Genomic DNA, 225,001 nt, shown 5'->3' with positions numbered 1-225,001 from the left:
CGGCGGTGAAGGGGCTGCCGTCATGGAACAGCACCCCCTCGCGCAGCGTGAAGCGCCATTCCAAGCCGTCGTCCGAGGCTTGCCACGCGGTCGCGAGACCCGGCGTCAGACGACCCTCGGCATCGACGTTCACCAGCGTTTCGGCTACGTCCATCTTGATGAAGATATTGCCCGAGGTGACGGGATCGGCGTCCTTGATTTCGAAGGGCGCGGCGATGTCCAGCACGCCGTCATGGGCGAAGGCGGCGGTGGAGAAGGCGGCGGTGGACAGGACCGCGATCACGGCGGCAGAGGCGAGACGTCTGGACAGCATGGAACCAAGCCTTGTGAAGATTTGTGTTATGTTATTAAATAACGTCAATTGCTCCGCAAGGGGGGTTCTGACGCAGACAGGGATGTAGCAGGACGGGGTTGCAGCCGGTTGTCGGCAATGTAATAACATCACGAAAATCATAGTGCCGGTCAGATGCCGAACCCCACTACCCCTCCGCCGGATGCGGCGACGATTCGCTTTCGCGACCTGACGGTGGGCTATGGCAGCCACGCTGCGGTTCATCATCTGACCGGAGAGGTCGGGCGCGGCACGCTGACGGCCATCGTCGGCCCGAACGGGTCGGGGAAATCGACGCTGATCAAAAGCATCATGGGGCTGCTGAAACCCATCAGCGGCACCTGCCGGATCGCGCCGGGCGTCAGCACCGCCTATCTTCCGCAGCAATCCGAACTGGATCGCAGCTTCCCGGCCAGCGTGTCGGATCTGGTGGCCCTGGGGCTGTGGCAGCGGCGCGGGCTGCTGGGGCGCCATCGTCCGCAGGATCGCCAGGCCATCGCCGAAGCCCTGCACGCGGTCGGTCTCGACGGGTTCGACGCGCGGCCCATCGACACGCTGTCGGGCGGGCAGTTGCAGCGGGCGCTGTTCGCGCGGGTGCTGGTGCAGGACGCCGACCTGATCCTGCTGGACGAGCCGTTCAACGCCATCGACGAAAAGACCACCCGCGACCTGATCGCCCTGATCCGCCGCTGGCATGACGAAGGCCGCACCGTCATCGTGGTCGTCCACGACCTCGACCTGGTCCGGGCGCATTTCCCGCAGGCCCTGCTGCTGGCGCGCCGGCCGATCGCCTGGGGGCCGTCCGCGCAGGTCGTGACGCAGGACAACATGCGCCGCGCCCGCCAATACCAGGAAGCCTGGGACGACAACGCGCCCTGGTGCGAACCCGCGCTTCCGGCGCAAGTGCAGGGGTTTCGCTGATGTTCGATCTGCTGATCGCCCCCTTCGCGGAATTCGCCTTCATGCAGCGCGCGCTGGCCGGGGCGCTGATGCTGTCGCTGTCGGCCTGTCCGGTGGGCGTGTTCCTGATGCTGCGCCGGATGAGCCTGACGGGCGACGCCATGTCCCATGCGATCCTTCCGGGCGCGGCTGCCGGTTTCCTGCTCTATGGGCTGGAGATCGTGCCGATGACCATCGGCGGGCTGATCGCCGGGGCCATCGTCGCGCTCGGGGCCGGCGCGGTCGCACGGATGACGGTGCAGAAAGAGGACGCCTCGCTGGCGGCCTTCTATCTGGTCTCGCTGTCGATCGGCGTGGTCATGGTCAGCCTTCGCGGATCCAGCGTCGATCTGATGCATGTGCTGTTCGGCACCGTGCTGGCGCTGAACGACGACGCGCTGTGGCTGATCGCCCTCGTGACGGTCGTCACGCTGGTGACGATCACGCTGCTGTGGCGCGCCCTGGTCGCGGAATGCCTGGATCCGCTGTTTCTTCGCTCGGTTTCGGCCCTGGGCGGGGCGGTGCATTTCGCCTTCCTCGCCCTGGTGGTGCTGAATCTGGTTGCCGGGTTCCAGGCGCTCGGCACGCTGCTGTCGGTCGGGCTGATGATCCTGCCCGCGGCGGCGGCGCGGTTCTGGGTCAGCAATGTCCGGTCCATGTGCGCCCTTGCCATCGGCATCGGGCTGACCGCCTCGGTGGGGGGGCTGCTGCTCTCCTATCACCTGTCGCTGCCCTCCGGCCCGGCGATCATCCTGTCGACCGGGGCGATCTATGCCTTTTCCGTGCTGGCGGGTTCGCGGGGCCTGCTGCGCCCGGTCCTGTCGCGCCATCGCCATCGGACCGCCTGATCCTCCATGAACAGGGACATCCTCATGAAACATCGTATTCTTGGCGCGGCGGCATGTTACCTGATGGCCTTCGCGACGCCCTGGGCCGCGCAGGCCGAGCCGTTGAATGTCGTCGCCACCTTCTCGATCATCGGGGATTTCGCCGCCGAAGTGGGCGGCGATCGCATCGACCTGAAGGTTCTGGTCGGGCCGGATTCCGATTCCCATGTCTATGAACCGCGCCCGGCGGATGCCATCGCCCTGGCGCGGGCCGATGTGGTCCTGACCAACGGGCTGGAATTCGAGGGCTTCATGGAACGGCTGATCGCCGCCAGCGGGACGGATGCCGCCATCGCCACCCTGACCGACGGGATCGATACGATGGAGGAGCCGGGCGGCGGTCATTACCATTACATCGACGGCAAGGCGATCTTCCATGCCGGGGCGCATGATCCCCATGCCTGGCAATCCGTCGCCAATGCCAAGGTCTATGTCACCAACATCGCCACGGCCTTCTGCACGGCCGACGCCGAAGGCTGCCCGGATTACGAGGCGAACGCCGCCCGATACAATGCCGAACTCGATGCCCTGGACGCCGAGATCCGCGCCTCCGTCGCCGCCCTGCCCGAGGATCGCCGCACGGTGGTCGTGGCCCATAACGCCTTCCGCTATTTCGAACGGGATTATGGCGTCCAGTTTCTGTCGCCGCAGGGCGTCTCGACCGAATCCGAGGCGGCGGCGGCCGATGTCGCAGGCCTGATCCGCGAAATCCGCGACCGCAAGGCAGGCGCGATCTTTGCCGAAAACATCAGCGACACGCGGCTCTTGGAGCGCATCGCGGCGGAATCGGGGCTGGAGATCGCGGGAACGCTTTATTCCGACGCGCTGTCCGCCCCGGATGGCCCCGCCGCGACCTACATCGCCATGATGCGCCACAATTCGGGCGCCATCACCACGGCGCTGTCGGCAAAATGACCTCACTGCCCGACCGGCCTCGCCGGTCTGGTCCTTCCTCCTCCCCATCCTCAAAGGAGAATACCGATGGTAAGACATCTTGCGGGCGCCAGCATCCTGGCCCTTCTGGCGGCGGGCGCCGCCATGGCGCAGGACCACGATCACGATCACGATCACGAAGACAACGTGACCGCCTATCGCGTCTTCGTGGGCGATCATGAAAAGCCGCAGATCACCGCCTTCGACCTGACCGAACCCGATAACCGCTGGACCTTCGACACCAAGGGGCAGGTCAATCTTTACAGCGAAGCGGGCGGCGCGGTGATCGTCGCGGTTCAGTCCTTCGATGACCAGGTGAACTTCCTGACCTCGGGCATCTCGCTGCACAGCCACGGCGACCATAAGGACATCGAGGTCGCCGACCCGGCCGCGGTCGAGCAGGTCTTCGACGGCAAGCGCCCGTTCCATGTCGTCGAGAACGGCGGCAAGATCTCGATCAACTTCGACCGGGGCGGCTATTCCGAACTGGTGGACGCGCACGCGCTTTCCGAAGGCAAGCTGGAGTCGGTGCGGTTCCCGCAGGCCCATGCCCATCACGGCGTCGCCGTGCCGATGGGCAATCTGATCATCGGCAGCGTCGCCTCGGACCAGCCGCCGGCCGAGGAAGGCGCGCTTCCGCCCCGCGTCGGCGCCCAGGCCTTCAACATCGACGGCACACCGGCGGGCGATCTCCAGACCTGCACCGGCCTGCATGGCGAGGCGCTTTCAGGCGCCTATCTGGCCTTCGGCTGCGAGGAAGGTGTCCTGACGGTGACGCTGGACGGCGCCGATCCGGTCTTCAACATGCTGCCCTATCCCGCCGAATATCCGAAGGGCGAGATGACGGGCACGCTTCTTGGATCGGACGCGATCCAGGTGTTCGTGGGCGATTATGGCGACAAGGCCCTGTCGGTCATCGACCCCGTGGACGAACCGCATATGCGCCTGATCGAACTGCCCTTCCGCGCCGTCGATTTCGCGCTTGATCCCGTGCACCCCTCGGATGCTTTCGTGCTGATCGAGGACGGAACCCTTCACCGGATCAATCTGCTGGACGGCAAGACCGAGGCCAGCGCCAAGGTCACCGAGCCCTACAGCATGGACGGCGACTGGAACCTGCCGCGTCCGCGTCTTGCCATGGCCGGGGACGAGGTCGTGATGACCGATCCCAATGCCGGTCTGGTGCGCCGCATCGCCACGGCCGACCTGAAGGAAGTGGGCACCATCCCCGTCGAGGGCAAGCCCTATAACCTCGCCGTTGCCGGGGGCAGCGGGCTCCAGCACTGAGGACCGGAAGTGACAAGGCCGCCGTCCCGGCTGCGGGGCGGCGGCATCCATCGGAAAAGGCCGGGGGCGGCCTTGCCGGACAGGCGGGGCGACAACAGCGCTCGGCCCGCCTGCCGTCAAGGCCCTGCGCCGGAGACGATCACCATGCGCATTCACTGCCTGATAGTGCCGGCCGTCGCCCTGACGCTGATGGCGGGCTGCGCCCCAAGCCGCCCGCCCGTGGCAATGGACTATCCTTCGGCAACCTGCCACGCCTTCGGCTTTCCCGAGGGCACCGCGGATTTTGCGCGCTGCGTGGCCGAAACACGGCAGGCGGATCTGCGCAGCGCCGAACAGGCCAGCATGGCGCTGTTCGTGATCGGCCAGCGGATGCAGCAGGGTCTTTCCATCGAATGAAAGACTGCCCGCCGCGCGGTCACGCGCGGCGGGACGCTGGCGGTTGGATGGCCGTTACTGCGCCGCGCCTGCCAGCCCCTCGGCCACGGTCTGCGTCGTCACCCGCAGCAGGTCCAGATAGGTCGGCACCGGGCCGTCAGGCTCGGACAGGCTGTCCACATAAAGAACGCCGCCGTATTTCGCGCCGGTTTCCCGCGCGACCTGTTCGGCCGGGGCGGTGTTCACGGTGCTTTCGCAGAAGACCACCGGGATGTGGTTCGCCTTCACGCCGTCGATGACCGCGCGCACCTGCTGGGGCGTGCCCATCTGATCGGCGTTCATCGGCCACAGGTAAAGCTCTTTCATGTCCAGGTCGCGCGCCAGATAGGAGAACGCCCCCTCGCAGGTGACCAGCCACCGCTGGGCTTCGGGGATCTGGCCGATCTGCGCCTTCAGGGGTTCCAGCGTCGCGCGCAGTTCCTGTTTATAGGCTTCGGCGTTCTGCTGATAGGTCGCCGCGTTCTCGGGATCGTGCTCGGCAAAGGCCGCCGCGATGTTGTCGATATAGATCAGGGCGTTGCTCAGCCCCATCCAGGCATGGGGGTTGGGCTTGCCTTCATAGGCGCCGGTCGCGATGGGGATCGGGTCGATCCCTTCGGTCACCGTCACCGAGGGAACGTCGCCAAGCTGGTCCAGGAACTGCTCGAACCAGAGTTCGAGGTTCAGGCCGTTCCAAAGGACAAGGTCGGCGTCCCCGGACCGGATGATGTCCTGCGGCGTGGGTTCATAGCCATGGATCTCGGCGCCCGGCTTGGTGATCGAAACCACCTCGGCCGCGTCCCCGGCGACATGGCTGGCCATATCCGCCAGCACGGTGAAAGTGGTGACCACCTTCATCCTGTCCTCGGCCAGGGCCGGGCCGGCCATCAGCGCCATGGCCGCCGTTGCTTGAAGAAGTCGTGCCATCCCGAAGGACATTGCAATTCCTTTCCCATCAGTTGCGATTTGGTCTCATCTAGGAAAAGGCAAGCGCAATCCGATTGCAAGTGCAAATCATTCTCAATCTCATCTGAATCCGGTTGCCCCCTGCAATCCGAACCGCAATCCGAACCGGCCAGCCGATCACGTGGACGACATCCCGGCGGGGCGCGCTTGCCCCGGACCGGGGCAGTCGGTAATATCGCGCATCATGATCTCCCCAGCTTCCCTCGCCAGGCCGTCGCGCGCCCTTGTCGCCTTGGAAGGCGATGCCCGCCCGTTCGGGGGCCAGCGGTGATTCACGGCAGCGTTCGTCGGGCGGCGTCCCGACTTGTTGCGGCGGCCATGGCCTTGCTGTCGGCCGCCCTGCCGGCATCGGCGCATCCCCATGTGTTCATCGACGCCGATGCCGCGCTGATCTTCGGCCGGTCCGGCCGGCTCGAGGCGGTTCGGGTCACCTGGACCTATGACGAATTCTACAGCCTGATGATGATCGAGGATGCGCGGCTTGACGCGGATGGCGACGGCGCCCCCGATCCTGCCCGGCTGCGCGCCTTTGCCGGAAAGGATGTGGACTGGGCGGCGGGTTTTCCGGGACATATCGTCCTGGAACAGGACGGCCGGCCGGTGCCGCTGGGCCGGCCGAAAGCCCATGCGGCGCATTATGCCCAGGGACGCATCATCACCTCGCATGTCCGGCCTCTGAAAAAGCCGGTGGCGGTGACGGCTGCCCATCCGGTGCAGCTGCGGCTCTATGATCCCGAATACTTCGTCGCCTACGACACCCCGCGCGAGCCGACCGTCGAGGGGCTGAGCGGCTGCCGCGTGATCCGCCGCCTTCCCGAAACCTCGGGGCAAGAGGAGCTTCTGGCCGCGTTGCAGGAACTGGATTTCCAGGCCGACTCGCTGACGATCATGAGCATGGCCGATGTCGGGGTGAGCTTTGCCGAGCGGTTCGAGGTCACATGCGGCGCGCGATGATCCTGGCGGCGGGCCTGGCCGCGCTGCTGCTGCTGGCGCTGATCTGGCAGCATCACGCGCAGATCGTCGCCGGGGCAACCGCCATGCAGCGCGATTTCCAGAACGGCCTGGCGCGCAGCCTGCGGGCGCTGAAGACCGGCGAGGGCGGGGCCTGGGCCGGGCTTCTGGGCCTGTGCTGGGGCTACGGCTTCGTTCATGCGGTCGGTCCCGGCCATGGCAAGTTCCTGGTCGGGGCCTATGGCGCCGCGCGCCCGGTCGGGATGGGGCGGCTGGCCGGCGCCACGGTCGCGGCATCGCTGGGCCAGGCGCTGACGGCGGTCCTGCTGGTGCTGGGCGGCATCGGCCTGTTCTCGATGACCCGGCAGCAGCTGACCGCATTGGCCGAAACGACGCTGACGCAGTTCAGCCTGATCTCGATTCTGCTGATCGGGCTGTGGCTGGCCTTTCGCGGCGCGCGGCGCGGCCTGGCCCTGGCGACAGCCCTCGCGTCGTCTCATCATCGTGTGGCCGCTGCGGGTCACCCGCATCACGGCCACGGCGACCACGCCTTTTGCGCAAGCTGCGGCCATGCCCACGCGCCCTCGCCCCAAGCGATCGACGCGGCGACCAGCTGGCGGGAACTCGCCTCGGTCATCCTGGCGATCGCCATCCGCCCGTGCAGCGGCGCGATCCTGCTTCTGGTGCTGACATGGCAGATGAACATCCTGGCCGCCGGGATCGCAGGCGCCTTCGCGATGGCGGCCGGCACCGCCTGCCTGACCCTTCTGGTCGCGGTCATGGGAACCTTCCTGCGCAGCGGCGCACTGGCGGGTGTGGCCGAATCCGCCGCCCTGCGCGCTGTGGCGGCGGGGTTCGAACTGCTGGCCGGGATGGTCGTTGCCCTTCTGGCGGTCGAGGGGCTTGGCCTGTTCTGACAGGCGGCTACGGCATTCCAGCAAGCGCCTTGCGGCATGATGTCCACCCGCATTCCCGCGGCGTTGTTCTTGACGGTCCGGCGTCATAAGCTTCGGCGAAAGGGGGGACACATGCCGCATACCCGCACAGGCAGAACGGTCGGCTGCGAGATCGGCATGGCCTTGGCCGTGCTGGCGTTGTGGATGCTGTCGCTGTTTGCGCCCCTTCATCAGGCAGCCGGGCTTTTGCGCGAGATGGCAAAGGCGGGCCACGAGATCTCTGGCGCCTGGTCGATCTGCGTCACCCTTGCGCAGGACCAGGACCGGCCCGACCACCCGCCCCCGGTCTGTCCCGCGCAGGGCATCGGCAAAAGCGAAATCGCCCTGCCACCCCCGCCCTTCGCCTTGGCCGACCTTCTGCCACTGTCGCATGATGTCGTGATCCCGCAGGACCGGGCGCCGCTGGTGGCGGCGCAGGCATGGCTGCCGAGACAGCCAAGAGCACCTCCGGCACGAACCTGAGCGCGGGTTTTTCGGCTGGCCCGAACCCATCCGCCCGCCGCAGCCCCCAGCGGGGCCCCAGCGGGGCGCGGCGGGTTTCCCTGCCATTCCCGTTTCCCGAGCCATGCTTTGCCGCGCTCGGTCGCGCGCCTTGCCGACCGGCCCGTCACCATCGGCTTCGCGACCGCGCTGGCCGTCCCCTTGCCGGCGCGCGCGCAACACCGACAACCCCATCCAACGAATGAGAGACATCATGTTCCGCAAAACCGTCCTTGCCATGACGCTTGCCACGCTCGCCTCGCCGGTGCTGGCCCATGCCACGCTGGAAGTGCAACAGGCCCCCGTCGGCTCGACCTACAAGGCCGTGCTGCGCGTGCCGCATGGCTGCGGCGATCAGGCCACCCATACGGTGCGCGTCCAGATCCCCGAAGGTTTCTATAACGTCAAGCCGATGCCCAAACCGGGCTGGACTCTGGAGGTGGTCAAGGGCGCCTACGAAAAACCCTTCGAGAATCACGGCGCCACCCTCACCGAAGGCGTGAAGGAAATCGTCTGGTCCGGCGGCAATCTGCCGAACGAGTTCTACGACGAATTCGTCTTCCGGGGCAGCTTCGGCAAGGATCTGGAACCCGGCTCGACCTTCTGGTTCCCGGCCGTGCAGGAATGCGCCAATGGGGAAGAGGCCTGGATCGACACCACCGGCAACCCCGACGCCGACATGCCCGCACCCCGCCTGAAGCTGATCGAAGGCGCCGCGCACTGACCCCATGATGCCATGGCGGGGGGCGCGACCCGCGGCCCCCGCCCCAGCCGGAGATCGCCATGACCCGACCGTTCCGCCTGCAGATCCTTGCGCTGGTCCAGATCCTGCTGCTGACAATGGCCGGGGCGGTCCATGCCCATGCGGTGCTGCAATCCACGGCCCCCGCCGACAACGCCCTGCTGGGCACGGCGCCGGAATCGGCCAGCCTGACCTTCAACGAAGCCGTCGCGCCGCTGGCGATCCGCCTGATCGCGCCGGACGGGACGGAAAGCGACCTGACGGATCGGGTGCCCGGCGCGCAGGAACTGGTCATTCCCCTGCCCCCACTGGGTCAAGGCACGCATGTCCTGTCCTGGCGGGTGGCCTCGGATGACGGGCATCCGATTGCCGGGGCGCTGGTGTTCTCGGTGGGGGTGGTGACCGGCGCGGCGGCTGCGGCGCCGCAGGGCGATCCCGCCGTCCGCGCCGCGATCTGGCTGGCGCGCTTTGCGATGACCTCGGGGCTGGTTCTGGGCGTCGGCGGCGCGCTGTTCGGCGCGGTGGCGGGCCTGTCCGGCAAAGCCCGGCGGCCGGTCGGGCTGGCGGCCTGGGCCGGGTTCGTCGCGGCCCCGGCCTATCTGGGCCTGCACGGGCTGGACGCGCTGGGGCTGGGCCTTGGCGCGCTGTTCACCGCCGCCCCCTGGGCGGCCGCCTGGGGCACCAGCTTCGGCCCCAGCGTGGCCCTGGCGATGGCGGCGGCGGCGCTGGCCCTGCTGTCGCTGCGGTTCCGCGGACTGGCCTGGATCGCGCTGGCGCTGCTGGCCGCGTCCCATGCCGCCAGCGGTCACGCGGGCACGGCCCAACCGCGCTGGATGACCCGGCCGATGGTCTTTCTGCATCTGGCGGCGCTGTGCTTCTGGATCGGCGCGCTGATCCCGCTGGCGCTGTCGCTGCGCGAAGGGGCCGCAGGGCTGCGCCGGTTCTCGGCCGCGATCCCCTTCGCGGTGATCCTGCTGCTGGGTTCGGGCCTTGCGCTGGCCGTGGTGCAACTGGGCCGCGATCCGGCGCAATGGCTGACGCCTTACGGCTTTATCCTTGCCGCCAAGCTGACCCTGCTGGCCGCGATCTTCGCGCTGGCGGGTTTCAACCGCTGGACGCTGACGGCACCGGCGCTGGCGGGCGACGGCGCCGCCGGAAAGGCGATGCGCCGGTCCATCGCGGCGGAGCTGCTGCTGGCGCTGGCGATCCTTGGGCTGACGGCGGGCTGGCGCTTTACCCCGCCGCCCCGCGCGCTGGCCCAGGCCCATGCCGCGATGCCGGCGGCCTACGGGCATCTGCATTCGGACCAGGCCATGGCCAACCTGATCGTGACCCCCGGCGCCGCCGGTCCCGTCTCGGTCGAGATCCAGGTCACGGATGGCGACATGGCGCCCCTCCAGCCGCTTGCCGTCACCCTGAGCCTGTCGATGCCCGAACGCGGGATCGAGCCCATGACCCGGCCAGCCGCCGCGAGGAAGGGCGACGAAGGCGTTTGGCTGGTTCCCGACCTTGTTCTGCCGCTGCCCGGCACCTGGACCGTCGAGGTCGAAATCCGGCTGTCGCGGTTTCAGATGGCGACGCTGGGCGGCACGCTCGACATCGACTGAAAGGACGAACGGCATGAAGCATTTTCTGCGCAACCTGATGCTGGGCACGGTTCTGGCGGCCCTGCCCGCGCTGGCCCTTCCCGCCCATGCCGCCCATGCCGAGGTGCAGGCGGGCGACCTGACGGTCTCGGGGGCCTTCGCCCGCGCCACGCCGCCGCGCGCGCCGGTGGGCGGGGCCTATCTGACGGTCACAAATCACGGCGCGACGGATGACCGGCTGGTCTCGGTGACGGCCCCTGTCGGCAAGGCGGTCCAGATGCACGAGACGGCCGAGAAGGACGGCGTGATGACCATGCGTGAGCTTCCCGATGGCCTGCCGATCCCGGCGGGGGCGGCGGTGACGATGGCCCCTGCCGGTATGCATCTGATGCTGGTCGGCCTGACCGAGCCGCTGGTCGAGGGCGACACGCTGGACATGGTGCTGCATTTCGAAAAGGCCGGCGACGTGCCGGTTCGCTTCGACATCCTCGGCATCCATGCGCGCGGCCGGGCGGACAGGGATCACGCCGCCCCCGCCCATTCCGCGCGTCACGGCCCTGCGGCGCATGAGGCCCAGGCGAAACCGCCGCCCGAACAGGGAAAGGCTTTCGCGCCATTCGACGGGGTGCCTCATGTCGAAGAGGACTGAGACGGCGAAGCGGGGCGGGCGCGCAACGCCTGCCAGGCAGGCTCCTCGGGGGATGCCGCGAAAGACCCTGCGCATTCTGCGCATCGCCTTGTGGGGGCTGGTCCTGCTGACGGGCCTGGCGGCGACCCGGCTGTTTCTTCCCGCCCCTCCCGACCCACAGGAGACGCTGGCCGCCGTCGATCTGGGGCAAGGCGACTATCGGCTGGAGACGACCGAGGGCCAGCCCTTTACCGAAGCCAGCCTGAAGGGCCAGCCCTCGCTGGTCTTTTTCGGCTTCACCCATTGTCCCGACGTCTGCCCGACCACCATGGGCGAGATCATGGGCTGGAAGGACGACCTCGGCCCCCTCGCCGACGGGCTGAAGGTCTGGTTCGTCACCGTTGACCCCGAACGCGATACGCCGGAGGTGCTGCGCGATTACGTCTCGTGGCTGCCCGGTGCCACGGGCGTGACCGGATCGGTCGAGGAGACCGCCAAGGCGCTGATGGCCTTCAGGATCTCCGCCCGGAAGGTGCCGCTGAAAGACGGCGGCTATTCGATGGATCACAGCGCCTCTGTGATGCTGTTCGACCGCGAGGGCCGTTACAGCCAGTTTTTCAGCTATCGGGATGAACCCGAACGGGTCACGACGCAACTGCGCCGCTTGCTGGAGTCGCAGGGATGACGCGGATGCGATCGCTTCGTCTGGTCGGCACAGGCCGCTTTGTTGCCCATCGCGGCAGGGACAAGGCCGGGGCTGCCCCCGCACCTGTAAGCGGTGAGCGACGGCCGACGACGCCACTGGTCGCCCGCGTCCGGGAAGGCAGGCCCGAACGGCGATCCGCGAGTCAAGAGACCTGCCGCAGCGATCACCCATTTCCGGTGCGAGGGGCACCAGGAAAGCGGCCATTCCGCAATAGCGGGCGACCAGCAGTTTCGGCCCCGCCCGATGCAGCGCCTGATAGGCGGCGGCGAAAGCCCGGCGCTGTGCGTCCGACAGGTCGGTGACCAGCGCCGGCTCGTTGATCTGGCCCCATATCGCGCCCGCCTCGGCCAGCTTGCGCGACACCCGCTCATAGGCTGGCAGGATCGCGGGCAGCAGGGCAAAGGGCGGCGCCATCCCCGACCGGCTGCTTCATGGCAAGGCACCGATCGCCCGATCCGTGCCGTGCGGATCGGCGACGGGCTGCCGAAGTCGATCCATCTGGGCATCCGGCGCGGCGACGAGGCCACCGATCACGTCGCAGGCTTCATCCGGCTGGCGCGGCAGACCCGTGTTCAGCCGGCCGAATAGGGCGCGAAGCGCGCCTCGGCGGAGTTGACCGCCAGCGGCCGGCCGACCATGGGAAAGGCGCGCTACGGACAGGCATTTGCGTCGAGCGCGCAGGATGGCCGCGTGGTTTGTCACGATATGCACACCCGGCGGGATGGCGCGCCCCGGGGCAGGCATTGCGCCTTGAGAGGACAGCGCGCAGTCGTGCCGGTCGGCACGATACCATTGCCCGGCTTTGGTGACGTTTCTCGGGGTCAGCCGCCTCCTCGTCGGACACCGGACCGCATCGCGCTTGAACTCGTCGCTGTGTGTCACTGCCATATTCGGTCTCCATTTTGGCGAGCATCGCTCTTTGAAGACCGGAACGGAACTGGGACAGGTCCACACCAGCTTTCCGGCGGCCAGCAGCAGCGCGTCGCGCTGGCGCGCTCGCTCGTGACCGATCCGGCGATTCTGCTGCTCGAGGAGCCGCTCGGCGCGCTCGACAAGAGCCTGCGTGAAAGCATGCAGTTCGAGTTGCGCGAGATTCAGAAGAAGCTGGGGATCACCGCCATCCTCGTCACCCACAACCAGGAAGAGGCGCTGACCATGAGCGATCGCATCGCCGTGATGTCGACCCGGCGCGTGGTGCAGATCGGAACGCCGATCGAGGTCTACGAACAGCCGCGCACGCGCTTCGTCTCCGAATTCCTCGGCACGGCGAACATCCTGCCCGGCGAGGTGGCGGAGCCGGTCGCGGACGGCCGCTGGAACACGGTCATCGTTTTCTGCCTGATCGCGCCACTGTTGACATCCATCATCATGCGCACCTTCGGCTGGACCGTGCTGTTCGCCCGCAGGGGCCTCATCAACAACTGGCTCGTCGAGTGGGGCCTGGTGGCGCGCCCGCTGCGCATCGTCGATACAGAGCTGATGGTCTATGTCGGACTGGCGCATGTGCTGGTGCCCTTCATGGTGCTTTCCATGAGAGTGTCAGATCTTCTGTGTATGAGAGATCCGGTCCATGCTTCTTCGAAAGGAAGCATGCATGACGATTTCCAAGGAACTGCTGGACGAACTGCTGAAGGGAGTAAAGCGCCCTGAGGACCTGCTCGGCGACAGCGGGCTGATGAAAGAGTTGAAGATCAAGCTGATGGAGCGGATGCTGGGCGCGGAGCTGACGGCGCATCTTGGCTATGAAGATGGCAAGGAAGCCCCTCCGGGTCAGAGCATCCGCCGGAATGGCGCCTCGACCAAGGTGCTGAAGGGGCAGGACGGCGAGATGCCGGTTGCGGTGCCCCGCGACCGCGACAGCAGCTTCGAACCGGAACTGGTGAAGAAGGGCCAGACCCGGAATCGACGGGATGGATGGCAAGATCATCGGACTCTACGCGGCCGGGCTGACAGTCCGGGATATCCAGGCCCATCTGCTCGATCTCTATGGCCTGAAGGTCTCGCCCGACCTGATCAGCCGCGTCACTGACGCCGTCCTGGACGAGGTCCGGGAATGGCAGAGCCGGGCGTTGGAGCGGATGTATCCGATCGTGATCTTCGACGCCCTGCGGGTGAAGATCCGCGATGCCGACAGCCGGACGGTGAAGAACAAGGCCGTGTATGTCGCCCTCGGCGTCACTCGAGACGGCCTGCGCGAGGTTCTGGGCCTGTGGGTCGCCGAAAATGAAGGCGCCAAGTTCTGGCTCTCGGTGATGAACGAGCTGAAGAACCGGGGCACGCAGGACGTCCTGATCGCGGTCGTGGACGGGCTGAAGGGTTTCCCCGAGGCGATCAGCGCGGCCTTCCCGAACGCCATGGTCCAGACCTGCCCTCGCCATGGTCACTCGGACCAGTGGCGTTCCCATGGCTCGATGCATCTGGTGCGCCATTCCCTGAACTTCTGTTCCTGGAAGGACCGCAAGGGCGTGGCCGCCGATCTGCGCCGGATTTACAGCGCCCCGACGGCCGATATGGCCGAGGCCGAACTCGACGCCTTCGAGGAAAAATGGGCTGGGAAATACCCGTCCATCGCCCCGGCCTGGCGCAGGGCTTGGCAGGAAGTGATCCCGTTCTTCGGCTTCGATCCGGCGATCCGCAAGATCATCTACACGACGAATGCCATCGAGAGCCTGAACCGCGTGATCCGGAAAACGATCAAGACGCGGGGTTCCTTCCCGACCGACGAGTGAATAGCCTCGAGTTTCTTAGACGCCTTCCCGTCTCATCATCTGCCGTCGCTCGAACTCTGCGGGCGACAGCATTCCGTTTCTCGCATGTTTGCGCTTCGGGTTATAGAACATCTCGATATAATCGAACACGTCCTGCCTTGCGTCTTCGCGGGTCCGGTAGGTCCTGCGCCTGATCCGTTCGCGCTTGAGCAGGTTGAAGAAGCTCTCGGCAACAGCGTTGTCGTGACAGTTGCCACGGCGGCTCATGGAATGCTCAAGATTGTGGGCGCGCAGGAATGCTGCCCAGTCCATGCTGGTGAACTGGCTGCCCTGATCTGAATGAACCAGCACCTTGGTCTTCGGCTTGCGCCGCCAGACGGCCATCAGCAGGGCCTGCAGAACGACATCTGTCGTCTGCCGACTTTGCATCGACCAGCCAACCACACGCCGGGAATAGAGATCGATGACCACCGCGAGGTAGGCGAACCCCTCTTGCGTCCGGATGTAAGTGATATCGGTCACCCAGACCTTGTCCGGGGCCTCGACGTTGAACTGCCGGTCGAGGGTGTTGTCGACCACGACCGACGGCTTGCCGCCATAACTTCCGGGGCGGCGCTTGTAGCCGATCTGCGCCTTGATCCCCGCAAGCTGCGTCAATCGGGCGACCCGGTTCGGACAAATGCTTTCGCCCTGTTCAACCAGATCATCATGCAGCTTGCGGTAGCCGTAGACCTTGCCGCTCTCGGCCCAAGCCTTCTGCAGCAGTTCGGTCTGGCGCCTGTCTTCCTGGGCTCGCGCGCTCACCGGCGCCTGCAGCCAGGCATAGAACCCGCTCGGCTGGATGCGCAGGCACCGGCACATCGCACGGATGGAAAACTGACCCCGATGCTCGGCCACGAACGCGTATCTCACTTTGCATCCCTGGCGAAATACGCGGTGGCTTTATTTAGGATGTCACGTTCCTCCGATACCCGGACCAGCTCTCGCTTCAGTCGTCAGATCTCGGCATCCTTTGCCGTCTCACCCGACACCGCCTTCGCGAACTTGCGCTTCCAGGCATAGAGCGAGTGCGTGCTCACCCCGAGCCGCTCAGAGACCTCCTTGGCCGGGTAGCCCCGCTCCGTGATCTGCGCCACCGCATCGCGCTTGAAATCGTCAGTGAAATTACCTGTGCCCATCATGGCCTCCTTGCCTCAAAGTTAGCGAAAAAGGCGTCCACGAAACATGGGGCTATTCAGTTCTGCGCTTGGTGGCACGCCTCATCCTCAGCCGCGCTCCACCAACCGAATTCATCCTGGCATGGTCATTCTGGCGCCGACGACATCAGGCCTATGCAGCAAACGCGCATCGCAGAAGACAACATGAAAAGCAACTGTAGTACTAACGCCCTGCCGCCCGGTCCAGATCCTCGGGCGTGTTGATATTGAAGAAGGGATCCTCGGGACCGGCGTGCCAGATCGCGGTCGCCGCCCCATGGGCCGCTGCGAAAGCCCGCACGCGCCGCTGGCCCGACGCCAGGGCGGCGCGCAGGTCGTCGCGCAGCGCCACCGGCCACAGGCCGAAGGTCGGGTGGGCGATCACCTGCCCGTCTGCGTCCCGGCTGGCGGCCAGCACGATGCCAGTCCCGGCCTGGGTCAGGCGCAGGGCCAGATCCGCCGGGAAAAACGGCGTATCGCCCGCCACCGACAGAACCCGCTCGGCCCCCCGCCCCGCCGCCCAGTCCATCCCCGCCAGGATCCCCGCCAGCGGCCCCGGATGATCCGGCAGGCCGTCGGCGACGACCGGCAGGCCGAATGCCGCGAAGCGGGCCGGATCGCCGTTCGCGTTCAGCGCCAGGGGCCTGCATTGCGGGGCCAGCCGGTCGACGATCCGCGCCAGGATCGGCCTGCCGCGCAGATCCAGCAGGCATTTGTCGCCGCCGCCCATCCGGGTCGCGCGGCCTCCGGCAAGGATGATGGCGGGGGGCAGGGTCATCAGGGGGTTGTCCCGCCTTCCGGGCGGCAGGGCAAGCCCCCTCAGGCGACGGCGCCCTGCGGCAGCAGCCAGACGCCCCGGTCCGGCGCATGGCGCACCCGCAGCGCGCAGCCATAGGCCTGGGACAGCAGCGGGTCGGTCAGCACCAGATCGGGCGCCCCTTGCGCCAGGGCGCGACCGCCCTGCATCAGCAGGACGTGATCGGCGAACATCGCGGTCAGGTTCAGGTCGTGCATCACCGCCACCACGCCGCCGCCCTGCCGGGCATAGTCCTGGGCCAGCCGCATCACCGTCAGCTGATGGGCGATGTCCAGGCTGCTGACGGGTTCGTCCAGCAGCAGCCAGCGGGGACCGTCCGGCCCGACGGGGTGCCAGACCTGCACCATCGCGCGGGCCAGCTGCACGCGCTGCTGTTCGCCCCCCGACAACTGCTGATAGAGCCGCCCCGGATGGCCCGGCAGGCCCACCCGCAGCAGCGCGGCGCGGATCAGCGCGTCCTGTTCGGCGCGCGCGCCGGGACGGGCGGTCAGGCCGATGCGGACGATCTCGGCCACCGAGAACGGAAAGCTCAGCCCGCTGTGCTGGGGCAGGACGGCGCGGCGCAGGGCCAGGGCGTCCGGGGCCATCCCGGCGATGTCGGCGCCGTTCAGCGTGACGGCCCCCGCCTGGGGCGCAAGCTCGCCCGTCAGGCAGCGCAGCAGCGTGGTCTTGCCCGATCCGTTCGGGCCGATGACGGCGGTCAGGCGGCCCGGCTCGGCCCGCAGGTCGACGCCGTGCAGGACCGGCGCGCGGCCCAGGCGGGCCTGGATGTCGCGGGCGATCAGCGTCACAGGTCCACCACGCGGCGATTGGACAGCAGCACCCACAGGAAGAACGGCCCGCCGATCATCGCGGTGACGATGCCGATGGGCAGTTCGGCGGGCGCGACCACCGTGCGGCTGATCATGTCGGCGCAGATCAGGCTAGATGCGCCCAGCAGGCCGGAATTGACCAGCAGCCAGCGGTGGTCCGGTCCCGTCGCCAGCCGCAGCAGATGCGGCACGACGATGCCCACGAAGCCGATCCCGCCCGAGATGGCGACCGCCGCGCCCGTGGCGCCGGCCGTGGCCAGGATCGCCACGGCCTTGACCCGCTGCAGGGGGATGCCGACATGGGCGGCCGCGGCCTCGCCCAGGGCCAGACCGTTGAGGCCCCGCGCCAGGAACGGCGCGGCGATCAGCGCGGCGGCGATCAGGGGACCGGCGGCGGCGATCTTGGTCCAGCTTGCGCCCGCCAGCGATCCCAGCCCCCAGAAGGTCAGGTCGCGCAGCTGGTCATCGTTCGCCTTGTAGACGATCAGCCCCGACAGGGCGCTGACCATCGCGGCCAAGGCGATCCCCGCCAGCAGCATCGTCGCGATCGAGGTGCGCCCCTGCCGCGTCGCGATGCCATACAGGACCAGCATCGACAGCCAGCCGCCCGCGAAGGCCGCCAGCGGCACCAGGTGCCAGCCCGCCAGGGCGGCCAGCGACGGCGGCAGCAGACCGCCCAGCACGATCGCCGCGATGGCCCCCAGCGAGGCGCCTGAACTGACCCCCAGCAGGCCCGGATCGGCCAGCGGGTTGCGGAACAGCCCCTGCATCACTGCGCCCGACACCGCCAGCGCGGCGCCGACCAGGATGCCCGTCACCAGGCGCGGCAGGCGGATGTCCAGAAGCACCACCCGGTCGGTCAGCGCGATCTCTCGCCCCGCCAGCCAGTCGGCCAGCACGCGCGGGGCCGACACGCCCGATGCGCCATGGCCCAGCGACACCAGCGCGACCGCCGCCAGCAGCAGCGCCAGCACCACCGCCAGGACGCGCCCCAGATGGCGGCGGTCGCCCGCCAGCCGCCGATGTGGGGCGTCAAGCGCCACCATCGGGCGCCCCATAGATGGCGTCGTGCAAATCCAGCGCGGCCTGCCCGGTTCGCGGCCCGAAGCCCAGAAGATACAGCCCGTCCATGCGGATCACCCGGCCCGCCTTGCCCGCCGGCGTGGTCGCGATCGCGGGCATCGCCAGCAGTTCGGCGTGGGGCGCGTCATGGTCGCTGTCGCCGCCCCGGTCCATCATCAGGATCACGTCGGGCGCGGCGGCGGTGATCGCCTCGGGGGTCAGGGGCTTGTAGCCCTGGAACCCCTGGACGGCGTTTTCCGCGCCCGCCAGATGGATGATCGCCTCGGCCCCGCTGCCCTGGCCGCCCGCCATGACGCGGCCGCCTTGCAGGGACAGGATGAACAGCACGCGCCGCTTGTCGATGTCCTGCGTGGCGGCGGCCAGCCTGTCCAGGTCGGCCCGCAGCGCGGCGGCGGGGCCGTCGGCCGCCTGCGGCACGCCCAAGGCCTCGGCCACGGCGCGGATCTTGGCGACCAGCCCGTCGGCATCGGTGCCCGCCGGGATCGTCTCGAAGGGGATCCCGGCCTGGGCCAGCACGGCGACGGCTTCGGGCGGGCCTGCCCCCTCCTCGGCCAGGATCAGGTCGGGATCGACCGACAGCACGCCTTCAGGCGACAGCGCGCGGACATAGCCCACGTCCGGCAGGGCCTGCGCCTGTTCCGGGAAGGTCGAGGTCGTGTCGCGCCCGACCAGCCGGTGCTGCTGGCCCAGGGCATAGACGATTTCCGTCACCGACCCGCCGATGGACAGGACGCGCCGCGCATCAGGATGGGGATCGGCGGGATGGGGATCGGCCAGGGCGGGGGCCGCCGCCACCAGCAGGCCAAGGGCGAGCGACCGGATCATGCCGCATCTCCGCCGGGCAGCGCGCCCGCCAGCCGCGCCCAGGCGTCGGGATCGCCGCCCTTGTCGGCGCGCATCCCGAAGCACTGGAAGATCAGCTCTCCCGAGGCGGCGAAGGCCTCAACCGACAGGGCGCTGCCGCGCCGGGTGGGCTTGTCCACCAGCCAGACCTCGGCCACATGATCGGCGCGCAGGTGCAGGTCGAAGCGCGGATCCAGCACGTTCAGCCACGGGCCCATGGCCTTGACGTTCTGGAACGTGCCCGAATGGATCTGGATGCAGCCCATGTTGCCCACGAACAGCATCACCTGCTGGCCCTGCGCCTGAATCGCGTCGAACATCCGCGCCACCGCCGCCACGGCCAGCGGCCGGGCATGGGGCGCGCCGACCGTGCGATAGGCGCCCAGCCGGTTCATCTTCAGCCGCCGCACCAGGGTGTTGAACTGATGCGTGTCGGTCATCTGCGCCCATTCGGCCCGCAGCGCATCCACCCGGTCGGGATTGCCGCGCGCCCCTTCCGCCTCGGCGCGGGGGGCGAAATGCGACAGCTCCTCGCCGCCGGGCAGCGCCAGGTCGCGGCGCAGCGCGGCCTAGGCGTCCGGATCCGATCCGGCGCGCAGATGCACCTTGTGGACCGCATCGCCCGCCGCGTCGAAGACCTGGATCGACCTGCGCGGACCATCGGGCGAAGGTGCCTCGAGACAGAAGGCATGGACCCAATGGCGAGGGAACAGGCGCAGGTCGATTTCGGGATCCAGCGTCATCGCGGCATGGTCGCCGTCGTGGAATTCGTTATAGGTGCCGATCTTCTCGATCACGCAGGAGGTGTTGCGGGTCAGGGCCATCACCTCGCCCAGCGACCGCACCGCCGGGATCAGCCGCGACGGGGCGGGGTCGATCCGCGTGGCGCCGTGGCCCAGTTCCGCCTCGACCAGGGCGGCCTCGGGCAGGCCAAGCTGGCCCGCCAGGTCGAACGGCCGCACCGTGGCGTCGCGTTTCAGCGCCCGCAGGCGCGCGGGGGTCAGGTCGTTCATGGTGGCCTCTTCCTGCAACGGCTTTCGCGGCATCTGGCGCAGGCTCGACGCAATTCTTGACATGATTAGTCGGAAACCCTAGCGGACGCAAGACGCACTCGACCATGACTGTCGGGATCCGCCATGAAGACCGCCCTGCCCGCCCCGACCGGAGCCCGTTCATGAGACATGACCCCCTGCCCCCCTTCCAGACCGAGGCCGCGCTGCCCGACCTTTCCTTTGCCGCCGTCGACGCCCTGATCCGGGCCGAGGCCGCCAAACAGGGGCTGGACCTGCATGGCGGGCATGGCCGCTCGACCTGGTGCAAGCTGCCGGGAGGGGACGAATTCGGCGCAAGGATGGGACCGACCGGCAGCATCCTCTATATCCGCGCCCATGCCCGCGACCGCCTGCACGATCTGCTGGAGGCGGTGGACCATCATCTGGCCCGGCACCTGCCGGGCCTGCGGCCCGCCTGGTCGTCGCTGGACGAACCGGGCGCGCATCCGCCGAATTTCAGCCTGGCGCGCGTGGCGGGCGTCACCCGGATCGCCGCCGACTTCCTGCGGCTGCGGCTGGAAGGCGGCGACCTAGCCCGCTTCGCGCGCGATCTGATCCATTTCCGCCTGGTGTTGCAGCCCCCCGGCGCATCGGCGCCCGCATGGCCGGTGATCGGCCCGGATGGCCGCACCCTCTGGCCCAAGGGGGCGGCGGCGCTGCACCGTCCCGCCTATACCGTGCGCCATATCGACCCCGGCGCGGGCTGGCTGGAAACCGACATCTTCGTCCATGACGGCGGCCGCGCCTGCGGCTTTGCCGCCGCGGCGGCACCCGGAACGGCGGTCGGGCTGACCGGCCCCGGCGGGGGCGTGCTGGCGCAAGGCCGCAGCCTGCTGCTGGGCGGGGACGAGACCGCCTTTCCGGCGATCGCCCGCGCCACCGAGGCCGCAGGCCCGGACACGACCGGAGAATGCCACCTGTTCGGCCTCCGGGCCGATTACCCCCTGCCGCGGCATCCGGGGATCCGCGTCAGCCACGCCCCCAGCGGAGAGGCGGCCCTGGCCTGTCGGCTGCGGCGGGACGGCACCGATGCCGACCGGATCTGGCTGGCCACCGAACGGACGCGGCTGGCGCCCCTGAAGGCGGCCATCGCCGACCTGGGCCTGGGGACGGCGCGCGCCCATCTGGCCGCCTATTGGAGCGCGTGACGCCCTTTCCCGAATCTGAATAGTTGACAATTTTACATGGCCGTTTGATACCCGGCCCGATGTGCGGGCCGGCGACGGCCGCGTCCCGCGCCTGTCCGACCCCTCCGCCCCGGCGGATCAAGAAGCCAGGAACGCCATGACCTACCTGCCGCAGCCACGCCTCGGCGCAGCCCTTGCCCTGACGCTCACCTGCCTGCTGGCGCCTCTGGCGCAGGCGCAGGATGCCGCGCCGGGCCAGACCACGACCCAGGCTCCGGCCCCTGTCCAGGCCCCGACCCCGGTCCAGACCGACGCGCCCGCCCAACCCCAGGCCCCGGCGGCGCAGCAACCCGCCGCGCCCGCGCAGGCGACGGCTCCGGCGGCGACCGAAACCGGATCCGCCGCCCCTGCCGCGACCCCTGCGGCGCCTGCCCCTGGTCCCGAGGCGACCCCGACGACGCCCGTTGCCGACCCCCCGGCGGCGGCCCCCGCGCCCGCAACCCCGGCCGTTCCCGCGCCCGAGCCAGAGCCGGTCGCGGATTTCCTGCCGCAATCCATGCAGGACGCCCTGGCGCCGATCCTGGCCCCGCCCGCGCGCGATCCGAACCTGCCGCACGACCTGTCGCCGATAGGGATGTTCTGGGCCGCCGACATCGTGGTCAAGGCGGTGATGATCGGGCTGGCCTTCGCCTCGGTCGTCACCTGGACGGTGCTGGTGGTGAAGGCCCTGGAACTGTGGGGGGCCAGCGCCGCCGTGCAGGGTGGCATCCGCCGCATCCGGCGCGCCGACACGCTGGAGGCCGCCGTCGCCGCCAGCGGCAACCGCCGCGACGCGGTGTCGCGCATGATCCGCCAGGCGGCCGAGGAATACCGCCGGTCGAAGCCCGCCCTGGACGTGGCGGGCGACGGCGGGGTCAAGGAGCGCGTCGAATCCCAGCTGGACCGGATCGAGGCCGTCGCGGGCCGCCGCATGGGCCGGGGCACCGGCGTCCTGGCGACCATCGGATCCACCGCGCCCTTCGTGGGGCTGTTCGGCACCGTCTGGGGGATCATGAACAGCTTCATCGGCATTTCCGAAAGCCAGACCACCAACCTGGCCGTGGTGGCCCCCGGCATCGCCGAGGCGCTGCTGGCCACCGCCATCGGGCTGGTCGCGGCGATTCCCGCCGTGGTGATCTACAACGTCTTCGCGCGCGGCATCACCGGCTATCGCCTGCGTCTGGCCAATGCGGCGGCGGGCGTGCGTCAGCTGGTCAGCCGCGACCTGGACTTCCGCGGCGTCGCCGCGCCCCGGCCGGGGGTCTAGGCCATGGCAGGCGGGATCCGCGAGTCGGGCGACGATCTGGTCGAGAACCACGAGATCAACGTCACCCCCTTCATCGATGTGATGCTGGTGCTGCTGATCATCTTCATGGTCGCCGCGCCGCTGGCCACGGTCGATGTGAACGTGGACCTGCCGGTGTCGAACGCCACGCCCGCTGAACGCCCGGACCAGCCCGTCTATGTGACCGTGAAGCCCGATCTGACGCTGGCGCTGGACAATACCGACATCGCGCCGGGCGGGCTGGCCGCGGCCCTGGCCGCCGCGACCGAGGGCGACCGCGAACAGCGCATCTTCCTGCGCGCCGACCGCGAGGTCGCCTATGGCGACCTGATGGAGGTGATGAACACCCTGCGCGATACCGGCTATCTGAAGATCGCGCTTGTGGGGCTTGAATCGGCGCAGGCGGGCGGGCCTGCCGCGTCCGGCGCCGATCCCTTGCCCGCCGCGCCTGCGCCGGCGGAACCCGCGCGATGAGCGGCCGCGCCGCCCGCGCGATCCGCGAGGGCGCTCTGTGGGGCGGCGCCTCGGTCCTGGTGCTGGCGCTGCACCTGGGCGGCGCGCTGTGGATCATGCAGCGGGCCGAGGCCGCCGCCCCGCCAGGCCTGCCGGAACCCGTCTTCGTGGATCTGGCCCCTGCCGAGGCGCCGACCGAGGAAGCCGTCGCCCCGACCGAGGAGCCGGTCGAGGAGGCCGCCGAAGACCCCGCCGAGCCGGAGCCGCAGCCCGAACCGGAACCCGAACCGGAACCTGGGCCTGAGCCGGAACCCGAGGAAGTCGTCGAGCCGCTGGAGCTGCCGCCCTTGCCGGAACTGGAGCCCTTGGACGACATGGCCGAACTGTTCCCCCCCGCGCCGCCGGAACTGGACACCCCGCCCGAGGTGGTGCTGAACAGCTCGGCCCGCCCGCAACGCCGCCCCGAGCGCGCGCCGGAACCCGAGCCGCAGCGCGAACCGGAACCTCGGCGCGAGCCGCGCCGCGAACCGCAGCCGCAGCCGCAGCGCCAGGCCGAGCCGCGCCAGGAACAGCCCGCCCGGCAGCAGCCGGCGCGGCGGGCCGAGCAAGGCCAGCAGGGCGCCACCGGCAGGACCGGGGTCAGCGCCCAGCAACGCGCCCGCGACGAGGCAAGCTGGAAGCAGCAGGTCGGCGCCTGCATCCTGCGCTCTGCCTCGCGCGTGTCGGGGGCGCGGGGATCGCGGGGGGTGGTGAACCTGGTGATCGCACGGAACGGGCGGGTCCAGGCGGCCTCCCTGGGCGGATCGACCGGAAATGCGCGCGTCGACAGGGAAATCGCGCGGGCCATGGGCCGTGCCCGCTGCCCCGCAGCCCCGCCCAGCCTGACGAACGCGTCCTATAATTTCCAGCAGCCGTTCTCGATCCAATAGGGCAGGCCAATAGGGTCGGCCAACAGGGGCGGGACGCGTGCGGCGGAGACGAAGGCGGGGGGCTGTCTGCCCCCCGGCCGCCTTTCGGGCGGCTCCCCTCGAGGATATTTGCATCAAGGCAAAGGGCAGGCGTTCAGCCGAAGACCTGCGGCTGGTCCAGGCGCAGGCGGGCCAGGATCCCCTCGATCCGGCTGAGATGCCGGCGGATGGCGGCGACGGCGGCATCGCCGTCGCGGCGGCGCAGGGCCTCCAGGATCTGTCCATGTTCGGCAAAGGCCGTCTCGCTGCCATAAGAGAGCGACAGGTACTGGGCCCGGTCCATGTGGCCCTTGCTGTCGCGGATCAGCGTCCAGACGAATTCCAGCCCGGCGAAGGTGCAGATGTCGCGGTGGAAGCGGTCGTCCAGGGCGTGGAAGGCCGCGCGGTTTCCCGCCTGGATTTCTTGGTCTTGCAGGTCGATCAGCCGCCCCAGGGCGTCCAGGTGGTCGGGGGTCAGGCGCCGCACCGCGACGCGCATGCAGGATTCTTCCAGCGCGGCGCGGATGAAGCAGGCCTGCAAGACCGCATCTTCCGAAATCGGCGTCACGATGGTGGCGCGCTGCGGCCGGATCTCGATGAAGCCCAGTTGCGACAGGCGATAGAAGGCGTCGCGCACCGGCTGGCGCGAGACGCCCATCTGGGCGGCCATCTCGGCCTCGGACAGTCTGGCGCCGGGCGGCAGGACCAGGGTCACGACCCGTTCATACAGCAGGTCGAAGACCTGATCCGTGACGGTGCGTGACCGTCCTGCGTCCAGAACCGGCGGATCGACCCTGGAAAGCCCGCGTGATGACGCCATCTCGGCACCCGATTGACCATTCTTGAAAACTAGCATATTAGATGGCTAGACGCAAAACAAGCACGGCTCGATGGGAGGGAGGATGGGATTGCTGGATGAGGATCGGCTGTTTCCGCTGGACGGGCGGGCCCGCGACATGGCGCGCGATCTGTATGCAGGGATACGCGACCTGCCGATCATCAGCCCGCACGGCCATACCGACCCCCGCTGGTTCGCCGAGGACCAGCCCTTTCCCGACCCCGCGCAACTGTTCGTGACGCCGGATCACTACGTCTTTCGAATGCTGGTGTCGCAGGGCGTGGCGCTGACCGACCTGGGCGTGCCGCGCGTCGACGGAGGTCCGACCGGGACGGACGGGCGCGCCATCTGGCGGCTGTTCGCCAGCCATTACCACCTGTTCGCGGGCACGCCGTCGCGGCTGTGGCTGGACCACAGTTTCCAGCATGTCTTCGGCATCGACCGGCGGCTGTCGGCCGAGACGGCGGACTGGTATTACGACCATATCGCCGATTGCCTGGCGCGGCCCGAATTCCGCCCCCGCGCGCTGTTCAAGCGCTTCAACATCGAGGTCATCGCCACGACCGAGGCCGCGACCGACGATCTGCGCTGGCACCGGATGATCCGCGATTCGGGCTGGGGCGGCCGCGTCGTGACCGCCTATCGCCCCGACGGCGTGGTGGACCCCCAGGTGGCGGGCTTTGCCGACAACGTGGCGCTTCTGGGTCAGCAGACCGGTTTCGATACCGCGACCTGGACGGGCTATCTGGACGCGCACCGGGCGCGGCGGGCATTCTTCAAGGACCACGGCGCGACCTCCAGCGACCACGGCCACGCCAGCGCCCGGACCGAGGATCTGCCCCAGGCCGAGGCCGCCGCGCTGTTCCAGAAGGCGCTCTGCGGCACCTGCTCGGCGGATGAGGCCGACGCCTTTCGCGGGCAGATGCTGACCGAAATGGCGCGGATGAGCCTGGAGGACGGGCTGGTCCTGCAAATCCATCCGGGCTCGCGGCGCAACCATTCCGGCCCGGTGATGGCCGTGCATGGCCGCGACAAGGGCTTCGACATTCCCGGCCGCACCGATTACGTCGCCGCCCTGCGCCCGCTGCTGAACGCGGTGGGGATGCGCCCCGACCTGACGGTGATCCTGTTCACCCTGGACGAGACCGCCTATTCCCGCGAACTGGCGCCGCTGGCGGGGGTCTATCCCTGCCTGCGGCTTGGCCCGCCCTGGTGGTTCCATGACAGCCCCGAAGGAATGCGGCGGTTCCGCGAGATGACCACGGAGACCGCCGGCTTCCATAACACGGTGGGGTTCAACGACGATACCCGCGCCTTCTGCTCGATCCCCGCGCGCCACGATGTCGCGCGGCGGGTCGATTGCGGCTTCCTTGCGACGCTGGTCGCCACCGGACGCCTGCACGCGGACGAGGCGCCCGCGCTTGCGCACCAGTTGACCTACGGCCTCGCCAAGAAGGCCTACAAACTCTGAACTTCACCAACGGGAGGAAAACCATGAAGTTCGTCACCACCACCCTTGCCGCCCTGCTGTGTTCGGCCAGCCTTGCCTCTGCCGCCGATTGCGAGATCACGCTGCGGTCCTCCGACACCCATCCCGACGGCTATCCGACCGTCGAGGGCGTCAAGGCCATGGCGAGCGAGGTCAAGGAAAAGACCGCGGGCCGCATCTGCATCGAGGTCTTCCCCTCGGCCCAGCTGGGCGAGGAGAAGGACACCATCGAACAGACCCAGTTCGGCGTGATCGACATGATCCGCGCATCCTTCGGGTCGTTCAACGACATCGTGCCGGTCACGCAGCTGATGTCCCTGCCCTATCTGTTCCGGTCCGAGGACCACCAGCACGCCGTCATGGACGGTCCCATCGGCGAGGAGATCGCGGCGGCCTTTGCCGAAAAGGATCTGATCGCGCTGGCCTATTACGACGGCGGCGCGCGCAACTTCTATAACTCGCAAAAGCCGATCCGGTCGGTCGAGGATCTGGCCGGCATGAAGTTCCGCGTCATGCAGAACGATGTCTTCGTGGACATGATGTCGGCGCTTGGCGCCAATGCCACGCCGATGCCTTACGGCGAGGTCTATTCCTCGATCCAGACGGGCGTGATCGACGGGGCCGAGAACAACTTCCCCTCCTATGACAGTTCGGGCCATGTCGAGGTGGCGAAGTATTTCACCCTGGACCAGCACCTGATGGTCCCGGAACTGGTCGCGGTATCCAGGATCGCCTGGGACAAGCTGACCCCCGAGGATCAGGACATCCTGCGCACGGCGGCGAAGAATTCCGCCACGGTGCAGCGCCGCCTGTGGGCCGAGCAGGAAAAGGCCAGCGAGGACAAGGTCGTGGCCGCGGGCGCCGAGGTCATCAAGGACGTCGACAAGACCGCCTTCATCGAGGCGATGGCCCCCGTCTATGAGAAATACGTGACCACGCCCGAGGCGCAGGATCTGGTCAGGCGCATCCAGGAAACCCAGTGACGCATCGGCTCGCGGCCTCGGTCGCGAGCCTTTCCTTTCCGCAATCGAAAGGTGACGCCATGCAAGGCAGCATCGCCGCATTGTCGCGCTTGAACGCCTGGCTTTCCCGGATCAGCCTGTGGCTAGCGGGGACCGGGCTGGTGGCGATGACCATCATCGTCTTTGCGCAGGTCTTCATGCGCTATGTCATGAACGACAGCCTGCTGTGGGTCGAACCCGTGGCGATCCTGCTGATGAGCTGGTTCATCTTCCTGGGAGCCGCCGTGGGGGTCCATGAAAGCTTTCACATGGGCTTCGACGTGCTGCTGTTCTTCCTGCCCGACAGCGCGGGAACCTGGCTGAAGGCCCTGTCCGATCTGGCGGTGCTGGCCTTCAGCATCGGCATGGCGGTCTATGGCTGGCAGCTGATGGCCCGGACCTGGGATTCCACCCTGCCGGTGATCCGGCTGCCGGGGGGCTTCGGCTATATGCCGCTGTTCGCGGGCGGCGTCCTGATGACGCTGTTCGTGCTGGAACACCTGCTGAACCGCCTGTCGGGCCGCATGGTCGAGACGCCGCCCGACGCCGAAGACATCCTGATGACCGAGGCTTGACATGGAATACCTGATCCTGTTCGGCGTCTTCACGCTGCTGATGCTGATCGGCACCCCGATTGCCTTCTGCCTGGGCATTTCCAGCCTGGCCACCGTCGGCTATCTGGGCCTGCCGCCGCTGGTGGTGTTCCAGCGGCTGTCGGCGGGGATTTCGGTCTTCACGCTGATGGCCATCCCGTTCTTCATCTTCGCGGGCGACCTGATGGTCAGGGGCGGCATCGCCGCGCGGATCGTGGCCTTCGCCGGGTCGCTGATCGGCCATGTCCGGGGCGGGTTGGGACAGGTCAACATCGCCGCATCGACCCTGTTCGGCGGCATCTCCGGGTCGGCGGTGGCCGAGGCGGCGGCGGTCGGCGGCATCATGATCCCGCAGATGAAGGCGCGCGGTTACGGCGCCGATTACGCGGTCAACGTGACCTCGATGGCGGCGCTGATCGCGCTGCTTCTTCCGCCCAGCCACAACATGATCATCTATTCGATCTCGGGCGGGGGGCGGATTTCCATCGCCGACCTGTTCACGGCGGGGATCATTCCGGGCCTGCTGCTGGCGGTCGCGCTGTCGATCACCGCCTATGCCGTCGCCCGGCAGCGCGGCTATCCGACCGAGCCTTTTCCCGGCTTTGCCCGCGTGTTCCGCTTCCTGCTGGAATCCATCCCCGGAATGCTGCTGATCGCCATCATCTTCGGCGGCGTCCGGTCGGGCATCTTCACCGCCACCGAAAGTTCCTGCATCGCGGTGCTTTACGCGCTGCTGGTGACGATGGTCGTCTATCGCAGCATGTCCTGGTCGGATTTCGTCCACGCCACCCAGCAGGCGGTGCGCACGACCGCGATGGTCCTGTTGATCATCGGCATGGCGGGGGCCTTCGGCTGGCTGATGGCCTATCTGCATGTGGCGCAGATCTCGCTCGACTGGATGCAGTCGGTATCGAACAATCCCTTCGTGATCCTGCTGATGATCAACATCGTGCTGCTGGTGCTGGGCACCTTCATGGACATGTCGCCGCTGATCATCATCACCACGCCGATCTTCCTGCCGGTGGTCGCGGCCTTCGGCGTCGATCCGGTGCATTTCGGCGTCATCATGATCCTGAATCTGGGCATCGGGCTGAACACCCCGCCGCTTGGCCCGGTGCAGTTCGTCGCCGCCGCCGTCGCCCGCATTTCCATATGGGAGGCGATGCGCAGCGTCTGGCCCTTCTATGCCGCGGGCCTGATCGTGCTGATGCTGGTGACCTATGTTCCCGCCCTGTCGCTGTGGCTGCCGGGGGTGTTCAGATGACCGATCCCGTCCGCACCGTGCTGGCCCATGCCCCCGACCTGATGGTCGTCCGCTTCGCCTTCCGGGCGGGCGACCGGGGGGCGCCGCATTCCCATCCGCATGTGCAGTCGACCTATGTCCGGTCGGGCCGCTATCGCTTCCATGTCGATGGCCGCGCATTCGAGGTCGGGCCGGGCGATGCCTTCATCATCCCGTCCGGCGCCGAACACGGCTGCACCTGTCTTGAGGGGGGCGAGCTGATCGACAGCTTCACCCCCCGCCGCGACGATTTTCTGTAGGAAGGACCGACCGATGACCCATGTCGAAACCCGCCACGCGATCCATCCCGATCACGCGAAGCGCATGGACACCGCCGAACTGCGCCGGCATTTCCTGACCGAGGGCCTGTTCGCCGCTGCCGAGATCCGGCTGGTCTATACCCATTACGACCGCTTCGTGCTGGGCGGCGCGGTCCCCGACGGCGCCGACATCACCCTGGACAAGATCGAGGAAACCAAGACCGCGACCTTCCTGGAGCGCCGCGAGATGGGCATCGTCAATATCGGCGAGGCGGGCTCGGTCACGGCGGCGGGCCAGACATGGGAGATGAAGAACGGCGACGTGCTGTATCTGGGCATGGGATCGGGCGCCGTCACCTTCAGCGGCAAGGGGCGGTTCTACATCACCTCCTGCCCGGCGCACCGCGCCCTGCCCTGCCGCCTGGTCACGGTCCAGGACGCCAAGGAGATGAAGACCGGCGCGGTGGAAACCTCGAACAAGCGCACCATCCGGCAGTTCATCCACCCGCTGGTCATGGAAAGCTGCCAGTTGGTGCTGGGCTATACCACGCTGGAGGACGGGTCGGTCTGGAACACCATCCCCAGCCATGTCCACGACCGGCGGATGGAGGCCTATCTGTATCACGGCATGGCGCCTGAATCGCGCGTGCTGCACCTGATGGGCGAGCCGCAGGAAACCCGCCACCTGTTCGTCGCCAATGAACAGGCGGTGATCTCGCCGTCCTGGTCGATCCATTCGGGCGGGGGCATCGGCGGCTATACCTTCATCTGGGCGATGGCGGGCGACAACGTGGATTACACCGACATGGACTTCGTGCAGCCGGAGGATCTGCGGTGAATCCGTTCTCGCTGGACGGCAAGGTGGCGCTTGTCACCGGCGCCAATACCGGCATCGGCCAGGCCATCGCCGTCGCCATGGCGCAGGCAGGGGCCGAGGTCATCGCCGCAGGCCGCCGCGACTGCGACGAGACGCTGGCGCTGATCGGCCAGGTTTCTGAAAACCGGGGCCGCGCGCTGAGGCTGGATTTCAGCGACCCGATGGCGGCGCGGGACGTGTTCGCGTCCGAACGCATCGACATTCTGGTGAACAACGCCGGCATCATCCGCCGCGCCGATGCGGTGGATTTCACCGAAGCCGACTGGGACGAGGTGATGGACGTGAACCTCAAGGCGCTGTTCTTCACCTGCCAGGCCTTCGCCAGGGCGGCCCTGCCGCGCGGGCGGGGCAAGATCGTCAACATCGCGTCCCTGCTGTCCTTCCAGGGCGGCATCCGGGTGCCGTCCTATACAGCGTCGAAACATGGCGTGGCGGGCCTGACCAAGCTGATGGCCAACGAATGGGCGGCGCAGGGCCTGAACGTCAACGCCATCGCGCCGGGCTATATCGAGACGAACAATACCCAGGCCCTGCGCGCCGATCCCGCCCGGTCCGCCGCCATCCTGGACCGGATCCCGGCGGGCCGCTGGGGCCGCCCCGAGGATATCGGCCAGACCGCCGTGTTCCTGTCCGCGCCCGCGTCCGATTACATCAACGGCGCGATCCTCAATGTCGATGGAGGCTGGCTTGCCAGATAGGCTTTACCGCGACCCCGCCACGGCGGGGGGCATCGTCCATCTGGGCTTGGGCGCCTTCTTCCGCGCGCATGGGGCGATCTATGTGGCCCAGGCGGGCGGCTGGGGCGTCACCGGCGTCTCGCTGCAATCGCCCGGCACACGCGACCGGCTGAAACCGCAAGGCTGGGCCTATACGGCGGTCGAGCTTGGCCAGGATGGGGAGGTTCCGCAGGTGGTGAAGGTGCTGCGCGACGTGCTGGTCGCGCCCGAGGATCCGCAAGCGGTGCTGGACGCCATGGCCTCGCCCGCCACGCATGTCGTCAGCCTGACGGTGACGGAAAAGGGCTATTGCCACGAACCCTCGACCGGCCGCCTGAACCCCGACCACCCCGACATCCGGCATGATCTGGCCAACCCGCTGCCGCGCTCCGCGCCCGGTTTCCTGGTCCGCGCCCTGGCCGCGCGCCGCGACGCTGGCCTGCCGCCCTTCACGGTGCTGTGCTGCGACAACCTGCCCGAAAACGGCCGGGTGGTGCGGGGCGTGGTGGGGGATCTGGCCCGGCTGATCGACCCGGCCCTGGCCGAGTGGATCCAGGCGACGGGCGCCTTCCCCTCGACCATGGTGGACCGCATCGTCCCCGCGACGACTCCGGCCGATCTGGACCGGCTGGAAGCGGCGACGGGCACCCGCGACGAAGCCCCGGTGATGCACGAACCCTTCCGCCAATGGGTGATCGAGGACGATTTTTGCGGTCCCCGCCCGGCTTTCGAGCGGGTCGGCGTGCAGATGGTCGCGGATGTCACGCCCTTCGAGCATATGAAGCTGCGGATGCTGAACGGCACGCATTCCAGCCTGGCCTATCTGGGCTATCTGGCGGGGCACGAAACGATTGCCGAAACCATGGCCGATCCGGTCTTCGCCGGATTCGTGCGCAGCCTGTGGCGGGACGAGATCATTCCCGCGCTGACGCCTCCGCCGGGCGAGGATCTGGCCGCCTATGCCGATGCGCTTGCCGCGCGCTATGCCAACCCGGCGATCCGGCACCGGACCTGGCAGATCGCCATGGACGGCAGCCAGAAGCTGCCGCAGCGGATCCTGGGCACCATCGCGGAAAGCCGCGCGGCGGGGCGCGCGGTGCCGGGGCTGACCTTGGCCGTGGCGGCCTGGATGCGCTATGCCTCGGGGCGCGACGAACAGGGCGCGGCGATCGAGGTCAAGGATCCGCTGGCCCCGCGCCTTGCCGCGCTGTGGCGGGACGACCCGGCCCAGACGGTGGCGGGGTTCCTGGGGCTGGCCGGGGTGTTCCCGCCCGCTCTGCGCGAGGATGCGGGCTTTGCGGCGGATCTGACGGCGGCGCTGTCGGGGCTGGTGCGGGACGGGTCGCGGGCGATGGTGGCGGGGGTTGCAGCGGTGGGGTGAAACCCCATCCCACGGTCGGCCGGGCGGAATCAGGAAACGCATCCGTTTCCCCGCCCGCTGCGTGACGGCGCAACCGGAAACGGTTCAGCAAACAACCACGAGAGGCCGGGGCGGGGCGGGCGCTGGCCGGGCCTTTGAGGCCCGTCCGGTCGGGATTTATGTATCGTGACGTGGCGAAGGCGATGGCCTTCGCCAGTTCGACGCTTCAGACAGTCGCTACCGCCTCGCGCACCAAGGCCCCGCGATGACCGATCACCTTGCGGCTCAGCGCATGGCCCGCCGCGATGGCTGCTGCGCAATCCGCACCCGTCAGCCAGGCCGCCAGATAGCCCGCGTTGAAGCTGTCGCCCGCCGCCGTGCTGTCCACGGGCGCCTCGGGCACAAGGTCCGTCACGGCCCCGCACCCGTCCCGCCCGCCGAAGCGGATCGGCCCGCCGCCGTTCTTCACCACCACCTGCCCTGCCCCAAGCGCCAGATAACGCGCGACCGTCGCCTGCGGGTCGGCGTCGCCGAAATGCGTGGCTTCGTCGTCGAAAGAGGGCAGGACCAGATCGGCCCCCGCCGCTGCGTCTGAAATTCCCTGCCGCATGGTCGCCGCATCCGCCCACAGACGGGGGCGCAGGTTCGGGTCGAAGACCACGCGCGTCCCTGCCGCCCGCGCCCGCGTCAGCGCCGCCCGAAGGTTGGCGCGCCCTTCCGACGGCAGGATCGCCACGGTGATGCCCGAGACATAGGCGACCGCCGCGCCCTCCAGCGCCGCGTCCAGCACCGCCGGATCGTCCGCCAGCCGCCTGGCCGCCGATGTGTCGCGCCAATAGGCGAAGCTGCGCTCGCCATCCTTCAGGCTGATCGCGTAAAGGCCGATCTCGCGGTCAGGGTCGCGTCCGATATGGGCCGTGCCGATCCCCTCGGCCGCCAAGAAATCCAGCATCCGCTGGGAAAAGGCCCCGGTGCCGACGCGCGTCAGGTAATCGACCTGGCTGTCCGCGCCCAACAGGCGGCGCAGATACCAGGCGGTGTTCAGCGTGTCGCCCGCGATCCCCAGCCGCCACAGGCCCGGCTGGTCCGCCTGGCCCAGTTCAACCATCGCCTCTCCGATCGACAGGATCCGCATCAGGCGGTCTGGTGCTGACGCGACAGGGCAAGTTCGACCCCGCGCAGCTCCGCCAACCCCTTCAGCCGCCCGATGGCCGGATAGCCCGGCTGGCCGCCGCGCCCGATATCGTCCAGGATGTCCTGGCCGTGGTCGGGGCGCATGGGGATGCGCCAGTCCTCGCGTCCGGCGGCGCGGCGGCGGGATTCCTCGGCCAGGATGGCGTCGATCAGGGCCACCATGTCGGTCTGGCCGGACAGATGTTCATCCTCGAAGAAGCTGGCGGGCACGGTGTCGCTGTCGCGGCGGACATTGCGCAGATGCAGGAAATGCACCCGGTCGCCCAGGCGGCGCATCATGCCGGGCAGGTCGTTGTCATGCCGCGCCCCCAGCGAGCCGGAACACAGCGTGATGCCGTTCGCGGGCAGGTCCACGGCGGCGATGCGTTCGGCGAAATCGGCCTCGGTCGACATGACGCGGGGCAGGCCCAGCAGCGGGAAGGGCGGGTCGTCCGGGTGGCAGCACAGCCGCATCCCCAGATCCTGCGCGACCGGGGCCACCTGTTCCAGGAAGTCGTGGAAATGGCGGCGCAGCACGGCGTCCGTCACCGGGGCATAGGTTTGCAGCAGATCGCGCACATCGCCCATGGTCAGATGCTCGGCCGCGCCGGGCAGGCCGAAGACCACGTTTCCGGCAAGCTGCTGACGCGCCCTGTCATCCATGTCGGCAAAGCGGCGGGCGGCGGCGGCGCGCAGATCCTCGGGGAAATCCTCGGCCGCGCCGGGGCGTTCCAGGATGTGGATGTCGAAGGCCGCGAAGTCGGTCAGGTCGAACCTCATGCAGCGCGCGCCGGTGGGACGGCGCCATTCCAGGTCGGTGCGCGTCCAGTCCAGCACCGGCATGAAGTTATAGCAGATCACCCGGATCCCCGCCGCGTGCAGGTTCCGCATGGATGCAGTCCAGTTCGCGACATGCCCCCGCCAGTCGCCGCTCTGGGTCTTGATCTGTTCGCTGACCGGCAGGCTCTCCACCACCTCCCATTCCAGGCCCGAGGGCGCGCCGTCGCGCATCGCGGCAAGCTGGGCCTGGCGCAGCGCGATCTGTTCGGGCGACCAGATCTCGCCCGTGGGAAGGTGATGCAGCGCCGTCACGACGCCCTGGACGCCCGCTTGCAGCATGTCGTCCACCGACACGCGGTCGTTCGGACCGAACCAACGCCAGGTGTGTCGCATCGCGGGCTCCTTATGCGGTGAAATAGTCGGGCTGGGCCGCCGCCATCTGCGGCACCTCGGTCAGCATCTGGCGCAGATGGGTGCGCATCGCGCCTTCCGCCGCATCCGCGTCGCCCTGGCGCAGGGCGTCCAGGATCGCCTGGTGCTGGCCGATGGTGAAGCTGCGGTCGAAGGCGCGCATCGACAGGTGCCGCAGCCGGTTCATCTGCGCCTTCAGCCGCTCCAGGTCCGCCCAGACGGCGTCCTGCCCGGCGGCAAGCGCCAGCATGTGGTGGAAGCGGTCGTCGGATTCGATGAAATCCTCGACCGATCCAGCGGCATCGGCATGGTGCTGGCGGGCGATCTCGTCCGCCATGCGGTCCAGGATTTCGGCGGGGCGGGCCTCGGCCACGATGCGGGCCAGGTCGGCCTCGACCGCCTCGCGGATGAAGCGGGCCGAGAGGACCGCCTGGACCGAGATCTTGCTGATATAGGTGCCGCGCTGCGGACGGACCTCGGCCAGGCCCTCGCTGGCCAGGCGGATGAAGGCTTCGCGCACCGGCTGGCGGCTGATGCCGATGGCGGCGGCGACCTCGGTTTCGCTGATGCGCATTCCGGGCGGCAGGTCGCCCTGCTGCACGCGCTTGCGCAGCCAGTCGTGGACCTGGGCCGAGGTGCTGAGCGCGATGGTGATGCGGGCGATGTCCATGATGCCTCCTGTGGCCTTATTATACCATACTTCCATACTAGTGAAGCGAAATGTCGGGCCGCGCCCTGCCGCACGTCCCTAGGGGTTCGCCGCCTCGTTGGGCATCGGGGGCGTGTCGGCCTGGCCCTCGGCGGCGGGGTCGCTTTCGATCAGGCGGTTCTGGTCCCATTCGCCGGACGCCACCTCTCCGCTGGCATAGCGCATCACGCCCTGTCCCTGCCGCTTGCCGGCCACAAAATTTCCTTCGTAGCGGTCGCCGCTGGCATAGGTGGCGACGCCGCTGCCGTCGATCTCTCCGGCCTTCCAGCCGCCCTCATAGACAAAGCCGTCCGGCGTGGTCAGCTTGCCCTGGCCTTCGCGCAAGCCGTTGACGAAGCTGCCGGTATAGACGGTGCCGTCGGCATAGGTTGCCTGGCCTTCTCCGTGGCGCTGACCCTCGGCCCAGGCGCCGGTATAGACGTAGCCGTCGGGATAGGTCATCCGGCCCTGCCCGTGGTTGCGGGCGTTCCTGAACCCGCCCTCATAGACCATGCCGTTGGCATAGGTGGCCTTGCCTTCGCCCTGGATCACGCCCGCGGCCCATTGCCCCTCATAGGTGGCGCCGTCGGGATAGGTGATCTTGCCGGTGCCGTCGGGGCGGTCGGCCTTCATCTGACCGCGATAGACCGACCCGTCGGGATAGGTGATCTGGCCCTGCCCCTCCATCCGGCCGTCGACCCATTGGCCGGTATAGACATAGCCGTCGGTCCCGGTGAAGGTCCCCTGGCCGTGGCGGCGATCGGACTTGAACTCGCCGTCATAGACATCGCCATTGGCATAGGTGGCAACCCCCCGGCCCTCGCGGCGGCCGTTCAGCATCTGGCCTTCGTAGCGGTCGCCCGATCCCTGGACCAGAACGCCCGTGCCCGACATCTGCCCCGCCGACCAGATGCCGTCATAGACAAGGCCGTCGGCCATGGTCAGCCTGCCCTTGCCCGCCCGTTGGCCCGCCAGCATCCCGCCTTCATAGACCGCGCCGTCGGGATAGGTGATCTTGCCCTGGCCTTCCTTGACCCCGGCGTTCCAGTCGCCGTCATAGCGATAGCCGTTCGGCTGGGTCAGCACGCCCTTGCCCTGGTGCAGCCCCTTGACGAAATCGCCCACATAGACCGACCCGTTGGCATAGCGCGCCTCGCCCTTGCCGGTGATCTCTCCGGCCACCCAGTCGCCCTTGTAGGTGCCGCCATCGGCATAGGTGATGGTGCCGCTGCCGTTGGGCTTGCCTTCTGCGAACTGGCCTTCATAGACGGACCCGTTCGGGAAGGTGGCGCGGCCCTGGCCCAGGATCTCGCCTTCCACCCAGTCGCCCTCATAGCGATAGCCGCCCGGCAGGGTATAGCTGCCCCGGCCATGCTGGCGGCCGTTGCGGAAGGTGCCCTCATAGACGCCGCCGTCGTCGTATTGCTTGGTCACGACCTGCGCGTCCGCCGCCACGGTCCCCGCCAACAGCGCCACAACAGCCGCCCAACTTGCCGCCTTCATCGCCACAATGCCCTTTGTCTTTTGCCCATGGTCTAGCGCAGCGGAACCGCATGCGCAAAGCCCGACTTTTCCTTCTGCGCGCCATCGCCTATCACGAACGGAAGAAGGACCAGGGGCTGCATGATGACGAACCGTTTCCGCCTGACCATCGGTCAGTTGAACGCCACCGTGGGCGACCTGGACGGCAATGCCGCCAAGGCGCGGGACGCGTGGCAGGCCGCGCGCGACGCGGGCGCCGACATGCTGGCCCTGCCCGAGATGTTCATCACCGGCTATCAGACGCAGGATCTGGTGCTGAAGCCCGCCTTCACCCGCCAGGCCGAGGACGCGATCCGCGCCCTGGGCGCGGCCTGCACCGGCGGCCCCGCCATCGGCATCGGCGGGCCATGGGCCGACCGCGACAAGCTGTATAACGCCTATTGGATCTTCAAGGACGGCGAGCTGGTGGCCCGTGTGCTGAAGCACCGCCTGCCCCACAAGCAGCTGTTCGACGAATTGCGGCTGTTCGACAGCGGCCCGATCAGCGGTCCCTATCCGGTGGCGGGCGCGCGCATCGGATCGCCCATCTGCGAGGACGGCTGGGCGCCCGACGTGGCCGAGACCCTGGCCGAAACCGGGGCCGAGATCCTGGTGGTGCCGAACGGTTCGCCCTATCACCGCAACAAGCTGGATCTGCGCATGGGCCACATGGTCGGGCGCGTCGTGGAAACCGGGCTGCCGCTGGTCTATGTCAACATGGTCGGCGGCCAGGACGACCAGCTTTACGACGGCGCCAGCTTCGTGCTGAACCCCGGAGGGCACAAGGTCGTGCAACTGCCGCCCTTTGTCGAAACGCTGGCCCATGTCGACTTCACCCTGACCGGCGACGGCTGGCGGGCCGAACCCGGCCTGATGGCGCCGCAGCCCGACGAATGGGAACAGGATTACCAGGCGATGATGCTGGGCCTGCGCGAATACCTGCGCAAATCGGGGTTCTCGAAGGTGGTGCTGGGCCTGTCGGGGGGCGTGGATTCCGCGCTTGTGGCGACCATCGCGGCGGACGCCATCGGGCCGCAGAACGTGCATTGCGTGATGCTGCCCAGCGAATACACGTCCCCGGCCAGCCTGGACGACGCCGCCGATTGCGCGGCCCGCCTTGGCGCGCGGCTGGACACGGTGCGCATCGACGGCGCGCGCGACGCGGTGGGCACCGCCCTGGCGCATCTGATGGAAGGCACGCAGCCCGACATCACCGAGGAAAACATCCAGTCCCGCCTGCGCGGGGTGATGCTGATGGCGATCTCCAACAAGTTCGGCGGGATGCTGCTGACCACCGGCAACAAGTCCGAGGTGGGCGTGGGCTATGCCACGATCTATGGCGACATGGCCGGCGGCTATAACCCGATCAAGGATCTGTACAAGACCCGCGTGTTCGAAACCTGCCGCTGGCGCAACGCCCATCATCGCGACTGGATGATGGGACCGGCGGGCGAGGTGATCCCGCCGCAGATCATCGGCAAGCCCCCCTCGGCCGAGCTGCGCCCCGATCAGCTGGACCAGGATTCGCTGCCCCCCTACGAGGTTCTGGACGCGATCCTGGACGGGCTGGTCGAACAGGATCTGTCGCTGGCCGATCTGGTCGGACGGGGCTTCGAGGCCGAAACCGTCCGAAAGGTGGAACGGCTGTTGTATGGCAGCGAATGGAAGCGTTATCAGGCCGCGCCCGGCCCGCGCATCTCGACCAAGGCGTTCTGGCTGGACCGCCGCTATCCGCTGGTGAACCGCTGGCGCGACAAGCTGTAAGGGCTGTCCGACCAGTTCGCGGCCTGCCATGTCGATGAAGGCTTCCTGATTGCGCCCGACATTGTGGACGAAGATCCTGTCCGCGCCCAGATCGGCCCGGATCGCCAGGTCGCGCAGGGTCCGGGGGGTCGTATTGTTCGTGCGAGGCGTGGTATCCGATGCGCGTCATGGGCCGCCCTTGTCATCCCTGCCCTGCGGGAATCCCGGCTCAAGGCCGAAAGTTTCCTTTGGGAACAATCCCCCAGCCTTGCGGCTTGCGCTGTGTGATCAGCCAGCGGGGTGCGGACATGGCCGAGGCGGACGAATGGTGGAAGAACGCCGTCATCTATGGCGTCGACGTGGAACGCTTCTGCGACAGCGACGGCGACGGGGTGGGCGATTTCGCCGGGCTGACCGGCAGGCTGGACCACCTGGCCAGGCTGGGGGTGACCTGCGTCTGGCTGCTGCCGTTCTTTCCGTCCACGAACCGCGACAACGGCTATGACATCACGGACTATCTGCAAGTCGATCCGCGTTACGGCACTTTCGACGATTTCCTGGACTTCGTGGTCCAGGCCGGCGCCCGAGGGATCCGCGTCATCCTGGACTTGGTGGCGCAGCATACCTCGGACCGCCATCCCTGGTTCCTGTCGGCCCGCCACGACGCCAGGTCGCCCTTTCGGGACTATTATGTCTGGACCGACCACCCGCCCCGGCCCACCGCCGGACGCGGGCCGATGTTTCCGGGGCAGGAGGACGCCATCTGGACCCATGACCCGGTGGCGCAGCAATATTACTATCACCGCTTCTATCGCTTTCAGCCCAGCCTGAACCACGAGAACCCGGCCGTCTGGACCGAACTGGAACGGATCATCGACTTCTGGATGAGCTTCGGCATCGCCGGTTTCCGCCTCGACGCCGCCGCGCATATGATCGAAAAGCCGCTGGATCCGCAGGGCGGCAAGGACCGCGAACACCGCGTGCTGCGCGACATCTTCCGCCATGTCACCGCCTGCAACCCCGACGCCCTCATCATGTCCGAGGTGGACGAGGACGAATCGGTGCTGCCCGAATTCTTCGACGGCCGGCAGATGAACGCGATGCTGAACTTTTCGCTGAACAACCACCTGCTGCACGCCCTGGCCGTGGGCCGCGCCCGGCCGCTGCTGGACGGGCTGGCCCGCCTGCCGCCGCCGCCCCAGAACGGCGTCTGGGCCAATTTCCTGCGCAACCTGGACGAGGCCGACCTGGAACGGCTGGATCCCGGCGGCTATGACGACACCGTCGCCGCCCTTGGCCCCGACGAAGACATGCGCATCTTCGGGCGCGGGCTGCGCCGCAGGCTGGCGCCGATGCTGGGCGGCGACGGCCCCCGGCTGCGGATGGCGTTCAGCCTGCTGTTCGCGATGCCCGGCGCGCCGCTGATCTGTTATGGCGATGAGATCGGCATGGGCGAGGATCTGTCCCAGCCCGGCCGCAACGCCCTGCGCAGCCCCATGCAATGGACCAGGGGCCGCAACGGCGGCTTTTCCTCTGCCGCCAAGTCGCGGCTGACGCAGCCCGTCGTGACCGGCGCCTTCGGCCCGGACCGGGTGAATGCCGAAGACCAGTGGCAGGATGACGGATCGCTGCTGAACCATGTCGCGCGGCTGGCCGCGATCCGGCTGGAACACCCCTCGATCGGGTGGCGCGAATGCCGCCCCCTCGGCGATACGCCGGACGGCGTGGTCGCGCTGCGCTATGGCGCCGCCGACCATGACTTGGTGATCCTGCACAACCTGTCCGACAAGCCCGCGCGGCTGGATCTGGATCTGGGCGCGACCTGCCGGGGCCAAGCCGCCGCCCTTCTGGGCGAGGCCCTGGACAGCCAGGACGGCCGCCTGAGGATCACCCTGCCCGGATATGATTTCCGCTGGTCGAAATGGCCGCATCAACATCCCATGACCATCCGCGCCCGCGCCGTCTGAACCCATGCCGCCGACCAGCCCCTTGGCCCGCTGGCGATCACCCGCCGCGTTCCCGGCCCTGCAGGACAACTGCACCGGGCGGCAGCCGCCTGACGACGGCGAAGGCCGGGGGCCAGCCCCCGGACACCCAGGATATTTGAGGTCCAAAGCAGGAGCCGCCCGATGAGCCGTCTTCTTCGCAGGCCCTTCGGCACCCAGGGCGAGGTGCATCGGACCACCGGGGCCGAAAAGGGCATGGCGCTTCGTCGCCGCGCCACAGGTGGAGAGCGTCATCGAAAGGGACGCCGCGAAGGCCGCAGGCGCCGGTTGACGAGGCTTCCGGCGCGTCAGGACGTCGCCTGATCCATCAGCCGGCGCGCCCACATCCCCGACGCCCAGGCGGCGGGGATCCCCAGCGGGATCGCGGCAAGGACCGACGCCTCGGGCGACAGCGCGGGCAGGCCGACGGCCTGGCCCAGCAGCCCCAGCATGAACAGGTTGATCGCCACCGCCCCCGCCGCGAAGACATAGAGCAGCAGCGCAAGTTTCCAGACCGGCCAGCGATCGTCCATGGTCGTTTCCCTTTCGTCGCCCCGTGCCCATCCTGCACGGTTTTAATGCGGCTTCTTTGACTTTGGACAAGGACCGCCCCGCCCCAAGCGACGATGGTGCAGCCATCGCAACACTATCGGGAGATCCTCGCCATGCGCGAAGTCCTGACAAAGAGCATGGCCCGGAATATCTTTTACGGCGGGTCGCTGTTCTTTATCCTCATCTTCATCGGCCTGTTCATTCACGGCCACTGGTATATCGTCAACGTCTCGACCGACAAGGAAACGCTGACCGAAAGCGTGGTCCACGGCAAGCATGTCTGGGAATCCAAGGCCTGCGTGAACTGCCATTCGATCCTGGGCGAAGGCGCCTATTTCGCGCCCGAGGTCGGCAATGTCATGGTCCGCTGGGGCGTTCAGGACGATCCCGAAGCCGCCTTCGAGACGCTGAAGGCCTGGATGGAAGCGCAGCCGTCCGGCATCGAGGGCCGCCGCCAGATGCCGCAGTTCAACCTGGAAGACGAGGACATCCGCGGCCTGTCCGACTTCCTGCTGTGGACCAGCAAGATCAAGACGCAGAACTGGCCGCCGAACGACGCCGGTTGAGCGGGAGAGAAATCATGAAATATCAGTCACAACGAATCGCGCTGGCCTATATCTATGTCGCGCTGACCCTGTTCGCCGTCCAGGTGACGATGGGCCTCATCATCGGCTATATCTATGTCAATCCGAACTTCCTGTCGGAAATCATGCCCTTCAGCATCGGCCGGATGCTGCACACCAACGCGTTGATCGTCTGGCTGCTGACCGGCTTCTTCGGCGCCGCCTATTTCCTGATCCCCGAGGAAGCCGAGCGGGAGATCCATTCGGTCAAGGCCGCCTATATCCAGTTGGCGATCCTGGTGATCGGCACGGTGGGCGTGGTGTTCACCTATTTCTTCGACCTGTTCTCGAACCACTTCCTGCTGGGCCGCCAGGGCCGCGAGTTCCTGGAACAGCCGATGTGGGTCAAGGCGGGCATCGTCGTCGCCGCGCTGATCTTCCTGTGGAACGTCACCATGACGGTGCTGAAGGGCCGCAAGACGGTCATCAGCTCGATCCTGCTGATCGGGCTGTGGGGCCTGGCGCTGCTGTTCCTGTTCTCGTTCTACAACCCCGACAACCTGGGGCTGGACAAGCAATACTGGTGGAACGTCGTCCACCTGTGGGTCGAGGGCGTCTGGGAACTGATCATGGCGTCGATCCTGGGCTTCCTGATGCTGAAGCTGACCGGCGTCGACCGCGAGGTCGTTGAAAAATGGCTGTATGTCATCGTCGCGACCGCGCTGTTTTCCGGCATCCTCGGGACCGGGCACCATTATTACTGGATCGGGCTGCCCGCTTACTGGCAGTGGATCGGCTCGATCTTCTCGTCCTTCGAGGTGGTGCCGTTCTTCGCCATGATGGCCTTCGCCTTCGTGATGGTCTGGAAGGGGCGGCGCGACCATCCGAACAAGGCCGCCCTGCTGTGGAGCCTGGGCTGTTCGGTGCTGGCCTTCTTCGGCGCGGGCGTCTGGGGGTTCCTGCACACGCTGCACGGGGTGAACTATTACACCCACGGCACGCAGGTCACCGCCGCCCACGGGCACCTGGCCTTCTATGGCGCCTATGTCTGCCTCAACCTGGCGCTGTTCACCTATGCCCTGCCGATCCTGCGCAGGCGCGATCCCTATAACCAGGTGCTGAACATGGCGGCCTTCTGGCTGATGTCGGGCGGGATGCTGTTCATGACCTTCGTGCTGACCTTCGCGGGCACGCTGCAAACCCATCTGCAACGTGTCCTGGGACAATACTACATGGAGGTTCAGGACCAGATCGTCCTGTTCTACTGGATGCGCCTGGGCGCCGGGGCCGCGGTGGTCGTCGGAGCCTATCTGCTGATCTATTCGCTGCTGATGCCGCGCCGCGAAATGGTCCGCCCCGGCCCGGTCGAACGCGACCGCCTGGCCCACAACCCCGACAACATCCCGGCGGAGTGAAGCAATGGACGGAACATTCACCCTGAAGGGGGCCGACGCCCCCTTCTACCTGCCCCAGGGCGACGAATGCGACATCTTCGCCGCCGCCCATGCCAAAGACCTGCCCCTGCTGCTGAAAGGCCCGACCGGCTGCGGCAAGACCCGCTTCGTCGCGCATATGGCGGCGCGGCTGGGGCGGCGGCTGTATACGGTCGCCTGCCACGACGACCTGTCGGCGGCGGATCTGATCGGGCGCTATCTGCTGAAGGGCGGCGAGACCGTCTGGGTCGACGGCCCGCTGACCCGCGCCGTGCGCGAAGGCGCGATCTGCTATCTGGACGAGGTGGTCGAGGCCAGGAAGGACGTGGCCGTGGTCCTGCACCCGCTGACCGACGACCGCCGCATCCTGCCCATCGACCGCACGGGCGAGGAACTCCACGCCGCGCCGGGCTTCATGCTGGTCGCCAGCTATAACCCCGGCTATCAGAACATCATGAAGACGCTGAAACCCTCCACCCGGCAACGCTTCCTGTCGGTCGAATTCACCTTTCCGCGTCCCGAACACGAAATTCCCGTGGTGGCGCGCGAAAGCGGGCTGGACCAGGATCGCGTGTCGCTGCTGGTGCGGCTGGCGGGCAAGCTGCGCGGGCTGAAGGGCCAGGATCTGGAGGAAGGCGTCTCCACCCGCCTGGTGGTCTATGCGGCGACCCTGATCGCGGGCGGCATGGACATGGACCGCGCCATCCGCGCCGCCCTGATCGAGCCGCTGACCGACGATGCCGACATCCGCAAGGGCTTGCAGGATCTGGTCGTCGCGGTGCTGGGTTAAGACGATGGCCCATCTGGACATCGCCCCCTGGGAACCCGAGGAAACGGTCGGCAAGCTGTGGCACCTGCTGGCCTCGCGCCTGGATCCGCCGCAGCATTTCCCCGACGCCGCCGTGCGCTTCGACGAGATGCGCGGCCGGATCGCCGTGCTGTTCCGGGGTCTGGGGGGCGATGCCGATGTCGAATTGAAGCCCGTGGCGCTGCAATCCAGCCGCCACCGCATGTCCTGGCGCCGCAAGCTGGCCTTCGACGCCGAACATGTCGCCCGCGCCAGCTTCGACGGAGAGGCGTTGCGCCTGCCCGTCGAACTGGGCGTCTTTCCCGACCGGGCCGAGAACGAAGCGCTTTATCTGTGGCTGGCCGCTGCCTCCGCCCATGCGCCCGCCTTTGCCGCCGAACCCGACCCGCTGCGCGCCGATCTGGCCGCGATCGCCTCGGGCGTCGCCATGACCCGCGCCACGCTTGAGGCCGCGCCGGGCCTGCGCAGGACGTGGCAGCGGCTGTGCGCCGCCCATCTGGCGCTGCGCCAGCGTCCCGCCCTGCGCGGGACCGAGGCCGCCGTCGAGGGGCTGGTGCGTCACCTGCTGGGCGATCCGACGCCGCCGGAATCCGGCCTGCTGCGCGATTACGCCCATCCGCCCGCCCATTGGGCCGCGCCGCGCGGCTATCGCCCCGTCCTGCCGGTGCCGATGTGGCCCGACCTGCGCGGCCTGGGCCGTGGCGTCCCCGACGAGGTCGCGACCGCCCCCACCGACGGCACCCCCGAGGAATCGGGCGACGGCACCGCCCGCAAGACCCGGCGGCTCAAGGCCGACCAGGCCGAGCGCAAGGACAGCATCATCCTGTATAAATTCGAGGCGATGCTGACCTGGGCCGAGATGCTGAACATCAACCGCCGGGTCGAGGACGACGACCTGGACAACGCCAAGAAGGCCGCGAACGACCACGAGGAAATCGTGCTGGGCCAGATCAGCAAGGCCCCGGCGACCAAGCTGAAGCTGCATCTGGACCTCGCGCCCGAGGACGTGGACCGCGAACGCATCGCCGGCCGCTTCACCTATCCCGAATGGGACGCGCGCGGCGGCGTCTGGATGCCGGATCATTGCCGCGTGCTGGCCGCGCCAGTCGAACCCGCGCCCGATTACGCGGGCGTGACCGACCCCGCCGCCCGCCGCCGGATCGAGGCGGTAAAGCGCCAGTTCCAGGCGCTGCGCCCGGCCAGGCTGATCCGCCACGCCCAGCCCGACGGCGATGATCTGGATCTGGACGCCGCGCTGCGCTCTGTCACCGACCTGCGCGCCACCGGCCGGGGCAGCGACCGCATCTGGCAACAGGCCCGGCCCGAAAACCGCGACCTCGCGGTGTCGATCCTGCTGGACGTATCGCGGTCGACGGAAAGCGCCGTCACCGGCCGCCCGGTCATCGACATCGCGCGCGAGGCTCTGACCGCGCTGGCCTGGGGGCTGGACGCCTGCGGCGACCGATTCGCGGTCCAGGGGTTCTCGTCGCTGAAACGCGACCGGGTGTGGATCCACGACTGCAAGTCCTTCGCCGAACCCATGGGCCGAACCGTCGAGGCGCGCATCCACGCCCTGCGCCCCGGCTTCTATACCCGGCTGGGCACGGCAATCCGCCACGCCTCGGCCGGGCTGGCCGCCGAAGGCCGGTCGCGGCGGCTGATGATCGTCATCACCGACGGCAAGCCCAACGATCTGGACCATTACGAGGGCCGCCACGGCATCGAGGACAGCGCCATGGCCGTGCGCGAGGCGCGCCGGGCCGGGCACGCGGTCTTCGGCATCACCATCGACAAGGGCGCGCAAAGCTGGTTCCCCCGCATCTTCGGACAGGGCGGATTCTCGGTGATCCGCGATCCCGACCGGCTGACGACCGCGCTGCCGGACATCTATCGCCAGTTGGTGATGTGATGGACATCGACGATCTGCCCGGCGAGCTGATCATGTGGATCCTGATCGGGTCGGAACTGCTGGTCTTCGCGGCGGGCATCACGGCGATGATGGCGATGCAGCTGACCGATCCGTCCGGTTTCGCCGCCGCGCGGGGGATGCTGGACGGGCGGATGGCGGCGCTGAACACGGTGGTGCTGGTCACCTCGGGCCTGTTCGCGGCCCGCGCCGAACGGGCGGCCGCCGCGGGCAACAGGCGCGCGGCGCGGCTGGCGCTGCTGCCCGCCGCACTGGGCGGGGTGGTGTTCCTGGCGATCAAGGCGCTGGAATATTCGCGCGACCTGACGGCCGGGGCGGGGATGGACAGCCATCCCTTCTTCACCTTCTATTTCCTGCTGACCGGCTTTCACGCCGCCCATGTGATCGCCGGCATCGCCGTGCTGGGCCTGGTCGCGATCCGCGCCCGGCCGGACGCCGTGCAGGCGGGGGCGATGTTCTGGCACATGGTCGATCTGGTCTGGGTGATGATCCTGCCGCCGATCTATCTGATGGGCCACGCATCATGAGCGCGCCGACCCGGACCTGGCTGATCCTGATCGGGCTGACGGCGGCGACCCTGGCCCTGGCGCCGCTGCCGGGACCGGCGGCGATGGCCGGGCTGCTGGCGGTCGCCTGGTTCAAGGCTCGCGCGATCCTGGGCGGGTTCCTGCACCTGCGCGACGCGCCGGGCTGGCTGGCGGCGCTGACGGTGCCGCTGGCCCTGTGGATGGCGGTGATCTGGGGACTGGCCGCGCTGGCCTTCACATGACCCGGCTGATCGCCCCGAAGGCATCGGCAAGCGCCAGATCCTGCAACCGCGAGACCGAGGATATCGCCGCGCTCGACTGGTTCACGCGCACGCCCAGTTCGCGCAGCCGGGCGAAGGCGCGCGACAGGCTTTCGGGTTTCATGCCCAGCCGCCCGGCGATCAGCGCCTTGTCATAGGGCAGCACCACGGTCGCGCTTTCCGCGCCCTCGGGGCACAGTTCCAGCAGGAATTCCGCCACCCGCTGCGCCCCGGACCGGGCCTTCAGCTGCTCGATCTGTTCGACCAGGCCCTGCAGGTGCATGAAGGTCGCCGACAGGATGGAAATCGCCGCCTCGGGATGGGTCTTGAGCAGGGTCAGGAAGACCTGCGCGGGAACCGCGATCAGGTCGCAGGCGGTCACGGCCTCGGCCGACACGGGATAGGCCGCCTGGCGCAGCGCGATCGGTTCGCCGAAGCTCTGGCCGCGGGTCATCACGCCCACCACCGCCTCGGCGCCGTTGGGGGCGATCCGATACAGCTTCATCCAGCCCTCGGCGACGACATGGATGGCGGCGGCGCTGTCGCCATGCTGGAACAGCACCTGCCCACGCCGCAGATGCACGCCATGGGCCGCATCCAGCAGCCTCTCGCGCAGGTCGGCGGGCAGGGTCGAGAACAGCCGCGACTGGCAGGCGATCTGGCGGTGGGCAGCAGACAGTTTCATGCTCATGGGCGGGGCCTTTCCGAAAAAGAACGAGGCGGGGCAGCCCTGGGCGGCCCCGCCGGATGATGGGGTCACTGGACCTGGGCGATTTCCGCGTCCATGCGCTCGCGCGCCTTCTTCGACATCTTCGCGGTCCTGGCGGCGTCCAGATTCGCGGGCGCGTCGCCCACCTGGATCAGCCCCACCATGCCCATCGCGAAATGCGGCGTGCACTTGACACCGTAAAGGCCGGGTTCCGTCACGGTCAGCGAATATTCCTCGTTGATCTTGCTTTTGAACGGCTCGACGCCCGCGGGCAGGATCTCCTTGATCGCCTCGACATTGTGGCTCTTGTCGGTGGGGACGAAGTGGATCACGTCGCCGGGCTCGGCCTTCACGAAGGCAGGCTCGAACACCATCATCCCGGCCTCGCCCTTGTTGAGCATGTGGACCTCGTGCTCGGCGGCGAAGGCTGTGCCGGACAGGGCCAGGGCGAGGACCAGGGCGGGGGTCGGGACGGCAAGGAAGAGGGCGCGTTTCATCAGTCTTTCTCCTGAAGTCGCGGACCAGGAACGGTCCGTTGATCAGGGATCTAGGCCTCCGCACCCCGCCGCACTTTGCGAAAACGCAAACAGGGGACCGTTTAATCCTCGGGGTCGGCGATGCGGGCCAGGCCCTCGGTATCGACCACGGTCAGCTTCTGCCGCCCGCCCTCGACCAGGCCCTGGCTTTCCCACGAGGACAAGAGCCGCGAGACGGTGTGCAGCGTGGTGCCGGTCATTTCCGCGATGTCCTGGCGGGTGATGGGAAAGTCGATGCGGGTGCCCGCCGGCTCGATCCGGCCGGCCTTTTCGGCCAGGCGCAGGACGGCATGGGCCACGCGGCGCTCGACCTCCTGGGTGGACATCTCGCGCAGCCGGGTATGGGCTTCGTCCAGGCGCTGGCCGATGGTCTGCATGGCGTTGATCGCCAGGCGAGGGTTGTTTTCCACCACTGCGTCCCAGTCGGCCATCGGCCAGCCCACCACGATGGATTCGACGGCGGCGCGCGCGGTGCCGGGATAGTCGGGCCGGGCCAGCGCGCGGGCAAAGCCGAACAGGTCGCCCGGATGGACCACGCGGACCATCACCTGCTGGCCGTCGGGCGTCACCTGCGTCACCTTCAGCCGCCCGTGCAGCAGCAGATAGAACGCGACCGCCTCGGCCCCCTGTTCGAAGACCAGCCCCCCCTGCGCCACCCGGCGCGGCGTGGCGCGCGCCATCAGGCGCGCCAGGGCCGCCGGTTCCATTTGCCGGAACAGGGGCAGGTTGCGCACCTGGGATACGTCGATTGCCACGTCTTGCGCCTTCACCTTGGGTTCCTTTGTTAGTGCCGCAAAACGAAGGGGGACGCAAAGCCTTCGATGGATCGGGGACGCTCGGTCAGCCCGCGATCTCTCGGACCAGGCGGAAACCCAGGTTGGCGGGGGGCACCCCCACCGAGCAGCCGCCGGAATTGGGATCGCGCACGAAATCGGCGACGGCGGCGCGGTGCAGCCCTTCGACGATATAGATGCCGCAGATGTCGTCCTGGCGCAGGATCGCGCCCGAGGCGTCCTGATCAACCCGGCGCAGGCAGGTCGAGGTCCATTCCCAGACCGCCCCGCCGATATCGCGGACGCCCTTCGAATTGACGTTCAGGCTGCCCACCGGGCGGATTTCGCGGTCCAGCTCGCGGCTGCGGGCCGCGTCGGCGGCATATTCCGCCAGCCAGCGGACCGCCGGGTTGTCGGGATCGCTGCTCAGGCCCAGGGCGTCGTCGCGAAACATCTCGGTCGCCGCATAGGCCCATTCGACATCGGCGGGCAGGCGCCAGACCTGCCCGGTCTGCGCCGACAGCCAATCGGCATAGGCCACCGCGTCCAGCCAGCTGACCCCCGTCACCGGCAGGTCGGGGCGGTCGACAGGACCGCCCGGCGCAAGGCAGGCGCCCGCCGCCACGCAATCCTGCCATTGGCCGGTGCTGACGGCGGTTTCCATGATCTCGACCGGGGCGGGGATCCGGCTCACCTGCACGGGCGCATCGGTGGACCGGCCCGCCTGGCGCCAGTCGCCGTCCAGGCGGTGTTCGAAGGGCTGCGGGTCCAACCGCACCATCCGGGGCAGGTCGGGACGGGCCGGGTCGGGGGCGGCGCGATGGTCCAGCGGCCACAGCGACAGGCCAAGCGCGCCGGCGACGGCCCCGGCCAGCAGAACAACGGTGGCGTGCATGTCCTTCGCTCCGGGCTTTTGGGAAAAAGGGGATGGGGCCGTCCCCGCGCGGGGATGCGCGGGGACGGCGGGAATCACGGCCGGATCAGACGGCGGCCGGGGCCAGAACCTGCGTCATCAGGTCGTCGTTCCAGTCGCCCTTGACGACGACATGGGCGGCGGCGCCAAGCTCGAAAGCCTCGATCAGGTTGTGGTTCACATAGGCATAGACGCCGGGCTGTTCGAAGGTATAGATCATCAGCCCCGCCGTGCCGCCCGGAATGAACCAGGTTTCCAGGCCCTCCTCGGGCGGGTTGTTGAACTTGCCGGTCGCCCAGACATAGTTGCCGTGCCCGCCGATCAGGTGGGGCCGGGTGTCGCGGTTGGCCTGGCTGTGGACGAAGGCCACCGTCTCGCCGACATTGGCGGTCATCGCGTTGTCGCCGGTCAGCGCCCCCACCGCCCCGTTGAAGACCACATGCGTGGGCGTCAGGGTCTTCATGACCGCCACGACATCCTCGTAGCTTTCGCCGGGGCTGTCATAGGTCTTCCAGTTGCCCGCCTCGTCGCGCGGGACATAGAAGTCCTGTTCGCCGACGTAATAGACCTTGTCATAGCTGACCAGCTTGCCGTTGCGGTCCTTCAGCCCGTCGCGCGGCAGCACCATCACCGCGCCGTTCATCCCCGACACGACGTGCCAGGCCACCATGCCCGGAGGGGCGCAGTGATACACGAAGACGCCGGGTTTCGTGGCCTTCCAGCGCAGCACGCAGCGTTCGCCGGGGTTCACCTGGGTCAGCGCCCCGCCGCCGAGCGCCCCGGTCGAGCTGTGGAAGTCGATGTTGTGCATCAGCTCGTTGGTGTCGGGGTTGATCAGGGTCAGTTCGACATAATCGCCCTCGTGGACCACCATCAGCGGTCCCGGCACGGTGCCGTTGAAGGTCGAGGCCCAGTATTCCGCGCCGCTGTCGTCCAGCTTGATCTTCTTCTCGATGATGGTCATCTCGAATTCGACGACCTTCGGGCCGCCGGTCGCGACCTGTTCATGGGCGTGGACGAAGGGCGGATCGACCAGATCCACCTTGACGCGCGGCAGGCTGTTCACGTCGGTGGCGGCAGCCGGGGTCAGCACCTTGGCGGCCTCGGCGGTTTCGGCGGCGGCGATGCGGACCTGGCTCAGCGCGCCCGCGATGGCTGCGCCTGCAAGGATCGTGCGACGACTGACGGACAGGGTGGTCATGGCTGGTTCCTTCATACTCGGTGACAGGATCGGACCCGGTTCATTCCGGTTGAGGGAACAATGCCACGCCGCGTCGCGGCAAACGTTGTCCTGGATCAACCAAGTGCGGGCCTTTCGCCCCGATGCTTGCGGCAACGCAAAGAGCGGGCGTTTTTCCGGCCTATCGGTCAGGGTGACGATTACGAAAGGAACGCGCCATGTCTGATGCGAAACGTCCCCGAATCCCCCGCGGCCTGCGCGCCGACGGCGCCGCGCTGTGGTCCTATGGCTTCCGGCCGTTCTTCCTGGGCGGCGCGCTGTGGGCGGTGGCCGCCATGGCGCTGTGGATCGCCGCGCTGATCCACGGCCTGCCGCTGGGCGGCGATTACGGCCCGGCGCTGTGGCACGCGCACGAGATGGTCTTCGGCTTCGCCCCGGCGGTGCTGGCGGGGTTCCTGCTGACCGCGATCCCCAACTGGACCGGCAGCCTGCCGGTGTCGGGCCGCGCGCTGATCGGGCTGTTTTCGGTCTGGGCGGCGGGCCGGGCGGCGATGGCGGCCGCCGCGCTGACCGGCCCCTGGGCGGCGGCCGCGATCGACGCCGCCTTCCTGCCCCTGCTGCTGGCCATGGCGGCACGGGAAATCGTCGCCGGGCGCAAGTGGAACGACCTCAAGGTGCTGGGCGGGGTGACGGCGGTCATGGCGGGAAACCTGGGCTTTCACGGCGCGGTGCTGCTGGGCGGCGATCCGGGCCTTTGGCTGCGGGCGGCGGTGGCGGGCTATGTGATGCTGGTGCTGATCATCGGCGGGCGCATCATCCCCAGCTTTACCCGCAACTGGCTGAACCGGCAGGGGGCGGCGGCGATGCCGGTTCCCTATAACCGCTTCGACATGGGGGTGATCGCGGCATCCGCCCTGGCGCTTGCCGCCTGGACCCTGGCGCCCGGATCGCGCGCCACCGCCCTGGCCGGCGCCGGGGCGGCGCTGCTGAACGCCGCCCGGATGGCCCGCTGGCGCGGCTGGGCCACCACGGCAGAGCCGCTGCTGTGGGTGCTGCACCTGGCCTATGGCTTCGTGCCGCTGGGGTTCCTGGCCGTCGCGGGTTCGGTCGCGGGCGTCGTTCAGCCGGTCTCGGCGCTGCATGTGCTGACGGTGGGCGTGATCGGGGCGATGATGCTGGCGGTGATGACGCGGGCCACGCGAGGCCATACCGGGCGGGCGCTGACGGCATCGCGACTGACCACGCTGTCCTATCTGTTCCTGTTCGCGGCGGCCCTGGCGCGGCCGCTGGCGGATCTGGCCGGATCGGCCGGGCTGATGGAGGCAGCGGGGATCCTGTGGATCCTGGCCTTCGGACTGTTCGTGGCGGAACATGCGCCGATGCTGGCGCGGCAACGTCGCCAGCCGGGCGGGATGCAGGCGGCCTAGGTGTTCAGTCCCGGCATCTGGTGGATCGGGTTTAGGATGAATCTGTCTGGCTCTGATGTCCAGATCTTGCAGATGTATTCGTAGGGCGTGAGGCCGCCGAGGGTCTTGAGCCTACGCGCGAAGTTGTAGGCTGCCATGAAGTCGGCGAGATGCGTGCGGAGCTCGTCGTGGCTGGTGTAGTGAAAGCGTTTGACGGTGGCGTCCTTGATCGTGCGGTTCATCCGCTCGACCTGACCGTTGGTCCACGGGTGGTTGGGCTTCGTCAGGCGGTGCTCAATGCCGTTGGCCTCGCAGATCATGTCAAAGCGCATAGGTCTGGAATAGATGGTGTTCCGGTTCCGAGGCTGCTCGGCGAACTGAATACCGTTGTCGGTGAGGATGGTATGGACCTGATAGGGCACGGCTTCGAGCATGTGCTGCAGGAACTCCCAAGCTGTCTTCCTGTCCGCCTTGTCGACGAGCTGGGTCACGGCAAACTTGCTCGTGCGGTCAATGCCGACGAACAGGTAAAGCTTGCCTTCAGCAGTCTGCACCTCGGCGATGTCGATATGAAAGAAGCCGATAGGGTAGCGCTTGAACTTCGACCGTTTCGGCTTGTCGCCTTCCACGTCGGGCAGTCGAGAGATGCCGTGGCGCTGAAGGCACCGATGCAGCGCTGAGCGTGTCAGGTGTGGAATTGATGGCTGCAGGGCATAGAGGCAGTCGTCCAGCGGCAAAAGCGTGTGCAGCCTGAACGCGACGATGGCCGCCTCCTCGGCTTCTGTCAAAACCGTGGAGCGTGGCTCCTTCGGCCCTGTCTTGAGATCATCGACCGTCGCTCGCTTGCGCCACTTCGCCACTGTCTTGGGGTTAATGCCGAGCTCCCGGCTCAGCGTCGCGAGCGAAGCTTGCGATCGTTGTATTGCAGCTCTGACGGCGTGCGTGGTCGTGGCGCTCCCGTGACGAACCTGGCCCATAATGCTTCCCTCCATCCCTGAGAAAGGATCGCACCATCAAACCGTGGGATCAAACACCTAGGCCGGGCCTTCGAGGCCGGGCGGTCGGGGATGGACAGGTCACGCCGTGGCGAAGACACGCGCCTTCTCCAGTGAAAGGCGCCGACCAATCACAGCGTCTCCATCCGGTCCGGCGTCCAGGCCGGTTCCCAGACCAGCCGCACATCGACCGAGGTCGCGCCCTCCACCGATTGCAGCGCCGTTTCCACCCCCAGGCGCAGGAAATCCGCCAGCGGGCAGCCGCGCGTGGTGGTCGTCATCTGCACCCCGACATGACCGCCCTCGGTCTGGATGCCATAGATCATGCCCATGGCCAGCAGATCGCGGCCGGTTTCCGGGTCCAGCACGGTCCGCAGCCTGTCGCGGACCCGATCCTGCAAGTCGGCCATGGCCGTTCCCCGTTCAGTTCCCGCGCCGCACCAGCAGCCGATAGGTCGCCCCGTCGGCCGCGAAATTGCCCGCCCATTCGTGATGGCGCATCGCCAGTTCGGGGAACAGGAACATCGGCTCGCGGTCCAGCGTGGCGAACAGCACCTCGCCCGGCGCCATGCGGTCGATGGTTTCCAGGATGCGGACCATCGGCTCGGGCGGCATCAGCCCCGACAGTTCCAGCGTGCGGACCGGATCGGGCCACAGCGCGGCGCCGGGCGCGGATCCGGGGGCCAGCCCGTCCTCGACCGTCTCGCCGGCGACGGGGGTGAATTCCACCTGCCAGCCGCCATCGGGCAATTGCCGGTCGCTGGCCGAGAAGCCGCGATTGGCCATCACGTTGAACAGGGGCACGGGGCGGAACGGCGCGATCAGCAGCAGCGGCTGACCCGGCTGCAAACCGTCCACGGCCTGCATGATCTGGGCAAAGGGATCCTGCCCCCGCGCAAGCGAGGGGCGGACATCAAGCCGATGCGGGGCGGGGGCTGTCATGGTCGAAACTCCGGTCGGAAGGGGGAAGGATCATCGGCGGCAGCGTGGCGGGACGCAGGCGGCCGGGCAGGTGGCGCAGGCGGCGGATGGCGATCAGTTCCTGCCCATGGATCAGCGCCGCCAGCAAAAGCGCAAGGGCCGAGAGGTCGAAGGCCGCCTGGCTTTGCGCGGCCAGCGCAAGGGTGCCGCCCAGCGTGCCCGCGACCCACAGCGCCAGAGACCGCCCGGCCATCCGCGCATCGGTCAGGTCGTGGACCATCGGCACGGGCGCGCGTCCGATCCGGGGGGCGAAGACCTGGATCCAGGTCAGGAAGCTGGTGATCTTGACCATCTGCGCCAGCGTCAGCGTGGACAGCCACCCGACCAGGGCGGCAAAGGCCGCAGCCTCGGCCCAGGGACCGCCCAGAATCAGCGCGGGGATCGCCAGAGCCGCGGCAAGGGCCAGGAAGCCGAGGGCGGCGCGGCTCCACAGCATGTTGACCTCGGGGCGGGGGGCGCGGCGGCTGCGCCAGATGCGGCGGATTTCGGCCAGATACAGGGCGCTCGTCAGGGCGCAGGCGACAGCGCAGCCCCAGGCCAGGGGCCAGGGGTCGCCGCCCGCCAGCAGGGCGCCAAGCGCGGCCAGCAGCAGCGCCAGCGCGGCCCCGGCCCCGATCAGCGCCGCGCGGCGCAGGCGGCTGCCCCCGTCCGGGGCGATCAGGAACATCGGAAACAGCCGATAGCTGACGCCCATCGCCGCCAGGGTCAGCCAGAAGCCCCCGCCCAGCAGGATATGCAGCGCCAGCCCGTCGGGCAGCAGCGCGGCGGCCCAGCCCGCGCCCCCGAAGGCCCAGGCCATGCCCGCCCCGGTTGCCCACAGGATCGGCAGCGCCAGCAGCGCCGTCAGCACCGTGGCCCCGTCCTGGCTGCGCCAGGCCCGCGCGGCGACCAGCGTCCCGCCCAGCATCGCCAAGGCCAGCGCGAAGCCCAGCCCCAGCAGCACCGGCCCCGCCGCCAGCAGGATGCCCGTGGGCCAGCCCTCCAGCGCCAGGAACCCCGCCGCCAGCATCAGCGTCCCCAGGCCGCACAGGATCAGCGCGGGCAGCGCCAGCCGGGGCAGGATCAGCCTGCGCGCGGTCAGCACCGGCACGAACTGGATCAGCGATCCCAGCATCATCAGGCTCAGCCATCCAAGGGCGAACAGATGCACGGCGGCCAGGGCCCCTGCCCCCGACCAGCGGCCGGGCCCGGCAAGGCCCAGGCAAGCCAGCACCAGGGCCGCCAGCAGAAACGCCAGCGCCGAGGCGAACCACGCCAATGTCCATCTGGAAAGCGCCTTGCCCAGCATGTCCGATCCCCAAAGCCTTGACGCACAGAATTCCCCGGCCGGGCCGGGGCGTCGTTGTTCGAACGCAAAGAAAGGCACCGTTTCGCGGCCCGTCGCCCCCCATCACGCGCAGTTGGCCAATTCGTGTGGGAACCCCGTCCCGTCCCGGCTGTTGACTGGACAGCCGGGCCTGCCGGACCGAACAGACGCAGACATGAAGGAACATTGCCGATGACCAAGCTGCTTGCTTCCACCGCCCTTGTCGCCATGCTCGCCTCGCCCATGATGGCGCAGACGGCGACCGACGCCACCACCGCCCCCGCCACGGACGCCACCACGACCGCAGCCCCCGCCGACGCCGCTGCGACCACCCCGCCTGCCGCGGAGGGGACGACAACCGCGGCCGCGGATGATGGCTTCGGCTATACCGCCATGGCGGGCGATATGTCGGCCGAGACCTTTATCGGCAAGCGCCTCTACAGCTCGGAAACCGAGGTGGACGTGGGCGCGACCTATACCGAGGTCGACCAGAACTGGAACGACATCGGCGAGATCAGCGACCTGGTGCTGAGCGAGGACGGTCAGGTCAAGGCCGTGCTGGTCGATATCGGCGGCTTCCTGGGGCTGGGCGAACGGACCGTGGCGGTGGCCATGGACGACCTGCGCACCATCCGCGACGGCGATTCCGAGAACGAATATTTCATCGTCTTCACCGCCAACCGCGCGGCCCTGGAAAGCGCCCCGGAATTCGCCTGGGCCGACGAATAATCGGCGGCATCCCCCACGGGAAAGGGCGCGCGTCAGGCGCGCCCTTTTTCATGGCTCAGCCGCCCAGGGCGATGCCTTCCCGCCGGGGATCGGCGCCGCCCGACAGGCCCTCGGGACCGATCACGATGCCTTGCAGGCCCGAGGTCAGTTCGGTCTGCTTCACCTCGAACCCGATGGCGGTCAGCCCATCGGCCAAGGCGGCGGGCAGCCCCGGTTCGACATCCATGGGACCGAAGCGGTTCACGAGATTGGGCGCGGCCACGGCTTTCTGGATGTCCATGCCCCAATCCAGATGGGCGATGATCGCCCGCGCGACATAGCCGATGATCCGGCTGCCGCCCGGCGATCCGATCACCATCGCGGGCTTGCCATCCTTCAGCACGATGGTCGGCGCCATGGACGACCGGGGCCGCTTGCCGGGCGCCAGCGCATTGGCGATGGGCCAGCCCTCGGCGTCATGGGTCTCGAAGCTGAAATCGGTCAGTTCGTTGTTCAGCAGGAAGCCATGCGCCATCACCCGCGACCCGAAGCCGTTCTCGATGGTGGTGGTCATCGACAGCGCATTGCCCTGCCCGTCTACGATCGAGATATGCGTGGTCGAGGGCAGTTCCAGCGACGCGTCCTGCCCCCACAGCGCCGCGTGGGACCAGCCGGGCTGGCCCGGCGCGACCTCGGGCAGGCTGTCGTCGCCCGCCAGCAGCTTGGCCCGTTCGGCCAGATAGGCGGGATCGATCAGCCCCTCGGTCGGCATCGGCACATGGTCGCTGTCGGCCATGAAGCGGCCCCGGTCGGCAAAGGCCAGCCGCGAGGCGTCGCCGATCAGCCGCCAGCTGTCCGGGTTTTCCGCCCCCAGTGCCGCCAGATCGTACCCGCCCAGCATCCCCAGGATCTGCCCCACGGTCAGCCCCCCGGACGAGGGCGGCCCCATGCCGCAGACATCGTGGGCGCGGTATTCCACGCAGACGGCGGGGCGTTCGACCACGCGATAGGCGGCCAGATCGCCCAGGGCCAGCAGGCCGGGATTGTCCGCGCCCCGCACGGCGGCGACGATGCCCTCGGCGACCTCGCCCCGATAGAACCCGTCGGCGCCTTGGTCCGCCAACCTGCGCAGCGTGTCGGCATAGGCCGGGTTTTTCAGCAATGCCCCTGCCGCGACCGGCTTTCCGCCGGGAAAGAAATAGGCCGCCGTTGCCGGGTCAGGTTGCAGGGCGTCACCCTCGGCCGCGACCAGATCGGCCAGGCGGGGCGAGACGGCGAAGCCTTCCTCGGCCAGCCGCAGGGCGTCGTCGAACAGACCCGCCCAATTCGCCCGGCCCCATCTGCGATGCGCGGCCTCCAGCAGGGCGGGGGTGCCGGGGGTGCCGACCGAACGGCCGCCGACCACGGCATCCATGAATTCCATCGGCTGTCCGGCATCGTCCAGAAACAGCGTGGGCGTCGCGGCCAGGGGCGCGGTCTCTCTCCCGTCCAGCGTGGTCAGATCGCCGGTTTCCGCGTCATACCAGACCAGGAAGGCCCCTCCCCCCAGGCCCGAGCTTTGCGGTTCCACCAGTCCCAGCACCGTCTGCACGGCGACCATCGCATCCGCCGCGCTGCCCCCGGCCTCCAGAACCTCGGCCCCGGCCTGGACCGCCAGCGGATGGGCCGCGCTGACCATCCAGTCCTTGCCGGAGACGGGCCTGCCCTCGGCCTTGGCGGTCAGGGCCGCGCGCGCGGCATCGGTCAGGGGACCGAAGGCATCGGCCCGGTCGGGCACCTCGGTCGCCCCCTCGGGCGCCACGGCATCGGTCGCCTGCTGGGCCTGGCCCATGGCGACGCCGCCCAGAAGCAGCGCGATCGCAAGTGCCGGATATCTCATTCCCGCCTCCCCTTCATGATAGGACCAGTCTGCGCGCTCGGGGGCCATGGCGCAACCCGCGGGATGGCCGATGCTGTCGCATCCGCCACCCGCCCCGTCCTGACCAGCGGCGGATGCGACAGCATCCTCCATCCGGTCGAAAGCATCACGTCATGGGCCACATCCTGACTTGGACCCTCAATCGACAGATGCCGATGATCGTCAGGATGAAGATCGCGACATGCCCACAGCAGGTCGATGCGGGACCGCACCTTCGGCTGGCCGGTCCACCAGAAAGGCCAGCACCGCCGGATCAGCAGGATCACCGACATGTCCGCGCCCATTTCAGATCGGCTCATCAAGCAGCCGGTCGGCGCCGCGCGTGCGCAAGTTAGAGCTGTTTTCAAAAGCCAATGCGCCACGCCGCCCTGCATCCGGCCGCGCACGAAATTCATTGCCGGCGCGCCGATGAAGCTGCCGACAAAGACATTGGTCGGCGTGTTGTAGACCTCATCCGGGGTGCCGACTTGTTCGATGATACCACCGCGCAGGATCACGATGCGGTCGGCCAGGGTCATCGCCTCGACCTGGTCATGCGTCACGTAGATGATTGTCGTCTTCAACGCCTGGTGCAGCTTCTTGATCTCGGTCCTCACCTGGCCACGGAGCTGAGCGTCGAGATTCGACAGCGGTTCATCGAACAGAAAGACCTGCGGTCGGCGCACGATCGCCCAGCCCATGGCGACACGCTGGCGCTGGCCGCCGGACAATTGGCCGGGGCGACGGTCCAATAGATGCGAGATGCCCAGCATCGTCGCCGCTTCGTCGATGAGACGGACGGCCTCGCTCCGCTCGACACCACGCACCTTCAGGCTGAAGCCGAGATTGTCGCGAACGGTCTTGTGCGGATAAAGCACATAATCCTGGAACACCATGGCGATGTCGCGTTCGCGCGGCTGCAGGTCGTTGACCATGGTGTCGCCGATACGGACCTCGCCCGAGGTAATGGATTCCAGCCCGGCCAGCATCCGCAATGTCGTCGACTTGCCGCAACCTGAAGGGCCGACCAGCACGACAAACTCACCGTCGGCGATCTCAAGGTCGATATCCTCCACGATGCGTAGTGCGCCATAGCTCTTGCCAAGCTTGCGGAAACTGACCGCTCCCATACGGCTCCCCCCTTGTGGATTCCCGGTGACGCGCCTGGGCGCCCTATTCTCGGCATATAATTGCGCTACGATTTGGTCTGAGCAACACTTATGATCCCTTAGCCCAACCCACCGAGCTTTCATTATTAATCAATATATTAACGCGAACATCCTTGAGCTCTGGGAGACATGAGCCTATCCTTGCGCTGCGGAATAAGGAGACTCGGATGGCTGAGAACCGCGCGCCGAGAAAGCGGCGCAAGATTCAAGGCGTGACGATGATGGATGTCGCAAGACATGCCGGCGTCTCGCCCTCGACGGTTTCGCTGTTCCTGCGCCGCCCCGAATCCGTATCCTCCAGCGCTGGAGAGACGATTCAAACCGCAATCAGGCAGTTGAACTATGTTCCCAACCTGATCGCCGGCGGACTCGCGGCCGCTTCGTCTCGCGTGGTTGGCGTGGTCGTGCCATCGGTCAGGAACGCGTTCTTTGCCGAAACCGTCGCAGCGCTTCAGCACGAATTAGGTCGCGCCAGATTGCAGATGCTCTTGGGACATACTGAATACCACCCGGCCACCGAAGAGGAACTGGTTCGCGCCACCCTGTCGTGGGCGCCCGCCGCCATCGTGGTCACCGGGCTGCATCACAGCGCTACGACAGAACGAATGCTACAGGCCGCCAAAATTCCGGTTGTCCAGATCTGGGAACTGGGAGGCTCGGCTCCGATCGATCTTGCGGTGGGGTTTCATCATGATCAGGTCGGCGCCGCCGCCGCACGGCATCTGGTGTCCCGCGGATATCGTTCGCTTGTGTATCTCAGCGGTCGCACCCACCAGGACAAGCGTGCGGCACAGCGGGCCGAGGGATTCCTGGCCACCGCACGCGAACTGGGCGTCCCGGTCCGCCATCTGACCCATCCCGCCGCCGCGACCACGGAATTGGGCGGCATCCTCTTCACCCAGGCACTTGAGGAAACGAAAGGCCAGCAAAGGGTGGGGATCGGCTGCTCCAACGACTCGATCGCCCTGGGGGTGGTTTTCGAGGCGCAGCGGCGTGGCAAGAAAATCCCCGATGAATACGCCGTCATCGGGTTCGGAGACCTGGGCTTTGCCGCATCCTGCAATCCGGCCCTCTCGACCATCCGCCCTGCCGGCGATTTGATCGGAAGCGAGGCCGCGCGCCTGATCATTGAGCAGCTCAATACGACTGATCCCAAGCGCAACATCGTCATTGATACCGGGTTCAGTGTAATGCATCGGCAAAGCACATAGCCTGTGGACGGCGCGACGAGCGCCGCCCAATGCAAGCGCGCCCAGGGTGTCAACAACTCTCATGGCCGCCGAACTCCTTGCCTGACAACGCAGCCTTGAGCCTGAGGGTGTCGATTACGGCAGACCAGTCGTCCGACCCGAAGCCGTCCGCCCGGGACAGCGCATAGACCTGCGAGGCGGCCGCACCCAGGCCCACGGGAACATCCAACCTCGCGCCACAGGCCAAGGCGAGGTTCAGATCCTTCGACACCAGCGCGAGGCCGAACTCGGGCGAGATATCGCCGCTGAAGATCTTGCGATCAAGGCCCTGATCACCGCCAAGTCTTGGTGAACCCGCTCAGGGGGCGGAGCGTGCAAGTGTCTTGTTCTTGTAGCGCTTGTCCTCGGTCACGTCCTTGCCGAACCATGCCGGCGGGACGAAAGAAAGGGCGGCCTCTTCCGAGGGAAACTCCACCTCGACCAGCATCAGCGGCGCCAGATGCCCGGAAAAGACGTCCATCTCGAAGTCCCGCCCGCCCGGCAGGGTTCCGCGATGGCGCATTTTCTCGACCCGCCGGCCTTTGGTCGCGGGCCAGACGGTTTCGAACTCCATCACCCCCAAGGCGATCTCCCGTTCCTCGCGGGTCAGGCCGCCATCCGTTTTCAGAGTCAGCGAGTAATCGTCGCCCTCGCGCCGCAGCCGGATCTCGACCGAATCCGTGGCGGCGGTCAGGTAGCCTTGGAGGATCGGCCTGGCGGACAACCCCCCGGGCACCGGGCTTCGATCAGGAATTTACGCTCTATTTCCTTCATGTCTGCGTCCGCCCCAAGATCTCCTCGAACAGGGCCTGATAGGCCTTGCCGGCCCTGCTGCCTGGTGCGGTTGCCAGAACCGGGGCGCGGGTCAACCCCATGCGCTCGATGTCGGAGGCGAAGGGGATCGTCGTCTGTGTGAAGCGTCCGGGATGCGCCTCTGTCATCTCGGCGATCGTCTCGCCATGCAGGCTCTTGATGTTCTGCACCATGGAAAAGAACGCGTGGATCCTCGTCTCGGGCAGGTCCGCGGCCTGGAAGAACTCCAGCAATTGCTCGAAGGTGCGTCGCGACAGGGTGGTCGGGATCACCGGCACGACCACGGCATCCGCCGCATGGAAGACATTCTCCGACAGCATCGAGATGTTCGGCGGACAATCCAGCACCACCACGTCATAGTCGGACTTGACCGCCTTCAGCGCCTTTTTCAGGCGCGACTGGCCGTTCTTCATCCGCGACAGGAACACATCGAAATCGCGAAAGCTCATATTGGCGGGCAGGATGTCGAGATTGTCATAATCGCTGCCCCGGATCGCCTTGATGAAGCGTTCGTCATCCTCGAAGAACTGCGCATCGACCAGCTTCTTCGAGGGATTCACACGGAAATAGAATCCCGACGCGCCTTGCGGATCGAGGTCGCACAGCAAGGTCCGGCGTCCTGAGGCGGCAAAGGCATAGGCCAGGTTCACCGCCGTCGCGGTCTTGCCGACGCCGCCCTTGTTGGAATAACAGGCGATGATCTGCATCAGAAACCCTTTCCTTCATGGAACAATCTGCGGATGGTCCGCTGCATCCTGTCGCTGTTGAAGCGCGTGAAGGCTGCGACGATCTTCTCGCGTTCTGCGAGCTGCTTCTGATGCAGCACGATGACCACCGCACCGACGCTCTGGGCCATGTCGAGCTTGTGCGGCTCATCGCCGAGATCCTCCGTGAAAGCCTGAAGCCTGATCTGCTGCACAGCGTAGTCGTTGAACAGGCCGAGGGAATCCTGGAGTTCCTTCAGCCGCTTGAGAACATTTTGAAAATCGTCCTGCGGAAAGACCGGGCCGAAGAATTCCATCAGATAGCGCAGCTTCTTGCATTCGATGCGCAGCCTGTGAACCTCCTCGTCGGGCGTGTCGGCAGTCATGTCCGCCGCGATGCGGCGGATCCGGCGATAACGCTTCCAGATCAGCTCGCAGGCCAGATCGAAAGAGGCGCGGCTGGCATTCGGACCGGGCAACAACTTGCGCCGTTTGGAAAACAGCTTGGACAGCGCCTTGATGTCCTTTTGATAGCCCTTGCTGCGCAAATGGGCGGCAAGCCTGGCCTGCTCTTCCTCTCGCCGGTCGCGCAGCCGCGCGAACACCCTGTCCAGGCCGTCATGCATCCTCTCCGGGACAAGGTCGCAGAAATCCTGCTGCGCCAGCAGATAGACGTCAAGATCGCGCAATGGCCCGGTGGGCGCCATCAGCGCCGAGAAGCGCGCCTTCAACTCGGCCGTCTGTCCGGGGTCATAGACGCCCTTGAACAGGCTCAGCACCGAGCGGATCTTGCGCAGAGCGACGCGATAGTCATGCAGGAATTCGGTATCGAGATCCGCGATGATGCCCTGCTCATTCGCGCGGGCGACGGGCAGATAGCCGTCGATCAGGTCATTTGCGGCGTCGAATGCGGTTTCCTCGCGCCCGACCTCGATCTTCGGCTTGGCGACATAGCCGATGCTGGCCGGGTCGATCATCCGATACAGGTTGCCCGCCCCCAGCGGCGTCCCCCCGCAGTCGCGGATATGCGCAACCAGATCGTGAAAGGCCCTGTCATAGCCGCGCAGGGCCTGCGGCGTCACCAGGATCACGGCATTGCCATCGGTCGGCTGCAATTCCCGCAATTCGGCCCGCGCGCGGGTCTTGCCCTCGGCGTCGATCAGCGCCAGCCGGCCGGATCGGGCCATGCCCGAGACGATGGGCAGCAGCGCACGCAGCGGAGACAGGCCGGCCAGCGCGGCCTTGACCGGGCCTTCGGCGAATTCCGCGACAAAGCGGGCCTGGGGCGTGGCGGGCTGGCGCAACGCTTCGCCCGTGGCCGATATCAGCTCCAGCAGGCCGCCGTCCTCCAGAAGCAGGCGCCGCGACATGCGCAGGCTTTGATCGAAACAGTCCCGGATCGCGAAGGGGCGGCTGCCCTCGGTCCATTCCAGCACCGGCTTCAGGTTCTGCACGTCCCGCTCGGCCAGGTCGCCCAGACGCGCTGCGGCGAGATAGTAGATGTCGTCGCCAGTGGTCATGCCTTCGGCTTTCGTGTTTGGTCAAGATAGTCCTCGACCAGCTTTTCGATGATCTTCTGCACGCTCGTCTCGTCTTCGATAGCGCGGATCTTCAGGGCCTTCAGCGTTTTGCCCGAGAGACGCAGAGAGGTGTTCTTCCTGCCCTCGTCCTTGGATTTCTTGGCCATATCGTGATCCCGCTTTCATGACGTCTTGATGTCATATTCTTCGCGACATGGCAAACGGATTGGCGCCCCGGCCCGTCCGCGACAGGCTGCGGCAGGCCTGCGCAGCCCGGACTCGGTGCTGGGGTTTGCTTGCGGCGATCGCCTTCGGCCGGGCCCTCTGCTGTCACTCAACGGCGACAATCGCCGCGTCATATGAACCTCGGACGGGGCCGGAGGTGCAAAGGATGCCGACAGAGATCGAACGAAAGTTTCTTCTTGCCAATGACGACTGGAGAGCGGCGGTTTCCGGATCCACACGGCTTCGAGACGGGATCCTTGCCTTCTACGACGGGCGCAAGATCCGTATTCGCTTCTATGACGAGAAGGCGACGCTGACTGTCAAGGGGCCGCGCAAGGGGCTGGCCCGAGACGAGTTCGAATACGAAATCCCGGCATCGGACGGCCTGGTCCTGCTGGAGCGGCATTGTAAAGGCGAGGTGATCGAGAAAACCCGGCACCATGTCCTCGTCAATGGGCTGGAATGGGTCGTGGACGAGTATCACGGCCTGCTGGACGGCATCATCCTCGCAGAGATCGAACTGCCAAGCGAGGAGACCCCGTTCGAGCTGCCCGCATGGGTTGCGGCCGAGGTGACGGGGATCGAGAAATATCGTCAGGTCAATCTGGTGAGAGCCCGGAAGAAGAAGCTCGCCGACATGGTTCGCCGGGCTCGGAAACGGGAAGCGAACAAGCAGCACCAGGGCGAACAGCCATCCGTGGACCATCCGTAGCGCCTCCAATCGGACCGGCAGAAGGGCTGCCAAAGCAGCGCTTCGAACATGACGGCGCTTCAAAGGCGGTCGGTCATCGGCTTGCTTGCGGTGAGCATCAGCGCGGCATTGGCCCCAAGGCCCGCTGCATCGGCGACCGGCATCCTGCGATCATCCCGTCGGACCAGGGGCATCAGCGCATGGCGACACCACGCCCGGTCTGGTGGCGATGGCGACGGAAACTCCCTGTCGCGGGAAACGAGGCTGGGGCAGAATCCGGCGATCCATTTCCGTAGAATGTCTGGCAGAGCAGGCATGCCCTGCCAGGCGAGCAGTTCCAGGGTAACGGGACCGTTTCAGGCCTCGTCTTCCTCGGAGGATTCGTCATCCTCGTCGTCTTCATCGTCCTCGTCGTCTTCGGCTTCGCCCCATGTCACCTGGAACTCCAGTTCCTCGCGGCCGTCCTCGCGCTCATGCTCGATCGAGAAAATGGCGTCGGCGGGGATCTGAACGGTTTCGCCTTCGATCTCGATTTCGAAGCTGCCGTTCTCTTCGAGGGAATCGGCCAGGCGGCGCAATTCGGCGACAAAGGCGGAAAGTTCGAGGGTCTTCTCGACGTCACGGTCGTCTTTCATCTCATGGCCCTTTCTGGTTGAGAATCAGATACACCCATCAAAGCTGCCAATTGTGGCGCATACGCGTCAGTTCGATGCCAAAGCGACGAAAGCGGGCCAGCGCCCCGCGGTCGTTGGTTTCAACTGCACGGCCGCCGCTGTGCCGACAGAGCGCCGCCTGCCGGCCGGAGCATATATCGACGTTCGGCTGTTTCCTTTTCGACAAAGAACCCGTGGCGCGCATAGAAACGGATCGCCGGATTTGTCGTCAGAACGCTGAGCCGCGTTGGCAATCCGCTGGCGGCTGCCCGGCATACATCTTGTTCGAGAAGGTAGCCGCCTATTCCGAGGTTCTGAAAAGCAGGCTCTATGTAAAGGCTGTCGATCCACAATTGCTCATCAGTCACCGTCCTTGCCAGACAGCCAGCATGTTGGGCAGAGATTTCGATGACGACGTATTTTGCCGTATCGATTTCGGTGATCGGACGGGGGCGCCACTGCCCCCACAAGGCTTCGGCATAGCCGCGCATGCAGCGCTCCTCCAGCGCAAGCAGATAGCCGCGATCCCCTGGCGAAGCGGGCCTCAGCCGAAGATCGCGCTTCAGATCGAATTTCGGAGTGCTTTCCATATCCTGACAAAGACGGGCCCGCGCATCGTCGCGCGGGCCCGATCTCTTCGCCGCCCATCGGGAACGGGCGATTTCGGTCATTCGGCCGGAACGGGAGCCGAGCCGTCCGCCGCCCGCGAGGGCGTCTCGGCCGGGGGGGTGCCGGCAGGGGCGGCGGGGCGATGCATGATGGCGCTGCGATCGACCGAGGCTCGCTCGGCCCGGATGCGCTCGATCAGGCCTTCGGCCCGCTCGATCGAGCCCAACAGGGCGATCAGCGCACCTTTTTCGCCCGCGCCGACATCGCGGCGCTGCAGGGCCTTCCAGCGCAGCTCCTCGACCCCCGGAACGGTGCTGTGGCCGGCGGGCATCCGGGGATGGACGCCGGGGGCGAACAGCACCGTGTTCATCGCCTGATCCAGCCGCTCCAGCCCCAGGCCCAGCACCTCGCAGGCGGCCGCGGAGAAGGGTTCGCGCTTTACCCGCCGCGCGATCTGGTAGAGCGATTCCGACAGCGCCGAGGTAAAGTCCACCTCCTCGATCAGCGAGGCCACCAGGTCCAGCTGGTCGCGCGACAGGCCGTCCTGGAACAGCTGCGCCGAGAACGAGCGGATCTCGCGGCTGAGCTGGTCGGTGGCGGCATGGTGTTCGACCGGATCCTTGGGCGCGTTCTTCTTATCGCGCGCGATGTCCAGAAACACCGCCCCGGCCTGCAACTGGCGTTGCGCCTCTTGCTGGACGGCGGGCAGGGCGGCGTTGAAATCGGCGATCAGGCGGCGGTCCAGATAGCGCGGGACCGAGTAATCCTCGACATCCTCGTCCTGGGTCCGGCCGACGCGCGACAGCACGCGGTCGAAGGTGTTCACGAAGGGGAACAGGATCAGCACGTTGAAGATGTTGAAGACGATCGAGAAGACACCGATCACGATCGGAACGCCCGGATAGGTGTCGTGGCCGTCGACCATGACCGGCGCGCCGGGATCGATGCCCCAGAAGCCCAGCGCGGACCTGAGCAGCCAGATCGCCGGGAAGAACAGCAGCAGCACCACCGAGACGCCGATGAAGTTGAAGGCGATATGGGCATAGGCCGCGCGCTTGGCGTTCTTGGACAGGTTCAGCGAGGCCAGCCACGAGGTGATCGTGGTGCCAAGATCCGCGCCCACAGCGAAGGCGACGGCGGTTTCCCAGGACAGGATGCCCGAGGCGCCCAGGCCCATGACGATGCCGATGGTGGCCGAGGAGGAGTGGATCAGCGCCGTGATCAGCGCCGCGATCAGCACGCAGGCGATGACGCCCGTGAAGGTGCTGGCGTCCAGCGACTGGATCAGTTCCAGCACCTCGGGCATCTTGCGCAGCGGCTTCAGGCCGCCGGTCATCAGGTTCAGGCCATAGAAGATCAGCGAGAACCCCATCGAGGCCAGCGCGATGTTGCGCCATCTGTCCGATTTCGCAAAGCAATAGACGGTCGCGAAGATGCCGCCGAAGAACAGCCCCAGCGGCCCCAGCGGCAGCGCGATCAGCCCGTTGCCCAGCGTCGTGCCGATATTGGCGCCCATGATGACCGAGATGGCCGAGCGCAGGCCCAGCACGCCGGCATTGACCAGGCCCACGGTCATCACCGTCATCGCGGTCGAGGACTGGATGATCCCGGTGATGATGGTGCCCGCCATGACGCCCTTGACCGGGGTGCCGGCCATCTTGGCCAGCCATTCGCGCATCTTGTTGACGGACAGCGCCTGAATGCCGCTTGCCATGAATTCGAGGCCGAGCAGGAAGATGCCCAGGCCCCCGATCACCGGAACGATGATTTCCTTGAACAGATCAACTTCCACGTTATCACCTTTGCGTAGGACGCCATGCGCCCGGTCAGGAGTTCTTGTCGGACCCGGCGGCCGACCAATAGCTTTCGACTTCCGTCACGACCTCGGCCGGAAGCGGGACATAGCCAAGCGCATCGGCCTGACGCGGGGCCTGCGCGTAGAAATAGCGAAAGAAGGCCAGGGCCCGGTCCTTCTGCCGGTCATCCTTGCGCATGACGACATAGACGGTCGCGGTCATCGGCCAGCCTTGCATGGCCGAGGCCGCCTCGACCGGCTGGCCCGGCTTCCAGCCCGCCACGGTGGCGGCGGCGCGGATGGTCTGGGGTTTGGGGCTGACCACCTCGCCAGAGCCGTTCACCAGCCTGACGATGGTCAGCCCGGCGCGGCCGGCCTGGCCGCTCTCGGCATAGCCGATGGCGCCGGGCACGGACTTGACGGCCTCGATGATGCCGCGGCTGCCCTTGGCGCCCTCGCCCACAGGCCAGTGCGGCTGCGCGGTCTGTCCGGCGGTCCAGGTGGGCGACTGCGCCAGATAGCCGGTAAAGGTCCAGGTGGTCCCCGACCCGTCGCTGCGATGACGCACCGCGATGGTCTGATCGGGCAGGGCCACGCCGGGATTGAGGGCGGCGATGGCGGGATCGGACCAGGTGGTGATCTCGCCCCGATAGATCGCCGACAGCAGGTCCGCATTCAGCGTCAGCCCGGCGTCGCCCAGGTCCAGGTTCACCACCGGCGCCGCCGCGCCGAGAATCAGCGGGAACTGAATCCGCCCTTCGGCTGCCAGATCCTGGGGCGATACCGGCACCTCGGTGACGGCGAAGGTCACTGTCGGATCCTCCAGCCGCATCAGCCCGCCGACCGAGCCGACGGGATCGTAATCCAGCGCGCCGGACCCCCCGACCCAGTCGTTGCTTTCGCCCTCTTGGGCCACGACATCCACCCGATCGGCGACGAGATAGCCTTGATAGGCGGTCGAAACCTTTTGCAGGATGGGATCCACCAGCGTGGACCCCGCCCCGACCAGCCGGCCTTCGACATTGCTTCCCGCGACCGCGAAGATCAGGAACCCGATGCCAAGGACCGCAAGCGCCGATGCGGCGATGCGCCGCCCAAGGCTCCATTTCGGTGTGACGACTTCAACTCCGTCCGATCCCGATGCGAGCATCCGGCGGCCTCCACGATGATTACGCACTTTTCCGTGGTGCCTAACGCCCGATCACGACCACTTTATGACAATTCGTCACATGCGATCCGCTGGGGCGCCCGCCCGGCCCCTGCCATGCGGCATGTTTTCGCGGTCATCAGCATTTCACATCGCCCGTGGACAGGCCGTGGCCTGGGCCGCGATCCTCGCCAGGGCGACGGCCATCGCGGGCATCCGGGGGATGAACTTCGCCAGCAGGCCCGACCTTGAGACCCGCTTGATGTCGTGCCGATGGTGATCGCCGCGACCCGCATCCGCCTTCCCTGCGCTTCAAGATCGCCCGGTTGCCCCAGGGTCACGGCGCAATTGCGGCCGGCGCTGTCACAAGTCTGTTGTGACCCGTCGCCTAGATGAGAGCGACTCGGAGGTCCGCAATGTTTTCTCTGGCAAACAAGAAGGTTCTGGTTGTCGGCATCGCCAACCGCGATTCGATCGCCTGGGGCTGTGCCCGCGCGTTCCGCGCCCAGGGGGCCGATCTGGCCGTCACCTGGCTCAATGCCAAGGCCGAACCCTTCGTCCGGCCCCTGGCCGAGGAGCTTGAAGCCCAGATCGCCATGCCGCTGGATGTCAGCCAGCCCGGCCAGATCGAGGCGGTCTTCCAGGCCATCACGGATCGCTGGGGACGGCTGGACGTGCTGCTGCACTCGATCGCCTTCGCGCCGCGCAGCGACCTGCATGGCCGGGTGGTCGATTGTTCCGCCGAAGGCTTCGGTCTGGCGATGGACATCTCGGTCCATTCCTTCCTGCGCATGATCCGCCTGGCCGAGCCGCTGATGCGCGGGGGCGGCTGCTGCCTGTCGGTGTCCTTCTTCGGCGCCTCGCGCGTGGTGCGCCATTACAACATGATGGGCCCGGTCAAGGCGGCGCTGGAAAGCGCCACCCGCTATGCCGCCGCCGAACTGGGCGAAAAGGGCATCCGCGTCCATGCGCTGTCGCCGGGGCCCTTGGCAACGCGCGCCGCCTCGGGCATCGATCATTTCGACGAATTGCTGGATGCGGCCGCCAGCCGCGCGCCGACGCATCAACTGGCCTCGATCGAGGATGTGGGGGCGATGGCCGCCTTCCTCGCCTCGGACGAGGCACGCAACCTGACCGGCGGTGTCCATGACATCGACGGCGGATTCTCGATCACTGCCTGAGGAGTGCCGGATCATGGCCAGTCTTTTCGAACTGTTCGACCCCAAGCTGCAACCCGCCATCCCGCGGGTTCAGGGCGATGCCATCGAGCGCTTGCAGGAAGACCTCGACGCCACCCGCGCCGAGGCCGAGGCCATAGCCCAGACCGGCAAGCTTCAGTCCACGGCGGTGTCGCGCCACAGCCAGCGGATCATGGAAACCCATTCCGAACGCACGCGCCGGCTGATGCAGGCGGGCCAGGCGCTGATCGAGGGGCTGACCCATTTCCAGGCCCAGGGCCGGCTGGCGACCGCCTTGCAGGAATATCAGCGCGACGCGGCCGAACGCGCGGTGCTGACCGCCGACACGCTGCGCAAGCGCGGCGACATCTTTCTGGAACACGAGGCGGCGAACTGCCCGCCGGTGCTGATCTATGACTATGAACTGGTCATGGACGGGGCCGACATGGCCTATCCCTGCAACTACATGCTGCTGCGCATCCTGCCGCCCGAAGGCGTGACCATCGACGACAGCAAGCGGCCCTATGTGATCATCGACCCGCGCGCCGGTCACGGGCCCGGCATCGGCGGCTTCAAGACCGACAGCCAGGTCGGCGTCGCCATGCGCGCGGGCCATCCGGTCTATTTCGTGGCCTTCCGCTCGCGCCCCGAGCCGGGGCAATACCTGTCCTATGTCACCCGCGCCGAGGCCGCTTTCGTGCGCGAGGTGATGCGCCGCCACCCCGAGGCCCCGAACCCCGTCGTCACCGGCAATTGCCAGGGCGGCTGGGCCACGCTGCTGCTGGCGGCGATGAACACCGACCTGACCGGCCCGATCGTGGTGAACGGCGCCCCGGTCGCGCCCTGGTCGGGCAAGGTCGGGCAGGATCCGATGCGCTATAACGCGGGCGTCCTGGGCGGCACCTGGCTCACCATGTTCCTGTCCGACCTGGGCGGCGGCATCTTCGACGGCGCGCATCTGGTCCAGAACTTCGAGGCGCTGAACCCCGGCCGCACGCTGTTTCGCAAATATACCGACCTGTTCCGCGACATCGACAAGGGCGACAAGACGTTCCTTGAATTCGAAAAATGGTGGGGCGGCTTCTTCATGCTGACCGAGCCCGAGATCAAATGGATCGTCGAGCAGCTTTTCATCGGCAACCGCCTGTCCAAGAACGAGGCCCGGATCGAGCCGGGCCGCCCGGTCGATCTCAAGGCGATCCGCGCGCCGATCATCGTCTTCGCCAGCCATGGCGACAACATCACCCCGCCGCAGCAGGCCCTGAACTGGATCGCCGAGACCTATGCCGATGTGCAGGAAATCCGTATCCGCGGCCAGCGCATCGTCTATATGGTCCATGACCAGGTCGGCCATCTGGGCATCTTCGTGTCCTCGCAGATCGCGCGCAGGGAACATGCCGAGGTCGCCTCGACCCTGGAAACCATCGAGGCGCTGGCGCCCGGCCTTTACGAGATGCGCATCGAGGACGTGACCGAGCGCGACGGCAAGAAGATCTTCACCGTCAGCTTCGCCGAACGCAGCCTGGACGATATCCGCGCGCTGGATGACGGCTTTGCCGACGAACGCCCCTTCGCCGCCGTGGCCCGCGCGTCCGAGGTGCAGGCGCAGGTCTATGACGCGGTGCTGCGCCCCTGGGTCAAGGCCGCCGTCACCCCCACCGGAGCCGAGATCAGCCGCGCCCTGCACCCCAAGCGGGTGGAGCGGGCGCTGGCCTCGTCGCGCAACCCGGTGATGACCAAGGTCGCCAGGGCGGCGGAAACGGTGCGCGAGAACCGCCGCAAGGCCGCGCCCGACAACCCCTTCCTGGCCGCCGAGCAGCTTTGGGTGGACGGGGTCGAACAGGCGATCGACCTTTACCGCGACACCCGCGACATGGTCTATGAACTGGCCTTCTACAGCATGTGGTCGACGCCTTGGGCGCGGGTTTTCGGCCGCACCCACGAAGCGCGCCGCACGCTCAAGAACAACGACGAGCTGCGGGGCCTGCCCGAGGTCGCCTCGGCGCTGTGCAATATCGACCGGGGCGGTTTTGCCGAGGCGGTGATCCGCATGCTGGTCATGCTGGCCGACAACCGCAAGGGCGTGCGCCGCGACCGGTTGGAGCGGTCGTCCCGTGTGCTGACCCAGGACGAGCCGTTCCGGTCGCTGGGCGCCGAGCGGCGCGCCCATATCATCCACGAGCAGACCCTGATCGCCACCTACGAGCCCGAGCAGGCGATGGACACGCTGCCGCAGTTGCTGGTCGATCCGGCCGAGCGCGAACTGGCGCTGAAAGTAGTCCGGTTCATTCCGGGCGCCGCCGACGAGATGTCGCCCGAGACGCTGCGGCTGCTGGAGCGCTTTCACCAGGTGCTGGACGTTCCCTATGTCCCGGGCGACCTGATCAGCGATCCGCTGGATCCGGAAGCCGCGCCCCAGCCCTCCGACGAACCGGCGCCGCGTCCCGCCCCCCGCCGCGCCGCTGCGGCGCGCGCCGCAGCCAAGGAGGCCGAGCCGCTGGCCGCGGAAACCGCGCATGGCAAGCAGGCCCCGGCAGGGACCGGCGACGATACCGCCGCCGCTGCCGGCCAGATGGACCGCTGAGATGCGTCTGGTCAACCTTACCCTTGACGAACTGGCCCTTGGCCAGACGGCCGAACTGCGCCGCCTGATCACGCCGGACGATCTTTACGTCTTTGCGGCGGCATCGGGGAACTACAACCCGATGCATCTGCCGTCCGCCGATCTGGACGGCGACGGCCGACCCGAGGATACCGCGCCGGGCATGTTCGTCGCCTCGCTGATCTCGGCGGTGCTGGGCACGATGCTGCCCGGGCCGGGCACGCTCTATCGCCGGCAGGAACTGGATTTCCATGACCGCGCCCATGCCGGCGACGAATTGCTGTGCAGCGTCGCCGTGATCGGCAAGGCCGATGGCGTGGTCAGCCTGGAAACACGCGTGACGCGGCCGGCGGATGGCGCACTGATCGTCAGCGGCGTGGCCGAGGTGATCGCCCCCACGCAGAAATTCGACCGCGACGATATCGAAGTGCCCGGCCTGGTCGTCCAGCGTCATCGCCATTTCGAGGCTCTGGTCGACCGCGCCCGCGCCCTGGCGCCGCTGCCGGTGGCGGTGGTCTGTCCCGACGACGCGAATTCGCTGGGTGGCGCGGTGCTGGCTGCGCGCGAGGGCATCGTCACGCCGATCCTGATCGGCCGCGCCGACGCGATCCGCGCCGCGGCCGAGGCGACCGGCGCCGACATTTCCGGGTTCGAACTGATCGACGTGGCCGGTGACCAGGCCGCCGCCGCCACCGCCTGCGCGCTGGTCCACGAGGGCCGCGCCAAGGCGGTGATGAAGGGGCACCTGCATACCGACGACCTGCTGAAGCCGATGCTGGACAAGGCCGGCGGCCTGCGCGTCGGCCGCCGCTTCACCCATGTCTTCGTCATGGACGTGCCGGGCCGCCCCGAGCCGGTCATGGTCACCGACGCCGCGATCAACATCGCCCCCGATCTGGCGACCAAGGTGGACATCACCCAGAACGCCATCGACCTGGCCCGTGCCATCGGCATGGAGCCGCGCGTGGGCGTTCTGTCGGCGGTGGAAACCGTGAACCCCGCGATCCAGTCCTCGATCGACGCGGCGCTGCTGTCCAAGATGGCCGAGCGCGGCCAGATCACCGGCGGGCTGGTCGATGGACCGCTGGCGATGGACAATGCCGTCGATCCGGGCGCCGCACGCACCAAGGGGCTGAAGGGCGGCGTCGCGGGCCTGGCCAATATCCTGGTCGTGCCGGGGATCGACGCCGGGAACATGCTGGCCAAGCAACTGGCCTTCGTCAGCCATGCCGAGGGGGCCGGACTGGTCCTGGGCGCGCGGGTGCCGGTCATCCTGAACTCGCGCTCGGACAGCCCGATGTCGCGGCTCGCATCCTGCGCGGTGGCGGCCCTCCACCAAGCCCATGCCGAAGAACGCAAATGAGGGATCTCATGGACCAGAATGCCGGGTTCCTGGCGCTGAACGCGGGGTCGTCCTCGCTCAAGGTGGCGCTGTTTCCGGCGACCGGCGACGAACCGCTGGTGACCGGACAGGCCGAGCGGATCGGACCCGAGGGGGTGATGAAGCTCAAGGACGCCGATGGCAATGTGCTGCCGCTTGCCGATGGCGATCTGAGCAGCCATGCGGGCGCGCTGGCCACCGTGATCGCCACGGTCAAGCAGGCATTTCCCGACCTGACCATGGCCGCTGTCGGCCACCGCGTCGTGCATGGCGGGCTGGATTTTTCCGAACCCGTGCTGGTCGATGAGGACATCCTGCTGAAGCTTTCGGAACTGGAGCCCTTCGCCCCCCTGCACCAGCCGCACAACATCGCGGGCATCCGCGCCGCGATGACGGCGTTTCCGGGTGTGCCGCAGGTCGCCTGCTTCGACACCGCCTTCCATCGCGGACAGCCTTTCGTGAACGACACCTTCGCGATCCCGCACCGCTATTACGAGGCGGGCGTGCGCCGCTATGGCTTCCACGGACTCAGCTATGACTATGTGACCGGCGAGCTGGAACGCATCGCGCCGCATCTGATGGCGGGCCGCGTGGTGGTGGCGCATCTGGGCAATGGTGCGTCCATGTGCGCGATCTACAAGGGCCGCTCGGTTGCCTCGTCCATGGGTTTCTCGGCGCTGGACGGGCTGCCGATGGGCACGCGCTGCGGCCAGATCGACCCCGGCGTGCTGCTTTACATGCTGGATCGCGAGGGGATGGACACCGCCCAGATCCGGCAGGTTCTGTATAACGAATCCGGCCTGCTGGGCCTGTCGGGCGGGCTGTCGAACGACATGCGCACGCTTGAGGCGGCCGACAACGCCGCCAGCCACCGCGCCATCGACTATTTCGTGTTCCGCGTGCAGCGCGAACTGGGCGCGCTGGCGGCGGTGATGGGCGGGGTCGATGCGCTGGTCTTCTGCGGCGGCATCGGCGAGAACAGCCGCGTCATCCGCCGCCGTGTCTGCGAACGGCTGGGCTGGATGGGAATCGAGATCGACCACGGCCGCAACGCCCAGAACGCGACCATCCTGTCCTCGGAATTCTCGCGAACCACGGTGATGATCGTGAACACGCGCGAGGATCTGGTCATCGCCCGCGCCGCCCGCGCGGCCGCCGGGATCGAAGAAGGGGCCGAGGCATGAAGGGCGCGCTGAAACCGGATGCCGCCGCCGAAATGATCCCCGACGGTGCCAGCCTGCTGATCGGCGGCTTCATGGCCGTCGGCACGCCCGAACGCCTGATCGATGCGCTGGTCACGCGCGGCGCGCGCGATCTGACCGTGATCGCCAATGACAGCGCCATGCCCGGCAAGGGCATCGGCAAGCTGATCTCGGCCGGGGCGGTCAGCCGTGTCGTCGCCTCGCATATCGGCCTGAACCCGGAAACCCAGGCCAAGATGATCTCGGGCGAGATCGAATGCGAACTGGTCCCGCAAGGCACGCTGGTCGAGCGGATCCGTGCCGGCGGCGTCGGTCTTGGCGGGGTGCTGACCCCGACCGGCATCGGCACCGAGGTCGAGGACGGCAAGCAGCGGATCGAGGTCGAGGGCCGGACCTTTCTGGTCGAACCGCCGATCAAGGCCGATTTCGCCCTGCTGGGTGCCTGGCAGGCCGATTATGTCGGCAATCTCTACTATCTGCTGACCGCCCGCAACTTCAATCCGGTGATGGCGCTGGCCGGGGGAACGGTGATCGCGGAACCGGATTCGATCGTGCCGGTGGGGGTGATCTCGCCCGATGTCGTGCATACGCCGGGCGCACTGGTCGATCACCTGCTGGTCCACGGCTGAGGGGGACAATCATGGACGCCAAGGAGTTGATCGCGCGTCGCGTCGCGCTGGAAATCAAGCCGGGGATGCTGGTCAACCTGGGGATCGGGCTGCCGAGCCTGGTGGCCAATTACGTCCCCGCCGAAGCCGGGGTCTATTTCCAGGCCGAGAACGGCATCATCGGTCTGGGCGCCCGTCCGCCCGAGGGGATGGAACATGCCGATCTGACCGATGCCGGCGGCGGTTTCGTGACCGCCGTTCCGGGCGCGGCCACCATCGACAGCGCCATCAGCTTCGGCCTGATCCGGGGCGGCCACCTGGACGTGACCGTCCTGGGCGGGTTGCAGGTCGATGAGCTGGGCCATCTAGCGAACTGGAAGGTGCCGGGCAAGATGGTGCCGGGCATGGGCGGCGCGATGGATCTGGTGACCGGCGCGCGCCGCGTCATCGTCGCCATGCAGCACGCCGCGCGCGGCCAGAGCAAGATCGTGCCGCGCTGCACCCTGCCGCTGACCGCGCAGCGCCGCGTCGATCTGGTCATCACCGAACTGGCCGTGATCCAGCCGACCGAAACGGGTCTGGTCCTGCGCGAGACCGCGCCCGGCATCACCGTCGATCAGGTGCTGGCGGCGACCGAGGCGAGCCTGGTCCTGGCCGACGACCTGACCGAAATGCAGATCGACTGAGGGAGGCATGTCATGAGCGAATTCCGCACCGCCATCGTCACCGGCTCGACCTCGGGGATCGGGCTGGCGATCGCCCGCGCGCTGGCCGAGGCCGGGCACGCGGTGATGCTGAACGGCTTGGGCGACCCGGCCGAGATCAAGACCCTGCGCGCGGACATCGAGGCCGATACCGGCGCCCCGGTCGCCTTCCACGGCGCCGACATGGCCGAGCCGGATCAGATCGCCGACCTCGTGGCCGCGACCGAAGCGCGCTTCGGGCAGATCGACATCATCGTCAACAACGCCGGCATCCAGACCGTCGCCCCCATCGAGGAGTTTCCGGTCGACCGCTACGCCCTGATCATGGCGATCAACATGTCCTCGGCCTGGCACCTGACGCGGCTGACCATGGCGGGGATGAAGGCGCGCGGCTGGGGCCGGATCGTCAATATCGCCTCGGCCCACGGGCTGGTCGCCTCGCCCTACAAGTCGGCCTATGTCATGGCCAAGCACGCCGTGGTCGGCCTGACCAAGACCGTGGCGCTGGAGGGCGCGGAACAGGGCGTGACGGCCAATGCGATCTGCCCCGGCTATGTGCTGACGCCGCTGGTGGAAAAGCAGATCCCCGAAACCGCCGCCGCGCGCGGCATCACCGAGGACGCGGTGATCCGCGATGTGCTGCTGGCCGCGCAACCGACGCGGCGCTTCGTCCGGCCGGGCCAGATCGGCGCGCTGACCGCCTTCCTGTGCAGCCCGGCCGCCTCGGAAATCACGGGGGCCGCGATCCCCGTCGATGGCGGCTGGACCGCGCATTAGGCTGAGAGGAAAGACCATGAAGATCGAACGCATCGGCGTCATCGGCGCCGGCACCATGGGCAACGGCATCGCGCAATGCTTCGCCGCTGCGGGCTATCCGGTCGTGCTGCAAGACCTGTCGCCCGACGCGCTGGACCGCGCGCGGGTCACGATCGAATCAAGCCTGGCGCGCCAGGTGCGCAAGGGCACGCTGGACCCCTCCGCCGCCGATACCACGCTGGCGCGGATCTCTCCGGTCACCGATATCGCCGCCATGGCCGACCGCGACCTGGTGGTCGAGGCCATCGTGGAGAAGCTTGAGGTCAAGACGGCGGTCTTCCGGCAGCTGGACGCGATCTGCCGCGAGGATGCGGTGCTGGCCTCGAACACCTCGTCGATCTCGCTGACCCAGCTTGCCGCCGGATCGCTGCACCCGGAACGGGTGATCGGGATGCATTTCTTCAACCCCGTCCCGATGATGCAGCTGGTCGAGATCATCCGCGCCCTGCAAACCAGCGACGCCGTGGCCGAGGCCGTCACCGAGGTCACCCGCGCCATCGGCAAGACGCCGCGCGTCAGCAAGGACAGCTATGGCTTCATCGTGAACCGGCTGCTCGCGCCGCTGATCAACGAGGCGGTGAACTGCGTGCACGAGGGGCTGGCCACGCCCGAGGATATCGACAGCATGATGAAGCTGGGCGCCAACCATCCGATGGGTCCGCTGGCGCTTGGCGACCTGATCGGGCTGGATGTGGTGCTGAACATCATGGAGACCCTCTATGACGGTTTCGACGATCCGAAATACCGGCCCAGCCCGCTCTTGAAGCAGATGGTCCATGCCGGCTGGCTTGGCCGCAAGACGGGCAAGGGTTTCGAGGAATATCCGGCCTGACGCGGCGGAAACCATGGTCAGGGCACGCTTTTCCGCCGCCGACGGCACGGGTCTGGCCTATCGCGACGATGGCCGGGGCAAACCCCTGCTGGCGCTGGCGGGGCTGACGCGGGACGGGCGCGATTTCGACTATCTGGCGCGGCACCTGCGGGATGTGCGCCTGATCCGGCTGGACAGCCGCGGCCGGGGCGGCTCGGACTGGGCGGATCCCGAGACCTATACGGTGGCGCAAGAGGCCGGGGACGCGCTGGCGCTGCTGGATCATCTGGGGATCGGGCGGGCGGCGGTGATCGGCTCGTCGCGGGGCGGCCTTCTGGGCATGGCGATGGTGGCGATGGCGCCCGAGCGGGTGGCGGGCATCTGCTTCAACGATGTCGGCCCGGTGCTTCAGCGCGACGGGCTGATGCGGATCGGCACCTATATGGGCGTCAAGCCCGCGGTCGCGACGCTGGAGGAGGTCGCCGACCGGATGCCCGCCGTCAATCCGGGCTTCCACAACGTCCCGCCCCTGCGATGGGAGGAAGAGGCGGTCCGGCATTACGTCCAGACGCCGGACGGGCTGGATCTGCCCTACGACCCGGCCCTGCGCATCGGCTTCGACCGCTCCATGTCGGCGCCCCTGCCCGAACTGTGGTCGATGTTCGACGCCTGCGCGGGGATCCCGCTGGCGCTGATCCGGGGCGCCAACTCGGACGTGCTGGCGCGGGCCACGGCGGATGCGATGCAGGCCCGCCGCCCGGACCTGATCCGCGCGGAATTGCCCGGCCGCGGCCATGTGCCCTTCCTCGACGAGCCCGAGGCCTTGGCCACCATCCACCGCTGGCTGCCGCTGTGCCAGACGGGCTGAGACCATCCAGCGGCGACGACGATCGGGGCCTGGAAGTTTTCCGGTGCTGCCTCATCTTGAGCTGCTGCCGGTTTCGTGGACGGCAAGCTAGCCTAGCGCGGGCCTCGAACTTCGAGGGGCTGAGGCAGCCCAGTTTGGAATGGCGACGCCCTGGGTTGTAGAAACGCTCAATGGAGTCGAAGACATCGGCACGGGCTTCGTTGCGGGTGCGGTAGACCTTACGGGCCGTGCGTTCGGTTTTGAGGGACGAGAAGAAGCTCTCCATCGCCGAATTGCCCCAGACATTGCCTGCCCGGCTCATCGAGCCGGTGATGCCGTTGTCGGCCAGAAGTCGCTGAAGCTGCTAGTGTATTACGGGCCTTGGTCCGAGTGATGAAGGAGCGCATCGGCCTGGCGACCGAAGCTGGAAGGCAACGCCCGGCGCGACGAGGACAACGACGCTGCACTTCTCGCCCTGGGCTGGCGCTTGCTCGTCGTATGGGAGTGCGAGTTGAAAGGGGCAGAGGCAGTCGCGCTTGCCGCAGGCCGGATCGCCGATGCAGTACGGGGTGCAGACTAACTCAGAAGGTGAGAAGCCAATGGAGAAGTTCGGAGACTATGGCGACGACCGCCAGAAGGGGTTCTGCGTCCATTGTGGCGACCGGACCGAGTCGATGGATCATGCACCTTCCAAAGTGTTCCTGGACCTGCCGCATCCGCCGCACATGCCCTCACTCCCAAGCTGCAGGGAATGCAACAACGGGTTTTCGGCTGACGAGGAGTACGTGGCCTGCTTCACCGAGTGCATCATCTGCGGCACCAGCGACCCAGAGCTCCTCTCAAGAGACAAAGTCAAGCGGGCAATGCGGCGCAACGGCAGCCTTCGCGCTAGGATCGAACGTGCGCACCGGGAGAGCAAGGCCGCTAGCGGAGGCACGATCCACGTCTGGCGGCCGGAGGCAGAGGCAGTCCGGCGGGTCGTCCTGAAGCTGGCCCGCTGCCACGCCGCCTACGAACTGAACGAGCCCCGGCTGGACGAGCCCGAGCACGTGCTGTTCATGCCTCTGATTTCCCTGACTGATGACCAGCGCAGACACTTCGAAACGGCGCCCGAGGTCGGCGTCTCGCCGGAGGTCGGCAGCAGGGCGATGCAGCGGGTACTGATCGCTGACGATTCCTACGCCGAGGGCTGGCTCACCGTGCAGGATGGGAGGTACAGGTTCCTGGCCGTGGCCGAGTCCAGCCTCATGGTCCGGGGGGTCATCTCCGAGTACCTCGCCTTCGAGGTCATCTGGGAATAGCCTGCGTCCTCAGCGGGTTGGCGGGAGCGGCGCGGCCCTGAGGCCGAAAACCGTTCACGGTGCCTATCCGGTGCTTGACGGACTGGAACCGGGCGGCGACATCGGCTAAGTGCTTGTTTTTATTGGCTCCGGCGGTAGGGATCGAACCTACGACCAATTGATTAACAGTCAACTGCTCTACCGCTGAGCTACGCCGGAACACCGGGGCCGTATAGCAATGCCGTCGGGGGCCGTCCAGTGGGCCGAGGAGGATTTTTTCACAAAGACATGAATCTCGTGCCGGGGCCAAGCGGGTCGAGCGCGGCGACCGCGCCCAGGTCGGTCAGGGCCAGCAGATGCGCCAGGACATTGCGGGTGGCGGCGGGCAGCAGGGCCGGGGCCACGTCATAGATGCGGCCCGCCAGCGTTGCCGCGTCGGCGGGGCCGTCGCGCAGCGCCGTCAGGATCTGGGCGCTGCGTTGGCGGCGGTGGGCGGCCAGGTCGGCCAGGCGCGACAGCGGATCCTCGATGGGGTCGCCATGGGCGGGCAGCAGGCGGCGGGGGCGCATCTGCGCCAGGCGGTCCAGGGATCGCAGGTAATCCGCCAAGTCCCCGTCGGGCGGCGAGATGATGGTCGAGGACCAGCCCATCACCAGATCGCCGCAAAAGATCCGGTCGCCCCACAACAGGCTGAGATGGCCCCCGGCATGGCCGGGGGTGTGCAGGGCGGTCAGATCCCAGCCCTCGCCCCGGATGACCTGCCCGTCATGCAGGGTGATGTCGGGGGCGAAGCGAAGATCCAGCCCCTCGCCTCCGCCGACGCCCCCGCCGACGCCTTCCTCCGCCAGCCGCCGCATCATCGGCGAGCGTCCCGACCGCGCATCCCCGAAGGCCAGGACCGGCGCCCCGGTCATCCGCGACAGGGTCCGCGCCCCGGCGCTGTGGTCCAGATGCGCATGGGTCACCAGGATATGGCTGATCCGCCCCTGTCCCGCCTCGACGATCGCCGCCAGGTGGCCGGGATCGTCGGGACCGGGGTCGATCACCGCGACATCCCGTTCGCCCAGCAGAAAGGTCGTCGTGCCCGGCCCGGTCAGGGGCGAGGGGTTCGGCGCCAGGATGCGCAGGGGGTCTTTCGTCCGTCCGTCCATGCCGTTAGCCTTAGCACGACGAATGGGGATTGCCATGGCAAACCAGGCGGACGGCGGCTGGATGAAGGGGGTTCTGCCGCGCGGGCTTTACGGGCGCGCGGCGCTGATCCTGTTTTTGCCGGTGGTGGTGGTCACGCTGGTGGTCAGCGTCATGTTCCTGCAACGCCATTTCGAGGGCGTGACCCGGCAGATGACCCGCAGCATGGCGCGCGAGCTGGCCTTCGTCGCCGCGCGCATCGACCAGGCGGGCGGCGCGTCCGAGGCGGGCCAGGACATCGCGGCGCCGCTGGATGTGACCATCGGGGCGCCTGCGGGCCGCGCCCAGGGCGACCGGCGCCTGTTCTATGACTTCTCGGGGCGCGTGGTGATCGAAGTCCTGCGCGAGACCCTGGGCGACATCGCCGCCATCGACCTGGCCGGCGACGACAAGCGGGTGATCGTCACGGTGGACGGCGCGGCCGGTCCCTATACGCTGGCCTTCGACCGCAGCCGGGTCAGCGCCTCGAACCCGCATCAACTGCTGGTGCTGATGGTCTTCACCTCGGCTCTGATGACCGGGATCGCCACGGTGTTTCTGCGCAACCAGCTGCGCCCGATCCGCCGCCTGGCCGAGGCGGCCGAGGAATACGGCAAGGGGCGGATGGTGTCCTATCGCCCCTCGGGCGCGTCCGAGGTGCGCAGCGCGGGCACCGCCTTCCTGGACATGCGCAACCGGCTGGAACGCCAGAACGAACAGCGCAAGCTGATGATGTCGGGGATCAGCCACGACCTGCGCACGCCCCTGACGCGGCTGCGGCTGGGCCTGTCGATGATGTCGCCCGACCTTCCCCCCGAGGACGAGGATCTGCGCGCGATGGAGGCCGACATCGCCGAGATGAACCGCATGGTCGACGCCTTCCTGGATTATGCGCGGGACGAGGCGCAGGACAGCCCGGCCCAGCCGACCCCGGTGGCCGGCTTCCTGGACGGCATCGTCGCCGACGCGCAGCGGGCGGGCCAGCGGGTCGCGTTGCGCAGCCTGGACGGGGATGCGGGCGGGCGGGCGACGTTCCGTCCCGACATGCTGCGGCGCGCGCTGGAAAACCTGCTGGGCAACGCCGCGCGCCATGGCACGCGCGCCGAACTGGACGCCACCCTTGGCCCGCGCAGCCTGCGCATCGGGGTCGAGGATGACGGCCCCGGCATCCCCGACGACAGCCTGGATGCGGCGATGCGGCCCTTTACCCGGCTGGATCCGGCGCGCGGGCGCAACAGCGGAGGCGGCGCGGGCCTGGGCCTTGCCATCGCCGCCGACGTGGCCCGCGCCCATGGCGGGCAGCTGCGGCTGGGGCGCGGCCGGCGGCTGGGCGGGCTGCGGGCGGAAATCGTCATTCCGCGATAGGTTGTGCCGACGCGGCGCGGCTGGGAAATATGCGGTATTCTTCGCATGATATTGAACGTGGCATGACACCCTCCTAGATTGATGCGGTGCAGGGGCCGTGTGCAGCCATGACGGGGCCACGGCTTCGGGCAGAAAGGAACGCATAATGAACGAATTCGCATCTTCGACCTATCCGGTGCTGCCGCTGCGCGACATCGTGGTCTTTCCCCACATGATCGTTCCGCTGTTCGTGGGTCGCGAAAAATCGGTGCGCGCGCTGGAAGCGGTCATGGAATCGGACAGCCCGATCCTGCTTGCCGCGCAGAAGGACGCCTCGGTCGACGAGCCTGCGGAAGACGGCATCTTCCGCGCCGGCGTTCTGGCCAACGTGCTGCAACTGCTGAAGCTGCCCGACGGCACCGTGAAGGTGCTGGTCGAGGGGCGCGAGCGGGTGCAGATCACCGAGTTCGTGTCGAACGACGATCACTTCGAAGCCGCTGCCATCGTGCTGGCCGAAACGCCGGGCGACCAGGCCACCGTGACCGCTCTGGTCCGCACCGTGGCCGAGGAGTTCGAGCGTTACGTCAAGGTCCGCAAGAACATTCCCGAGGAAGTCGTGACCGCCGTGGCCGAGGCCAGGGAACCCGGCAAGCTGGCCGACCTTGTGGCGGGCCACATGGGCATCGCGCTCGACAAGAAACAGGATCTGCTGGACACGCTGGACGTGGCCGAGCGGCTGGAGAAGGTCTATTCGCTGATGCAGGGCGAGATGTCCGTGCTTCAGGTCGAGAAGAAGATCAAGTCGCGCGTCAAGACCCAGATGGAGAAGACGCAGCGAGAATACTATCTGAATGAGCAGATGAAGGCCATTCAGAAGGAGTTGGGCGACGGCGAGGACGGCCAGAACGAGATCGCCGAACTGGAAGGGCGCATTGCCAAGACCAAGTTCAGCAAGGAGGCCCGCGACAAGGCGGAAGCCGAGCTGAAGAAGCTGAAGTCGATGTCGCCGATGTCGGCCGAGGCCACGGTCAGCCGCAACTATCTGGACTGGCTTCTGGCCCTGCCATGGGGCGTGAAGTCGCGCACCCGCAAGGATCTGGTCGCGGCCGAAAAGATCTTGGACACCGATCACTATGGTTTGGAGAAGGTCAAGGAACGGATCGTCGAATACCTGGCCGTGCAGACCCGCAGCCAGAAGCTGAAAGGCCCGATCCTGTGCCTCGTCGGTCCTCCGGGCGTCGGCAAGACCTCGCTGGGCCGGTCGGTCGCCAAGGCCACGGGTCGCGAATTCATCCGCATCTCGCTGGGCGGGGTGCGCGACGAATCCGAGATCCGCGGCCATCGGCGGACCTATATCGGCTCGATGCCCGGCAAGATCATCCAGGCGCTGAAAAAGGCCAAGACCACCAACCCGCTGATCCTGCTGGACGAAATCGACAAGATGGGGCAGGATTTCCGGGGCGATCCGGCCAGCGCGATGCTGGAGGTTCTGGATCCCGAACAGAACGCGAGTTTCGTGGACCACTATCTTGAGGTGGAATACGACCTGTCCAACGTGATGTTCGTGACCACGGCCAACAGCTACAACATGCCCGGCCCGCTGCTGGACCGGATGGAGATCATCAGCCTGTCCGGCTATACCGAGGATGAAAAGCGCGAGATCGCCCGCCAGCACCTGCTGCCCAAGCAGATCGCGGCGAACGGCTTGCGCAAGGGCGAGTTCGAGGTGACGGACGAGGCGCTCACCCATGTGATCCGCTATTACACGCGGGAGGCCGGGGTGCGGTCGCTGGAACGCGAGATCGCCAAGCTGGCCCGCAAGGCCGTGACCGAGATCCTCAAGGGTCAGGTCAAATCCGTGGTGGTCGATGCGGCCAAGGCCGAGGAATATCTGGGCGTGCGGCGCCACCGTTACGGCCTGGCCGAGAAAGAGGATCAGGTCGGCGTGGTGACGGGCCTGGCCTGGACCTCGGTCGGGGGCGATCTGCTCCAGATCGAGGCGCTGCGCCTGCCGGGCAAGGGGCGGATGAAGACGACCGGGAAACTGGGCGAGGTGATGAAGGAATCGATCGACGCGGCCTCCAGCTTCGTGCGGTCCATCAGCCCGGAAATCGGGGTGAAGCCGCCGGAATTCGACAAGCGCGACATCCACGTCCACGTTCCCGAAGGCGCCACGCCCAAGGACGGGCCGTCGGCGGGGATCGCCATGGTGACCTCGGTCGTTTCGGTGATGACCGGCATCCCGGTCCGCAAGGACGTGGCGATGACCGGCGAGGTGACGCTGCGCGGCAACGTGCTGGCCATCGGCGGCTTGAAGGAAAAGCTGCTGGCGGCGCTGCGCGGGGGCATCAAGACGGTGCTGATCCCGGCCGATAACGAAAAGGATCTGGCCGAGATCCCGGACAACGTGAAGACCGGCCTGACCATCATCCCGGTCAGCAATGTCCGCGAGGTTCTGAGACACGCCCTGGTGCGGATGCCGGAACCCGTCGAATGGGACGAGGCCGCCGAGGAAGCGGCCGAGGCCGCCCGCCGTGTCGCCGCCCCGCGCGACGACCGCACCGGCGGCAGCGCCGTCGCCCATTGAGACATCAGGCAGGGCCGGTTCGCACCGGCCCTGTTTTTCATGCGGATCAAGTGCCTCCAGGTCCGCGCCAGGGTCCCGCAATGAAATCTGGCCTTTTCCCGGCTCTGGCTGCCCTGGCGTCCTTCGCCCTGCCCGCCTGGGCCGCCGATCCTCTGGCGGGGATCTGGCAGACCCCAGCCCGGCAAGGACGGCGGCTTCGGCCTTGTCCAGATCGCGCCCTGCGGCGGCGGGTTGTGCGGCTGCATCATGATAATCTGCCGCATGCCGGGACATGGCAGCGGGTCGAATAGCCGCCGTCGATGCGTGACCGCTGGACGGCACCTTCATTGAAGGATTCCCCTGCTCCCGGATTGCTGATTCAAGATTAAAAACGCAAGTGATCTTGAGCAGGCGAACTCTCACTGACGGGTAAACCGCCATTGCAGCGGCGCGCGCCGGCGGGCGGGACCAGATGCGCCGCATCGCCCGCCGACACCACCCGGCCGTGCACGAAACGGGCCATGCGGCGGCATTGGTAGGGATAGACCGAATACCATTCGCGCTGGAACTCCACGTCGCCCAGCATGGCGCGGATATAGGGTTCAACATTCTCGGGCCGGGTCGCGGCCTCAGCGGTCGATGTTCCAGCCCAGCACCGTCAAGCGTGACCCGTCGCAGGCGACCCGACCGGGCAGCGGCGCTGGATCAGGGCATCGCGGCGCTTGGCGGGGTCGATCGCCGCCAAGGCTGATCAGCCGGGCGCCCCCGACAGGCGCAGCAGCGCGCGCCGGAAGGCCGGGGCGTCGTCGCCCAGTTCCGCCAGAAGCTCGGCCTGATAGGCGTCGGCGATGCGGCCCAGCCGGGCCATCAGCTCCTGCCCCTGGTCGGTCAGTTCCAGCGCCACCAGCCGCTGGTCGCCCTCATGTCCCGACTTGCGCAAATGGCCCGCCGCCTCCAGCCGCGTGGCGGCGCGGCTGACGATGGACTTGTCCAGATTCACCCGCGCGGTGATGTCGCGCACGCTGACCGGGCCTGATTGCGACAGATGCGCCAGGACGCGCCATTCGGGGATCGTCAGCCCCGCCTCGGCCTCGTAGCGCGCGGCGAAGCGGCGGCTGACCTGGGCCGCGGCCACCGCCAGGCGATAGGGAAGAAAGGCGTCCAGATCGAAGCTCATCGGCCAAAATCAGCAGAAATCCGTTGCAGCCGCAATAACATTCCGGGCGCGGTCGAAAGGCGGTTGACATCGTTGCACTTGCAACATTATATTCGTTGCAAAGACAACGATTCTAGGGAGGAGTCCGGATGACCCGTCACGACCTGCCCCAGGGCATGATCCGCGCCGCCGCGACCACAGGCCCGCATGAGGGCTATATGCCCGGCTTCGGCAATGATTTCGAAACCGAGGCGCTGCCGGGCGCCCTGCCCCAGGGCCAGAACTCGCCCCAGAAATGCGCATACGGGCTTTACGCCGAACAGCTGTCCGGCACCGCCTTCACCGCCCCGCGCGGCCAGAACGAACGCACCTGGTGTTATCGCATCCGCCCCTCGGTCCATCACACGGGGCGGTTCAAGCCGGTGGACGTGCCCTATTGGAAGACCGCGCCGAATCTGCGCGACGACATCGTCAGCCTGGGCCAGTATCGCTGGGATCCGATCCCGGTGCCGGACCAGGATCTGACCTGGATCACCGGGATGCGCACCATCACCACGGCGGGCGACGTGAACATCCAGGTCGGCATGGCGTCCCATGTCTATCTGGTCACGCAGTCCATGCGGGACGACTATTTCTTCTCGGCCGACAGCGAGCTGCTGGTGGTGCCGCAGGAGGGTCGGCTGCGCTTTTGCACCGAACTGGGCGTGATCGACCTGGAGCCGAAGGAGATCGCCATCATCCCGCGCGGCCTCGTCTATCGCGTCGAGGTGCTGGAAGGCCCGGCCCGCGGCTTCGTCTGCGAGAATTACGGCCAGAAGTTCGACCTGCCGGGCCGCGGCCCCATCGGCGCCAACTGCCTGGCGAACCCCCGCGATTTCAAATGCCCGGTCGCGGCCTTCGAGGATCGCGAGACCCGATCCCGTGTCGTCATCAAATGGTGCGGCCGGTTCCACGAGACCTGGATCGACCATTCGCCGCTGGACGTGGTGGCCTGGCACGGCAATTACTGCGCCTATAAATACGACCTGCGCACCTATTCGCCCGTGGGCGCGATCCTGTTCGACCATCCCGACCCGTCGATCTTCACCGTGCTGACCGCGCCTTCGGGACAGGAGGGGACGGCGAACATCGACTTCGTGCTGTTCCGGGAGCGCTGGATGGTGGCCGAGCATAGCTTCCGCCCGCCCTGGTATCACAAGAACATCATGTCCGAACTGATGGGCAATATCTATGGTGTCTATGACGCCAAGCCCCAGGGCTTCGCGCCGGGCGGCATCAGCCTGCACAACTGCATGTTGCCGCACGGTCCCGACCGCGACGCCTTCGAGGGGGCCAGCAATGCCGAGTTGAGGCCCGAGAAGCTGGACAACACCATGTCCTTCATGTTCGAGACCCGCTTTCCCCAGCACCTGACCGAATTCGCCGCCAAGGAGGCGCCGATGCAGCAGGAATACATGGAGGTCTGGCAGCGCCTGGAGAAGAAGTTCGACGGCACGCCTGGGCTGAAGTGACGCGCCCCAAGGCTGGGGGGTTTCACACCCCCCAGGCCCCCCGTGGGATATTTCGACCAAAGTGAAAAAGGAGGCCGGTGATGGCCCTGATCCGGTCCTGGGTGGACAGCGCCAATCGCGAGGACTGCCCCTTTCCCCTGAACAACCTGCCCTATGGGGTGTTCTCCGCGTCGGGCGATGCGCCGCGCTGCGGCGTGGCTATCGGCGATATGATCCTCGATCTGGCGGGTTGCGAGGCGCGGGGCCTGCTGGATGCGGGCGGGACGTTTTCGCAACCGTCGCTCAACGGCTTCATGGCGCTTGGCCGGGCCCGCTGGGACGCGGTGCGGGCGCGGCTGACCGAGTTGCTGGCCGAAGGCGCCGAGGGCGACCTGCCGCTGGTCGCCATGGCTGACGCGCGGATGCACCTGCCGATCCGGGTGACGGAATATACCGACTTCTACGCCTCGAAGAACCATGCCTTCAACGTGGGCGTGCTGTTCCGGGGGCCGGATAACGCGCTGCCCGCGCAATGGACGCATATGCCCATCGGCTATAACGGCCGGGCGTCGTCGGTCGTGGTCTCGGGCACGCCGATCCGCCGACCCATGGGGCAGCTGAAGGGCGAGGCCGGCCCGGAATGGGCACCCTGCCGCCGCCTGGATCTGGAGCTTGAACTGGGCGCCGTCCTGGGCGCCGACAGCACCATGGGCCAGCGTGTCGGCGTGGAACAGGCCGAGGCGATGATCTTCGGCTATGTGCTGCTGAACGACTGGTCGGCGCGCGACGTGCAGGCCTGGGAATACCAGCCGCTGGGACCGTTCCAGTCCAAGGCGCTTGGCACCACCATCGGCGCCTGGGTGGTGACGCAGGCCGCGCTGGAGCCGTTCCGCAGCCCCGGCGCCGAGCGGCTGAACCCGCTGCTGCCCTATCTGGCCGAGGAGCGGCCCGGCCTTTACGACCTGAAGATCGGCTGGTCGATGAACGGCCAGGTCATGGCGCGCACCAATTACAACGTCATGTATTATTCCAGCGCCCAGCAGCTGGCGCATCACACGTCCTCGGGCTGCCCGATGCGGGTGGGGGATCTGCTGGGATCGGGCACCATCAGCGGGCCGTCCCCCGACCAGACCGGCGCGCTGCTGGAGATGACCCAGGGCGGCAAGACCCCGGTCACGGTCAATGGCGCGCCCCGCACCTTTATCGAGGATGGCGACGAGATCGCGCTGTTCGCCGAGGCGCGAGGCGACGGCTATCACATCGGCTTCGGCCCCTGCACCGGCACCATCCTGCCCGCCCGGCCATGACCGTGGTGCTGCACGACTACTGGCGGTCCTCCGCATCCTATCGGGTGCGGATCGCGCTGAACCTGAAGGGGATCGCCCATGACCGGGTGGCGGTCGATCTGGTGGCGGGCGCGCAGCGCGACCCCGCCCATCTGGCGCGGAACCCGCAGGGGCTGGTGCCGGTGCTGGAAATCGACGGGCTGCGCCTGACCCAGTCGCTGGCGATCATCGAATACCTGGACGAGACGCGGCCCGGCCCCCGGCTGCTGCCCGCCGACCCGGCGGGCCGCGCCCGCGTCCGCGCCCTCGCCCAGGCCATCGCCTGCGAGATCCACCCGCTGGCCAATCTGCGTGTGCTGAAGCGGGTCGAGGCGCTGGCCGGGGCAGAGGCCCGCGCAGCCTGGAACCGCGACACCATCGCCACGGGCCTGGAGGCGGTCGAGGCGATGCTGGCCCAGGGCCCGGACGGCCTCTTCTGCCATGGCGACCAGCCGGGCACGGCCGACTGCGTCCTGATCCCGCAGCTTTACAACGCCAATCGCTGGGGCGTGGCCTTCGACCACCTGCCCCGCATCGCCGCCGTCGCGGAACGCTGCGCCGGCCTGCCCGCCTTCGCGGCGGCTCATCCCGACGCCTATGGGCCGGTTGCCGGGTCTGTCGCAAAGTAAAGGCGGGTCCGCCTTGCCGCCGATAGCGACACCCGACGTCTGCGAGGGGGCCGACACCTTTTCTGTCGGCTGCCGCGCCGGACCTATCGGCCTGATCGAAATCTCGAAGGCGATCCGGCTGCGCGGCGGTCTTCATCGCGACCTCGCTTGACTTGGGGGACGGTTCGTGGCTTGGCTGGCGGTGCTGGTTCCTGCCTGTGGCAGGCGAAGAGGGAATGCGCCAGGCCATCGGCCCAAGCGCAGCCGCCCCCGCGACCGTGACCGGAGAGGATGTCCACCGCCACTGGCCCATCGGGCCGGGAAGGCAGGACAGCCGCCAGGGCCAGTCCCTGACATCCGCAAGCCGGGAGACCTGCCAGCAACCGCCCCGAAGGGGCCGTGAAACGCGCGCGACCGGGGTGATGTCGTTGCCGGATGGTCCTGGCCCGTGGCCGACGACCCTTTGGCCCGTCCATCCCGCCGCCACAAGGCATCTGGCCGGAGGGGCCGTGGCTGAGACATATGAACTGGTGGTTTGCACCACCTGCCGCCTTCCGGGGGCCGACCCCCAGGCCGAACGCGACGGTCGACGCCTGTCCGATGCCCTGGCCGCGGCCGGGATCGACCATCGGCGGCAGGAATGCCTGTCCGCCTGCGCACGCGGCTGCGCCGTGGTGCTGCGTGGGGCAGGACGCTGGACCTATGTGCAGGGCGCGCTGGATCCGGACCGCGACCTGGACGACCTGATCGCCATGATCCGCGCCTATGCCGCGACCGAGGACGGCGTCGTGCCCTGGCGCGACCGCCCCGCCGTCATCCGCAAGAACACCATTGCCCGCATCCCGCCGCAGGAGGCCTGAATGTCGCTCGAAAAAACCCCCGTCACCATCGTCACCGGATTCCTGGGGGCGGGAAAGACCACGCTGATCCGGCACCTGCTGCACCATCCCGGCGGGCGGCGGCTGGCGGTCCTGGTCAACGAATTCGGCGACGTGGGCGTGGACGGCGACCTGATCCGCGACTGCGCCGACGCCAACTGCCCCGAGGCGAATATCGTCGAACTGACCAACGGCTGCATCTGCTGCACGGTTGCCGACGAATTCATCCCCTCGATCCAGCGGCTGATGGCGATGGATCCGCGCCCCGATCACATCCTCATCGAGACCTCTGGCCTGGCGCTGCCCAAGCCGCTGCTGAAGGCCTTCGACTGGCCCGACCTGCGCTCGCGCATCACCATCGACGGCGTGATCGCCGTGGCCGATGCGGAAGCCGTGGCGGCGGGCCGGTTCGCCCCCGATCCTGCCCGTCCCGGCAATACCCATGCGGGCGACGGCGCGGATGCCGACCACGAGACGCCGCTGTCCGAGGTCTTCGAGGATCAGATCGCCTGCGCCGACCTGGTGCTGCTGTCCAAGCCCGACCTGGCAGGCGCGGACGGGCTGGCCCGCGCCCGCCAGGTGATCGAGGCCGAGGCCCCCCGGCCCCTGCCCATGCTGCCCCTGGCCGAAGGCGTCATCGACGCCCGCGTGGTCCTGGGCCTGGGCGCGGCGGCCGAGGACGGGCTGGACGCCCGCCCCTCGCACCATGACGGGGCCGGGGATCACGACCACGACGATTTCGACACCATCGTCGTGGATCTGCCGGAACAGGCCGATCCCGATGCGCTGGCGGACAGGATCCAGGCGCTGGCCAGCCGCCGGAACATCCTGCGCGTCAAGGGCCATGTCGCGGTCGCGGGCAAGCCCCTGCGGCTGCTGGTGCAGGCGGTGGGGCCGCGCGTCCGCCATCAGTTCGACCGCCTCTGGGGCGACCGGCCCCGGCGCGGACGGCTGGTGGTGATCGCCGAAAAGGGCGATATCGACCGCGCCGCCATCGAAGCCGCGCTGTCCTGACATGCATGTCCTGTTCCGCGAGATCCACGGGCTGGAGGAAGGGGCCGCGCCGCGCGATCTGGGGCAGACGCCCGCGGATCTGGTGGTGCTGTCCTTTTCCGACAGCGACCTGGGGGCCTTCGCGGCGGGATGGCACCGAGGGCGGGCCTCGCTGCCCTCGCTGCGGCTGGCGAACCTGGCGGGGCTGACGCATCCGTTGTCGGTCGATACCTATGTCGACCGCACCCTGTCGCGGGCCAGGGGCATCCTGGTCCGGCTGATCGGCGGGGCGTCCTGGTGGTCCTATGGAGTGGAACAGCTGTCGCGGCTGGCCCGGCGGAACGGCATCGCCCTGGCCTTCCTGCCCGCCGACGGCCGACCGGATCAGGCGCTGGACCAGGCCTCGAACCTGCCGCCATCCACGTTGCGGCGTCTGGCCGCGCTGTGCGATGCGGGCGGAGAGGTCGCGGCGCAGGCGGCGCTGGCCCAGCTTGCGCTGGCCTCGGGGCTGTATGCGGGGCCGGTGGCGGGGTCGAAGGCGCTGCCGCCCTTCGGGTTCTGGCATCCCGGCACGGGTCCGTCGGACGGTCCCCCCGGCGGGGACGCGCCCCTGGTGGCGATCCCCTTCTATCGCGCCTGGCTGGCGGCGGCCGATACCGACGGGATCGCCGCCCTGATCGCCGCTTTCGACGCGCGGGGCTTCCGCGCCACCGGCCTGTTCCTGCCCAGCCTCAAGGACCGGGCGGCGGCCGACTGGCTGCGCGCCACGCTGCCCGGCCTTGCCCCGGCCGCCATCGTCAACGCCACCGCCTTTTCGGCGCGCTCGGACAAGGGATCGCCGCTGGACGCCGTGGGCGCGCCGGTCTTCCAGGTGATCCATGCGACCAGCGATCGCCGCGCCTGGGCCGGATCGGATCGCGGCCTGTCGCCATCCGACCTGGCGATGCACATCGCCCTGCCCGAGGTCGACGGGCGGATCGGCGCCGGGGCGATCTCGTTCAAGGACGCCGCCGCCTGGAATTGCGACCTGCAATTCGCCCGCGCCCGGCACCGCGCCGATCCGGCCCAGGTCGCCGCCGCCGTGGACCGGGTGGCGGGCTGGCACCGGCTGGCCGCACCCGCGACCGCGCCCGCCCGGCGGTGCGTCGCCCTGATCCTGTCCACCTATCCCGGCAAGGCGCATCGGATGGCCCATGCGGTCGGCCTGGACGCCATCGCCTCGGCCCAGGCGATGCTGGCCGATCTGGGACAGGACGCGGGCGCCGCGCCGCTGGAACAGGCGCTTGCGACCGGCCGCATCCGCTGGCCGCTGGGGGAATACCGGCTGGCCCTGTCCCGCCGCCTGCCGCAATCCCTGCGCCAGACCCTGCACGCGGCCCATGGCGCGCCCGAGGATGACGCGGCGGTCGAAGACGGCGCCTTCGCCTTTGCCGCGATCCGGCGCGGCACCGCCCTGATCGCGCTGCAACCCGAACGCGGCCAGCCCGCCGACCACGAGGGCGAATACCACGACACCACCCGCACCCCGCGCCACGCCTATGTCGCCTTCTACCTGTGGCTTCAGGACCAGGCCGACGCCCTGGTCCATATCGGCGCGCATGGCACGCTGGAATGGCTGCCCGGCAAGGCCGCCGCGCTGTCGCCCACCTGCTGGCCCCAGGCCCTGACCGGGGCGCTGCCGGTGATCTATCCCTTCATCGTCAACGATCCGGGCGAGGCGGCGCAGGCCCGTCGCAGGCTGGGCGCGGTGACGCTGGGCCACCTGCCGCCGCCGCTTGCGCCTTCGGGCACGCCCGCGCCGTTCCTGCGCCTGGAACGGCTGCTGGACGAATATTCCCTGGCCGACGGCATGGACGCCCCCCGCCAGGCCCGGCTGGTCGCCGCCATCCGGGCCGAGGCGCAATCGGCCGGGGTCGAGGACGACCTGGGCATCCCCGGCCATGCCAGCCCGGCCGAGGCGATTCCGCTGATCGACCGCTTCGTCTGCGACGTGAAGGATTCGCAATTCGCCGAAGGTCTGCATGTCTGGGGGCGCGGCACGCCCGATGGCCGGGGCTTCACGGGCGACGCGGCTTCGGCCGCCGCCGAAAAGGCCGCGCTGCTGGACGCCCTGGCGGGCCGCCGGATCGAGCCGGGGCCGTCGGGATCGCCCTGGCGCGGGCGCAGCGACGTGCTGCCGACCGGGCGCAATCTGTTCGGCACCGATCCCCGCGCCGTGCCCTCGGCCGCCGCCCATGCGCAGGGTATCAGGCTGGCCGAGGAACTGCTGCGCCGCCATTTGCAGGACCAGGGCGACTGGCCGCGCGGGCTGGTGGTGAACCTGTGGGGGTCGGCCACCATGCGCACGGCGGGCGAGGAATTCGCCATGGCGCTGCACCTGGCCGGGGTGGCTCCGGTCTGGGACGACCAGTCGGGCCGCGTCACCGGATTCCAGATCGTGCCGCTGGCGCTGCTGGACCGGCCGCGCATCGACGTGACGCTGCGCATCTCGGGCCTGTTCCGCGACGTGTTCCCCGACCTGGCCCGGCTGTTCGAACAGGCCACGGCGGCGCTGGCCCGGCGCGACGAGGCCGCCGACATGAACCCCTATGTCGCGGCGCCGTCCGGGCCGCGCGTCTTCGCCCCCGCCCCCGCCCGCTATGGCCTGGGGCTTGCGACGGGACCGTTCACCCCCGAGGCCCGGCAGGCGGCCGGAGAGGCATGGCTTGCCGCCTCGGGCCACGATGCCCAAGGCGCCCCCGCGCGCGCGATGCTTGAGGCCCGGCTGCGCGGCGCCGACGCTTTCGTCCACCTTCAGGATCTTCCCGAAACCGACCTGCTGCTGGCCGAGGATTACGCCAGCCACGAGGCCGGTTTCGCCGCCGCCCTGGCCACCCTGGGCGGTCGGGCCGCCCTCTACCACCTGGACGCGACCCGCCCCGACGCCCCCCGCGCCCGCACCCTGCCCGAGGAGATCGCGCGCGTGGTCCGGGCGCGGGCCGCCAATCCCCGCTGGCTGGAATCGATGATGCGGCACGGCTTTCGCGGCGCGGCGGAAATCGCCGCCACCCTGGACCACATGGCGGCCTTCGCGCATCTGGCCGGGGTGGTGCCGCCGCATCTGTTCGATCTCTATCACGCCGCTACCCTGGGCGATCCTCGGGTGGCGGATTTCCTGGAGGCCAGCAATCCCCAGGCCCAGGAGGCGATGCGGGCGACATTCGCGGCCCTGGCAGACGCCGGGCTGTGGCAAAGCCGGTCCAACAGCCTCGCGGCGGGGATCAGATGAGCGGGGCGGCCAAGGGCTGGTGCCCCGGCGCGCTGACGCCGATGCCGTCCGGCGACGGGCTGGTGCTGCGCGTCCGCCCCCCGTCGGGGCGGCTGACCCCCGCGCAGATGCTGGGCCTGGCCGATCTGGCAGAGCGGTTCGGCGACGGCGCGGTCACGCTGACCAGCCGGGCGAACCTGCAACTGCGCGCGGTCGCGCCTGCCGATCTGGAGGCCGTCCAGGCGGATCTGCGGCGGCTGGATCTGATCGACACCGATCCCACGCAGGAGACGCGCCGCAACATCCTGGTGTCGCCGATCTGGACGCAGGGCGATCCCACGATGGCCCTGGCGGCCGAACTGGCGGCGCGCCTGGCCGAGTTGCCGCCCCTGCCCGCGAAATTCGGCTTTGCGATCGACACCGGCCCGGCGGCGATCCTGACCGGCGCATCGGCCGACCTGCGGATCGAACGGTCGGCATCGGGCCTGATCCTGCGCGCCGACGGGACGAAGCGCGGCGAAGCGGTCCCCGCCGCGCAGGCCGTGACCCGCCTTGTCGCGCTGGCGCATTGGTTCGCGGCGCAACGCGGCGCGCGGCGGATGGGGCCGCTTGTGGGCGGCGGCGCGCGCCCGCCGCTGGCCGCCGATATCGCGCCCCTGACAACCCCGCCGCTGCGGCCCGGCCCGGCCGCGCCGGGCACCTGCGTCGCCGCGCCTTTCGGGCGGATGCCCGCGGATGCGCTGCGCGCCATCGCCGTCGCGCCCGCGCGGCCGACCCCTTGGCGGTCGCTGGTCATCGAGGCCGCGGCGCCGCCCCGGCATCCCCAGGCCATCACCCACCCGGACGATCCGCGCCTGCGGGTGGCGGTCTGCGTGGGCAAGCCCCGTTGCCCCTCGGCCAGCGTCGAGACGATGCGCCTTGCCCGCGACCTTGCGCCCCTGGTGCCGCCGGGCGCGATCCTGCATATCGCCGGATGTGCCAAGGGCTGCGCCCATCCCCGCCCTGCCGACCTGGTGCTGACCGGACGCGACGGCCGCTTCGATCTGCTGCGCGGCGGCCGTCCCGGCGATCCGCCGCAGCGCCGCAGCCTGGATCCCGCCGAGATTGCCGCCCTGCTGAAAGACCCCCATGCCCCATCTTTATGAAACCGACGGCGCCGCGATCTATCGCGCCTCCTTTGCGACCATCCGCGCCGAGGCCGACCTGTCGCGCTTTGCCCCCGACGAGGAGATCGTCGCCGTCCGCATGATCCATGCCTGCGGGATGGTGGATCTTGCGGCGCATATCCGCTTTGCCCCCGGCTTCGCCATCGCCGCGCGCCGGGCGCTGGAAGGCGGCGCGCCGATCCTCTGCGACGCGCGCATGGTCAGCGAGGGGATCACCCGCGCCCGCCTGCCCGCCGCGAACCCCGTCCTCTGCACCCTGCACGCGCCCGAGGTTCCCGGCCTGGCCGCCAGCTTGGGCACGACCCGTTCGGCCGCCGCGCTGGATTTGTGGCGGCCGCATCTGGCGGGCGCGGTCGTCGCCATCGGCAATGCGCCGACCGCGCTGTTCCACCTGCTGAACATGCTGGAAGATCCGGCCTGCCCGCGTCCCGCCGCGATCATCGGCTGCCCGGTCGGCTTCATCGGCGCGGCGGAATCCAAGGCCGCCCTGGCGGCCGACGACCCCGCGCCCTGGTGCATCGTCGAGGGGCGGCTTGGCGGGTCGGCGATCACCGTCGCGACGGTCAACGCCCTGGCCAGCCGGGTCGAATGATGGGCAAGATCCTGTGCATCGGCCTTGGCCCCGGCGATCCCGACCTGATGAGCCTGCGCGCCCACCGGCACCTGACCCAGGCGCGCATCGTCGCCTATTTCCGCAAGGGCGGCCGCCCCGGACAGGCGCGCCGCATCGCCGAGGGGCTGATCCCGGCGGGGGCCGTCGAACTGGCGATGGAATATCCCGTCACCACGGAAATCGCCGTCCAGGATCCCGCCTATGGCGCCGCGCTGCGGGCCTTTTACGACGACTGGGCCGCGCGGCTGCAAGCGACGGCCCTGACCGACGATGTGGTGGTGCTGTGCGAAGGCGACCCGTTCTTTTTCGGATCCTTCATGCACCTGCACGCCCGCCTGCCGCGCGACCTGGTCGAGGTGGTTCCGGGCATCCCCGGCATGGCGGGCTGCTGGACCGCGACGGGCCAGCCGATCGCCTGGGGCGACGACATCCTGACCGTGCTGCCCGCGACCCTGCCCGAAGCCGAACTCGCGCGCCGGATCGCCGATACCGACGCGCTTGTGGTGATGAAGATCGGCCGCAACCTGGGGCGGCTGCGTTCGGCGCTGACCGCCGCCCGCCGGCTGGACCGGGCTTGGCTGGTCGAATACGGCACCATGCCCGGCCAGCGGGTGCGCCGCCTGGCGGATGTCGATGGGCCGGTGCCCTATTTCTCGATCGTGCTGATCCACGGCCAGGGGCGCAGGCCGTGACCGGCTGGCTGGTCATCGCGGGGCTTGGTCCCGGCGCCGCCGGGATGACGACGGCCGAGGTGCAGGACGCCTTGGACCAGGCGACCGACGTGATCGGCTATGGTCCCTATGTCGCGCGCATCGCGCCCCGCGCGGGGCTGGTGCTGCACCCTTCGCACAACCGGGAGGAGCTGGACCGCGCCACGCTGGCGATGACCCTTGCCGCCCAGGGGCGGCGGGTGGTGGTCGTCTCCTCGGGCGATCCGGGGGTTTTCGCCATGGCCTCGGCCGTGTTCGAGGCGATGGAGCGCGGCCCGGCCGACTGGCAGGGCCTGGATCTGCGGGTGCTGCCGGGGATCACCGCGATGCTGGCGGCGGCGGCGGCGGCGGGCGCGCCCCTAGGTGTTTGATCCCACGGTTTGATGGTGCGATCCTTTCTCAGGGATGGAGGGAAGCATTATGGGCCAGGTTCGTCACGGGAGCGCCACGACCACGCACGCCGTCAGAGCTGCAATACAACGATCGCAAGCTTCGCTCGCGACGCTGAGCCGGGAGCTCGGCATTAACCCCAAGACAGTGGCGAAGTGGCGCAAGCGAGCGACGGTCGATGATCTCAAGACAGGGCCGAAGGAGCCACGCTCCACGGTTTTGACAGAAGCCGAGGAGGCGGCCATCGTCGCGTTCAGGCTGCACACGCTTTTGCCGCTGGACGACTGCCTCTATGCCCTGCAGCCATCAATTCCACACCTGACACGCTCAGCGCTGCATCGGTGCCTTCAGCGCCACGGCATCTCTCGACTGCCCGACGTGGAAGGCGACAAGCCGAAACGGTCGAAGTTCAAGCGCTACCCTATCGGCTTCTTTCATATCGACATCGCCGAGGTGCAGACTGCTGAAGGCAAGCTTTACCTGTTCGTCGGCATTGACCGCACGAGCAAGTTTGCCGTGACCCAGCTCGTCGACAAGGCGGACAGGAAGACAGCTTGGGAGTTCCTGCAGCACATGCTCGAAGCCGTGCCCTATCAGGTCCATACCATCCTCACCGACAACGGTATTCAGTTCGCCGAGCAGCCTCGGAACCGGAACACCATCTATTCCAGACCTATGCGCTTTGACATGATCTGCGAGGCCAACGGCATTGAGCACCGCCTGACGAAGCCCAACCACCCGTGGACCAACGGTCAGGTCGAGCGGATGAACCGCACGATCAAGGACGCCACCGTCAAACGCTTTCACTACACCAGCCACGACGAGCTCCGCACGCATCTCGCCGACTTCATGGCAGCCTACAACTTCGCGCGTAGGCTCAAGACCCTCGGCGGCCTCACGCCCTACGAATACATCTGCAAGATCTGGACATCAGAGCCAGACAGATTCATCCTAAACCCGATCCACCAGATGCCGGGACTGAACACCTAGGGCATGATTTCTGCGCCATCAACCTGTCGGACAACCTCAAGCCGCTGGATCTGGTGCTGGACCGCGTGCGGCTGGCGGTCCAGGCCGATTTCGCGATGGCCTTCTATAACCCCCGTTCCGCCAGCCGCCCGCATCAGTTCGGCGCGGTCCTGGACCTGCTGCGCGGGATCTGCGGCCCCGACCGGCTGATCACCTTCGCCCGCGCGGTCTCGACGCCCGGCCAGCAGATCCGCACGGTCGCCCTGTCCCAGGCCGCGGCCGAGATGGCCGACATGCGCACCGTGGTTCTGGTCGGCTCGTCCCGGACCCGCCGCGTCGGCCGCTTCGTCTATACGCCGAGGTCGGCATGACACCAGGCCAGCACATCCTCGACGGTCGCGGCGGCGGGGCGGTCCGGCACGGGCGGCCGGGCGATCATCACCACCGGGATGCCCAAGGCGCGGGCGGCGGCCAGCTTGGCGCTTGCCCCGTCGCCGCCCGCGTTCTTGGCGACGATCAGGTCGATGCGATGGCGTTCCAGCAGCGCTCGGTCGCCCGCCACGTCGAAGGGACCGCGCGCGACCACCACGGTCGCATCGGGCAGCGGCAGGGGGTGGTCGGGAAGGTCCACCAGGCGCAGCAAATAATGGTGCTGCCCCTGGCCCCTGAAATCCGCAAGCTGCTGGCGGCCGATGGACAGGAACACCCGGCGCGGCGGGCCGTCCAGGGCGCGCGCCGCCGCCGCCATGTCGGCGACCTCCATCCAGTCGTCGCCCGGACCGGGCCGCCAGGCGGGCCGCTCCAGCGCCAGCAGCGGCACGTCGGTCAGCGCGCTTGCGGCCACCGCATTGCGGCTGATCCGCGCGGCAAAGGGATGGGTCGCATCGACGATCCGGGCGATACCGTTCGCCCGCAGCCAGCCGGCCAGCCCCGCGGCCCCGCCGAACCCGCCCACCCGCACCGGCACCGGCTGCGGGCGGGGCGACTGGACCCGGCCCGCATAGGACAGGATCGCGGCCATGCCCCGCCCGGCCATCGCCGCGGCAAGGCGGCTGGCCTCGGTCGTGCCGCCAAGGATCAGGGTCGTCATGGCTGAATGGCTGTCCATCATCGGTATCGGCGAGGATGGCTTGGACAGCCTGTCCGCCGCAAGCCGCAATGCGCTGCGATCGGCGACGGCGGTGTTCGGCGGGCCGCGCCATCTGGCGATGATCGACCATCCCGACCGCCGGCCCTGGCCGGTGCCCTTTTCCATCGCCCCGGTGCTGGCCCTGCGCGGGCAGCCGGTGGCGGTCCTCGCATCCGGCGATCCGTTCTGGCACGGCGCGGGCGGCGGGCTGGCGGCCGCCCTGTCGCCCGGCGAATGGCGGGCCTTTCCCGCGCCCTCGGTCTTTTCGCTAGCCGCCGCACGGATGGGCTGGCGGATCGAGGATACGCTGTGCCTGGGCCTGCACGCCGCGCCGATGGCGGGGCTGCGCCCGCATCTTGCGCCGGGCCGCCGCGCGATCCTGACGCTGCGCGACGGCGCGGCGGCGGGCGCGTTGGCCCGCTGGCTGGCGGCCGAGGGGTTCGGGGACAGCGCCCTGACGGTCATGGAACATCTGGGCGGCGCGCGCGAACGGATCCGCCACGCCCGCGCCGATGCCCTGGCCCCGGCCGATATCGCCGCCCTTGTCACCGTCGCCCTGACGGTCCGGGGCGGGGGCCGGGTCATGCCCCGCGGCTCGGGCCTGGCCGACGACTGGTTCGACCATGACGGCCAGATCACCAGGCGGCCGGTCCGCGCCCTGGCGCTGTCGGCCCTGGCGCCGCGTCCGGGCGAGATGCTGTGGGACATCGGCGCCGGGTCGGGATCGGTCGGGATCGAATGGCTGTTGGCCGATCCGTCCAGCCGGGCCATCGCGATCGAGCGGGACGCGGCACGGGCCGAACGGGCGCGCCGGAACGCCGACCGGCTGGGCGTGGGGCGGCTGGCGATCCGGGCGGGCAACGCCCTGGACCTGCTGGACGGCCTGCCGCCGCCCGATGCCGTCTTTGTCGGCGGCGGCGGCGACGATGCCCTGCTGGCCGCGCTGTGGAACCGCCTGCCAGCGGGGTGCCGCCTTGTCGCCCATGCCGTGACCCTGGAAACCGAGGCGCTGCTGGCCGCCTGGCACCGTGCCAGGGGCGGCGGCCTGCTGCGGATCGAACTGTCCGAGGCCGCGCCCCTGGGGCGCAGGCGGGGCTGGAAGGCAAGCTATCCGGTCGTGCAATGGAGTGTGACGCGATGAGACATGCGGGCGTCGGATTTCGCAGCGGGGCCACGCCGGCCTCGGTCCGCGATGCGCTGCGCCGGGCCGGAGGCGGCGGGCTGACGCGGATCGCCATTCCGGCGGTCAAGGCGGCTGATCCGCTGGCGGCCGAACTGGCCGCCTCCGGCCTGGCCCTGACCCTGGTCGCGCCCGAGGCGCTGGCCCGGACCGCCACGCCCACACAAAGCCCGCTGTCGCTGCGAACCCACGGCACCGGCAGCGTCGCCGAAGCCTGCGCGCTGATCGCCGCCGGGCCGGGCGCGCATCTGCGGGCGCCCCGCACCGTCAGCCAGGACCGCATGGCCACCGCCGCCGTCGCGGAAGGAGTCGATCCATGACCGTCCATTTCATCGGCGCCGGTCCCGGCGCGCCCGACCTGCTGACGCTGCGCGGGCGCGACCTGATCGCGGCATCGCCCGTCTGCCTTTATGCGGGATCGCTGATCCCCCCGGCGCTGCTGGCCCATTGCCCGCCCGGCTGCCGGATCGTCGACACCGCGCCGCTGGATCTGGACGCCATCCTGGCCGAGATCGCGGCGGCGCATGAACGGGGCCTCGACGTGGCGCGGTTGCATTCGGGCGACCTGTCGGTCTGGTCGGCCATGGGCGAGCAGTTGCGCCGCCTGCGCGCGGCGGGGATCCCTTATACGGTGACGCCGGGCGTGCCGTCCTTTGCCGCCGCCGCCGCCGCCTTGGGCGCGGAACTGACCCTGCCGGGCCTTGCGCAAAGCGTGGTGCTGACCCGCATGGCGGGCCGCGCCTCGGCCATGCCGCAGGGCGAAAGCCTTGCCGCCTTCGCCGCGACCGGCGCGACCCTGGCGCTGCACCTGTCGATCCACCGGCTGGCCCGGATCGCCGCCGAACTGATCCCTCATTACGGCGCCGATTGCCCCGTGGCCGTCGCCTGGCGGGCAAGCTGGCCCGACCAGCGGCTGGTGCGCGGCACCCTGGCCGACATCGCCGCGCAGGTCGGCGACGGCATGGAGCGCACCGCCCTGATCCTGGTCGGCCGCGCCCTGGCGCAACAGGGATTCGACGACAGCCGCCTGTATTCCGCCGATTACGACCGGCGCTTTCGCGGCGGGCGCGGCGACGCGGTGGCGCCATGAGCGGGGGGCTGATCGTCTCGGCCGCGCGGTCCGGCAGCGGCAAGACCACGGTGATGCTGGGCCTGCTGCGCTGCCTGACCGAGGACGGAGTGACCGTGCAGCCCTACAAATGCGGGCCGGACTATATCGACCCGGCCTTTCACCGCGCGGCCTGCGGGCGGGCGTCCTTCAACCTGGACAGCTGGGCGATGCCCAGGGGCCTGCTGGCGACACAGCTGGCGCGGGCGGACGGCTTCGCCCTGGCCGAGGGGTCGATGGGCCTGTTCGACGGCGTGGCGGCGGATGGCGAGACCGGCAACGGCGCCAGCGCCGACATCGCCGCGCTGACCGGTTGGCCGGTGCTGCTGGTGCTGGATGTCTCGGGCCAGGCGCAGACGGCGGCGGCGCTGGCCCTGGGGATGGCGCGGTTCCGCGACGACGTGCGGGTGGCGGGGGTGATCCTGAACCGCGTCGCCTCGGCCCGCCACGAACGGCTGTGCCGCCTGGCCTTCCAGGCGCGGGGCATCCCCGTCCTTGGCGCGCTGCCCCGGCGGGGCGACCTGACCATCCCGGAACGGCATCTGGGCCTGGTGCAGGCGGCGGAACACCCGGATCTGGAAACCGCGATCCGCGCCTATGCGGCCTTCCTGCGCGCCCATGTCGACCTGGACGCCATCCGGGCCGCGGCGCGGGGCCGTGCCGGGCCCGCGACCGGCGGACGTCCGATGCCCCCGCCCGGCCAGCGGATCGCGCTGGCGCAGGACCAGGCGTTTTCCTTTGTCTATCCGCATCTTCTGGACAGCTGGCTGCGGCAGGGGGCCGAGGTGCTTGCGTTCTCTCCGCTGGCCGATCAGCCGCCGCCGCCGGACGCGGATGTCTGCTGGCTGCCGGGCGGCTATCCCGAACTGCATGCCGGGCGGATCGCGGGCGCGGCCCGGTTCCTGGACGGGCTGCGCCGCTTCGCGGCCACCCGTCCGGTGCATGGCGAATGCGGCGGCTACATGGTGCTGGGCCGGGCGCTGATCGACGCGGGCGGGACCAGCCATCCGATGGCCGGGCTGCTGGGGCTTGTCACCAGCTATGAACAGCGGCGGATGCATCTGGGTTACCGGCTGGCGCGGCTGTCGGACCCGATGCCGGGCCTGCCCGCCGGGACGCGATTGCGGGGGCACGAGTTCCATTATTCGACCATCCTCGACCAGCCGGACGATCCCCTGGCCCAGGTGACGGATGCCGACGGCGCGGCGGTGGCCGAGACCGGATCGCGGCGCGGCCGCGTCACCGGCACGTTCTTCCACCTGATCGCGCAGGCCGCATGACCCGCGTCTTCGTCTGCGCCGAATGTCCGGGCGGGGCGGACAGGCTGGCGGCGGTCCGCGCCGCGCTTGACGGAGCCGCCTGCACGGTCCGCGCGTCGGGCTGCCTGTCGGGCTGCCGCAGCGGCGGGTCCGTGGCGGTCAGGGCGCCGGGGCGGATGGCCTATCTGTTCGGGCCGGTGGACGGCGGCGACCGGGGCGGGCTGCGCCGGTTCCTGGATCTCTACCACGCCGCGCCGGGCGGAGAGATCCGCGACGCCCGCCCGCTGGGTTCGCTGCGCTTCAAGGTTCTGGCGCGCATTCCCGGCGCTTGACCGCCGGCTTCGGCGATGCCAGTCTGCGGCGTGCAAGGTGCAGCCCGCAAGGCTGCGTGGGAACAGGGATCACCAACCCGACCGCCCCCGCGACTGTGAGCAGAGAGCCGATCCGGCACGCCACTGTGGCCCCGCGCCATGGGAAGGCAGGACAAGGCAGCGACCTGCGAGTCAGGAGACCGACCTTGCGCGAAACGCAATCCGCCGTCGGGGATGACGGCAAGGAGGAATGACATGACGACGCTTTCCCGCGCATCGGCCGCGGTTTCCACATCGCTGCGCGACATCTTCATCGTGGCCGCCATCGGCGCGGTGCTGGTCTTCACGGCCGGCCTCGCGCAGTCCGAGACGCTGCACGATGCCGCCCATGACATGCGCCACGCCACCGGCTTTCCCTGCCACTGATGCTGTCGCGTCTTTTGTCCAGCGCCTTGATCGCTGGTGCTGCCGCAGGGCTGATTGCCACCCTGTTGCAGCTGGGTTTTGTCCAGCCCGTCCTGCTGCACGCCGAACTTTACGAGGGGGGCGAGCTGACCCATTTCGCGGCCCCCGGCGACCACCATCACGGCGCGGCGGACAGCGCCCATGACCATGACCGCGCCGAAGGCGCCGCCGCTGCCGCCCATCCCGACATGGGCGGCCTGGACCTGACGCGCGACGGGCTGTCGGTGCTGTTCTCGATCCTGGTCTATGCCGGATATGCGCTGCTGCTGGTGGCCGCCATCGCGCTTGCGGAAAACCGCGGCCACACCGTCACCCCGCGCCAGGGGCTGCTGTGGGGGATCGCGGGCTTTGTCGCGGTGCAGCTTGCGCCCGCCTTCGGCCTGGCCCCGGAACTGCCCGGCATGGCCGCCGCCAACATCACGCAGCGCGAAATCTGGTGGCTGGCCACCGTCGCCCTGTCGGCGGCCGCGCTGTGGCTGATCGCCTTCGGCAAGTCCTGGGCGACATGGGCACCCGCCATCGTCCTGGCCGCCCTGCCTCATCTGGTCGGCGCGCCGCATCCGGCCGAACTGACCGGCCCGACCCCGCCCGAGCTTGCCGCCCAGTTCGCGGGGCGCGCCCTGGGCGTGGGCCTGGTGGCCTGGGTCGCCCTGGGCCTGCTGACGCCCAGCCTATGGTCGCGGGGCCGCGCCTGACCCCTGTCCCGTCCCCCCTAAGCCGGGATCCCGCCGCAGCAGATAGATGTCCATGATCCATCCGTGCCGGTCGCGGGCGGCCTGCCGCGCAGCGACGATGCGCGGTCCTGCCTCTGCCAGCGGGCCTGCCTCGACGATCTGGCCCGGCATTCCGACATATGCGCCCCACCAGATGCGGACCCCTGCGGGATCAAGGGCCTGAAAGCTGTTCATGCCGTCCAGCATCACCACCAGCGTATCGACGCCAGCGGGCCAGCCTTCGTCGCGCAGCCGCCGCCCGGTGGTGACAAGGACGGGCGCGCCGATCTCGTTCAGGGGGATTGCATGGGCCACCGTCAGCACCTGCAACGACATGATCCCCGGCACGACATGGACGGTCACGGCCCGCCGCTTTGCCAGCCGCCCGGCAATGCGCAGCGAACTGTCATAGAGACCCGGATCCCCCCAGATCAGCAGCGCCACCCGCACCGCGCCGGGATGGGCCTCGATCGCCCGGTCCCAGCACCCGGCGATCGCCTCATGCCAGTCCAGCACGCCGCCTTCATACCCGCCCGAGGCATCCCGCACCGGCAGGTCGAATTCCGCCAGGACCGTTTGCGGATTGGTCAGCACCTGATCGCAGATCCGTCGCCGCATCCGGGCCAGTTCGGCCTTCTCCTCGCCCTTGCGGGGAATCAGGATCAGATCGGCCCGGTTGATCGCCGCGACGGCCTCAAGCGTCAGATGCTCGACCCGTCCCATGCCGATGCCGATAAGCCAAAGTTCCATCCCGGAGGCCCCGCCCATGGATCATGCAAGGCGCTTCTGCCCCCGGACCAAGCGGCGGTCAAGCGGCCTTCAGCTGTGCCTTTTTCGATCAGGACGTGTTGGGCGATCCGCCCTCCGCCGCAATCAGCGGAAGCCGAGCGGCCTGCACGGAATGGTAGATGTCCAGTTTGCCGTGGAATCGCCGCCCGACCGGCTTTCCGCCGCCATCCAACCCTGGAAAACTGATGGTCGATCAGGCGGCGGGCGCAATCGAGCGCGCCGTCATCGGGCCTGGCGCGCAATCCCAATGCTGAAGCACCACCCGGCCTAGTTCGAAGGAATGTCCGGGCGTCGTGCCTGCCGGGCGGAACATCGGATTGCCTGAGCCAGATCTCGACCTGGATGTCGGGCCAGGGCCGCCCGGTTCGGTGACGATGGGAAAGACAATCGGCGTGACGATCAGCATGGCCGGGCCATGTGCATGAGCACGGTTCAGGCGGCCGGGGTGCTGAACGTCTCACGCAACGCTATGAATGGCTGTTCGCCTATCCGCGTGCACGGCCCCAGGATCAGAGACGACTCGATCCGGGCAAGAGCCTGGCATCTCGCAGGGTGTTAGCACCAATCCGGTGGTGCTGGACCTTCTGATCTCGGCAGCCCGCGCTAGGGGGATCGCCTGGAAGCAGCAAGCGGCCGGCGGCACCAGCCCGACCGATGCGAGGGTCGTGCATTAGCTGCGGGGCGACGTCGCCACGGGCGTAATCCCGGTGCCGCTGCGCTACAGGCACACGCCGTCCGAGATGGTATTGCTCGCCGACATCCAGGCCTCGATCGACCTGGTCCGCGCATATTGCCGACGCCTGCGTCCGGATACGGATTTCACGCCGGTGTAAGGGCGAAGGCGTCAGGGTTGATAAAGGATTGCCCGGCCGATCTTCGGGAACATCGCAAGCAGGGGACGGTTGTAGGACCGGGTGCCCGTGCTGACGCCGATGCGTGTACGCCGTCTGGATGCCCGGTTTCCCTCCACGATCATCCGAGGACTTCCGATGTTTTATACCGACAACAAGCTGCAATATCCCGTTCGCGTCGACGCCCCGAACCCGCTGTTCGCCCGTGCGCTGCAGCAGGCCATCGGCGGGGTCGAAGGCGAGATCCGCGTGGCGATGCAATATTTCTTCCAGGCCTGCGGCGCGCGCGGCAACCCCAAGTTCCGCGACCTGCTGATGAACACCGCCGCCGAGGAGCTGGGCCATATCGAGATGCTTGCGACCGCCGTCGCGATGAACCTGGATGGCGCGCCCCTGTCGATGCAGGAGGAGATGGCCGCGACCGACCGCGTGGTGGGCGCGGCGATGGGCGGCGTGAACCTGAAGAACCTGCTGTCGTCCGGCCTGTCGGCGATGCCGGTGGACAGCGACGGCGTGCCCTTCGACATGTCCCACATCTATGCCAGCGGCAACATCGCCGCGGACATGACCGCCAATGTCGCCGCCGAATCCACGGGGCGCACCCTGGCCGTGCGGCTTTATAACATGACCGACGACGCCGGCATGAAGGACATGCTGTCCTATCTGATCGCGCGCGACACCATGCACCAGAACCAGTGGCTTGCCGCGCTTGAGGAGCTGGGCGGCATGACCGGAGCCTTCCCGATCCCGAACAGCTTTCCGCAGGCGCAGGAAAAGACCGACTTCAGCTATGCCTATCTGGGCTTCCAGGCCGATGGCAGCGCGCCGGTTTCCGGCCGCTGGGGCGAAGGCCCGTCCATCGACGGCAAGGGCACCTTCGTCACGGGCAAACTGCATCCGTCCGACCAGAAGCCCGATCTGGGCATGGCGCGCCCCGACAGCGGCGCGCAGGCCGAACAGATCGGATAATCCTGCGGCCCGCCGGCCGGAACCGGCGGGCCTTTCCTTTCGCAACAAGCGACACCCTTGCAGGAGATGGCGATGACCCTTGCCCTTGTCACCGGCGCATCCACGGGAATCGGGCTGGAACTGGCCCGCATCGCCCAGGCCGACGGACACCAGACCATCGTGGTCGCCGATGAGCCCGCCATTCATCAGGCCGCCGCAGGCTTGGGTGCCGAGGCGGTCGAGGCCGATCTGGCCACCTCCGAAGGGGTCGCGTCGGTCCTGGCCCATCTGGGCGGACGCGAGGTCGAGCTGCTGATGCTGAACGCGGGCACCGGGCTGGGCCACGCCTTTCTGGACCAGGATCCGCAGCGCATCGACCATGTGGTGATGACCAACATCCTGGGCGTGCTGCGGCTGGCGCATCCGCTGGGCCGCCGGATGCAGGCCCGGGGCCAGGGGCGGATCCTGATCACCGGCTCCATCACGGGCTTCATGCCGGGGACGTTCCAGGCGATCTACAACGCCTCCAAGGCGTTCCTGAACAACTTCGCCTTGGGCTGGAACGAGGAACTGAAGGACACGGGCGTCACCGTGACCTGTCTGATGCCCGGCCCGACCGACACGGCCTTCTTCGAACGCGCGGACCTTCTGGACACGCCCATCGGCCAGATGAAGAACAAGGACGATCCCGCCATGGTCGCCCGCGCGGGCTATGACGCCATGGTGGCGGGACAGGCGCAGATGACGCCGGGCCTGAAGAACAAGATGCAGGCCACCCTGGCCGAAGTCCTGCCCGCGGGGCTGGTGGCCAAGGCGCATCGGCGGATGGCGGAACCCGAGGACGAATGACCCCGCCCGGCCGACGACCGGCCAGGCGGCCCCAAGGGTCCGATCCCCGGACCCCCCAAGCAGGAGAATGCAGATGAAGCGCAGAACCCTTTTCGCAGCCGGAGCGGTCGCCGCCGTGATGCCGGTCGCCCGAATGTCCTTTGCCCAGACCGCGCCCGATGCAGACATGCAGGCGATCCTGATGGGCGGAAATTTCTCGCTGCTGAGCAGCCGGGCCGCCGCCGACAAGGGCACGGACCCCGCCGTCAAAGCCTTCGCCGCGCTCGAGGTGGCCGAGCAGGAGGCCGTGGCCCGCGCCTTTGGCGCGACACCCTCGGATCAGGTGGCACCGGAGCACGCGGCCCTGCTGGAACAGATGAACGCCATGGAGGCCGGGGCCGAATTCGACCGGCAGTATCTGGCGGCGCAGATGCAGGGCCACGAACAGCTGCGCGCCCTGCACGCGGCCTATGCCGAAAACGGCCAGAATCCGATGGCGCGCGGCGCGTCCATCGTCGGCGTTCCGGCGATCGACAGCCACATGTCCATGCTGCGGGCCATCAGCGACCGCCTGGGCTGACGGCACATGGAGGCCTGGCTTTGCTTGGCCGGCGGGAATGCGCTTGGCGCGTTCCACGTCGGCGCCTGGCAGGTGATCGAACAGTCCGGCCTGCGCGTCACGCGCATGTCGGGCGCCTCGATGGGGGCGGTGGTCGCGGCGGTGATCGCGGGCAATCCCCCGGAGCGGCGGTCCGAGGCCTTGCACGCGTTTCTGGCCGAGGTTCGGCAGGAACGGCGGATGACCGGCAGGCGGGCGGCGGTCGCGGCGATGCTGATGCGCGGCCATCCGTCCTTGTTCCTGCCGTCCTGGCCGGGGCTGTGGGAAATCCTGCCCGGAATGCCCGCCGACCGGTCGCAATTCCGGCGCGGACCGATGCGGCGCCTGCTGGAACGGACGATCGACTTCGACCGCCTGAACGATGCCGAGATCGAGGTGACGATGACCGCGCTTGACGCGGAAACCGGGACGATCGTGGATTTCCGAAACCGGGACATGGCGCTGAGCGTGGATCACATCATGGCAAGCACCGCCCTGCCGGTCCTGTTCCGGCCCGTCCGGATCGACGGGCGTTACCTGCTGGATCCGGGATTGTGCGAAAACCTGCCGCTTCGTCCCCTGCTGGACCGGCCGGGCGACGCGGCCATCATCGGGCTGGATCTGTTCGCGCAACAGAGCACGCTGACCGAGACGATGGACGGCATCGGCACCCGCGCGCAGGAGCTGTTCTTTGCCGGGCAGTCGGAACGGATCATCCAGTGCGCGGACTTGGTGGGCCGCAATTTCCGCCATGTCGTCCTGTCCGATCCCCAGGACGAATTCGCCGGCAAGGCCTTTGATTTCAGCCGCTCGAACCTGGAGCGCCGGGTCGGGCTGGGCAAGCTGCTGACCACCCGCGCGCTGGCGGACCTGACCAGCACGATCCCTGCGGCGTCCCCAGAACTCCCGAGAGAGAATGCGTCCGATGATCCCGCCCCGTCTTCACGCCCGGCTTGACGCCGCATCCGCCCTGGCCCTGCTTGCGCTGCCCCGCGCGCTGGGCTGGCCCGGCAGGCTGACGCGGCCGCTGGCCTTGGCAGGGCTGGGGGTGGCGGCCTATTCGCTTGCGACGCGCTATCGTCCAGGGCCGGGCGGCGGAATCGACCTGGACCAGCACCGGATGTTGGACGCCGCGCAGGGGGCGGCCTGCATCGCGGCGGGACTGCGGGAAAGCGCCGCCGGACCGCGCGCCTTTCTGACCGGATACGGCGCCTTTTCGCTGGCTGCCGCCGCCCTGACCCAGCCGCCGGGACCGCGGGGCGTCCCGCTGCCCCCTGCGGCGGTGACGCAGGATTGCGGGCCCGATGTGGCCCGGCTGCGCTGCGCCATCGTGAACGTCGCCTTCATCGGCCCGGCCGGCGCGGGGGACCGGGGGTGGTTCCTGGTCGATGCCGGCATCGCCGGCTCCGGCCCCGTCATCCGGGCGGCCGCCCGGGACCGCTTCGGCGATGCCCGCCCCGCGGCGATCCTTCTGACCCACGGCCATTTCGATCATGTCGGCGCCCTTGCGGACCTGGCGCGCGACTGGGATGCGCCGATCCACGCCCACCGGGCCGAGCGCGGCTTTCTGGACGGCACGCGGTCCTATCCGCCGACCGCGCCCGAGGTAGGGGGCGGCAGCATGGCGGAACTGTCGCCCCTGTTCCCGCGCGGGCCGATCGATGTCTCGGACCGATTGTTCGACCTGCCCGGCGACGGGACCATCCCCGGTCTGGACGGCTGGCAATGGATCCATACGCCCGGCCATGCGCCGGGGCATGTGTCGTTCTGGAACGCCGCCACCGGCACCCTGATCGCGGGCGATGCGATCAGCGCCACGCGCCAGGAGTCGCTGTGCAGCGCCGCCTTGCAGATCCCGCATCTGCAAGGCCCGCCCGCCTATTACACGACCGACTGGGATGCCGCCGGGCGTTCGCTGCGCAGGCTTGCGGCCCTGCGGCCGGACCGGATGATCCCGGGGCACGGCCCGGCCCTGGCAGGGCCGGAGTTCCGGGCGGCGCTTGACCGGCTGGCACGGGACTTCGCCGCGCGCGGGCTGCCGCCCCGCAGCCGCTATGCCCGCCGGGATGCCCTGGCGGACCGGCGCTGACCCGGTCCGGTCCTATCCCCTTCCGGTCTCGACCACACGCCTCGGGAACCTGCGGCGCGGAACAATGCCCATCGTCGAAACATCGGGATCATCCGGCGAAGGGACTTCGATCTCTCCCCTCTCCACGAGCATTTCCTTGCCCTGACACGACAGCGTTTCGTCACCGAAAGCGCGGGGCGGCAGACGGCACTGACGATATCAGCGCAATGGTAACTTGTCCAACAACCCAACTATCAGCAGGATATTCGGCTCTGCGTGCTGAAACGATTAGAGTCAGGACTCACAACCAATAGATGACGGTCGCGGCGAGGGCGCAGGCCGAGAGGAACAGGATCGGGCAACGATCGTAACGAGTTGCGATCCTGCGCCAATCCTTCAATCGGGCGAACATGTTTTCGATTTTGTGCCGCTGGCGGTAGAGTTCGGTATCATGCGGGATAGCAACTTTGCGACCGATGCGGGACGGGATGCACGGCGAAATCCCCATGTCGATCAGAGCGTTGCGGAACCAGTCAGCATCGTAGCCCCGGTCTGCAAGCAACGCCCCTGTCTGAGGGATGGAGGACAGAAGCGCCCGCGCCCCGATGTAGTCCGAGGTCTGGCCCGCCGAGAGGAACATCCCGATCGGACGGCCCCTCGCGTCGGCCAGAACGTGCAGCTTGGAGTTCAGCCCACCCTTGGTGCGCCCGATCAGCCGCCCTCGCCCCCCTTTTGAACCGCGAGGCTGGAAGCCGTCCGGTGCGCCTTCGCGTGGGTAGCATCGATCATCACGATCCCGGTTTCCTGGGTCTGCGCGGCCAGTTCGGTCATGATCGTGGCGAACACGCCCATCCGGCTCCATCGCTTCCAGCGGTTGTAGAGCGTCTTCGGTGGGCCGTAGGCGGCCGGTGCGTGTTTCCACATCAACCCGTTGCGCTGAACGAAGATTATCCCGCTCAGCACGCGCCGGTCATCGACCCTCGGTTTGCCGCGCGACTTCGGGAAGAAAGGTCGCAGCCGCCCGATCTGCGCCTCCGTCAGCCAGTAAAGCTCGCTCATCACCCCTCCCACAGTTGGGAGTTTGAATCATGCCGCCCGCCTCCGCTCAAGCAGGTTTATGGGTCCTGACTCTAGCGCGGATCATCGGCCGTCAGATCGCCAGGGAGCAATTCAGGATACAACAGTTGCGTAAATCGGAGAAACAATGACTTTGCTTTCCCTCTGCAGTTGTCCTTGCGGCTCGTTGGCTGCAAGCCGCCGCCGACCTAGTCCGCAGGGCATTTCTCTCTGGACATACTGCAGGGATCACGGCCAGTATTGATCCGACGACCTGTGAAGCTGCGTCCGTTGTCGATCTTCACAGGTCCAATACGAGACCCGCGACGGGGGTTTTACCAGATGAGAGGCTCACGGCGCTGCATCGCAGTGCGACCGGGCCTCACGACCAGCCCGAGGCATGCGCTCAAAGCACCAAGGCGGCACATGCCGCCATCGTCGCAGATCGAACCCGGGAGTGGTCCGGCGGGCTCTCCCATCCCCGATCGCCGGGCTACCTCCGGAACAACCGATCACACGGACCTGTATGCGCCCTTCTTGACGAATGGACAGCCCATCTAACATATCGGCGGCGCTCGGCCCGCATGGAGAAAAGGCTCATATCCTTGGCTCGGAGCCCGCCGCGAGTCTTGGGCAGGCTACGCCTCCAACCCCTCCAGAAGCGTCATGAGGGCATTGTCCAGCGCATCGGCCCCAACCTTCTCGGGGAGAAGAATGCCGTCGATGGTCAACAGCGCCAGACCGTGCATCTGCCCCCAGCAGGCCGCCATCTGGCCGCGAACCTCGCGCCGGCGAAGTGCCCCTTCGGCCTGACCACGCTCCAGCAGCTCGATCAGCGGTTCGCAGGCGGCAAGCGCCCGCTCGTCCAGATGCACGTCCGCAGGTTTCCCGGCATCGGCGCTGAACATCAGCCGGTAAAGGCCGGGGTTGGTGGTCGCAAAGCGGATATAGGCGCGCGCCATCGTAAAGAACGCATCGCGCAATGCGTCGGCCGGCTTCGCCTCATCCGGCGTCAAGGCCGCGCGGAGCCGGTCGAAACCGATCAGCGCCATTTCCGCCAGTAGCGACGACTTGTCCGCGAAATGCTTGTAGGGCGCGGCATGGCTGACGCCAGCCCGCCGGGCGATCTCGCGCAAGGTGAACTGCCATCCGCGATCCTCATGCAACATGGCCATGGCGGTGTCGATGACAGCGCGCTTGAGGTCGCCGTGATGATAGGGGCGGTCGGCAGCGTCGGGCATGGGCGATCCAGAAGTTGTCAGTGAAAACATATGTTGACAATGCCTACTTTCAGAGCTTATGTCAACGCCATGAAGTTTCTACTGTCAACTTTGGAGGCGGACATGAACAGCACTGACACGATCGAGACAGGCAATCCGCTTGAAGACATCCTCGCTCTCCAGCGCGCAGCGTTTCTCCGCGCCGGTCCGCCAACGCTTGCCCAACGCCGCGAGCACATGAAAACCCTGCGATCCGCCATGCTCGCGCGGCGGAGCGAATTCGAGGACGCGCTGAACGCGGATTTCGGCCACCGCTCTCGCCACGAAACGGCGATCATGGAGATTTTCCCGCTTGTGACGGGGATCGACTATCTGCGCAGGAACCTGCGCCGCTTCATGCGTCCGTCGCACCGGCATGTCGCCTTGCCGCTGCGCTTCGGCCGCGCCCGCGTCGAATATCAGCCGCTCGGCGTGATCGGGATCATGGCTCCGTGGAACTACCCGCTCCAACTGGCTCTGATGCCGCTGGCGACCGCGCTCGCGGCCGGCAACCGCGCGATGCTCAAGCCTTCGGAGTTCACGCCGGCCACCAGCGAGCTGCTGGTGCGGATGCTCGCCGATGTTTTCCCCCAGGAGCAGGTCGCGGTCGTCACGGGCGATGCTGACGTGGGCGCGGCCTTTTCGGCGCTGCCGTTCGATCACCTGCTTTTCACCGGCAGCACGCCGGTCGGGCGCAAGGTGATGCGGGCTGCGAGCGACAATCTGGTGCCGGTGACGCTGGAGCTGGGAGGCAAGTCGCCCGTGATCGTCGCCAAGGATCATCCGATAGACCATGCGGCTGCCGGCATCGCCTACGGCAAGTTCGCCAATGCGGGCCAGACCTGCATCGCGCCCGACTATGCGCTGGTGGATGAAAGCGAAATCGACGCCTTTGCGACGGCTTTCGACAAGGCCGTCGCGGCCCTTTATCCGGACGGTCCTGCAAGCCAGGATTACACGGCGATCATCAACGACCATCACCACGCCCGGCTGTCCGGCCTGATCGCCGATGCGCGCGACAAGGGCGCGCAGATCAGGACGGTCGGGCGCAACGCCGAGCAGGCAAGCCAGCGCTCGCACACCCTAGCGCCGACGCTGGTGCTGAATGCGACGGACGACATGCGGATCATGCAGGAGGAGATTTTCGGCCCCATCCTGCCGGTGGTAGGCTATCGCGGGATCGATGAGGCGATCGCCTATGTGAACGCCCGCCCCCGGCCCCTGGCGCTTTACTATTTCGGCTCCGATGGGGACGACCGGAACAAGGTGCTGACGCGGACCACCTCGGGCAACGTCACCGTCAACGGCACGCTCTTGCACATCGCGCAGGACGATCTGCCCTTCGGCGGCGTCGGGTCGAGCGGCATGGGTGCTTATCACGGGGTCGAGGGCTTCCGCTCGATGAGCCATGCCAAGGGCATTTTCGAGCAGGGCCGATGGAACGCCGCCGCGCTGCTGCGTCCACCCTTCGGCACGCTCGCTGACAGGATGCTGAATATGATCCTTTTGCGGCGATAAAATTGGGCGCTCCTCGGGAACGAGCGCGCGCCTTGAACCTTACGGGATCCGCATGAGACAGAAATTGTCGGAAGCCACGATGATTTTCAGTGCTGAAAGCCCGCGTTGCACCCTGCGATCGCAAAGAAGCATCCAATGCCGCGCGGCGGCATGGAAGAGGGTACGGACGGACAGATCATCATCCAGTAGCATGGTTCACAACTCCGCCCTGTCCATCGACGGCGATCTCGGCGCCCATCGTGTAGCTTGACGAATCGCTGGCGAGAAACAGCACAGCCGACCCGATTTCTTACGGTTGCCCATGCGGCTTAGAGGCACCTGCGCGCCCACCTTCCCGGCGTAGGCGCCAAACTCCTCCTCGCTCTGGTTCTTGCCGCGATAGATATCCATGGATGGGGTGGCGGCTGAAGGGGCTGATCGGTGAAGGCCTGCTGCGCTGCATTTCCGAAGGGCGCCTCGACTTTTTTGATTGTTGCAGCGGAATCGCCCGATCCGGCATCTCGACGAAAGAATGCGCAAGGCCAGATTTCGCCTTGACCGAAAATGAGAAAACGTTTACCCATGCTTGAGAAAAGGATTTCTCTGTGTCCAGCCCGAACTTGTCCCGTGTGCGCATATACGATGTGGCGAACGCCGCCGGAGTAAGTATTGCCACAGCCTCGAAGGCGCTGAACGGGACCGGGCGAATGGCGGTGGAGACGCGGGATCGGATCGAGCGCATCGCCGCCGAGCTTGGTTTCCGGCCCAATGCCTTGGCACGAGGGCTGATCAGCCGGCGTAGCTTTACGGTCGGATTGCTGACCAACGACACCTATGGCCGCTTCACCCTGCCTGTCATGGCCGGGGTTTCCGAGGCTCTCGTCGATCACGGAGTATCGGTCTTCCTCTGTACGATCGGGAACGATCCCGAACTGGGCAAGGTGCATGTCGACGCCATGCTGGACAAGCAGGTCGACGGCATCATCGCCACCGGAAAGCGCATCGACCATCGGCTGCCCGTCGATCTTGCAGATTTGCCTATCCCTGTCGTCTATGCCTTCACCGGCGCCCCCGAGGATGCCGTCCAGCTGGTTTCCGACGATGCCCAGGGTTCGCGCGAGGCCGTCGAATGGCTGGCGCGGCTCGGCCGCAGCCACATCGTTCATGTCACCGGACCCGGAAGCTTTGCTTCGGTCCACGAGCGCGCGGGCGCATTCAGGGACGTGGCGGGCGCGGATGCGCCGGTGCTTTACGGCGAGTGGTCAGAGGCTTGGGGCCACCGGGCGGTGGCTCAGATCTGGGAGGATCGGGCAAGGCCGCCGGATGGCATTTTCTGCGGCAACGATCAGATCGCGCGCGGTGTCGTGGATGCACTGCGCGAGCGCGGCGTCGACGTGCCGGGGGCGGTCTCGGTCGTAGGCTTCGACAATTGGGAACTGGTTGCCGCCGCGACGCGCCCGCCGTTGACGACCGTCGACATGAATTTGAAAGACCTCGGCCGAGAGGCCGGACGCCTTATTCTGGCGCTGGCCGAGGGAAAGCAAGTTGCGCCGGGGCTGCGCCGGATGGCCTGCCGGCTTGTGGTCCGCCAGTCATGTGGAGGGGCACCGGCGCCGTAACCTAGACGACCAGCCGGAGGGGAGACCGGCGTTTCAGGGAGGAAGATCATGTTCAGACTGTTTGCGATGTCGACCGTTGCGTCACTGTGCCTTGGCTCGGCGAGTGTCGCACAAGAGACCATCGACATGTGGGTGCGCACTGGCATTGGAACGGCCTTCACGTCCCTTGCCGATGCCTATAATGCCAACCACGAGAACCAGATCTCGGTGACGGAAGTCCCCTTTGCCGAACTGGTTCAGAAATACGCCGCCGCCGCCGCCGGTGGGCAGGCGCCCGACGCTCTCTCGCTCGATCTCATTTATACCCCATCCTTCGCCGCGGCCGGGCAACTCGAGGATCTGAGCGAATGGGCACGCTCGCTGCCTTATTTCGACACGCTGTCCCCGTCCCACGTCAAGCTCGGCACCTATGAGGGCTCGGTCTACGGCCTGCCGCTGCTGGTCGAGACCTCGATCTTTGCCTGGAACAAGGATCTCTATCGGGCCGCCGGCCTCGATCCCGAGAAGGCGCCCGAAAACTGGGAGGAGATCACCGCCAATGCCGAGGCCATCCGCAAGCTGGGCGATGGCCACTACGGCTTTTATTTCTCGGGCGGCGGCTGCGGCGGCTGCATGATCTTCACCTTCGCGCCCATCGTCTGGGCCTCGGGCGCCGACATCCTGTCCGAGGACGGCAGGACCGCGACGCTCGACACGCCGCAGATGCGGGCCGCCGTCGACATCTACCGCACCATGGTCGAGAAGGACCTGGTCCCCGAAGGGGCGGTGACCGACAATGGCGTCAACTTCCTGTCGATCACGAACGGCAAGATCGGCCAGCAGTCCTTGGGTGCGTTCCAGATCGGATCGCTGGTGAACGATCATCCCGAGCTGGATTTCGGCGTGACCCTGATCCCCGGCGTCGATGGCGGCAAGGCGTCTTTCGCGGGCGGGGACAACATCATCGTGACGCGCGGCACCCCGCGCCTCGAGGCGGTGAAGGAATTCATCGAATTCGCCTATTCGCCCGAAGGCCAGCGTATCCTTGCGCAGAACGGCTCGCTGCCCAGCCGGGGTGACATCGCCGAGGAAACGCTGGAAGGGCTCGATCCGCGCCTGCACGTCGCCGCCGAGGCGATCAGTATCGCGAAAACACCCTATACGCTGGTGTTCAACGACGTGATCAACAGCGCCAACGGGCCCTGGGCAACCTTCACCAACGCCGCCATCTTCGGCGACGACGTGGATGACGCCTTCGACTACGCCCAGTCGGAAATGCAGGCGATTCTCGACAGCGCCCCCTGAGCGCAACCGACCGTGCACGGAAGGCCGGATGGCCTTCCGCCCTCCAATCTGCTGCGAGATTGCCATGACTTTTCCTGCGGCGACATCGCTGTCGCATCCGCTTCCCCCACGGCGCCGCAAGCGCTTCGGGCGGCAATGGCCCGGCCTGCTCTATATCGCGCCGGCCGTGGCGCTGGTGACGGTGTTCTTCGTCATCCCCGTTCTGTTCACGGTCTGGATGAGTCTGCACAACTGGCCCCTGCTGGGTGAGCCGCGCTGGATCGGGTTGCGGAACTATGCCCGCATGTTTTCCGATACGCGCTTCCTCGCCGCGCTCGGCTTCACCGCCTATTATACCGTGGTCGTCACCATCGCCATCTTCGCGGTCGCCTTTCCGCTGGCGCTCTTCGTCGAGAAGCAGCGGCGCGGGGTCGCCGTCTATCGGACCATCTTCTTTCTGCCGGTGGTGGTCGGCCTTGCCACGGCCTCGCTGCTGTGGGTCTGGCTTGCCAATGTGGACAGCGGGCTGTTCACGCCGATCCTGCGCATGTTCGGAGCGACCGGACGCAGCGCCAACCTGCTTGCGACATTCGACAATGCCTTCGCGACCATCATCGTGATGGTGGTCTGGAAGATCGCGGGCTTTACCATGATCATCCTGTTGACCGGGTTGCAGGCGATCCCCTCGGACGTGACCGAGGCGGCGCGGATCGACGGGGCGAGCGCCTGGCAGCGGTTCCGCCATCTGACCCTGCCGCTGATGCGCCGCACGCTGGCGCTGGCGCTGATCCTGTCGATCACCGGCTCGGTGCTGGCCTTTGACCAGTTCTACATCATGACCAGCGGCGGGCCGCAGAACCGGATGATCTCGGTCGTCTACTACATCTTCAACCAATCCTTCGTGTCGTTCCAGCTCGGCTACGGCTCGGCGCTGTCCATAGCACTTCTGGCCATCCTCGTCGTGTTCAGCGTGATCCAGCTCCGGCTTCTGCGGGTGGGGGACGACCGATGAGCACAGGCAGCGCAAAACGGGCGCGGGGCAGGCTTCTGGGCAATCTCGGCTATCACGGCTTCGGGATCCTCGCGTCCTTCTTCTTTCTGGCGCCGTTCTTCTGGGCCGGCCTCTCCTCGCTGCGCTCCAATGCGGAATCGCAGACGCCGCCGCTGCCGCCCTGGCCGAGGACCGGGATCAGCTTCGACGCCTATGCCGCGCTCGACGGCTTCGGGGCCGGCATCTGGCAGCATGTCCTCAATTCGGCGGTGGTCTCGCTGGGGACGGTCGTGTTGACGGTGGTGGTCGCGCTGCTGGCCGGTTACGGCTTCTCGCGCTATCGGTTCGCGTTCCGGAACGCCTTCTTCGTGCTGATCATCGCCACGCTGATGATCCCGTTCCAGTCGATCCTGACGCCGCTCTTCATCATCCTCGCGAAGCTGGGGCTCAACAATTCGCTGGTCGGGCTGACGCTGGTCTATGTGACGCTGCAACTGCCCTTTTCGGTCTTCATGATGCGCAACGCTTTCGACGCGGTGCCGAAGGAGATCGAGGAAGCGGCGCGGATCGACGGTGCGCGCGACCTCAAGCTTCTGGTCAGGGTGCTGCTGCCGCTCGTCATGCCGGGGGTCGCGACGGTCGCGATCTTCGCCTTTCTCAACGCCTGGAACGAGTTCCTCGCCGCGCTCATCCTGCTCTCCAGCAACGAGAACTATACGCTGCCGGTGCTGATGACCGCAGTGCGCGCGGGACGGCTGGGCGCGATCAACTGGGGGGCCGTGCAGGCGGGGGTGATGGTCATGACCATCCCGTGCCTGTTCGTCTTCCTTGCCCTGCAACGCTACTACATGCGCGGGCTCATGGCCGGCGCCGTCAAATGACCTCACTCTTCAGGAAAAACCCGATGCCAACCATCCCCACGCGCCAATTCCGCCCCCTTCCCGTGCCTGCCGTCAGCGTCGGCGGGTTCTGGGGCCGCTGGCAGGATGCTGTCTGCGACCACACCGCCGCCGCCCTGCTGGACCGCTGCGTCGAGGCGCGCATGCTGGAACAGATCGACCCCGACGTGCCAAGCCCCGGCATCGTCATTCCCATCGTGCAATGGCTCGGAACGTCGCAGATGTTCTGGGACAGCGACCTCGGCAAGTCGATCGAGACCATCGCCTATTCGCTCTACCGCAAGCCCAATCCCGAGCTCGAGGCGCGCGCCGATGCGATCATCGACCTCTACGAAAAGCTCCAGGAGCCGGACGGCTATCTCAACTCGTTCTTCCAGCGGGTGAAGCCGGAATGGAAATGGACCAACCTGCGCGACTTCCACGAGCTTTACTGTGCGGGTCACATGATCGAGGGGGCCGTGGCCTATTATCAGGCGACCGGCAAGCGCAAGTTCCTCGACATCATGTGCCGGATGGCCGACCATCTGGTGCGGAAATTCGGACCCGGGCCGGGGCAGGTGCGCGGCTATTGCGGCCATGAGGAGATCGAACTCGCGCTCGTGCGCCTCGCGCGCGAAACCGGCCGCCAGGACTACATGGATCTGGCGAAGTTCTTCATCGACGAGCGCGGCCAGCAGCCCAACTTCTTCATCGAAGAGGCGCTGGCCCACGGACGCGATCCCAAGGGCGTGCAGGCGAACACGCTCGAATATACCCAGTCGCATCTGCCGGTCCGGGAGCAGACCAAGGTGGTCGGCCATGCGGTGCGCGCGATGTATCTCTATTCGGGCATGGCCGATATCGCCACCGAATATCATGACGACAGCCTGACGCGCGCGCTGGAGACGCTCTGGGCGGATCTGACGCAGAAGCAGATGTATGTGACGGGCGGGATCGGGCCGGCAGAGGCCAACGAGGGCTTCACCGAGCATTACGACCTGCCCAACGACACCGCCTATGCCGAGACCTGCGCCTCGGTGGCACTGGTGTTCTGGGCCTCGCGGATGCTGGGGCGCGGGCCGGACCGGGGCTATGCCGACATCATGGAGCAGACGCTCTACAACGGCGCGATCACCGGGCTTTCGATCGACGGCAAGCGGTTCTTCTACGACAACCCTCTGGAAAGCGCCGGCCGGCATCATCGCTGGGAGTGGCATCCCTGTCCCTGCTGCCCGCCCAACATCGCGCGGCTGGTCACCTCGCTCGGCTCCTATCTCTATGGCGTGGCCGATGACGAGGTCGCCGTGCATCTCTACTGCACGAGCCAGGCGCGGATCGAGCTTGCGAACGGTGCGCGCTTCACGCTGGTGCAGGAGACCGACTATCCGTGGTCGGGCGAGATCGCGCTGAGGATCGAGGCCGAGGCGCCGGCCCGGTTCGCGCTTTCGCTGCGCATCCCCGAATGGTCCCATGGCACCCGGCTTGCGGTCAATAGCGAAGAGGTGGATCTTTCCGCGGTGATGGTCAAGGGCTACGCCCGTATCGAACGCGACTGGGCCGACGGCGACAGCCTGTCGCTGACGCTGGCGCTGAAGCCGCGGGTTCTGCGCACCCATCCGCTGGTCCGGCACAATGCCGGTCGCGCGGCGGTCCTGCGGGGCCCGCTGGTCTATTGCCTTGAGGGGGTGGACAACGGATGCTGCCTTCACACGCTGCAGTTGGAAAACGCGGCCGAACGGATGCAGACCGCGCCGCTGCCCGATCTCGACGGCGCCGTCGCTATCGACGCCCCGGCGCTGCGCGAACGGACGACGACCTGGGGCGACGATCTCTATGCAGAAAACACCCCGGACGTGGAGCAGACCACCGCGCGTCTCGTGCCCTATCATCTGTGGGACAACCGCGAACCGGGCGAGATGATGGTCTGGGTCAGGGAGCATCGGGAGTGAACGTCATGGCGCAATCGGCTGGCATGTGCCTGCGGCAGGTCCGCAAGTCCTTCGGCGGCGTCGAGGTCATCCACGGGGTCGATCTCGACATCGGGCCCGGCGAGTTCGTGGTGTTCGTCGGGCCGTCCGGCTGCGGAAAATCGACGCTTCTTCGGATGATCGCCGGGCTTGAGGAGGTGACCGACGGGCTGGTCGAGATCGGGGGGCGCGATGTCACCGACCTTGATCCCTCGCAGCGTGGCATCGCCATGGTGTTTCAGTCCTATGCGCTCTATCCGCATATGAGCGTGCGCGAGAATCTCGGCTTCGGGCTGCGCATGGCGCATACGCCCGCGGCCGAGATCGAGAGCCAGGTGCTCGCTGCCGCGCGCATCCTGAAGATCGAGCCGCTGCTCGACCGCCGGCCCGGCCAGCTTTCGGGCGGCCAGCGCCAGCGGGTCGCCATCGGGCGGGCCATCGTGCGCAAGCCCGAGGTCTTCCTGTTCGACGAGCCGCTGTCCAATCTCGACGCCGAGCTTCGGGTGTCGATGCGCATCGAGATCGCCCGGCTGCATCGTGAACTGGGCAACACGATGGTCTATGTCACCCACGACCAGACCGAGGCGATGACGCTCGCCGACAAGATCGTCGTGCTGCGCGACGGACGGATCGAGCAGACCGGCACGCCCCGGCAGGTCTACGAGGATCCCGACAACAGCTTCGTCGCGGGCTTCATCGGATCGCCCAAGATGAACTTCCTGACCGCCACCATCGCGCCGGACGGCACCGTGTCGGTGGCGGGAAATCCGCCCTTCGCCTCGGCGGTCAGGGGCGCATCGGGTCCGGTGCAGCTTGGCATCCGCCCCGAACATATCAGCCTTGGCACTGAGAATGGATTGGCCGCCACCGTCGACTTCAGCGAATATCTTGGTGGCACGCGTTATCTCTATGCGCGTCTCCATGACGGCCAGGCCATCGTTGCTGAACAGCGCGATGCCGAGGAAATCCGCGCCGGCACCAGGTTGACACTAAGATTCAAGCCCGAAGTAGTCAGGATATTTGCAACCGACGGTTTACGCATACGTTAAGTTCTACCATCGTGAGCCATAGCGTTTGACTTGGAATGAACTGATGGGGTTGTCTTGTCTTATGACTTTTCCGTCTGCTTGGGCATTATGAGATGCTCGATCCGGGGTGGCCGCCCCGGATCGGGCGGAAGGGGATGGATCGAAGTTGTCTCGGTGGTGGAGGACCGTCGATTAGTGTGATCACCCCTTTCTTTTCCAACAGGCCTGGATAGAAACCAGGGCTTCGGGCCCGGATGACAAGAATAGGACAGCGGAAAAGATGGATAATTCCCTACCACAAACGGTCGGCATCGACATCTCCAAAGCGAGCCTTGATGCATACGCCTATCCGCAACGGAGCCGGCGATACCTGCATCCGCCTCCATGCCCTCCCGCTCGATCCGCTGTGCCGGTGCTCCGATCTGGCTCTGCGGTTCCAGTTCGATGCTCTGTGCCTCAAGGCTGCGATGATCGATGCGGGCGACAATGTCGAGTTTGGCCAGTCGCTCGTTGACATGATCGGCCCACCGCTCCCGCCAGCGCTCGACCATTTCCGTGCGGTTCCATGACAGAAGTGGTTGCGGGGGCTAGATTCCAGAAATACTTGTCTTTGCATCAAGGTGACTGGCGGCCGGCGGAATGCTTGGCCGCATGAGCATCACGGTTCGAAAAATCGACGTCGTGACAACGGGCGGGAAGCAGACTGACGGAGGTGCGGCATGGCTGTCGCAGCAACCTTGACGAAGCAGCCGTTCAGGTGGACCGCAGCGAATGGTCCGCCGAAACCGCCCTTTACCTCGCAGCATCGGATCCTCAGAAATTTAGTAAAAGTAGCTGCTAGCCGAGCCGTCTCCATCCGTGCGATTGCAATGCGCAACAAAAGTGACGAGCCAGCAAAATTTCGAAGTTCCTCCTTGGCTGTGTAGATAGTAAATTTTGCTATCAAATCTTTCCGCGCCCTAGCATTACAGTTGCGTTTTCAGTTTGATATGAGCCTGTCTTGCTGCGGCCTGATGCGCCCTTCGCCACAGCGACCATGCGATGATCTGTGCGGGCTGGATTTGACGCTGTGCCATGCGATTGGCGATGCGGCGGATTTCCTGGACAGACCATCGGATCAAGGGAGGCGATGGGGTCTGCGCATCGTTTTTGGGGGCGGCGCGGCATTGGCATGATGGCGGATGACGGTCGTCATGGCGAAGGCCATCATGACCAGGGAAACATTGAATAGCCCCATGTTTCGTGGACGCCTTTTTCGCTAACTTTGAGGCAAGGAGGCCATGATGGGCACAGGTAATTTCACTGACGATTTCAAGCGCGATGCGGTGGCGCAGATCACGGAGCGGGGCTACCCGGCCAAGGAGGTCTCTGAGCGGCTCGGGGTGAGCACGCACTCGCTCTATGCCTGGAAGCGCAAGTTCGCGAAGGCGGTGTCGGGTGAGACGGCAAAGGATGCCGAGATCCGACGACTGAAGCGAGAGCTGGTCCGGGTATCGGAGGAACGTGACATCCTAAATAAAGCCACCGCGTATTTCGCCAGGGATGCAAAGTGAGATACGCGTTCGTGGCCGAGCATCGGGGTCAGTTTTCCATCCGTGCGATGTGCCGGTGCCTGCGCATCCAGCCGAGCGGGTTCTATGCCTGGCTGCAGGCGCCGGTGAGCGGATCCATGATCCTGCTGCCTGACTCGCGACTGAACATCGTGATCAGCAGATGGTCATCCTGTTGACCATCAATCAGGAAGCCCCGATGACCCGATCCGATGGGGCGATCGTCATGCGCGGTCGCAGGTGAACCCCTTTCGAAACGAACAACCACCAACTCACGATAGTCGAACTCCACCCACGTGACTGGCGCAGGGAATCGTATCTCGCCCAGAATGGTCATCGCTGCGACACCAGCCTCGACAGCCATCTCGTTCAGCCACATGTCCGCACCGCCGCCCATCAGGCTGGCGATCAGCCCGTATTTCGACCACAGCGGCTTGACTTGCGAACCTTCTTCAGATCCTTGCCGATGGCGCCGGTGCGGACCTCGGTCTCGTAATCCGACAGCTCGTCGCCCATCCGGCCGGCCTTGATCGCGGCATGGGCGGCCTCGGCCGCGGCCTTGCCGGACAGCATGGCGTTGTGGTTGCCCTTGATCCGCGGCACGTTGACCATGCCGACCGAGCAGCCGAGCAGCCGAGCAGGGCAACGCCGGGCGCCACCATCTTCGGCATCGACTGATAGCCGCCCTCGGAAATCGCCCGCGCGCCATAGGCCACGCGCTTGCCGCCCTCCAGCAGCTCGGCCACCATCGGGTGATGCTTGAAGCGCTGGAATTCCATGTAGGGGTAGAGGTAGGGGTTCTTGTAGTTTAGGTGGACCACGAAGCCCACATAGACCTGATTGTTTTCAAGGTGATAGATGAAGCTACCGCCTCCGGCGTTGGAGCCGAGCGGCCAGCCCATCGTATGGGTGACCGTGCCCAGCTTGTGCTTCGCCGGGTCGATCTCCCAGATCTCCTTCATACCGAGGCCGAATTTCTGCGGCTCGTGGCCCTTGGACAGGTCATACTTGGCAATGATCTCCTTCGCCAAGGACCCGCGCACGCCCTCGCCCAGGAAGACGTATTTGCCGCGCAGTTCCATGCCGGGTTCGTAGGACGGCCCCGGCTCCCCGGTCTCGGGGTCGCGGCCGAATTCGCCGGCGACGACGCCGGCCACCCGGTCGCCGTCATAGACCAGTTCCGAACAGGACATGCCGGGGAAGATCTCCACCCCCAGCCCCTCGGCCACCTGCGCCATCCAGCGGCAGACATTGGCCATCGAGACGATGTATTTACCGTGGTTGTTCATCAGCGGCGGCATCGGCCAGTTCGGGATGCGCACCTTGCCCGCCGGGCCGAGGATGTAGAATTTGTCCTCCTTCACCGGCACCTTGACCGGCGCATCCATGGTCCGCCAGTCGGGCAGCAGGGCATCCAGTCCGCAAGTATCCAGCACCGCGCCCGAAAGGATATGGGCGCCGACCTCGGACCCCTTCTCAAGCACCACCACCGAAAGCTCGGGGTCCAGCTGTTTCAGCCGGATCGCTGCGGACAGGCCCGAGGGCCCGGCGCCGACGATGACGACATCGTATTCCATGCTTTCGCGCGCAGGAGAGGGCTGCATTTTCTGTCCTCGATCTTCCTTGGAGTTCCGGAGGCAGCCGGCCCCCGAAAGCTTGGGTTCAAAGTTTGCCCGTCAGTTCGGGCACCAGCGTGAACAGGTCTCCGACCAAGCCGTAGTCGGCGATCTGGAAGATCGGGGCCTCTTCGTCCTTGTTGATGGCGACGATGACTTTCGAGTCCTTCATCCCCGCCAGATGCTGGATCGCGCCCGAGATGCCGCAGGCGATGTAAAGCTGCGGCGCCACCACCTTGCCGGTCTGACCCACCTGCCAGTCGTTCGGCGCAAAGCCCGAATCGACCGCGGCACGCGAGGCGCCCACGGCGGCGTTCAGCTTGTCGGCCAGCGCCTCGATGATGTCGAAGCTCTCCTTCGACCCCACCCCGCGGCCGCCCGAGACCACGATCTTGGCCGAGGTCAGTTCCGGCCGGTCCGAGGCCGCGACCTTGTCCTCGACCCAGGAAGACAGCCCGTCGCCCGAAGGCCCGGAGACCGCCTCGACCGCAGCCGAACCGCCATCTCCCACGGCGGTGAAGTTCGCCGTCCGCACGGTGAAGACCTTCTTCGCGTCGGCCGACTTCACGGTCTGGATCGCGTTGCCGGCATAGATCGGCCGCTCGAAGGTGTCGGCGTCGGTCACCGCGGTGACATCCGAGACCACCATCACGTCCAGAAGGGCGGCCACGCGGGGCATCACGTTCTTGCAATAGGCCGTCGCCGCGCCGCAGATATGGCTGTAGTTGCCGGCCAGCGACACGATCAGCGCCGAGATCGACTCGGCCAGCCCGTGGTCATAGGCGCCGTCGGCGGCCTTCAGCACCTTGGCCACGCCGTCCAGCTGCGCCGCCTCGCCAGCGGCGGCGTCGGGGCCGGCCACCAGCAGGTGGACCTCGCCCAGACCCTTCACGGCATCGACGGCCTTGGCCACCGAGTCGGTGGCAAGCTGCCCGTCATTCACATCGGCAAGAAGAAGAACGGCCATCAGATCACCCCCGCTTCGTCTTTCAGTTTCGCAATCAGCTCGTCCACCGAGCCGACCCGGACCCCGGCCTTGCGGCCCGCCGGTTCCACCGTCTTCACCACGGTCAGCCGCGGGCTCACGTCCACGCCGTAGTCGGCGGGCGTCTTGGTCGCCAACGGCTTGGCCTTGGCCTTCATGATGTTTGGCAGCGAGGCATAGCGCGGCTCGTTCAGCCGCAGGTCGACGGTGACGATTGCGGGCAGCTTGACGCTGATCGTCTGCAGCCCGCCGTCCACCTCGCGGGTGACCTTGGCATGGTCGCCCTCGATCGCCAGTTCCGAGGCAAAGGTGCCCTGCGCCCAGCCGAGCAGCGCCGCCAGCATCTGGCCGGTGGCGTTCATGTCGTTGTCGATGGCCTGCTTGCCGGCCAGCACCAGACCCGGGGCCTCTTCTTTCACCACCGCAGCCAGCAGCTTCGCCACCGCCAGCGGTTCGATGTCGGTATGCACGTCGGCCGCCGCCTCGATGAGGATCGCTCGGTCGGCACCCATCGCCAACGCGGTCCGCAGGGTTTCCTGCGCCTGCTTCACTCCGATGGAGACCACCACGATCTCGGACGCCGCGCCCTTTTCCTTCAGACGGATCGCCTCTTCGACCGCGATCTCGTCAAAGGGGTTCATTGACATCTTCACATTCGCAAGATCGACACCCGTCCCGTCCGCCTTCACGCGAACCTTCACGTTGTAGTCGACCACCCGTTTTACAGGCACCAATACCTTCATCGCGCAATCCTCAATAAAAAGCCTGAAGGCCGGTGATCGCACGGCCCAGGATCAGGGCGTGGACGTCATGGGTGCCTTCATAGGTGTTGACGGTTTCAAGGTTGACCATGTGGCGGATCACCTGGAATTCTTCGGAAATGCCGTTGCCGCCGTGCATGTCGCGGGCGATGCGGGCAATCTCCAGCGCCTTGCCACAGTTGTTGCGCTTGACGATGGATACCATCTCGGGTGCTGCATTCGCGTCGTCCAGAAGCCGCCCGACCTGCAAGGATGCCTGAAGGCCAAGGCTGATCTCCGTCAGCATGTCCGCCAGCTTCAGTTGGTAGATCTGCGTGTTGGCCAGCGGCCGCCCGAACTGCCTGCGGTCCAGGCCATACTGCCGCGCGGCGTGGAAGCAGAACTCGGCCGCGCCGAGGACGCCCCAGGAAATGCCATACCGGGCGCGGTTGAGGCAGCCGAACGGACCCTTCAGCCCCTCGACATGCGGCAACAGCGCGTCCTCACCGACCTCGACATCGTCCATCACGATCTCGCCGGTGATCGAGGCGCGGAGCGAGAGCTTGCCGCCGATTTTCGGTGCCGAGAGGCCCTTGGTGCCCTTCTCCAGCACGAAGCCGCGGATCCTGCCGCCATGCGCCTCGGATTTCGCCCAGACCACGAAGACATCGGCGATGGGCGCGTTCGAGATCCACGTCTTCGTGCCGTTCAGCACATAGCCGCTCGCCGACTTCTTCGCCGTGGTCTTCATCCCCGCCGGATCCGAGCCCGCGTCGGGTTCGGTCAGGCCGAAGCAGCCGATCCATTCGCCGCTCGCCAGTTTCGGCAGATATTTCCGGCGCTGCTCCTCGGACCCGTAGGCATAGATCGGATACATCACCAGGCTGGACTGCACCGACATCATGCTGCGATAGCCGCTGTCCACCCGCTCTACCTCGCGGGCGATCAGGCCGTAGGAGACATAGCTCGCCCCCAGCCCGCCGTATTCCGCCGGCACCGTCACGCCCAAGAGGCCCATCTCGCCCATCTCACGGAAGATCGCCGGATCGGTTTCCTCTTCGGCGAAGGCCCTGATGACGCGCGGTTGCAGCTTCTCCTGCGAGAAACTGCGCGCCGCGTCGCGCAGCATCCGCTCGTCCTCGGTCAGTTGCCCATCCAGCCGGAAGGCGTCTTCCCAATCGAAACGGCCGAGATCGGGCGCGTCTTTCGGTTTGAGTTTCGGTTTATCGGTCATCAGAAATCCTCCGGGGATCAAACACGTTCAAGAAGCAGCGCCGCGCCCTGGCCGACGCCGATGCACATCGTGGCCAGCGCGAACCGGCCGCTGCCCTGCGACAGGTCCAGCGCGGCCGAGCCGGCGATGCGGGCGCCCGACATGCCCAGCGGATGGCCAAGGGCGATGGCGCCGCCATTGGGGTTCACGCGCGGGTCGTCATCGGCAAGGCCCAGGCCGCGCAGCACGGCCAGCGCCTGCGCGGCGAAGGCCTCGTTCAATTCGATCAGCGCCAGCGCGTCGAGGCCGATGCCGGCCTTCTCCAGCAGCTTGCGCACCGCAGGCACCGGGCCGTAGCCCATCACCCGCGGCGCGACGCCCGCCGAGGCGCCGCCGACGATGCGCGCGCGGGGCGTCAGGCCATGCCGTTTGACCGCCGCGGCGGAGGCCACGATCAGCGCCGCCGCGCCGTCGTTCACGCCCGAGGCATTGCCGGCCGTGACCGATCCATCGGGGCGGGTGATCGGCTTCAGCCTCGCCAGATCGGCCAGCGTGGTGGCGCGCGGGTGTTCGTCCTGCGCCACCTCGACAGTCTTGCCGCGCCCAAGAGCCACCGTCACCGGCAGGATTTCCTGGGCCAGCCGACCGTTTGCCTGTGCCGCCGCCACCTTTTCCTGCGAGCGCAAGGCGAAGGCATCCTGATCCTCGCGGCTGATGCCGTGTTCATCGGCCAGGTTCTGCGCGGTTTCCGGCATGGACTCGGTCCCGTATTGCGCCTGCATCCGCGGGTTGACGAAGCGCCAGCCGATGGTGGTGTCATGCACCTCGGTCGCGCGGGCCCAGGCGGCCCCCGCCTTGGGCATCACGAAGGGCGCGCGGGTCATGCTCTCCACCCCGCCGGCGATGGCCAGATCCATGTCGCCCGACTGCACGGCGCGGGCGGCCGCCGCGACCGCCTCCAGCCCCGAGCCGCAGAGCCGGTTCACCGTCACCCCCGGCACCGTCTCGGGCAGACCTGCCAGCAGCAGCGCCATGCGCGCGACGTTGCGGTTGTCCTCTCCCGCCTGGTTGGCGCAGCCGAACCAGACCTCCTCGACCGCCGAAGGGTCGAGGCCGGGGTTGCGCGTCAGAAGGGCCGCCAGCGGCAGTGCGGCCAAGTCGTCGGGCCGCACCGGGGCCAGCGCCCCGCCGTAGCGGCCGATGGGCGTGCGGATATAGTCGCAGATGAAAGCGTCGATCATTCGGTCCTCACAGGTCTTCGGGGGTCTTGCCCTCGGCCACGGCGCGGGCCAGCAGGTCGGGCACGGCCCAGGACAGCGGGTCTTCGGCGGCATAGCGCTCGATCCGCCGCAGGATTTCGGTCAGGCCGGTGCGGCCCGCCCAGTGCATCGGCCCGCCGCGCCAACGCGGGAAGCCGTAGCCATGGACCAGCACCAGGTCGAGGTCGGCCGAGCGTTCGGCGATGCCTTCGGACAGGATACGGAAGCCTTCCTCGACCATGGCGGCGGTGGCGCGGGCGACGATCTCGTCATCCGCAAAGTCGCGCCGCGCGATGCCGGCCCCGGCGGATTCCTCGGCCACGATCCGGTCGATCAGGACCGAGGCGCTGGCCTTGCCGTCAAGATAATCATACCAGCCGGCGCCGGTCTTGCGGCCGAGGCGCCCGGTTTCCTCGACGATCCGGTCGGCGATGGGAATATAGCGGAAACCGGGTTTCGTCTTCCATCCCAACCGCTTGCGGTTCGCATAGGCGATGTCGAGGCCGGACAGGTCCTGCACCTCGTAAGGCCCCATCGCCATGCCGAAGCCGCGCATCGCCGCATCGACCTGCGCGGGCAGCGCGCCTTCGATCAGCATCACGTCGCAGGCCTGGCGATAGCGGGTCAGGATACGGTTGCCGATGAACCCGTCGCAGACTCCGGCAAGCACCGGGATCTTCTTCAGCCGACCGGCCAGCCGAAGCGCGGTGGCCAGCGTATCCCCGGTGGTGTCCCGCGCCCGGATCACCTCGACCAGCTTCATCACATGCGCCGGGCTGAAGAAATGCAGCCCCAGGAAGCGGCCCGGATTGCGCAGCCCTTCGGCGATACGGTTCGGATCGAGGTAAGAGGTGTTGGTCGCCAGAATGGTGGTTTCCGGCAGCGCGGCATCCAGCGTGGCAAAGACCCGGCGCTTGACCTCCAGATCCTCGAACACCGCCTCGATGGCGATGTCCACCGGGGGCAGGCCGTCATAGCCCGCATGAAAGGAATGGCGCGCGGCCAGCGCGGCTTCGGCCGCGTCGGAGGAGGATTTGCCGCGCGCCACGGCCTCGGTATAGAGCCTCGCGACATTCGCGCGCGCCCGTTCGACCGCGGCCGTATCGGTTTCGACCAGCGTCACCGTGATGCCCACCTGCGCCAGCGCATAGGCGATACCCGCCCCCATGGTGCCGCCGCCGACGACCACCGCAGAGGCGATCACGGCCCCGCCGCTGCGCCCCTGCCCCTGTGCGGCGCGCTCGGCGAAGAAGACATGCCGCAAGGCCGCCGCCTGATCGCCGGTCTTGAGGTCGAGGAAGGTCGCACGTTCCTGCGCCAGCCCCTCTGACAGCGGCAGGCGGGTCGACGCCTCGATCAGTTCGATGGCCCTGACGGGCGCGATCTGCCGGAGGCTGCGTTTCGCGGCAGATCTCAGCGCATTGTCGAAGGCTTCGGGCTGCAACTGCGGGGCGGGCCGCAGGCCGGTGGCGGGGCGATCCGGGAGGGCCATCGCGCGCGCGGCGGCAACCGGGTCCTCCTCCACCGCATCGACCAGCCCAATCCTCAGCGCCTCGACCGCGCCGATCACCCGGCCCTCGGGGATCAGCGACAGCGCCTGGTCCAGCCCGACCAGACGCGGCAGCCGCTGTGTGCCGCCCGCGCCGGGCACGACACCCAGCGTCACCTCGGGTAGCCCCAGCGTCGCCCCGGGCGCGGCCACCCGCGCCGCGCAAGCCAGCGCCAGTTCCAGCCCGCCGCCAAGCGCCGCGCCATTGATCGCGGCCACGACCGGCACCGGAAAACCCTCGATCCGGTTCACGATGTCGGGCAGGTGCGGCGGCTGCGGCGGGGCGGAGAATTCCTTCGCATCCGCCCCCGCGACGAAGGTCTTGCCTGCTCCGGTCAGCACCACGCGGCCCGCCCCCGCCGCCTCGGCCGCATCCAGCGCCGCGACCAGCCCCTCGCGCACCGCGCGCGAGGTGACATTCACCGGCGGGTTGTCGATGGTGATCAGCGCGATGCCGTCGGCGAGGGAAAGATGAACCGCTTCGGTCATGTCTGCCTTTCAGAGATGCGGGTGGATGCCGCCCGAGACGGCCATGATCTCACCCGTCACGAAACGGGCGGCGTCCGAGGCGAAGAAGGCGACCGCCTCGGCGATCTCCTCCGGTTCGGCCATGCGGCGGTTGAAGGCCAGCGCGGTCAGCCGCGCGGCCTCCGCCTCCGGCATGTTTTGGGTGACGGAGGTGCGGGTCAGGCCCGGCGCCACCGCATTCACCGTTACGGCGGGCGCCAGTTCGGCGGCGAGGCTGCGCGTCAGCGATGCGGTTGCGGCCTTGGCGGCGGCGTAATCCGCCTGTCCCGCCTCGCCGCCGAAGACCACGGTGGCGAAATTGACGATCCGGCCGAGGCCACGGTCCACCATCCCCTGCGCGAAGGCGCGGGTCAGGTGGAAGTTGCCCATCAGGTTCAGATCGAAGGTGGCGCGGAACTGCGCCTCGTCCATCTCAAGGAACGGGGTGTAGAGCCGGGGCGAGCGGATGCCGCCCACCGTGTTGACCAGCACATCCGCCCCGCCGAAACTGTCCAGCACCATCGCCGCGAAGGCTTCCGCCTCGGAGGCCACCGTCGCGTCGCCGCGCAGCGACTGGAGCCGCAGGTCCGCATGTTCGGCGGTCAGCATCGCCACGGTTTCGGCAAGTCGGGTGCCGGAAATGTCGGTCAGCGCCAAAGCCTTGGCCCCCGCCGCGACCAGCCGCCGGGCGACGGCGCGGCCCATCGGACCGCCCGCCCCCGTCACGACCGCCCGAGGCCCCGCGATCCCGGTCATTGCTCTGCCAGCGCCTTCTTCGCCGCCTCGTATTCGGCGCGGAGTTCGTTGCGCAGCGCGAATTTCTGGATCTTGCCCGAGGCGGTGGAGGGCAGCCTGTCGCGAACTTCAAGCCGCTCGGGCACGTATTGCACCGCGATGTGCTGCTCCTTGAGGAAGGCCGTCATCCCGGCGAAGTCGAGGGCTTGGCCCGGTTTGGGCACGACGAAGGCGCAGGCCCGTTCGCCCAGCCGATCGTCGGGATAGGCGACGATGGCGACCTGCTGCACGGCGGGGTGCTTGTAGAGCAGCGCCTCGACCTCGACCACGGGGATGTTCTCGGCGCCACGGATGATCACATCCTTGGAGCGGCCGCAGATGCGGATATAGCCCGCCTCGTCCATACGGGCGATGTCGCCGGTGTCGAACCAGCCTTCGGCGTCGGTGTTGTTCCACTGCGGACGCTTCAGATAGCCGCCGAAGTTGGAACAGCCCCGGACGTAAAGCTCGCCCTCGTGGCCGGCCGTCACCGGCTTGCCGTCGGTGCCGCGGATCTGCAACTCCATGCCCGGCAGCGGCCGGCCGTCGGTATGAACCGAGCGTTCGTCGGGATCCTCGGGGGCGACGACAGTGACGGCGCCGTTTTCGGTCATCCCCCAAGCCGAGATCACCTTGGCGCCCAGGATCGCATGGGCGCGCTCGACCAGCGGGCCGGGGATCGCGGTGCCGGCGCAGAGGAAGATGCGCAGCGACGAGGCGTCGGTGCCGCCCTCCTCCACCGCTGCGGACAGGTCCATCAGGAACGGGGTGGAGGCCATGGTGAAGCTCACCCGCTCCTCCGCGATCAGCCTCGCGGCCAGCGCCTTATCCCAGCTGTCCATCAGGACCATCCGGGCCTTCAGCATCACGGGCATCAGGAAGCCATACATGAAGCCGGTCTGGTGCGCCATCGGCGAGGCCATCAGAACGATGTCCCCGGCCCCGAGATGCAGCCGGTCGGAATAGGCCACCAGGTTCGCATACATCGTGTTGGCGGTGTGCATCACGCCCTTGGGCTCGCCCGTGGTACCCGAGGTGTAGATCAGCTGGCAGACATCGTTGGCGTCGCCCCGGTCGCGGGCACTGGTCTCGCGCAGGCCCGGCGCGTCGTCCAGCGCCGGCTCCATCAGAGCCGCGTCGAAACTGTTCGGCCCCGCGCCGCCCGCGACGATGATGTGGCGCAGATCGGGAAGGTCGGGGCGCATCCCCTCGGCCATCGCCTCGTGGTCGAAATGGCGGAAGATCTTCGGCACCACGAAGGCCTTCACCTCGCCGTGCTTCAGCATGAACAGCAGCTCGTGCTCGCGGAAGATCGGCATCACCGGGTTGAAGACTACGCCCAGCCGGCGGCAGGCGATATAAAGAACGATGAATTCCCACGAATTCGGCAACTGGCAGGCCAGAACATCGTCCTTGACCAAGCCCAGCCGGCGCAGACCCTCGGCCGCACGCCAGGCGCGGGCGTCGATCTGCGCCCAGGTCAGATCCGTGCGGATGCCGGCGCCGACGACGATGCTGGTCAGCGCAGGCGCATCGGGTTTTTCGGCCAGACATTCCTCGAAATAGTCGAGCAGCGTCTTCCCGGGCCACAACCCCTCGGCCTCCATCCGGGCGCGGCGCGGTTCGATCAGGACAGCATCGAATTTCATGGGTTCCTCCTCCCCTTTCGCTTTGGCTCAGCCGGTGACGGCCTTGCCGGCGCGTTCCCGCGCAATGATGTTCTTCATGATATGCGCGGTGCCGTCGCCGATCTGGAGGCCCAGCACATCGCGCAGCCGCTGCTCGAACGGCAGTTCGTTCGAATAGGCGGCATGGCCGTGGATCAGCAGGCAGGCGTGGATCGCCTCGTAGGCCAGAAGCGGCGGCCACCATTTGGCCATCGCGGCCTCGGCCACATGCGGCAGGCCGCTGTCCTTGAGCCACAGCGCGTTCAGCGACAAGAGCCGCGCCGCCTCGACCTTGGTGTCGAAATCGGCAAGCTGGTGGGTAATGCCCTGAAAGGCCGCCAGCGGTTTGCCAAAGGCCTTGCGCCCGCCGATATACTCCCAGGTCTCGTCCAGCGACTGCCGCGCGGTGCCCAGGCATTGCAGCCCGATCAGGCTGCGCGAGAAGTCGAAGCCCTGCATCACCTGCACGAAGCCCTTGCCCTCCTCGCCCAGCAGGTGGTCGACCGGCACCCGCACATTGTCGAAGAAGATCGAGCCGCGGCCGATGGCGTGCTGGCCCAGATCGGTGAAGCGCGTGGTCGAGATGCCGGGCGTGTCCATCGGCACGAAGACAGCGGAAATGCCGCGCGCCTTGTCTTCGGGCTTGCCAGTGCGGGCGAAGACCACCGCTCCTTTCGCCTGATCGGCGCAGGAGATCGATGTCTTTTCGCCGTTGATCACATAGTGATCGCCGTCGCGTTCCATCCGCAGGCCCAGGTTCGCCGCATCCGACCCGCCGCGCGGTTCGGTCAGGGCGATGGCGACGATCAGCTCGCCCGCGATCAGCTTAGGCAGCCATTCCCGCTTGATCTCGGGGTTGGCGAACTTGGACAGGATCTGCCCGTTCAGCGACGCAAGGATGTTGACATATCCGATGTTGAAATCGCCGCGGGCGATTTCCTCGATGATGACGCCAGAATAGATTGCGCCCGAGCCGAGGCCGCCGAATTCCTCGGGCAGTTCGGGGGCGATCAGGCCGAGGCCGCCCATCTCGCGCAGCAGATCGGGGCCAAAGCCGCCGGCCTTTTCGCGCGCCTGATAACCGGGCGCCAGCTTTTCTGCGGCGAACTTGCGGGCGAGGTCGCGCAGCGCGGTCAGTTCCTCGGTGTCGAAGATGGTGGGATACATCGGGGGCCTCACTGAACCATCAGATATTTGCGGGTGATTTCGGGATCGGCGTAGAAGCCATCGACCGTGCCAGTCCAGGCCGTCATGCCGCGGTCGATGACGTAAACCCGGTCGGCGCAGCGGCGGATCGTGTTCAGCGCCTGCTCCGAGACGATCATCGACACCCCCTCGCGCTTCAGCGCGACGATGGCGTCGACCACCTCCTCGGCGATCTTCGGGGCAAGTCCCTCATGCGGCTCGTCGAGCAGGAGGAGCTTCGGGCAGGTCAACAGCGACCGGGCGATCGACAGCATCTGTTGCTCGCCCCCGCTCATCACGCCGGCCTTGCGGTGGCGGTAGTCGTGCAGTTGCGGGAACAGGCGGAACACCTCGTCCACCGTCCAGCGGCGGCGGTCGCCTGCGGCCACCGGCCGGGGCACGTTCAGGTTTTCCAGCACCGAGAGCGAGGCGAAGACACGCCGGTCCTCGGGCACATAGCCCACGCCGCGGCGGATCACCTCATAGGGACGCATCCCGGCCAAGGACGCGCCGTCGAAGACGATCTCGCCGCCGGTCACGGTGATCTGGTCGCGGACGATGGATTTCATGGTCGAGGATTTGCCGACGCCGTTCCGCCCGATCAGGCAGACGACCTCTCCCGCCGCGACCTCCAGGTCGATCCCGTGCAGAACCTCGGCCTTGCCGTAGGCGGCGTGCAGGTCTGAAATGCGCAGCATCAATGCCCCCCTCCCAGATAGACGGCCTGCACCTCGTCATTGGCCTTGATTTCCTGCGGCGTGCCGACCGCGAGGATGGCGCCGCGCACCAGCACGGTGACGCGGGCGGCGATCTTCATCACCACGTCGATGTCGTGTTCGACGAAGATCAGCGTCTTGCCGGTCGCATCGACCCGCTCGGCCACCATCTCCATCAGGAAGTGGCGTTCCTTGATCGACATGCCTGCGGTGGGTTCGTCCAGCAGCAGCAGGTCCGGGTCGGCGGCCAGCACCATGCCGAACTCCAGCCGCTTGCGGTCGCCGAGACTCAAGTCCGCGACCGTATCCCGCGTCCGGTCGGCAAGGCCCACGGTTTCCAGCATGGCATGGGCGCGGTCGATCCGTTCGGCATAGACCCGCCCCGAGAGCGAGGCCCATTTGCCCGAGGCGATGACATAGGCCGCCATCATGTTCTCCAGCACCGTCATGTGCAGGAAGGCCCGGCTGATCTGGAAGGTGCGGCCGATCCCCTTCTGCGCCAGACGGGCGGGCGGCAGGGACAGGATGTTCTCGCCCTTGAAGAGCATCTCGCCCTCCACCCCCGGCAGCTGTCCGGCGACGCAGGCGATGAAGGTGGATTTCCCCGCCCCGTTCGGGCCGATCAGGGCGTGGCGCTCGCCCTTCGGGATGTCGAAGGAGATGTCCTTCAGTGCGATGAAATCGCCGTAAGCCTTGCGGATGTGGCGGGCGGAAAGAACCGGATCCATCAGATGATCCCCCCCAGCATCGAGCGCAGCCGGGCCGAGACGCCGGCAAACCCCTTCGGCGCCACGAGGCAGATCGTCAGAAGGATCAGGCCCAGCACCAGTTCCCATTCGTGGATCGCCTTCGAGACGAAGGCCGCCAGCAGTTTGTAGATGATGGCGCCCCAGATGCCGCCGGAAAAGCTGTTCAGCCCGCCGATCACCACCATGATCAGCCCCTCCAGCGTGACGCCGAGGCCCGCGTAATCGGGAAAGGCCGCGCCATGCAGCACCGCATAAAGCGTGCCCGCAACGCCTGCGAAGAAGGCGGCGATGACAAAGGCCACCAACTGCACCCGCCGCGCGCCGAGACCAAGCGCCTCCGCCCGGTAACGATCCTGGCCCACGGCCCGGATCGACAGGCCCAGCGGCGACTTGACGATCCCCCACAGCGCCAAGAGGCAGATCGCCACCACCGCCAGCACCGCCGTGGCATAGCCCTTTTCCGACAGGCCGAAACGCGGGGTCATGAAGCCGGTGATCCCGGTATCGCCGCCGGTGAAATCATACCATTGGAACAGCACGGTATAGGTGATCTGCGCGCAGGCCAACGTCAGCATGGCGAAGTAGATCTGCGTCAGGCGCACACACAGCGCACCGAACACCAGCCCGCCGAGCGCCGCGACCAGCGGCCCGATGGCCAGCGCCAGCTCGGGCGGCACGCCTCCCCGCACCACCGCCAGCGTGAAGCCATAGGCGCCGAGGCCGAAATAGGCGGCATGGCCGAAGCTGACCATATGGCCAAAGCTCATCAGCAGGTTCAGCGACGACGCGAAGAGCGCCATGATCATGATCTCGGTCATCAGGGTCGAGGTCGCGGTCGGCGCCAGCCAGTTGATCGCAAGTACCAGGGCAAGCGCCGGGATAACGAACTGCCAGCTGACCGCGGCGCGGGCGACCTTTGCCCAGAGGGCCTTCAGGTCCTGCGCGGTCATCGTGCCGGGCCTCCCTGGCGGCCCATGGAGCGGGCGATGAGAACTGCGGCCATGATCAGGAAGATCAGGACCATCGACAGGCGGGGGAAATACATGACCCCCAAAGCCTTGGTGACGCCGACGACCAGCGCCCCGGCCAGCGCACCGTAAAGATTGCCCAAGCCTCCGATCACGCAGACGATGAAGGCCGAGACGATGATCGTGGTGTCGAGCAGGTAGTTCACCTCGCCATAAGGCGCGCTCAAGCCTCCGGCGAGACCGGCAAGAAAGGCCCCGGCGGCGAAGACGGCGGTAAAGATCAGCTTTTCGTTCACGCCCAGCAGCGCGACCATGCCGCGGTCATCGGTGCCCGCCCGCAGCAGGATGCCGGCGCGAGTGAAATAGATCACCCAGATCATCGCCAGCACCACCACCAGCCCGGCGCAGAAGACCGCGATGGGGAACAGCGGGAAATAAGTGTCGCCGACAACCAGCGCGCCCATCAGCGCATCTGGCATCTGGACCGGCACGCTGTTGGCGCCCCAGATCATCCGCACCAGATCACGGATGATCAGCACCAGCGCGACGGTAATCACCAGTTGCAGGATGCCGTCCTTGCCGTAGATGCGGCGCAGCGCGGTGGTCTCGAACAGGATGCCCAAGGCCGAGACCGCGGCCGCCGAAATCGCCACGGCGGCGAAGAACCCCCACAGCGTGCCCGGCGCGATCACCGCCACCAGCTCGTAGGTCAGAAAAGCGCCCAGCATGTAGAACGAGCCGTGGGCAAAGTTGATGATGCGGGTGACGCCGAAGATCAGCGTCAGCCCCGAGGCGATCAGGAACAGCGTCATGCCTTCCATTAGCCCGTTCACAAGCTGGATCAGGACCATCTGGGATTCCCCTGGCTGGTCCCGGCGGATGATCCCGCCGGGACAGGTTGGCAGAGAGGCTTACTTGGCGGCTTCGCGGGCCTGGAGGATGAAGTCCTCGGCCGGCATCAGCGGTGCCCCCACGAACTTCTCGACCTCGGTGAGGATCGGGAAGTCGTAGCCGTCCGCCTTGGTCGCCTTGCCGACATAGACCGGCGCGTTCATCTGTCCGTCCAGCGCCCGGACCGTCAGGCCCTTCTCGCGCAATCCGTCGAAGGTGACTTCCGGCAGGGCGGCTATGACGGCATCCCCCTCGACCGTTCCGGCCTTTTCGGCCACGGCGGCATAGAAGCGAAGCCCGTCATAGGCATTGATCGCCCAGTCGGTCGGATATTCGCCATAGGCGGCGCGGTATTTCTCGATGAAAGCGGTCACTTCCGGCGTCTGTTCCAGCGCGAAGAACGGCGCGCGGGCAAGGCCATACACATTGTCGGCAGGCATCGAGGCGCCCTGCGATTGCAGCGTGTCCACCGTCATCAGCGTGACGAGGTTGGCCTTCTGGAAGAAGCCGAAGCCCTGCCCCTGTTTCAGTGTGGCACCCAGGCTCGGCCCGAACAGCGGCGCAAAGACGGCATCCGGCGCCTGCGCCAGCGTGGCGGTGATATAGGGGGCCATCGCGGTTTCGCCGACCTTGGCATAGATCGGATCGGCGAAGGTGATGTCGGGGCGCAGCTGCTTCAGCCGCTCGGTGAAGGCCGCGACCGAGGTATGGCCCCATTCGTAATCCGACCCGAGGGTGGAAATCTTGGTCCACTCGGCCTTCTTCGCCACATATTCGGCCGCCGCATAGGCTTCCATCGTGGCATTGGCCTGCACTTGCCAGAAATAGGGCTGGAAGAGTTCGATATTCGCCCGCTGGGTCGAGCCGATGGCGGCGTAGAACGGCACCTTCAGCTCGGCCGAGACCGCGCTTTCGGCCAGCATCACCGCCGAAGAACAGACGCCGGTCAGCACGTCGATCTTTTCGCTGGTGATCAGATCCCGCGCGACCTTGGCGCCCTCGTCGGGCTTGGTCTGGGTGTCGCGCACGACCAGTTCCACCTGGCGGCCCAGGATGCCGCCCGCCGCGTTGATTTCCTCGGCGGCGATCTTGGCGCCGTTCAGCCCGTCCTCCGACAGCGCCGCGCAGGCGCCGGTCAAGTCGGCTGCGAAGCCGACCTTCACCGGCCCGTCCTGGGCGACGGCGTTTCCTCCGAACGCCGCCGACAGGGCAAGGGCCATGGCCGCGGAGCGGCCCTTCGACGATGCAAGCATGTATTCCTCCCTTACGCTTGTTGGTATGCTTCTATTTTCCGAACCTGCGGAAATCCGGCTTGCGCTTTTCCCGGAAGGCCACCCCGCCCTCCTTGCTCTCGTCGGTGTCGTAATAGAGGCTGAGCGCGCGCATCCCCAAAGCCGCGATGCCGCGAATGTTTTCGCTGTCGGCGTTGAACGAGACCTTGGCGAGCGCCAGTGCCGTAGGCGAACGCTCCATCAGCTCGGTGACCCAGCGATCGACCTCGGCATCCAGATCCTCGTGCGGGACGACGGCATTCACGAGACCCCAGGAAAGCGCCTCCGCAGCGGTATAGCGTTTGTTGAGATACCAGATCTCTCGCGCGCGCTTTTCGCCGACAACCCGCGCCAGATAGGCGGTGCCAAAGCCCGGATCGACAGAGCCCACCTTGGGCCCCACCTGCCCGAACTGCGCCTTTTCCGACGCGATGGTCAGGTCGCAGATCGTGGCCAGCACATTGCCGCCGCCGATAGCAAAGCCGTTGACGCGGGCGATGACCGGCTTGGGCACGTCGCGGATGAGCGATTGCAGTTCATCAATCGGCAGGCCGATGACACCGCGCCCGTCATACTGGCCATCATGGGCGGACTGGTCGCCGCCGGTGCAGAAGGCCTTGTCGCCCGCCCCGGTCAGCACGATCACGCCGACGGTGCGATCCCAACCCGCCTGCTGGAAGGCATGGATCAGTTCGTCCACCGTATGGCCGCGAAAGGCGTTGTATTTGTCGGCGCGGTTGATGGTGATCCAGGCGGCTCCGCCGCGGATTTCATAAAGGATGTCGGTATATTCGGTCATGGCTTCCCCCCCTAGCCGTGCATGGTCAGGCCGCCCGAGACCGAAAGGGTCTGGCCGGTGATGAAGGCGGCGTCGTCGCTGGAAAAGAACAGGATCGCGCCCGGCAGATCCTCGGGCTTGCCCATCCGGCCCAGCGGCACCGCGCGGGTAAAGGCGGTGCGCAGCTTTTCCTTGTCGCCCGCGCCTTCCATGAAGGTTTCCAGCATCGCCGTCTCGGTCACGCCGGGGCAGACGGTATTGAAGGTGATGCCGTTGCGCGCATGTTCGCGCGCCAGCGTCTTGGTCAGCGCGATCACCCCGGCCTTGCAGGCGGAATAGACCGATTCGCCCGACGACCCGCCGCGCCCGGCGTCCGAGCCGATGGAGACGACACGCCCGGCCGCGCCGCGCGCGACCATCGAGGCCACCACCGGCTTGGTGATGTTCAGCACGGTGCGCAGGTTGATGTCGATGATCTTCGACCAGAATTCGGGTTCCGACTTCAGGAAGGGAACGAACAGATCCCAGCCGGCATTGTTGACCAGGATGTCGATCGGACCGAACTCTGCCTCGACCTGCGCGACCGCGGCGGCGGTGGCGTCATAGTCGATCAGGTTCACGACCATTGCCACAGCCTCGCCGCCATTCGCCTTGATCGCGTCCACGACCTTGGCGGCGGCGGCGGCACCGATATCGGCGACCACGACACGGGCCCCCTCTTCGGCAAAACGCAGACAGGTGGCCGAGCCGATACCGCCGCCACCACCAGTTACGACAACTACTTTACCTTTCAGGCCACGCACGGCGTCCTCCTTCGATGTTAACAGGCCGCAAGGATTCGGTCGGCAAATGCGCCATTTCGCACCTGCACGGCATTCGCCGCATCCGAATCCAGGATCAGCCTCCCTGAGACAGAAATAGCGAATCACACGTTTATGTCAACATATTTACCTTATTTCGCAATTGCAGCATCGCTTGACGTTTCGCTGTCGTGGCAGCAGAGTGGCGAAATGAGTAAAGATGCTGACAGATTCAGGGATATGACGGTCGGGCTGAGCAACCGCTTGTTCTTCCGCCTGTATCAGTGCGCCAACATGATGCACAAAACTGGCACACGGGCGCTGGACGACTACAGGATCACCACGCAGCAATGGGCCGTTCTGGGCGCCCTGTCCCGCCCCGCGTTCGAGAATGGCGCGCCGGTCGGCGATCTCGCTGCCTACCTGTTGGTCAGCCGCCAGAACCTGGCCGGCGTCCTGTCGCGACTGGAGACGCTCGGCTTTACCGAGCGGGCGGTGGCCGAGAATGACAACCGTTCGCGCCTGATCCGGCTGACCGACAAGGGCCGCAGCCTGTGGGACGAAAATATGCGCCCCGTCATCGCCGATTACTATGACGAGGCGCTTCTCGGCTTCTCGACCGAGGACAAGATCCACATGATCCACTACCTCGACAAGATGCTGCGCAACTTCAAGCAGATCGACCCCGACACCGCCGAGGAACGGCGGGCGGCCGAATAGCCGCCCCGCCGCGACCGGCCGGTTACAGCCCGGCCCGTTCGCGTGCGCCCGCCACCAGCGCCTTGGCGATGACGATCTGCTGGATCTGCGTCGTGCCCTCGTAGATGCGGAACAGCCGCGCGTCGCGGAACAGCTGCTCGGCCCGGTATTCGCGGATATAGCCGTTACCGCCATGCACCTGCACGTTGCGGTCGGCGATCCGGCCCACAGCCTCGGAGGCGAACATCTTGGCGCAGGAGGCCTCGACGCTGACACTCTGGCCCGCATCGCGCTTGCGGGCGCCGTCCAGCACCATACAGCGCGCGGCATAGGCATCGGCCTTACTGTCGGAGAACATTGCCTGCACCAGCTGGAACTCGGCCAGCGGCTTGCCGAACTGCTTTCGGTTCACCGCATAGTCCAGCATGTCGTCGATGATGCGATCCGACAGGCCGACGCAGGCAGCGGCGATGTGCAGCCGGCCCTTGTCCAGCACCTTCATCGCGGTCTTGAACCCCTGCCCCTCGACCCCGCCGATTAGGGCCGAGGCCGGCACCCGGCAATCCTCGAAGATCACGTCGCAGACATGTGCGCCCTGCTGACCCATCTTCTTTTCCGGCTTGCCGAGGCTCAGCCCCGGCGTGCCGCGCTCCACCGCGAAGGCCGAGACGCCAGCGGCGCCCTTCTGCTCGGGGTCGGTTCGCGCCATCACCGTGAACAGCCCGGCATGGGGCGCGTTGGTGATGAACCGCTTGGTGCCGTTCAGCACATAGAAATCGCCGTCCCTGCGCGCGGTGGTCTTCACCGATGCCGCATCGGAGCCCACGTCCGGCTCGGTCAGCGCAAACGATCCGATCAACTCGCCGCTTGCCAGCCCCGGCAGGTATTTCGCCTTCTGCTCGGGCGTGCCGTCGATGGCGATGCCCTGCATCCCGATGCCGACATTGGTGGCGAACATCGAGCGGAAGGCCGGCGCCGCGCGGCCCAGTTCGAAGACGGCCAGCACCTCCTCCTCCATGGTCAGGCCGAGCCCGCCGTATTCCTCGGGCGCGGTCAGACCGAACAGCCCCATCTCGCGCATTTCGGCCAGCAAACCGGCGGGAATCGCATCGCCCTCGGCCACCTCGGCCTCGGCCGGGATCAGCCGTTCGTCCACGAACCGGCGGAGCGTAATCAGGAACTGCGCAAGCGTCTCAGAATCCATGGCCATGACACCCTCCCGTAAGTTATGGCAATATATTTCCTTATATAGCGCCGCGGGCGACCTGACAACAGTGACTTTGCTCTGCAAACTAGAGAAACTTTAGGGAGCTCGCACGTGTCGCTTGCATAATTAGGACAATATATTTACTCTTATGCCCGGAGGAGACATCATGAAAGCCATCGTGCTGACAGAACGCGGCGCCACGGGCGTCGTCCATGCGGATGTGCCGCAGCCCGCCTGCCCGCCGGGTTGGGCACGGGTGCGGATGCGCGCCGCCTCGGTCAACCGGGTCGATCTCTACATGCGCGACAACGGCGCCGGGATCACCCACACCCTGCCGCTGGTCATGGGTGTCGACGGCGCGGGCGAGGTGATCGAAGCTCCCGCCGATTCGGGCCTGATGCCCGGCGACAGGGTTGTGCTTTACCCCTACGAATTCTGCGGTCGCTGCCGGGCCTGTCTGGCAGGCGACCAGCCGCTTTGCCATCACGCGCGGATTCTCGGCGAACACCGCGACGGCACCTTTGCCGAGGATGTGGCGATTCCGGCCGTCTCGCTGGTGAAACTGGCCCCCGGCGCCGATCTCGAACAGGCGGCGCTCTTGGGCGTGGCCTACCTGACCGCCTGGCGGATGGTGTTCGGCAAGGCCCCCGCCGGGCCAGGACAGGTGGTGCTCATCCAAGGCGCGGGCGGCGGCGTCGCCTATGCTGCGATGCAACTGGCACGGATGGCCGGCGCCCGGGTGATCGTCACCACCAGCGGCACCGAGAAGCTCGCGCATTTCCGCGCCCTCGGGGTGGAAACCATCGACTACCGCGAGGATGTGCCCAAGGCGGTGATGGCGCTGACGGCGGGCGGGGGTGCCGATCTGGTCATCGACAATGTGGGCGAAAAGACCTGGGGCGCCTCGCTGCGGTCGCTGGCGCGCGGCGGCCATCTGGTCACCTGCGGCGCCACCACCGGCGCGCATCCTTCCGCCGACATCCAGCGGCTGTTCGTGCGGCAACTGTCGATCCACGGCTCCACCATGGGGAGCCTCGAGGAATTCCGCCGGCTGATCCGCGCCTGGGAGACCGGCGCCTTCGCGCCCCCCGTCGACAGCGCCTTTCCCTTGGCCGAGGTGCCTGCCGCCTTCGCCCGCCTCGAAGACCCCGCCCGCATGGGCAAGATCCTGATCCGCATCTGAGGTTCGCATGGTTTACGAAACTGTCCTCGTTTCCACCGAAGGCCCGGTGGGCATCATCACCCTGAACCGGCCCGAAGCGCTGAACGCGCTGAACCGGCAGTTGACGGGCGAACTGTCCGCCGCAGCGGCCGCCTTCGACGCCGATCCCGGCATCGGCGCCCTCGTCGTCACCGGATCGGACCGCGCCTTTGCCGCCGGGGCCGACATCAAGGAGATCAAGAACAAGACTTTTGCCGAGGTCTATGAGGAGCAACTGATCACCGCCACCTGGGAAGGGTTGGCGCGGGTGCGCAAACCGGTGATCGCCGCCGTTTCGGGCCATGCGGTCGGCGGCGGTTGCGAGATCGCACTGATGTGCGACATCATCATCGCCTCGGACACTGCGCGTTTTTCCCTGCCGGAAACCACCATCGGCATCATCCCCGGCGCGGGCGGCACGCAGCGGCTGACCCGCATCGTCGGCAAGGCGGTGGCGATGGACATGATCCTGACCGGCCGCGCGCTCAGCGCCGCCGAGGCGCTGGCGATGGGCCTCGTCAGCCGCGTCGTTCCCGCCGGCACCCAAGTGGCCGAAGCGGTGACGCTAGCCACGAAGATCGCCGCCTCCTCGAGGCCGGTGCTGCAACTGGCGAAAGAGGCGGTCAACAAGGCCTATGAAACCCATCTGCAAGAGGGGCTATATATTGAACGCCGGCTGCTCTATTCGACTTTCGCGCTGGATGACCGACGCGAGGGGATGAACGCCTTTGCCGAAAGGCGAAAGGCCGAATTCCGCAACCGATAAGCGCCGCCCATCGTAAGGTTTTCCCATACAGCCATCATCGGGGCATTTTTCTAGATCGCCACAGTATCTCGCAAATCGTCGTATCGACATCAGCCTTACGACCAAGGGCAGGGCGCGCCCATGAAAGGGATAGCAGCTAAACAATTCGACTCAATCGAGCTACGCCATCTCCGCTACTTCGTGGCCGCGGCCGAGCATGGCAGTTTCCGCAAGGCAGGAGCCGCCTTGGGGTTATCGCAGTCCGCCATCAGCCGGTGCATAGCCGATCTCGAAGACCAGATCGGCGCGTCACTCTTCCACCGCCACACATGGGGCGTATCGCAAACCTATGCGGGCCAGCGTTTTCTCATCCGGGCGCGACGGGCTATCAGAACCATCGGTGAGGGTGCCCATGAAGTCGCCTCGGCCGGCCGATCCGAGCAGGGCCATGTTCGGATCGGCATCTATTCTTCTAGCGCTTCGGGCTTTCTGGCAGAGTTGCTCGGTAGCTATAGTCAGCGTCACAGCAAGGTCAGGATCGACATGCTCGATGGCAACCCCGTCGAGCATGTCGCTGCGATCCGACAACTCAGCCTCGATGTTGCCTTCATCACCGGAACACGGGAATGGCCTGGCTGCGAGCGCGCGCCCTTGTGGTCGGAGCGTGTGTTCGTGGTCCTGCCCGACAATCACGCTCTGGCCGGTAGTGAGGAGTTGGTATGGCGCGACCTCGCAGACGAAACCTTCATCGTGAGCGAAACCGCCCCCGGGCAGGAGATCCACGATCATCTGGTGCGAAGGCTTGCAGAACTCGGCCGACATCCAGAAATTCAGGTGCAGCATGTGGGCCGGGACAATCTCGTGCCGCTTGTGGCCCTGGGCCGAGGGCTGACGCTGGTAAGCGAAGCCATGACGGTTGCACAGTTCCCAAGCGTGACATACCGGCCGATCCGCGGTGAGATGCTCCGCTTCTCGGCCATATGGTCTGCCAAGAACGACAACCCCGCTTTCCGGCGATTGCTCAGTCTCGCGAAGGCGATGGCTGCGACACCTCCGCCGTTGGAGGTTGGGCGGCCCGACGCGCCTTTGCAAAGCCCCGGTCAGTTGCAATGAATCGCTCTAGCATCGGCACGATCAACTTGACCGAATCGGCGGGTGCCGGTGATGAGCGCGGCCGGGATCACGGCTCCGGCTTGAAGGATGTAGGGCGAGGCCGGCGGTGCGACGCGATCCGGAGCGACGGTCTGCCGGTCCACCGGCCCGTTGAGGAAAGCGGTATGGCGGTTCTGGGCCGCCGTTCCGTCCGGTTGTCCTGTGAGCCCAGCCAGTCCGGCATGGCTGTTCCGGCCGGACCTCCCGTGCGTGGGCCGGACTGGAAAAATACGTTGCTCAACCGTGCAGCTTCTTCTTCCGCGAGACGGCGTTGTTCTGTGCCGCGTCGAACCGGGTGACGGACAGGGCCGAAAAGAGGGAGGACAAGAGGCCAGCGCGGACCTCGGCGAGTTCATTGAGCAGGAGCGTGCCGCCGGCGATCTCGGCCAGGATGGCGAGGAGTCCGGTGCCGGCCGAGCGCTCCAGCACTCGGTCGGCGGGCGTGATCGCCGCTGCCGTGAGCGCGGCGAAGCCGAGTGGGATCGGGGTGGAGAACTGCTGGAAGGCCTGCGCTTCCTCGGATCGGCGCGTATGCGTCGGCAGAAGCCCGGCGATCTTGCCGAGCTGGGCCAGGATCGCCGCCGGAGACCCGGCTTTGCGGAAAAGCGCATTGCCGTACTTGCGCAGGAAGAGGACAGTCGCCGCCTCGCAGGCGTCATAGGCAAGCTTCCAGGTCCAGGCACCGCTGGCATCGGAAGCGCCGAAGGCCGCTTCCATGGCGCCGCGCAGGGTTGCGGCATTGACGCGCTGGCCGCGCTCCAGATGCGGCAGCAGCAGTCTGCCAGCGGCGAAAACGGAGGCGGCGTCCGTGACCTCATGGTAGGATGGAAGCGGCGCGGTGGCGGAGGCCACCGCGGAAGCGGGGATCATGTTCATCGGGATACCTCAGAAGGATGTTGGGGGATGGACTCCGCGCACCGCTCTCTTCGCCGCACGGATCCACGCCCTCCCCGCCCGCCTCTCGCTCTCGGATGAGGCACCGCAGGAAGGGGAGCGCGCCCCGACCGGAGGCCGAAGCGCATCACGGCATCAGTCGATGGCCTGGAAGAGCGCCGCCACCTCGGGATGGTCGATGGCATAGTCGTAGAGACGGCCATAGCCTTCCGCGAGTTCGTCGTCATTGTGCCGGAATGAGAGGTGCGAGAAGGCGAAGAGCGTGGCGATGATCCCGGCAGCGTCGGCGGAAACCTCGCCCTCGAAGCCGTTTCCTTCGCAGAAGAGGCGGAAGCGGGGCTTCGAGGGCGGCGCGAGATAGAGCGGCTGGCCGTCGCGTTCGTAGAAGTCCCAGAGCCCGCCGCCATAGTCGTTGGGGCTGAGGGTTTCCATGAAGTGGAAGACGGTATGCTCGCCGATGATGAGCAGGCGCGGGCCGAATAGACGCGGCAGGAAGTCCATGCGACGGTCCTCGGGGACGCGGGTTGCGAATTGGGAAGCAAGTTTGGGCAGGGCCATGTTCGATCTCCGAGAGGGAAAGGGACACCTGCCGGACGACCCTCTCTCAGCCTGTCCGGAGGCACCCTCTCCCGGCCCTCCTCTCCCTCGTCCAACGGGCTTGAATTGGACCATTCTCTGAACCATCTTATGCGCAGGAGCGGATGAAGACCGGAGTGATGCGCGATGAGGGTTTCTGTCACCGAGGCGAAAGGTCAGCTCACCGAACTGGTGAAGCGGGCCGAGGCCGGCGACGAGGTGATCCTGACCCGGCGGGGCCATGAGGTCGTCCGCCTCGTGCCGGTTGCTGTGACGGCGACCCCCAGAGGCCGGCGCGCGCTGATGGAGAGGGTCCGGGCCACCGCGCGAGGCAAGGCGCTGCCCAGCACGGATGCCGCGCGCAGCCAGGATTTCCTCTATGGGGATGACGGGATGCCGGCATGATTGCCGTCGACACCTCGGCGCTGATGGCCATCGTTCTGGACGAGCCGCAGGCCGAGGCCTGCATGGCGGCGATCGAGGCGGCGGATGCTCTGCTGATCTCGGCCGGGACCGTGGCCGAGACGCTGATCGTGGCCGGACGCCGCAACGTCGGCGAGGAGATCACGGCGCTGGTCGAGGGCCTCGGGTTCGAGGTGGTGTCCGTCACCGAGGCCTCGGCGCGCAGGATCGCGGATGCCTATGCCCGCTGGGGCAAGGGCGTTCATCCCGCCGGCCTCAACTACGGCGACTGCTTCGCCTATGAGGTCGCCGCCGAGCGCGGCTGTCCGCTGCTCTTCGTCGGCGACGACTTCGCGCAGACGGATCTGCGGTCGGTGCTGTAAAGCCGGAAAGCCGGGTTTCAGCCGAACCGCCTTCCCGCTTCGGTGAAGGTATAGGCATTGGCGGTGATGGACTCGTCCACCGCCTCGTCCGAAGTGAGATAGTCGTATTCCCGCTCGAGCTGCCGGTAGAGCCAGCGGGCGAGATCACGCAGGTCGTCCGTCACGATCTCCTCGGCATCGGCAGTCATGTCCTGCCAGACAGGGCTGTCGCGGGTGACGGCGACCGCCATGGAATACTCGTGATAGTATCGGCCCCGATGGGTCGCCTCGGCGGTCAACTGGTAGAAGTTGCGCCGCTGCACCTGCTGCAGGGCATCCGCGATACGGTGCAGTTCCGCATCCTGCGGCGCATAGGCGCGGATTTTCGCCGCCGCGCCCTTGCGGTAGGAATAGTGGCCTTCGAACGCGGCGCCATCGCCCTGCGACCAGAAGCCGGTGAACCAGATGAGCGGTTCCTGCCGCGTGCCGCCGCCCATGAGGCGGACGGTGCGGGTCTTGAAGCTGATACCGAGGATTTCCGCGATCCGCTGGAAATCCTCGTAGACGAAGTCGAACCAGTCGTAGTCGAACCCGCCATCGCGATACCAGGCGCGGGCGCGGTCCCTGGCCGCATCCGACAGTTCTTCGAAGCGAAAGACGGTGATCTCCAGAACCTCAGGCATCGCTTTCGCCCTCCGCAAGGACGCCGGCGAGCCAGCCGTCGGTATAGATCCAGTCCTCCTGCGGCAGCAGGTCGATCTTCAGCGTGCCGGTCTTGACGGTGCGGGCGGGCTCGAAGCCCTGGCGGATCGCCTCGGGCCAGGCGACATAGGCGCGCTCAGGTACCTTGAAGCTGATCTCGACGTATTCGGCCGGATCCTCGCCTGCGGCGCGGATGCGCTCGACCATAACGGCGAGCTTGGCTGGACTGCCCCCACGGAGTGGTCCGGGTTGATTGTTAGTGCATCGTCGGCCGCTGGTCTATTGGGATGAGGGCTTCCGGTGCGGGCGGGCGGTATCCCAGGGAGCTGTGCGGCCTGACAGTGTTGTAGTGGCGGCGCCATCGCTCGATGAGGATCTGGGCCTCCCTAAGCGAATAGAAGACTTCTGCGTCCAGGAGTTCGTCGCGGAATCGAGCGTTGAAGCTCTCGCAATACCCGTTCTCCCAGGGTGAACCCGGCTCGATGAACGCGGTCTTGGCACCAACTGCGCCGATCCAGCCCTGCACCTTCTTGGCAATGAATTCCGCGCCATTGTCGGACCTTATGAACGCAGGCGGGCCACGCAAGATGAACAGCTCCGTCAGGGCGTCGATTACGTCGGTGGAATTGAGCTTGCGGTTTGCACGGATCACCAGCGCCTCCTTCGTGAATTCGTCGATGATATTGAGCGTCCGAAACAGCCGTCCGTCATGTGTCCGGTCCTGAACGAAATCATAGGACCAGACGTGGTTCGGGTGCTCCGGTCGGAGACGGACGCAGGACCCGTCGTTCAACCAGAGCCGACCCTTCTTTGCCTGCTTTTGTGGGATCTTCAGCCCTTCACGCCGCCATATCCGTTCCACGCGTTTATGATTTACATGCCAACCGGCGTTGTTCAGCAGTCCGGTGATCATCCGATAGCCATATCGCCCGTAGGTGCGAGCGAGCGCGATGATGTCCTCCGTCAGCCGTTCTTCGTCCGGGGCGCCGCAAGGAACCTTGCGTTGCGTTGAGCGGTGCTGCCCGAGGGTGCGGCAGGCGCGGCGCTCGGATATGCCAAGCGCCTGCCGCACATGATCGATGCACTTGCGACGGCGCGAAGGGCTTAGAAGTTTCCCCGTGCAGCCTCGCTCAGGATCATCTTGTCCAAGGTCAGATCTGACACCGCGCGCCGCAACCGCTGGTTCTCCGCCTCAAGCTCCTTGAGACGCTTCAGCTGATCCCGGTTCATGCCGCCATACTGCTTGCGCCAGCGATAATACGTCGGCTCGGTCACGCCGATCTGCCGCACCGCGTCGGAAATCGCCATTCCCTGTCCATGAAGCACTTCGATCTGTCGAAGCTTCAGAACGATGTCTTCCGGTTTGTCTCGCTTGCCTGCCATCTGATGGTCCTCCTGAACAGGATATTTGTATCCCAGTTGGCGGACCACTTCAGTGGGGGCACTCCACTGTCCGCCGCGACGTCTGCATCCGATCACCGCCGCGCGGCCAAGGGCGTATTTCACCGCGTTCGACACGAGATTGCCGAGGATCGCGGCCAGGATCGTGCGGTCGGCATGGACGCACAGGCTTGTATCCACGAGCGTCAACCTGACCCGCGCACGCCGAGCAGCCTCGCCATGCTGGACGGCGATGTCGCGCAGCAGAGAGCCGAGCGGGAAATCCTGCAGCCGCGGAACAATCCGTCCACTGTCCACGACATTGCCGGGAACGTCAACGTCTCCTCGATGCGCCCCGAAGGTCCGGCCCCGCTGGCCGCGCGCGATCTGCCCCACGTCTCTGGCGGCAGGTCCGAGGCCGGCTGCATCATCGGAGACCTGAAGATCACCTTGCCCTCTCAACAGCAGAAATGAGGCGCAACATGCGTGAATTGAACACCCTCGAACTTGGCGCCGTGACTGGCGACAACGGAAGCGGCGGCAGCGGCTTCAGTTTCGGCGGCGGCACGGTGCCGGGATATGGTAGCCAGGGATCGACCGACCTCCAGGCAAGCTATTCGTTCGGCAATGGCTGGAGCGTAATCGGCGGATCGACCCGCACCGGCTCGGACGTCGGGGTGGGGGTGCGCTTTGTCTGGAAATGACGGCAACCGCCCGCCCGAGGCGCACTGACCAAGGACCAGCTTCAGCTGGTCGCGGGCGGCGTGACCGAAGGACCGGACGGCCGGGGCTGCACCCAGTCCCGGCCTGTGCTGGCGAAACAATAACCACAGGAGACGGCAACGATGAACGAACTATCCAGCAGGGAAATGTCCACGGTCTGCGGCGGCTCGGCGCGGGCCTGTGCCGCTGACGCATTAGACGGGTCCTAGGTGTTCAGTCCCGGCATCTGGTGGATCGGGTTTAGGATGAATCTGTCTGGCTCTGATGTCCAGATCTTGCAGATGTATTCGTAGGGCGTGAGGCCGCCGAGGGTCTTGAGCCTACGCGCGAAGTTGTAGGCTGCCATGAAGTCGGCGAGATGCGTGCGGAGCTCGTCGTGGCTGGTGTAGTGAAAGCGTTTGACGGTGGCGTCCTTGATCGTGCGGTTCATCCGCTCGACCTGACCGTTGGTCCACGGGTGGTTGGGCTTCGTCAGGCGGTGCTCAATGCCGTTGGCCTCGCAGATCATGTCAAAGCGCATAGGTCTGGAATAGATGGTGTTCCGGTTCCGAGGCTGCTCGGCGAACTGAATACCGTTGTCGGTGAGGATGGTATGGACCTGATAGGGCACGGCTTCGAGCATGTGCTGCAGGAACTCCCAAGCTGTCTTCCTGTCCGCCTTGTCGACGAGCTGGGTCACGGCAAACTTGCTCGTGCGGTCAATGCCGACGAACAGGTAAAGCTTGCCTTCAGCAGTCTGCACCTCGGCGATGTCGATATGAAAGAAGCCGATAGGGTAGCGCTTGAACTTCGACCGTTTCGGCTTGTCGCCTTCCACGTCGGGCAGTCGAGAGATGCCGTGGCGCTGAAGGCACCGATGCAGCGCTGAGCGTGTCAGGTGTGGAATTGATGGCTGCAGGGCATAGAGGCAGTCGTCCAGCGGCAAAAGCGTGTGCAGCCTGAACGCGACGATGGCCGCCTCCTCGGCTTCTGTCAAAACCGTGGAGCGTGGCTCCTTCGGCCCTGTCTTGAGATCATCGACCGTCGCTCGCTTGCGCCACTTCGCCACTGTCTTGGGGTTAATGCCGAGCTCCCGGCTCAGCGTCGCGAGCGAAGCTTGCGATCGTTGTATTGCAGCTCTGACGGCGTGCGTGGTCGTGGCGCTCCCGTGACGAACCTGGCCCATAATGCTTCCCTCCATCCCTGAGAAAGGATCGCACCATCAAACCGTGGGATCAAACACCTAGGGCGGCGGCTTTGCCGGAGGCATCGTCGGCTTCATCGGCGGTCCTGCCGGTTCGGCGATCGGCTTTGGCCTCGGTGCCCTGATCGGCGGAGCGATCGCGATCCGCAACACCTCTAACTGCAACTGAGCGGTCGGTTATTGACGGATCCGTATCGCAGATACGATCTGGCAGAGGAAAAGCCGTTTCAAGGAAGAATAAGATAGGCATCGCCCCAGATGCTGGGGCGAACCTTCGTCAACATGCACTGTTCTGTCAGATTGAGACTGCCCCATACCGCCCACGGTATTGTCGCATACATCCCGCAGCAGGCTCTGCCATTGGCGCGCGAAGAATTTCAGACGACAGGGAAGCGCGGCAGTCAAGCACCACGCCTACCAAGGTTAAGCATTTATCCACGATTCAGTCCTTCTCCCAGAACGCGTTCCCAGTCCGCGCAGCCACCCGAGAACGGTTGCAATAGGAGGCGTGACAGAGGTAAGACCCGCCGCGCATCACCCGCTCGATCCCCCTTCTGGCGGTCCCTTCGGATCGATCGGTGCCGATACCTCGTAATAGCCGGGGGCGAACCAGTTCGCGCACCATTCCCAGACATTTCCGGCCATCTGATACAGTCCGTAGCCGTTCGGGGGAAAGCTGCGCACAGGCGCGGTAGCCAAGGCGCCATCCTTGCCGGAATTACAATGCGGAAAGACGCCCTGCCAGATATTGGCGCAATGCGCATCCCCGTCGGTCAGGTGGTCCCCCCAAGGGTATTGGCGCCCTTCATACCCTTTCGCGCGGCATATTCCCATTCTGCCTCGGTCGGCAAGTCACGCCCGGACCAGCGGCAATACGCCATCGCATCGGCATGGCTGACATGGATAACCGGATGATCGGTCGCTTGATCGACGTCGGACAAAGGACCGAAAGGATGGCGCCAGTCGGCACCCGCTACGGCGATCCACCACGGCATCCCGAAGGTGCCGATCACATCCTTGCGCCGTGCCTGCACCGCCAAGTGAAACACCGCCGAGGATCCATGGCGTTCGGCATCGGTCATATAGCCGGTTTCGGCAACGAAGGCCGAAAACTGCGCGACCGTCACCGCCGCCACGTCGATTCGAAAGGGCGAAAGCGTCACCGGGTGGACGGGCCGCTCTCAATCGCTGGAATAGCCTTCGCCGAGGGCATCGCCCATCTGGAACGTCCCGCCGGCCAGGACGACATCGTCGTGGACGACTGGCGCAGGGGACTTGCCGATGCAACTGTCCCGCGACGGCAGCACATGGTTCTGGCGGGGATGACAGCACGCCGGTTCCATCCGATCATGTCCCTTGCGATGGTCAGTCAAAGTTTTCGATGGTTGCCTCGCAGATTGATAATCGGCCGTTTCTGTGTCGGCAAGCATTCCCCTCGGGTCAATGCCGTTCCCGAATCGTCGTTCGCCGACGCCACACGCCAAACGGGCCGATGCGAGGAACAATACTCTCTTGCACCACGAGGAAAGAGATAAGCCCTTCCGCGAACAAGCCGCATCGGAGCATCGCCTGCCAAATATAGACGACAATGCGACTAGAGATTGATTTGGCGGACCAAGCCTGCCTTTTTTGTCCCGGAACTCTGCCAAGTCGGGACCAAATCATGCTCAGGCGACATTTCCTTGCGGCTTCGCTGGCGACGGCTTCGCTGACCGGCACGCGCCTTGCTTTCGCGGCAACCACAAAGCTGATCGTTGCCGACCAGTCCGAACTGCTGCGCAACCTTCTGGCCGCTAGCGGCGGCGCCGATAAGCTGACGATTGACCTGGAATTGCCGAATTTCGCGGGCGGGCCGGCGATCCTGGAAGCCATCCGGGCAGGCGCATTGGATGCCGCCTATGTGGGCGACGTGCCGCCGATCCAGGCGCGCGCGTCGGGGACGCTGTTGCCGATCATCGCGACCTTCACGCGCGAGATCGCGCAATATCGCCTCGTTTCGCGCCCCGGCCTGACCATCGGGAAGCTGGCCGACCTGAAAGGCAAAAAGGTCAGTTATATCGAAGGCTCGGGGCGGCAGGCCTATCTGATCGAGGCGCTGAACCGCGCCGGGCTGACGCTGGAGGACGTGGAGAAGATCCCCCTGCGCGTGGCCGACCTGCCCGACGCGATCCGCAGCAGCGCCGTGGACGTGGCCGTCCTTCAGGAACCCCATGTCACCCGGCTGCAAAAGCAGATCGGCGCTACCCCGGTCCTGGACCCCGAGGAACGCCGCCTGCTGCCGCAGACCAGCTATATCTATGCCCGCCCCGAGGTGCTGGAGGACCAGGCCAAGGTCGCGGCGCTGCGCGAGTTCCTGCCGCTGTTCGTGCAGGCAGGGCTGTGGCGCAACGCACATGACGCGGAATGGGGCAAGTTCTACTATACCGATTTCCAGGGAATCGCGCCCGAGGACACCCAAGCCATCCTGGCTTCCGAATCGCCGATCATCTTCCAGACCTCGGCCGAGGCGATCCCGCATCATCAGAAGCTGATCGACATCCTTTACGACGCCGGCGAACTGCCCGAGCGGTTCGACGCCGCCCAGTCCTTCTCGCCGCTGTTCGACGATCTCATCTCGACCGCCCGGGTCTGATCCTGGAGGGGAAAGGAGAGCCGATGGCCGACACGACGTTCTGGCGCCAGAACAAGACCGAAGCCGCGTCCCGGCCTGCCCCTTCGGCGCGGCAACTGACGCCGGGCCGTCTGCCCGGCGGGATGCGGCTGATTGGTCCGGTGCTGCTGGTGGCGATCTGGGAAGGCGCGGCCCGGCTGGGCGTGCTGTCGCCCTATACGCTGGCCTCGCCCTCGACGGCACTGGCCACGGGGATCCGGCTGGTCGCGGACGGCACCTTGCTGCCCCATCTCGCGGCCTCGGCGGGGCGGGCCTATGCAGGCCTGTTCCTGGGCGTCCTCAGCGGGCTGGTGCTGGCGCTGCTGTCGGGCCTGACCCGCAGCGGCGAGGCGCTGATCGACGGGCTGGTGCAGATCAAGCGCGCGGTGCCGACGCTGGCGCTGATCCCGCTGGTGATCCTGTGGCTGGGCATCGGCGAGGCGATGAAGATCTTCCTGATCTTCACCGCCGTGCTGGTGCCGGTCTATATCAACACCCATGCCGCCCTGCGCGGCATCGACATCGGTCATGTGGAGCTGGCGCAGACCCTGGGCCTGACCCGGTCGGAATTCATCCGCAAGGTGGCGCTGCCCGGTGCCCTGCCGGGCTTCTTCGTATCGCTGCGGCTGGCCGTCACGCTGTGCTGGACCTCGCTGGTGGTGCTTGAACTGATCAACACCCAGACCGGCATCGGCTACCTGATGAACCGGGCGCGCGACTGGGGCCAGACCGACGTGATCGTGGTCGGCATCTTCGTCTATGCCGTCTTGGGTCTGCTGTCCGACGCACTCGTCCGCCTGATAGAGGCGCGCGTGCTGTCCTGGCGGAGGTCGCTCGGATCATGACGCGGCATCGCCCCATCAGCACCGCAGTCTCGACCCGAGAACTGTCGCGCGGATTCGGCGGCCGAAATGTTCTGGACCGGATCACGCTGGACATCCCGCAAGGGCAGTTCGTCGCCCTGCTGGGCGAATCCGGGTCCGGCAAGACGACGCTGCTGCGGGCACTGGCCGGACTGGACCCGGATGCCCAAATGCAGGGCCATTACGCCGTGCCCGACCATGTTTCGGTGCTGTTCCAGGATTCGCGGCTGCTGCCCTGGCTGACGGTGCGCGACAACGTGACCCTGGGCCTGCGCTGGGCGGATGCCGTGGCCGCGGCGGATGCCATGCTGGCCGCGGTCGGGCTGGACGACAAAGGCGGGCTGTGGCCCTCGACCCTGTCGGGCGGGCAGAAGCAGCGCGCGGCCCTGGCCCGGTCGCTGCTGCGCGAACCTGAATTGCTGCTGGCCGACGAACCCTTCGGCGCATTGGACGCGTTGACGCGGCTGAAAATGCACGCCCTTCTGTTCCGCCTCGTCGAGAAAAGCCGCCCCACGGTGATCCTGGTCACGCATGACGTGGACGAGGCGCTGCAACTGGCCGACCGGATCCTGCTGCTGAAGGACGGCCGCATCGCCGAGGATTACATCGTGGCTATCCCGCATCCGCGCCGCACCAGCCACCCCCGTTTCGAAGAACTGCGCCTGACGCTGCTGCGCGATCTGGGCGTCGATCCCGACATCGTCTGAGGAGACGCCGACATGACCCGCCAACTGCACTTGAACCTGTTCCTGATGCCGCGCGGCCACCACGAAAGCGCCTGGCGGCATCCCGGCTCGGTCGATCGTCCCCTGACCGACCTTCAGCTTTACGCCGAGGCGGTCCGCATGGCCGAGGATGCCAAATTCGACGCGGTTTTCCTGGCTGACGCACTGGTGGCGCCGACCAATGGCGGGCTGGTGGCCAGCGGCGCGCTGGAGCCGATCACGCTGCTGTCGGCCCTTGCCGCCCTGACCAGCCGGATCGGGTTGATCGGCACTGCCTCCACGACCTACAGCCTGCCCTATACGCTGGCGCGGCAATTCGCGACGCTTGACCACCTGTCTCGGGGTCGGGCGGGCTGGAACATCGTCACGTCGTGGGCGCCGCAGGCCGGGGCGAATTACGGTCATGCCGAGGACGTACCGCACGAGCAGCGTTACCAGATGGCCGAGGATTTCCTGGCGGCAGTAGACGCGCTGTGGCGCAGCTATCCGGCCGATGCGGTGCTGGACGATCGCGCGGGCGGGCGCTATGCCGATGCGTCGCGGATCCGGCCGGTGGACCACCGGGGTCCGCATTGGCAGACGCGCGGCCCGCTGAACGTGCCGGGGAGCCCGCAGGGGCGGCCGGTCTATATCCAGGCGGGCCAGTCAGAGTCGGGGCGCGCCTTTGCCGCGAGATGGGCCGAGGCGATCTTCACCGCGCATCTGACCAAGGATTCGGCGCGGGCATTCTATCGCGACATCAAGACCCGCGCCGCAGGATTTGGCCGGTCCGAGGCCGACATCGTCATCCTGCCCGGCATCAGCGCCGCCATCGGGTCCACCGAAGCCGAGGCCGCGCGGGTGTGGGAGGAACTGGACGCGCTGACCAGCCCGCAGATCGGGCTGGCCCGGCTTTCGGCGCGCTTTGGCGGGCACGATTTTTCGGCCGTGCCGCTGGACCGCCCGCTGCGCCGCGACGACTTCCCGGACCCGGCGCAGGTCGAGGCCTCGAAGAGCCGCGCCACCGGCTATGTCGATACCGCCCTGGCCGAGGGGCTGTCCCTGCGCCAGCTGTTGCAAAGACTGGCGGGTGCTCGCGGACATTTCAGCGCGACCGGCACGCCCGAGCAGATCGCCGATATGATCGAGGACTGGTTCCGGTCGGGCGCGGCGGACGGGTTCAACGTGATGCCACCGATCCAGCATAGCCAGTTGCAGATCTTCGCCGACGAGGTCGTGCCGATCCTGCGCCGCCGGGGCCTGTTCCGCGATCACTATGAGGGTCGGACGCTGAGAGAGCATTACGGGTTCCGGTCGCAGCACGCCGAGGATCTCGAATCACCCTTGGCATCGTGAAGGAAGTGTCTTCTCGCGTCACCGCGTTGCGGCAGCGGGCCATGACCACGCAGGTCTTCACATGCACAGTCACGACCACCACACCGCCTGCGCAAGCTGCGGCCACACCCACGCACCCTCGCCGCACGGATTGGCGCGGCGACCAGCGGGCGGGAACTCGCGTCGGTCATCCTAGCGATCGCCGTCCGCCCTTGCAGCGGCGCGATCCTGCTGCTGGTGCTGACCTGGCAGGGCAATGGCCGGGGTCGCCGAATCCGCCGCGCTGCGCGGCATGGCAGCAGGGCTCGAGTTGGTGGCCGGACTGGTTGTTGCCCTTCTTGCAGCCGAGGGGCTTGGTATAGTTCGACGGAGTTGAGTCGGGCTCCGTTGCACGAAAGATGGTTGAGGACACCTTGCCTCGTATTGCCTCTGGATCCGAAGACCGGGGTGGAGATCACCAGCTCCGTATCACCGATGGAGACGTTTTCGGAGAGCCGGGACTTTCCCGCCTGGGTGGGCCTTGCGGTCTCAACCTTCGAGCAGCGGCCAGGACCGTCAAGGGCCGGACCTCGAAGATGGGCCAACACGTCATCGACCGACTGTTGATCGTTGGGCCGTCGCCGTTGTGCAATGTGTGGGACGCAAAGGCCCGGTAAAATGCCTCGGCGGTCTCGCCGTGACCGCGGATGCGCCGCCGATCCGAACTGCCGCTCCAGCCAGCCGACACCGAAGGCGACGATATCCCGCGCGTCGAACAGATGGCAGCGCGCGGCGCCGACCACGCCCTCGCGGTGCCGGCCCGTCTCGACATAGGCGCGTGCGATGGTCTCGACCGCGTCCGGCCCGCCCTCGGCGGCGAAGCAATCGAGGATGCCGTTCGAGTCGAAATCCGTGGCCGCTTCCCAGACCGTCCGGCCATCCGGACCCCGCATCGGCATATCGTAGCTGACGCGGCGCTTACCGGGGATGTCAGCAGAGCCTCGAGGACCCCGGCCGCACCGCCCTCGGGCCGAGCGCCTTCAGCGAAGCATGGATCATCACAAGATCACCCGCCCGCAGACCTCGACCACGGTATCACGTGAGGGATCGCGCACGTCGCGAGGCCAAACGACATGAAGTGGCAACTTGGCGCGGGAATTATCGTTGCTGATCTCCAGCCCGCAGACATGCGCGCCACGCGGCACCAGTCCTGACCACCAGCGCGGCACGATGGCAGCCCCGATCCCTGCCGCCACCATGTTCAGCATGGTCTGCTTCTCATCGGCGTTCTGGATGATGTGCGGCTCAATGCCCTCCTGTTCGAACAAGGCCAGGACCAGGTCATGGCTGTGCGGACGCGACCGCCGGTCCGGCACGATCAGCTGTTGACCGGCGTGGAATAAGGACCCCGCTTCTGGGGTGATCGGCGTCCCAAAGGGACCCCACCGACCGGGGGTTGGGTCCAATGTGCTTCTGAGGATTATCGGAGGCCGAGCGCGGGATGCTGATCGTGGAGAGTGAGCCAGTGAGGCGCCACTGGTTCGAGCCCACTGGCGAACGCAAAAATCAGGCGGCTGCATTTTACCGAGGGCAAGGGGATCATGAATAGCCCCGAGTTTCTTAGACGCCTTCCCGTCTCATCATCTGCCGTCGCTCGAACTCTGCGGGCGACAGCATTCCGTTTCTCGCATGTTTGCGCTTCGGGTTATAGAACATCTCGATATAATCGAACACGTCCTGCCTTGCGTCTTCGCGGGTCCGGTAGGTCCTGCGCCTGATCCGTTCGCGCTTGAGCAGGTTGAAGAAGCTCTCGGCAACAGCGTTGTCGTGACAGTTGCCACGGCGGCTCATGGAATGCTCAAGATTGTGGGCGCGCAGGAATGCTGCCCAGTCCATGCTGGTGAACTGGCTGCCCTGATCTGAATGAACCAGCACCTTGGTCTTCGGCTTGCGCCGCCAGACGGCCATCAGCAGGGCCTGCAGAACGACATCTGTCGTCTGCCGACTTTGCATCGACCAGCCAACCACACGCCGGGAATAGAGATCGATGACCACCGCGAGGTAGGCGAACCCCTCTTGCGTCCGGATGTAAGTGATATCGGTCACCCAGACCTTGTCCGGGGCCTCGACGTTGAACTGCCGGTCGAGGGTGTTGTCGACCACGACCGACGGCTTGCCGCCATAACTTCCGGGGCGGCGCTTGTAGCCGATCTGCGCCTTGATCCCCGCAAGCTGCGTCAATCGGGCGACCCGGTTCGGACAAATGCTTTCGCCCTGTTCAACCAGATCATCATGCAGCTTGCGGTAGCCGTAGACCTTGCCGCTCTCGGCCCAAGCCTTCTGCAGCAGTTCGGTCTGGCGCCTGTCTTCCTGGGCTCGCGCGCTCACCGGCGCCTGCAGCCAGGCATAGAACCCGCTCGGCTGGATGCGCAGGCACCGGCACATCGCACGGATGGAAAACTGACCCCGATGCTCGGCCACGAACGCGTATCTCACTTTGCATCCCTGGCGAAATACGCGGTGGCTTTATTTAGGATGTCACGTTCCTCCGATACCCGGACCAGCTCTCGCTTCAGTCGTCAGATCTCGGCATCCTTTGCCGTCTCACCCGACACCGCCTTCGCGAACTTGCGCTTCCAGGCATAGAGCGAGTGCGTGCTCACCCCGAGCCGCTCAGAGACCTCCTTGGCCGGGTAGCCCCGCTCCGTGATCTGCGCCACCGCATCGCGCTTGAAATCGTCAGTGAAATTACCTGTGCCCATCATGGCCTCCTTGCCTCAAAGTTAGCGAAAAAGGCGTCCACGAAACATGGGGCTATTCAATCTGTGCCAAAAATGGGCACAACTGTGCACCTGGACGCCGATCAGACCGCCTATCGCAAGGCCATTGCCGATGCCCTGCGCCGCGAACTGGGACCGACGCATCAGGCCATCAAGACGGTGATGCGCTGGACCGGAGCGAGTGAGCGGACGGCCAAGTATTGGCTGTCTGGCGAACGCGGGCCGAGCGGGGAGCATCTGATCCGGCTCGCGCAGCATTCCGATGCGGTGTTGATCACCATTCTGGCCAAGGCCGAGCGACTGTCGGAGAAGCCGCGGCACAGATGTCCAAGCTGTCCGGAACGGCTTCTTGTGTTACAAAACCTCGGACAGGATGACCCTATGTCCGAGGGATCATCACAGCTTTAGGTGCACCAACTGGTCAGGGCATAGTGGAAGTGCGGAGATTAGCGCCCGCATTCTCCGCATATCTTGCGGTGTTTTTCCTTGCGCTTGCGAAGAATGCGGCCCACAATCGCCGCACTTGGCGCGGAGAATGTGGTGTATATCTGGGAGCAAGAGGACTGGCCAAGGCTGACCTGGCAGGAAGGCAGCATTGCCGCGCCTCTTGCTGCAGTCCGCCACGAGCAAGGGCGATTGATCGGCCGGATGGAGGCGCTGGGCTTCAAGCTACGCGAAGAGGCGGTCCTGCAGACCCTGACGCAGGATGTCGTCAAGACGAGCGAGATCGAGGGTGAGCAACTGGATGCCACTCAGGTGCGGTCATCCCTCGCCCGACGGCTTGGCATCGACATCGGCGCCCTGCCCCCGACCGATCGCAATGTGGAAGGCATCGTCGAGGTGATGCTGGACGCGACGCGGAACTATCAGGCCGCGCTTACAGCCGAGCGCCTTTTGGGATGGCATGCGGCTTTGTTCCCCACCGGCCGCAGCGGCATGACGAAGATCATCGTCGGGGACTGGCGCGATGACAGTACCGGCCCGATGCAGGTGGTGTCTGGGCCCTACGGTCGGGAGAAGGTTCACTACTCGGCCCCGCCCACACCGCGCGTCGCGGGGGAAATGGAAGCCTTCCTCACATGGTTCAACGCGCCCCTGACCACCGATCCGGTGATCAAGGCGGCGCTGGCGCATCTGTGGTTTGTGACGATCCACCCCATCGAGGACGGCAACGGCCGCATCGCCCGCGCCATCGCTGACCTGGCGCTTGCCCGGTCGGAGGGAAGCTCGCAGCAGTTCTACAGCATGTCCGCGCAGATTAGGGCCGAGAGGAACGCTTACTACGACCAGCTCGAGCGCACCCAGAAGGGTGGCACGGACGTCACGGCTTGGATCCTGTGGTTCCTCAAGTGCCTCGGCCGTGCCATCGACGGCGCAGATGGAGTCTTGGCGGCGGTCGTCGCCAAAGGCCAGTTCTGGGAACGCACTGCGGCGCTGGCGCTGAACGAACGCCAGATCAAGGTGCTGAACCGCCTGCTCGATGGCTTCGAGGGCAAGATGACCTCGTCGAAGTGGGCGGTGATCGCCAAGTGCTCCCAGGACACGGCGAACCGTGACATCGCGGCACTGTTGGACCTTAGGCTGCTGCGGAAAGGCGAAGGCGGCGGCCGCAGCACGCATTATGAGTTGGTGCTGTAACGCTCATGGCCACGATTATGTTGCCCGTCGGAGGGGGGACTCGACAAACGTTGACCAGGTGTTGACAAGAATTTCAAAAGCAAAAACACGACGGTTTACGTCGTTCTAAGTAACTGATATTTTGTAAGATTTTGGTTTCAGAGGCATGCAATCGCCGTCATTTGCCAGAACTCAGATGCGCAGTGTGAGACTTGCTTCCAATCTGTGCTTCAATACTCCTTCCTGGATGGCAGGATCAAGTCATTCAGCCCGTGATGGTCGCAGCCGCCAAAGCAGCCTGCCTCGATGATTTGGACGGGTATCCCGACATAGCACTCTCGCCAGATCCAGATGCTTGCAGGATCCGGGGTCTGAAAGCTGTTCATCCCATCCAGCGTCTCGATGCCCGGCGGCCGGCCCTCGTTGCGCGGCCGCCGGCCGATGGTGACAAGGAAAGGCCGGATGCAGGACATGGACGGTAAAGGCCGCCGTTTGGCGAGCAAAACGAAATTGCGCCGAGTCCATCAGGTTGGCCCGACCAGTTCCCGTCGTTTGTGCTGCACCGGGATTGCCCAGAACGCGGGCAAGACTCGCGGCCTTTCGGCCAGCGACCTCGCTTCCGGCGCCCCGACCGAGAAAGCAATCTCCACCACGGTCGCGCGCTCATGCGGCCTTCGATCAGGGTGCAGTAGGCGGTCCCTTGGGCTTTTCGCCGCTTCCTTCCCATCGGAACAGCTTCGATGTATGGCCGATGCCGGGGTTGAAGACGTTGCAGGGGTCCAGCTCGCGGTAAAAGTCCTTCAGCACCGGCTTGGCGTGATACAGATGGCCGACATTGTGTTCGGCCGGGTATTCCGCACCCCGTTCGTCCAGCAGGTGCCACATCGCGTGTTCGATGGCGATGGGGTCATGGCCCTTCTTCACGATGTAATCCTGGTGGAAGACGTGGCAGAAGAAATGCCCGTAATACAGCTTGCCTGCCAGCTTCCGCTCGATATCGTCGGGCAGGGTTTCGAACCATTCGTCGTCGTTGCAGCGCAGGGCAATGTCCAGGGCCACGATGTCCTGGACCGAGCGTCGATGCGTCTCGCGGTAGCGGATCGCGGCGCTTGCCACCGCGAAACGGTGCAGGAAGGCCTTGCGCCCCTCCTCGGCCTCGCATTCGAAGAAATCGCCCTCTTGCGTGGCAAAGCAGGTCTTCAGGAAGTCACGCGTCTGGTCCACGCTGTCCACGCCCACCCGGACCAGCAGATGGTGTTCAAATCGGCGGCGGAAATCCGTGATGCGCGGCGGCAGATGGCCGGGCAGCAGCGAGACCATGGCCTGCAACAGCCTGTCGGTCAGCCCGCGCAGGCCGATGCTTTCGAAGATGGTGTCGAAGCGGCTCTTGATCGCGAAGGCTTTCGGGACGCGTTCGGTGCCAAGCCGGTCGATCAGCAGGAACACGTCCTTGCCGTATTTCTCGCCGATGTCGAAAGCGTCGCGGTGGATGTATTCCCCGGCAATGGGAAGCTGGTCGAAGGCCGTCAGCATGTGGCGGCGCACGGCGGCCAGGCTGGCCGTGTCGTTCGAGCCGATGTAGAAGACCGCGCTTTTCTCGGCCGGAAAGGTGTCCAGGCGCACCGCGAACAGCACCAGCTTGCCGGCCGACCCTGACGCCTCGAACAGCCGGCCCGGATCGGCGTTGAAGCGCGCGGGCGTGTCGGCATCGACCTGCCGCACATGGGCGCCATAGTTCTGGTCCGAGGCCGCGCGCCCGTCATCATGGAGGATGTCGCCGGAGACGTAGGCGCCGCGTTCCAGCCGGTCCAGGATCTCCTCGGGGTCGTTGCCCAGCCGGACGCCCAGGTGGTTCACCAGTTGCAACGCGCCGGAATCATCGACCTGCCCATAGTTCGCCAGTTGCGTGAAGGCAGGCCCGCGTCGCACCAAGGCGCCGCCCGAATTGTTGCAGACCCCGCCCAGCACCGAGGCGCCGATGCAGGACGATCCGATCACCGAATGGGGTTCGCGCCCCAGCGGTTTCAGCGCCTTTTCCAGCGTATCCAGCGTGGCGCCGGGCAGGCAGATCACCTGCCGCCCCTCGTCTATCACCTGGATCCCGCGCAGCCGGGTGGTGTTGATCAGCACGATGTCGCGGTCGTAGTCGGTGCCGTCGGGGGTGGACCCGCCGGTCAGGCCGGTATTCGCCGCCTGCATCAGCACGATCTTGTTCGCCGCGACCGCCGCCTGCACCACGCGCCATTGTTCGACAAGGCTGCCCGGCTGGACGACGGCCAGAACCTCGCCTTCCCCAAAGCGATAGCCCTTGCGGAAGCGGCGGGTCTTCTTGGCATCGGTCAGGACGTGGCGGGGGCCGACGATGCCGCGGAAGCTGTCCAGAAGCGCGGTGTTTGTGTCCGCGGTCATGACGTGAGCCCCGCGTTCGCCGCCAGATGACCGGCGGACAGGGAATCGACGGCCAGCAAATCCCGCGTCAGGTCGGACACGGATTTTGCACCGCACAGCGTCATGGCGACGCGCAGTTCCTTTTCGAACAGGTCCAGCAGGTTTTCCACCCCCGCCTGGCCGCCCGCCGCCAGGGCATAGATGAAGGCCCGCCCGATCATCACCGCGTCGGCGCCAAGCGCGATCATCCGCGCCACGTCCAGGCCGGTGCGGACGCCACCGTCCACCAGCACCTTCATGTCGCCCTTGACGGCATCGGCGATGGCCGGCAGTGCCCGCGCCGAGGACAGGACGCCGTCCAACTGCCGCCCACCGTGGTTGCTGACGATGATGCCATCGGCGCCAAAGGCCACCGCATCGCGTGCGTCCTGCGGATCCAGGATCCCCTTGATGACGATCGGTCCCTTCCAGAAGTCGCGGATCCATTCCAGGTCGGCCCAGGAGATCGACGGATCGAAGTTCTCACCAAGCCAGCCGATGTAATCCTTGAGTCCGGTGGCCTTGCCCAGGTAGCGCGAGACATTGCCCAGATCGTGCGGCTTGCCGTGCAGACCCACATCCCAGGCCCAGCGGGGACGGGTGACGGCCTGCAGGACGCGACGGATCTCGGCGTTCGGGCCGCTCATCCCCGAATGGGCGTCGCGATAGCGGGCGCCAGGAACCGGCATGTCCACGGTGAAGACCAGCGTCTGCACGCCCGCCGCCTGCGCGCGTTCCAGGGCATTCTTCATGAACCCCCGGTCGCGCAGCACGTAAAGCTGGAACCAGATCGGGCGGTCGATGGCGGGGGCCACCTCCTCGATAGCGCAGACCGACACGGTGGAGAGCGTCAGCGGAACGCCCTTCGCCTCGGCCGCGCGGGCCGCCTGCACCTCGCCCCGGCGGGCATACATGCCGGTCAGGCCGACCGGTGCCAGAACCATGGGCAGGTCCAGCTTTTCGCCCCACAATTCGGTGCCCAGCGACAGGTCGGACATGTTGCGCAGCACCCGCTGGCGCAGCGCGATGTCGGCCAGGTCCGAGACATTACGCCGCAGCGTCTGTTCGGCATAGGCGCCGCCGTCGATATAGTGGAACAGAAAGGGCGGCAGCCTGCGCCGGGCCGCCTCGCGATAGTCGGTCGAGGCTGAGATGATCATGGGGTTTGCCCTTTTTCCGAAGGCAGACGGAACGCGCGCGCCTTGCGGGCCTCGTCCTCGTCAATGGTTTTTAGGGATGTGTGAACGAAGTCGATATGGACATGGGCCGCCTGTCGGGCGCGTCCGGCATCGCCTGCGACGATGGCCTCCAGCAATTCGCGGTGCTGGGCCGAGAGCGGCTCGAAGACCTTGGGCAGAGTGTAGAGCTTTTCAAGGTTCTGCGAGATGTTGACCTGCAACAGATCGAACAGAGCGCGCGTGACCTGCAACAGGACCAGGTTGTGCGAGGCCTCGGCGATGGCCAGGTGAAAGGCCGCGTCGGCCCGTGCCTCGGCCATCGGATCGTCGCTGCCATGCATGGCGATCATATGTTCGAAGCTTTCCCGCAGGCGGTCCTTGTCCTGAGGCGTGGCGCGCATCGCCGCGTGCCAGGCCGCCGCGCCATCCAGGGCATGACGGATTTCCAGCACGTCGAAACGGTATTCGGGATCGCCCAGCATCAGCGATTCTAGGGGCGCGAAGATCGCGTCGTTGGACCAGCCCGGCGAGGGTTCGGCGACATAGGTGCCGCCGCCCATCCGGCTGACCAGGACACCACGGCTTGCAAGCCTCTGGATCCCCTCGCGCAGGGACGAACGCGAGACCTGCAAGTCCTCGGCCAGCTTGCGTTCGGCGGGCAGGCGGTCGCCCGCCTTCAACCGGCGCGCGGCGATGATCTGTTCAAGCTTGTCGGCGATCTGGTCGGGCAGGCGCGTGGATGGCATCGGTGCTGGCTCGCATGGGCCAAGACCGAAAGGACTGGCCTGCGGGGCTTGGCGTGGGACCGAAATGACCGACATCGTAGCATGGCTTCCACAGGAAAGGGAAAGGCCCGGCGACCCCACGGCCGCCGGATCCGGGGGTCAGGTCACGGGATCATCCAGGGCAGCAGATAGGCCTGCACGGTGGTGATGATTCCGATCATCGTGGTGAATGCGAGGCTGTGCTTCAGCGTGAAGCGGAACAGGTCGGATTCGCGTCCCGCCAGCCCCACCGCGGCGCAGGCGATGGCGATGGACTGGGGCGAGATCATCTTGCCCGTCACGCCCCCGGTGGTGTTCGCCGCGACCAGCAGCACGTCCGATACGCCGATCTGCTGCGCGGTCGTGGCCTGCAACGCCCCGAACAGCGCGTTGGACGAGGTGTCGGATCCGGTCAGGAACACCCCCAGCCAGCCCAGGAAGGGCGAGAAGAAGGTGAAGGCCCCGCCGGTATGGGACAGCGCCAGCGCAAGCGTCGCCGACAGGCCGGAATAGTTGGCGACGAAGGCAAAGCCCAGCACCATGCCGATGGCATAGATCGGGATCTTCAACTCGTTCAGCGTCTCGCCGAAGGTTCTCAGGGCTTCGCCCGGACGCATCCTCAGGAACAGGATGGTGATGATCGCAGCGATCAGGATTGCCGTGCCCGTGGCCGAGAACCAGTTGAACTGGTAGACGGCGTCATAGGGCGCGGGTTCGGGCACGATGGGCTGGACCTTTTGGACCAGCTGGTGCAGCAGCGGCACCTCGATCTTGACGACCCAAGCGGCCAGCGGGCCATCGGCGGCGAACAGGCGCTTGAAGGGGGCGATGCTCCAGATCGTGACCATGACCGTCAGGATCAGGAAGGGCGACCAGGCCTTGACGATCTGCCCAGAGGTATAACTGCGGCGCGTGTCGGCAAGACCGGCACCGGCGGCCCTGGCGGCCTCGTCGGCGTCAAGTTCGAAGCGGAAGATATGCGCCGGTTTCCAGACCCGCAGGAACAGGGTCAGGACGACCAAAGCCGCGATGGCCGAAGTGATGTCGGGCAGTTCAGGACCCACGAAGTTCGAGGTCAGGAATTGCGAGACGGCAAAGGCGCCGCCGCCGACCAGGACCGCAGGCCAGGTTTCCCTGACGCCGCGCCAGCCGTCCATGATCGCCATGATCCAGAACAGCACGATGATCGTCAGGAAGGGCAGCTGCCGTCCCGCCATCTGCCCGATCTCGAACGGGTCGAGGTTCGTCACCTGCCCGGCCACGATGATCGGGATGCCCATGGCGCCAAAGGCCACCGGCGCGGTATTGGCGATCAGGCACAGGCCGGCGGCGTAAAGCGGCTTGAAGCCCAGGCCCACCAGCAGGGCGGCGGTAATGGCGACCGGCGCGCCGAAGCCCGCCGCGCCTTCCAGGAAGGCGCCGAAGGCAAAGCCCACCAGGATCATCTGCAGCCGCTGGTCTTCCGTCACCGACAGGATCGACGACCGGATGATCTCGAACTGGCCGGTCTTGACCGAGACCTTGTAGAGGAACACCGCGCCGACGATGATCCAGGCGATCGGCCACAGCCCGTAGAAGAAGCCATAGACGCCCGAGGCGAGCGCCATATCGACCGGCATGCCATAGAACAGGATCGCGACCAGCAGCGCCAGGATGACGGTGATGGTCCCGGCGACATAGCCCTTCAGCCGGAACACGGCCAAGGCCAGGAAAAAGAAGGCGATCGGGATCAGGGCAATCAGGCTGGACAGCCAGATGTTTCCCGCCGGATCGTAGTTTTGCGCCCAAACTTCCATGTTTGAGGGACTCCGCTTGGTGAGAGGGTTTCAGACAAGGCGCCAAACTCCCACCTGCACGCAGCCTGGTCGGTTGACGGGTTTTCAGATCGGTCGTTTTCGGAAGAAAGGGCCGGGGCAAGGCCTGCCCGCTACCTGCCTGGCGCGATCAACGCACCGGTCGGCGCCGTGCTGCTAATCGGCCCGGCAGCACAGCGTTCGGTGACGCGGTCATGCTGACGAAACCGAGGACGGAAAACCTGTTCAGTCTGATCGTGCCATACCGGTTCAACCTCCCCTGTTGCCTCGGAATGAGCAGGCCGATAATTGGTCCGACCAACTATGCCCGCGTCGGCGTGCAAAATGCCAATATAGGCAGGGCAGTCAAGAAAAATCTGTCAAGAGGGTTCATTTAATTGTTAGTATTGGTCATACCAATTTTAAGTCGGATGTGCCCATTGGTTCCAATTGCCAGTATAAAGCCTTGAATTGGCGATTATCAGGAGTGCCCATATCGACCAGGCGCAGTGCCGTTAACTGCCGCGTTCATGAGGCCGGGGATGTCCCGCCAATATTCCCCGTGGCGGCATTGGGGAACAATACGGACACGCTTGCCCTGTAGATCTTTCGTCACGGGCGCGTTGACGAGGCATCTGATGTCGGCCTTGCTCAGGTTGCGAGCGTCTGGCCAACACGCCCCTGCCCATTGCCTAAACGCTGCTGCTGCATCGCACGGTCTATCTGTTCAGCTTTCTGCTGCCCTTCGGCCATGCCGACATGCCGGGCTGGTCCATCCGCAGATCGTCCCTCTCCGGCCTCCGAGGTTCTGCAGGCAGCGCGCGGCACGGCAGCACTGCCGCCGAGACCCGCTTGCCCCGCCCATGCTGACGGCCATCCTCCACCACAGCCGCCGGATCAGGGCCAGCCACGGTCGGAGGGATGCTCGCACCGCCGCAGATACATCGGTGGCGCGCAAGGTCTGGCGGCTAGGGCATGACGACTCGGGATGGAAGATAACGGCAAGGCTGGCGGAGCCCGCCTGACCATCCCGATCATGCCGTGCCCAGCATCGCAGGTTGGGCGACGAGGAGCACGCCTGCCGATCACTTGGCTGCCAACGCCGGAACGCCCGCTTCCCAGATCTGCCAATCCGCCACGATCCGATCCGCCAGAGGTGCGCCCACCAGTGCGATATTCTCGACAGTTTCCGCAAATCCACCGGCCGTCTCGCCCGGCGCGGGATCGAGATGCTGAAGCGTGGTCTCATTCGGATTGCCCCGGTCGAAGTTCACCGATCCGCGGATCGCCGCGATCCGGTCCGTGCCGTGCAGCCGGTTGATGACCTGGGCGATGGCGTTGTCCTCCATCTCGGTGACCAGATAGTCATCGGCGCCGTAGAGGCCGGCCATATACTGCGCTTCCTCCGAGAGACCGGGACCATGGAAGAAGGTGTCACCGGTCATATGCGTGCCCACCTTGATCGAAGGCGCAGCCTGGGCCGCAGTGTCGGGATAGCGCATCCGATAGGTCCGCACCTCCTCGGAATCCTTCAGCGCAACGTCCGAGGACAGCGCGACGCCCCAAGCCACCAGGTCGGGGTTCAGCTTGTGAACCCGGTATTCTTCATATCCCTTTCGCGGCATGAACACCGGTGCGCCCGGCTCACCCTCCTCGGGGGCCCATCTATGGCCGAGATCATAATCGATCAGCCAGCTTCCCCAGACCACATCACCGATCGTTCCCCGTGACGGCGGCGTGCCGGCGACCCCAGTGATGAGATAATAGGCGTCCGAGAAATCATAGGCCGGGTTCAGCAGGATGGCTTGCATCGAGGCGGCCGCATTGACCTTGCCCATTCCCAACACAGAGCCGCAAACGCCGTCATCGTTGCACTGCACCGGCGCGAAGGCACCCGGGATTTCCCGCGCCGCCGCATCCTGCCAGTAACGCTCATGCCAATGCTGATATTCGCCGGCCCGATCCCCGCTGTTCTCGCCGATCTCGAACATCGCGCCGATGAAGACCTTCACCTTGATCGGGTCGGCCATCGCCCCTCCGGCAAGGCTGAGCACAATAGTCGAAGCTCCCAGCAGGGCGTTTGTGAAAGTCCGCATCGTGTCTCCTGTTGGCTAGGTATATTTCCTGGGATTTTAAGCACAGAACGGGGGCATGCAACCGCGCCCTTAAGTTTGCGGTGGCGCGGCGAGGGACCGATGCCTCGGCCGACATTCGCGGATAACCTTTCACCCTCTCCGACCTTTTTCGGATCGGCCTACCGGGGTGCGCCGCCACAGAGTCCTTATTCCTCCGATCACGACAGCCATCGCAGCGACCGTTCCAGCCGTGCGGCGCCATCGCGGTCGAACCACTGGCCGTGGGCGAAGATCACACGCTCGGGACGGGTGGCGACGATGCGGCGGCCTGCGTCCCGCGCGGATGCGCCGCCCAGCTTGACGATGGCCCGCAGATAGGCCGGGGCGCGGCCATCCGGCGCCAGCACCCCCGCCGCCGCCGCAAGGGGGCGCAAGACCAGCGGCAGCTTGCGACGTTCGAGGTTCTGCACCAGGTCGGCCAGGATCAGAGTGCGGCTGGGGCGGTGATGCAAGGCGATCTCGCAAAAGCCGCCTGCCCCTTGGACCGCGATCTGCTCCAGCTCACCTGGCCAGCCGGGTGCCGCCTCCTCCAGGTCATGGTCGATCCGCAACCCCGCGCGGCGCACCTGCGCGCGGTTCCGCAGGCCCGGCGCGCCCCAGGTTGTCGCCTCGGGAAACTGCTGCTGCCAGTCCTTCAGAAAGGTCCAGTGGGCGATATTGGGCGCGACAAGGTGGCCGATGGGCGCGATCACCTCGATCTGCCGCCGCAGGTCCGGGGTCAGGCGCGACGGCGAGTGGATCAGCATCCCGCCCGCCTCCAGCCGGATGACGGTGGTCCTGACCGGGATCGGGATCACGCCCATGGCCTTCATCGGACCGCTGTCCACGATCCAGACGCCGTCGGCCACGGGCTTCAGCCTGTCCAGCGGCGGATAGGTGACATCGGTCATCGCCGCCGCCCCCTCAGCGCCACCGCCAAGATGCCCACCGCCGCGACGCCCAAGGCGACACCGGCAAGGCCCGACCTCTGCCGGGGCGCGCGCAGGCCGCCGTCGATGCCGCCGGGCTGCGGCGGGGATCGGAACAGGTTGCCGCTGCTGACGCCCGTGCGCGGCGCCCGGCGGAAATAGGCTTCCAGGAACAGCGCCATCCCCCGCGTCGTCAGTTCGGGCGAGACCGCATGGGCCAGCCGCACCAAGGCCGTCGGCGCGCCCACCATGGTCGTCGGGCGCGGCCGTGCCGCCAGATCGACGATGGCATCCGCCACCCGGCGGGCATCCAGCACCGGCGGCGGCGCCGACAGTTCGCGCCCCGTATAATTCGCCCCGTGCGAAATGCCGGGCGTATCGACGAAGGACGGATAGATGTCGCAAACATGGATGCCGGGTTCGTGGATCAGTTCGCCCCGTAGCGCCTCGGCAAAGCCGCGCAGGCCGAACTTGCTGGCGCTGTAGGCCGCAGCAAAGGGCGCCGCCGCAAAGCCGCCAAGCGAGATCATGTTGATGAAGACGCCGCGGCGCTGGCGCAGGAAGACCGGCAGCACGGCATGGGCGTCGTTCATGTGCCCGATCAGGCTGGCCCTGACCACCTGCTCATGCGCCTCGATGGGGACTTCGTGAAAGGCGCCGACCGCGCCGGTGCCGACATTGCTGACCCAGACATCGATACCGCCGCCGAAATCGGCGGCCTGCTGCGCGACCTCGGCAATCGCCATGGCGTCGGTAACATCGGCGGCGATGGCCATGGCCTTGGCGCCCAGGTCACGGCAGTCCTGCGCGACGGCCTCGATCGCCTCGGCGTTCCGCGCGACAAGGACCAGCCGCGCGCCCTTGCGGGCGAAAGCCTCGGCCGTGGCCTGGCCGATGCCGCTGGAGGCGCCGGTGATGACCACGCTCAAACCGCACATTTTGTTTCGAGGCTTTGGCATCCGTTCAATCCCTTGCAAACCTCCGAGGAACCGTCGGCGGAGGGCAATGTTCCCTTGTTGGAACATATGAGGCAGAATCCGGTTCACCTAAGATTAGCCAAGCCGGACTTGGGCAATGGGAAACGGTCGATGGATCAGGGCGGGCGCGATCCTGGGCTTTGCCTTGGGCGGGTTCTTCGATGGCATCCTGCTCCATCAGATCCTGGGATGGCACCACCTTCTCAGCCTGGTGCCCAGCGTGACCGATCTGCGGATCCAGGTCATGTGGGATGGCTATTTCCACGCGCTGATGTCTGTGATCGCGGGTTTGGGCCTGTGGCTTTTGTGGCGTATCCGGCAGGATGCCCCCGCACTGCCGGGCAGGGGTCTGGCGGGGGCGCTGCTGATCGGCTTTGGCGTCTGGCACGTTCTCGACACGCTTCTGTCGCACTGGATTCTGGGCATTCACCGTATCCGGGTGGACAGCCCGAATCCCCTGTTCTGGGATCTGCTGTGGCTTGGGGCCTTCGGTCTGGTGCCGGTCCTGGCCGGCCTGTGGCTGCTGCGCGGGTCCGGAGGCGGCCTGTCCCGGCGGCAGTCGGGATCGGCGCTTCTGGTTCTGTTTGCGATGACCGGCGGCATGGCGGCGGTTGCCCTGCGGCCGCCGCCGGACCAGCCCCTGACGGCGGTGGTGTTCCGCCAATCGCTGTCCCAGGCGCAGATCGACGCGATCCTGGAACGAGCCGGCGGCAGGATGGTCTGGACCGATGGCGAGGGCGTGGTTCTGGCGGATCTTCCGGGCGACCGGGCATGGAGCCTTTACCGGCAGGGCGCGCTTTTGGTCGGCAGCGCGGGCCTGCCGCCCGGCTGCTTTGCCTGGTCCGCCGCGTAGGGGTGGGAGCCGCCGGGGGCGTTCGGCATTGTCTGGCCGCAGTCGCCGGTTGCACGTCAGCGGCTTTCGCGGCCTGCAATCCCGTCGATGACAACTCCGCTTTTCGGCAGGGCGGGGATCCGGTCCAGCGAGACCGACAGATCCTGCGGCGGCACGGTGTAATCCATCGCCTCGACCAGCAGCCGGGTTGCAGAGCGGATCGTGGCGACGGTCAGACGCTCACCGGGACAGCGGTGGCCGCGATGCGGGTCGCCTGCGCCCTGCGGGACAAAATCCGTTCCGAACCTGCGCCAGGACAGGTCGCGGCGGGGATCGAAATCATCGGGCGCGGGAAACAGTCGCGGATCATGGCAGGTTCCGAACAGGTCCACGATCATCCAGTCGCCTTTCGACAGTGTCAGCCCGCTGGCACGGACCTCCTGCCGGGCGACGCCGCCGATTACCGGAAAGAACGGCGAATGGCGGCGCACCTCCTCGGCGAAACGGTCGTAATCGGCATCCCCGGCGCCCTGCAACGCATCGCGCCAGCCGGGATGCCGGTGCAGCGCCAAGGCCGCAAAGGTGACATAGCGTCCGATCGCCACCACCGGGCGAAGGATATTGATCAGCTCGACCGCCGCCGTGGATGCCGAAAGCTGCCTGTCATCCGCATCGCGAAACTGCGCGATGCGTTGCAGCGGCGTGGGTTCGGCGGTGTGGGCGGCGCGTGCCCGCTTGACCGCGCCTCTTACATGCGCCTCGGTCCGCATCCGGCGGGCCAGGGCGAGCCACATGCGCGGCCCTATGCGGCCCGAGTTCTCGATCATCGACGACATCTGGTGTGTCATGCCGCGCGCATCGTCAAGCGGCAGTCCCGTCCAGCGAAACACTGCACGGGTCAGAACCAAGTTCACCGCGTCGAACAGCACGATTCGCCGGGCGGCGATCCAGTCCTGCAGGGCGCGATGCCATTCCTCCTCGAGAATCATCAGGAACGACCGCTCGGCCTCATCGGTCATCAGCAGGCCGGTGAACAGCCCCTTGCGATGGCGATGGGCCGCATCGTCAAGCGTCTGCACGCTGCCCTTGTCCTGCAACAGTCGCAGCACCGTTGGCGGCATCGCGCCCCTGCGGGTGAACAGGTCGGGGTCATAGATCAGCCGCGCGGCCCAGGCCCCGCGCGCACAGATCACCCGCGACATCATCAGCCGCGCCCGGAACCGGTCGGACCCCAGCCGGTCGCAGCCATTGCCGACGAAGGCATAGCCCTGCCGCAGGAAAGCCAGCGTGTGGTCGGCGCCGGGAAGCGCTGGAATGTCGTCGGCCATACGGAAGCCCTGATGAATGATGCTTCACGGGCGAACGGGATCGCGGACTGATTGTTCCCGCCCTACCCAAGCATTGCGCTTGTCATGCGCCAGCGCCAATCGGGGGCGCCAACGACTTGGCTGGCTGAAAGCGCCCGAAACGATAGCGGTCGCGGGCCGTTCACAAAACCCGCTCAATGCTTGCGGCGCGCCTGCCTCAGGGCCTCTTCCAGCTTCCGCGCGAGCATTCTCAGCGGGGGCGACAGCGGTTCCTTTTCGACATTCGAAAGCACGCGGGACAACGCCTGCTCCAGGTCGCGTTCAGGATTTGGATCGTCATCCTGATCGGACATCGCATTTTTCAGATGGGGTGCATGATTCGTTACATATACTGCAAGTTAGGCGAGAAGAGCCGCCGATACGAAAAAATGAGGGATCCTCCTCATTCTCTGGGAACAAATCCTGTCATCCTTGGTTCAGGGTGGACTGCCCCCACGGAGTGGTCCGGGTTGATTGTTAGTGCATCGTCGGCCGCTGGTCTATTGGGATGAGGGCTTCCGGTGCGGGCGGGCGGTATCCCAGGGAGCTGTGCGGCCTGACAGTGTTGTAGTGGCGGCGCCATCGCTCGATGAGGATCTGGGCCTCCCTAAGCGAATAGAAGACTTCTGCGTCCAGGAGTTCGTCGCGGAATCGAGCGTTGAAGCTCTCGCAATACCCGTTCTCCCAGGGTGAACCCGGCTCGATGAACGCGGTCTTGGCACCAACTGCGCCGATCCAGCCCTGCACCTTCTTGGCAATGAATTCCGCGCCATTGTCGGACCTTATGAACGCAGGCGGGCCACGCAAGATGAACAGCTCCGTCAGGGCGTCGATTACGTCGGTGGAATTGAGCTTGCGGTTTGCACGGATCACCAGCGCCTCCTTCGTGAATTCGTCGATGATATTGAGCGTCCGAAACAGCCGTCCGTCATGTGTCCGGTCCTGAACGAAATCATAGGACCAGACGTGGTTCGGGTGCTCCGGTCGGAGACGGACGCAGGACCCGTCGTTCAACCAGAGCCGACCCTTCTTTGCCTGCTTTTGTGGGATCTTCAGCCCTTCACGCCGCCATATCCGTTCCACGCGTTTATGATTTACATGCCAACCGGCGTTGTTCAGCAGTCCGGTGATCATCCGATAGCCATATCGCCCGTAGGTGCGAGCGAGCGCGATGATGTCCTCCGTCAGCCGTTCTTCGTCCGGGGCGCCGCAAGGAACCTTGCGTTGCGTTGAGCGGTGCTGCCCGAGGGTGCGGCAGGCGCGGCGCTCGGATATGCCAAGCGCCTGCCGCACATGATCGATGCACTTGCGACGGCGCGAAGGGCTTAGAAGTTTCCCCGTGCAGCCTCGCTCAGGATCATCTTGTCCAAGGTCAGATCTGACACCGCGCGCCGCAACCGCTGGTTCTCCGCCTCAAGCTCCTTGAGACGCTTCAGCTGATCCCGGTTCATGCCGCCATACTGCTTGCGCCAGCGATAATACGTCGGCTCGGTCACGCCGATCTGCCGCACCGCGTCGGAAATCGCCATTCCCTGTCCATGAAGCACTTCGATCTGTCGAAGCTTCAGAACGATGTCTTCCGGTTTGTCTCGCTTGCCTGCCATCTGATGGTCCTCCTGAACAGGATATTTGTATCCCAGTTGGCGGACCACTTCAGTGGGGGCACTCCAAGACGCGGCAGCGAATCCGCCGGCCTGTCGATAGCGGGTCCGGCTACTACGGTAAGTGGCGGCCGCAGGTCATTCCCTAGGCTGAGCGTCCGAACCGCTGCCGTGTCCGACCTCGGCCCAATAGGCATCCTGCGATTCGATCAAATGCTGCTCCATCGCGGTTTCAGCTGCGTCCATTTCGCCGCAGCGGATCGCTTGGAAAATTTCCTCATGGCGACGATAGGCCAGTTCGGCCGCGCCGGGTTTCTTGATGGCGATGCGGCGGTGCTCGTCCAGCCACTCGCTAACCGCGGTCAGCAGTGCATCGACGAAGACATTGTCGCAGGCGCGTGCGATCTGGACGTGAAACTCCATATTCGTGCGCACAAAGGCATCTCTGTCACCCAAGGCGGCGCGGTTCTTGGCCAGCGCCGCCTCGATGGCAGTAATCTGTTCGGACGACGCGGTACGGGCGGCCTGCCGGGCCAGCGACTTTTCCAGAAGTCTGCGCGCCTCTTGCAACTGCCGCAGCCGGTCGGGCTTGATCAGCATCTGCCGGGCGGGCGTCGCAAGTTTTTCCATGATCGACTTGGCCTGTTCCACGACAACCGGACGGCGGCCCGAACTAAGGCTGACCAGCCCATCGGTCTGCAAGGCGAACAGAGCTTCGCGCACGGCGGTGCGACCGACGCCAAAGGCGTCCATGATTTCACGTTCGGATGGCAATGGCTCGCCCGCCTTGATGTCGCCCTCGATGATGGCCTTGCTTAGCCGGTCGGCAACATCCTGATAAAGGCGGCGGCGTTGGATGGGTTCGCCATTCAGCATTTGCAAGATCGAAACCTCCGGGATCGGCAACAATCGCCACGCTACCGGAAACCTGTCGTTGCGTCCACCTTTCAGTTGGTATAACAGGTAGACCATCAGCGCATCCGACGGGTGCGGTTTAAGGGGAGCGACGGGATGAGCGGACAAGCAGACCCCAGCCACCGGCAGGCGCTGACCTTCCCGGGACGCGTGCTGTTCCTGACGGCCTCGGCGGACATGCTGCACCGCCAGATCGCGGGCGAGGACATCACCCTGACGCAGGGGGGACCGCTGCGCGACGACATCTCGACCGATGAGATCACGCCGCTGCCCACGCTGCTGAACTTCGATGCGACGCTGGGCCGCCATGCCCATACCGGCCTGAAATGCGAGGGCGCGTTTCCCATCGGTGAACGGACCCTGCTGGACGGCGGGTTCCAGGTGCTGGTCGGCGGCACGCGATACGGCAAGGGATCCTCGCGCGAACACAGCCCGCTGGCGGAATACAGCGCCGGGATCCGCCTGGTGATCGCGGAAAGCTTCGAACGCATCTATCGCCAGAACTGTGACAATATCGGACTGCTGACCTCGACGGACTTTTCACTGTTGGACCGCATCCAGGCAGGCGAGGCGATTTCTCTGGACGATATCGTTGCCGGTCGTGACGCGCTTGCCGCCGCCATCACCCGCGACGGTGGGTTGCTGAATTACGGCCAGAAGCGGATGAAGGGTGTTACCGTCGGCGCCTTGGCTGACACGGACCGCCCGATGACGCTGGCCGAAAAGATCATCCGCCGCCATGCCTTGCAGGTCCAGGGCTTCGACTGGCCGATGACGCCCGGCACCGGCGGCTTCGTGCGCGCCGATTTCCGCTTCATCCATGAATACTATACCGGCATGGCGGCCCACATGCTGCATTCGCGGTTCGGTGAGCCGCTGGAACTGCACGATCCCGACACGATCATCCTGTTCGAGGATCACAATTCCTATGCCCATCGCAGCCCGACGCATGTGAAAAACAACCTGCTGGGCGGCATCCGGCGACTGTCGGATGCGCATCGCGCCTTCGCGCGGGCCTATGGGCTGAAAGACCACGGCTATCTGCTGGGCGAGGGGGGATCCGAGGGGATCTCGCACGCGATGATGGCGGAATCCTATGCGCTGCCCGGCCAGATCCTGGTGGGGACCGATTCGCACACGCCGCATTCCGGCGCGGTCGGCTGTTTCGCCTATGGGGTCGGCACCACCGACATGGCCAATGCCTTCATGACCGGCGCCTGCCGCCTGACCATGCCCGAAACGCTGCTGATCCGGCTGGAGGGCGAGCGCCGCCCCGGCGTCACGGCAAAGGACATCGTGCTGAAGCTGCTGGCCGAACCCGACATCAAGGCGGGCTACGGCGTCGGCAAGGTGTTCGAATTCGCAGGCCCGGTCATCGCATCGCTTTCGACCGACGAACGCGCGACCTTCACCAACATGGTCGCCGAACTGGGCGGGCTGACCGGCCTGGTCGAGCCGGACGCGGAAACCGTCCGCTTCATCAAGGAACGGCGCGGCGTCGATGTGGTGCTGGAACCTTGGATGAAAAGCGATCCCGGCGCGACCTATGCGGGCACGATCACGCTGGACTGTTCCACCGTCGAGCCGATGGTGGCCCTGCCCGGCGATCCCGGCAATGGCATGAACCTGTCGGCGGTGGCGGACCGGCCCCGCGTGGACATCGCCTATGGCGGATCCTGCACCGCCGGAAAACGCGAGGATTTCGACCATTACCATCAGGTTCTTCGCTGGGCTGCCGATCGCGGGCTGCGGGTGCGGGAGGGCGTGACCCTCTATCTGCAATGCGGCACAGTGCAGGTGCGCGACTACTGCATCGCCAAGGGCTATCTGAAGACCTTCCAGGAAGTCGGGGCCGAGATGCTGCAGCCCGCCTGCGGCGCCTGCGGGCAATGCGGGCCGGGGGTGTCCACCGCGCCGGACCAGGTGACGGTCAGCGCGATCAACCGCAACTTTCCCGGCCGGGGAGGACCGGGCTCCGTTTGGCTGGCCAGCCCGCCCACCGTGGCGGCAAGCGCCATCGCGGGCGAGCTCGTCTCATTCGAGGAGCTGAAGCAGCGCTTCGGCTGACGGGACGGAACGACCACAGGCGGCAGCAGGCCGCCACCATCGACAAGGGAGGAGGTCGATAAATGTTCGAACATCTTGTGAAGACGGCCAAATGGTCGGCGGCTCTGGGGGCGTCGATGCTGGCGCTTGCGGGCGCCCCGGCGATGGCGCAAGAGAATTATCCGGCGCGCCCGGTACAGATCCTGGTGCCGCTGGCGCCCGCTTCCACCGTGGACGTAATTGCGCGTAAGCTGGGCGACGAATTCTCGAAGCGCCTGGGACAGCAGTTCTTCGTGGAAAACCGCCCCGGCGCCGGAGGCGTGATCGGCACGGCGGAACTGTCGGGTGCCGCCCCCGATGGCTACACGATCGGCATGATCTCGTCGAACCACGTGATCAATCCCAGCATCATGAAGACCGTTCCCTTCGACACGCTGAAGGATATCACGCCGATATCGGTCATCGGATCGGTCCCGCTGGTGCTGGTGGCCCATCCCGACTATCCGGCGAACTCGGCCAAGGAGTTGATCGCCATGGCCAAGGAAAAGCCGGGCGAGCTTGACTATGGCTCCGCCGGGAACGGCACCGCGATCCACCTGGCCGGGGTGCTGCTGACCAGCGAGGCCGGGATCGACCTGCGCCACGTCCCCTACAAGGGCACGGGGCCTTTGACGAACGACCTGGTTGCGGGCCATGTCCAGCTGGGCTTCCTGTCAATCACCGCCGCCCTGCCCCAGATCCAGGCGGGCACCCTGAAGGCGCTGGCCGTGTCCACCAAGGACCGTGTGGCCTCGCTGCCCGACGTGCCGACCCTGGCCGAGGAAGGCCTGCCCGACTATGACTTCGACGCCTGGATCGCCATGGTCGGCCCCAAGGACATGCCTGCCGAACTGGTAGACCGCCTTTATGCCGAGACGAAGACCGCGCTGGAGGATCCGGCCGTCGCGGAATACTTCGCCGGCCAAGGCGTTGTGGTCGAGGGGACGGATCCCGCTACGACGGCCACCTTCTTCGAAACCGAACTCGACAAGCACAGCAAGCTGGTCGCCACCGCTGGGGTTCCGAAGGAATGACTTCAGGTGCCGTCCGGCCTCATGGCCGGGCGGCGGACCACAGAATACCGTGATCAACCTGCGGTCGAGCCATGGGCTTCAAGGGAGGGGAGAGATGAATCAGAGTCGTGGAGACATGAACCTCGGGGACAGGGGCCTGACGCTCCGATCCTCGCAGAACCTGGTGGGCGGCTTAGTTCTGCTGGGGCTGGCGGCACTGGCGCTGTGGCTGACGCGGGATCTGTCGCAGGGCACGTTGGGCGAAATGGGCCCTGCCATGCTGCCGCGCTGGCTTGCCGTCGGGGTGGGCCTCTGCGGGCTTGCGCTGCTGGCCGGTGCCTTCCTGCAACCGGGTGAAGCCCTGGAAGGCTGGCACCTGCGTGGTCCCGCCATGGTGACGGCGGGCATCGTTGCCTTTGCCCTGACCATCCGGTCCTTCCCCTTGGGCTCCGTGACCACCTCCGGTTTGGGGCTTGTTATCGCCGGTCCCTTGTCGATCCTGATCTCTAGTTTCGCGACGTCCGAGGCAACGCTGCGTGAACGCCTTTGCCTTGCCCTTGGTTTGACCGGTTTTTGCATGGTGCTGTTCGCCGACGTGCTGAACCTGCCCATTCCGCTTTTCCCACGATCGATGCAGGGGTGGTTCCCAACGGACTGGGGCATGAAAGCTCCGATGCGGCTGGTTGCCGTGACCCTGATCGCCGCGACGGTCGTGCTGATCCTGCTTGGCCGCAAGGGCAACAAGACCGGCGAGGTGCCCCATGTCTGAACTTATCTCGAACCTCGGGCTTGGCCTTGGCGTCGCATTGCACTTCCAGAACCTTGCCTTGGCCTTCATCGGCTGCCTTGTAGGCACGCTGATCGGCGTTCTGCCCGGCGTGGGCGCCACCGCCACCATAGCCATGCTGCTGCCGATCACCTTCGGCTTTCCGCCGGTCGGCGCGTTGATCATGCTGGCGGGAATCTACTACGGCGCCCAATACGGTGGCTCGACCACCGCGATCCTGGTCAACATCCCGGGCGAGGGTACCTCGGTCGTGACGGCCGTGGACGGGCATCAGATGGCCAAGCAGGGCCGCGCGGGCATCGCGCTTGGCGTGGCGGCCATCGGATCCTTTGCCGCCGGCACCGTCGCCACGCTGCTGATCGCGGCCCTTGGCGCGCCCCTGACCAAGCTGGCGCTGGTCTTCGGCCCCGCCGAATATTTCTCGCTGATGCTGATGGGCCTGGTCTTTGCCATGGTGCTGGCTCACGGGTCACTGCTCAAGGCCGGGGCAATGATCTTTCTGGGGGTCCTGCTGTCCACCGTAGGGCTGGATCTGGAAACCGGCGACCAGCGGATGACTTTCGGCCTGCCCTTCTTGATGGACGGCATCGACTTCGCGGTCCTCGCCATGGGTCTGTTCGGCATCGCCGAGATCATGCGCAACCTGGAAGGAGGCGAACAGCGCGACGTGGTCCGCCACGCCATCGGTCGGCTGCTGCCCAACTGCGACGATCTGCGCCAGTCCTGGAGGCCGGTGATGCGCGGCACGGTGATCGGCTCGATCCTCGGGCTGCTGCCGGGTAATGGCGCGGTGCTGGCGCCCTTTGCATCCTATGCGGTGGAAAAGAAGTTGGCGAAGGATCCTTCGCGGTTCGGCAAGGGCGCCATCGAGGGCGTCGCCGGGCCGGAATCGGCCAACAACGCGGGCGCGCAGACCAGCTTCATCCCGCTGCTGACGCTGGGCATCCCGCCGAACGCCGTCATGGCGCTGATGGTGGGCGCGATGACCATCCAGGGGATCATCCCCGGCCCGCAGGTGATGACCACCAACCCGGACCTGTTCTGGGGCATGATCGCCTCCATGTGGATTGGTAACCTGATGCTGCTGGTCATCAACCTGCCGCTGGTGGGTGTTTGGGTGCGGCTGCTAAAGGTGCCCTATCGGCTGATGTTCCCGGCCATCGTCATGTTCTGCTGCATTGGCATCTATTCCATCAGCTCGCTGCCCACCGACGTGCTGTTCATCGCGCTGTTCGGCGTCATGGGCTATGTTCTGATCAAGCTGGGGTTCGAGCCCGCGCCGCTGCTTCTGGGCTTTGTTCTGGGCAAGCTGCTGGAGGAAAACCTGCGCCGCGCCCTGATCCTGTCGCGGGGCGAGATGACGACCTTTGTCACCCATCCGGTCAGCCTCGGGCTGCTTCTGGTCGCGGTCGCACTGCTGGCCTTGGCGCTGATCCCCAAGCTGAACAAGGGCCGCGACGAGATCTTCACCGAATGATGGATTGTCGGGAGAAATCCGAATGACTGCATTCACCACTGCCGATCTCTGCGACGGTCACCAGGGCCAGGTGCAGGTCTGTGCTACACAGTTTCGCAGCTTTGGCCTCAAGCGCGCATTCTGCGGTGAGATTGCGACCGTTCGCACGTACCAGGATGCCGGGCTCGTCCGTCAAGTGGTTCAAACTTCGGGAAACGGTCGGATCCTGGTCATCGATAATGGTTTGTCGACACAGGCCGCTGTTTTTGGTGACAGACTGGCCGCCTTGGCTGTCAGGAATGGATGGGAAGGTGTCGTCGTCTTCGGAGCCATCCGTGACACCGAAGCACTGTCGACCATCGATCTCGGGATCGTCGCAACCGCGGTTACACCACGGCGGGGGACGCTGAACGGCGCAGGGCAGATCGGCATCACAATTGAACAAGATGGAGCGATCTTCAGGCCCGGTGCCTTCCTTTATTGCGACGCTGATGGGGTCATTGTCAGCAACACTCCTCTGGCCGCGTAGCCGCGTTATTGCCGGCAGATCCGGCGCCCGGAAAAAGGCGTCGGATCAGCATCCAATCATACAACTCTCTTCAAGCACCTTGCTTGAGTTTGCGAAAGGTGGCGTAAAGATATGTCAAACCGTCCGAAACTGACGCTGCACATTCCCGAGCCCGAGAAGCGGCCGGGTGATGCGGCGGATTTCAGCGGGATGCACGTTCCGCTGCCGGGGACACGCGCCGTCCCGAAGTCGAAGCTCCAGAAGCAGACATGCGGGATCTGCCTTACGGCCTGATCCGTGTGTTGGGCGAGACAGGGACAGCCGTCGGCCCCTGGAACCCGCGCCTATCACCCGAGACCTTGCGCCGTGGGCTGACGGCCATGCTGCTGACCCGCGCCTTCGATGACCGGCTTTTTCGGGCCCACCGGCAAGGGAAGACCAGCTTCTACATGAAATCCACCGGCGAGGAGGCGATCGCAGTTGCCCAGTCGATGATGCTGGACCGGGGCGACATGTGCTTTCCCACCTACCGTGTCCTGGGTTGGCTGATGGCCCGGGATTACCCCCTGGTCAAACTGGTCAACCAGATTTTCTCCAACGCGAATGATCCTCTGAAGGGCAGGCAGTTGCCGATCCTGTATTCCGCCCGGGAATACGGCTTCTACTCGCTGTCGGGCAATGTCGGCAGCCGGTTCGGTCATGCGGTCGGCTGGGCCATGGCCTCGGCCTACAAGGGCGACGACAAGATCGCGCTCGCCTATATCGGCGACGGCACCACGGCAGAGGGTGATTTCCATGGGGCACTGACCTTTGCCAGCGTTTATCGGGCTCCTGCCATCCTGTGTGTGACCAACAATCAGTGGGCGATTTTCCAGCTTTTCCGGGATTGCCGGCGCGAATGAGACGACCTTTGCGGCCAAGGCGCTTGCCTACGGACTGCCGGGCCTTCGCGTGGATGGCAATGACTTTTTGGCTGTCTGGGCGGCGACAGAATGGGCAGCCGAGCGGGCCCGAACCAATCGTGGCGCCACACTGATCGAATTGTTCACGTATCGCGCGGCAGGACATTCGACCTCGGATGATCCGACCAAATACCGTCCCGCAGACGAGGCGGCGCATTGGCCATTGGGCGACCCGGTCGAGCGGCTGAAGGTGCATCTGATCACGCTGGGCGAATGGGACGAAGAACGCCACACGCAGCTCATCGAGGAGCTTGACCAGCGCGTGCGCGACGCGGTCAAGCAGGGTGAATCCGTCGGCACCTTGGGGAAATCAAAGCCGAGCGTGGCCGAGATGTTCGAGGGCGTGTTCAAGGAACCCGACTGGCGCGTGATCGAACAACGGCGGGAACTGGGGATCTGATATGCCGACGATGAACATGATTCAGGCGTTGAACTCCGCGCTCGACGTCAAGCTGACCCAGGATCCCGATACGCTGATCTTTGGCGAGGACGTCGGCTATTTCGGTGGTGTTTTCCGCGTCACGGACGGTCTGCAGAAGAAACACGGGCGGCAGCGCTGCTTCGATGCGCCAATCAGCGAGGGCGGGATTATCGCCACCGCCATCGGCATGGGCGCCTATGGCCTGCGGCCCATCCCAGAGATCCAGTTTGCGGATTACATTCTTCCGGCCTTCGATCAGCTGGTGTCCGAGGCGGCACGGCTGCGCTATCGCTCGAATGGCGAGTTCTGGGCCCCGATCACCGTCCGCAGCCCTTATGGCGGTGGCATCTTTGGCGGTCAAACCCACAGCCAGAGCCCCGAGGCGATCTTTGCCCATATCACGGGGCTCAAGACGGTGATCCCCTCGACCCCGTATGATGCAAAGGGGCTCCTGATTGCGGCTATCGAGGATGATGATCCGGTCATTTTCCTTGAGCCCAAGCGGCTTTACAACGGCCCCTTTGACGGTCGCCACGAGCTGGCCTTGAAAACCTGGGCGGGCCTGCCCGAAGCCGAGGTGCCTGAGGGTCACTATACTGTGCCGCTGGGCAAGGCCGCCGTGGTGCGGCCGGGGTCAGACGTGACGGTCCTGGCCTATGGCACCATGGTCCATGTCGCGAAATCCGCCATTGAGGAAAGCGGCATCGACGCCGAACTGGTCGATCTGCGCTCGATTGTGCCGCTGGACATCGAGACCATTGTTGCCTCGGTGCTGAAGACCGGCCGCTGCATCATCTTCCACGAAGCCTCCCGCTTCGGCGGCTTCGGTGGCGAGCTGTCGGCGCTTGTGCAGGAGCGGTGTTTATGGACGCTAAAAAGCCCGATTGAGCGCGTGGCTGGCTGGGACACGCCATACCCGCATGCCTTCGAATGGGATTACTTCCCCGGCCCTGCCCGACTGATCAAGGCGCTCAATCGCGTGATGGAGAATCATTGATGGGACGTTATCTTTTCCGACTGCCGGACATTGGCGAAGGCGTGGCCGAGGCCGAAATCTCCGCCTGGCACGTCAAGGTCGGCGACGCCATCAAGGAAGACCAGACCCTTGTCGATGTCATGACCGACAAGGCGACCGTCGATATCACGTCGCCCATCGACGGCGTGGTGACTGCCCTGCACGGCGAAGCGGGGGCGATGATGCCCGTCGGCTCGGTGCTTGTTGAATTCGAAGTCGAGGGTGCCGGCAATGCAACCGCCGCCGATGCCGCGACCGTGGCGAGCGCGCCAGCAAAGCCGGAAGCGCCTGCCACACCAGCCCCCGAACCCATCGCACCCGAAAAACCCGTCAGCAAGTCGGAGCCTCCTGTTGCGGCACCCGCGAAGCGGCGCAGTGATGCATCAGCTCGCAAGCCCGCATTCGCGACAAGGTCGCCGGGCGACGCACCATTGGCCTCTCCCGCCACGCGGCGGCGAGCGCATGAGATGGGCATCGCCCTGCAATATGTGTCCGGCACCGGCCCTGCGGGCCGTATCACCCCTGAGGATCTGGACCACTACATCACCTCGGGCGGTGCAAACAGCCTGTTGCCAGCCAGCGGCGGACTGGTGGAAAAGGGTGGCGTCAACGAGACGAAGATCATCGGCCTGCGGCGCAAGATCGCCGAGAAGATGCAAGAAGCCAAGCGTCGTATCCCTCACATCGCCTATGTCGAAGAATGCGACCTGACTGAACTTGAAGCCCTGCGCGCAGACATGAATGCGCATCGCGTCGGGGATCAGCCCAAGCTGACGCTGCTGCCCTTCCTAATGCGGGCCCTCGTCAAGGCGCTGCCTGATTTCCCGCAGATCAATGCGCGCTATGATGACGACGCCGGTGTGCTTCACAGCTATGAAGGCGTGCATGTCGGCATCGCCACGCAAACGCCTGGCGGCCTGATGGTTCCGGTGGTGCGTCATGCCGAAGCGCGCGACCTTTGGGACTGCGCAAGCGAACTGGCGCGCGTCTCTGGCGCTGCCAAGGCGGGACGTGCCACGCGCGAGGAACTGTCCGGTTCGACCATCACCTTGACGAGTCTTGGCCCCATTGGCGGCGTGGTGACGACGCCCGTCATCAATCATCCCGAAGTCGCCATCATCGCACCGAACAAGCTGGTGGACCGTCCTGTGGTTCAGGGCAACTTTGTCACCATCCGCAAGATGATGAACCTGTCCTGCTCCTTCGACCATCGCATTGTCGATGGATGGGACGCCGCGCAGTTCGTGCAGCGCATGAAGCGCCTGCTTGAACATCCTGCCCTGATTTTCATGGATTGATCCGATGACACAGACGCTTAACCCGAAGGTCCTGGTCGTGGGCGGCGGACCGGGCGGCTATGTTGCCGCAATCCGTGCGGGCCAGCTTGGCCTGGACACTGTTCTGGTCGAGGGCGACCGCCTTGGCGGAACCTGCCTGATCCGCGGCTGCATCCCATCAAAGGCGCTGATCCATGCGGCCGGCATTTATGACCAGATCACCGGTGCCGCACGGCCGGAAGGCAGGTTGGGGATACCCCTGGCAGGGGTGCCGAGTCTCGATTTGGCGGAAACTGCCGCGTGGAAGGAAAGCATCGTCGACCGTCTGAATGGCGGGGTCGCGGGATTGCTTCGCAAGGCCAAGGTGCGTGTGGTGTCAGGCTGGGCAACATTTGCTGATGCCAAGACCTGCACGGTTGAGACCGCCGAAGGCGAGATCACCATTCAAGCCGAGCATGTGATCCTTGCAACAGGATCGGTCACGGCGCAGCTGCCGATGCTGCCTTTTGGCGGCAAGATCATCGGCTCGACCGAGGCACTGTCCCTGACCGAACTGCCCAAGCGCATGGTCGTGGTTGGCGGGGGCTATATCGGTCTGGAGCTGGGCAGCGTCTTTGCACGGTTCGGGTCTGAAGTGTCCGTTGTCGAGGCGCAGGATCGGGTGCTGCCCACCTATGACAAGCAACTGACCGATCCCGTGAAGCGCTGGTTACAGGATCACGGTATCGCGCTGCATCTCGGTGCAAAGGCTCTTGGCGAGACCCCCGACGGGTTGGAGATCGAGACCAGCGCAGGCGAACACCTCGTATTGCCAGCCGATCGCATCCTTGTCACGGTTGGGCGCCGCCCGCAGACCCGCGGGCTGGAGGGCATGGCGCTGCAGATGGCGGGTCCTTTCGTCCAGGTGAACGAACGCTGCGCCACCTCGACCACAAACGTCTGGGCTATCGGTGATCTGGTCGGAGAACCGATGCTGGCTCACAAGGCCTCCGCCCAGGGCGAGATGGTGGCCGAGATCATCGCGGGCAAGCGGCGATATTTCGATCCGGTCGCCATTCCGGCGGTATGCTTCACCGAGCCCGAGATCGTGGCCGTGGGACTTGGACCTGACCAGGTCCCTGAAGGGGTCGAGCCGCTGATCGGCGTGTTCCCGTTCCAGGCGAATGGACGTGCCCTGTCGATGGAGGCGGCGGACGATGGCGGGTTCGTCCGCGTCGTTGCCCGCAAGTCCGATCACCGCATCCTGGGCATTCAGGCCGTCGGCCGGCACGTCTCGGAACTGTCCAGCCAATTCGCGACCCTCCTCGAGATGGGCGCGGTGCTGGAGGATGTCGCGGGCGTCATTCACGCCCATCCGACACAGGGCGAGGCGGTGCATGAAGCCTCGCTCAAGGCGCTTGGTCACGCAATCCATATATGAGTGGCTGACGCGCTGAATGACGCCCGCCCTTTTGGCATTGCCGCGTCGATCTGCTTCAGGAAGTCGAGGAATTCCGTCGCATGGTGACGCTTGTAACATTTGCCGATCACTGCTCAGGTCGCGATGTCGAGCGCTGCAAACAATGAGGTCGTACCGTGGCGGATACCCGCCATTCCAATCCCGCGTGAGAACGGCGGTGGGAAATTGGTCCACGGAAGCGGCGGCCTGATGCTGCTGCGGGCGGCGTAAAAGAACGGCCTGTCCGTTGGCTTTACCACCGCTGCGGCGCTGGTCAGCGAGATGATGGAGGCCCGCGATGAACGCCGCCTGCTGCGCTTCCAGAAGCAGATGGCCGGATACAAGCTGCTCATCATCGACGAACTTGGCTTCGTGCCGTTGTCGAAGACCGGCGCCGAATTGCTGTTCGAGCTGATCTCGCAGCGCTATGAGCGCGGATCGACCCTGATCACCAGCAATCTGCCCTTCGATGAATGGACCGAAACCTTCGGTTCCGAGCGCCTGACCGGCGCGCTCCTCGACCGACTGACCCACCACGTCAGCATCCTCGAGATGAACGGCGAGATCGAAAGTCTCCAGAAGCCGCCGAACCTGGACATATTCGCGTCGGCCGTGGCGGTTCATCCGCGCCTCCATCAGCCGGCGCAACGTGGCGAACTCCTCTGGCAGGTCCCAGCCCTGCAACGGTGCCGCCTGGTCGAGCGCATTGATCTTCCGCTCGATCAGCGGAAGGTAATGGATCGGGTCGAAGACGATCTCATCGCGTTCCCAGCACCGGGGATGGCGGGCGATCACCTCGCCACGACTACCGATCTGAGCTACCCCCCGAAAATCGGACAGTGACGGAAGCTACGATCTGAAGTCTGCTGGTCTCCAAGAACGAGGAGAACAGAGATGTCGAGACGCAGGAACCACGATGCGGCGTTCAAGGCGCGTGTGGCGCTGGAAGCCGTGAAGGGGGAGCGCACAGTGTCAGAGCTGGCCGCCGAATATGGCGTGCATCCGACGATGATCCATCAATGGAAACGGTCGCTTCTGGAGGGTGCCGCAGGGATCTTCGAGCGGGGCGGCAAGGCTGCGGCAGCGGCCGAGGTTGCCGAAGAAACTGTCCGTGACCTGCACGCCAAGATCGGAGAGCTGGCCGTCGCCAACGATTTTTTGTCACGAAAGCTCAAGCCCTGGATCGGCAAGTGAGGCGCGGAATGGTTGAGAAGAACCACCCAAGCCTGTCGGTCGGGGCGCAGTGCCGCCTGCTATCGATCTCGCGGTCGTCGTTCTATTACGCGCCGCAGGGCGAGACGGCGATGAACCTCGACCTCATGCTGTTGATCGACAAGCAGTTCCTGGATACACCCTTCTACGGCGTGCGGCAGATGACGTGGCACCTGCAGAACGAGGGGCATGGTGTGAACCAGAAACGCATCCGGCGGCTGATGCGGCTCATGCGCCTGATGCCGATCTACCAGAGGCCCAACACCAGCAAGCCGAGAAAAGGCCACAAGACCTATCCCTATCTGTTGGGCGGGCTGCGGGTGGATCGGCCCGGTCAGGTCTGGTGCGCAGATATCACCTATTTGCCGATGCGGCGGGGCTTTCTGTATCTGGTGGCGATCATGGACTGGTTCACCCGCAAGGTGCTGGCCTGGCGGATATCGAACACGCTGGAGGCCGACTTCTGCGTCGAGGCGCTGAACGAGGCCATCCATCGCTTCGGCGCGCCCGGGATCATGAACACGGATCAGGGCTCACAGTTCACGTCCTTCGCCTGGACTGATCGGCTGAAGCGCATTGGCACTCGGATCTCGATGGACGGCAAGGGGCGCTGCATCGACAACGTCTTCATCGAGCGTCTGTGGCGATCCCTGAAGTATGAATGCGTCTACCTGCACGCCTGGGAAACGGGATCGCAGGCCAAGGTTGGTATTGGGCACTGGATCAACTTCTACAACCATCGACGACCCCACACTGCCCATGGCGGGCAGCCGCCCGCCGTGGTCTACTTCAACAGCAGCGAAACCGATCAGCAGGCACAGGCAGTAGCTTAAATCAGCCGGAAAGCTGTCCAAGGATCGGGGAGTAGCTCAATCACCACTTCATGCATATAGGCCCGGATCCAGACAAGCGTATCGGCGACCACCAGAGCCTTCACCTCAGTCGGCCACAGGCGATGGCCGGACGCATAGATCTTGACACCCAAAGAAGTGAGAAACGAATTCTTGGCACACATTGCGAAACGCACTCCCCATCAGCCAATGAAAAGGACTTCGCAGCAGCGTGTCAGCCAAGCAATGCGGGCATCAGACGCCGCTTACAATCCGCCTAATATACTGTTATATATTGATTATCAGCGAATTATGACAGCGGTGGTTGCGGGGGAGCGCAACCGCCGTCATTTGCCTGAACTCAGATGTGCGGTGTGAAGCTTTCCACCCGCCTAGGCCTCAGCTATAGCTGTAGCCATTGGACATAAACTCATGGAAGATCTCCAGGGCAGATAACACTGCGATTGCCGTTCCATGATCACGATGTCAGATCAGCAACAAACTCCGACAAGGGTTCGATACCGGAGACCAGCAGGCAGTCCCTTGCGCGTGTGCAGGCGACGTAAAGCAGATGGCGCTCGGTCTCGTAAACGGCTTCAAGATCCGCCTCATCTGCGATAGCGGCAATGCGTTCCGCTTGCGGGATAATATCGTCGTCACAGGCAATGACGGCCACAGCTCTGAACTCGAGGCCCTTGGCAAAATGCATGGTGCAGACTGCCACTGAACCCGCGGTCATCTCTGCTTTCTCCCCAAGTTCGATATGGGGCAACCCGGCAGCCTTTACCGCGCGACGGGCCCGCCCCAGCTCGGAATTGGAACGGACGAAAACTGCGATTTCTTCCGCCGAAATGCCTTCACCCAAGCGCGCATGGAGCCAGGCCGCAACCTTGGCCACCTCATCATTCGCATCGCAGCAAGGCTGGATGATCGGAGCCGGCCCGTCGAAAATCGACACCGTGCCGCGTCTGCTTTCGGAATTGCCGTCCACATCCGAAACCAGGCTTGGCAGCAGACGATCCGCTTGTGCGCGGATCTGATGCGATGTCCGATAGTTGATCCGAAGGGTCGAGGAGCGCCCGCGGACATCAATCCCAAGCATCTTCCACGAGAACGGCTGCTGGAAAATGCGCTGGCCAATATCTCCGGCGAAGAACAACCCGTTCTCCTTGTCTCCGGCAAGAGTCGCCAGGAACCTTGCCTCGGCGATGCTGAGATCCTGGGCCTCGTCCAGCATCGCGAAATCGTAGGGACGTTGCCGCTCGGCAGCGATGGCTTCGGTAACGCGACCGAATACATCCGACCAGGTGACGGTGCCACGATCCATCAGGCCAGCGCGGACCTTCTGGAAAATCACCCAGAGGGCTTCGCGTTGCTTGCCGCCAATGCGTGTCTTGCGACCAAGCCGTGCAACGTCCCGGTAATCTTCCCAGGTTCGGATCTGCCACGCATCGACCACATCCTCCCATTCTCCCAACAGGAACTGCGGGGTGAAGCGGGCGCCCTCCACCTCGGCTACTGCCTTGGTCAGAAGCGAGCGGATCAAGGCCGGATTGGCGATGTTCGGCTGCCGAACCTGGCGGTGTAAAGATCGTAACCGACTGCGGAAATCGCCTTGACGTCAATCCGACTGCCGATCTCGGGTGCGGCTCCCAGCAGCGTAGCAAGTTTCATCTTCAGCGCATTCGCCAGCGCTTTTGAAAAGGTCGTCAGCAGCACCTTCGCGCCCGGATTTGCGCGCGCCAGATGCACGGCACGGTGCAGGGCCACGATGGTCTTTCCGGTGCCAGCCGAGCCGGTGACGCGCGCGGGGCCGTTGAAGTTTCGTTCCACCAGCGATTGCTGCGCCGGGTGGAGGAAGACCGCCCATTTCTCCCACGGATAGTCCAGCGCCTGGCGGAGTTCGTCCACGTTGGTCAGCACCCGGAAACGGCGCTGCGCATCGGGATGGGCGAAGGGATCGGCCTCGGGTGCGACTGGTTCGGGCGGCTGCGGCTGCTCGCCCACGGCGAGCTTCAACAGCGCCTCCTGCGCCTCTTGTGGCAAGTGCTCGATGATGTCGAACAGCGTGTCTTCGGTCGCAGCCCGGACGTCATTCACCCAATCCTCGGGCACGCCAAAGCTCATCAGTTCGAACTTGCGCAGGTTGTCGAAAAGTCGCGGTGCAGCTTTGACAGCGGGGGCGGCGGGCTCCTTCGGCCGACGGATCTCGACTTCTTCGATGCGCTCGCGCACCTCGACCAGCTGCATCGCCCCGGTGGTCGGATGGCGCTCGATCCTGCGGCGCACGGCCCATTTATAGGCGTCGTCGTGATGATCGACATAGGCCAGCAGGATGCCGCCATCCGTCCGGTGGACAATGATGCGGATATCGGCATTGACGCGGACCGACCAAAAATTGCTGTCTTTCGCCCGATCGACCTTATGGAACGACAAGCCATTGCCCGCCGGATTAGACTGCAGGTCGAAGGCAGTGATCTTGGCTGCCTTCTGTTCCTGTGCGGTCAGGCGGGCGAGGCTGTCGGTGAAGGTGTCGGCGATGCGGAAGTTCATTTACCGCGCTTTCCTGTGGGGGCAGGCTTGGCTGCAGCGTGCTCCTCCTGCCATTTCTTGCGACGATATTCGCGCATCTCTTCCCGAAGCCTGATGCTGCTTTCAACGTCGTCCCAGCGTTTTGAACCGCGCCCACGGGCGAACCCATCCTTGGACGACATCTCCAACAGATAACGTGTGGCATCTTTTGCAATGCGAAGTTTATCAGCTTCGCAATGGTCCCACTCTCGCTCTACAGCCAACTCGGAGACTGCCTTTTCTATGATGTCATAGATCTTGACGCCTTCAGACGCCGAGACAAGCTCAAGAAAAAACCTGATCGCCTCTGCGGCCTGGTATTCCTGACTGCCATCATTGTTGATGCTCACGCGCATCAATCGCCGGACGATATCGGCAAGCGTATGCCCCATGAACTCGGCATTCGCATTTGCTCGCATATAGGCGCGTTCGTAATCGTCTGACATCCCTCACCCCACCGCAAAAACCTTCATCACCTCATCGCCAAGGTGATTGATCACCTTCACCGCGATCCGTCCGGATTTCGGCTTCGGGAAAGGCCGGGAGATGTCGGAATAAAGACTATCCCAGGCATCCGCGTCGATCTCGGCCTTCAGGCTGGTCTTCAGCGCCTTGTAGGGATCGTTCGCCCCAAGGAAATAGGCGTGACGGACGAAGAACGATTCCTCGTTGTAATCCGTGTCCAGCATCCACAGGGCAATGCCGTCGGTGCCCTCGCTTTCCACCGAACCCGTCTGCGGCTTGAACACGTCCACGCCGAAGACCTGCACGGTCAGCATCCCGTCCTTTTCCTCGATGCGGATATCCGGTTCGCCGAAGATCACGAACAGGTTGCCCGCGCCGGTCGATTTCAGGTCGGTCCCCATGTGCAGGTCGGGGTTCATCCGCGCCTTCAGCACTGGCACGCGGCCCAGCTTGTCAAATTCGGCCGAATGGGCGTCATAGTTGAAGGCGCAGGCGATCAGCATGTCGAAACCGGCGTCGCCTGCCTCGCGTGCCGCCGCAACTAGGTCGGGGCGGCTGACGGTGCCGAACTCGGGGCCGATGAAGATGCCGGCGCGGCGCATCACCTCGCCCTCCATAAACTGCCCTTCGGCCGCGATATAGCGGCCGGGCCAGCCGGTCAGGGCGGTGAAGGTGATCCGGTCCTCCTTGTGGGCCTGCTGGACACCGGCGGCGCGCAGGTTGTCCAGGATCATCGCCGCGAAATCCTCGGCCCGGTCGTCCCGCTCGGCGGCGCGGCGCTTGCCTTCAGAGGCCTCGTGCAGGTCGATCAGTTCGTCGTTCCAGTCCGTCGCCAGCGTCTTGTGCGGCGACAGGCTTTCAACGGTGAAGGGGCCAGCCACGCGGACCTTCGCGTTATCGGCAAAGGGCTTGTCGTAGAGGTATTCAAACTCGGCCTTGGCGGCGATGGAGGCGTCGATTTCCCTTTGCCGCGCAATCCGCGCATCCCAGAACCGCGCCAGCGCCTGCTGTGCCGGCACGGGCCAGCCTTGCGGTGCCTTGCGTGGGATTTCCCATTCCATGAAGCCGTTCGCAGGCGCCATCTCGCCCGAGGGCAACTTGACCTCGCCCGTTGCGGTGAAATCGATCTTCGCGCCGGCGCGGCCGCCCTGTTCCACCTTGAAGGGGGCGGCATGGCCGCGCAGGGCCGTGTTCAGCGCGGCAATGGCGTCTTCGACCGCGGGCTGCATCCGGTCCCAGATCACGTCGATCTCGGCATTGTTGGCGATGGATTTCAGCGTTATGTGCGGCACGCGGTCATAGACGAAGCCCTGGCGGACCTTGCCATAGGTGGGCGCGGATTTCGGCGGCGTGCGGGTGATCTCGGCTTCCTTCTGCTGGCCTTCGGGGCTGTCGGCCAGCAGATAGAAGGGATAGCGCGCGCCCATCAGGCGCGACCGGGCCAGCGCGATGGCGACGCGGCTGGTGTCGATGGTGATCCAGCGCCGCCCCCATTGCTCGGCGACATAGGCCGTGGTGCCCGAGCCGCAGGTGGGATCGAGCACCAGGTCGCCGGGGTCGGTGGTCATTAGGATGCAGCGTTCGACGATCTTTGTTGATGTTTCGACAATGTAACGCTTGTCGCTTGCAAAGCCTGCAACGCCGGTGTCCGTCCATACGTTCGTTAGAGGGAATACGGAAAAGTCGTCAATGAAGCGGACATATCTAAGCGTGTTTCCGACGAGTTCGACGCGGTTCGCCGTGCGCAGGCGCGCAACGCCCGTTTCGTGCGTTTTCCAGTAGCCCTTGCGCGGAACAAAGGTCTTGCCTTCAAATCTCACCGGATAGCTTCCCGGGGGCTTTTGGCTCGTCAGGTCACCGGTTGAATAGATCTTTGCATTGCTAGGAATTAGAGCCGGATTCCGCTTCTCGTCTGCGGAGATTGCTCGTCGGTCCCCTTTGCTGTCCTCATATTTCCCATATCCAGCAGCGCCGGACTGTCCAAACTCCTTGGTCTGTAATGCGGGTCGATACTTTAGCCTCTCTTTGGATCGTGCATACCAAAGCACGTGGTCCGCAACGTTGGGCAGGAACTGTGCCGTTTGGCTGCTCGTTTTGACTAAGCTGATCTGGCTAACACAATTCTCGTCCCCAAACACCTCATCCATCAACGCCCGCACGCGGTGGACATTCTCATCCCCGATCTGCACGAAGATGCTGCCGCTCTCCGTCAACAAATCGCGGGCCACGGTCAGCCGGTCGCGGAGATAGGTCAGATAGGAATGGATGCCGTCCTTCCAGGTGTCGCGAAAGGCGCGGACCTGTTCGGGTTCGCGCGTCACATGGGTCTTGTCGCCGTCCTTCACATCGCGCGAAGTGGTGGACCACTGGAAGTTACTGTTGAACTTGATGCCATAGGGCGGATCGAAATAGATGCACTGCACCTGCCCGCGCAGCCCTTCCCGTTCCGCCAGTGAGGCCATCACCGACAGGCTGTCGCCCGAGATCATCCGGTTCGACCAGTGCTGGTCGTGCTGATAGAACTCGGTCGCGGCCTCGGGGTCGGGCAACCCGTTGAAGTCCGCGAACATGTCGAACTGCGCGGCCGGGGCTGCCGCATCCGCGCGTGCCCTGGACTGCCGCTTCAGGTCGTCGATCAGCACCCTGGGGTGGACCTTTTCCTGGATATACAGCGGCGGCGCCTGCACGATCAGGTCCGACCAGTCCTCCATGTCCTTGCCGCGCCAGACCAGCTGCGGGTCCAGGTCGGGATTGCGCCGGGCATAGGCTAGCTGGATCGGCCTCTTGTCCTGTTCGCGCATCAGGCTTTCGAATTCCGCCGTCGGGATGTTCCTGCGCGTGGCGTCATGGGTGAGGGTTTCGACCTCGAGGGATTTTCTGGCCATGTCTTATTTCGCCGGGTCTTGGGGTTGGAATGCAGGAGCGGCCTCGGCGAGCCTTTCTTTTGGTTTGGGGCGCGGAAAACCGCTGCGCAATCCGTCGATATGTTCGAACAGGGAAGGCTCAACCTCTCGCCACATCGGATCAAGAATGATCCTTACCCCTTCGCGCCGGGCGAGCTTCGAGGCGGGAACGAAATCGCTGTCCCCCGCAACAAGGATGATGGTGTCGGCCTGCTGTTTCAGGCTGATCGTGGTGATGTCGACACCGATGCGCATGTCCACGGCCTTTTGACGCAGACCGGGATGGAAATCGTGGTCGGTCAAGTCTTCGGGCTTTCGCGTGCCTTTCAGGATGGCTTTTTGCGCATCTTCCGACAGGATCCATGACCGTTCCTTGCGCACCTGCCCCAGCCGGACGGCGAAATTGGCACGTCGGCGCAGACGATCGAATAGGTCCAGTCGAAACCTTGCCTGGTCGGATTTGGCATAGTCGATGGCCTTGCCGCTGACCGGCAGGTGGCCCTTCTGCATGTAGGGAAGCGCATCGTAGAAGAAACAGCGGTAAAGCAGGCTGAAATGATGGCCCGCCTTGGCGATCAGGTTCAACTGCCGCAAGTGGCTTTCGACCATTCGACCGATGGCCTTGTCCACCTGCTCGGCATCTAGCGTGTCGATATCGCGCCGGACAGAGCCGAGCCGCTTAAGGAAGTATCCGCCGTCAATGAGGATTGCCACTTTCACGGGTGTGCCCCCGCAAAAGGAAAAAGCCCCAAGGGGTCGGCCATGTCCAGGATTGCGGACGGGCTTACTGCCAAGGGGCGGATGTGCCCCTTGTATATGGTGGGTGTTGCGAAGATGTCAACAGTGACCCGGATCATTCAACAAGCGCCTCCCCTGCCCCAAGGGTTTCCAATAGCCTCTCGAACTCCTCCTCCATCCGATGGACGGCGGTGAATTCGGCAAAGGTCCAGCGGCCGAATTTTTCCAGGTTGTTCACTCCCGGCACCCAGTAGCTGCGCATCGTATTGGCCTTGTCCTTGGCGTCCTCTCCGCGGAAGCCCTTTACCTCGATGATCAGGTTCAGGGGTTCCGGTTGGCCGTCATCCACCCGCACGATGAAGTCGGGCAAGTATCTCCGCGGGGTCGAGCCGTGAAGATAGGGCACCTCGAACCCGAGGTTCTGGTTCTTGACATAGGACAGGACACGGGGATGCGCCTCGACCACGCGGGCGAATTCGGCCTCCCAGTCGCTGTCGCAGATCACCCAGTTCACATGCGATTTCAGCGGGTCGGTCTGCCAGCGCGTCTTTTTCGAGGTGGTGAAGTTGACATAGGCGGTCGAGCCGATCGGGTTGTAGGCGTCAAGGATCGCCTTGACCGGGCGGTCACCTTCCAGCGTTTCCGTGATCGCGGCCTTGATCCGTTCGCAGGCCATGTCGGCAATCTCGGGATAACGAAGCTGCGCCGGGAAGGTGCCGGCATGGCATTTCAGGCAGGTGTCGATCCAGGTCCGGGTGATGCGTTTCAGCTGCCCGAACAGGTGCAGCTTCGGCGCATCGCCGGGGTCGCGATATTTGGTATAGAGCAGCCGTTCGGTCAGGTGAAACAGCACGGTCGAGGCGCGCATCTCGCCCAGATGTTCCAGCGTCAGGTCGACACCCTCTCCGATGATGCCCTGGTTCTTGGTGACCGAGGGGCCGACAAGGTCCGGTGTCAGTTCCAGCACGTGATCGGGGCCGAACCGGGCATCAAGCCGTTCGTTCGGAAGCTCGACCCGATACCCCTCGACCCGCGGGAAGGTGATCGTCAATGCATCGCGTCCGGGTTTGACCGCATGGACCCGAATGGTATCCGAAGGCGGCTGCGGCGGCGAGATCGTGGGCTTTGCGGCAAAGTCGAAGGGAATGCCCAACACATCGGCATATTCGACATTGAACAGGCCGTGTTCATTCAGCTCATAGGACTGGCGGCGCAGCGCTCGGCCCATCACCTGCTCGCACAGAAGCTGGGTGCCGAAGGCCCGCACGCCCAGGACATGGGTGACAGTGTTCGTGTCCCACCCCTCAGTCAGCATCGAGACCGAGACCACGCAGCGGATCTGCTCGCCCAGCTTGCCCTTGCGGCCGACGGTGTTCATCACCTCGCGCAGCAGGGTGGATTCGTCGATCCTGTCGCCTGCGGTCATGTCGCTGGTGCGCTCGACCAGTTCCCGCTTGAAGCGCTCGATCTCGTCCGCGGCCATTTCGCGGAAATCCTTGTCAAGCGCATCACCGGATTCCAGCTGCGCGCTGTCGATCAGGATGGTGTTTGGCCGGGCAAGGCGGTTGCCGAAATCATCATAGTTGCGGAACAGCGGCAGGCGGCCGTTTTCCAGCGTGGTCGACCTGTCGTCATTCGTGCGGTCGAAGCCCGAGATGTATTTGTAGACCAGTTCGGACGTGGCCGTGTTGTTGCAGACCACGATAAAGACCGGCGGCACGCCGATCCTGGCGGCCTCCCACAGTTCGAACGTCTTTTCGTAGTGGCCGTAAAGGGCATCAAGTGCCGATAGGAGTTCAGGCGGCAGCTTGAGCGGGTCAAGGGTCTTGCCGCCAGACCGGCCCTTCTTCGGCAGCGCCTTTCCGATATGGTCCCACAGGTTGCGGAACTTCGGCGTGTCCCCACCGGGCACGTTGTCAGCCACCGGCACCCGGGGCAGCTTCACGATTCCGCATTCGATGGCGTCCATCAGGGAAAAATCGCTCATCGTCCAAGGAAACAGCGTGCCTTCGACATAGCCCGAGCCGCGCAGGAAGAAGGGCGTCGCCGAAAGGTCATAGACTAGCGAGATCCCCAGCTTGCGCTTGACCGCCTCAAGGCCCGAGATCCACATCCGGGCAGCTTCGTTCTGTTCCTTCGCTTCGGCCTTTTCGTCGCCCTTCAGGTCGGCCTCGGTCTCGCCCTCGGCATCCTGGACGCGCTCACGATAGCAATGGTGCGCCTCGTCGTTCAGCACGATGATGTTCTTCATGCCCATCAGTTCGGGCATGACCCGCTGCAGCATCTGGCCTTCGGTTTCCAGCGTCTGGATGTCCTCGCCCCGCCAGCCGGCAAGGGTCGTTCGGGTGCCTTTCGACAGGTTCACCCGCTCGCGCAGCTTGAAGGCATGATAGTTAGTGATGACAATCTTGGCCTTGTCGATATCACCCAGCATGTCGGAAGGAGCGATCTCGCGGTGGCGATAGTAGCTTTCCGGGTCGTTCGGCAGCAGAACCCGCAACCGGTCTCGGATGGTGATGCCCGGCGCAACCAGCACGAACCCTCGCGAGAAGGTCTTGCTGTTCGGATGCCGCACCGCGTTGACCGTCTGCCAGGCGATGATCATCGCCATCACCGTGGTCTTGCCCGCACCAGTGGCAAGCTTCAGCGCCAGGCGCACGAGTTCCGGGTTGGCCTGGGCATTGGCCCCCTTCAGATGCGCCCAGAACTTGGCCGCGCGCGAGCCCAGCTTCGGCGCCACCTCGGTCAGCCAGATCGCCGTCTCGACAGCCTCGACCTGGCAGAAGAACGGGCGCACGCCCTGGAACGGGTGGTGCCGCCAATGCTGCAAGAGCCGCGCCGTTTCCGACGTCACCATCCATTGGTCGGGATTAGGCAGACTTCGCCAATCCTCAACAAAACGCCGCACCTCATTAATGATCGGGGTGGGATTGTATTCCTGCACATCGGAAGAGATTCCGTCCCCGTCATGCAAACCCAGACTGCCCTGCGTCAGTGAAACCTTTCGCTTCTTGGGCTTCGGGACCGGCGTGATGAGATCAGATCGGCGACGGTTCTCGAGGATCCTGCTGGTTGGCTGGCCATCCCTGTCGAGTTCCCAGTGCCGGCCCGGGTATTCGTAGGGGGAATTTAAAATAGGCTGCTGAAAAAAGAGGTCGGTCATCGGGATCCCTAGAACATGACATGCTTATGCCATCTGTCAGGGTATCCACCAGAGTGGCTTGCTGCTGCAAGTGGCAGCGTTCGGTTCCATCTTCCTAAGTTTACTTATCGCCTTGGGTCTTCCTATTGACCACGCCGGGTCATATCCAACCACTCGACGAGGGCGCGGCGTATCATCTCAGGCCTAGTGGGCAGATCAGCCTCAGTGCGTCGCCGATCATCGATCGCTTGGATAAGCTCCCGCGACAGGCGGAGATTGATCGACTCACTATCAACGGGAGGACGGCCACGCTTTTTTTCCATAGCAACGAATCTTTTCTTGATTTTATGTTTTACGGTGCCATATAATGCGGACGGAAGCAAGAGATCTCACCTTCTTGCCCCGCCCTAACCACAACCGATCCTCAGGAGATCAATCATGGCTATCTCATCCCCTACCACGCCCTCCGGCGTGACAAAAGCCTCTGCGCATTTCACCCATACCGAGATCTCGCGCAGCTTCTCGCGGCTGATCGGGTCAGTCAGCGGGTATATCGAGGCCGAGCGCGACATCGAGCATGCGGCGTCCTGGGATCCGGCGTTCCTGCACTGGCACCGTGACGCCGAGGTGGCGCGGACGCAGGTGCTGTCCACCATCGACCATATCCGGGTGGCCGTGCCTGTTCGCCCAGAGGACCAGCCGCTGAAGCGCATGGCGTTGCTTTTGTTCGCGCTGATCGAGTCCGGCTCCTCCTCGGAGTTCCTGCGCCTCGCCGTCCGGCTCGAGCGGGGCGACGGGCGTTTCGCCTGCCCCGGCAGCGGCCCGGTGGCGCGGCGGGTCGGCGCGATGCTGGCGGCGGCGCGGATGCAGGTGGCCGACCTGGCCTCGCTGTCGGCGCTTGTCGATCCGCTGGAGATCGCTGTGGCCGACAGCGCCGTCGATCCGGTGCCGGTCGCGGCCTGACAGCCGCCTTTCCCTGACATTCCTGCATGCCGTGACCGGTGCGTGCTGCGCGCGCACCGCCCGGTCTGCGTATCTCACCGTCCCGGACCGCTGTGGCCGCGCAAGGCGTCCGCGTCAGCTCCCGGCACAACTAATTTGTTTTTCAGGAGCATTCCCATGACTGTCCTGCAATCCTGCGCGGCCCAAGCGCCGCTTCCCGCCGGCCTGACCCGCCACCCCGGCCCCCTTCATGCCCACTGGATCGCGGCGGCGGAGCAGAAGGGGTTCGATCTCCTGGCCCGGGTCACGGACCGTCTTCACCTGGCCCTGCGCTGCCGGTGCTGCGGCGGCGTCAGCGTGACCAGGCTTTATGTCCTGATGACCAGCCAGCCGCTCTGCCGCACCTGCCTGGAGACGGCGCGGACCGCCCGCGCGGCGGCGGCGGGCCTCGCCTATCTCGGCCCCGATCCCGATCACCCACAATACGGCCTTTTCCGCGCCACCTGCGGGCACGTCCTGCGGCGGCAGTTCGAGATCATCGACCGCGTCGCCCGTGGCGAGACCGGCCTGCGCTGCGAGACCTGCTTTGCCAAACGCGAACGCCAGATCGCCGCTCGCCATGGCTGGACCCGGATCGGCCCGGACCCGCGCGGCAATCCCAACTATCACCTCTACCACCACAACGCCTGCGGCCATACCCAGCGGATCGCCCGGGCCAATCTCCGCTGGGGCCAGTGCGACTGCGCGGGCTGCGGTGAGAGCTGGGCTGCCAAGCCCAGTTTCCTCTACCTGCTGGGCATCCGGCATGACGGCAGGGAGTTGCTGAAGCTGGGCTACAGCGCCAATCCGTTGAAGCGCCAGAGGCACCAGTTGGGGCTGCCGAAGACCGCGCAGGTGACGCTGCTGCGCCGCGTGGCGATGCCGACGGGACACGCCGCCTGCGCCGTCGAGAAGCGCCTGCACGCCCGGCTGCGCCGGCAGCATCCCGAGGCGGTGGTGCCGCCCGGGGATTACCGGGGCATCCTCAACGTGGTGAGCGAGATCTACCGTCCCTGGCTGCGGGCCGAACTGGAGCGCCGGCTCGACAGGATCGAGAAGGCCGCCGCCGGGGGCGGCATGGCACCAGGCGCCGGCGCCGCAACCCGATCTGGCCGACCCGAGGTCGACGGAAACGAAAGCCCAGGGGCCAGAGCCGGCAACGACAATGGCGACGACAGCGGCAGCCAGGATGGCGGGGGCGACGACAGGGCGGCCTGCTGATCCGCCTCCGCCCGGGGCGGCTGCGGCCGCCCCAGCCCTGGTGCATCTCCCCTGCCACACCCAGTCCCTCGCCCTTCCCGAAGGAGCTGTCCATGCCCAGCCTGTCTGCCATGCCCGCCTTGCCCGCCTGGCTTCCCCACTACCTGACTGTCGCGGCCTGCCTGGACGCGGCGCCCTGTCCGCCGGTCGCTGATGCGCCGGAGATGTCCGAGACGGTCTTCCAGGCCTTGGTCGAGGGCCGCCTCGACGACGTCGAGGACCAGATCGAGGAGCTGCCGGACTGGGGAGAACGCCCGCGTCCGGCGACCCCGCTGGCGGACGACCCGCTGCGCGCCATCGCCCTTGCCGGGCTGTGCCGGGCGCTGCCGACCTCTGAGGCCATTGCCGCGCTGACGGCGGTCGGCGCGGTCACGGTACTCTGGTGCCCACCCGACGGGATGATCGACGACGCGGCCTCGCTGCTCACCGCCCTGCTGGCACCCGGCAACGGGCGCCCGCCGGTGCGGATCATCGCCCTGCGCGCCGTCGGGGACACCCGCGCGGCCGGGCGGCCCGAGGACGCCGTCGCCCCCGCCATAACGGCGATCAGCGCGACGACCGCCCCGCATGTCCTGCTGGTGGAGGCGGGCGTGGCCATGCCCGGCGAGATCGCCGCCACGCTGCCCGCGCCGCTGCGCCTCGGCCCCGTGGACGGATGGCTGGTGGCCGCCGCCCTCGGCCTGCGCGGCGGCGGCACGGCCCACCTGCGGGCCACCCTGCCGGATGACGCCGCACTGCGGGCGCTGTCGCCGCTCCAGCTGCGCTTCGCCCTGCGCCACCGCATCTGCGACCGGCAGATCGCCGAGCTGCACCGCATGACCCGTTCCAACCGGTCCAACGCTCCGATCCTGGACGACATCGTCGGCCATGGCGCGGCCGAGGTGGCCGCCCGCCGCCTGGTCGCCGATCTCGCCGCTTGGCAGGCCGGGCGCATCGAATGGTCCGACATGACCCGGTCGCTCCTGTTCGTGGGACCGCCCGGCACCGGCAAGACCTGGCTGGCCCGTGCCATCGCCGCCTCGGCCGGCGTGCCGCTGATCGAAGGCAGCCTCGCCGCCTGGCAGGCCGCCGGCCATCTGGGCGACATGCTGCGCGCCATGCGCGCCAGCTTCGCCCAGGCTCAGGCGGCTGCCCCCGCGGTGCTGTTCCTGGACGAGATCGACGGCGCCGGCGACCGGGGCAGCGACGACAGCCACGCCCGCACCTATCGCCGCCAGGTGATCAACGCGCTTCTCGAACAGCTGGACGGCGCCGGCCGGACACCGGGCCTGGTCGTCCTCGCCGCCTGCAACGAGATGGAGGCGCTCGACCCGGCGCTGCGCCGCCCTGGCCGGATCGATCGGATCGTCGCGGTGCCACCGCCCGGTCCTGCCGCCATTGCCCGGATCCTGACCCGGCGTCTTGACGGCGCGCTGTCGGCCAAGGCAATCGACAGCCTGGCCCGGCGCGCAATCGGCCAGAGCGCCGCCGCCATCGACGGCGCGGTTCGTGAAGCCCGCAGCCGGGCGCGGGCGGCGGGCGTTACCCTGACCGTCGCCGACATCGCCCGGGCCTTGGGACTGGCCCGGGAGGAGCCGGCCATCATCCGCCGCTTCGCCCTCCATGAGGCCGGCCATGCCATCGCCGCCACCCTGCTGGCGCGCGGCCGCGTCCAGGAGATCCAAGTCGGCACGGCGGGCGGCCATGTCGCGTTGGGACACCGGGCGCCGCTGCTGACCCGGCGCGATCTGATCGATCAGCTGACCTGCCTGCTGGCGGGCCGGGCGGCCGAGGAGCTGGTGCTGGGCAGCGGCTGCATCGGTGCCGGACAGGGCGCCGACAGCGATCTGGCCCGCACCACGGAGATCGCCCTGCGGCTGGAACTCACCTACGGTCTTAGCGGTCACAGCCTGGTCCGCTTCGCCGACCCGGCGCACATGCTGATGACCGATCCGGCGGTGCGGACCCGCGCCGACAGGCGGCTGCGCGCGGCGCTCCGCCGCGCCCGCCAGCTCCTCGCCGCGGAATATCACTGGCTGCTGCACCTCACAGACCGGCTCTGCGCCGAGCGCGTCCTCACCTGCGGCAATGAGGGCCTGGAGCGGCCCGGCCCGGACCCGGAGACGCGCCATGAGCCGTGAGCCGGGTCTCCCGGCGCTGCTGGCCGAGGCGGCGGTCCTGGTCGAGATCCTCGATCTGCTGTCCCTGGCGGTCGAGGGCCTCGCGCAGGAGGCGCGGGGTCGTGGGCGCGGTCGATGCCTGTTCCGCAGGATCGTACGGTCTGAGGATCCAATGCCTTCCCCAGGCTCGCAAAAGCCTCCCTTCAGCATTCCGCCGGGGACTTTAATAAAAAGACTGAAGAAACCCCGGCCATCTGCCCCCTTCCGGAAGACCTTTGTCCAAGGAGCGCTGCCAAAACGGAAAACCGCCGAAAGCCGACGAAATCCCGAACCGTTTTCCGAGGAGATGAGCATGAAACGCGTCGGGGATGCGCGACGCCGCGTCTTGGGACAAGGCCGGCGGGCGTTGCGTGGGCCTCGGGGCGAGAGCGGGATCCAATCAGCGCCGAGGTTGCTTCGAGAGAGATCTGGCCAACAGCGCACAGGCCTGTCCAGACCGGCGACCCTCTCTGGCGATGCACCTCCCTGCCACCGCCTCCGCCGACGGCGTCGCCAAGTGCGGCCCGCACGGAATGGGCGGCATCAGCCGACTTCTCGAGGCATCGTCAGCCACCGGTGACGGTCAGTTTCCTGGCCTACCCCTGCTCGCCTTCCAGGATCAGCGCGAGGAGGCGGGCCGGTTCCAGTCCGAGGGCCCGGACGTATTCAACGAACTCGACCACATCCAGACGTCGCTCGCCCGTCTCGACCTTGGCGACATATGACTGCGGCCGGCGCAGGCGCCCCGCCAGTTCGGCTTGCGTCAGGGCGCTCCGCCCCCGCTCCCGCCGAAGAACGGTCATCATCGACACATGGAGCGGGGACCGAAGGGAACGGGACATGCGCAAGCCTTTGCTTTCGCTTGCGCCGATAATCCCGTTTCAGTATTATCCCATTTTAGGATATTCGCTGATCGTTCCCTGGAGATTGCCCGATCCTTAGACATCTCCAGTTCATGGTCCCGACTGACAGGCATCGCTTTCACCGACGGCGCCGGAGGCTTGGCAGGCCCCGGATTTGCGGCCCAGTCGGCTGAACCTGCCTCACGCTCTGTCCACCTACGACTTGCCGTCACCGCCTCTCGCTCTTGCGCCCGCACAAGAAGGATTTCCCATGACCCGATCTTTTCCCGCCCTGCTCGGCTCCGTGGCCACGCTGTGTCTTGTCTCGCCCGCGCTTGCCGCCGAGGCCCGCTATTACACCTCGCAGTCTGTCACCTGCGACGGCCGCGGCCATGTCCTGGAGCTGCGCGTCGCCCCGGAGGACGAGCCCAACATCCGGCTGTTCTGGCGCGGGCAGGACAACCGCATCTCGGGACGGGACTGGCACCTGCCGGCCGAGTTCCTGGCGGGACAGCCGGTCGTCCTCGACCAGGCCGCCACCTATCCTAAGGCCAGGCTGGAGGGCGTGGAGGGCGACGCGCCCACGCTGCGGCCCATGGGCTTCGACGGCGCCCCCCTGCCCGATTGCGAGGCCTTCGTCTTCGCGCCGGCGGACGCCCCTGCCGCCCGCTACGATGCCGTGCTGGTGATGCTGGAGGCGGACGCACCCTCTCCCGCCGATCTGGCCGCCGCCCGCGCCGCCGCCGAGGCGCTGCCGCCGCCGGTGCTGCTGCCGCCGCTTGACCAGCAGACCAAGCGCCAGGCCGTTCAGGAGGGGCTGAAGACGATGGGCGCGCGCATGGTCGAGCGCGCCCGCATCCTGGCGGGCGAGATCGAGGGCGACGAGGCGGCGGCGCTGTTGCCCGCCATGCGCGACGCCTGGCGGGCCAGCCGCGACCGGACCGAGGCGGAACTCCTGACCGAGCTGCAGGACAGCCGCGCCCTGGCGCTGCTGCTGGCGGGCCGCGACGTGACCGCCATGGCCGAGACCGATCCCGCGCGGCTTTGCGCGACGATGGACGGCACCAGCACCAACGTGATGTCGCCCGGCTTCGGCAGGGTCGGCGAGGAGACGCTCCTGGAGATCGCTTCCGGCCTGCCGCTGGAACACTGGACGCGCGAGATCGCCGAAGCCACCATTGCGCTGTCGCAGAGCTGCGCCAGCAACCGCTACGAGACGCTGGTGGCCCAGGCCTGGCCCCGGATCGAGGCGCGCATCGCCGGCATGGACAAGCTGCGCGCCACCATCACCCGCCTGGCGGCGACGCCGGTCACCCTGGAAGCCTACCGCGCCGCCAACTGGCTCACCATCGATGCGGCGGCGCTACGCGACACCGGCCTCTCGCGCGAGGAGATCGACCATGTCCTGAGGCCCGCCACCGCCCGCCTCCTCGAGACCGCCGTCCCGGTGCTGGCGCAGGAGCTGGCGCAAGGGGTCGCGGACGAGACCGACATCCCGGCGATCACCAGCCATTGCGTGCGGCGCATCGGCGCCGCCACGGCCGGCATGGACGCCACGCCCGCCGCCCGCATCACCGGGGGCTGCGAGGAGATCGCCGCCGCGCATCTGGAACGTGTCGGGAAGGCGCGGATCGCCGAGATGGCGGCCAAGGCCGAGGCGGTCGGCGAGAGCTACGAGGAGGCGCTTGCCACCGACGGCTATGCGGTCCTGCCGGATTTTGGCCCGCGCCCGGCAAGCGACGCCTTCGACGCGGCCGTGGCCGCGCTGCGTGCGGTCGCACAGGAGGCCGAGGCCCGCGTGGCCCCCAAGCGCGACCGGGTGCTGGCGGCGGAAGCCGAGCGCCTGGCGACGGCCTATGCGGACCTCGAGCCCGGCAGCCCGGCCTCGGCGGCGCTGCTCACCTGCGCCCGCTACCCGGACACGCCCCGGCTGGCCGGCCTGCACCGCCAGTGCCAGGAGTTGTCGGCCGCCTTCCAGCAGCAACATGGCGAGGCCCGGTGCGGGCGTCTTTACGAGGAGGCCGAGGCGGAGGAGGATCTGCGCGACGCCGCTCTCGACGTGGGGGAGCGCGGCATGGTGCCGCTGCGCCGGCTCATCTGCCACCTGCCGCTCGCCGCCACCCTGACCCGGCATGGCGGACTCTTCCGCGAGACCCGCTACGAGGTCAGCCTGCAGGCCCAGGGGAAAAGCGGCGCGCGGACGCTGTCCGGCACCCTGACGCCGGCCGGGGCGCCGGGCGTCTGGCGCCTCACCGAGATCACGTTGGAGCCGGGTCCCCTGCGCGCGGATCACGATCCCGACGCGCCCGCCACCCTGGACCTCTGCCTCGACAGGCCTGACCGCTGCGTCGACTGACCTCGCCCTTCTTTCCGAAGACCCCTTCCGACTGTGGAGACACCCATGAAGCCCTTCCTCCTTGCCGCCGCCTTCGCCCTGCCCGCCGCCCTCGCCCAGGCCGAGCCGTATCTGGCCCGCTGCCACATGGGAGAGTGCATCCACTACGACCAGACCTCGCGCCAGGTTGTCGGCCAGGGCAGCGCCGCTGTGCCCGGCGACCTGGTGATGGTCACCCTGCGCCAGGCAGTCTCGGACGATCCCGACACCCCGGCTAGCGGCCTCGACTGGGGCGAACCCTCGCCCGTGCAGGTGTTCTGCAGCGGCACGCGCCCGGCCTTCATGGCGGGCGACGCCAGCTATACCGCGCTCGACCTGGTCACCCCGGCGGGCGCCACCACGCTGATCACCACGATGTATCTGCGCGCCTGCCATCCCGGCCTGGGCCCGATCGACGATCCCTTCGCCGCCGCCGCCCGGCTGGGCTACCGCGCTACTGAGACCGGCAGCTTCGAGAACTTCGCCGCGCTGATCCGCCGCTGATCCGCCCACGGACTGCCCATCGGGGCGGCGCACTGCCGCCCCCCTTCGGAAAGGACACCGACATGACCCGCACGTGCCTCCTGATCGCCGCCGCCGGCGCCGCTATTCTCCTGATCATCGCCCTCGTCGCCGCCACCGCCCTGTTCCCCGGCGGCCCGCTCAGCCGCAAGGAAATGCGCTTGGTGGACGACTTCGCCGCGGCCTATACCGCCTGCATGGACTCCGCCGGCGATGCCAACGGCATCAGCCTGGGCGACTGCAACGAAGCCAAGATCCTCAAGGCCCGGATCGACGAGGCCGGCCTCTGCATCGACTACGACAACACCCGACAGGATACCTATGAGGACTTCTATCGCTGCGGAAGCGCACGGTGAGCGGAGATCGAGGGTGACGGCGTGCGGCGACGTTGCATAGCATAATAGAGTAATAGTGTAATATTACTCTATTATGCTATCATTCCGCCGAAGAACACGCCCGAAGCTATCACAATAGCAACCTAGATGTTCAGTCCCGGCATCTGGTGGATCGGGTTTAGGATGAATCTGTCTGGCTCTGATGTCCAGATCTTGCAGATGTATTCGTAGGGCGTGAGGCCGCCGAGGGTCTTGAGCCTACGCGCGAAGTTGTAGGCTGCCATGAAGTCGGCGAGATGCGTGCGGAGCTCGTCGTGGCTGGTGTAGTGAAAGCGTTTGACGGTGGCGTCCTTGATCGTGCGGTTCATCCGCTCGACCTGACCGTTGGTCCACGGGTGGTTGGGCTTCGTCAGGCGGTGCTCAATGCCGTTGGCCTCGCAGATCATGTCAAAGCGCATAGGTCTGGAATAGATGGTGTTCCGGTTCCGAGGCTGCTCGGCGAACTGAATACCGTTGTCGGTGAGGATGGTATGGACCTGATAGGGCACGGCTTCGAGCATGTGCTGCAGGAACTCCCAAGCTGTCTTCCTGTCCGCCTTGTCGACGAGCTGGGTCACGGCAAACTTGCTCGTGCGGTCAATGCCGACGAACAGGTAAAGCTTGCCTTCAGCAGTCTGCACCTCGGCGATGTCGATATGAAAGAAGCCGATAGGGTAGCGCTTGAACTTCGACCGTTTCGGCTTGTCGCCTTCCACGTCGGGCAGTCGAGAGATGCCGTGGCGCTGAAGGCACCGATGCAGCGCTGAGCGTGTCAGGTGTGGAATTGATGGCTGCAGGGCATAGAGGCAGTCGTCCAGCGGCAAAAGCGTGTGCAGCCTGAACGCGACGATGGCCGCCTCCTCGGCTTCTGTCAAAACCGTGGAGCGTGGCTCCTTCGGCCCTGTCTTGAGATCATCGACCGTCGCTCGCTTGCGCCACTTCGCCACTGTCTTGGGGTTAATGCCGAGCTCCCGGCTCAGCGTCGCGAGCGAAGCTTGCGATCGTTGTATTGCAGCTCTGACGGCGTGCGTGGTCGTGGCGCTCCCGTGACGAACCTGGCCCATAATGCTTCCCTCCATCCCTGAGAAAGGATCGCACCATCAAACCGTGGGATCAAACATCTAGGGCAATAGCATCCTGGCACGCTATCACCTCCCGCCGGGAAAAAGCCATGATCGCATCAGCGCCGCCCTCAGGGCCAAGGCGACAATTCCAACGGCAGCTATTACAATATTATCCTAGGATGCTATCACCGGGAGCCGCGACAAGTTGAGATTAGCCCTCTCTTGCAAGCAGCTCGATCCTGTGAGCCGCCACCTTATGGTGGCGGCGAATGGAGTTTCTGAGGCGCCATCATAGGCTGGGTTTGATGTCCGTGTCCGCGTCGGTGCTGTCTGCGTCAAGGTCGCTGGCGGCCTCCGCAGGGTCGCTTGGCGTAGCAGCTTCCGACACAGGTCTCGTCGCCTCAGGCACGACGTCGGTAGGCTTCTCCTTGGTTGAGGGCGCGGAACTCTCCGGCGCCGTCTCAGCCGCCTTTGCGTCGGGGCCCGGGCGACCGAGTTCTGCCAGGTCATAGCCGGCTTCGGCCAGGGTGGCAGCTATCAGGGCATTGGCCCTTTCATCGAGACCGACCGGCCTCATCCCAAGTTCGGCGCACTCGATTGTCATCCGCGCAACAAATTCCCGACTGCCTGCGATATCACAGACACTCCAGCCTTTTGCCTTTGCTTCCAAGGCCATCAGACGTATCGAAAGATCAGTCGATCTCGTAGTAACGATGCTGTCGCCTTTGTCCTTGACAACAGCGCCGTCACTCAACGTCACGGAACGGCTTGCAACATCAATATAGTGAAGCGCAGCGGCGATGTCGGATGGCACCTCAACCGGATACAGCGATTTCCAGAGCCGGACCTTGAAGTTCGCCGCTGGTGTTTGGACCCTGTGCGGCCGGATTCCTGCCACGGGCTCTGAATCCGGGGAAGCCACAGGAACGTGTTGAGGCTGCAACAGGTCAATCCGGTTGGAAAGAGGTTCAGGCTCCGGCTCAACCACAGCTGGGTATTTCTTGCGATTGAACTGCTTCCGCCGCTCGAGGCGCTGCTGGTAAATGCCCGCAAGATCGATGTCGTCGAGACGTGCCCCGACATCCTTGTATGGGGAGGCTTCGATCAGCTCCATCGCATAATCCCGGGAGACGAACTGCCTGCTCTGGAGTGCCCCCACTGAAGTGGTCCGCCAACTGGGATACAAATATCCTGTTCAGGAGGACCATCAGATGGCAGGCAAGCGAGACAAACCGGAAGACATCGTTCTGAAGCTTCGACAGATCGAAGTGCTTCATGGACAGGGAATGGCGATTTCCGACGCGGTGCGGCAGATCGGCGTGACCGAGCCGACGTATTATCGCTGGCGCAAGCAGTATGGCGGCATGAACCGGGATCAGCTGAAGCGTCTCAAGGAGCTTGAGGCGGAGAACCAGCGGTTGCGGCGCGCGGTGTCAGATCTGACCTTGGACAAGATGATCCTGAGCGAGGCTGCACGGGGAAACTTCTAAGCCCTTCGCGCCGTCGCAAGTGCATCGATCATGTGCGGCAGGCGCTTGGCATATCCGAGCGCCGCGCCTGCCGCACCCTCGGGCAGCACCGCTCAACGCAACGCAAGGTTCCTTGCGGCGCCCCGGACGAAGAACGGCTGACGGAGGACATCATCGCGCTCGCTCGCACCTACGGGCGATATGGCTATCGGATGATCACCGGACTGCTGAACAACGCCGGTTGGCATGTAAATCATAAACGCGTGGAACGGATATGGCGGCGTGAAGGGCTGAAGATCCCACAAAAGCAGGCAAAGAAGGGTCGGCTCTGGTTGAACGACGGGTCCTGCGTCCGTCTCCGACCGGAGCACCCGAACCACGTCTGGTCCTATGATTTCGTTCAGGACCGGACACATGACGGACGGCTGTTTCGGACGCTCAATATCATCGACGAATTCACGAAGGAGGCGCTGGTGATCCGTGCAAACCGCAAGCTCAATTCCACCGACGTAATCGACGCCCTGACGGAGCTGTTCATCTTGCGTGGCCCGCCTGCGTTCATAAGGTCCGACAATGGCGCGGAATTCATTGCCAAGAAGGTGCAGGGCTGGATCGGCGCAGTTGGTGCCAAGACCGCGTTCATCGAGCCGGGTTCACCCTGGGAGAACGGGTATTGCGAGAGCTTCAACGCTCGATTCCGCGACGAACTCCTGGACGCAGAAGTCTTCTATTCGCTTAGGGAGGCCCAGATCCTCATCGAGCGATGGCGCCGCCACTACAACACTGTCAGGCCGCACAGCTCCCTGGGATACCGCCCGCCCGCACCGGAAGCCCTCATCCCAATAGACCAGCGGCCGACGATGCACTAACAATCAACCCGGACCACTCCGTGGGGGCAGTCCACGGCACCGCGCTGCTGGTCTATCCGACCGACCGGGCGGCTTATGCCCGTCTCTGCCGGTTGCTGACCCTGGGCAAGAGCCGGGCGGGCAAGGGCAAGTGCCGTCTGGACTGGTCGGATCTGGCCGATTACGCCGAGGGCCTGATCGCCGTTCTGGTGCCGGACCTTGCGGATGATGTCTGCGCGCTGCGCCTGCGGCGGCTGCGCGACCTGTTCGAGGACCGTGCCTATCTCGCGCTGACCCTGCGCCGCCGCCCGAATGACCAACTGCGGCTGCACGAGCTGTCAAACCTTGCTGTCCAGATCGGCGTGCCGACCGTGGTGACGAACGATGTCCTGTATCACGACCCGTCGCGTCGTATCCTCCAGAACGTGGTGACGGCGATCCGCCACAATGTCACCGTCGAGGCCCTGGGCTTTCGCCGCGAGCGCCATGCCGATCGTTACCTGAAGCCGCCCGCGGAAATGCACCGGCTGTTCAGCCGCTATCCCGAGGCCCTGGCGCGGACCGTCGAGATCATGGATCGCTGCCGGTTTTCGCTGGACGAACTCCGCTACCAGTATCCCGAGGAACGCGACGACCCCTCCCTGACTCCCCAGGAAACGCTGGCGCGGCTCACCTGGGAGGGCGCCAAGGGGCGCTACCCCGAAGGCGTGCCCCCGGAGGTCACGGCCAGCCTGTCTCACGAGTTGGCGCTGATCGAGAAGCTCGACTATGCGCCGTATTTCCTGACGGTCCACAGCATCGTCCGCTTCGCCCGCTCCCGCGACATCCTCTGTCAGGGGCGCGGCTCGGCGGCGAACAGCGCCGTGTGCTATGTGCTGGGCATCACCGCCATCGATCCGGGCCGCAACGACCTGCTCTTCGAGTGCTTCGTCAGCGAGGAACGCCGCGAGCCGCCCGACATCGACGTGGATTTCGAGCACGAGCGCCGCGAGGAGGTGATCCAGTGGGTCTACCAGACCTATGGCCGGGACCGCGCCGCCCTTTGCGCCACGGTGATCCGCTACCGCGCCCGGGGCGCGCTGCGCGACGTGGGCAAGGCCATAGGCCTGCCCGAGGATCTGATCCAAGCGATCTCCAGCCAGATCTGGGCTTGGTCAGAGGACGGGGTGTCGGACGAGCAGATCAGGGCGTTGAACCTCGACCCCGCTGACCGGCGGCTGCGCCTGACCCTGGATCTGGCCAGGCAGTTGATGGGCGTGCCCCGGCACCTGTCGCAGCATCCGGGCGGGTTTGTGCTGACCCAGGATCGGCTCGACGACCTGGTGCCGATCGAGCCGGCCGCCATGGAAGACCGGCAGATCATCGAATGGGACAAGGACGACATCGACGCGCTGCGGTTCATGAAGGTCGATGTGCTGGCGCTCGGCATGCTCACCTGCATGGCCAAGGGGCTGGCCTTGATCGAGGACCACAAGGGCGTCTCCTACGATCTCGCCACCATTCCCGCCGAAGACTCGCGCACCTATGCGATGATCCGCAAGGCCGACACGCTCGGCACCTTCCAGATCGAGAGCCGGGCGCAGATGGCGATGCTGCCGCGCCTGAAGCCGCGCACCTATTACGACTTGGTGGTGCAGGTCGCCATCGTCCGGCCGGGGCCGATCCAGGGCGACATGGTTCATCCCTATCTGCGCCGCCGCGAGGGCAAGGAGCCGGTCGAGTATCCGACGCCGGAGCTGGAAAAGGTGCTGGGAAAGACCCTGGGCGTGCCCTTGTTCCAGGAACAGGCCATGCGGGTGGCCATCGAATGCGCCGGCTTTACGCCGGGCGAGGCCGACATGCTTCGAAAGTCGATGGCCACCTTCAAGTTCACCGGCGGGGTCAGCGCCTTCAAGGACAAGCTGGTGTCCGGCATGGTGGCGCGCGGCTACGAGCCCGAGTTCGCTGAGCGCACCTTCCGACAGCTGGAGGGCTTCGGCAGCTATGGTTTCCCGGAAAGCCACGCCGCCAGCTTCGCGCTGCTGGCCTATGCCTCGGCCTGGCTGAAGTGCTGGCATCCCGACGCCTTCTGCGCCGCGCTCCTGAACAGCCAGCCGATGGGCTTCTATGCCCCGGCGCAGATCGTCCGCGATGCCCGCGACCATGGCGTCGAGGTCCGACCGGTCTGCGTCAACGCCAGTCGCTGGGACTGCACCCTGGAAGCGACCGGGCGGTCCGAGAATGACGAAAGCCGCTTCGCCGTCCGCCTTGGGCTGCGGATGGTCAAGGGGCTGGCCAATGCCCACGGTGCCGCCATCGTCACCGCCCGCGCCGATCAGCCCTTCGCCTCGGTCGAGGATCTGTGGCGCAGGGTCCGCGCGCCGCTGGCCGCGCTGACCCGGATCGCCGAGGCCGACGGCTTCCGCCCGAGCCTCGGCTTCTCCCGCCGCGACGCCCTTTGGGCCATCAAGGGACTAGCTGTTTGATCCCACGGTTTGATGGTGCGATCCTTTCTCAGGGATGGAGGGAAGCATTATGGGCCAGGTTCGTCACGGGAGCGCCACGACCACGCACGCCGTCAGAGCTGCAATACAACGATCGCAAGCTTCGCTCGCGACGCTGAGCCGGGAGCTCGGCATTAACCCCAAGACAGTGGCGAAGTGGCGCAAGCGAGCGACGGTCGATGATCTCAAGACAGGGCCGAAGGAGCCACGCTCCACGGTTTTGACAGAAGCCGAGGAGGCGGCCATCGTCGCGTTCAGGCTGCACACGCTTTTGCCGCTGGACGACTGCCTCTATGCCCTGCAGCCATCAATTCCACACCTGACACGCTCAGCGCTGCATCGGTGCCTTCAGCGCCACGGCATCTCTCGACTGCCCGACGTGGAAGGCGACAAGCCGAAACGGTCGAAGTTCAAGCGCTACCCTATCGGCTTCTTTCATATCGACATCGCCGAGGTGCAGACTGCTGAAGGCAAGCTTTACCTGTTCGTCGGCATTGACCGCACGAGCAAGTTTGCCGTGACCCAGCTCGTCGACAAGGCGGACAGGAAGACAGCTTGGGAGTTCCTGCAGCACATGCTCGAAGCCGTGCCCTATCAGGTCCATACCATCCTCACCGACAACGGTATTCAGTTCGCCGAGCAGCCTCGGAACCGGAACACCATCTATTCCAGACCTATGCGCTTTGACATGATCTGCGAGGCCAACGGCATTGAGCACCGCCTGACGAAGCCCAACCACCCGTGGACCAACGGTCAGGTCGAGCGGATGAACCGCACGATCAAGGACGCCACCGTCAAACGCTTTCACTACACCAGCCACGACGAGCTCCGCACGCATCTCGCCGACTTCATGGCAGCCTACAACTTCGCGCGTAGGCTCAAGACCCTCGGCGGCCTCACGCCCTACGAATACATCTGCAAGATCTGGACATCAGAGCCAGACAGATTCATCCTAAACCCGATCCACCAGATGCCGGGACTGAACAACTAGCCCCCGAGGAACTGCCGCTGTTCGCGGCGGCGTCAGACCGCGAGTGCGAAAGCAACCCCGAGGCAGCCGAACCCGCGATCACATTGCATCCGATGACTCTCGGCCGCGAGGTGGTCGAGGATTACGGCCATACCGGGCTGTCGCTGCGCCAGCATCCGGTGGAATTTCTGCGCGACAGACTGAAGCAGCGCCGTATCGTCACCTGTGCCGATGCCATGGCCAGCCGCGACCGGTGCTGGCTGGAGACCGCCGGCCTGGTCCTGGTCCGCCAGCGGCCCGGATCGGCCAAAGGGGTGATGTTCATCACGCTGGAAGACGAGTCCGGCGTCGCCAACCTAGTCATCTGGACCAGGGTCTTCGAAGCGCATCGCCGCACCATTCTCGGCGCCGGGATGATCGCCGTCCGGGGCCGCATTCAGCGCGAGGGCGAGGTGGCGCATCTGGTCGCCCATCAGCTGACCGACCTGTCGCGCGAGCTAGCCGGCGTCGGCCGAGGCGGCACCGCCTTCCCCCTGCCCCACGGGCGTGGCGACGAGTTCCGCCATGGCAGCCCCGCCCCGGATCCGCGCGGGATCGTGCCTGAAGGACCGCGGCCCCGTGACATGTATGTCCGCGACCTGCATCTGGACAGCATCAAGGTGAAGGGGCGGGATTATCGATGAAGGGATGGTGCGCTCTGAAACATAGGGCACAGGCATCTTGGGCGGAAAGCGGTCGTTCGCTGCTTACATCCTGAACGGTGGGTATGCTCAGGCCCTAGCCATCCACTGCACTACGCACAGCGGTATCTGTGGGCGCGAAATGGCGGAATAATTAGATTTTTGCGTAGGTTGTGGCGCCCAGATGCGGATCAGCCAGAATTGCATCAAAAACACACTGTATGTAAGCCCTAAATTGATCGATCACATCAATGATGTCATTAAAACTCAAATCCGAAGCGTCATCGTTGTGATGAACAATCTTGTTGCGCTTTTCAACGGTAGTAACCACATAGTCTTTGAATGCGATAACTTCTGGCTTTGAGATGTCGATGCCAATGCGTTCAAACGCCTTCATTGTCTTCCAATAACTTGGGGATACCATGTCTGAAATGTCTTTCCTAGCTTTCGATCCAACAAAAGATTTAAACTCAAGGTTGGCTTTCTCATGCCCCGCCACCCACGCGACAAAGTTGTGAGGGAGATTTGCAGAGTTTATTCGGCTTTGCATGTTTAGCATGTACTCACTGGCAATATCCTGTACAAATGCCTCCAGAATTGAGCACGCACTGACAAGATATGACTTAACAAATACGTTCTGGTTCTCGTAAAATAGGGCATCAGGTGGCTCCATCACGGATCTATCTGCGGATGCGCGGACAACCTGCTTCAACCCATCAAATTGGCTAGGCCGTGTTGACAAAAGGGATTCACAGGACGTGCTGAACGTGATTCAAGCTGGTATCTGCGATGGAGACCAGCTTGGCACGAGACCTGATGTCTGACGAGGAATGGGCGTTTCACGAACGCTTCATTCTGGCCGTCCGCGCACCGAACGGGCGCAAACCCATGAACCATCGTCTTGTTCTGGATGGGATTTTCTGGATAGCCCGCACAGGTTCGCCGTGGCGTGACCTGCCGGAAGAGTTCGGCAAGTGGTCGTCGGTCTACCGCCAGTTCCGGCGCTGGACCCTGGCCGGGCTGTGGGAAGGGATACTGGAGGCCCTGAACGAGAGCGGGGTGGTTCCAGCGGCCTTGCAGATGATCGACAGCACCGTGGTCCGCGCCCATCATCAGGCAGCGGGCGCTAAAGGGGGACTCCGCGACAGGGTTTTGGCCGTTCGCGAGGTGGCTTCACGACAAAGATCCACCTCCGCGTCAATGGCGCAGGCCTGCCCATGAGGTCGGACATCACGCCGGGCCAGACATCGGACTATCTGGGCTTTGACCTCATCATGGACGACAACCTGCCAGAGCCCTCCGTCCTGCTGGCGGATCGCGGCTATGACTCTGACAGGGTTCGAGAAACCATGGAGGCGCGCAACGTCGTGCCGGTGATCCCGATGCGAAAGTCCCGCAAGCTGCGCGTGGCCGTGGACCGAACCCTTTACCGGCTGCGCAACCTCGTCGAGCGCTGCTTCAACAAGCTCAAGAATGCCCGCCGCGTCGCCACCCGCTACGACAAAACCGCAGAGAGCTTCCTGGGCTTCATCGACATCACCTCGATCCGCATCTGGCTCCGCCATTTGTCAACATGACCTACAGTAAATTTGAAGAAGATCAACGCTAATCACTTAATTGCCACCTGGAGCTTTTTATCCCACAGCGCATTTCGGCGCGCGATAGAAGTTTTCCGCTGCAGACCACCGGCCGTAAGTCTCTTGAAGTCCGGAGAAGCGCACAGTGCCGCGAACGCTTCCCTGACCTCAGTTCTTTTTTCACGAAGAGTTTTGGTCGGGATCCTTCCGAGAGACGCCATCAGAAGGTCATAGTATACGATGCCCTGACGACGCCTATTTTTATTAATGTCCGAAAAAAGCTCATCATTATCGAACACCAATTTGCACGCGGCAAGGCTGGCTTTGAATTCTTTTCTCAATTGGATGATCTGGGTGCTGTCAAAACTGGTCGCTTTCTCCATAAAGCTATCGAGAAACTTGGACAGATTATCACCATACTGATCCGGCGCGTCTTTGAATGCAAAGTAACGCAATACCAGTTCCTCGCTCTCTCTCGCGTCATTCTGACTAGGCCGTGTTGACAAAAGGGATTCACAGGACGTGCTGAACGTGATTCAAGCTGGTATCTGCGATGGAGACCAGCTTGGCACGAGACCTGATGTCTGACGAGGAATGGGCGTTTCACGAACGCTTCATTCTGGCCGTCCGCGCACCGAACGGGCGCAAACCCATGAACCATCGTCTTGTTCTGGATGGGATTTTCTGGATAGCCCGCACAGGTTCGCCGTGGCGTGACCTGCCGGAAGAGTTCGGCAAGTGGTCGTCGGTCTACCGCCAGTTCCGGCGCTGGACCCTGGCCGGGCTGTGGGAAGGGATACTGGAGGCCCTGAACGAGAGCGGGGTGGTTCCAGCGGCCTTGCAGATGATCGACAGCACCGTGGTCCGCGCCCATCATCAGGCAGCGGGCGCTAAAGGGGGACTCCGCGACAGGGTTTTGGCCGTTCGCGAGGTGGCTTCACGACAAAGATCCACCTCCGCGTCAATGGCGCAGGCCTGCCCATGAGGTCGGACATCACGCCGGGCCAGACATCGGACTATCTGGGCTTTGACCTCATCATGGACGACAACCTGCCAGAGCCCTCCGTCCTGCTGGCGGATCGCGGCTATGACTCTGACAGGGTTCGAGAAACCATGGAGGCGCGCAACGTCGTGCCGGTGATCCCGATGCGAAAGTCCCGCAAGCTGCGCGTGGCCGTGGACCGAACCCTTTACCGGCTGCGCAACCTCGTCGAGCGCTGCTTCAACAAGCTCAAGAATGCCCGCCGCGTCGCCACCCGCTACGACAAAACCGCAGAGAGCTTCCTGGGCTTCATCGACATCACCTCGATCCGCATCTGGCTCCGCCATTTGTCAACATGACCTAGGTCCGGATAATTCTCCCTATCCCGTCTGTCATTCGTTCCGCCGCCGTTTATCCTGCCGGCATGAGAACTTTCCGCTAAGAGCGCGAGACTTGGTGCGCGACTCTTCAACCATGCAAAAAGCCGGTCTGTCCGAAGCCGCGGGTTCCTGGCCACGAACTGCGCAGTGATTTCAGGGATGAGTGCATACGTCCACAGACTCAACGCGTTTTTGATGGCTTGCTCGGCATGCGTCAAACCGCGCCGCCCGCGTGCGTGAGGTTCGATCCTGCGCAGGGGCACGACAAGGATGACATAACCCTGTTGGATGAACCGCCTCTTCTCGATGGGCGATATCAAGGTGCTCTTCGCGACAATCTGTGGTGTTGTGGGCACAAAGGCACCGAACAGGCGCCTTCCCACGCGATCAATGATCGGCTGAGGAATAAGCTGTTCGTCGTAATTCGCTTTGTCGAGATCGTAGATCAGGAGGGCCGGCGCCAAGTCAGCGAAGCGAACCTCTGGCGAATCGCTGTCCCCTTGTCTCTTCTCAAGTTCAGCTTGCGCACCAACCCGGATCCTCGAGAGAGCTGCTTCAATTTCATCCATCGACGCCTCTCACGTCAAACAGCCGATTTGTTTCCCAAGTCGGTCCCGAACTCTCCTTCAGATTGCACGGACCTTTCCGTCCGGGTCAATCTCGATGTCCAGAACGCCGTCCAAGCCAGACCGATCCCCGTCAGTTCGTCGGCCCGATCAGCCGCGAGCCAGCGACGCGGACATTGATTACCTGGCGCAGGAACCCCATCATGAAGGCCTCAACGCGCTCGTCCGCCTCCTGGCCCGGCAGGCGGCACGGGAGTATCTGGGCCAATCCACCACGGAGGGAGGGGACACGCCGTGACCTTCAAAGCATCATCGCCTGTCCGGGCGGCCGTCTATGCCCGCTATTCCTCCGATCTGCAGCGGGATGCCTCGATCGAGGACCAGCTTCGGCTCTGCCGCAAGCTGTGCGCCGACAATGGCTGGCTGGTGACGGAGACGTTCCAGGATCGGGCGAGCAGCGGGTCCTTCGATCTGCGTCCCGGATTTCAGGGTCTGCGGCAGGCCGCCATGCGAGGCGGCTTCGACGTCGTGGTGGCCGAGGCCCTGGACCGTTTCTCGCGTGACCAGGAACACATCGCAGGCTTTCACAAGCAGATGAGCTTTCAGGGTATCCGAATCGTCACCAAGACCGAGGGCGAGATCAACGAGATGCATGTCGGTCTCGGCCGCACGATGGCGGCCCTCTACATCAAACACCTCGCCCAGAAGACCCATCGGGGGCTGGAGGGCCGGGTGCGGGAGGGCAAGTCGGCCGGCGGCATCGGCTATGGCTACAAGGTCGATCGCCAGGCGCTGCCCGAGGGCAGTTCGACCGCAGGCGACCGGGTCATCCACGAGGCGGAAGCGGCGATCGTGCGGCGGATCTTCCGCGACTATGCGGCGGGCAAGAGCGCCCGCACCATCGCGGTCGCGCTGAACGCGGAAGGCATCCCTTCTCCAGCTTCGGGCCGCAGCAGCGGCACTTGGAGCCCCTCTACCATCGGCGGCAACTGGAAGCGCGGGACGGGGATCCTCAACAACGAACTCTATATCGGCAAGCTGGTCTGGAACCGGCTGCACTACCGCAAGGATCCCGCCACCGGAAAGCGGGTCTCGCGGCTGAACCCGCCCGAAGACTGGGTCGTCGAGGAGGTGCCGCATCTGGCCATTGTCGACCAAGCCCTTTGGGAGAAGGTGAAGGCCCACCAACAGGCAACCCGCGAGGAGATCTTCGAAAGCCGCGCCGAGAACCCCGACGCGCCGGGCATCGAGCGCGGCCACCGGCCCCGTCATCTGCTTTCCGATCTGATCCGCTGCGGCTGCTGCGGGGGCGGCTATTCGATGATCAGCAAGTCCCGGCTGGGCTGTTCGAGAACTCGCAACAAGGGGACCTGCGACAACCGCCGCACGATCCTGCGCAAGGAGGTGGAGGAGCGAGTGCTCTCTGGCCTGAGGGAGCGGCTGATGAGACCGGACCTGCTGCGCCGGTTCATCGAGGAGTTTCAGCGCGAGGTGCAGCGCGGGCGCCAGGAGGCCCTGGCGGAACGGGCCGATCTCGAACGCCGCCATGCCCGCGTCAAGAAAGCCATCGACAGCATCATCACCGCGATCACCGAGGGGATGTATAGCCCCTCCATGAAGGAGAAGATGGACGCGCTCGAAGCGGAGCGCGCCGAGATCGAAGCCGCCCTCGCCCGCACCGAAGAACCTTCACCGGTGGCGATGCATCCCGGCATCGCCGCGGTCTACGAGAAGAAGGTGGCGGCGCTGAGCACGGCGCTGAACGCCTACGACACGCGCGTGGAGGCGGCGATGATCCTGCGCGGGCTGATCGAGAAGGTGGTATCCACCCTGGTCCGGAGAGGCAGGGGATCGATCTTTACGGAGAGCTGGGAGCGATCCTGGCACTGTGCGGGGATCGGGATGCCAAACATGCCGACGCCCGCCTGGGCGGCGGGCGTTCGAGGCAAGTGACGATGGTTGCGGGGGCAGGATTTGAACCTGCGGCCTTCAGGTTATGAGCCTGACGAGCTACCGGGCTGCTCTACCCCGCGCCAATGGATGTCCTGCTCGGTTTTTTTCATCGTGTCGGAGAGATGTTCGCGTCTTTCCAGGTCTGGCGGTGACCTACTCTCCCACGTCTTTTGACGCAGTACCATCGGCGCAGCGGCACTTAACGGCCGAGTTCGGGATGGGATCGGGTGTTTTGCTCGCGCTAGGGCCACCAGACCGGGAAAGAAGCGATCAGCGTGTTCCGTTTTCGGGAACGTGTTGTCCAAGGATGCTTTCGGGAAGAAGTCCTGCTTCTTCCGGATCAAATCAAGCCTATCGAGCCATTAGTACCGGTCAGCTGAATACATTGCTGCACTTACACCTCCGGCCTATCGACGTGGTGGTCTTCCACGGCTCTCAAGGGAGACCTTGTTTTGAGGGGGGCTTCACGCTTAGATGCCTTCAGCGTTTATCCTGTCCGTTCATAGCTACCCTGCACTGCCGTTGGCACGACAACAGGTCCACCAGTGGAACGTTCACCCCGGTCCTCTCGTACTAGGGGCAACTCCTCTCAAGTCTCCAACACCCACGGCAGATAGGGACCGAACTGTCTCACGACGTTCTAAACCCAGCTCACGTACCTCTTTAAACGGCGAACAGCCGTACCCTTGGGACCTGCTCCAGCCCCAGGATGAGATGAGCCGACATCGAGGTGCCAAACGATGCCGTCGATATGGACTCTTGGGCATCATCAGCCTGTTATCCCCAGCGTACCTTTTATCCGTTGAGCGATGGCCCTTCCACTCGGGACCACCGGATCACTATGGCCGACTTTCGTCTCTGCTCGACTTGTCAGTCTTGCAGTCAGGCTGGCTTCTGCCATTGCACTCAACGAGCGATTTCCGACCGCTCTGAGCCAACCTTCGCGCGCCTCCGTTACTGTTTGGGAGGCGACCGCCCCAGTCAAACTACCCACCACGCAGGGTCCCGGATCCGGATGACGGACCGCGGTTAGACATCAGAACAGCGAAGGGCGGTATCTCAAGGATGGCTCCACGGGAACTGGCGTCCCCGCTTCAAAGCCTACCGCCTATCCTGCACATCGCAATCCTGATGCCAGTGCGAAGTTGTAGTAAAGGTGCATGGGGTCTTTCCGTCTAACCGCGGGAAGTCTGCATCTTCACAGACAATTCAATTTCGCTGAGTCCACATTTGAGACAGCGGGGAAGTCGTTACGCCATTCGTGCAGGTCGGAACTTACCCGACAAGGAATTTCGCTACCTTAGGACCGTTATAGTTACGGCCGCCGTTTACCGGGGCTTCAATTCAAGGCTTGCACCTCTCCTTTTAACCTTCCGGCACCGGGCAGGCGTCAGACCCTATACGTCGCCTTACGGCTTCGCAGAGCCCTGTGTTTTTAGTAAACAGTCGCCACCCCCTGGTTTGTGCCCCCGACCGACAGTTGCCTGCCAATCGGGCCTCCTTCTCGCGAACTTACGGAGGTATTTTGCCGAGTTCCTTAAATGTGGTTCTCTCAAGCGCCTTGGTATTCTCTACCAGTCCACCTGTGTCGGTTTAGGGTACGGTCTTGTGGAGGGCTATTTCCAGGAACCGCTGAACTGCCCGACCAATCCGATAAGGTCGAACAATCTTTGCGATCCGTCACCATCTCCTGGCCCAGGAATATTAACCTGGTTCCCATCGACTACGCCTTTCGGCCTCGCCTTAGGGGCCGGCTTACCCTGCTCAGATTAGCTTTAAGCAGGAACCCTTGGACTTTCGGCGACAGGGTCTCTCACCCTGTTTGTCGCTACTCATGTCAACATTCTCGCTTCTGATCACTCCACCGGATGCCTCACGGCCCGGCTTCACAGTCAGAACAGTGCCTCCGTTACCCTTCGCAGGGCAAAAGAGGCAGCGTTCTCTATCACAGAACGCTCCGCTACCACGCACCATAAGGTGCATCCAAAGCTTCGGCTCGTGGCTTGAGCCCCGTTACATCTTCGCCGCAAGACCTCTTGATTAGACCAGTGAGCTGTTACGCTATCTTTAAAGGATGGCTGCTTCTAAGCCAACCTCCTGGTTGTTTTGGAAGTCTCACATGCTTTCCCACTTAGCCACGAATTGGGGGCCTTAGCTGTTGGTCAGGGTTGTTTCCCTCTCCACGACGGACGTTAGCACCCGCCGTGTGTCTCCCGGATAGTCCTCTCGGGTATTCGGAGTTTGCTTAGACTCAGTAAGGCTGTGGGCCCCCATCATCCATGCAGTGCTCTACCCCCCGAGGGATACGTCCGAGGCGCTACCTAAATAGCTTTCGCGGAGAACCAGCTATCTCCGAGTTTGATTGGCCTTTCACCCCTAGGCACAAGTCATCCCGACCTTTTTCAACAGGTGTGGGTTCGGACCTCCAGTTGGTGTTACCCAACCTTCATCCTGCTCATGCCTAGATCACTCGGTTTCGGGTCTGATCCGTCTGACTCAAGCGCCCATTTAAGACTCGCTTTCGCTGCGCCTACACCTAACGGCTTAAGCTTGCCAGACAGACCAAGTCGTTGACCCATTATACAAAAGGTACGCCGTCACCCCTCAAGGAGGCTCCGACTGCTTGTAGGCGTCCGGTTTCAGAAACTGTTTCACTCCCCTCGTCGGGGTGCTTTTCACCTTTCCCTCACGGTACTG

General features: G+C 66.1%; 209 protein-coding genes, 2 tRNA genes, 2 rRNA genes, 15 pseudogenes and 3 riboswitches (2 of these 231 only partly in view). Of the genes and pseudogenes, 126 read left to right on the top strand and 102 right to left on the bottom strand.

The window, feature by feature from the left end; translation table 11 throughout:
• Window positions 1-313, bottom strand: partial view of an ABC transporter substrate-binding protein gene (locus PXD02_RS02570; RefSeq protein WP_275105397.1) — the 5' end (the start) only. It extends 1,205 nt beyond the left edge of the window; 313 of the gene's 1,518 nt are visible here — the first part of the coding sequence; it begins with the start codon at window positions 311-313; its stop codon lies off the left edge, out of view.
• 153 nt (window positions 314-466) lie between these two features.
• Between PXD02_RS02570 and aztA the strand changes: the two genes are divergently transcribed.
• From aztA to PXD02_RS02545, 5 genes are all read left to right on the top strand, one after another.
• On the top strand, window positions 467-1,252 hold the full coding sequence (gene aztA / locus PXD02_RS02565) for a zinc ABC transporter ATP-binding protein AztA (protein WP_275105396.1): 786 nt from the start codon (window positions 467-469) through the stop codon (window positions 1,250-1,252).
• The gene (gene aztB / locus PXD02_RS02560; protein ID WP_275105395.1) at window positions 1,252-2,118 is read left to right on the top strand and encodes a zinc ABC transporter permease AztB; all 867 of its coding nucleotides are present in this window, start codon (window positions 1,252-1,254) and stop codon (window positions 2,116-2,118) included. Before aztA ends, aztB begins: the two co-directional genes overlap by 1 nt.
• Before the next feature lie 24 nt (window positions 2,119-2,142).
• Window positions 2,143-3,072, top strand: coding sequence for a zinc ABC transporter substrate-binding protein AztC (aztC, locus tag PXD02_RS02555; RefSeq protein WP_275105394.1), 930 nt, complete (start codon window positions 2,143-2,145; stop codon window positions 3,070-3,072).
• 66 nt (window positions 3,073-3,138) lie between these two features.
• Complete coding sequence (locus PXD02_RS02550) at window positions 3,139-4,377, top strand: hypothetical protein (protein ID WP_275105393.1); 1,239 nt, start codon at window positions 3,139-3,141, stop codon at window positions 4,375-4,377.
• Between the two features lie 144 nt (window positions 4,378-4,521).
• Entirely contained in the window at window positions 4,522-4,773 is a 252-nt protein-coding gene (locus tag PXD02_RS02545; RefSeq protein ID WP_275105392.1) for a hypothetical protein, read from the top strand.
• 54 nt (window positions 4,774-4,827) lie between these two features.
• On the opposite strand, the gene PXD02_RS02540 is transcribed toward PXD02_RS02545, so the two are convergent.
• Window positions 4,828-5,718: a metal ABC transporter substrate-binding protein gene (locus PXD02_RS02540; RefSeq protein ID WP_275105391.1), complete on the bottom strand. Its 891-nt coding sequence runs from the start codon at window positions 5,716-5,718 to the stop codon at window positions 4,828-4,830.
• A 357-nt stretch (window positions 5,719-6,075) separates the two neighbouring features.
• Between PXD02_RS02540 and PXD02_RS02535 the strand changes: the two genes are divergently transcribed.
• The 7 genes from PXD02_RS02535 (at window position 6,076) to PXD02_RS02505 (ending at window position 11,785) form a co-directional block, all read left to right on the top strand.
• Complete coding sequence (locus tag PXD02_RS02535; protein ID WP_275105390.1) at window positions 6,076-6,711, top strand: DUF1007 family protein; 636 nt, start codon at window positions 6,076-6,078, stop codon at window positions 6,709-6,711.
• Window positions 6,696-7,625: a nickel/cobalt transporter gene (locus PXD02_RS02530; protein ID WP_275105389.1), complete on the top strand. Its 930-nt coding sequence runs from the start codon at window positions 6,696-6,698 to the stop codon at window positions 7,623-7,625. The genes PXD02_RS02535 and PXD02_RS02530 overlap by 16 nt, the downstream gene beginning before the upstream one ends.
• A gap of 111 nt (window positions 7,626-7,736) precedes the next feature.
• Window positions 7,737-8,126, top strand: a complete 390-nt coding sequence (locus PXD02_RS02525) for a hypothetical protein (protein ID WP_275105388.1) — start codon at window positions 7,737-7,739, stop codon at window positions 8,124-8,126.
• A gap of 232 nt (window positions 8,127-8,358) precedes the next feature.
• Window positions 8,359-8,868 (top strand): YcnI family copper-binding membrane protein, encoded by a 510-nt coding sequence (locus tag PXD02_RS02520; protein WP_275105387.1) that lies wholly within the window; start codon window positions 8,359-8,361, stop codon window positions 8,866-8,868.
• Window positions 8,869-8,927: 59 nt separating this feature from the next.
• On the top strand, window positions 8,928-10,493 hold the full coding sequence (locus tag PXD02_RS02515) for a copper resistance CopC/CopD family protein (RefSeq protein ID WP_275105386.1): 1,566 nt from the start codon (window positions 8,928-8,930) through the stop codon (window positions 10,491-10,493).
• 13 nt (window positions 10,494-10,506) lie between these two features.
• Window positions 10,507-11,121, top strand: coding sequence for a copper chaperone PCu(A)C (locus PXD02_RS02510; protein WP_275105385.1), 615 nt, complete (start codon window positions 10,507-10,509; stop codon window positions 11,119-11,121).
• A gap of 52 nt (window positions 11,122-11,173) precedes the next feature.
• Complete coding sequence (locus PXD02_RS02505; RefSeq protein ID WP_275105384.1) at window positions 11,174-11,785, top strand: SCO family protein; 612 nt, start codon at window positions 11,174-11,176, stop codon at window positions 11,783-11,785.
• Window positions 11,786-11,799: 14 nt separating this feature from the next.
• Window positions 11,800-11,979: riboswitch (cobalamin riboswitch) on the top strand.
• Window positions 11,980-12,067: 88 nt separating this feature from the next.
• Here PXD02_RS02505 and PXD02_RS16825 read toward each other — a convergent pair.
• Window positions 12,068-12,220 (bottom strand): annotated as a pseudogene (locus tag PXD02_RS16825) (hypothetical protein); the annotation flags it as partial.
• 198 nt (window positions 12,221-12,418) lie between these two features.
• Between PXD02_RS16825 and PXD02_RS02495 the strand changes: the two are divergent.
• Together PXD02_RS02495 and PXD02_RS02490 are read left to right on the top strand one after the other, a co-directional pair.
• Window positions 12,419-13,456, top strand: a complete 1,038-nt coding sequence (locus tag PXD02_RS02495; protein ID WP_275105382.1) for an ATP-binding cassette domain-containing protein — start codon at window positions 12,419-12,421, stop codon at window positions 13,454-13,456.
• Window positions 13,401-14,532: pseudogene (locus tag PXD02_RS02490) on the top strand (IS256 family transposase); the annotation flags it as partial. The gene PXD02_RS02495 and the pseudogene PXD02_RS02490, both read left to right, overlap by 56 nt.
• Before the next feature lie 18 nt (window positions 14,533-14,550).
• On the opposite strand, the pseudogene PXD02_RS02485 reads toward PXD02_RS02490, so the two are convergent.
• The 7 genes and pseudogenes from PXD02_RS02485 to PXD02_RS02455 form a co-directional block, all read right to left on the bottom strand.
• A pseudogene (locus PXD02_RS02485) lies at window positions 14,551-15,692 on the bottom strand (IS3 family transposase).
• A 202-nt stretch (window positions 15,693-15,894) separates the two neighbouring features.
• Window positions 15,895-16,488 (bottom strand): molybdenum cofactor guanylyltransferase MobA, encoded by a 594-nt coding sequence (mobA, locus tag PXD02_RS02480; protein WP_275105381.1) that lies wholly within the window; start codon window positions 16,486-16,488, stop codon window positions 15,895-15,897.
• Between the two features lie 41 nt (window positions 16,489-16,529).
• Window positions 16,530-17,318, bottom strand: a complete 789-nt coding sequence (locus PXD02_RS02475) for a heme ABC transporter ATP-binding protein (RefSeq protein ID WP_275105380.1) — start codon at window positions 17,316-17,318, stop codon at window positions 16,530-16,532.
• Window positions 17,315-18,385, bottom strand: a complete 1,071-nt coding sequence (locus PXD02_RS02470) for a FecCD family ABC transporter permease (RefSeq protein ID WP_275105379.1) — start codon at window positions 18,383-18,385, stop codon at window positions 17,315-17,317. Before PXD02_RS02470 ends, PXD02_RS02475 begins: the two co-directional genes overlap by 4 nt.
• The gene (locus PXD02_RS02465) at window positions 18,372-19,247 is read right to left on the bottom strand and encodes a heme/hemin ABC transporter substrate-binding protein (RefSeq protein ID WP_275105378.1); all 876 of its coding nucleotides are present in this window, start codon (window positions 19,245-19,247) and stop codon (window positions 18,372-18,374) included. The genes PXD02_RS02470 and PXD02_RS02465 overlap by 14 nt, the downstream gene beginning before the upstream one ends.
• Complete coding sequence (locus PXD02_RS02460; protein WP_275105377.1) at window positions 19,244-19,705, bottom strand: ChuX/HutX family heme-like substrate-binding protein; 462 nt, start codon at window positions 19,703-19,705, stop codon at window positions 19,244-19,246. Before PXD02_RS02460 ends, PXD02_RS02465 begins: the two co-directional genes overlap by 4 nt.
• A 129-nt stretch (window positions 19,706-19,834) precedes the next feature.
• Window positions 19,835-20,278, bottom strand: a complete 444-nt coding sequence (locus PXD02_RS02455; protein WP_275105376.1) for a ChuX/HutX family heme-like substrate-binding protein — start codon at window positions 20,276-20,278, stop codon at window positions 19,835-19,837.
• 161 nt (window positions 20,279-20,439) lie between these two features.
• Between PXD02_RS02455 and PXD02_RS02450 the strand changes: the two genes are divergently transcribed.
• The 4 genes from PXD02_RS02450 to PXD02_RS02435 all read left to right on the top strand — a co-directional run bounded on the left by PXD02_RS02450 (window position 20,440) and on the right by PXD02_RS02435 (window position 24,150).
• Entirely contained in the window at window positions 20,440-21,465 is a 1,026-nt protein-coding gene (locus tag PXD02_RS02450; RefSeq protein ID WP_275105375.1) for a siderophore-interacting protein, read from the top strand.
• 136 nt (window positions 21,466-21,601) lie between these two features.
• Entirely contained in the window at window positions 21,602-22,750 is a 1,149-nt protein-coding gene (gene exbB, locus PXD02_RS02445) for a tonB-system energizer ExbB (protein WP_275105374.1), read from the top strand.
• Window positions 22,751-22,753: 3 nt separating this feature from the next.
• The gene (gene exbD / locus PXD02_RS02440; protein ID WP_275105373.1) at window positions 22,754-23,242 is read left to right on the top strand and encodes a TonB system transport protein ExbD; all 489 of its coding nucleotides are present in this window, start codon (window positions 22,754-22,756) and stop codon (window positions 23,240-23,242) included.
• Window positions 23,239-24,150: an energy transducer TonB gene (locus PXD02_RS02435; protein WP_275105372.1), complete on the top strand. Its 912-nt coding sequence runs from the start codon at window positions 23,239-23,241 to the stop codon at window positions 24,148-24,150. The genes exbD and PXD02_RS02435 overlap by 4 nt, the downstream gene beginning before the upstream one ends.
• Window positions 24,151-24,283: 133 nt before the next feature.
• Here PXD02_RS02435 and PXD02_RS02430 read toward each other — a convergent pair whose 3' ends face one another.
• Complete coding sequence (locus tag PXD02_RS02430) at window positions 24,284-24,988, bottom strand: GntR family transcriptional regulator (RefSeq protein WP_275105371.1); 705 nt, start codon at window positions 24,986-24,988, stop codon at window positions 24,284-24,286.
• Window positions 24,989-25,070: 82 nt separating this feature from the next.
• Between PXD02_RS02430 and uxaC the strand changes: the two genes are divergently transcribed.
• Genes uxaC through PXD02_RS02390 form a run of 8 tightly spaced genes read left to right on the top strand, consistent with a single transcriptional unit; the run spans window position 25,071 to window position 32,605 of the window.
• A complete protein-coding gene (gene uxaC, locus PXD02_RS02425) occupies window positions 25,071-26,477 on the top strand; it encodes a glucuronate isomerase (RefSeq protein ID WP_275105370.1) in 1,407 nt (468 codons plus the stop codon).
• A gap of 23 nt (window positions 26,478-26,500) precedes the next feature.
• Window positions 26,501-27,478 carry a TRAP transporter substrate-binding protein gene (locus tag PXD02_RS02420; RefSeq protein ID WP_275105369.1) on the top strand — a complete coding sequence of 326 codons (978 nt, stop codon included), beginning with the start codon at window positions 26,501-26,503 and terminating at the stop codon, window positions 27,476-27,478.
• 59 nt (window positions 27,479-27,537) lie between these two features.
• Window positions 27,538-28,071 (top strand): TRAP transporter small permease, encoded by a 534-nt coding sequence (locus PXD02_RS02415; protein ID WP_275105368.1) that lies wholly within the window; start codon window positions 27,538-27,540, stop codon window positions 28,069-28,071.
• A 1-nt stretch (window position 28,072) separates the two neighbouring features.
• Window positions 28,073-29,353, top strand: coding sequence for a TRAP transporter large permease (locus tag PXD02_RS02410; protein WP_275105367.1), 1,281 nt, complete (start codon window positions 28,073-28,075; stop codon window positions 29,351-29,353).
• Entirely contained in the window at window positions 29,350-29,631 is a 282-nt protein-coding gene (locus PXD02_RS02405) for a cupin domain-containing protein (protein WP_275105366.1), read from the top strand. The genes PXD02_RS02410 and PXD02_RS02405 overlap by 4 nt, the downstream gene beginning before the upstream one ends.
• A gap of 13 nt (window positions 29,632-29,644) precedes the next feature.
• Window positions 29,645-30,469: a 5-dehydro-4-deoxy-D-glucuronate isomerase gene (kduI, locus tag PXD02_RS02400; RefSeq protein ID WP_275105365.1), complete on the top strand. Its 825-nt coding sequence runs from the start codon at window positions 29,645-29,647 to the stop codon at window positions 30,467-30,469.
• Window positions 30,466-31,206, top strand: a complete 741-nt coding sequence (gene kduD, locus PXD02_RS02395; protein WP_275105364.1) for a 2-dehydro-3-deoxy-D-gluconate 5-dehydrogenase KduD — start codon at window positions 30,466-30,468, stop codon at window positions 31,204-31,206. Before kduI ends, kduD begins: the two co-directional genes overlap by 4 nt.
• Window positions 31,184-32,605 (top strand): mannitol dehydrogenase family protein, encoded by a 1,422-nt coding sequence (locus PXD02_RS02390; protein ID WP_275106341.1) that lies wholly within the window; start codon window positions 31,184-31,186, stop codon window positions 32,603-32,605. The genes kduD and PXD02_RS02390 overlap by 23 nt, the downstream gene beginning before the upstream one ends.
• 205 nt (window positions 32,606-32,810) lie before the next feature.
• Here the strand turns inward: PXD02_RS02390 and PXD02_RS02385 are convergent, their stop codons facing one another.
• From PXD02_RS02385 to PXD02_RS02370, 4 genes are all read right to left on the bottom strand, one after another.
• Window positions 32,811-33,719: a sugar kinase gene (locus PXD02_RS02385; RefSeq protein WP_275105363.1), complete on the bottom strand. Its 909-nt coding sequence runs from the start codon at window positions 33,717-33,719 to the stop codon at window positions 32,811-32,813.
• On the bottom strand, window positions 33,719-34,930 hold the full coding sequence (gene uxuA, locus PXD02_RS02380; RefSeq protein WP_275105362.1) for a mannonate dehydratase: 1,212 nt from the start codon (window positions 34,928-34,930) through the stop codon (window positions 33,719-33,721). Before uxuA ends, PXD02_RS02385 begins: the two co-directional genes overlap by 1 nt.
• 10 nt (window positions 34,931-34,940) lie before the next feature.
• Window positions 34,941-35,618, bottom strand: coding sequence for a GntR family transcriptional regulator (locus PXD02_RS02375; protein WP_275105361.1), 678 nt, complete (start codon window positions 35,616-35,618; stop codon window positions 34,941-34,943).
• Between the two features lie 78 nt (window positions 35,619-35,696).
• Window positions 35,697-37,139 (bottom strand): MORN repeat-containing protein, encoded by a 1,443-nt coding sequence (locus PXD02_RS02370; protein ID WP_275105360.1) that lies wholly within the window; start codon window positions 37,137-37,139, stop codon window positions 35,697-35,699.
• Between the two features lie 123 nt (window positions 37,140-37,262).
• Between PXD02_RS02370 and PXD02_RS02365 the strand changes: the two genes are divergently transcribed.
• The gene (locus PXD02_RS02365; RefSeq protein ID WP_275106340.1) at window positions 37,263-38,921 is read left to right on the top strand and encodes an NAD+ synthase; all 1,659 of its coding nucleotides are present in this window, start codon (window positions 37,263-37,265) and stop codon (window positions 38,919-38,921) included.
• A 287-nt stretch (window positions 38,922-39,208) separates the two neighbouring features.
• Window positions 39,209-40,867, top strand: a complete 1,659-nt coding sequence (locus PXD02_RS02360; protein ID WP_275105359.1) for an alpha-amylase family protein — start codon at window positions 39,209-39,211, stop codon at window positions 40,865-40,867.
• Window positions 40,868-41,193: 326 nt separating this feature from the next.
• Here PXD02_RS02360 and PXD02_RS02355 read toward each other — a convergent pair whose 3' ends face one another.
• Complete coding sequence (locus PXD02_RS02355) at window positions 41,194-41,418, bottom strand: hypothetical protein (protein ID WP_275105358.1); 225 nt, start codon at window positions 41,416-41,418, stop codon at window positions 41,194-41,196.
• Between the two features lie 132 nt (window positions 41,419-41,550).
• Between PXD02_RS02355 and PXD02_RS02350 the strand changes: the two genes are divergently transcribed.
• From PXD02_RS02350 to PXD02_RS02325, 6 genes are read left to right on the top strand one after another with little or no spacing between them, the layout of a single operon-like run.
• On the top strand, window positions 41,551-42,003 hold the full coding sequence (locus PXD02_RS02350; protein ID WP_275105357.1) for a c-type cytochrome: 453 nt from the start codon (window positions 41,551-41,553) through the stop codon (window positions 42,001-42,003).
• A gap of 14 nt (window positions 42,004-42,017) precedes the next feature.
• Window positions 42,018-43,415: a cbb3-type cytochrome c oxidase subunit I gene (locus PXD02_RS02345; protein WP_275105356.1), complete on the top strand. Its 1,398-nt coding sequence runs from the start codon at window positions 42,018-42,020 to the stop codon at window positions 43,413-43,415.
• 4 nt (window positions 43,416-43,419) lie between these two features.
• Window positions 43,420-44,223, top strand: coding sequence for a CbbQ/NirQ/NorQ/GpvN family protein (locus PXD02_RS02340; protein ID WP_275105355.1), 804 nt, complete (start codon window positions 43,420-43,422; stop codon window positions 44,221-44,223).
• Between the two features lie 4 nt (window positions 44,224-44,227).
• Entirely contained in the window at window positions 44,228-46,150 is a 1,923-nt protein-coding gene (locus PXD02_RS02335; RefSeq protein ID WP_275105354.1) for a nitric oxide reductase activation protein NorD, read from the top strand.
• Complete coding sequence (locus PXD02_RS02330) at window positions 46,150-46,695, top strand: cytochrome c oxidase subunit 3 (protein ID WP_275105353.1); 546 nt, start codon at window positions 46,150-46,152, stop codon at window positions 46,693-46,695. The genes PXD02_RS02335 and PXD02_RS02330 overlap by 1 nt, the downstream gene beginning before the upstream one ends.
• Window positions 46,692-46,937 (top strand): cytochrome C oxidase subunit IV family protein, encoded by a 246-nt coding sequence (locus PXD02_RS02325; RefSeq protein WP_275105352.1) that lies wholly within the window; start codon window positions 46,692-46,694, stop codon window positions 46,935-46,937. Before PXD02_RS02330 ends, PXD02_RS02325 begins: the two co-directional genes overlap by 4 nt.
• Here PXD02_RS02325 and PXD02_RS02320 read toward each other — a convergent pair.
• The 5 genes from PXD02_RS02320 to nirK all read right to left on the bottom strand — a co-directional run bounded on the left by PXD02_RS02320 (window position 46,930) and on the right by nirK (window position 51,087).
• Window positions 46,930-47,646 carry a Crp/Fnr family transcriptional regulator gene (locus PXD02_RS02320; protein ID WP_275105351.1) on the bottom strand — a complete coding sequence of 239 codons (717 nt, stop codon included), beginning with the start codon at window positions 47,644-47,646 and terminating at the stop codon, window positions 46,930-46,932. The two genes, PXD02_RS02325 and PXD02_RS02320, sit on opposite strands and share 8 nt — an antisense overlap.
• Before the next feature lie 65 nt (window positions 47,647-47,711).
• On the bottom strand, window positions 47,712-48,161 hold the full coding sequence (locus tag PXD02_RS02315) for a pseudoazurin (protein ID WP_275105350.1): 450 nt from the start codon (window positions 48,159-48,161) through the stop codon (window positions 47,712-47,714).
• 101 nt (window positions 48,162-48,262) lie between these two features.
• The gene (locus PXD02_RS02310; protein ID WP_275105349.1) at window positions 48,263-48,955 is read right to left on the bottom strand and encodes a Crp/Fnr family transcriptional regulator; all 693 of its coding nucleotides are present in this window, start codon (window positions 48,953-48,955) and stop codon (window positions 48,263-48,265) included.
• Window positions 48,956-49,040: 85 nt separating this feature from the next.
• Window positions 49,041-49,868, bottom strand: coding sequence for an SUMF1/EgtB/PvdO family nonheme iron enzyme (locus PXD02_RS02305; RefSeq protein ID WP_275105348.1), 828 nt, complete (start codon window positions 49,866-49,868; stop codon window positions 49,041-49,043).
• A gap of 85 nt (window positions 49,869-49,953) precedes the next feature.
• Complete coding sequence (gene nirK, locus PXD02_RS02300; protein WP_275105347.1) at window positions 49,954-51,087, bottom strand: copper-containing nitrite reductase; 1,134 nt, start codon at window positions 51,085-51,087, stop codon at window positions 49,954-49,956.
• Window positions 51,088-51,284: 197 nt separating this feature from the next.
• Here nirK and PXD02_RS02295 point away from each other — a divergent pair, with 197 nt between their 5' ends.
• Window positions 51,285-52,493, top strand: a complete 1,209-nt coding sequence (locus PXD02_RS02295) for an NnrS family protein (protein WP_275105346.1) — start codon at window positions 51,285-51,287, stop codon at window positions 52,491-52,493.
• Here the strand turns inward: PXD02_RS02295 and PXD02_RS02290 are convergent.
• The 4 genes from PXD02_RS02290 to PXD02_RS02275 all read right to left on the bottom strand — a co-directional run bounded on the left by PXD02_RS02290 (window position 52,490) and on the right by PXD02_RS02275 (window position 55,736).
• Window positions 52,490-53,449 carry an IS481 family transposase gene (locus tag PXD02_RS02290; RefSeq protein ID WP_275103905.1) on the bottom strand — a complete coding sequence of 320 codons (960 nt, stop codon included), beginning with the start codon at window positions 53,447-53,449 and terminating at the stop codon, window positions 52,490-52,492. The genes PXD02_RS02295 and PXD02_RS02290 overlap by 4 nt on opposite strands.
• A 149-nt stretch (window positions 53,450-53,598) precedes the next feature.
• The gene (locus PXD02_RS02285; RefSeq protein WP_275105345.1) at window positions 53,599-53,877 is read right to left on the bottom strand and encodes a metal-sulfur cluster assembly factor; all 279 of its coding nucleotides are present in this window, start codon (window positions 53,875-53,877) and stop codon (window positions 53,599-53,601) included.
• Window positions 53,878-53,890: 13 nt separating this feature from the next.
• Window positions 53,891-54,409 (bottom strand): DUF2249 domain-containing protein, encoded by a 519-nt coding sequence (locus PXD02_RS02280; protein ID WP_275105344.1) that lies wholly within the window; start codon window positions 54,407-54,409, stop codon window positions 53,891-53,893.
• Window positions 54,381-55,736, bottom strand: coding sequence for a hypothetical protein (locus PXD02_RS02275; protein ID WP_275105343.1), 1,356 nt, complete (start codon window positions 55,734-55,736; stop codon window positions 54,381-54,383). Before PXD02_RS02275 ends, PXD02_RS02280 begins: the two co-directional genes overlap by 29 nt.
• 210 nt (window positions 55,737-55,946) lie before the next feature.
• Here PXD02_RS02275 and PXD02_RS02270 point away from each other — a divergent pair, with 210 nt between their 5' ends.
• Window positions 55,947-56,483: a PRC-barrel domain-containing protein gene (locus tag PXD02_RS02270; protein ID WP_275105342.1), complete on the top strand. Its 537-nt coding sequence runs from the start codon at window positions 55,947-55,949 to the stop codon at window positions 56,481-56,483.
• A gap of 55 nt (window positions 56,484-56,538) precedes the next feature.
• Here the strand turns inward: PXD02_RS02270 and ggt are convergent, their stop codons facing one another.
• Entirely contained in the window at window positions 56,539-58,341 is a 1,803-nt protein-coding gene (gene ggt, locus PXD02_RS02265) for a gamma-glutamyltransferase (RefSeq protein WP_275105341.1), read from the bottom strand.
• Window positions 58,338-59,489: an ABC transporter ATP-binding protein gene (locus PXD02_RS02260; protein WP_275105340.1), complete on the bottom strand. Its 1,152-nt coding sequence runs from the start codon at window positions 59,487-59,489 to the stop codon at window positions 58,338-58,340. The genes ggt and PXD02_RS02260 overlap by 4 nt, the downstream gene beginning before the upstream one ends.
• A 206-nt stretch (window positions 59,490-59,695) precedes the next feature.
• On the opposite strand from PXD02_RS02260, the gene PXD02_RS02255 reads away from it, so the two are divergent.
• On the top strand, window positions 59,696-60,739 hold the full coding sequence (locus PXD02_RS02255) for a LacI family DNA-binding transcriptional regulator (protein WP_275105339.1): 1,044 nt from the start codon (window positions 59,696-59,698) through the stop codon (window positions 60,737-60,739).
• A 49-nt stretch (window positions 60,740-60,788) separates the two neighbouring features.
• Here the strand turns inward: PXD02_RS02255 and PXD02_RS02250 are convergent, their stop codons facing one another.
• Genes PXD02_RS02250 through PXD02_RS02230 form a run of 5 tightly spaced genes read right to left on the bottom strand, consistent with a single transcriptional unit; the run spans window position 60,789 to window position 63,961 of the window.
• The gene (locus PXD02_RS02250; RefSeq protein ID WP_275106339.1) at window positions 60,789-61,031 is read right to left on the bottom strand and encodes an NAD-binding protein; all 243 of its coding nucleotides are present in this window, start codon (window positions 61,029-61,031) and stop codon (window positions 60,789-60,791) included.
• A 45-nt stretch (window positions 61,032-61,076) separates the two neighbouring features.
• Window positions 61,077-61,481: a CYTH domain-containing protein gene (locus tag PXD02_RS02245; protein ID WP_275105338.1), complete on the bottom strand. Its 405-nt coding sequence runs from the start codon at window positions 61,479-61,481 to the stop codon at window positions 61,077-61,079.
• 46 nt (window positions 61,482-61,527) lie between these two features.
• Entirely contained in the window at window positions 61,528-62,277 is a 750-nt protein-coding gene (locus tag PXD02_RS02240) for a ParA family protein (protein ID WP_275105337.1), read from the bottom strand.
• Window positions 62,277-63,794: a CHAD domain-containing protein gene (locus PXD02_RS02235; RefSeq protein ID WP_275105336.1), complete on the bottom strand. Its 1,518-nt coding sequence runs from the start codon at window positions 63,792-63,794 to the stop codon at window positions 62,277-62,279. The genes PXD02_RS02240 and PXD02_RS02235 overlap by 1 nt, the downstream gene beginning before the upstream one ends.
• A complete protein-coding gene (locus PXD02_RS02230) occupies window positions 63,791-63,961 on the bottom strand; it encodes a CopG family transcriptional regulator (RefSeq protein WP_143793956.1) in 171 nt (56 codons plus the stop codon). The genes PXD02_RS02235 and PXD02_RS02230 overlap by 4 nt, the downstream gene beginning before the upstream one ends.
• Before the next feature lie 224 nt (window positions 63,962-64,185).
• On the opposite strand from PXD02_RS02230, the gene PXD02_RS02225 reads away from it, so the two are divergent.
• Window positions 64,186-64,731: a CYTH domain-containing protein gene (locus tag PXD02_RS02225; protein WP_275105335.1), complete on the top strand. Its 546-nt coding sequence runs from the start codon at window positions 64,186-64,188 to the stop codon at window positions 64,729-64,731.
• A 335-nt stretch (window positions 64,732-65,066) separates the two neighbouring features.
• Here PXD02_RS02225 and PXD02_RS02220 read toward each other — a convergent pair whose 3' ends face one another.
• The 4 genes from PXD02_RS02220 to pstS form a co-directional block, all read right to left on the bottom strand.
• Window positions 65,067-65,345 (bottom strand): amphi-Trp domain-containing protein, encoded by a 279-nt coding sequence (locus PXD02_RS02220; RefSeq protein WP_275105334.1) that lies wholly within the window; start codon window positions 65,343-65,345, stop codon window positions 65,067-65,069.
• A gap of 119 nt (window positions 65,346-65,464) precedes the next feature.
• Entirely contained in the window at window positions 65,465-66,034 is a 570-nt protein-coding gene (locus PXD02_RS02215; protein ID WP_275105333.1) for a GNAT family N-acetyltransferase, read from the bottom strand.
• Window positions 66,031-67,764 (bottom strand): Na/Pi cotransporter family protein, encoded by a 1,734-nt coding sequence (locus tag PXD02_RS02210; protein ID WP_275105332.1) that lies wholly within the window; start codon window positions 67,762-67,764, stop codon window positions 66,031-66,033. The genes PXD02_RS02215 and PXD02_RS02210 overlap by 4 nt, the downstream gene beginning before the upstream one ends.
• Window positions 67,765-67,798: 34 nt before the next feature.
• On the bottom strand, window positions 67,799-68,917 hold the full coding sequence (gene pstS / locus PXD02_RS02205) for a phosphate ABC transporter substrate-binding protein PstS (RefSeq protein ID WP_275105331.1): 1,119 nt from the start codon (window positions 68,915-68,917) through the stop codon (window positions 67,799-67,801).
• 413 nt (window positions 68,918-69,330) lie between these two features.
• Here pstS and fabI point away from each other — a divergent pair, with 413 nt between their 5' ends.
• From fabI to PXD02_RS02160, 9 genes are read left to right on the top strand one after another with little or no spacing between them, the layout of a single operon-like run.
• Entirely contained in the window at window positions 69,331-70,095 is a 765-nt protein-coding gene (fabI, locus tag PXD02_RS02200; protein WP_275105330.1) for an enoyl-ACP reductase FabI, read from the top strand.
• Between the two features lie 13 nt (window positions 70,096-70,108).
• Window positions 70,109-72,676 carry a DUF3141 domain-containing protein gene (locus PXD02_RS02195; RefSeq protein ID WP_275105329.1) on the top strand — a complete coding sequence of 856 codons (2,568 nt, stop codon included), beginning with the start codon at window positions 70,109-70,111 and terminating at the stop codon, window positions 72,674-72,676.
• A 1-nt stretch (window position 72,677) separates the two neighbouring features.
• Window positions 72,678-74,057 carry a bifunctional enoyl-CoA hydratase/phosphate acetyltransferase gene (locus PXD02_RS02190; RefSeq protein WP_275105328.1) on the top strand — a complete coding sequence of 460 codons (1,380 nt, stop codon included), beginning with the start codon at window positions 72,678-72,680 and terminating at the stop codon, window positions 74,055-74,057.
• Between the two features lie 8 nt (window positions 74,058-74,065).
• Window positions 74,066-75,259 (top strand): acetate/propionate family kinase, encoded by a 1,194-nt coding sequence (locus tag PXD02_RS02185; protein ID WP_275105327.1) that lies wholly within the window; start codon window positions 74,066-74,068, stop codon window positions 75,257-75,259.
• A complete protein-coding gene (locus PXD02_RS02180) occupies window positions 75,256-75,906 on the top strand; it encodes a CoA transferase subunit A (RefSeq protein ID WP_275105326.1) in 651 nt (216 codons plus the stop codon). The genes PXD02_RS02185 and PXD02_RS02180 overlap by 4 nt, the downstream gene beginning before the upstream one ends.
• A gap of 11 nt (window positions 75,907-75,917) precedes the next feature.
• Window positions 75,918-76,571 carry a 3-oxoacid CoA-transferase subunit B gene (locus PXD02_RS02175; RefSeq protein ID WP_275105325.1) on the top strand — a complete coding sequence of 218 codons (654 nt, stop codon included), beginning with the start codon at window positions 75,918-75,920 and terminating at the stop codon, window positions 76,569-76,571.
• Window positions 76,572-76,583: 12 nt separating this feature from the next.
• The gene (locus PXD02_RS02170) at window positions 76,584-77,366 is read left to right on the top strand and encodes a 3-hydroxybutyrate dehydrogenase (RefSeq protein ID WP_275105324.1); all 783 of its coding nucleotides are present in this window, start codon (window positions 76,584-76,586) and stop codon (window positions 77,364-77,366) included.
• Between the two features lie 16 nt (window positions 77,367-77,382).
• Window positions 77,383-78,237 (top strand): 3-hydroxyacyl-CoA dehydrogenase family protein, encoded by an 855-nt coding sequence (locus PXD02_RS02165; RefSeq protein ID WP_275105323.1) that lies wholly within the window; start codon window positions 77,383-77,385, stop codon window positions 78,235-78,237.
• 13 nt (window positions 78,238-78,250) lie between these two features.
• Window positions 78,251-79,084, top strand: a complete 834-nt coding sequence (locus PXD02_RS02160; protein WP_275105322.1) for an alpha/beta fold hydrolase — start codon at window positions 78,251-78,253, stop codon at window positions 79,082-79,084.
• A gap of 85 nt (window positions 79,085-79,169) precedes the next feature.
• On the opposite strand, the pseudogene PXD02_RS02155 reads toward PXD02_RS02160, so the two are convergent.
• Window positions 79,170-79,471, bottom strand: a pseudogene (locus PXD02_RS02155) (integrase core domain-containing protein); the annotation flags it as partial.
• 191 nt (window positions 79,472-79,662) lie between these two features.
• On the opposite strand from PXD02_RS02155, the gene PXD02_RS02150 reads away from it, so the two are divergent.
• On the top strand, window positions 79,663-80,364 hold the full coding sequence (locus PXD02_RS02150; protein WP_275105321.1) for a hypothetical protein: 702 nt from the start codon (window positions 79,663-79,665) through the stop codon (window positions 80,362-80,364).
• Between the two features lie 123 nt (window positions 80,365-80,487).
• On the opposite strand, the gene PXD02_RS02145 is transcribed toward PXD02_RS02150, so the two are convergent.
• Together PXD02_RS02145 and PXD02_RS02140 are read right to left on the bottom strand one after the other, a co-directional pair.
• Window positions 80,488-80,562: transfer RNA gene (locus tag PXD02_RS02145), tRNA-Asn, on the bottom strand.
• A gap of 59 nt (window positions 80,563-80,621) precedes the next feature.
• On the bottom strand, window positions 80,622-81,494 hold the full coding sequence (locus PXD02_RS02140) for an MBL fold metallo-hydrolase (RefSeq protein WP_275105320.1): 873 nt from the start codon (window positions 81,492-81,494) through the stop codon (window positions 80,622-80,624).
• A 34-nt stretch (window positions 81,495-81,528) separates the two neighbouring features.
• Here PXD02_RS02140 and PXD02_RS02135 point away from each other — a divergent pair, with 34 nt between their 5' ends.
• Window positions 81,529-82,875: an ATP-binding protein gene (locus PXD02_RS02135; RefSeq protein WP_275105319.1), complete on the top strand. Its 1,347-nt coding sequence runs from the start codon at window positions 81,529-81,531 to the stop codon at window positions 82,873-82,875.
• A 145-nt stretch (window positions 82,876-83,020) separates the two neighbouring features.
• A complete protein-coding gene (lon, locus tag PXD02_RS02130) occupies window positions 83,021-85,441 on the top strand; it encodes an endopeptidase La (RefSeq protein WP_275105318.1) in 2,421 nt (806 codons plus the stop codon).
• Window positions 85,442-85,805: 364 nt separating this feature from the next.
• On the opposite strand, the gene PXD02_RS02125 is transcribed toward lon, so the two are convergent.
• Together PXD02_RS02125 and PXD02_RS02120 are read right to left on the bottom strand one after the other, a co-directional pair.
• Window positions 85,806-86,006: an FAD-dependent monooxygenase gene (locus PXD02_RS02125; protein WP_275105317.1), complete on the bottom strand. Its 201-nt coding sequence runs from the start codon at window positions 86,004-86,006 to the stop codon at window positions 85,806-85,808.
• A gap of 165 nt (window positions 86,007-86,171) precedes the next feature.
• Window positions 86,172-86,597 (bottom strand): MarR family winged helix-turn-helix transcriptional regulator, encoded by a 426-nt coding sequence (locus PXD02_RS02120; protein WP_275105316.1) that lies wholly within the window; start codon window positions 86,595-86,597, stop codon window positions 86,172-86,174.
• A gap of 128 nt (window positions 86,598-86,725) precedes the next feature.
• On the opposite strand from PXD02_RS02120, the gene hmgA reads away from it, so the two are divergent.
• The 12 genes and pseudogenes from hmgA to PXD02_RS02060 form a co-directional block, all read left to right on the top strand.
• Window positions 86,726-88,087 (top strand): homogentisate 1,2-dioxygenase, encoded by a 1,362-nt coding sequence (gene hmgA / locus PXD02_RS02115; protein WP_275105315.1) that lies wholly within the window; start codon window positions 86,726-86,728, stop codon window positions 88,085-88,087.
• Between the two features lie 80 nt (window positions 88,088-88,167).
• On the top strand, window positions 88,168-89,373 hold the full coding sequence (fahA, locus tag PXD02_RS02110) for a fumarylacetoacetase (RefSeq protein WP_275105314.1): 1,206 nt from the start codon (window positions 88,168-88,170) through the stop codon (window positions 89,371-89,373).
• A complete protein-coding gene (maiA, locus tag PXD02_RS02105; protein ID WP_275105313.1) occupies window positions 89,370-90,020 on the top strand; it encodes a maleylacetoacetate isomerase in 651 nt (216 codons plus the stop codon). The genes fahA and maiA overlap by 4 nt, the downstream gene beginning before the upstream one ends.
• Window positions 90,021-90,189: 169 nt before the next feature.
• A riboswitch (cobalamin riboswitch) is annotated at window positions 90,190-90,394 on the top strand.
• A 114-nt stretch (window positions 90,395-90,508) separates the two neighbouring features.
• Complete coding sequence (locus PXD02_RS02100) at window positions 90,509-90,859, top strand: DUF1636 domain-containing protein (protein WP_275105312.1); 351 nt, start codon at window positions 90,509-90,511, stop codon at window positions 90,857-90,859.
• The gene (gene cobW, locus PXD02_RS02095; protein WP_275105311.1) at window positions 90,860-91,891 is read left to right on the top strand and encodes a cobalamin biosynthesis protein CobW; all 1,032 of its coding nucleotides are present in this window, start codon (window positions 90,860-90,862) and stop codon (window positions 91,889-91,891) included.
• A 1-nt stretch (window position 91,892) separates the two neighbouring features.
• Window positions 91,893-95,138, top strand: a complete 3,246-nt coding sequence (gene cobN / locus PXD02_RS02090) for a cobaltochelatase subunit CobN (protein ID WP_275105310.1) — start codon at window positions 91,893-91,895, stop codon at window positions 95,136-95,138.
• Window positions 95,135-96,262: a cobalamin biosynthesis protein CobG gene (locus PXD02_RS02085; RefSeq protein ID WP_275105309.1), complete on the top strand. Its 1,128-nt coding sequence runs from the start codon at window positions 95,135-95,137 to the stop codon at window positions 96,260-96,262. Before cobN ends, PXD02_RS02085 begins: the two co-directional genes overlap by 4 nt.
• Window positions 96,246-96,875, top strand: a complete 630-nt coding sequence (locus PXD02_RS02080) for a precorrin-8X methylmutase (RefSeq protein ID WP_275105308.1) — start codon at window positions 96,246-96,248, stop codon at window positions 96,873-96,875. Before PXD02_RS02085 ends, PXD02_RS02080 begins: the two co-directional genes overlap by 17 nt.
• Entirely contained in the window at window positions 96,875-97,588 is a 714-nt protein-coding gene (gene cobI, locus PXD02_RS02075; RefSeq protein WP_275106338.1) for a precorrin-2 C(20)-methyltransferase, read from the top strand. The genes PXD02_RS02080 and cobI overlap by 1 nt, the downstream gene beginning before the upstream one ends.
• Window positions 97,585-97,971 (top strand): annotated as a pseudogene (locus PXD02_RS02070) (SAM-dependent methyltransferase); the annotation flags it as partial. The gene cobI and the pseudogene PXD02_RS02070, both read left to right, overlap by 4 nt.
• Window positions 97,972-98,026: 55 nt before the next feature.
• On the top strand, window positions 98,027-98,986 hold the full coding sequence (locus PXD02_RS02065; protein WP_275103905.1) for an IS481 family transposase: 960 nt from the start codon (window positions 98,027-98,029) through the stop codon (window positions 98,984-98,986).
• Window positions 98,983-99,336, top strand: a pseudogene (locus PXD02_RS02060) (precorrin-3B C(17)-methyltransferase); the annotation flags it as partial. The gene PXD02_RS02065 and the pseudogene PXD02_RS02060, both read left to right, overlap by 4 nt.
• Here the strand turns inward: PXD02_RS02060 and PXD02_RS02055 are convergent.
• A complete protein-coding gene (locus PXD02_RS02055; RefSeq protein WP_275105307.1) occupies window positions 99,315-100,055 on the bottom strand; it encodes a cobalt-precorrin-6A reductase in 741 nt (246 codons plus the stop codon). The pseudogene PXD02_RS02060 and the gene PXD02_RS02055 sit on opposite strands and share 22 nt — an antisense overlap.
• Between PXD02_RS02055 and cbiE the strand changes: the two genes are divergently transcribed.
• From cbiE to PXD02_RS02020, 7 genes are all read left to right on the top strand, one after another.
• Entirely contained in the window at window positions 100,054-101,235 is a 1,182-nt protein-coding gene (gene cbiE, locus PXD02_RS02050) for a precorrin-6y C5,15-methyltransferase (decarboxylating) subunit CbiE (protein WP_275105306.1), read from the top strand. The two genes, PXD02_RS02055 and cbiE, sit on opposite strands and share 2 nt — an antisense overlap.
• Window positions 101,232-101,594 carry a cobalamin biosynthesis protein gene (locus PXD02_RS02045; RefSeq protein WP_275105305.1) on the top strand — a complete coding sequence of 121 codons (363 nt, stop codon included), beginning with the start codon at window positions 101,232-101,234 and terminating at the stop codon, window positions 101,592-101,594. Before cbiE ends, PXD02_RS02045 begins: the two co-directional genes overlap by 4 nt.
• Window positions 101,591-102,364, top strand: coding sequence for a precorrin-4 C(11)-methyltransferase (gene cobM, locus PXD02_RS02040; RefSeq protein ID WP_275105304.1), 774 nt, complete (start codon window positions 101,591-101,593; stop codon window positions 102,362-102,364). Before PXD02_RS02045 ends, cobM begins: the two co-directional genes overlap by 4 nt.
• A complete protein-coding gene (locus PXD02_RS02035) occupies window positions 102,361-103,662 on the top strand; it encodes a cobyrinic acid a,c-diamide synthase CobB (RefSeq protein ID WP_275105303.1) in 1,302 nt (433 codons plus the stop codon). The genes cobM and PXD02_RS02035 overlap by 4 nt, the downstream gene beginning before the upstream one ends.
• Window positions 103,659-103,973, top strand: a complete 315-nt coding sequence (locus tag PXD02_RS02030) for a DUF1636 family protein (RefSeq protein WP_275105302.1) — start codon at window positions 103,659-103,661, stop codon at window positions 103,971-103,973. Before PXD02_RS02035 ends, PXD02_RS02030 begins: the two co-directional genes overlap by 4 nt.
• Before the next feature lie 18 nt (window positions 103,974-103,991).
• Window positions 103,992-104,175: riboswitch (cobalamin riboswitch) on the top strand.
• Between the two features lie 32 nt (window positions 104,176-104,207).
• Complete coding sequence (locus tag PXD02_RS02025; protein ID WP_275105301.1) at window positions 104,208-104,378, top strand: CbtB domain-containing protein; 171 nt, start codon at window positions 104,208-104,210, stop codon at window positions 104,376-104,378.
• Window positions 104,378-105,112: a CbtA family protein gene (locus PXD02_RS02020; protein WP_275105300.1), complete on the top strand. Its 735-nt coding sequence runs from the start codon at window positions 104,378-104,380 to the stop codon at window positions 105,110-105,112. The genes PXD02_RS02025 and PXD02_RS02020 overlap by 1 nt, the downstream gene beginning before the upstream one ends.
• Here the strand turns inward: PXD02_RS02020 and cobF are convergent.
• Complete coding sequence (cobF, locus tag PXD02_RS02015) at window positions 105,089-105,880, bottom strand: precorrin-6A synthase (deacetylating) (protein WP_275105299.1); 792 nt, start codon at window positions 105,878-105,880, stop codon at window positions 105,089-105,091. The genes PXD02_RS02020 and cobF overlap by 24 nt on opposite strands.
• Before the next feature lie 158 nt (window positions 105,881-106,038).
• On the opposite strand from cobF, the gene PXD02_RS02010 reads away from it, so the two are divergent.
• The 6 genes from PXD02_RS02010 to PXD02_RS01985 all read left to right on the top strand — a co-directional run bounded on the left by PXD02_RS02010 (window position 106,039) and on the right by PXD02_RS01985 (window position 111,233).
• Window positions 106,039-106,173 carry a hypothetical protein gene (locus tag PXD02_RS02010; protein ID WP_275105298.1) on the top strand — a complete coding sequence of 45 codons (135 nt, stop codon included), beginning with the start codon at window positions 106,039-106,041 and terminating at the stop codon, window positions 106,171-106,173.
• A gap of 735 nt (window positions 106,174-106,908) precedes the next feature.
• Entirely contained in the window at window positions 106,909-107,739 is an 831-nt protein-coding gene (locus PXD02_RS02005; RefSeq protein ID WP_275105297.1) for a manganese catalase family protein, read from the top strand.
• A 72-nt stretch (window positions 107,740-107,811) separates the two neighbouring features.
• Window positions 107,812-108,567, top strand: coding sequence for an SDR family NAD(P)-dependent oxidoreductase (locus tag PXD02_RS02000; RefSeq protein ID WP_275105296.1), 756 nt, complete (start codon window positions 107,812-107,814; stop codon window positions 108,565-108,567).
• Window positions 108,568-108,640: 73 nt separating this feature from the next.
• Window positions 108,641-109,126, top strand: a complete 486-nt coding sequence (locus tag PXD02_RS01995) for a DUF4142 domain-containing protein (protein ID WP_275105295.1) — start codon at window positions 108,641-108,643, stop codon at window positions 109,124-109,126.
• Window positions 109,127-109,150: 24 nt separating this feature from the next.
• The gene (locus PXD02_RS01990) at window positions 109,151-110,101 is read left to right on the top strand and encodes a patatin-like phospholipase family protein (protein ID WP_275105294.1); all 951 of its coding nucleotides are present in this window, start codon (window positions 109,151-109,153) and stop codon (window positions 110,099-110,101) included.
• On the top strand, window positions 110,070-111,233 hold the full coding sequence (locus PXD02_RS01985) for an MBL fold metallo-hydrolase (protein WP_275105293.1): 1,164 nt from the start codon (window positions 110,070-110,072) through the stop codon (window positions 111,231-111,233). Before PXD02_RS01990 ends, PXD02_RS01985 begins: the two co-directional genes overlap by 32 nt.
• 280 nt (window positions 111,234-111,513) lie before the next feature.
• Here the strand turns inward: PXD02_RS01985 and PXD02_RS01980 are convergent.
• Window positions 111,514-112,271, bottom strand: a protein-coding gene (locus PXD02_RS01980; protein WP_275105292.1) for an IS5 family transposase whose coding sequence is annotated in 2 segments (ribosomal slippage) — window positions 111,514-111,950 and window positions 111,950-112,271 — 759 coding nt in all. Because the reading frame shifts where the segments join, the coding sequence is not laid out codon by codon here.
• A gap of 635 nt (window positions 112,272-112,906) precedes the next feature.
• The gene (locus PXD02_RS01975; protein WP_275105291.1) at window positions 112,907-113,509 is read right to left on the bottom strand and encodes a TetR/AcrR family transcriptional regulator; all 603 of its coding nucleotides are present in this window, start codon (window positions 113,507-113,509) and stop codon (window positions 112,907-112,909) included.
• A gap of 102 nt (window positions 113,510-113,611) precedes the next feature.
• Between PXD02_RS01975 and PXD02_RS01970 the strand changes: the two genes are divergently transcribed.
• From PXD02_RS01970 to PXD02_RS01935, 8 genes are all read left to right on the top strand, one after another.
• Window positions 113,612-115,045 (top strand): coniferyl aldehyde dehydrogenase, encoded by a 1,434-nt coding sequence (locus PXD02_RS01970; protein WP_275105290.1) that lies wholly within the window; start codon window positions 113,612-113,614, stop codon window positions 115,043-115,045.
• 392 nt (window positions 115,046-115,437) lie between these two features.
• Entirely contained in the window at window positions 115,438-115,614 is a 177-nt protein-coding gene (locus PXD02_RS01965; protein ID WP_275105289.1) for a hypothetical protein, read from the top strand.
• Between the two features lie 15 nt (window positions 115,615-115,629).
• Window positions 115,630-116,643 (top strand): LacI family DNA-binding transcriptional regulator, encoded by a 1,014-nt coding sequence (locus tag PXD02_RS01960; RefSeq protein WP_275105288.1) that lies wholly within the window; start codon window positions 115,630-115,632, stop codon window positions 116,641-116,643.
• A 48-nt stretch (window positions 116,644-116,691) separates the two neighbouring features.
• Window positions 116,692-117,927 (top strand): ABC transporter substrate-binding protein, encoded by a 1,236-nt coding sequence (locus tag PXD02_RS01955; RefSeq protein ID WP_275105287.1) that lies wholly within the window; start codon window positions 116,692-116,694, stop codon window positions 117,925-117,927.
• 64 nt (window positions 117,928-117,991) lie between these two features.
• Window positions 117,992-118,918 carry a carbohydrate ABC transporter permease gene (locus PXD02_RS01950; RefSeq protein WP_275105286.1) on the top strand — a complete coding sequence of 309 codons (927 nt, stop codon included), beginning with the start codon at window positions 117,992-117,994 and terminating at the stop codon, window positions 118,916-118,918.
• Complete coding sequence (locus PXD02_RS01945; RefSeq protein ID WP_275105285.1) at window positions 118,915-119,778, top strand: carbohydrate ABC transporter permease; 864 nt, start codon at window positions 118,915-118,917, stop codon at window positions 119,776-119,778. The genes PXD02_RS01950 and PXD02_RS01945 overlap by 4 nt, the downstream gene beginning before the upstream one ends.
• Window positions 119,779-119,801: 23 nt before the next feature.
• The gene (locus PXD02_RS01940; RefSeq protein ID WP_275105284.1) at window positions 119,802-121,724 is read left to right on the top strand and encodes a glycoside hydrolase family 127 protein; all 1,923 of its coding nucleotides are present in this window, start codon (window positions 119,802-119,804) and stop codon (window positions 121,722-121,724) included.
• 5 nt (window positions 121,725-121,729) lie between these two features.
• Entirely contained in the window at window positions 121,730-122,791 is a 1,062-nt protein-coding gene (locus PXD02_RS01935; protein ID WP_275105283.1) for an ABC transporter ATP-binding protein, read from the top strand.
• A gap of 59 nt (window positions 122,792-122,850) precedes the next feature.
• On the opposite strand, the gene PXD02_RS01930 is transcribed toward PXD02_RS01935, so the two are convergent.
• Window positions 122,851-123,321: a MobA/MobL family protein gene (locus PXD02_RS01930; RefSeq protein ID WP_275105282.1), complete on the bottom strand. Its 471-nt coding sequence runs from the start codon at window positions 123,319-123,321 to the stop codon at window positions 122,851-122,853.
• A 732-nt stretch (window positions 123,322-124,053) separates the two neighbouring features.
• Here PXD02_RS01930 and PXD02_RS01925 point away from each other — a divergent pair.
• Window positions 124,054-124,433: pseudogene (locus PXD02_RS01925) on the top strand (transposase); the annotation flags it as partial.
• On the opposite strand, the gene PXD02_RS01920 reads toward PXD02_RS01925, so the two are convergent.
• The 17 genes and pseudogenes from PXD02_RS01920 to PXD02_RS01840 all read right to left on the bottom strand — a co-directional run bounded on the left by PXD02_RS01920 (window position 124,406) and on the right by PXD02_RS01840 (window position 141,991).
• Complete coding sequence (locus PXD02_RS01920) at window positions 124,406-124,699, bottom strand: hypothetical protein (RefSeq protein ID WP_275106475.1); 294 nt, start codon at window positions 124,697-124,699, stop codon at window positions 124,406-124,408. The pseudogene PXD02_RS01925 and the gene PXD02_RS01920 overlap by 28 nt on opposite strands.
• Window positions 124,682-125,924: pseudogene (locus tag PXD02_RS01915) on the bottom strand (NAD(P)/FAD-dependent oxidoreductase); the annotation flags it as partial. The pseudogene PXD02_RS01915 and the gene PXD02_RS01920, both read right to left, overlap by 18 nt.
• 58 nt (window positions 125,925-125,982) lie before the next feature.
• A complete protein-coding gene (locus tag PXD02_RS01910; protein WP_275105281.1) occupies window positions 125,983-126,903 on the bottom strand; it encodes an electron transfer flavoprotein subunit alpha/FixB family protein in 921 nt (306 codons plus the stop codon).
• Window positions 126,903-127,664, bottom strand: a complete 762-nt coding sequence (locus PXD02_RS01905) for an electron transfer flavoprotein subunit beta/FixA family protein (RefSeq protein WP_275105280.1) — start codon at window positions 127,662-127,664, stop codon at window positions 126,903-126,905. Before PXD02_RS01905 ends, PXD02_RS01910 begins: the two co-directional genes overlap by 1 nt.
• 10 nt (window positions 127,665-127,674) lie before the next feature.
• On the bottom strand, window positions 127,675-128,895 hold the full coding sequence (locus PXD02_RS01900) for an acyl-CoA dehydrogenase (RefSeq protein WP_275105279.1): 1,221 nt from the start codon (window positions 128,893-128,895) through the stop codon (window positions 127,675-127,677).
• 17 nt (window positions 128,896-128,912) lie between these two features.
• Window positions 128,913-130,115, bottom strand: coding sequence for a 3-oxoadipyl-CoA thiolase (pcaF, locus tag PXD02_RS01895; RefSeq protein WP_275105278.1), 1,203 nt, complete (start codon window positions 130,113-130,115; stop codon window positions 128,913-128,915).
• A gap of 7 nt (window positions 130,116-130,122) precedes the next feature.
• Window positions 130,123-132,171: a 3-hydroxyacyl-CoA dehydrogenase NAD-binding domain-containing protein gene (locus tag PXD02_RS01890; protein ID WP_275105277.1), complete on the bottom strand. Its 2,049-nt coding sequence runs from the start codon at window positions 132,169-132,171 to the stop codon at window positions 130,123-130,125.
• Window positions 132,172-132,180: 9 nt separating this feature from the next.
• Entirely contained in the window at window positions 132,181-132,945 is a 765-nt protein-coding gene (locus tag PXD02_RS01885) for an SDR family NAD(P)-dependent oxidoreductase (protein ID WP_275105276.1), read from the bottom strand.
• Window positions 132,942-134,612 carry a cyclohexanecarboxylate-CoA ligase gene (gene aliA / locus PXD02_RS01880; protein WP_275105275.1) on the bottom strand — a complete coding sequence of 557 codons (1,671 nt, stop codon included), beginning with the start codon at window positions 134,610-134,612 and terminating at the stop codon, window positions 132,942-132,944. The genes PXD02_RS01885 and aliA overlap by 4 nt, the downstream gene beginning before the upstream one ends.
• A gap of 27 nt (window positions 134,613-134,639) precedes the next feature.
• Window positions 134,640-135,797, bottom strand: a complete 1,158-nt coding sequence (gene aliB, locus PXD02_RS01875) for a cyclohexanecarboxyl-CoA dehydrogenase (protein WP_275105274.1) — start codon at window positions 135,795-135,797, stop codon at window positions 134,640-134,642.
• Between the two features lie 8 nt (window positions 135,798-135,805).
• The gene (locus PXD02_RS01870; RefSeq protein WP_275105273.1) at window positions 135,806-136,513 is read right to left on the bottom strand and encodes an ABC transporter ATP-binding protein; all 708 of its coding nucleotides are present in this window, start codon (window positions 136,511-136,513) and stop codon (window positions 135,806-135,808) included.
• Window positions 136,513-137,259, bottom strand: coding sequence for an ABC transporter ATP-binding protein (locus PXD02_RS01865; RefSeq protein WP_275105272.1), 747 nt, complete (start codon window positions 137,257-137,259; stop codon window positions 136,513-136,515). The genes PXD02_RS01870 and PXD02_RS01865 overlap by 1 nt, the downstream gene beginning before the upstream one ends.
• Entirely contained in the window at window positions 137,259-138,230 is a 972-nt protein-coding gene (locus PXD02_RS01860) for a branched-chain amino acid ABC transporter permease (protein ID WP_275105271.1), read from the bottom strand. The genes PXD02_RS01865 and PXD02_RS01860 overlap by 1 nt, the downstream gene beginning before the upstream one ends.
• The gene (locus PXD02_RS01855; protein ID WP_275105270.1) at window positions 138,227-139,099 is read right to left on the bottom strand and encodes a branched-chain amino acid ABC transporter permease; all 873 of its coding nucleotides are present in this window, start codon (window positions 139,097-139,099) and stop codon (window positions 138,227-138,229) included. The genes PXD02_RS01860 and PXD02_RS01855 overlap by 4 nt, the downstream gene beginning before the upstream one ends.
• A 60-nt stretch (window positions 139,100-139,159) precedes the next feature.
• Window positions 139,160-140,392, bottom strand: coding sequence for an ABC transporter substrate-binding protein (locus PXD02_RS01850; protein WP_275105269.1), 1,233 nt, complete (start codon window positions 140,390-140,392; stop codon window positions 139,160-139,162).
• A 31-nt stretch (window positions 140,393-140,423) separates the two neighbouring features.
• Window positions 140,424-141,209, bottom strand: a complete 786-nt coding sequence (gene badI, locus PXD02_RS01845; RefSeq protein ID WP_275105268.1) for a 2-ketocyclohexanecarboxyl-CoA hydrolase — start codon at window positions 141,207-141,209, stop codon at window positions 140,424-140,426.
• Window positions 141,210-141,220: 11 nt separating this feature from the next.
• Entirely contained in the window at window positions 141,221-141,991 is a 771-nt protein-coding gene (locus PXD02_RS01840; protein ID WP_275105267.1) for an SDR family NAD(P)-dependent oxidoreductase, read from the bottom strand.
• Between the two features lie 291 nt (window positions 141,992-142,282).
• On the opposite strand from PXD02_RS01840, the gene PXD02_RS01835 reads away from it, so the two are divergent.
• Entirely contained in the window at window positions 142,283-142,708 is a 426-nt protein-coding gene (locus PXD02_RS01835; RefSeq protein WP_275105266.1) for a MarR family winged helix-turn-helix transcriptional regulator, read from the top strand.
• Window positions 142,709-142,730: 22 nt separating this feature from the next.
• On the opposite strand, the gene PXD02_RS01830 is transcribed toward PXD02_RS01835, so the two are convergent.
• A complete protein-coding gene (locus PXD02_RS01830) occupies window positions 142,731-143,897 on the bottom strand; it encodes an acyl-CoA dehydrogenase family protein (RefSeq protein WP_275105265.1) in 1,167 nt (388 codons plus the stop codon).
• A 163-nt stretch (window positions 143,898-144,060) separates the two neighbouring features.
• Between PXD02_RS01830 and PXD02_RS01825 the strand changes: the two genes are divergently transcribed.
• The 3 genes from PXD02_RS01825 (at window position 144,061) to PXD02_RS01815 (ending at window position 146,953) form a co-directional block, all read left to right on the top strand.
• The gene (locus PXD02_RS01825; RefSeq protein WP_275105264.1) at window positions 144,061-145,077 is read left to right on the top strand and encodes a zinc-binding dehydrogenase; all 1,017 of its coding nucleotides are present in this window, start codon (window positions 144,061-144,063) and stop codon (window positions 145,075-145,077) included.
• Window positions 145,078-145,084: 7 nt separating this feature from the next.
• Complete coding sequence (locus PXD02_RS01820; RefSeq protein WP_275105263.1) at window positions 145,085-145,861, top strand: enoyl-CoA hydratase-related protein; 777 nt, start codon at window positions 145,085-145,087, stop codon at window positions 145,859-145,861.
• A 120-nt stretch (window positions 145,862-145,981) separates the two neighbouring features.
• The gene (locus PXD02_RS01815; RefSeq protein WP_275105262.1) at window positions 145,982-146,953 is read left to right on the top strand and encodes a LysR family transcriptional regulator; all 972 of its coding nucleotides are present in this window, start codon (window positions 145,982-145,984) and stop codon (window positions 146,951-146,953) included.
• Window positions 146,954-147,268: 315 nt separating this feature from the next.
• Here PXD02_RS01815 and PXD02_RS01800 read toward each other — a convergent pair.
• Window positions 147,269-147,868, bottom strand: a pseudogene (locus tag PXD02_RS01800) (methylase); the annotation flags it as partial.
• A gap of 153 nt (window positions 147,869-148,021) precedes the next feature.
• Window positions 148,022-148,387 carry an antirestriction protein gene (locus PXD02_RS01795; protein ID WP_275105261.1) on the bottom strand — a complete coding sequence of 122 codons (366 nt, stop codon included), beginning with the start codon at window positions 148,385-148,387 and terminating at the stop codon, window positions 148,022-148,024.
• 222 nt (window positions 148,388-148,609) lie between these two features.
• On the opposite strand from PXD02_RS01795, the gene PXD02_RS01790 reads away from it, so the two are divergent.
• Entirely contained in the window at window positions 148,610-148,867 is a 258-nt protein-coding gene (locus tag PXD02_RS01790; RefSeq protein ID WP_275105260.1) for a type II toxin-antitoxin system Phd/YefM family antitoxin, read from the top strand.
• Window positions 148,864-149,247 (top strand): type II toxin-antitoxin system VapC family toxin, encoded by a 384-nt coding sequence (locus tag PXD02_RS01785; protein ID WP_275105259.1) that lies wholly within the window; start codon window positions 148,864-148,866, stop codon window positions 149,245-149,247. The genes PXD02_RS01790 and PXD02_RS01785 overlap by 4 nt, the downstream gene beginning before the upstream one ends.
• Window positions 149,248-149,264: 17 nt before the next feature.
• On the opposite strand, the gene PXD02_RS01780 is transcribed toward PXD02_RS01785, so the two are convergent.
• The 3 genes from PXD02_RS01780 to PXD02_RS01770 form a co-directional block, all read right to left on the bottom strand.
• Window positions 149,265-149,909, bottom strand: a complete 645-nt coding sequence (locus tag PXD02_RS01780; RefSeq protein ID WP_275105258.1) for an antitoxin of toxin-antitoxin stability system — start codon at window positions 149,907-149,909, stop codon at window positions 149,265-149,267.
• Window positions 149,902-150,135 (bottom strand): hypothetical protein, encoded by a 234-nt coding sequence (locus tag PXD02_RS01775; protein ID WP_275105257.1) that lies wholly within the window; start codon window positions 150,133-150,135, stop codon window positions 149,902-149,904. The genes PXD02_RS01780 and PXD02_RS01775 overlap by 8 nt, the downstream gene beginning before the upstream one ends.
• 49 nt (window positions 150,136-150,184) lie before the next feature.
• Window positions 150,185-151,311 (bottom strand): IS3 family transposase gene (locus PXD02_RS01770; protein WP_275103593.1). Its coding sequence is split into 2 segments (ribosomal slippage): window positions 150,185-151,047 and window positions 151,047-151,311, totalling 1,128 coding nucleotides; the frame shifts between segments, so codons are not numbered across the junction.
• Window positions 151,312-151,548: 237 nt separating this feature from the next.
• Between PXD02_RS01770 and PXD02_RS01765 the strand changes: the two genes are divergently transcribed.
• Complete coding sequence (locus PXD02_RS01765; protein ID WP_275106474.1) at window positions 151,549-151,782, top strand: hypothetical protein; 234 nt, start codon at window positions 151,549-151,551, stop codon at window positions 151,780-151,782.
• An 8-nt stretch (window positions 151,783-151,790) separates the two neighbouring features.
• Complete coding sequence (locus PXD02_RS01760) at window positions 151,791-152,012, top strand: hypothetical protein (protein WP_275105256.1); 222 nt, start codon at window positions 151,791-151,793, stop codon at window positions 152,010-152,012.
• A gap of 224 nt (window positions 152,013-152,236) precedes the next feature.
• On the opposite strand, the gene PXD02_RS01755 is transcribed toward PXD02_RS01760, so the two are convergent.
• Together PXD02_RS01755 and PXD02_RS16820 are read right to left on the bottom strand one after the other, a co-directional pair.
• Complete coding sequence (locus tag PXD02_RS01755; protein ID WP_275103905.1) at window positions 152,237-153,196, bottom strand: IS481 family transposase; 960 nt, start codon at window positions 153,194-153,196, stop codon at window positions 152,237-152,239.
• A gap of 552 nt (window positions 153,197-153,748) precedes the next feature.
• Window positions 153,749-154,341, bottom strand: a pseudogene (locus PXD02_RS16820) (SUMF1/EgtB/PvdO family nonheme iron enzyme).
• Here PXD02_RS16820 and PXD02_RS01745 point away from each other — a divergent pair.
• The 5 genes from PXD02_RS01745 to PXD02_RS01725 all read left to right on the top strand — a co-directional run bounded on the left by PXD02_RS01745 (window position 154,276) and on the right by PXD02_RS01725 (window position 158,787).
• Window positions 154,276-154,749 (top strand): hypothetical protein, encoded by a 474-nt coding sequence (locus tag PXD02_RS01745; protein ID WP_275105254.1) that lies wholly within the window; start codon window positions 154,276-154,278, stop codon window positions 154,747-154,749. The pseudogene PXD02_RS16820 and the gene PXD02_RS01745 overlap by 66 nt on opposite strands.
• A gap of 128 nt (window positions 154,750-154,877) precedes the next feature.
• Complete coding sequence (locus tag PXD02_RS01740) at window positions 154,878-155,846, top strand: ABC transporter substrate-binding protein (RefSeq protein WP_275105253.1); 969 nt, start codon at window positions 154,878-154,880, stop codon at window positions 155,844-155,846.
• Window positions 155,847-155,869: 23 nt separating this feature from the next.
• Entirely contained in the window at window positions 155,870-156,709 is an 840-nt protein-coding gene (locus tag PXD02_RS01735) for an ABC transporter permease (protein ID WP_275105252.1), read from the top strand.
• Window positions 156,706-157,434: an ABC transporter ATP-binding protein gene (locus PXD02_RS01730; protein WP_275105251.1), complete on the top strand. Its 729-nt coding sequence runs from the start codon at window positions 156,706-156,708 to the stop codon at window positions 157,432-157,434. The genes PXD02_RS01735 and PXD02_RS01730 overlap by 4 nt, the downstream gene beginning before the upstream one ends.
• Window positions 157,435-157,446: 12 nt before the next feature.
• A complete protein-coding gene (locus tag PXD02_RS01725; RefSeq protein ID WP_275105250.1) occupies window positions 157,447-158,787 on the top strand; it encodes an LLM class flavin-dependent oxidoreductase in 1,341 nt (446 codons plus the stop codon).
• Window positions 158,788-159,461: 674 nt separating this feature from the next.
• Here PXD02_RS01725 and PXD02_RS01720 read toward each other — a convergent pair.
• From PXD02_RS01720 to PXD02_RS01710, 3 genes and pseudogenes are all read right to left on the bottom strand, one after another.
• Window positions 159,462-159,740, bottom strand: a pseudogene (locus tag PXD02_RS01720) (AAC(3) family N-acetyltransferase); the annotation flags it as partial.
• A gap of 63 nt (window positions 159,741-159,803) precedes the next feature.
• Complete coding sequence (locus PXD02_RS01715; RefSeq protein WP_275105249.1) at window positions 159,804-160,325, bottom strand: LysR substrate-binding domain-containing protein; 522 nt, start codon at window positions 160,323-160,325, stop codon at window positions 159,804-159,806.
• A 40-nt stretch (window positions 160,326-160,365) separates the two neighbouring features.
• A pseudogene (locus PXD02_RS01710) lies at window positions 160,366-161,507 on the bottom strand (IS3 family transposase).
• 84 nt (window positions 161,508-161,591) lie between these two features.
• Here PXD02_RS01710 and PXD02_RS01705 point away from each other — a divergent pair.
• Window positions 161,592-161,933, top strand: coding sequence for an XRE family transcriptional regulator (locus PXD02_RS01705; protein WP_275105248.1), 342 nt, complete (start codon window positions 161,592-161,594; stop codon window positions 161,931-161,933).
• A 132-nt stretch (window positions 161,934-162,065) separates the two neighbouring features.
• Window positions 162,066-163,163 carry a Fic family protein gene (locus PXD02_RS01700; RefSeq protein ID WP_275105247.1) on the top strand — a complete coding sequence of 366 codons (1,098 nt, stop codon included), beginning with the start codon at window positions 162,066-162,068 and terminating at the stop codon, window positions 163,161-163,163.
• Between the two features lie 657 nt (window positions 163,164-163,820).
• Here the strand turns inward: PXD02_RS01700 and dld are convergent.
• The 7 genes from dld to PXD02_RS01665 all read right to left on the bottom strand — a co-directional run bounded on the left by dld (window position 163,821) and on the right by PXD02_RS01665 (window position 173,270).
• On the bottom strand, window positions 163,821-165,551 hold the full coding sequence (gene dld, locus PXD02_RS01695; RefSeq protein WP_275105246.1) for a D-lactate dehydrogenase: 1,731 nt from the start codon (window positions 165,549-165,551) through the stop codon (window positions 163,821-163,823).
• The gene (gene lldD / locus PXD02_RS01690) at window positions 165,548-166,729 is read right to left on the bottom strand and encodes an FMN-dependent L-lactate dehydrogenase LldD (protein ID WP_275105245.1); all 1,182 of its coding nucleotides are present in this window, start codon (window positions 166,727-166,729) and stop codon (window positions 165,548-165,550) included. The genes dld and lldD overlap by 4 nt, the downstream gene beginning before the upstream one ends.
• Window positions 166,726-167,493, bottom strand: a complete 768-nt coding sequence (lldR, locus tag PXD02_RS01685) for a transcriptional regulator LldR (protein WP_275105244.1) — start codon at window positions 167,491-167,493, stop codon at window positions 166,726-166,728. The genes lldD and lldR overlap by 4 nt, the downstream gene beginning before the upstream one ends.
• Before the next feature lie 143 nt (window positions 167,494-167,636).
• Window positions 167,637-169,307 carry an L-lactate permease gene (lldP, locus tag PXD02_RS01680; protein WP_275105243.1) on the bottom strand — a complete coding sequence of 557 codons (1,671 nt, stop codon included), beginning with the start codon at window positions 169,305-169,307 and terminating at the stop codon, window positions 167,637-167,639.
• 1,082 nt (window positions 169,308-170,389) lie between these two features.
• Window positions 170,390-171,334 (bottom strand): purine-nucleoside phosphorylase, encoded by a 945-nt coding sequence (locus PXD02_RS01675; protein ID WP_275105242.1) that lies wholly within the window; start codon window positions 171,332-171,334, stop codon window positions 170,390-170,392.
• 263 nt (window positions 171,335-171,597) lie between these two features.
• Window positions 171,598-172,329 carry a DUF4336 domain-containing protein gene (locus tag PXD02_RS01670; RefSeq protein WP_275105241.1) on the bottom strand — a complete coding sequence of 244 codons (732 nt, stop codon included), beginning with the start codon at window positions 172,327-172,329 and terminating at the stop codon, window positions 171,598-171,600.
• Window positions 172,326-173,270, bottom strand: a complete 945-nt coding sequence (locus PXD02_RS01665; protein WP_275106337.1) for an SDR family oxidoreductase — start codon at window positions 173,268-173,270, stop codon at window positions 172,326-172,328. The genes PXD02_RS01670 and PXD02_RS01665 overlap by 4 nt, the downstream gene beginning before the upstream one ends.
• Before the next feature lie 151 nt (window positions 173,271-173,421).
• On the opposite strand from PXD02_RS01665, the gene PXD02_RS01660 reads away from it, so the two are divergent.
• Entirely contained in the window at window positions 173,422-174,177 is a 756-nt protein-coding gene (locus PXD02_RS01660) for a DUF2243 domain-containing protein (protein WP_275105240.1), read from the top strand.
• Between the two features lie 56 nt (window positions 174,178-174,233).
• On the opposite strand, the gene PXD02_RS01655 is transcribed toward PXD02_RS01660, so the two are convergent.
• From PXD02_RS01655 to PXD02_RS01640, 4 genes are all read right to left on the bottom strand, one after another.
• Window positions 174,234-175,484, bottom strand: a complete 1,251-nt coding sequence (locus tag PXD02_RS01655) for a cytochrome P450 (protein WP_275105239.1) — start codon at window positions 175,482-175,484, stop codon at window positions 174,234-174,236.
• Window positions 175,485-175,657: 173 nt separating this feature from the next.
• Window positions 175,658-175,816: a hypothetical protein gene (locus tag PXD02_RS01650; protein WP_275105238.1), complete on the bottom strand. Its 159-nt coding sequence runs from the start codon at window positions 175,814-175,816 to the stop codon at window positions 175,658-175,660.
• A gap of 163 nt (window positions 175,817-175,979) precedes the next feature.
• A protein-coding gene (locus tag PXD02_RS01645; RefSeq protein ID WP_275103593.1) for an IS3 family transposase occupies window positions 175,980-177,106 on the bottom strand; the annotation gives its coding sequence in 2 pieces (ribosomal slippage) (window positions 175,980-176,842 and window positions 176,842-177,106; 1,128 coding nt in all).
• A gap of 135 nt (window positions 177,107-177,241) precedes the next feature.
• Window positions 177,242-178,075, bottom strand: a complete 834-nt coding sequence (locus tag PXD02_RS01640) for an FCD domain-containing protein (protein ID WP_275105237.1) — start codon at window positions 178,073-178,075, stop codon at window positions 177,242-177,244.
• Between the two features lie 39 nt (window positions 178,076-178,114).
• Between PXD02_RS01640 and PXD02_RS01635 the strand changes: the two genes are divergently transcribed.
• The 11 genes from PXD02_RS01635 to lpdA all read left to right on the top strand — a co-directional run bounded on the left by PXD02_RS01635 (window position 178,115) and on the right by lpdA (window position 188,962).
• Window positions 178,115-180,085 carry an aconitase family protein gene (locus PXD02_RS01635; RefSeq protein WP_275105236.1) on the top strand — a complete coding sequence of 657 codons (1,971 nt, stop codon included), beginning with the start codon at window positions 178,115-178,117 and terminating at the stop codon, window positions 180,083-180,085.
• Window positions 180,086-180,147: 62 nt separating this feature from the next.
• Window positions 180,148-181,137: a Bug family tripartite tricarboxylate transporter substrate binding protein gene (locus PXD02_RS01630; protein ID WP_275105235.1), complete on the top strand. Its 990-nt coding sequence runs from the start codon at window positions 180,148-180,150 to the stop codon at window positions 181,135-181,137.
• Window positions 181,138-181,186: 49 nt separating this feature from the next.
• Window positions 181,187-181,885 carry a tripartite tricarboxylate transporter TctB family protein gene (locus PXD02_RS01625; protein WP_275105234.1) on the top strand — a complete coding sequence of 233 codons (699 nt, stop codon included), beginning with the start codon at window positions 181,187-181,189 and terminating at the stop codon, window positions 181,883-181,885.
• Window positions 181,878-183,380 carry a tripartite tricarboxylate transporter permease gene (locus tag PXD02_RS01620; protein ID WP_275105233.1) on the top strand — a complete coding sequence of 501 codons (1,503 nt, stop codon included), beginning with the start codon at window positions 181,878-181,880 and terminating at the stop codon, window positions 183,378-183,380. The genes PXD02_RS01625 and PXD02_RS01620 overlap by 8 nt, the downstream gene beginning before the upstream one ends.
• A 22-nt stretch (window positions 183,381-183,402) precedes the next feature.
• Window positions 183,403-183,888, top strand: a complete 486-nt coding sequence (gene rraA, locus PXD02_RS01615; protein ID WP_275105232.1) for a ribonuclease E activity regulator RraA — start codon at window positions 183,403-183,405, stop codon at window positions 183,886-183,888.
• A gap of 111 nt (window positions 183,889-183,999) precedes the next feature.
• Window positions 184,000-184,161, top strand: coding sequence for a hypothetical protein (locus tag PXD02_RS16815; protein WP_473092043.1), 162 nt, complete (start codon window positions 184,000-184,002; stop codon window positions 184,159-184,161).
• The gene (locus PXD02_RS16765; protein WP_342759405.1) at window positions 184,137-184,769 is read left to right on the top strand and encodes a thiamine pyrophosphate-dependent dehydrogenase E1 component subunit alpha; all 633 of its coding nucleotides are present in this window, start codon (window positions 184,137-184,139) and stop codon (window positions 184,767-184,769) included. The genes PXD02_RS16815 and PXD02_RS16765 overlap by 25 nt, the downstream gene beginning before the upstream one ends.
• Before the next feature lie 49 nt (window positions 184,770-184,818).
• Entirely contained in the window at window positions 184,819-185,229 is a 411-nt protein-coding gene (locus tag PXD02_RS16760) for a thiamine pyrophosphate-dependent enzyme (RefSeq protein WP_342759403.1), read from the top strand.
• A gap of 1 nt (window position 185,230) precedes the next feature.
• The gene (locus PXD02_RS01605) at window positions 185,231-186,247 is read left to right on the top strand and encodes an alpha-ketoacid dehydrogenase subunit beta (RefSeq protein ID WP_275105231.1); all 1,017 of its coding nucleotides are present in this window, start codon (window positions 185,231-185,233) and stop codon (window positions 186,245-186,247) included.
• Complete coding sequence (locus tag PXD02_RS01600) at window positions 186,247-187,563, top strand: dihydrolipoamide acetyltransferase family protein (RefSeq protein ID WP_275105230.1); 1,317 nt, start codon at window positions 186,247-186,249, stop codon at window positions 187,561-187,563. Before PXD02_RS01605 ends, PXD02_RS01600 begins: the two co-directional genes overlap by 1 nt.
• 4 nt (window positions 187,564-187,567) lie before the next feature.
• Entirely contained in the window at window positions 187,568-188,962 is a 1,395-nt protein-coding gene (lpdA, locus tag PXD02_RS01595) for a dihydrolipoyl dehydrogenase (protein ID WP_275105229.1), read from the top strand.
• A gap of 20 nt (window positions 188,963-188,982) precedes the next feature.
• On the opposite strand, the pseudogene PXD02_RS01590 reads toward lpdA, so the two are convergent.
• Window positions 188,983-189,126 (bottom strand): annotated as a pseudogene (locus PXD02_RS01590) (IS630 family transposase); the annotation flags it as partial.
• Between the two features lie 85 nt (window positions 189,127-189,211).
• Between PXD02_RS01590 and istB the strand changes: the two are divergent.
• Window positions 189,212-189,544 (top strand): annotated as a pseudogene (istB, locus tag PXD02_RS01585) (IS21-like element ISSsp5 family helper ATPase IstB); the annotation flags it as partial.
• Here istB and PXD02_RS01580 read toward each other — a convergent pair.
• A pseudogene (locus tag PXD02_RS01580) lies at window positions 189,539-189,793 on the bottom strand (IS21 family transposase); the annotation flags it as partial. The pseudogenes istB and PXD02_RS01580 sit on opposite strands and share 6 nt — an antisense overlap.
• An 81-nt stretch (window positions 189,794-189,874) precedes the next feature.
• Here PXD02_RS01580 and PXD02_RS01575 point away from each other — a divergent pair.
• Window positions 189,875-191,025 (top strand): IS3 family transposase gene (locus tag PXD02_RS01575; RefSeq protein ID WP_473092012.1). Its coding sequence is split into 2 segments (ribosomal slippage): window positions 189,875-190,127 and window positions 190,127-191,025, totalling 1,152 coding nucleotides; the frame shifts between segments, so codons are not numbered across the junction.
• Between the two features lie 475 nt (window positions 191,026-191,500).
• On the opposite strand, the gene PXD02_RS01570 is transcribed toward PXD02_RS01575, so the two are convergent.
• The 6 genes from PXD02_RS01570 to PXD02_RS01545 all read right to left on the bottom strand — a co-directional run bounded on the left by PXD02_RS01570 (window position 191,501) and on the right by PXD02_RS01545 (window position 200,862).
• Window positions 191,501-192,568: a 3'-5' exonuclease gene (locus PXD02_RS01570; RefSeq protein WP_275105228.1), complete on the bottom strand. Its 1,068-nt coding sequence runs from the start codon at window positions 192,566-192,568 to the stop codon at window positions 191,501-191,503.
• Complete coding sequence (locus PXD02_RS01565) at window positions 192,565-193,575, bottom strand: type II toxin-antitoxin system RelE family toxin (RefSeq protein WP_275105227.1); 1,011 nt, start codon at window positions 193,573-193,575, stop codon at window positions 192,565-192,567. The genes PXD02_RS01570 and PXD02_RS01565 overlap by 4 nt, the downstream gene beginning before the upstream one ends.
• Complete coding sequence (locus PXD02_RS01560; RefSeq protein ID WP_275105226.1) at window positions 193,572-194,039, bottom strand: hypothetical protein; 468 nt, start codon at window positions 194,037-194,039, stop codon at window positions 193,572-193,574. Before PXD02_RS01560 ends, PXD02_RS01565 begins: the two co-directional genes overlap by 4 nt.
• A 3-nt stretch (window positions 194,040-194,042) precedes the next feature.
• Window positions 194,043-196,943, bottom strand: a complete 2,901-nt coding sequence (locus PXD02_RS01555; RefSeq protein WP_275105225.1) for a site-specific DNA-methyltransferase — start codon at window positions 196,941-196,943, stop codon at window positions 194,043-194,045.
• Window positions 196,944-196,946: 3 nt separating this feature from the next.
• Complete coding sequence (locus PXD02_RS01550; RefSeq protein ID WP_275105224.1) at window positions 196,947-197,681, bottom strand: NYN domain-containing protein; 735 nt, start codon at window positions 197,679-197,681, stop codon at window positions 196,947-196,949.
• 133 nt (window positions 197,682-197,814) lie between these two features.
• Complete coding sequence (locus PXD02_RS01545) at window positions 197,815-200,862, bottom strand: BPTD_3080 family restriction endonuclease (RefSeq protein ID WP_473092042.1); 3,048 nt, start codon at window positions 200,860-200,862, stop codon at window positions 197,815-197,817.
• 417 nt (window positions 200,863-201,279) lie between these two features.
• On the opposite strand from PXD02_RS01545, the gene PXD02_RS01540 reads away from it, so the two are divergent.
• From PXD02_RS01540 to PXD02_RS01530, 3 genes are all read left to right on the top strand, one after another.
• The gene (locus PXD02_RS01540) at window positions 201,280-201,804 is read left to right on the top strand and encodes a hypothetical protein (protein WP_275105222.1); all 525 of its coding nucleotides are present in this window, start codon (window positions 201,280-201,282) and stop codon (window positions 201,802-201,804) included.
• A gap of 156 nt (window positions 201,805-201,960) precedes the next feature.
• Complete coding sequence (locus PXD02_RS01535; RefSeq protein ID WP_275105221.1) at window positions 201,961-203,043, top strand: GIY-YIG nuclease family protein; 1,083 nt, start codon at window positions 201,961-201,963, stop codon at window positions 203,041-203,043.
• A 92-nt stretch (window positions 203,044-203,135) separates the two neighbouring features.
• Window positions 203,136-205,202: an AAA family ATPase gene (locus PXD02_RS01530; RefSeq protein ID WP_275105220.1), complete on the top strand. Its 2,067-nt coding sequence runs from the start codon at window positions 203,136-203,138 to the stop codon at window positions 205,200-205,202.
• Between the two features lie 614 nt (window positions 205,203-205,816).
• On the opposite strand, the gene PXD02_RS01525 is transcribed toward PXD02_RS01530, so the two are convergent.
• A complete protein-coding gene (locus PXD02_RS01525; RefSeq protein WP_275105219.1) occupies window positions 205,817-206,026 on the bottom strand; it encodes a helix-turn-helix domain-containing protein in 210 nt (69 codons plus the stop codon).
• 307 nt (window positions 206,027-206,333) lie between these two features.
• Here PXD02_RS01525 and PXD02_RS01520 point away from each other — a divergent pair, with 307 nt between their 5' ends.
• From PXD02_RS01520 to PXD02_RS01510, 3 genes are all read left to right on the top strand, one after another.
• Window positions 206,334-208,418: a hypothetical protein gene (locus tag PXD02_RS01520; protein WP_275105218.1), complete on the top strand. Its 2,085-nt coding sequence runs from the start codon at window positions 206,334-206,336 to the stop codon at window positions 208,416-208,418.
• A gap of 45 nt (window positions 208,419-208,463) precedes the next feature.
• Window positions 208,464-208,940 (top strand): hypothetical protein, encoded by a 477-nt coding sequence (locus tag PXD02_RS01515; protein ID WP_275105217.1) that lies wholly within the window; start codon window positions 208,464-208,466, stop codon window positions 208,938-208,940.
• A 62-nt stretch (window positions 208,941-209,002) separates the two neighbouring features.
• Window positions 209,003-209,314, top strand: a complete 312-nt coding sequence (locus PXD02_RS01510) for a hypothetical protein (protein ID WP_275105216.1) — start codon at window positions 209,003-209,005, stop codon at window positions 209,312-209,314.
• Window positions 209,315-209,436: 122 nt separating this feature from the next.
• Here the strand turns inward: PXD02_RS01510 and PXD02_RS01505 are convergent, their stop codons facing one another.
• On the bottom strand, window positions 209,437-210,396 hold the full coding sequence (locus PXD02_RS01505) for an IS481 family transposase (protein WP_275105215.1): 960 nt from the start codon (window positions 210,394-210,396) through the stop codon (window positions 209,437-209,439).
• 289 nt (window positions 210,397-210,685) lie between these two features.
• Window positions 210,686-211,510 (bottom strand): LPD7 domain-containing protein, encoded by an 825-nt coding sequence (locus PXD02_RS01500; RefSeq protein WP_275105214.1) that lies wholly within the window; start codon window positions 211,508-211,510, stop codon window positions 210,686-210,688.
• Between the two features lie 97 nt (window positions 211,511-211,607).
• Between PXD02_RS01500 and PXD02_RS01495 the strand changes: the two genes are divergently transcribed.
• The 4 genes from PXD02_RS01495 (at window position 211,608) to PXD02_RS01480 (ending at window position 216,849) form a co-directional block, all read left to right on the top strand.
• Window positions 211,608-212,734 (top strand): IS3 family transposase gene (locus tag PXD02_RS01495; RefSeq protein WP_275103593.1). Its coding sequence is split into 2 segments (ribosomal slippage): window positions 211,608-211,872 and window positions 211,872-212,734, totalling 1,128 coding nucleotides; the frame shifts between segments, so codons are not numbered across the junction.
• Between the two features lie 20 nt (window positions 212,735-212,754).
• A complete protein-coding gene (locus tag PXD02_RS01490; protein WP_275105213.1) occupies window positions 212,755-215,178 on the top strand; it encodes an error-prone DNA polymerase in 2,424 nt (807 codons plus the stop codon).
• 49 nt (window positions 215,179-215,227) lie between these two features.
• Entirely contained in the window at window positions 215,228-216,187 is a 960-nt protein-coding gene (locus PXD02_RS01485) for an IS481 family transposase (protein ID WP_275105212.1), read from the top strand.
• Between the two features lie 92 nt (window positions 216,188-216,279).
• On the top strand, window positions 216,280-216,849 hold the full coding sequence (locus PXD02_RS01480) for an OB-fold nucleic acid binding domain-containing protein (RefSeq protein ID WP_275105211.1): 570 nt from the start codon (window positions 216,280-216,282) through the stop codon (window positions 216,847-216,849).
• A gap of 151 nt (window positions 216,850-217,000) precedes the next feature.
• Here the strand turns inward: PXD02_RS01480 and PXD02_RS01475 are convergent, their stop codons facing one another.
• Window positions 217,001-217,519 (bottom strand): HEPN domain-containing protein, encoded by a 519-nt coding sequence (locus tag PXD02_RS01475; RefSeq protein ID WP_275105210.1) that lies wholly within the window; start codon window positions 217,517-217,519, stop codon window positions 217,001-217,003.
• A 116-nt stretch (window positions 217,520-217,635) separates the two neighbouring features.
• Here PXD02_RS01475 and PXD02_RS01470 point away from each other — a divergent pair.
• A protein-coding gene (locus tag PXD02_RS01470) for an IS5 family transposase (RefSeq protein ID WP_275103592.1) occupies window positions 217,636-218,423 on the top strand; the annotation gives its coding sequence in 2 pieces (ribosomal slippage) (window positions 217,636-217,975 and window positions 217,975-218,423; 789 coding nt in all).
• 32 nt (window positions 218,424-218,455) lie between these two features.
• Here the strand turns inward: PXD02_RS01470 and PXD02_RS01465 are convergent.
• Window positions 218,456-218,878 (bottom strand): hypothetical protein, encoded by a 423-nt coding sequence (locus PXD02_RS01465; protein ID WP_275105209.1) that lies wholly within the window; start codon window positions 218,876-218,878, stop codon window positions 218,456-218,458.
• 98 nt (window positions 218,879-218,976) lie between these two features.
• Between PXD02_RS01465 and PXD02_RS01460 the strand changes: the two genes are divergently transcribed.
• A protein-coding gene (locus tag PXD02_RS01460) for an IS5 family transposase (protein WP_275103592.1) occupies window positions 218,977-219,764 on the top strand; the annotation gives its coding sequence in 2 pieces (ribosomal slippage) (window positions 218,977-219,316 and window positions 219,316-219,764; 789 coding nt in all).
• Here PXD02_RS01460 and PXD02_RS01455 read toward each other — a convergent pair.
• The gene (locus tag PXD02_RS01455; protein ID WP_275105208.1) at window positions 219,683-220,354 is read right to left on the bottom strand and encodes a hypothetical protein; all 672 of its coding nucleotides are present in this window, start codon (window positions 220,352-220,354) and stop codon (window positions 219,683-219,685) included. The two genes, PXD02_RS01460 and PXD02_RS01455, sit on opposite strands and share 82 nt — an antisense overlap.
• Before the next feature lie 291 nt (window positions 220,355-220,645).
• On the opposite strand from PXD02_RS01455, the gene PXD02_RS01450 reads away from it, so the two are divergent.
• Window positions 220,646-222,304, top strand: coding sequence for a recombinase family protein (locus PXD02_RS01450; RefSeq protein ID WP_275105207.1), 1,659 nt, complete (start codon window positions 220,646-220,648; stop codon window positions 222,302-222,304).
• Window positions 222,305-222,307: 3 nt separating this feature from the next.
• Here the strand turns inward: PXD02_RS01450 and PXD02_RS01445 are convergent.
• The 3 genes from PXD02_RS01445 to PXD02_RS01435 form a co-directional block, all read right to left on the bottom strand.
• A tRNA-Met gene (locus PXD02_RS01445) sits at window positions 222,308-222,384 on the bottom strand.
• Window positions 222,385-222,444: 60 nt separating this feature from the next.
• Window positions 222,445-222,559, bottom strand: a 5S ribosomal RNA gene (gene rrf / locus PXD02_RS01440).
• Window positions 222,560-222,645: 86 nt separating this feature from the next.
• A 23S ribosomal RNA gene (locus tag PXD02_RS01435) occupies window positions 222,646-225,001 on the bottom strand (it continues 476 nt past the right edge of the window).

Origin of the sequence: Paracoccus sp. S3-43, from assembly GCF_029027965.1 — a bacterium.
Classification (GTDB): domain Bacteria; phylum Pseudomonadota; class Alphaproteobacteria; order Rhodobacterales; family Rhodobacteraceae; genus Paracoccus.
Note: the sequence above shows the minus strand (reverse complement) of the source record. Positions and strands in the feature narration are given on the sequence as shown.

Excerpts from the sequence above, each read along its gene's own strand:
- cobF (WP_275105299.1), bottom strand. The coding sequence starts at position 105,880 with ATGGAACTTTGGCTTATCGGCATCGGCATGGGACGGGTCGAGCATCTG.
- PXD02_RS02350 (WP_275105357.1), top strand. The coding sequence starts at position 41,551 with ATGCGCGAAGTCCTGACAAAGAGCATGGCCCGGAATATCTTTTACGGC.
- PXD02_RS01995 (WP_275105295.1), top strand. The coding sequence starts at position 108,641 with ATGAAGCGCAGAACCCTTTTCGCAGCCGGAGCGGTCGCCGCCGTGATG.
- PXD02_RS02065 (WP_275103905.1), top strand. The coding sequence starts at position 98,027 with ATGGGCCAGGTTCGTCACGGGAGCGCCACGACCACGCACGCCGTCAGA.
- PXD02_RS01945 (WP_275105285.1), top strand. The coding sequence starts at position 118,915 with ATGAGCACAGGCAGCGCAAAACGGGCGCGGGGCAGGCTTCTGGGCAAT.
- PXD02_RS02235 (WP_275105336.1), bottom strand. The coding sequence starts at position 63,794 with ATGACCACTGGCGACGACATCTACTATCTCGCCGCAGCGCGTCTGGGC.
- lpdA (WP_275105229.1), top strand. The coding sequence starts at position 187,568 with ATGACACAGACGCTTAACCCGAAGGTCCTGGTCGTGGGCGGCGGACCG.
- PXD02_RS01920 (WP_275106475.1), bottom strand. The coding sequence starts at position 124,699 with ATGTGGCTGAACGAGATGGCTGTCGAGGCTGGTGTCGCAGCGATGACC.
- PXD02_RS02290 (WP_275103905.1), bottom strand. The coding sequence starts at position 53,449 with ATGGGCCAGGTTCGTCACGGGAGCGCCACGACCACGCACGCCGTCAGA.
- PXD02_RS02030 (WP_275105302.1), top strand. The coding sequence starts at position 103,659 with ATGACCCGCGTCTTCGTCTGCGCCGAATGTCCGGGCGGGGCGGACAGG.
- PXD02_RS01760 (WP_275105256.1), top strand. The coding sequence starts at position 151,791 with ATGCGTGAATTGAACACCCTCGAACTTGGCGCCGTGACTGGCGACAAC.
- PXD02_RS01815 (WP_275105262.1), top strand. The coding sequence starts at position 145,982 with ATGAAAGGGATAGCAGCTAAACAATTCGACTCAATCGAGCTACGCCAT.
- PXD02_RS01455 (WP_275105208.1), bottom strand. The coding sequence starts at position 220,354 with ATGGATGAAATTGAAGCAGCTCTCTCGAGGATCCGGGTTGGTGCGCAA.
- PXD02_RS02550 (WP_275105393.1), top strand. The coding sequence starts at position 3,139 with ATGGTAAGACATCTTGCGGGCGCCAGCATCCTGGCCCTTCTGGCGGCG.
- PXD02_RS02410 (WP_275105367.1), top strand. The coding sequence starts at position 28,073 with ATGGAATACCTGATCCTGTTCGGCGTCTTCACGCTGCTGATGCTGATC.
- PXD02_RS01515 (WP_275105217.1), top strand. The coding sequence starts at position 208,464 with ATGAAGCCCTTCCTCCTTGCCGCCGCCTTCGCCCTGCCCGCCGCCCTC.
- PXD02_RS02525 (WP_275105388.1), top strand. The coding sequence starts at position 7,737 with ATGCCGCATACCCGCACAGGCAGAACGGTCGGCTGCGAGATCGGCATG.
- PXD02_RS01820 (WP_275105263.1), top strand. The coding sequence starts at position 145,085 with ATGGTTTACGAAACTGTCCTCGTTTCCACCGAAGGCCCGGTGGGCATC.
- PXD02_RS01635 (WP_275105236.1), top strand. The coding sequence starts at position 178,115 with ATGAGCGGACAAGCAGACCCCAGCCACCGGCAGGCGCTGACCTTCCCG.
- PXD02_RS02415 (WP_275105368.1), top strand. The coding sequence starts at position 27,538 with ATGCAAGGCAGCATCGCCGCATTGTCGCGCTTGAACGCCTGGCTTTCC.
- cobM (WP_275105304.1), top strand. The coding sequence starts at position 101,591 with ATGACCGTCCATTTCATCGGCGCCGGTCCCGGCGCGCCCGACCTGCTG.
- PXD02_RS02430 (WP_275105371.1), bottom strand. The coding sequence starts at position 24,988 with ATGGCGTCATCACGCGGGCTTTCCAGGGTCGATCCGCCGGTTCTGGAC.
- PXD02_RS02185 (WP_275105327.1), top strand. The coding sequence starts at position 74,066 with ATGGACCAGAATGCCGGGTTCCTGGCGCTGAACGCGGGGTCGTCCTCG.
- PXD02_RS01930 (WP_275105282.1), bottom strand. The coding sequence starts at position 123,321 with ATGGTCGAGCGCTGGCGGGAGCGGTGGGCCGATCATGTCAACGAGCGA.
- PXD02_RS01675 (WP_275105242.1), bottom strand. The coding sequence starts at position 171,334 with ATGGCCGACCCGATCAAGGTGAAGGTCTTCATCGGCGCGATGTTCGAG.
- aliB (WP_275105274.1), bottom strand. The coding sequence starts at position 135,797 with ATGTATCCCACCATCTTCGACACCGAGGAACTGACCGCGCTGCGCGAC.
- PXD02_RS02150 (WP_275105321.1), top strand. The coding sequence starts at position 79,663 with ATGGAGAAGTTCGGAGACTATGGCGACGACCGCCAGAAGGGGTTCTGC.
- PXD02_RS01890 (WP_275105277.1), bottom strand. The coding sequence starts at position 132,171 with ATGACCGAAGCGGTTCATCTTTCCCTCGCCGACGGCATCGCGCTGATC.
- PXD02_RS02280 (WP_275105344.1), bottom strand. The coding sequence starts at position 54,409 with ATGACAGCCCCCGCCCCGCATCGGCTTGATGTCCGCCCCTCGCTTGCG.
- hmgA (WP_275105315.1), top strand. The coding sequence starts at position 86,726 with ATGACCCGTCACGACCTGCCCCAGGGCATGATCCGCGCCGCCGCGACC.
- PXD02_RS01620 (WP_275105233.1), top strand. The coding sequence starts at position 181,878 with ATGTCTGAACTTATCTCGAACCTCGGGCTTGGCCTTGGCGTCGCATTG.
- PXD02_RS01795 (WP_275105261.1), bottom strand. The coding sequence starts at position 148,387 with ATGGACTTCCTGCCGCGTCTATTCGGCCCGCGCCTGCTCATCATCGGC.
- aztC (WP_275105394.1), top strand. The coding sequence starts at position 2,143 with ATGAAACATCGTATTCTTGGCGCGGCGGCATGTTACCTGATGGCCTTC.
- PXD02_RS02000 (WP_275105296.1), top strand. The coding sequence starts at position 107,812 with ATGACCCTTGCCCTTGTCACCGGCGCATCCACGGGAATCGGGCTGGAA.
- PXD02_RS02225 (WP_275105335.1), top strand. The coding sequence starts at position 64,186 with ATGCCGACAGAGATCGAACGAAAGTTTCTTCTTGCCAATGACGACTGG.
- PXD02_RS02515 (WP_275105386.1), top strand. The coding sequence starts at position 8,928 with ATGACCCGACCGTTCCGCCTGCAGATCCTTGCGCTGGTCCAGATCCTG.
- fabI (WP_275105330.1), top strand. The coding sequence starts at position 69,331 with ATGTTTTCTCTGGCAAACAAGAAGGTTCTGGTTGTCGGCATCGCCAAC.
- exbD (WP_275105373.1), top strand. The coding sequence starts at position 22,754 with ATGGCAGGCGGGATCCGCGAGTCGGGCGACGATCTGGTCGAGAACCAC.
- PXD02_RS02375 (WP_275105361.1), bottom strand. The coding sequence starts at position 35,618 with ATGGACATCGCCCGCATCACCATCGCGCTCAGCACCTCGGCCCAGGTC.
- PXD02_RS01500 (WP_275105214.1), bottom strand. The coding sequence starts at position 211,510 with ATGGAGCTGATCGAAGCCTCCCCATACAAGGATGTCGGGGCACGTCTC.
- PXD02_RS01790 (WP_275105260.1), top strand. The coding sequence starts at position 148,610 with ATGAGGGTTTCTGTCACCGAGGCGAAAGGTCAGCTCACCGAACTGGTG.
- PXD02_RS01485 (WP_275105212.1), top strand. The coding sequence starts at position 215,228 with ATGGGCCAGGTTCGTCACGGGAGCGCCACGACCACGCACGCCGTCAGA.
- PXD02_RS02530 (WP_275105389.1), top strand. The coding sequence starts at position 6,696 with ATGCGGCGCGCGATGATCCTGGCGGCGGGCCTGGCCGCGCTGCTGCTG.
- PXD02_RS01850 (WP_275105269.1), bottom strand. The coding sequence starts at position 140,392 with ATGCTTGCATCGTCGAAGGGCCGCTCCGCGGCCATGGCCCTTGCCCTG.
- PXD02_RS01730 (WP_275105251.1), top strand. The coding sequence starts at position 156,706 with ATGACGCGGCATCGCCCCATCAGCACCGCAGTCTCGACCCGAGAACTG.
- fahA (WP_275105314.1), top strand. The coding sequence starts at position 88,168 with ATGGCCCTGATCCGGTCCTGGGTGGACAGCGCCAATCGCGAGGACTGC.
- PXD02_RS02470 (WP_275105379.1), bottom strand. The coding sequence starts at position 18,385 with ATGGTGGCGCTTGACGCCCCACATCGGCGGCTGGCGGGCGACCGCCGC.
- rraA (WP_275105232.1), top strand. The coding sequence starts at position 183,403 with ATGACTGCATTCACCACTGCCGATCTCTGCGACGGTCACCAGGGCCAG.
- PXD02_RS01655 (WP_275105239.1), bottom strand. The coding sequence starts at position 175,484 with ATGGCCGACGACATTCCAGCGCTTCCCGGCGCCGACCACACGCTGGCT.
- PXD02_RS02335 (WP_275105354.1), top strand. The coding sequence starts at position 44,228 with ATGGCCCATCTGGACATCGCCCCCTGGGAACCCGAGGAAACGGTCGGC.
- PXD02_RS01530 (WP_275105220.1), top strand. The coding sequence starts at position 203,136 with ATGCCCAGCCTGTCTGCCATGCCCGCCTTGCCCGCCTGGCTTCCCCAC.
- PXD02_RS01755 (WP_275103905.1), bottom strand. The coding sequence starts at position 153,196 with ATGGGCCAGGTTCGTCACGGGAGCGCCACGACCACGCACGCCGTCAGA.
- PXD02_RS02025 (WP_275105301.1), top strand. The coding sequence starts at position 104,208 with ATGACGACGCTTTCCCGCGCATCGGCCGCGGTTTCCACATCGCTGCGC.
- uxaC (WP_275105370.1), top strand. The coding sequence starts at position 25,071 with ATGGGATTGCTGGATGAGGATCGGCTGTTTCCGCTGGACGGGCGGGCC.
- PXD02_RS02365 (WP_275106340.1), top strand. The coding sequence starts at position 37,263 with ATGACGAACCGTTTCCGCCTGACCATCGGTCAGTTGAACGCCACCGTG.
- PXD02_RS02505 (WP_275105384.1), top strand. The coding sequence starts at position 11,174 with ATGCCGCGAAAGACCCTGCGCATTCTGCGCATCGCCTTGTGGGGGCTG.
- PXD02_RS02180 (WP_275105326.1), top strand. The coding sequence starts at position 75,256 with ATGAAGGGCGCGCTGAAACCGGATGCCGCCGCCGAAATGATCCCCGAC.
- PXD02_RS01565 (WP_275105227.1), bottom strand. The coding sequence starts at position 193,575 with ATGAACTTCCGCATCGCCGACACCTTCACCGACAGCCTCGCCCGCCTG.
- PXD02_RS02190 (WP_275105328.1), top strand. The coding sequence starts at position 72,678 with ATGCGTCTGGTCAACCTTACCCTTGACGAACTGGCCCTTGGCCAGACG.
- PXD02_RS02085 (WP_275105309.1), top strand. The coding sequence starts at position 95,135 with ATGAGCGGGGCGGCCAAGGGCTGGTGCCCCGGCGCGCTGACGCCGATG.
- PXD02_RS01935 (WP_275105283.1), top strand. The coding sequence starts at position 121,730 with ATGGCGCAATCGGCTGGCATGTGCCTGCGGCAGGTCCGCAAGTCCTTC.
- PXD02_RS01545 (WP_473092042.1), bottom strand. The coding sequence starts at position 200,862 with ATGACCGACCTCTTTTTTCAGCAGCCTATTTTAAATTCCCCCTACGAA.
- PXD02_RS02165 (WP_275105323.1), top strand. The coding sequence starts at position 77,383 with ATGAAGATCGAACGCATCGGCGTCATCGGCGCCGGCACCATGGGCAAC.
- cobN (WP_275105310.1), top strand. The coding sequence starts at position 91,893 with ATGCATGTCCTGTTCCGCGAGATCCACGGGCTGGAGGAAGGGGCCGCG.
- cobW (WP_275105311.1), top strand. The coding sequence starts at position 90,860 with ATGTCGCTCGAAAAAACCCCCGTCACCATCGTCACCGGATTCCTGGGG.
- PXD02_RS02435 (WP_275105372.1), top strand. The coding sequence starts at position 23,239 with ATGAGCGGCCGCGCCGCCCGCGCGATCCGCGAGGGCGCTCTGTGGGGC.
- PXD02_RS01560 (WP_275105226.1), bottom strand. The coding sequence starts at position 194,039 with ATGTCAGACGATTACGAACGCGCCTATATGCGAGCAAATGCGAATGCC.
- PXD02_RS01870 (WP_275105273.1), bottom strand. The coding sequence starts at position 136,513 with ATGCTGCGCATTTCAGACCTGCACGCCGCCTACGGCAAGGCCGAGGTT.
- PXD02_RS02220 (WP_275105334.1), bottom strand. The coding sequence starts at position 65,345 with ATGAAAGACGACCGTGACGTCGAGAAGACCCTCGAACTTTCCGCCTTT.
- PXD02_RS02215 (WP_275105333.1), bottom strand. The coding sequence starts at position 66,034 with ATGACCGAAATCGCCCGTTCCCGATGGGCGGCGAAGAGATCGGGCCCG.
- PXD02_RS02055 (WP_275105307.1), bottom strand. The coding sequence starts at position 100,055 with ATGACGACCCTGATCCTTGGCGGCACGACCGAGGCCAGCCGCCTTGCC.
- PXD02_RS02320 (WP_275105351.1), bottom strand. The coding sequence starts at position 47,646 with ATGAGCATGAAACTGTCTGCTGCCCACCGCCAGATCGCCTGCCAGTCG.
- PXD02_RS02460 (WP_275105377.1), bottom strand. The coding sequence starts at position 19,705 with ATGACCGACACGCATCAGTTCAACACCCTGGTGCGGCGGCTGAAGATG.
- PXD02_RS02135 (WP_275105319.1), top strand. The coding sequence starts at position 81,529 with ATGGCAAACCAGGCGGACGGCGGCTGGATGAAGGGGGTTCTGCCGCGC.
- PXD02_RS02285 (WP_275105345.1), bottom strand. The coding sequence starts at position 53,877 with ATGGCCGACTTGCAGGATCGGGTCCGCGACAGGCTGCGGACCGTGCTG.
- PXD02_RS02125 (WP_275105317.1), bottom strand. The coding sequence starts at position 86,006 with ATGCTGGGCGACGTGGAGTTCCAGCGCGAATGGTATTCGGTCTATCCC.
- pcaF (WP_275105278.1), bottom strand. The coding sequence starts at position 130,115 with ATGATCGACGCTTTCATCTGCGACTATATCCGCACGCCCATCGGCCGC.
- PXD02_RS02315 (WP_275105350.1), bottom strand. The coding sequence starts at position 48,161 with ATGAAACGCGCCCTCTTCCTTGCCGTCCCGACCCCCGCCCTGGTCCTC.
- cobI (WP_275106338.1), top strand. The coding sequence starts at position 96,875 with ATGGGCAAGATCCTGTGCATCGGCCTTGGCCCCGGCGATCCCGACCTG.
- PXD02_RS01735 (WP_275105252.1), top strand. The coding sequence starts at position 155,870 with ATGGCCGACACGACGTTCTGGCGCCAGAACAAGACCGAAGCCGCGTCC.
- mobA (WP_275105381.1), bottom strand. The coding sequence starts at position 16,488 with ATGACCCTGCCCCCCGCCATCATCCTTGCCGGAGGCCGCGCGACCCGG.
- PXD02_RS01900 (WP_275105279.1), bottom strand. The coding sequence starts at position 128,895 with ATGACCGATAAACCGAAACTCAAACCGAAAGACGCGCCCGATCTCGGC.
- PXD02_RS01950 (WP_275105286.1), top strand. The coding sequence starts at position 117,992 with ATGACTTTTCCTGCGGCGACATCGCTGTCGCATCCGCTTCCCCCACGG.
- PXD02_RS01855 (WP_275105270.1), bottom strand. The coding sequence starts at position 139,099 with ATGGTCCTGATCCAGCTTGTGAACGGGCTAATGGAAGGCATGACGCTG.
- aliA (WP_275105275.1), bottom strand. The coding sequence starts at position 134,612 with ATGAAATTCGATGCTGTCCTGATCGAACCGCGCCGCGCCCGGATGGAG.
- PXD02_RS01910 (WP_275105281.1), bottom strand. The coding sequence starts at position 126,903 with ATGGCCGTTCTTCTTCTTGCCGATGTGAATGACGGGCAGCTTGCCACC.
- PXD02_RS01830 (WP_275105265.1), bottom strand. The coding sequence starts at position 143,897 with ATGGCCATGGATTCTGAGACGCTTGCGCAGTTCCTGATTACGCTCCGC.
- PXD02_RS02450 (WP_275105375.1), top strand. The coding sequence starts at position 20,440 with ATGAGACATGACCCCCTGCCCCCCTTCCAGACCGAGGCCGCGCTGCCC.
- PXD02_RS02420 (WP_275105369.1), top strand. The coding sequence starts at position 26,501 with ATGAAGTTCGTCACCACCACCCTTGCCGCCCTGCTGTGTTCGGCCAGC.
- dld (WP_275105246.1), bottom strand. The coding sequence starts at position 165,551 with ATGACCGCGGACACAAACACCGCGCTTCTGGACAGCTTCCGCGGCATC.
- PXD02_RS02260 (WP_275105340.1), bottom strand. The coding sequence starts at position 59,489 with ATGGGAGCGGTCAGTTTCCGCAAGCTTGGCAAGAGCTATGGCGCACTA.
- lldD (WP_275105245.1), bottom strand. The coding sequence starts at position 166,729 with ATGATCATCTCAGCCTCGACCGACTATCGCGAGGCGGCCCGGCGCAGG.
- PXD02_RS01600 (WP_275105230.1), top strand. The coding sequence starts at position 186,247 with ATGGGACGTTATCTTTTCCGACTGCCGGACATTGGCGAAGGCGTGGCC.
- PXD02_RS02325 (WP_275105352.1), top strand. The coding sequence starts at position 46,692 with ATGAGCGCGCCGACCCGGACCTGGCTGATCCTGATCGGGCTGACGGCG.
- PXD02_RS01650 (WP_275105238.1), bottom strand. The coding sequence starts at position 175,816 with ATGTCCGATCAGGATGACGATCCAAATCCTGAACGCGACCTGGAGCAG.
- PXD02_RS02340 (WP_275105355.1), top strand. The coding sequence starts at position 43,420 with ATGGACGGAACATTCACCCTGAAGGGGGCCGACGCCCCCTTCTACCTG.
- PXD02_RS01905 (WP_275105280.1), bottom strand. The coding sequence starts at position 127,664 with ATGAAGGTATTGGTGCCTGTAAAACGGGTGGTCGACTACAACGTGAAG.
- PXD02_RS02195 (WP_275105329.1), top strand. The coding sequence starts at position 70,109 with ATGGCCAGTCTTTTCGAACTGTTCGACCCCAAGCTGCAACCCGCCATC.
- exbB (WP_275105374.1), top strand. The coding sequence starts at position 21,602 with ATGACCTACCTGCCGCAGCCACGCCTCGGCGCAGCCCTTGCCCTGACG.
- PXD02_RS01970 (WP_275105290.1), top strand. The coding sequence starts at position 113,612 with ATGAACAGCACTGACACGATCGAGACAGGCAATCCGCTTGAAGACATC.
- PXD02_RS01605 (WP_275105231.1), top strand. The coding sequence starts at position 185,231 with ATGCCGACGATGAACATGATTCAGGCGTTGAACTCCGCGCTCGACGTC.
- PXD02_RS01785 (WP_275105259.1), top strand. The coding sequence starts at position 148,864 with ATGATTGCCGTCGACACCTCGGCGCTGATGGCCATCGTTCTGGACGAG.
- PXD02_RS02355 (WP_275105358.1), bottom strand. The coding sequence starts at position 41,418 with ATGGACGATCGCTGGCCGGTCTGGAAACTTGCGCTGCTGCTCTATGTC.
- PXD02_RS02520 (WP_275105387.1), top strand. The coding sequence starts at position 8,359 with ATGTTCCGCAAAACCGTCCTTGCCATGACGCTTGCCACGCTCGCCTCG.
- PXD02_RS01835 (WP_275105266.1), top strand. The coding sequence starts at position 142,283 with ATGATGCACAAAACTGGCACACGGGCGCTGGACGACTACAGGATCACC.
- PXD02_RS02160 (WP_275105322.1), top strand. The coding sequence starts at position 78,251 with ATGGTCAGGGCACGCTTTTCCGCCGCCGACGGCACGGGTCTGGCCTAT.
- PXD02_RS01670 (WP_275105241.1), bottom strand. The coding sequence starts at position 172,329 with ATGACCGATGTCACCTATCCGCCGCTGGACAGGCTGAAGCCCGTGGCC.
- PXD02_RS16815 (WP_473092043.1), top strand. The coding sequence starts at position 184,000 with ATGTCAAACCGTCCGAAACTGACGCTGCACATTCCCGAGCCCGAGAAG.
- PXD02_RS02540 (WP_275105391.1), bottom strand. The coding sequence starts at position 5,718 with ATGGCACGACTTCTTCAAGCAACGGCGGCCATGGCGCTGATGGCCGGC.
- PXD02_RS01725 (WP_275105250.1), top strand. The coding sequence starts at position 157,447 with ATGACCCGCCAACTGCACTTGAACCTGTTCCTGATGCCGCGCGGCCAC.
- PXD02_RS02140 (WP_275105320.1), bottom strand. The coding sequence starts at position 81,494 with ATGGACGGACGGACGAAAGACCCCCTGCGCATCCTGGCGCCGAACCCC.
- PXD02_RS01715 (WP_275105249.1), bottom strand. The coding sequence starts at position 160,325 with ATGCAGCCGCCTGATTTTTGCGTTCGCCAGTGGGCTCGAACCAGTGGC.
- PXD02_RS02005 (WP_275105297.1), top strand. The coding sequence starts at position 106,909 with ATGTTTTATACCGACAACAAGCTGCAATATCCCGTTCGCGTCGACGCC.
- PXD02_RS01740 (WP_275105253.1), top strand. The coding sequence starts at position 154,878 with ATGCTCAGGCGACATTTCCTTGCGGCTTCGCTGGCGACGGCTTCGCTG.
- PXD02_RS02510 (WP_275105385.1), top strand. The coding sequence starts at position 10,507 with ATGAAGCATTTTCTGCGCAACCTGATGCTGGGCACGGTTCTGGCGGCC.
- PXD02_RS02305 (WP_275105348.1), bottom strand. The coding sequence starts at position 49,868 with ATGCACGCCACCGTTGTTCTGCTGGCCGGGGCCGTCGCCGGCGCGCTT.
- PXD02_RS01860 (WP_275105271.1), bottom strand. The coding sequence starts at position 138,230 with ATGACCGCGCAGGACCTGAAGGCCCTCTGGGCAAAGGTCGCCCGCGCC.
- PXD02_RS02535 (WP_275105390.1), top strand. The coding sequence starts at position 6,076 with ATGGCCTTGCTGTCGGCCGCCCTGCCGGCATCGGCGCATCCCCATGTG.
- PXD02_RS02120 (WP_275105316.1), bottom strand. The coding sequence starts at position 86,597 with ATGAGCTTCGATCTGGACGCCTTTCTTCCCTATCGCCTGGCGGTGGCC.
- lldP (WP_275105243.1), bottom strand. The coding sequence starts at position 169,307 with ATGGAAGTTTGGGCGCAAAACTACGATCCGGCGGGAAACATCTGGCTG.
- PXD02_RS16765 (WP_342759405.1), top strand. The coding sequence starts at position 184,137 with ATGCGGGATCTGCCTTACGGCCTGATCCGTGTGTTGGGCGAGACAGGG.
- PXD02_RS01510 (WP_275105216.1), top strand. The coding sequence starts at position 209,003 with ATGACCCGCACGTGCCTCCTGATCGCCGCCGCCGGCGCCGCTATTCTC.
- PXD02_RS02010 (WP_275105298.1), top strand. The coding sequence starts at position 106,039 with ATGTCCAGTTTGCCGTGGAATCGCCGCCCGACCGGCTTTCCGCCGCCA.
- PXD02_RS02360 (WP_275105359.1), top strand. The coding sequence starts at position 39,209 with ATGGCCGAGGCGGACGAATGGTGGAAGAACGCCGTCATCTATGGCGTC.
- PXD02_RS02330 (WP_275105353.1), top strand. The coding sequence starts at position 46,150 with ATGGACATCGACGATCTGCCCGGCGAGCTGATCATGTGGATCCTGATC.
- PXD02_RS01475 (WP_275105210.1), bottom strand. The coding sequence starts at position 217,519 with ATGGAGCCACCTGATGCCCTATTTTACGAGAACCAGAACGTATTTGTT.
- lldR (WP_275105244.1), bottom strand. The coding sequence starts at position 167,493 with ATGCCATCCACGCGCCTGCCCGACCAGATCGCCGACAAGCTTGAACAG.
- PXD02_RS02170 (WP_275105324.1), top strand. The coding sequence starts at position 76,584 with ATGAGCGAATTCCGCACCGCCATCGTCACCGGCTCGACCTCGGGGATC.
- PXD02_RS01745 (WP_275105254.1), top strand. The coding sequence starts at position 154,276 with ATGGCGTTCGGCATCGGTCATATAGCCGGTTTCGGCAACGAAGGCCGA.
- PXD02_RS01630 (WP_275105235.1), top strand. The coding sequence starts at position 180,148 with ATGTTCGAACATCTTGTGAAGACGGCCAAATGGTCGGCGGCTCTGGGG.
- PXD02_RS02255 (WP_275105339.1), top strand. The coding sequence starts at position 59,696 with ATGGCTGAGAACCGCGCGCCGAGAAAGCGGCGCAAGATTCAAGGCGTG.
- PXD02_RS01975 (WP_275105291.1), bottom strand. The coding sequence starts at position 113,509 with ATGCCCGACGCTGCCGACCGCCCCTATCATCACGGCGACCTCAAGCGC.
- pstS (WP_275105331.1), bottom strand. The coding sequence starts at position 68,917 with ATGCTCGCATCGGGATCGGACGGAGTTGAAGTCGTCACACCGAAATGG.
- PXD02_RS02035 (WP_275105303.1), top strand. The coding sequence starts at position 102,361 with ATGAGCGGGGGGCTGATCGTCTCGGCCGCGCGGTCCGGCAGCGGCAAG.
- cbiE (WP_275105306.1), top strand. The coding sequence starts at position 100,054 with ATGGCTGAATGGCTGTCCATCATCGGTATCGGCGAGGATGGCTTGGAC.
- PXD02_RS02270 (WP_275105342.1), top strand. The coding sequence starts at position 55,947 with ATGACCAAGCTGCTTGCTTCCACCGCCCTTGTCGCCATGCTCGCCTCG.
- PXD02_RS01940 (WP_275105284.1), top strand. The coding sequence starts at position 119,802 with ATGCCAACCATCCCCACGCGCCAATTCCGCCCCCTTCCCGTGCCTGCC.
- PXD02_RS02370 (WP_275105360.1), bottom strand. The coding sequence starts at position 37,139 with ATGAAGGCGGCAAGTTGGGCGGCTGTTGTGGCGCTGTTGGCGGGGACC.
- PXD02_RS01780 (WP_275105258.1), bottom strand. The coding sequence starts at position 149,909 with ATGCCTGAGGTTCTGGAGATCACCGTCTTTCGCTTCGAAGAACTGTCG.
- PXD02_RS02545 (WP_275105392.1), top strand. The coding sequence starts at position 4,522 with ATGCGCATTCACTGCCTGATAGTGCCGGCCGTCGCCCTGACGCTGATG.
- PXD02_RS01775 (WP_275105257.1), bottom strand. The coding sequence starts at position 150,135 with ATGGTCGAGCGCATCCGCGCCGCAGGCGAGGATCCGGCCGAATACGTC.
- maiA (WP_275105313.1), top strand. The coding sequence starts at position 89,370 with ATGACCGTGGTGCTGCACGACTACTGGCGGTCCTCCGCATCCTATCGG.
- PXD02_RS02240 (WP_275105337.1), bottom strand. The coding sequence starts at position 62,277 with ATGCAGATCATCGCCTGTTATTCCAACAAGGGCGGCGTCGGCAAGACC.
- PXD02_RS02405 (WP_275105366.1), top strand. The coding sequence starts at position 29,350 with ATGACCGATCCCGTCCGCACCGTGCTGGCCCATGCCCCCGACCTGATG.
- PXD02_RS01540 (WP_275105222.1), top strand. The coding sequence starts at position 201,280 with ATGGCTATCTCATCCCCTACCACGCCCTCCGGCGTGACAAAAGCCTCT.
- nirK (WP_275105347.1), bottom strand. The coding sequence starts at position 51,087 with ATGACCACCCTGTCCGTCAGTCGTCGCACGATCCTTGCAGGCGCAGCC.
- PXD02_RS01520 (WP_275105218.1), top strand. The coding sequence starts at position 206,334 with ATGACCCGATCTTTTCCCGCCCTGCTCGGCTCCGTGGCCACGCTGTGT.
- PXD02_RS02295 (WP_275105346.1), top strand. The coding sequence starts at position 51,285 with ATGTCTGATGCGAAACGTCCCCGAATCCCCCGCGGCCTGCGCGCCGAC.
- PXD02_RS02345 (WP_275105356.1), top strand. The coding sequence starts at position 42,018 with ATGAAATATCAGTCACAACGAATCGCGCTGGCCTATATCTATGTCGCG.
- PXD02_RS02275 (WP_275105343.1), bottom strand. The coding sequence starts at position 55,736 with ATGCTGGGCAAGGCGCTTTCCAGATGGACATTGGCGTGGTTCGCCTCG.
- uxuA (WP_275105362.1), bottom strand. The coding sequence starts at position 34,930 with ATGCGACACACCTGGCGTTGGTTCGGTCCGAACGACCGCGTGTCGGTG.
- PXD02_RS02390 (WP_275106341.1), top strand. The coding sequence starts at position 31,184 with ATGGAGGCTGGCTTGCCAGATAGGCTTTACCGCGACCCCGCCACGGCG.
- PXD02_RS01505 (WP_275105215.1), bottom strand. The coding sequence starts at position 210,396 with ATGGGCCAGGTTCGTCACGGGAGCGCCACGACCACGCACGCCGTCAGA.
- PXD02_RS01555 (WP_275105225.1), bottom strand. The coding sequence starts at position 196,943 with ATGGCCAGAAAATCCCTCGAGGTCGAAACCCTCACCCATGACGCCACG.
- PXD02_RS02045 (WP_275105305.1), top strand. The coding sequence starts at position 101,232 with ATGAGACATGCGGGCGTCGGATTTCGCAGCGGGGCCACGCCGGCCTCG.
- PXD02_RS01955 (WP_275105287.1), top strand. The coding sequence starts at position 116,692 with ATGTTCAGACTGTTTGCGATGTCGACCGTTGCGTCACTGTGCCTTGGC.
- PXD02_RS01885 (WP_275105276.1), bottom strand. The coding sequence starts at position 132,945 with ATGACCGGGATCGCGGGGCCTCGGGCGGTCGTGACGGGGGCGGGCGGT.
- PXD02_RS01765 (WP_275106474.1), top strand. The coding sequence starts at position 151,549 with ATGCTGGACGGCGATGTCGCGCAGCAGAGAGCCGAGCGGGAAATCCTG.
- lon (WP_275105318.1), top strand. The coding sequence starts at position 83,021 with ATGAACGAATTCGCATCTTCGACCTATCCGGTGCTGCCGCTGCGCGAC.
- PXD02_RS01480 (WP_275105211.1), top strand. The coding sequence starts at position 216,280 with ATGACTCTCGGCCGCGAGGTGGTCGAGGATTACGGCCATACCGGGCTG.
- PXD02_RS01825 (WP_275105264.1), top strand. The coding sequence starts at position 144,061 with ATGAAAGCCATCGTGCTGACAGAACGCGGCGCCACGGGCGTCGTCCAT.
- PXD02_RS01640 (WP_275105237.1), bottom strand. The coding sequence starts at position 178,075 with ATGGTCTACCTGTTATACCAACTGAAAGGTGGACGCAACGACAGGTTT.
- PXD02_RS02465 (WP_275105378.1), bottom strand. The coding sequence starts at position 19,247 with ATGATCCGGTCGCTCGCCCTTGGCCTGCTGGTGGCGGCGGCCCCCGCC.
- PXD02_RS02175 (WP_275105325.1), top strand. The coding sequence starts at position 75,918 with ATGGACGCCAAGGAGTTGATCGCGCGTCGCGTCGCGCTGGAAATCAAG.
- PXD02_RS01525 (WP_275105219.1), bottom strand. The coding sequence starts at position 206,026 with ATGATGACCGTTCTTCGGCGGGAGCGGGGGCGGAGCGCCCTGACGCAA.
- PXD02_RS01985 (WP_275105293.1), top strand. The coding sequence starts at position 110,070 with ATGATCCCGCCCCGTCTTCACGCCCGGCTTGACGCCGCATCCGCCCTG.
- ggt (WP_275105341.1), bottom strand. The coding sequence starts at position 58,341 with ATGAGATATCCGGCACTTGCGATCGCGCTGCTTCTGGGCGGCGTCGCC.
- kduI (WP_275105365.1), top strand. The coding sequence starts at position 29,645 with ATGACCCATGTCGAAACCCGCCACGCGATCCATCCCGATCACGCGAAG.
- PXD02_RS02020 (WP_275105300.1), top strand. The coding sequence starts at position 104,378 with ATGCTGTCGCGTCTTTTGTCCAGCGCCTTGATCGCTGGTGCTGCCGCA.
- PXD02_RS01965 (WP_275105289.1), top strand. The coding sequence starts at position 115,438 with ATGGGGTGGCGGCTGAAGGGGCTGATCGGTGAAGGCCTGCTGCGCTGC.
- aztB (WP_275105395.1), top strand. The coding sequence starts at position 1,252 with ATGTTCGATCTGCTGATCGCCCCCTTCGCGGAATTCGCCTTCATGCAG.
- badI (WP_275105268.1), bottom strand. The coding sequence starts at position 141,209 with ATGACCGAATATACCGACATCCTTTATGAAATCCGCGGCGGAGCCGCC.
- PXD02_RS01535 (WP_275105221.1), top strand. The coding sequence starts at position 201,961 with ATGACTGTCCTGCAATCCTGCGCGGCCCAAGCGCCGCTTCCCGCCGGC.
- PXD02_RS02230 (WP_143793956.1), bottom strand. The coding sequence starts at position 63,961 with ATGGCCAAGAAATCCAAGGACGAGGGCAGGAAGAACACCTCTCTGCGT.
- PXD02_RS02385 (WP_275105363.1), bottom strand. The coding sequence starts at position 33,719 with ATGCGGATCCTGTCGATCGGAGAGGCGATGGTTGAACTGGGCCAGGCG.
- PXD02_RS02080 (WP_275105308.1), top strand. The coding sequence starts at position 96,246 with ATGCCCCATCTTTATGAAACCGACGGCGCCGCGATCTATCGCGCCTCC.
- PXD02_RS02455 (WP_275105376.1), bottom strand. The coding sequence starts at position 20,278 with ATGAACGACCTGACCCCCGCGCGCCTGCGGGCGCTGAAACGCGACGCC.
- PXD02_RS01865 (WP_275105272.1), bottom strand. The coding sequence starts at position 137,259 with ATGGATCCGGTTCTTTCCGCCCGCCACATCCGCAAGGCTTACGGCGAT.
- aztA (WP_275105396.1), top strand. The coding sequence starts at position 467 with ATGCCGAACCCCACTACCCCTCCGCCGGATGCGGCGACGATTCGCTTT.
- PXD02_RS01660 (WP_275105240.1), top strand. The coding sequence starts at position 173,422 with ATGGGAAACGGTCGATGGATCAGGGCGGGCGCGATCCTGGGCTTTGCC.